192 protein-coding genes, 4 tRNA genes and 1 pseudogene (2 of these 197 running past the window's edge) are annotated in these 230,686 nt (G+C 70.9%); 128 read left to right on the plus strand and 69 right to left on the minus strand.

The window, feature by feature from the left end; genetic code table 11:
* The 4 genes in view from J8N05_RS12305 to J8N05_RS12320 are tightly spaced (at most 59 nt apart) and all read right to left on the minus strand, a layout consistent with a single transcriptional unit that may run on beyond the window.
* Positions 1–710 carry the 5' portion of an activator-dependent family glycosyltransferase gene (locus J8N05_RS12305; protein ID WP_210882554.1) on the minus strand. Its footprint begins 619 nt before the window's first position, so 710 of the gene's 1,329 nt are visible here — the first part of the coding sequence; its start codon is at positions 708–710; the stop codon falls past the left edge of the window.
* A 40-nt stretch (positions 711–750) separates the two neighbouring features.
* A complete protein-coding gene (locus J8N05_RS12310; protein ID WP_210882555.1) occupies positions 751–2,115 on the minus strand; it encodes a cytochrome P450 family protein in 1,365 nt (454 codons plus the stop codon).
* Between the two features lie 59 nt (positions 2,116–2,174).
* Positions 2,175–3,035: an SDR family NAD(P)-dependent oxidoreductase gene (locus J8N05_RS12315; protein WP_210882556.1), complete on the minus strand. Its 861-nt coding sequence runs from the start codon at positions 3,033–3,035 to the stop codon at positions 2,175–2,177.
* A gap of 45 nt (positions 3,036–3,080) precedes the next feature.
* The gene (locus J8N05_RS12320) at positions 3,081–3,515 is read right to left on the minus strand and encodes a nuclear transport factor 2 family protein (protein ID WP_210882557.1); all 435 of its coding nucleotides are present in this window, start codon (positions 3,513–3,515) and stop codon (positions 3,081–3,083) included.
* A 190-nt stretch (positions 3,516–3,705) separates the two neighbouring features.
* Between J8N05_RS12320 and J8N05_RS12325 the strand changes: the two genes are divergently transcribed.
* The gene (locus tag J8N05_RS12325) at positions 3,706–4,491 is read left to right on the plus strand and encodes a cyclase family protein (RefSeq protein WP_210882558.1); all 786 of its coding nucleotides are present in this window, start codon (positions 3,706–3,708) and stop codon (positions 4,489–4,491) included.
* Between the two features lie 76 nt (positions 4,492–4,567).
* A complete protein-coding gene (locus tag J8N05_RS12330; protein WP_210882559.1) occupies positions 4,568–5,302 on the plus strand; it encodes a class I SAM-dependent methyltransferase in 735 nt (244 codons plus the stop codon).
* A gap of 45 nt (positions 5,303–5,347) precedes the next feature.
* Here J8N05_RS12330 and rfbA read toward each other — a convergent pair whose 3' ends face one another.
* Positions 5,348–6,223, minus strand: a complete 876-nt coding sequence (rfbA, locus tag J8N05_RS12335; protein ID WP_210882561.1) for a glucose-1-phosphate thymidylyltransferase RfbA — start codon at positions 6,221–6,223, stop codon at positions 5,348–5,350.
* A 208-nt stretch (positions 6,224–6,431) separates the two neighbouring features.
* Here rfbA and J8N05_RS12340 point away from each other — a divergent pair, with 208 nt between their 5' ends.
* The gene (locus J8N05_RS12340) at positions 6,432–7,541 is read left to right on the plus strand and encodes a DegT/DnrJ/EryC1/StrS family aminotransferase (RefSeq protein ID WP_210882563.1); all 1,110 of its coding nucleotides are present in this window, start codon (positions 6,432–6,434) and stop codon (positions 7,539–7,541) included.
* A gap of 102 nt (positions 7,542–7,643) precedes the next feature.
* Here J8N05_RS12340 and J8N05_RS12345 read toward each other — a convergent pair whose 3' ends face one another.
* From J8N05_RS12345 to J8N05_RS12370, 6 genes are all read right to left on the minus strand, one after another.
* Positions 7,644–8,996, minus strand: coding sequence for an NDP-hexose 2,3-dehydratase family protein (locus tag J8N05_RS12345; protein WP_210882565.1), 1,353 nt, complete (start codon positions 8,994–8,996; stop codon positions 7,644–7,646).
* Between the two features lie 51 nt (positions 8,997–9,047).
* A complete protein-coding gene (locus J8N05_RS12350) occupies positions 9,048–9,992 on the minus strand; it encodes an NAD-dependent epimerase/dehydratase family protein (protein ID WP_247706248.1) in 945 nt (314 codons plus the stop codon).
* Positions 9,980–10,597 carry a dTDP-4-dehydrorhamnose 3,5-epimerase family protein gene (locus J8N05_RS12355; RefSeq protein ID WP_282108146.1) on the minus strand — a complete coding sequence of 206 codons (618 nt, stop codon included), beginning with the start codon at positions 10,595–10,597 and terminating at the stop codon, positions 9,980–9,982. Before J8N05_RS12355 ends, J8N05_RS12350 begins: the two co-directional genes overlap by 13 nt.
* Positions 10,598–11,926 carry an activator-dependent family glycosyltransferase gene (locus J8N05_RS12360; protein WP_210882566.1) on the minus strand — a complete coding sequence of 443 codons (1,329 nt, stop codon included), beginning with the start codon at positions 11,924–11,926 and terminating at the stop codon, positions 10,598–10,600.
* A gap of 43 nt (positions 11,927–11,969) precedes the next feature.
* Positions 11,970–13,400 carry an SRPBCC family protein gene (locus tag J8N05_RS12365; RefSeq protein ID WP_210882567.1) on the minus strand — a complete coding sequence of 477 codons (1,431 nt, stop codon included), beginning with the start codon at positions 13,398–13,400 and terminating at the stop codon, positions 11,970–11,972.
* Positions 13,401–13,480: 80 nt separating this feature from the next.
* Positions 13,481–14,266 carry an SDR family NAD(P)-dependent oxidoreductase gene (locus J8N05_RS12370; protein ID WP_210882568.1) on the minus strand — a complete coding sequence of 262 codons (786 nt, stop codon included), beginning with the start codon at positions 14,264–14,266 and terminating at the stop codon, positions 13,481–13,483.
* A gap of 381 nt (positions 14,267–14,647) precedes the next feature.
* Here J8N05_RS12370 and J8N05_RS12375 point away from each other — a divergent pair, with 381 nt between their 5' ends.
* Genes J8N05_RS12375 through J8N05_RS12400 form a run of 6 tightly spaced genes read left to right on the plus strand, consistent with a single transcriptional unit; the run spans position 14,648 to position 20,091 of the window.
* Positions 14,648–15,031, plus strand: a complete 384-nt coding sequence (locus J8N05_RS12375) for an antibiotic biosynthesis monooxygenase family protein (RefSeq protein ID WP_210882569.1) — start codon at positions 14,648–14,650, stop codon at positions 15,029–15,031.
* The gene (locus J8N05_RS12380; RefSeq protein WP_210882570.1) at positions 15,028–16,299 is read left to right on the plus strand and encodes a beta-ketoacyl-[acyl-carrier-protein] synthase family protein; all 1,272 of its coding nucleotides are present in this window, start codon (positions 15,028–15,030) and stop codon (positions 16,297–16,299) included. The genes J8N05_RS12375 and J8N05_RS12380 overlap by 4 nt, the downstream gene beginning before the upstream one ends.
* The gene (locus J8N05_RS12385) at positions 16,296–17,561 is read left to right on the plus strand and encodes a ketosynthase chain-length factor (RefSeq protein ID WP_210882571.1); all 1,266 of its coding nucleotides are present in this window, start codon (positions 16,296–16,298) and stop codon (positions 17,559–17,561) included. The genes J8N05_RS12380 and J8N05_RS12385 overlap by 4 nt, the downstream gene beginning before the upstream one ends.
* A 33-nt stretch (positions 17,562–17,594) precedes the next feature.
* On the plus strand, positions 17,595–17,870 hold the full coding sequence (locus tag J8N05_RS12390; protein ID WP_210882572.1) for an acyl carrier protein: 276 nt from the start codon (positions 17,595–17,597) through the stop codon (positions 17,868–17,870).
* A complete protein-coding gene (locus J8N05_RS12395; protein ID WP_210882575.1) occupies positions 17,870–19,069 on the plus strand; it encodes a ketoacyl-ACP synthase III family protein in 1,200 nt (399 codons plus the stop codon). Before J8N05_RS12390 ends, J8N05_RS12395 begins: the two co-directional genes overlap by 1 nt.
* Positions 19,066–20,091, plus strand: coding sequence for an acyltransferase domain-containing protein (locus tag J8N05_RS12400; protein WP_210882577.1), 1,026 nt, complete (start codon positions 19,066–19,068; stop codon positions 20,089–20,091). Before J8N05_RS12395 ends, J8N05_RS12400 begins: the two co-directional genes overlap by 4 nt.
* A gap of 258 nt (positions 20,092–20,349) precedes the next feature.
* Here J8N05_RS12400 and J8N05_RS12405 read toward each other — a convergent pair whose 3' ends face one another.
* Positions 20,350–21,210, minus strand: coding sequence for a class I SAM-dependent methyltransferase (locus tag J8N05_RS12405; protein WP_210882578.1), 861 nt, complete (start codon positions 21,208–21,210; stop codon positions 20,350–20,352).
* 260 nt (positions 21,211–21,470) lie between these two features.
* Between J8N05_RS12405 and J8N05_RS12410 the strand changes: the two genes are divergently transcribed.
* The 4 genes from J8N05_RS12410 (at position 21,471) to J8N05_RS12425 (ending at position 25,109) form a co-directional block, all read left to right on the plus strand.
* Positions 21,471–21,905, plus strand: a complete 435-nt coding sequence (locus tag J8N05_RS12410; protein ID WP_210882580.1) for an ester cyclase — start codon at positions 21,471–21,473, stop codon at positions 21,903–21,905.
* Between the two features lie 46 nt (positions 21,906–21,951).
* Positions 21,952–22,794: an AfsR/SARP family transcriptional regulator gene (locus tag J8N05_RS12415; protein ID WP_210882581.1), complete on the plus strand. Its 843-nt coding sequence runs from the start codon at positions 21,952–21,954 to the stop codon at positions 22,792–22,794.
* Between the two features lie 102 nt (positions 22,795–22,896).
* Entirely contained in the window at positions 22,897–23,427 is a 531-nt protein-coding gene (locus J8N05_RS12420) for a nitroreductase family deazaflavin-dependent oxidoreductase (protein WP_210882582.1), read from the plus strand.
* Between the two features lie 53 nt (positions 23,428–23,480).
* Entirely contained in the window at positions 23,481–25,109 is a 1,629-nt protein-coding gene (locus tag J8N05_RS12425) for an FAD-binding oxidoreductase (protein WP_210882583.1), read from the plus strand.
* A gap of 100 nt (positions 25,110–25,209) precedes the next feature.
* On the opposite strand, the gene J8N05_RS12430 is transcribed toward J8N05_RS12425, so the two are convergent.
* Together J8N05_RS12430 and J8N05_RS12435 are read right to left on the minus strand one after the other, a co-directional pair.
* A complete protein-coding gene (locus J8N05_RS12430) occupies positions 25,210–25,923 on the minus strand; it encodes a class I SAM-dependent DNA methyltransferase (RefSeq protein ID WP_210882584.1) in 714 nt (237 codons plus the stop codon).
* A 14-nt stretch (positions 25,924–25,937) separates the two neighbouring features.
* Positions 25,938–26,825 (minus strand): NAD(P)H-binding protein, encoded by an 888-nt coding sequence (locus tag J8N05_RS12435; protein WP_210882585.1) that lies wholly within the window; start codon positions 26,823–26,825, stop codon positions 25,938–25,940.
* A 273-nt stretch (positions 26,826–27,098) separates the two neighbouring features.
* Between J8N05_RS12435 and J8N05_RS12440 the strand changes: the two genes are divergently transcribed.
* The 4 genes from J8N05_RS12440 to J8N05_RS12455 all read left to right on the plus strand — a co-directional run bounded on the left by J8N05_RS12440 (position 27,099) and on the right by J8N05_RS12455 (position 30,414).
* The gene (locus J8N05_RS12440; RefSeq protein ID WP_210882586.1) at positions 27,099–27,530 is read left to right on the plus strand and encodes an ester cyclase; all 432 of its coding nucleotides are present in this window, start codon (positions 27,099–27,101) and stop codon (positions 27,528–27,530) included.
* A gap of 275 nt (positions 27,531–27,805) precedes the next feature.
* Positions 27,806–28,420 (plus strand): PadR family transcriptional regulator, encoded by a 615-nt coding sequence (locus J8N05_RS12445; RefSeq protein ID WP_210882588.1) that lies wholly within the window; start codon positions 27,806–27,808, stop codon positions 28,418–28,420.
* A gap of 162 nt (positions 28,421–28,582) precedes the next feature.
* The gene (locus tag J8N05_RS12450; protein ID WP_210882590.1) at positions 28,583–29,563 is read left to right on the plus strand and encodes an ATP-binding cassette domain-containing protein; all 981 of its coding nucleotides are present in this window, start codon (positions 28,583–28,585) and stop codon (positions 29,561–29,563) included.
* Positions 29,560–30,414: an ABC transporter permease gene (locus tag J8N05_RS12455; RefSeq protein WP_210882592.1), complete on the plus strand. Its 855-nt coding sequence runs from the start codon at positions 29,560–29,562 to the stop codon at positions 30,412–30,414. The genes J8N05_RS12450 and J8N05_RS12455 overlap by 4 nt, the downstream gene beginning before the upstream one ends.
* A 313-nt stretch (positions 30,415–30,727) precedes the next feature.
* Here J8N05_RS12455 and pepN (J8N05_RS12460) read toward each other — a convergent pair whose 3' ends face one another.
* Positions 30,728–33,340 carry an aminopeptidase N gene (gene pepN, locus J8N05_RS12460; RefSeq protein WP_210882594.1) on the minus strand — a complete coding sequence of 871 codons (2,613 nt, stop codon included), beginning with the start codon at positions 33,338–33,340 and terminating at the stop codon, positions 30,728–30,730.
* Between the two features lie 112 nt (positions 33,341–33,452).
* On the opposite strand from pepN (J8N05_RS12460), the gene J8N05_RS12465 reads away from it, so the two are divergent.
* Positions 33,453–33,947: a DUF1203 domain-containing protein gene (locus tag J8N05_RS12465; RefSeq protein ID WP_210882596.1), complete on the plus strand. Its 495-nt coding sequence runs from the start codon at positions 33,453–33,455 to the stop codon at positions 33,945–33,947.
* Between the two features lie 279 nt (positions 33,948–34,226).
* Here the strand turns inward: J8N05_RS12465 and J8N05_RS12470 are convergent, their stop codons facing one another.
* Positions 34,227–35,252 carry an aspartate-semialdehyde dehydrogenase gene (locus tag J8N05_RS12470; protein WP_210882598.1) on the minus strand — a complete coding sequence of 342 codons (1,026 nt, stop codon included), beginning with the start codon at positions 35,250–35,252 and terminating at the stop codon, positions 34,227–34,229.
* Between the two features lie 253 nt (positions 35,253–35,505).
* Between J8N05_RS12470 and J8N05_RS12475 the strand changes: the two genes are divergently transcribed.
* Positions 35,506–36,060 carry an RNA polymerase sigma factor gene (locus J8N05_RS12475; RefSeq protein WP_210882600.1) on the plus strand — a complete coding sequence of 185 codons (555 nt, stop codon included), beginning with the start codon at positions 35,506–35,508 and terminating at the stop codon, positions 36,058–36,060.
* A 1-nt stretch (position 36,061) separates the two neighbouring features.
* Positions 36,062–36,946, plus strand: a complete 885-nt coding sequence (locus J8N05_RS12480) for a hypothetical protein (RefSeq protein WP_210882602.1) — start codon at positions 36,062–36,064, stop codon at positions 36,944–36,946.
* Positions 36,947–37,027: 81 nt separating this feature from the next.
* Here J8N05_RS12480 and J8N05_RS12485 read toward each other — a convergent pair whose 3' ends face one another.
* On the minus strand, positions 37,028–40,348 hold the full coding sequence (locus J8N05_RS12485) for a S8 family serine peptidase (RefSeq protein WP_210882603.1): 3,321 nt from the start codon (positions 40,346–40,348) through the stop codon (positions 37,028–37,030).
* 231 nt (positions 40,349–40,579) lie between these two features.
* On the opposite strand from J8N05_RS12485, the gene J8N05_RS12490 reads away from it, so the two are divergent.
* The 3 genes from J8N05_RS12490 (at position 40,580) to J8N05_RS12500 (ending at position 44,483) form a co-directional block, all read left to right on the plus strand.
* Positions 40,580–41,050, plus strand: coding sequence for an NUDIX hydrolase (locus tag J8N05_RS12490; protein WP_210882605.1), 471 nt, complete (start codon positions 40,580–40,582; stop codon positions 41,048–41,050).
* A gap of 271 nt (positions 41,051–41,321) precedes the next feature.
* Complete coding sequence (locus tag J8N05_RS12495; protein WP_210882607.1) at positions 41,322–43,079, plus strand: TIGR03767 family metallophosphoesterase; 1,758 nt, start codon at positions 41,322–41,324, stop codon at positions 43,077–43,079.
* Positions 43,080–43,313: 234 nt separating this feature from the next.
* On the plus strand, positions 43,314–44,483 hold the full coding sequence (locus J8N05_RS12500) for a serine hydrolase domain-containing protein (protein WP_210882608.1): 1,170 nt from the start codon (positions 43,314–43,316) through the stop codon (positions 44,481–44,483).
* A 59-nt stretch (positions 44,484–44,542) separates the two neighbouring features.
* On the opposite strand, the gene J8N05_RS12505 is transcribed toward J8N05_RS12500, so the two are convergent.
* On the minus strand, positions 44,543–45,589 hold the full coding sequence (locus J8N05_RS12505; protein WP_210882609.1) for a hypothetical protein: 1,047 nt from the start codon (positions 45,587–45,589) through the stop codon (positions 44,543–44,545).
* A 307-nt stretch (positions 45,590–45,896) separates the two neighbouring features.
* Positions 45,897–48,488, minus strand: a complete 2,592-nt coding sequence (gene pepN / locus J8N05_RS12510) for an aminopeptidase N (protein ID WP_210882610.1) — start codon at positions 48,486–48,488, stop codon at positions 45,897–45,899.
* Positions 48,489–48,664: 176 nt separating this feature from the next.
* Here pepN (J8N05_RS12510) and J8N05_RS12515 point away from each other — a divergent pair, with 176 nt between their 5' ends.
* Positions 48,665–49,321 (plus strand): mycothiol-dependent nitroreductase Rv2466c family protein, encoded by a 657-nt coding sequence (locus J8N05_RS12515; protein ID WP_210882611.1) that lies wholly within the window; start codon positions 48,665–48,667, stop codon positions 49,319–49,321.
* Positions 49,322–49,342: 21 nt separating this feature from the next.
* On the opposite strand, the gene J8N05_RS12520 is transcribed toward J8N05_RS12515, so the two are convergent.
* From J8N05_RS12520 to J8N05_RS12555, 8 genes are all read right to left on the minus strand, one after another.
* The gene (locus tag J8N05_RS12520; protein ID WP_210882612.1) at positions 49,343–49,564 is read right to left on the minus strand and encodes a hypothetical protein; all 222 of its coding nucleotides are present in this window, start codon (positions 49,562–49,564) and stop codon (positions 49,343–49,345) included.
* A gap of 186 nt (positions 49,565–49,750) precedes the next feature.
* On the minus strand, positions 49,751–51,145 hold the full coding sequence (locus J8N05_RS12525) for an amino acid permease (RefSeq protein ID WP_210882613.1): 1,395 nt from the start codon (positions 51,143–51,145) through the stop codon (positions 49,751–49,753).
* A 128-nt stretch (positions 51,146–51,273) separates the two neighbouring features.
* A complete protein-coding gene (locus J8N05_RS12530; protein WP_210882615.1) occupies positions 51,274–52,170 on the minus strand; it encodes a TauD/TfdA dioxygenase family protein in 897 nt (298 codons plus the stop codon).
* 19 nt (positions 52,171–52,189) lie between these two features.
* Positions 52,190–53,533: an LLM class flavin-dependent oxidoreductase gene (locus J8N05_RS12535; protein WP_210882616.1), complete on the minus strand. Its 1,344-nt coding sequence runs from the start codon at positions 53,531–53,533 to the stop codon at positions 52,190–52,192.
* On the minus strand, positions 53,530–54,363 hold the full coding sequence (locus J8N05_RS12540) for an ABC transporter ATP-binding protein (protein WP_247706249.1): 834 nt from the start codon (positions 54,361–54,363) through the stop codon (positions 53,530–53,532). Before J8N05_RS12540 ends, J8N05_RS12535 begins: the two co-directional genes overlap by 4 nt.
* Positions 54,339–55,262 carry an ABC transporter permease gene (locus J8N05_RS12545; RefSeq protein ID WP_210882617.1) on the minus strand — a complete coding sequence of 308 codons (924 nt, stop codon included), beginning with the start codon at positions 55,260–55,262 and terminating at the stop codon, positions 54,339–54,341. Before J8N05_RS12545 ends, J8N05_RS12540 begins: the two co-directional genes overlap by 25 nt.
* Before the next feature lie 5 nt (positions 55,263–55,267).
* Positions 55,268–56,335: an ABC transporter substrate-binding protein gene (locus J8N05_RS12550; protein ID WP_210882618.1), complete on the minus strand. Its 1,068-nt coding sequence runs from the start codon at positions 56,333–56,335 to the stop codon at positions 55,268–55,270.
* Between the two features lie 405 nt (positions 56,336–56,740).
* Positions 56,741–57,967: an ROK family transcriptional regulator gene (locus J8N05_RS12555; protein WP_210882619.1), complete on the minus strand. Its 1,227-nt coding sequence runs from the start codon at positions 57,965–57,967 to the stop codon at positions 56,741–56,743.
* A 547-nt stretch (positions 57,968–58,514) separates the two neighbouring features.
* Here J8N05_RS12555 and J8N05_RS12560 point away from each other — a divergent pair.
* Entirely contained in the window at positions 58,515–59,096 is a 582-nt protein-coding gene (locus tag J8N05_RS12560) for a biotin transporter BioY (RefSeq protein WP_210882620.1), read from the plus strand.
* A 117-nt stretch (positions 59,097–59,213) separates the two neighbouring features.
* Here J8N05_RS12560 and J8N05_RS12565 read toward each other — a convergent pair whose 3' ends face one another.
* The gene (locus J8N05_RS12565) at positions 59,214–59,993 is read right to left on the minus strand and encodes an LPXTG cell wall anchor domain-containing protein (protein ID WP_210882621.1); all 780 of its coding nucleotides are present in this window, start codon (positions 59,991–59,993) and stop codon (positions 59,214–59,216) included.
* A gap of 240 nt (positions 59,994–60,233) precedes the next feature.
* On the opposite strand from J8N05_RS12565, the gene J8N05_RS12570 reads away from it, so the two are divergent.
* On the plus strand, positions 60,234–62,213 hold the full coding sequence (locus J8N05_RS12570; protein WP_247706251.1) for a serine/threonine-protein kinase: 1,980 nt from the start codon (positions 60,234–60,236) through the stop codon (positions 62,211–62,213).
* A 79-nt stretch (positions 62,214–62,292) separates the two neighbouring features.
* On the opposite strand, the gene J8N05_RS12575 is transcribed toward J8N05_RS12570, so the two are convergent.
* Positions 62,293–63,765 carry an amino acid permease gene (locus J8N05_RS12575; protein ID WP_210882623.1) on the minus strand — a complete coding sequence of 491 codons (1,473 nt, stop codon included), beginning with the start codon at positions 63,763–63,765 and terminating at the stop codon, positions 62,293–62,295.
* A gap of 243 nt (positions 63,766–64,008) precedes the next feature.
* On the opposite strand from J8N05_RS12575, the gene J8N05_RS12580 reads away from it, so the two are divergent.
* Both J8N05_RS12580 and J8N05_RS12585 read left to right on the plus strand, forming a co-directional pair.
* A complete protein-coding gene (locus J8N05_RS12580) occupies positions 64,009–64,494 on the plus strand; it encodes a ribose-5-phosphate isomerase (RefSeq protein WP_210882624.1) in 486 nt (161 codons plus the stop codon).
* A gap of 216 nt (positions 64,495–64,710) precedes the next feature.
* On the plus strand, positions 64,711–65,520 hold the full coding sequence (locus J8N05_RS12585) for an Fpg/Nei family DNA glycosylase (protein ID WP_210882625.1): 810 nt from the start codon (positions 64,711–64,713) through the stop codon (positions 65,518–65,520).
* 37 nt (positions 65,521–65,557) lie between these two features.
* Here the strand turns inward: J8N05_RS12585 and J8N05_RS12590 are convergent, their stop codons facing one another.
* The 4 genes from J8N05_RS12590 to J8N05_RS12605 form a co-directional block, all read right to left on the minus strand.
* Complete coding sequence (locus J8N05_RS12590) at positions 65,558–66,751, minus strand: glycoside hydrolase family 64 protein (protein WP_247706707.1); 1,194 nt, start codon at positions 66,749–66,751, stop codon at positions 65,558–65,560.
* A 97-nt stretch (positions 66,752–66,848) separates the two neighbouring features.
* Positions 66,849–67,583 (minus strand): chitinase, encoded by a 735-nt coding sequence (locus J8N05_RS12595; RefSeq protein ID WP_210882628.1) that lies wholly within the window; start codon positions 67,581–67,583, stop codon positions 66,849–66,851.
* A gap of 160 nt (positions 67,584–67,743) precedes the next feature.
* A complete protein-coding gene (locus J8N05_RS12600; RefSeq protein WP_210882630.1) occupies positions 67,744–68,262 on the minus strand; it encodes a lytic polysaccharide monooxygenase auxiliary activity family 9 protein in 519 nt (172 codons plus the stop codon).
* Between the two features lie 558 nt (positions 68,263–68,820).
* Positions 68,821–70,056 (minus strand): GNAT family N-acetyltransferase, encoded by a 1,236-nt coding sequence (locus J8N05_RS12605; RefSeq protein WP_210882632.1) that lies wholly within the window; start codon positions 70,054–70,056, stop codon positions 68,821–68,823.
* Between the two features lie 186 nt (positions 70,057–70,242).
* Here J8N05_RS12605 and J8N05_RS12610 point away from each other — a divergent pair, with 186 nt between their 5' ends.
* A complete protein-coding gene (locus J8N05_RS12610; protein WP_210882633.1) occupies positions 70,243–71,424 on the plus strand; it encodes a PP2C family protein-serine/threonine phosphatase in 1,182 nt (393 codons plus the stop codon).
* 171 nt (positions 71,425–71,595) lie between these two features.
* Here J8N05_RS12610 and J8N05_RS12615 read toward each other — a convergent pair whose 3' ends face one another.
* On the minus strand, positions 71,596–72,789 hold the full coding sequence (locus tag J8N05_RS12615) for a cation:proton antiporter (protein ID WP_210882634.1): 1,194 nt from the start codon (positions 72,787–72,789) through the stop codon (positions 71,596–71,598).
* 252 nt (positions 72,790–73,041) lie between these two features.
* On the opposite strand from J8N05_RS12615, the gene J8N05_RS12620 reads away from it, so the two are divergent.
* Entirely contained in the window at positions 73,042–73,518 is a 477-nt protein-coding gene (locus tag J8N05_RS12620) for an HD domain-containing protein (protein ID WP_210882635.1), read from the plus strand.
* A 190-nt stretch (positions 73,519–73,708) separates the two neighbouring features.
* Here the strand turns inward: J8N05_RS12620 and J8N05_RS12625 are convergent, their stop codons facing one another.
* Positions 73,709–74,881, minus strand: coding sequence for an acyltransferase family protein (locus tag J8N05_RS12625; protein ID WP_210882636.1), 1,173 nt, complete (start codon positions 74,879–74,881; stop codon positions 73,709–73,711).
* A 588-nt stretch (positions 74,882–75,469) separates the two neighbouring features.
* On the opposite strand from J8N05_RS12625, the gene J8N05_RS12630 reads away from it, so the two are divergent.
* Together J8N05_RS12630 and J8N05_RS12635 are read left to right on the plus strand one after the other, a co-directional pair.
* Complete coding sequence (locus tag J8N05_RS12630) at positions 75,470–75,664, plus strand: hypothetical protein (protein WP_210882637.1); 195 nt, start codon at positions 75,470–75,472, stop codon at positions 75,662–75,664.
* Between the two features lie 322 nt (positions 75,665–75,986).
* Positions 75,987–76,862 carry an alpha/beta fold hydrolase gene (locus tag J8N05_RS12635; protein ID WP_407699969.1) on the plus strand — a complete coding sequence of 292 codons (876 nt, stop codon included), beginning with the start codon at positions 75,987–75,989 and terminating at the stop codon, positions 76,860–76,862.
* Between the two features lie 79 nt (positions 76,863–76,941).
* On the opposite strand, the gene J8N05_RS12640 is transcribed toward J8N05_RS12635, so the two are convergent.
* Positions 76,942–77,012: transfer RNA gene (locus J8N05_RS12640), tRNA-Gly, on the minus strand.
* Positions 77,013–77,165: 153 nt separating this feature from the next.
* Here J8N05_RS12640 and J8N05_RS12645 point away from each other — a divergent pair.
* The 5 genes from J8N05_RS12645 to clpX all read left to right on the plus strand — a co-directional run bounded on the left by J8N05_RS12645 (position 77,166) and on the right by clpX (position 82,347).
* Positions 77,166–77,242 (plus strand) — tRNA-Pro (locus J8N05_RS12645).
* Between the two features lie 187 nt (positions 77,243–77,429).
* Positions 77,430–78,833, plus strand: a complete 1,404-nt coding sequence (tig, locus tag J8N05_RS12650) for a trigger factor (protein WP_210882640.1) — start codon at positions 77,430–77,432, stop codon at positions 78,831–78,833.
* 680 nt (positions 78,834–79,513) lie between these two features.
* A complete protein-coding gene (locus J8N05_RS12655; RefSeq protein WP_107016456.1) occupies positions 79,514–80,119 on the plus strand; it encodes an ATP-dependent Clp protease proteolytic subunit in 606 nt (201 codons plus the stop codon).
* A 100-nt stretch (positions 80,120–80,219) separates the two neighbouring features.
* Positions 80,220–80,900: an ATP-dependent Clp protease proteolytic subunit gene (locus tag J8N05_RS12660; protein ID WP_282108147.1), complete on the plus strand. Its 681-nt coding sequence runs from the start codon at positions 80,220–80,222 to the stop codon at positions 80,898–80,900.
* A 160-nt stretch (positions 80,901–81,060) separates the two neighbouring features.
* Complete coding sequence (gene clpX, locus J8N05_RS12665; protein WP_107016457.1) at positions 81,061–82,347, plus strand: ATP-dependent Clp protease ATP-binding subunit ClpX; 1,287 nt, start codon at positions 81,061–81,063, stop codon at positions 82,345–82,347.
* Positions 82,348–82,427: 80 nt separating this feature from the next.
* On the opposite strand, the gene J8N05_RS12670 is transcribed toward clpX, so the two are convergent.
* Entirely contained in the window at positions 82,428–83,363 is a 936-nt protein-coding gene (locus J8N05_RS12670) for a hypothetical protein (RefSeq protein ID WP_210882641.1), read from the minus strand.
* Positions 83,364–83,498: 135 nt separating this feature from the next.
* Between J8N05_RS12670 and J8N05_RS12675 the strand changes: the two genes are divergently transcribed.
* From J8N05_RS12675 to J8N05_RS12770, 20 genes are all read left to right on the plus strand, one after another.
* Positions 83,499–86,129, plus strand: coding sequence for a valine--tRNA ligase (locus J8N05_RS12675; protein ID WP_210882642.1), 2,631 nt, complete (start codon positions 83,499–83,501; stop codon positions 86,127–86,129).
* A 217-nt stretch (positions 86,130–86,346) separates the two neighbouring features.
* The gene (folC, locus tag J8N05_RS12680; RefSeq protein ID WP_210882643.1) at positions 86,347–87,852 is read left to right on the plus strand and encodes a bifunctional tetrahydrofolate synthase/dihydrofolate synthase; all 1,506 of its coding nucleotides are present in this window, start codon (positions 86,347–86,349) and stop codon (positions 87,850–87,852) included.
* Between the two features lie 3 nt (positions 87,853–87,855).
* On the plus strand, positions 87,856–88,200 hold the full coding sequence (locus tag J8N05_RS12685) for a DUF4233 domain-containing protein (RefSeq protein ID WP_107016275.1): 345 nt from the start codon (positions 87,856–87,858) through the stop codon (positions 88,198–88,200).
* A gap of 494 nt (positions 88,201–88,694) precedes the next feature.
* Positions 88,695–89,108: a nucleoside-diphosphate kinase gene (gene ndk, locus J8N05_RS12690; RefSeq protein ID WP_210882644.1), complete on the plus strand. Its 414-nt coding sequence runs from the start codon at positions 88,695–88,697 to the stop codon at positions 89,106–89,108.
* Positions 89,109–89,478: 370 nt separating this feature from the next.
* Positions 89,479–90,498: a rod shape-determining protein gene (locus tag J8N05_RS12695; RefSeq protein ID WP_107016277.1), complete on the plus strand. Its 1,020-nt coding sequence runs from the start codon at positions 89,479–89,481 to the stop codon at positions 90,496–90,498.
* 232 nt (positions 90,499–90,730) lie between these two features.
* Entirely contained in the window at positions 90,731–91,675 is a 945-nt protein-coding gene (mreC, locus tag J8N05_RS12700; protein WP_210882646.1) for a rod shape-determining protein MreC, read from the plus strand.
* A gap of 14 nt (positions 91,676–91,689) precedes the next feature.
* The gene (mreD, locus tag J8N05_RS12705) at positions 91,690–92,361 is read left to right on the plus strand and encodes a rod shape-determining protein MreD (protein ID WP_210882648.1); all 672 of its coding nucleotides are present in this window, start codon (positions 91,690–91,692) and stop codon (positions 92,359–92,361) included.
* Complete coding sequence (gene mrdA / locus J8N05_RS12710; RefSeq protein ID WP_210882650.1) at positions 92,358–94,616, plus strand: penicillin-binding protein 2; 2,259 nt, start codon at positions 92,358–92,360, stop codon at positions 94,614–94,616. Before mreD ends, mrdA begins: the two co-directional genes overlap by 4 nt.
* Positions 94,613–95,812, plus strand: coding sequence for a rod shape-determining protein RodA (gene rodA / locus J8N05_RS12715; RefSeq protein ID WP_210882652.1), 1,200 nt, complete (start codon positions 94,613–94,615; stop codon positions 95,810–95,812). The genes mrdA and rodA overlap by 4 nt, the downstream gene beginning before the upstream one ends.
* Positions 95,813–95,989: 177 nt before the next feature.
* A complete protein-coding gene (locus J8N05_RS12720; RefSeq protein WP_210882654.1) occupies positions 95,990–97,504 on the plus strand; it encodes a CYTH and CHAD domain-containing protein in 1,515 nt (504 codons plus the stop codon).
* A gap of 180 nt (positions 97,505–97,684) precedes the next feature.
* On the plus strand, positions 97,685–99,652 hold the full coding sequence (locus tag J8N05_RS12725) for a TIGR03960 family B12-binding radical SAM protein (RefSeq protein ID WP_210882656.1): 1,968 nt from the start codon (positions 97,685–97,687) through the stop codon (positions 99,650–99,652).
* Between the two features lie 222 nt (positions 99,653–99,874).
* A complete protein-coding gene (locus J8N05_RS12730; RefSeq protein WP_308286973.1) occupies positions 99,875–100,546 on the plus strand; it encodes a S1 RNA-binding domain-containing protein in 672 nt (223 codons plus the stop codon).
* 137 nt (positions 100,547–100,683) lie between these two features.
* Entirely contained in the window at positions 100,684–101,961 is a 1,278-nt protein-coding gene (locus J8N05_RS12735; protein ID WP_247706252.1) for a hypothetical protein, read from the plus strand.
* Between the two features lie 135 nt (positions 101,962–102,096).
* Positions 102,097–102,891, plus strand: coding sequence for a TIGR03936 family radical SAM-associated protein (locus J8N05_RS12740; protein ID WP_210882660.1), 795 nt, complete (start codon positions 102,097–102,099; stop codon positions 102,889–102,891).
* A 249-nt stretch (positions 102,892–103,140) separates the two neighbouring features.
* Positions 103,141–107,550 (plus strand): Rne/Rng family ribonuclease, encoded by a 4,410-nt coding sequence (locus J8N05_RS12745; RefSeq protein ID WP_210882662.1) that lies wholly within the window; start codon positions 103,141–103,143, stop codon positions 107,548–107,550.
* Between the two features lie 297 nt (positions 107,551–107,847).
* The gene (locus J8N05_RS12750; RefSeq protein ID WP_210882664.1) at positions 107,848–109,194 is read left to right on the plus strand and encodes a phospholipase D-like domain-containing protein; all 1,347 of its coding nucleotides are present in this window, start codon (positions 107,848–107,850) and stop codon (positions 109,192–109,194) included.
* A 204-nt stretch (positions 109,195–109,398) separates the two neighbouring features.
* Positions 109,399–109,719, plus strand: a complete 321-nt coding sequence (gene rplU, locus J8N05_RS12755) for a 50S ribosomal protein L21 (protein WP_006374708.1) — start codon at positions 109,399–109,401, stop codon at positions 109,717–109,719.
* 14 nt (positions 109,720–109,733) lie between these two features.
* Entirely contained in the window at positions 109,734–109,988 is a 255-nt protein-coding gene (rpmA, locus tag J8N05_RS12760; RefSeq protein WP_037618784.1) for a 50S ribosomal protein L27, read from the plus strand.
* A 184-nt stretch (positions 109,989–110,172) separates the two neighbouring features.
* On the plus strand, positions 110,173–111,609 hold the full coding sequence (gene obgE / locus J8N05_RS12765) for a GTPase ObgE (protein ID WP_210882666.1): 1,437 nt from the start codon (positions 110,173–110,175) through the stop codon (positions 111,607–111,609).
* Between the two features lie 315 nt (positions 111,610–111,924).
* Complete coding sequence (locus J8N05_RS12770; protein ID WP_247706253.1) at positions 111,925–113,262, plus strand: hypothetical protein; 1,338 nt, start codon at positions 111,925–111,927, stop codon at positions 113,260–113,262.
* 129 nt (positions 113,263–113,391) lie between these two features.
* On the opposite strand, the gene J8N05_RS12775 is transcribed toward J8N05_RS12770, so the two are convergent.
* Entirely contained in the window at positions 113,392–115,476 is a 2,085-nt protein-coding gene (locus J8N05_RS12775) for a hypothetical protein (RefSeq protein WP_210882669.1), read from the minus strand.
* 380 nt (positions 115,477–115,856) lie between these two features.
* On the opposite strand from J8N05_RS12775, the gene proB reads away from it, so the two are divergent.
* From proB to J8N05_RS12800, 5 genes are all read left to right on the plus strand, one after another.
* Positions 115,857–116,969: a glutamate 5-kinase gene (gene proB / locus J8N05_RS12780; protein ID WP_407699901.1), complete on the plus strand. Its 1,113-nt coding sequence runs from the start codon at positions 115,857–115,859 to the stop codon at positions 116,967–116,969.
* 279 nt (positions 116,970–117,248) lie between these two features.
* Positions 117,249–117,707 carry a hypothetical protein gene (locus J8N05_RS12785; protein WP_210890155.1) on the plus strand — a complete coding sequence of 153 codons (459 nt, stop codon included), beginning with the start codon at positions 117,249–117,251 and terminating at the stop codon, positions 117,705–117,707.
* 126 nt (positions 117,708–117,833) lie between these two features.
* Positions 117,834–119,120 carry a glutamate-5-semialdehyde dehydrogenase gene (locus J8N05_RS12790; protein ID WP_210882671.1) on the plus strand — a complete coding sequence of 429 codons (1,287 nt, stop codon included), beginning with the start codon at positions 117,834–117,836 and terminating at the stop codon, positions 119,118–119,120.
* Positions 119,121–119,230: 110 nt separating this feature from the next.
* Positions 119,231–119,821 carry an SCO2584 family spore wall biosynthesis protein gene (locus J8N05_RS12795; RefSeq protein WP_210882672.1) on the plus strand — a complete coding sequence of 197 codons (591 nt, stop codon included), beginning with the start codon at positions 119,231–119,233 and terminating at the stop codon, positions 119,819–119,821.
* Between the two features lie 157 nt (positions 119,822–119,978).
* Positions 119,979–121,046 carry an SCO2583 family membrane protein gene (locus tag J8N05_RS12800; protein WP_210882673.1) on the plus strand — a complete coding sequence of 356 codons (1,068 nt, stop codon included), beginning with the start codon at positions 119,979–119,981 and terminating at the stop codon, positions 121,044–121,046.
* Positions 121,047–121,181: 135 nt separating this feature from the next.
* Here J8N05_RS12800 and J8N05_RS12805 read toward each other — a convergent pair whose 3' ends face one another.
* On the minus strand, positions 121,182–122,300 hold the full coding sequence (locus J8N05_RS12805) for a M48 family metallopeptidase (RefSeq protein ID WP_383945160.1): 1,119 nt from the start codon (positions 122,298–122,300) through the stop codon (positions 121,182–121,184).
* Between the two features lie 116 nt (positions 122,301–122,416).
* Between J8N05_RS12805 and J8N05_RS12810 the strand changes: the two genes are divergently transcribed.
* From J8N05_RS12810 to J8N05_RS12850, 9 genes are all read left to right on the plus strand, one after another.
* On the plus strand, positions 122,417–122,572 hold the full coding sequence (locus J8N05_RS12810) for a hypothetical protein (RefSeq protein ID WP_210882676.1): 156 nt from the start codon (positions 122,417–122,419) through the stop codon (positions 122,570–122,572).
* Between the two features lie 133 nt (positions 122,573–122,705).
* The gene (locus J8N05_RS12815) at positions 122,706–122,870 is read left to right on the plus strand and encodes a hypothetical protein (protein WP_199854695.1); all 165 of its coding nucleotides are present in this window, start codon (positions 122,706–122,708) and stop codon (positions 122,868–122,870) included.
* A gap of 47 nt (positions 122,871–122,917) precedes the next feature.
* Positions 122,918–123,592 carry a nicotinate-nucleotide adenylyltransferase gene (gene nadD / locus J8N05_RS12820; protein WP_210882678.1) on the plus strand — a complete coding sequence of 225 codons (675 nt, stop codon included), beginning with the start codon at positions 122,918–122,920 and terminating at the stop codon, positions 123,590–123,592.
* A 16-nt stretch (positions 123,593–123,608) separates the two neighbouring features.
* The gene (locus J8N05_RS12825; RefSeq protein WP_210882679.1) at positions 123,609–125,438 is read left to right on the plus strand and encodes an LCP family protein; all 1,830 of its coding nucleotides are present in this window, start codon (positions 123,609–123,611) and stop codon (positions 125,436–125,438) included.
* 150 nt (positions 125,439–125,588) lie between these two features.
* Positions 125,589–126,035 carry a ribosome silencing factor gene (gene rsfS / locus J8N05_RS12830; protein ID WP_210882680.1) on the plus strand — a complete coding sequence of 149 codons (447 nt, stop codon included), beginning with the start codon at positions 125,589–125,591 and terminating at the stop codon, positions 126,033–126,035.
* Entirely contained in the window at positions 126,032–126,709 is a 678-nt protein-coding gene (locus tag J8N05_RS12835) for a histidine phosphatase family protein (protein WP_210882681.1), read from the plus strand. Before rsfS ends, J8N05_RS12835 begins: the two co-directional genes overlap by 4 nt.
* A gap of 146 nt (positions 126,710–126,855) precedes the next feature.
* A tRNA-Ala gene (locus tag J8N05_RS12840) sits at positions 126,856–126,928 on the plus strand.
* Positions 126,929–127,354: 426 nt separating this feature from the next.
* Positions 127,355–127,588 (plus strand): hypothetical protein, encoded by a 234-nt coding sequence (locus tag J8N05_RS12845; protein ID WP_010986886.1) that lies wholly within the window; start codon positions 127,355–127,357, stop codon positions 127,586–127,588.
* A gap of 111 nt (positions 127,589–127,699) precedes the next feature.
* Positions 127,700–127,772 (plus strand) — tRNA-Ala (locus J8N05_RS12850).
* A gap of 128 nt (positions 127,773–127,900) precedes the next feature.
* On the opposite strand, the gene J8N05_RS12855 is transcribed toward J8N05_RS12850, so the two are convergent.
* Both J8N05_RS12855 and J8N05_RS12860 read right to left on the minus strand, forming a co-directional pair.
* Complete coding sequence (locus J8N05_RS12855) at positions 127,901–129,526, minus strand: NADH-quinone oxidoreductase subunit NuoF family protein (RefSeq protein WP_210882682.1); 1,626 nt, start codon at positions 129,524–129,526, stop codon at positions 127,901–127,903.
* The gene (locus tag J8N05_RS12860) at positions 129,526–130,827 is read right to left on the minus strand and encodes a ferric reductase-like transmembrane domain-containing protein (protein WP_210882683.1); all 1,302 of its coding nucleotides are present in this window, start codon (positions 130,825–130,827) and stop codon (positions 129,526–129,528) included. Before J8N05_RS12860 ends, J8N05_RS12855 begins: the two co-directional genes overlap by 1 nt.
* A gap of 416 nt (positions 130,828–131,243) precedes the next feature.
* Between J8N05_RS12860 and leuS the strand changes: the two genes are divergently transcribed.
* The 9 genes from leuS to holA all read left to right on the plus strand — a co-directional run bounded on the left by leuS (position 131,244) and on the right by holA (position 143,318).
* Positions 131,244–134,126, plus strand: coding sequence for a leucine--tRNA ligase (leuS, locus tag J8N05_RS12865; protein WP_210882684.1), 2,883 nt, complete (start codon positions 131,244–131,246; stop codon positions 134,124–134,126).
* A gap of 178 nt (positions 134,127–134,304) precedes the next feature.
* Positions 134,305–135,123, plus strand: coding sequence for a hypothetical protein (locus tag J8N05_RS12870; RefSeq protein ID WP_210882685.1), 819 nt, complete (start codon positions 134,305–134,307; stop codon positions 135,121–135,123).
* Between the two features lie 72 nt (positions 135,124–135,195).
* A complete protein-coding gene (locus tag J8N05_RS12875; RefSeq protein WP_210882687.1) occupies positions 135,196–136,041 on the plus strand; it encodes a DegV family protein in 846 nt (281 codons plus the stop codon).
* Positions 136,042–136,171: 130 nt separating this feature from the next.
* Positions 136,172–137,425 (plus strand): helix-hairpin-helix domain-containing protein, encoded by a 1,254-nt coding sequence (locus tag J8N05_RS12880; protein WP_210882689.1) that lies wholly within the window; start codon positions 136,172–136,174, stop codon positions 137,423–137,425.
* Positions 137,422–140,049: a ComEC/Rec2 family competence protein gene (locus J8N05_RS12885; protein ID WP_210882691.1), complete on the plus strand. Its 2,628-nt coding sequence runs from the start codon at positions 137,422–137,424 to the stop codon at positions 140,047–140,049. The genes J8N05_RS12880 and J8N05_RS12885 overlap by 4 nt, the downstream gene beginning before the upstream one ends.
* 4 nt (positions 140,050–140,053) lie before the next feature.
* On the plus strand, positions 140,054–140,881 hold the full coding sequence (locus J8N05_RS12890; RefSeq protein ID WP_210882692.1) for an arylamine N-acetyltransferase family protein: 828 nt from the start codon (positions 140,054–140,056) through the stop codon (positions 140,879–140,881).
* Between the two features lie 171 nt (positions 140,882–141,052).
* Positions 141,053–141,934, plus strand: coding sequence for a YceI family protein (locus J8N05_RS12895; protein WP_210882694.1), 882 nt, complete (start codon positions 141,053–141,055; stop codon positions 141,932–141,934).
* Positions 141,935–142,026: 92 nt separating this feature from the next.
* Entirely contained in the window at positions 142,027–142,272 is a 246-nt protein-coding gene (locus J8N05_RS12900; protein ID WP_210882696.1) for a hypothetical protein, read from the plus strand.
* 59 nt (positions 142,273–142,331) lie between these two features.
* Entirely contained in the window at positions 142,332–143,318 is a 987-nt protein-coding gene (holA, locus tag J8N05_RS12905; RefSeq protein ID WP_210882697.1) for a DNA polymerase III subunit delta, read from the plus strand.
* Positions 143,319–143,730: 412 nt separating this feature from the next.
* Here the strand turns inward: holA and rpsT are convergent, their stop codons facing one another.
* Positions 143,731–143,997 (minus strand): 30S ribosomal protein S20, encoded by a 267-nt coding sequence (rpsT, locus tag J8N05_RS12910; protein ID WP_107016309.1) that lies wholly within the window; start codon positions 143,995–143,997, stop codon positions 143,731–143,733.
* Positions 143,998–144,253: 256 nt separating this feature from the next.
* Between rpsT and lepA the strand changes: the two genes are divergently transcribed.
* Together lepA and J8N05_RS12920 are read left to right on the plus strand one after the other, a co-directional pair.
* Positions 144,254–146,122: a translation elongation factor 4 gene (gene lepA / locus J8N05_RS12915; protein WP_210882698.1), complete on the plus strand. Its 1,869-nt coding sequence runs from the start codon at positions 144,254–144,256 to the stop codon at positions 146,120–146,122.
* 252 nt (positions 146,123–146,374) lie between these two features.
* Positions 146,375–148,261, plus strand: a complete 1,887-nt coding sequence (locus J8N05_RS12920) for an AMP-dependent synthetase/ligase (RefSeq protein ID WP_210882699.1) — start codon at positions 146,375–146,377, stop codon at positions 148,259–148,261.
* 33 nt (positions 148,262–148,294) lie between these two features.
* Here the strand turns inward: J8N05_RS12920 and J8N05_RS12925 are convergent, their stop codons facing one another.
* Entirely contained in the window at positions 148,295–148,879 is a 585-nt protein-coding gene (locus tag J8N05_RS12925) for a response regulator (RefSeq protein WP_210882700.1), read from the minus strand.
* Between the two features lie 18 nt (positions 148,880–148,897).
* Positions 148,898–152,977: a HAMP domain-containing protein gene (locus J8N05_RS12930; protein WP_247706254.1), complete on the minus strand. Its 4,080-nt coding sequence runs from the start codon at positions 152,975–152,977 to the stop codon at positions 148,898–148,900.
* Positions 152,978–153,158: 181 nt separating this feature from the next.
* On the opposite strand from J8N05_RS12930, the gene J8N05_RS12935 reads away from it, so the two are divergent.
* Together J8N05_RS12935 and hemW are read left to right on the plus strand one after the other, a co-directional pair.
* A complete protein-coding gene (locus tag J8N05_RS12935; RefSeq protein ID WP_247706255.1) occupies positions 153,159–155,351 on the plus strand; it encodes a SpoIIE family protein phosphatase in 2,193 nt (730 codons plus the stop codon).
* Between the two features lie 55 nt (positions 155,352–155,406).
* Positions 155,407–156,639, plus strand: coding sequence for a radical SAM family heme chaperone HemW (hemW, locus tag J8N05_RS12940; protein ID WP_210882703.1), 1,233 nt, complete (start codon positions 155,407–155,409; stop codon positions 156,637–156,639).
* Between the two features lie 211 nt (positions 156,640–156,850).
* Here the strand turns inward: hemW and J8N05_RS12945 are convergent, their stop codons facing one another.
* Both J8N05_RS12945 and J8N05_RS12950 read right to left on the minus strand, forming a co-directional pair.
* Positions 156,851–157,654, minus strand: coding sequence for a DUF3097 domain-containing protein (locus J8N05_RS12945; protein ID WP_210882705.1), 804 nt, complete (start codon positions 157,652–157,654; stop codon positions 156,851–156,853).
* Between the two features lie 94 nt (positions 157,655–157,748).
* On the minus strand, positions 157,749–158,495 hold the full coding sequence (locus J8N05_RS12950) for an MBL fold metallo-hydrolase (protein ID WP_210882707.1): 747 nt from the start codon (positions 158,493–158,495) through the stop codon (positions 157,749–157,751).
* Between the two features lie 249 nt (positions 158,496–158,744).
* On the opposite strand from J8N05_RS12950, the gene hrcA reads away from it, so the two are divergent.
* From hrcA to J8N05_RS12995, 9 genes are all read left to right on the plus strand, one after another.
* On the plus strand, positions 158,745–159,761 hold the full coding sequence (gene hrcA / locus J8N05_RS12955) for a heat-inducible transcriptional repressor HrcA (protein WP_210882709.1): 1,017 nt from the start codon (positions 158,745–158,747) through the stop codon (positions 159,759–159,761).
* Entirely contained in the window at positions 159,762–160,901 is a 1,140-nt protein-coding gene (gene dnaJ, locus J8N05_RS12960) for a molecular chaperone DnaJ (protein WP_107016318.1), read from the plus strand.
* A gap of 99 nt (positions 160,902–161,000) precedes the next feature.
* Complete coding sequence (locus tag J8N05_RS12965) at positions 161,001–162,086, plus strand: nitronate monooxygenase (protein WP_210882711.1); 1,086 nt, start codon at positions 161,001–161,003, stop codon at positions 162,084–162,086.
* Positions 162,083–162,829 (plus strand): 16S rRNA (uracil(1498)-N(3))-methyltransferase, encoded by a 747-nt coding sequence (locus J8N05_RS12970; RefSeq protein WP_210882713.1) that lies wholly within the window; start codon positions 162,083–162,085, stop codon positions 162,827–162,829. The genes J8N05_RS12965 and J8N05_RS12970 overlap by 4 nt, the downstream gene beginning before the upstream one ends.
* Positions 162,830–163,108: 279 nt before the next feature.
* On the plus strand, positions 163,109–163,639 hold the full coding sequence (locus J8N05_RS12975; protein WP_210882715.1) for a hypothetical protein: 531 nt from the start codon (positions 163,109–163,111) through the stop codon (positions 163,637–163,639).
* Between the two features lie 79 nt (positions 163,640–163,718).
* Positions 163,719–166,979 (plus strand): S41 family peptidase, encoded by a 3,261-nt coding sequence (locus tag J8N05_RS12980; RefSeq protein WP_210882717.1) that lies wholly within the window; start codon positions 163,719–163,721, stop codon positions 166,977–166,979.
* A gap of 167 nt (positions 166,980–167,146) precedes the next feature.
* The gene (locus J8N05_RS12985) at positions 167,147–167,500 is read left to right on the plus strand and encodes a histidine triad nucleotide-binding protein (RefSeq protein ID WP_210882720.1); all 354 of its coding nucleotides are present in this window, start codon (positions 167,147–167,149) and stop codon (positions 167,498–167,500) included.
* Positions 167,501–167,521: 21 nt separating this feature from the next.
* Positions 167,522–168,427: a ribonuclease Z gene (locus tag J8N05_RS12990; protein WP_210882722.1), complete on the plus strand. Its 906-nt coding sequence runs from the start codon at positions 167,522–167,524 to the stop codon at positions 168,425–168,427.
* Positions 168,428–168,447: 20 nt separating this feature from the next.
* Entirely contained in the window at positions 168,448–169,488 is a 1,041-nt protein-coding gene (locus J8N05_RS12995) for an adenosine deaminase (RefSeq protein WP_210882724.1), read from the plus strand.
* A gap of 28 nt (positions 169,489–169,516) precedes the next feature.
* Here the strand turns inward: J8N05_RS12995 and J8N05_RS13000 are convergent, their stop codons facing one another.
* Positions 169,517–170,857: an MFS transporter gene (locus J8N05_RS13000; RefSeq protein ID WP_210882726.1), complete on the minus strand. Its 1,341-nt coding sequence runs from the start codon at positions 170,855–170,857 to the stop codon at positions 169,517–169,519.
* A gap of 359 nt (positions 170,858–171,216) precedes the next feature.
* Here J8N05_RS13000 and J8N05_RS13005 point away from each other — a divergent pair, with 359 nt between their 5' ends.
* The 6 genes from J8N05_RS13005 to J8N05_RS13030 all read left to right on the plus strand — a co-directional run bounded on the left by J8N05_RS13005 (position 171,217) and on the right by J8N05_RS13030 (position 176,134).
* Positions 171,217–172,326: a carbohydrate kinase family protein gene (locus J8N05_RS13005; RefSeq protein WP_210882728.1), complete on the plus strand. Its 1,110-nt coding sequence runs from the start codon at positions 171,217–171,219 to the stop codon at positions 172,324–172,326.
* A 157-nt stretch (positions 172,327–172,483) separates the two neighbouring features.
* On the plus strand, positions 172,484–173,542 hold the full coding sequence (locus J8N05_RS13010; protein WP_189775909.1) for a PhoH family protein: 1,059 nt from the start codon (positions 172,484–172,486) through the stop codon (positions 173,540–173,542).
* Positions 173,543–173,554: 12 nt separating this feature from the next.
* Positions 173,555–174,052, plus strand: a complete 498-nt coding sequence (gene ybeY, locus J8N05_RS13015; protein WP_210882729.1) for an rRNA maturation RNase YbeY — start codon at positions 173,555–173,557, stop codon at positions 174,050–174,052.
* On the plus strand, positions 174,049–175,362 hold the full coding sequence (locus J8N05_RS13020) for a hemolysin family protein (protein ID WP_210882730.1): 1,314 nt from the start codon (positions 174,049–174,051) through the stop codon (positions 175,360–175,362). Before ybeY ends, J8N05_RS13020 begins: the two co-directional genes overlap by 4 nt.
* A 4-nt stretch (positions 175,363–175,366) precedes the next feature.
* Complete coding sequence (locus J8N05_RS13025; protein WP_210882731.1) at positions 175,367–175,726, plus strand: MmcQ/YjbR family DNA-binding protein; 360 nt, start codon at positions 175,367–175,369, stop codon at positions 175,724–175,726.
* 45 nt (positions 175,727–175,771) lie between these two features.
* Entirely contained in the window at positions 175,772–176,134 is a 363-nt protein-coding gene (locus J8N05_RS13030) for a cytidine deaminase (protein WP_210882732.1), read from the plus strand.
* A gap of 102 nt (positions 176,135–176,236) precedes the next feature.
* Here J8N05_RS13030 and J8N05_RS13035 read toward each other — a convergent pair whose 3' ends face one another.
* A complete protein-coding gene (locus J8N05_RS13035; protein ID WP_247706256.1) occupies positions 176,237–176,647 on the minus strand; it encodes an ester cyclase in 411 nt (136 codons plus the stop codon).
* 37 nt (positions 176,648–176,684) lie between these two features.
* Entirely contained in the window at positions 176,685–177,425 is a 741-nt protein-coding gene (locus J8N05_RS13040) for an SDR family NAD(P)-dependent oxidoreductase (protein ID WP_210882733.1), read from the minus strand.
* A 476-nt stretch (positions 177,426–177,901) separates the two neighbouring features.
* Between J8N05_RS13040 and J8N05_RS13045 the strand changes: the two genes are divergently transcribed.
* The 3 genes and pseudogenes from J8N05_RS13045 to J8N05_RS13055 all read left to right on the plus strand — a co-directional run.
* Positions 177,902–178,375, plus strand: coding sequence for a hypothetical protein (locus tag J8N05_RS13045; protein WP_210882734.1), 474 nt, complete (start codon positions 177,902–177,904; stop codon positions 178,373–178,375).
* Between the two features lie 253 nt (positions 178,376–178,628).
* The gene (locus tag J8N05_RS13050; RefSeq protein ID WP_210882735.1) at positions 178,629–179,954 is read left to right on the plus strand and encodes a WxL domain-containing protein; all 1,326 of its coding nucleotides are present in this window, start codon (positions 178,629–178,631) and stop codon (positions 179,952–179,954) included.
* 116 nt (positions 179,955–180,070) lie between these two features.
* Positions 180,071–181,126 (plus strand): annotated as a pseudogene (locus J8N05_RS13055) (WxL protein peptidoglycan domain-containing protein); the annotation flags it as partial.
* Here the strand turns inward: J8N05_RS13055 and J8N05_RS13060 are convergent.
* Both J8N05_RS13060 and J8N05_RS13065 read right to left on the minus strand, forming a co-directional pair.
* The gene (locus tag J8N05_RS13060) at positions 181,023–181,361 is read right to left on the minus strand and encodes a P-II family nitrogen regulator (protein ID WP_210882736.1); all 339 of its coding nucleotides are present in this window, start codon (positions 181,359–181,361) and stop codon (positions 181,023–181,025) included. The pseudogene J8N05_RS13055 and the gene J8N05_RS13060 sit on opposite strands and share 104 nt — an antisense overlap.
* Positions 181,358–182,701, minus strand: a complete 1,344-nt coding sequence (locus tag J8N05_RS13065; protein WP_210882738.1) for an ammonium transporter — start codon at positions 182,699–182,701, stop codon at positions 181,358–181,360. Before J8N05_RS13065 ends, J8N05_RS13060 begins: the two co-directional genes overlap by 4 nt.
* A 219-nt stretch (positions 182,702–182,920) precedes the next feature.
* Here J8N05_RS13065 and era point away from each other — a divergent pair, with 219 nt between their 5' ends.
* Positions 182,921–183,883, plus strand: a complete 963-nt coding sequence (gene era, locus J8N05_RS13070; RefSeq protein WP_210882740.1) for a GTPase Era — start codon at positions 182,921–182,923, stop codon at positions 183,881–183,883.
* 226 nt (positions 183,884–184,109) lie between these two features.
* Here era and J8N05_RS13075 read toward each other — a convergent pair whose 3' ends face one another.
* From J8N05_RS13075 to J8N05_RS13090, 4 genes are all read right to left on the minus strand, one after another.
* Positions 184,110–185,378 carry an MFS transporter gene (locus J8N05_RS13075; RefSeq protein ID WP_210882742.1) on the minus strand — a complete coding sequence of 423 codons (1,269 nt, stop codon included), beginning with the start codon at positions 185,376–185,378 and terminating at the stop codon, positions 184,110–184,112.
* Positions 185,375–186,742 (minus strand): GH1 family beta-glucosidase, encoded by a 1,368-nt coding sequence (locus J8N05_RS13080; RefSeq protein WP_210882744.1) that lies wholly within the window; start codon positions 186,740–186,742, stop codon positions 185,375–185,377. Before J8N05_RS13080 ends, J8N05_RS13075 begins: the two co-directional genes overlap by 4 nt.
* A 99-nt stretch (positions 186,743–186,841) precedes the next feature.
* Positions 186,842–187,108 carry a protealysin inhibitor emfourin gene (locus J8N05_RS13085; RefSeq protein WP_210882746.1) on the minus strand — a complete coding sequence of 89 codons (267 nt, stop codon included), beginning with the start codon at positions 187,106–187,108 and terminating at the stop codon, positions 186,842–186,844.
* A gap of 44 nt (positions 187,109–187,152) precedes the next feature.
* A complete protein-coding gene (locus J8N05_RS13090) occupies positions 187,153–188,223 on the minus strand; it encodes a M4 family metallopeptidase (protein ID WP_210882748.1) in 1,071 nt (356 codons plus the stop codon).
* A gap of 546 nt (positions 188,224–188,769) precedes the next feature.
* Between J8N05_RS13090 and leuA the strand changes: the two genes are divergently transcribed.
* The 6 genes from leuA to J8N05_RS13120 all read left to right on the plus strand — a co-directional run bounded on the left by leuA (position 188,770) and on the right by J8N05_RS13120 (position 197,300).
* Positions 188,770–190,491, plus strand: a complete 1,722-nt coding sequence (leuA, locus tag J8N05_RS13095; protein ID WP_210882750.1) for a 2-isopropylmalate synthase — start codon at positions 188,770–188,772, stop codon at positions 190,489–190,491.
* Positions 190,492–190,664: 173 nt separating this feature from the next.
* Positions 190,665–191,375: a tellurite resistance TerB family protein gene (locus tag J8N05_RS13100; RefSeq protein ID WP_210882752.1), complete on the plus strand. Its 711-nt coding sequence runs from the start codon at positions 190,665–190,667 to the stop codon at positions 191,373–191,375.
* A 358-nt stretch (positions 191,376–191,733) separates the two neighbouring features.
* Complete coding sequence (locus J8N05_RS13105; RefSeq protein ID WP_210882754.1) at positions 191,734–193,857, plus strand: MMPL family transporter; 2,124 nt, start codon at positions 191,734–191,736, stop codon at positions 193,855–193,857.
* A gap of 176 nt (positions 193,858–194,033) precedes the next feature.
* Positions 194,034–195,278, plus strand: coding sequence for a sensor histidine kinase (locus tag J8N05_RS13110; protein ID WP_407699902.1), 1,245 nt, complete (start codon positions 194,034–194,036; stop codon positions 195,276–195,278).
* The gene (locus J8N05_RS13115; protein ID WP_210882756.1) at positions 195,275–195,943 is read left to right on the plus strand and encodes a response regulator; all 669 of its coding nucleotides are present in this window, start codon (positions 195,275–195,277) and stop codon (positions 195,941–195,943) included. Before J8N05_RS13110 ends, J8N05_RS13115 begins: the two co-directional genes overlap by 4 nt.
* Before the next feature lie 136 nt (positions 195,944–196,079).
* Positions 196,080–197,300, plus strand: coding sequence for a sialidase family protein (locus J8N05_RS13120; protein ID WP_407699970.1), 1,221 nt, complete (start codon positions 196,080–196,082; stop codon positions 197,298–197,300).
* A gap of 221 nt (positions 197,301–197,521) precedes the next feature.
* Here the strand turns inward: J8N05_RS13120 and J8N05_RS13125 are convergent, their stop codons facing one another.
* The 5 genes from J8N05_RS13125 to J8N05_RS13145 all read right to left on the minus strand — a co-directional run bounded on the left by J8N05_RS13125 (position 197,522) and on the right by J8N05_RS13145 (position 204,235).
* Positions 197,522–198,457, minus strand: coding sequence for a dihydrodipicolinate synthase family protein (locus J8N05_RS13125; RefSeq protein WP_210882761.1), 936 nt, complete (start codon positions 198,455–198,457; stop codon positions 197,522–197,524).
* Positions 198,454–199,512, minus strand: coding sequence for an oligopeptide/dipeptide ABC transporter ATP-binding protein (locus tag J8N05_RS13130; protein ID WP_210882763.1), 1,059 nt, complete (start codon positions 199,510–199,512; stop codon positions 198,454–198,456). The genes J8N05_RS13125 and J8N05_RS13130 overlap by 4 nt, the downstream gene beginning before the upstream one ends.
* A 1-nt stretch (position 199,513) precedes the next feature.
* Complete coding sequence (locus tag J8N05_RS13135) at positions 199,514–201,520, minus strand: dipeptide/oligopeptide/nickel ABC transporter permease/ATP-binding protein (protein ID WP_210890159.1); 2,007 nt, start codon at positions 201,518–201,520, stop codon at positions 199,514–199,516.
* Entirely contained in the window at positions 201,520–202,482 is a 963-nt protein-coding gene (locus tag J8N05_RS13140) for an ABC transporter permease (RefSeq protein WP_210882765.1), read from the minus strand. The genes J8N05_RS13135 and J8N05_RS13140 overlap by 1 nt, the downstream gene beginning before the upstream one ends.
* A 124-nt stretch (positions 202,483–202,606) precedes the next feature.
* Positions 202,607–204,235, minus strand: coding sequence for an ABC transporter substrate-binding protein (locus tag J8N05_RS13145; RefSeq protein ID WP_210882767.1), 1,629 nt, complete (start codon positions 204,233–204,235; stop codon positions 202,607–202,609).
* Between the two features lie 231 nt (positions 204,236–204,466).
* On the opposite strand from J8N05_RS13145, the gene J8N05_RS13150 reads away from it, so the two are divergent.
* The 3 genes from J8N05_RS13150 to J8N05_RS13160 all read left to right on the plus strand — a co-directional run bounded on the left by J8N05_RS13150 (position 204,467) and on the right by J8N05_RS13160 (position 206,927).
* Entirely contained in the window at positions 204,467–205,237 is a 771-nt protein-coding gene (locus J8N05_RS13150; RefSeq protein ID WP_247706257.1) for a FadR/GntR family transcriptional regulator, read from the plus strand.
* Positions 205,234–205,680, plus strand: coding sequence for a protein-tyrosine phosphatase family protein (locus J8N05_RS13155; protein ID WP_210882770.1), 447 nt, complete (start codon positions 205,234–205,236; stop codon positions 205,678–205,680). The genes J8N05_RS13150 and J8N05_RS13155 overlap by 4 nt, the downstream gene beginning before the upstream one ends.
* 89 nt (positions 205,681–205,769) lie before the next feature.
* Positions 205,770–206,927, plus strand: a complete 1,158-nt coding sequence (locus tag J8N05_RS13160) for an abortive phage infection protein (protein WP_210882771.1) — start codon at positions 205,770–205,772, stop codon at positions 206,925–206,927.
* Positions 206,928–207,014: 87 nt separating this feature from the next.
* Here J8N05_RS13160 and J8N05_RS13165 read toward each other — a convergent pair whose 3' ends face one another.
* Both J8N05_RS13165 and J8N05_RS13170 read right to left on the minus strand, forming a co-directional pair.
* Positions 207,015–207,212 (minus strand): DUF397 domain-containing protein, encoded by a 198-nt coding sequence (locus J8N05_RS13165; protein ID WP_210882772.1) that lies wholly within the window; start codon positions 207,210–207,212, stop codon positions 207,015–207,017.
* Positions 207,194–208,027, minus strand: coding sequence for a helix-turn-helix domain-containing protein (locus J8N05_RS13170; protein ID WP_210882773.1), 834 nt, complete (start codon positions 208,025–208,027; stop codon positions 207,194–207,196). Before J8N05_RS13170 ends, J8N05_RS13165 begins: the two co-directional genes overlap by 19 nt.
* 116 nt (positions 208,028–208,143) lie before the next feature.
* Between J8N05_RS13170 and J8N05_RS47295 the strand changes: the two genes are divergently transcribed.
* From J8N05_RS47295 to J8N05_RS13185, 4 genes are read left to right on the plus strand one after another with little or no spacing between them, the layout of a single operon-like run.
* Positions 208,144–208,371 carry a hypothetical protein gene (locus J8N05_RS47295; RefSeq protein ID WP_247706258.1) on the plus strand — a complete coding sequence of 76 codons (228 nt, stop codon included), beginning with the start codon at positions 208,144–208,146 and terminating at the stop codon, positions 208,369–208,371.
* 14 nt (positions 208,372–208,385) lie between these two features.
* Positions 208,386–208,583, plus strand: coding sequence for a hypothetical protein (locus J8N05_RS13175; RefSeq protein ID WP_210890160.1), 198 nt, complete (start codon positions 208,386–208,388; stop codon positions 208,581–208,583).
* A gap of 46 nt (positions 208,584–208,629) precedes the next feature.
* Positions 208,630–209,382 carry a DNA repair protein RecO gene (gene recO / locus J8N05_RS13180; protein WP_210882774.1) on the plus strand — a complete coding sequence of 251 codons (753 nt, stop codon included), beginning with the start codon at positions 208,630–208,632 and terminating at the stop codon, positions 209,380–209,382.
* Positions 209,383–209,436: 54 nt separating this feature from the next.
* Entirely contained in the window at positions 209,437–210,288 is an 852-nt protein-coding gene (locus J8N05_RS13185) for an isoprenyl transferase (protein ID WP_210882775.1), read from the plus strand.
* Between the two features lie 127 nt (positions 210,289–210,415).
* Here J8N05_RS13185 and J8N05_RS13190 read toward each other — a convergent pair whose 3' ends face one another.
* The 4 genes from J8N05_RS13190 to J8N05_RS13205 are packed head-to-tail and all read right to left on the minus strand — an operon-like array spanning position 210,416 to position 213,658.
* Positions 210,416–210,838, minus strand: coding sequence for a Fur family transcriptional regulator (locus tag J8N05_RS13190; RefSeq protein ID WP_107016355.1), 423 nt, complete (start codon positions 210,836–210,838; stop codon positions 210,416–210,418).
* Between the two features lie 59 nt (positions 210,839–210,897).
* Positions 210,898–211,812 carry a metal ABC transporter permease gene (locus J8N05_RS13195; protein ID WP_210882777.1) on the minus strand — a complete coding sequence of 305 codons (915 nt, stop codon included), beginning with the start codon at positions 211,810–211,812 and terminating at the stop codon, positions 210,898–210,900.
* Positions 211,813–211,817: 5 nt separating this feature from the next.
* Positions 211,818–212,630, minus strand: coding sequence for a metal ABC transporter ATP-binding protein (locus J8N05_RS13200; protein WP_210882778.1), 813 nt, complete (start codon positions 212,628–212,630; stop codon positions 211,818–211,820).
* 53 nt (positions 212,631–212,683) lie between these two features.
* Positions 212,684–213,658 carry a metal ABC transporter substrate-binding protein gene (locus tag J8N05_RS13205; protein ID WP_210882779.1) on the minus strand — a complete coding sequence of 325 codons (975 nt, stop codon included), beginning with the start codon at positions 213,656–213,658 and terminating at the stop codon, positions 212,684–212,686.
* A gap of 259 nt (positions 213,659–213,917) precedes the next feature.
* On the opposite strand from J8N05_RS13205, the gene J8N05_RS13210 reads away from it, so the two are divergent.
* The 3 genes from J8N05_RS13210 (at position 213,918) to J8N05_RS13220 (ending at position 217,182) form a co-directional block, all read left to right on the plus strand.
* Positions 213,918–215,300, plus strand: coding sequence for a glycine--tRNA ligase (locus tag J8N05_RS13210; RefSeq protein WP_210882780.1), 1,383 nt, complete (start codon positions 213,918–213,920; stop codon positions 215,298–215,300).
* 267 nt (positions 215,301–215,567) lie between these two features.
* The gene (locus tag J8N05_RS13215) at positions 215,568–216,572 is read left to right on the plus strand and encodes an aldo/keto reductase (RefSeq protein WP_210882781.1); all 1,005 of its coding nucleotides are present in this window, start codon (positions 215,568–215,570) and stop codon (positions 216,570–216,572) included.
* 25 nt (positions 216,573–216,597) lie between these two features.
* Positions 216,598–217,182, plus strand: coding sequence for a TetR family transcriptional regulator (locus J8N05_RS13220; protein WP_210882782.1), 585 nt, complete (start codon positions 216,598–216,600; stop codon positions 217,180–217,182).
* Positions 217,183–217,219: 37 nt separating this feature from the next.
* Here J8N05_RS13220 and J8N05_RS13225 read toward each other — a convergent pair whose 3' ends face one another.
* Positions 217,220–217,426 (minus strand): hypothetical protein, encoded by a 207-nt coding sequence (locus J8N05_RS13225; RefSeq protein ID WP_210882783.1) that lies wholly within the window; start codon positions 217,424–217,426, stop codon positions 217,220–217,222.
* Between the two features lie 142 nt (positions 217,427–217,568).
* Between J8N05_RS13225 and J8N05_RS13230 the strand changes: the two genes are divergently transcribed.
* A complete protein-coding gene (locus J8N05_RS13230) occupies positions 217,569–218,909 on the plus strand; it encodes an RNA polymerase subunit sigma-70 (RefSeq protein ID WP_247706260.1) in 1,341 nt (446 codons plus the stop codon).
* A gap of 104 nt (positions 218,910–219,013) precedes the next feature.
* Positions 219,014–219,784 (plus strand): SDR family NAD(P)-dependent oxidoreductase, encoded by a 771-nt coding sequence (locus J8N05_RS13235; protein ID WP_210882786.1) that lies wholly within the window; start codon positions 219,014–219,016, stop codon positions 219,782–219,784.
* Positions 219,785–219,813: 29 nt separating this feature from the next.
* Here the strand turns inward: J8N05_RS13235 and J8N05_RS13240 are convergent, their stop codons facing one another.
* A complete protein-coding gene (locus tag J8N05_RS13240; RefSeq protein WP_247706261.1) occupies positions 219,814–221,244 on the minus strand; it encodes an MFS transporter in 1,431 nt (476 codons plus the stop codon).
* Between the two features lie 112 nt (positions 221,245–221,356).
* On the opposite strand from J8N05_RS13240, the gene J8N05_RS13245 reads away from it, so the two are divergent.
* Positions 221,357–222,271 carry a helix-turn-helix transcriptional regulator gene (locus J8N05_RS13245; RefSeq protein ID WP_210882788.1) on the plus strand — a complete coding sequence of 305 codons (915 nt, stop codon included), beginning with the start codon at positions 221,357–221,359 and terminating at the stop codon, positions 222,269–222,271.
* 438 nt (positions 222,272–222,709) lie between these two features.
* Here the strand turns inward: J8N05_RS13245 and J8N05_RS13250 are convergent, their stop codons facing one another.
* Positions 222,710–224,152, minus strand: a complete 1,443-nt coding sequence (locus J8N05_RS13250) for an MFS transporter (RefSeq protein WP_210882789.1) — start codon at positions 224,150–224,152, stop codon at positions 222,710–222,712.
* Between the two features lie 80 nt (positions 224,153–224,232).
* Here J8N05_RS13250 and dusB point away from each other — a divergent pair, with 80 nt between their 5' ends.
* From dusB to J8N05_RS13280, 6 genes are all read left to right on the plus strand, one after another.
* Complete coding sequence (gene dusB / locus J8N05_RS13255; RefSeq protein WP_210882790.1) at positions 224,233–225,399, plus strand: tRNA dihydrouridine synthase DusB; 1,167 nt, start codon at positions 224,233–224,235, stop codon at positions 225,397–225,399.
* A 551-nt stretch (positions 225,400–225,950) separates the two neighbouring features.
* Positions 225,951–226,139, plus strand: a complete 189-nt coding sequence (locus J8N05_RS13260; protein WP_210882791.1) for a ferredoxin — start codon at positions 225,951–225,953, stop codon at positions 226,137–226,139.
* Between the two features lie 3 nt (positions 226,140–226,142).
* A complete protein-coding gene (locus J8N05_RS13265) occupies positions 226,143–227,405 on the plus strand; it encodes an NAD(P)/FAD-dependent oxidoreductase (RefSeq protein ID WP_282108148.1) in 1,263 nt (420 codons plus the stop codon).
* Positions 227,402–228,208, plus strand: a complete 807-nt coding sequence (locus J8N05_RS13270) for an acetoacetate decarboxylase family protein (RefSeq protein ID WP_210882793.1) — start codon at positions 227,402–227,404, stop codon at positions 228,206–228,208. The genes J8N05_RS13265 and J8N05_RS13270 overlap by 4 nt, the downstream gene beginning before the upstream one ends.
* A gap of 74 nt (positions 228,209–228,282) precedes the next feature.
* A complete protein-coding gene (locus J8N05_RS13275) occupies positions 228,283–229,830 on the plus strand; it encodes an aldehyde dehydrogenase (protein WP_210882795.1) in 1,548 nt (515 codons plus the stop codon).
* Between the two features lie 42 nt (positions 229,831–229,872).
* On the plus strand, positions 229,873–230,686 hold the 5' portion of the coding sequence (locus tag J8N05_RS13280) for a 3,4-dihydroxyphenylacetate 2,3-dioxygenase (protein WP_210882797.1). 149 nt of this gene lie beyond the right edge of the window; 814 of the gene's 963 nt are visible here — the first part of the coding sequence; it begins with the start codon at positions 229,873–229,875; its stop codon lies beyond the right edge, outside the window.

Raw genomic sequence — 230,686 nt, forward strand, 5'->3', positions numbered from 1 at the left:
TTGTAGGGGACGTAGCGCATCGGGACGGCCGGGACGTCCGACGGCGGGCGGAAGCTGCGGGGCACCTGGTCCACCGACCACTGCCCCGTCACCGCCTCCTCGTCGAAGGGCAGGCCGTGGCGGCCGAGGGTCCACTGGAGCCACTGGCCGAGGGCGTCCTCGGGGTGCGCCGACCCCGGGCCCGCGTCCGCGGGGTCCGGGCCTAGCTGGGCGAGGAATGCCTGCCGCATGGGCATGAACATGTCCGGGAACGACAGCACGCGCGCGTGGGCCGCGCCGGTCGCCTTCGCGGCCACCGCCCCCGCGAACGTGAACGGCTCCCACAGGACGAGGTCGGGCTGCCAGTCGCGGGCGAACGCGACGAGTTCGTCGACCATCGGATCGTCGTTGATCAGGGCGAAGAACGTGGCGGTCATCATCGCGTCCCAGCCCTTGAGGAAGGCGGGGGTGAGCTGACCGGGGGTGTCGGGGTCCAGCGACTGGTCGGCGTGGTGGGACAGCACGGAGTCGCCCACCCCCTTCACCATCGCGTCGAGACCGGGATCGGCCCCCACCGGCACGGCGGTCAGCCCGGCCGCCGTGATGCTCCCCGTCAGCGCGGGCTGGCTCGCCACCCGTACCTCGTGCCCGGCGGCCCGCAGCGCCCAGGCGAGCGGCACGGACCCGTTGAAGTGCGCGTCCAGCGCGAAGGACGTCAGCAGAACCCGCATGGCCGGTCCTTTCTCTGCGGCGGTGTCACGACGGCTGCCGTCACGCGGAGGTGGTCAGGGTGAAGCGCAGGACTCCGCCCAGGACGGGGGAGCGCATCCGGCGCTGGACACCGTCGGCCGGGGCCAGGTGCGGGTGGCGCTCCCGCAGGGTGCGTACCGCGGTCTCCGCCTGGAGCCGGGCGAACGCCCCGAAGAGAGAGGTGTGCGGGCCGGACAGCGCCAACTGCCCCTGCCCCACGGGCCGGGTGAGGTCGAAGTGGTCCGGCGCCAGGAACACCTCGGGGTCCCGGCCCGCCGCGCCCACATGGACGACGACCTGCGCGCCGGCGGGGACGTCCTGACCGGCCAGCGTGAGGTCCTCGGCGGCGATCCGGCTCTCCAGCCGCACCGGCGGCGCGTGACGCAGCGTCTCCTCCACCGCCCCGGCGGCGAGTTCCGGGCTCTCGCCGAGCAGCGCCCACTGCCTGGGGTGCGCGAGCAGCGCCTCCACGGCGTTGTTGATCAGTCCGGCGGCGAACTCGACGCCCACCGCGGCGGTCAGCACCCCGACCGCGAGCGCGTCCTCGGCGGCCGAGGCGCCGGAACCGCCGGAGGTGTCGGCGCGCAGCACCGTGCTGAGCAGGTCGTCGCCCGGCTCGGTCCGCCGCGCCGCGACGAGGTCGGCGACGAGGGCGCGTACGTCCTCGACCGCCTCGGTGAGCCGGCGGGTGACGGCGAGCGGCTGCGGGCACAGCGCCGCGTCGAGCGCGACCCCCAGCGCGAGACACGCGTGGGCGAACCGCTCGCGCTGCGCGTCCGGGACCCCGAGCAGCGCGGCGGCGGCCTCGGTGGCCACCGGGCGGGAGTAGTCCGCCATGAGGTCGAAGGAGGCGCCGAGCCCGTCGGCGGTCTCCTGGTGGACGCGTTCGGCGTGCTTGCGGTGGCCGTCCGCCGCGCCCGCGCCGAGCACCGGGGCCGCCGCCCGCTCCCAGCGCGCGTGGTCGGCGCCCGAGGCGTGCAGGAAGGCCCGGTCCAGCGGGATGATGTGGCACAGCAGCGGGTTGCTCCACGCGTCCGAGAAGACGTGCCGCTGCGGGCCCGGCAGATCGGCGTGCCGCAGGCTCAGGCGCGGGTCGGCCAGCACCTCGGCGGCCACCGCGTGCCGGCCGGTGACCCAGGCCCCGGCGGCGCTCTGCCACAGCGGGGTCTCCGCCTCCCGTATCCGGCGGGCCAGCACCACCGGGTCGTCGCTCTCCGCGCGCAGGGTCAGGGCGTACGGGTCGCCGCTGGTCCCGTAGATCCAGTGGAAGCCGCGGGCGGTCAGCAGATGGCGGCCGAGCTCGCTGTCGGTCTGCTGGATCTGCTGGGTCCGCCGGTCCTGCTCGGGTGCGGCGGGGGTCGTCTCGTCGGTTTCCGTGTCGGTCACGGCAGTCTCCTTCGGGGCGGGGTGGGGCACGGCTGTGGCAGCGGGGCGTGGTGCGGGTCTCAGGTGAGGGACAGGCCGCCGTCGACCGCGAGGACCGCGCCGGTCGCGTAGGCGGCGCGCGGGTCGGTGAGCTGGACCGCCCACCAGGCGACGTCCTCCGGGCGGCCGACCCGGCCGGCCGGGACGACGGTGGCGATGTGCTGGAGGAAGCCCGCGTAGGCCTCCGGCGTCATGCCGGACCGTTCACCGATACCGGTGTCGATCACGCCCGGGGCGAGGCCCAGGACCCGGATGCCGCGGGCCGCCAGTTCCACGGCCCAGGTCCGGGTGAGGAAGTCGAGCCCGGCCTTGGCGGCGCCGTAGATCCCGTTCTCCGGCCAGGCGCGGCGGTACAGCGCGCCGGCCGAGCCGATGTTCAGCACGGTCCCGCCGCCGTCGGCCGCGAGGGCGTCCAGGGTCTGCCGGGTGAGCAGCAGCGGGGCCAGGAGGTTGGTGTCGAGCTGGTCGCGGGCCGCCTCCCGCTTGGTCTCCGCGAGGGCGGCGAAACCGCCGGAGGCCGCGTTGTTGACCAGCACGTCGATACGGCCGAACGCGTTCAGCGCCGCGTCGGTGACGGCCCGCGGGGTGTCCGGGTCGGTGAGGTCGGCGGTGAGGACGTCGATGCCGGGACGTCCCTCGGCGGTCCGGGCGAGGGTCGCGGGCGTGCGGCCCACGACGAGCACGCGGTCGCCGCGGTCGGCGAAGGCACGGGCCACGGCCCGCCCGATCCCGGTGCCGCCGCCGGTGACGATGACGCCCCGGGGTGCGGCGGGGTCCCGTGCCGTGCTCGGTGCGGGGGTCGCGCCGGTGTCCTGTGCCGTGTTCGTGCCCTGTGCGGCGTCCGTGTCCTGTGCCGTGTTCGTGTCGGGTGTCGCGCTCATGTCCGGGACCGTAGGCCGGGGCGCTCGATTCGCGGTCGACTCCCGCTACGGCCGGTCGTCACGGGTCACCACCCTGTCCCTGACCAGCAGGTGGCCCGCCTCGCGCACGAGGACGTCACGGCAGACGCACACCAGGTGCAGCCGGGCGGGGCCGCCGCGCGGGACGGCGACGATCGACACCAGGCTCTCGGCGGTCAGCGAGCCGTCGTCGGCCGGGGTGACGGTGAGCATGCCGACGTAGTGGCGGTGGGTCTCCCCGGCGGCGGCGAGGCCCGCGGCGGCCTGCCGGGCGCCCTCGGTCAGGGCCGGGCGACCGCGTACGGGCTCCGGGAGCGAGGGCGGCTTGAAGGCGCCGTCCTCGGTGAAGGTGCCGGCCCAGGTCTCGGCCTCGCCCGAGTCGAGGTCCCGCATCTGCCGTGCGTAGAAGTGCTGTACCTCGGCGTAGACGTCCGCCGGGGCCGTCGGGGCCTGTGCTGCCATGCGTGTTCCTTCCGCCGCTCCCGTTCCCGGGTTCCGGGTGGGGTCACGACGGTGGCAGTGAGCCCTCCAGGATCGGTCGAGTGCCGGACAGGCCCTGACGCTGGCGGCCGTACAGCCGGGCTCCAACGCTTCTCTAGCCTCGCTGGTGAGCATGGGCTGGCTTGCAGGAACCCATCGCCGGGAGGCTCGTGTGCGCATCATCGACCTGTCCTCACCCGTGGACGCGGCGGGTTTTGAACCCGATCCCGTGGTGCACGACGTGCTCGGCCCGAAGGAGGCCGCCACGCACATGAGCGAGGAGATGCGCGACCACTTCGGGATCGACTTCGATCCGGCGGTCCTGCCGGAGGGCGAGTTCCTCTCGCTCGACCGGCTCCAGCTGACGACCCACACCGGGACGCACATCGACGCGCCCTCGCACTACGGCACGCGCGCCTCCTACCGGGACGGCCCGCCCCGGCACATCGACGAGATGCCGCTCGACTGGTTCTTCCGGCCCGCGGTGGTCCTCGACCTGAGCGACCAGGGCACCGGCGCGGTCGGCGCCGACGTGCTGGAGCGGGAGCTGGACCGGATCGGCCACACCCTGTCGCCCATGGACATCGTGCTGCTGCGCACCGGCGCCGACGCGTGGTCGGGGACGCAGAAGTACTTCACGGACTTCACCGGCCTCGACGGCTCGGCCGTGCACCTGCTGCTCGACCAGGGCGTACGGGTGATCGGCACGGACGCCTTCAGCCTGGACGCGCCGTTCGGCGACATCATCGGCCGCTACCGCGAGACCGGGGACCGCTCGGTGCTCTGGCCCGCCCACATGATCGGCCGCGACCGGGAGTACTGCCAGATCGAACGGCTCGCGGGGCTGGACCAGTTGCCCGTCTCCCGCGGCTTCCGGCTCGCCTGCTTCCCCGTACGGATCGCCGGTGCGGGCGCGGGCTGGGCGAGGGCGGTGGCACTGCTCGACGAGGACGAGTGAGAGACCGGCCGGGCGGCACGGCGGCCTGGCGGACCACGTTCCACGCCCACCAGGGCGACAACGGGAGGAGAGACACATGTACGGCCGGGAACTCGCGGACGTGTACGAGGCCGTCTACCGCAGCCGGGGCAAGGACTGGGGGGAGGAGGCCGCGGACGTCTCGCGGCTCATCGCCGAACGCCGCCCGGGAGCGGACTCGCTGCTCGACGTCGCCTGCGGCACGGGCGCCCATCTCAGCGTGTTCGGCGAGCGGTTCGAGGTCGCCGAGGGGCTGGAGATCGCGGAGCCGATGCGCCGGCTCGCCGAGCAGCGGCTGCCGGGCACCACGGTCCACGCGGGCGACATGCGCGACTTCTCGCTGGGCCGCACCTACACCGCGGTGAGCTGCATGTTCTGCGCCATCGGCTATCTGGGGACGCTGGACGACATGCGGTCCGCCGTCCGGTCGATGGCCGCGCACCTGGAGCCCGGCGGCGTCCTGGTCGTCGAACCCTGGTGGTTCCCCGAGAACTTCATCGAGGGCTATGTCGCGGGTGACCTGGCCCGTGAGGAGCACCGCACGATCGCGCGGATCTCGCACACCACCCGCAAGGGCCGGGCCACCCGCATGGAGGTCCGTTTCACCGTGGGGGACGCCGCCGGTATCCAGCAGTTCACCGAGATCGACGTACTGCACCTGTTCACCAAGGAGGAGTACGCCGCCGCGTTCACCGACGCGGGCTGCTCCGTGGAATTCCTGGAGGACGGTCCCACCGGCCGCGGCCTTTTCGTCGGTGTACGCGAGAAGACCGGCGTACGCGAGAAGAACTGAGAGAAGCCGGCCGGGAAGAGACCGGGCGGGCGGCGGCCGGGATGCTCAGGGCGCCATTTCGCGGGCCACCGACATCACGTACTGGCCGTATCCCGACTGGGACATCTTCTCGCCGAGCCGGTAGCAGTCGTCCGCGTCGATGAATCCCATCCGGAGCGCGACCTCCTCGACGCAGGCGATGCGCACACCCTGCCGTTCTTCGAGGGTCCGCACATATTGGGCGGCCTGGAGCAGGGATTCCGGAGTTCCGGCGTCGAGCCAGGCGAAACCGCGGCCGAGGTCGACCAGACGGGCTCGGCCGCGGGCCAGGTAATTCCGGTTGACGTCGGTGATCTCCAGTTCTCCGCGCGCCGAGGGGCGGAGATTCTTGGCGATGTCCACCACTTCGTTGTCGTAGAGATAGAGCCCGGTGATGGCGAGGTCGGAGCGCGGCCGGGCCGGCTTCTCCTCCAGGGACACCAGACGCCCCGACGCGTCGGTCTCGCCCACCCCGTAGCGCTCCGGGTCCTCCACGGGATAACCGAACAGCACACAGCCCTGTACGTCCCTGACGTTGCTCTGGAGCAGGTCGTAGAAGTGGTAGCCGTGGAAGATGTTGTCGCCCAGGACCAGCGCCACGTCGTCGTCGCCCACATGGTCGGCGCCGATCACGAAGGCCTCGGCCAGCCCGGCCGGCCGGTTCTGCACCGCGTAGTCGATATGGACGCCGAGCTGCGAGCCGTCGCCCAGAAGGGTGCGGAACTGGTCCAGGTCGCGCTCGGTGCAGATGAGCAGGATCTCCTTGATGTCCGCGAGCATCAGTACCGAGAGCGGATAGTAGATCATCGGCTTGTCGCCGACCGGGAGAAGCTGCTTCGATACGGAAACGGTTATCGGATGGAGCCTTGTTCCCGTACCGCCGGCGAGAATAATCCCCTTCATGGGTATGCCCCTGTCCTCGATTTCTGCCCATGCTAACGACCGAATTAGTTCGGCAGCAAGCAGGAAAGTTCCTGGTCCAGGGAAATTCGAGTGGTAATAGAGGGAGAACTTGGGTTGTGGGCCGGCCCGGCAATGTGATGTGCTGCGAGGGGATGGTGACGCCCTGCGGCAAGGCAATAGTGTCAGCAATGGGAGGGAAGCGAATTCGATGACGACTCTCGTATGGGACTACCGGCAGGAATACGAGAACGAACGCGCCGATATTCTGGACGCCGTGGAAACGGTCTTCAACTCGGGTCAGCTCGTCCTCGGTGACAGTGTCCGCGGCTTCGAGCAGGAGTTCGCCGGCTACCACGGCGCGAGCCACTGCGTCGGCGTCGACAACGGCACCAACGCGATCAAGCTGGCGCTCCAGTCGCTCGGCGTCGGCCCCGGGGACGAGGTCGTCACGGTGTCCAACACCGCGGCCCCCACCGTGATCGCGATCGACTCGGTGGGCGCCACCCCGGTGTTCGTCGACGTCCACCCGGACAGCTACCTCATGGACACCGCGCAGGTGGCCGCCGTCCTCACCCCCCGGACCCGGTGCCTGCTCCCCGTCCACCTCTACGGGCAGTGCGTCGACCTGGCGCCCCTGGAGGCGCTCGCCGCCGAGCACGGACTGGTCCTCGTCGAGGACTGCGCCCAGGCCCACGGCGCCCGCCGCGACGGACGGCTGGCCGGCACGACCGGGGACGCCGCCGCCTTCTCCTTCTACCCGACGAAGGTGCTCGGCGCCTACGGCGACGGCGGGGCCGTGGTGACCTCCCGGGACGACGCCCACCGGGCCCTGCGCCGGCTGCGCTACTACGGCATGGAGGAGCGGTACTACGTCGTCGGCACCCCGGGCCACAACTCCCGGCTCGACGAGGTGCAGGCCGAGATCCTGCGGCGCAAACTGGGCCGCCTCGACACCTACGTACAAGGGCGGCAGGCCGTCGCCCGCCGCTACGAGGAGGGGCTCGGCGACACCGACCTGGTGCTGCCGCACACGGTCCCCGGCAACGAGCACGTGTACTACGTCTACACGGTGCGCCACCCCCGGCGCGACGACATCATCAAGGCCCTGAAGACGTACGACATCGAGCTGAACATCAGCTATCCCTGGCCGGTGCACACGATGTCCGGGTTCGCCCACCTCGGCTACGGGGCGGGCTCGCTGCCCGTCACCGAGGAACTGGCGGGCCAGATCTTCTCGCTGCCCATGTATCCGGCCCTCGCGCCGGACGTCCAGGACAAGGTGATCAGCGCGGTGCGTGACGTGCTGGACAGCCTCTGAACCCGTGCGGCGGGCCCGCCCCGGCCCGCCCCGCGCACACCGAAGGCCCGGCGGAGGGATCCCGCCGGGCCTTCGGTGTGCAGAGGGGGCACGCCCCCGGGGTCAGCCGGTGGCGTCGGCCGCCCGCAGGGCGCGCCAGCACGCCACCAGGCTCCTCGCCTGCACATTGAGGTAGTGGCTGTGCCGCAGCAGCCGCGTCAGCTGGTCCATCGTCAGCCAGCGGTAGTCGGGGTGGCCGGGATCCTCGGGGACGTCGCTGTCCACGATCAGATAGCGGTTGCGGGCGTGGAAGAAACGGCCGCCCTCCTCGGAGAGCACGGCCTCGTAGCGGATGCGTCCGGGCCCGGCGGCCAGCACCTCGTCGAGGTGGCGGGGCCGGGCCGCGGGCGGCAGCCAGCCGTAGCTGTCCGGCACGCACTGCACGGTCGGCGCCAGTTCCACCACGTCCGCGTAGCCGGGCTCGGTGCGGGCGTGCATCAGGACGTGCGGCTCCCCGCCGATCTCCCGGGTCAGGAACGCGATGACGCCCGTGCCGCGCGGCTCGATCATCGGCTGGCGCCAGGTGCCGACCTCGCGTCCCGCGGCCGTCACCGAGACCCCGATGACGTCGAAGAAGCCGCCGCTCTCGTGCGCGTAGCCCATCTCGCCGTGCCGCCACTCGTCGAGCGCGTTGAGGGCGATCCGCTCGGTGTGCACCGAGGCCAGCGACCGGGCGCCGGCGATCCAGCTCAGCACGTCGGTCATCCCGTGCAGGGCGCCGTCCGGCCGCGAGGCGTGCGGCAGACACGCCAGTACGGTGCGCGCGTCCATGTTGATGATGTCGTCACGCGACAGCAGCCGGTACAGCTGCCCGAGCGTGAACCAGCGGAAGCCCTCCAGGACCTCCACCTCGGTGGTCGTCTCCACCACCATGTTGCGGTTGCGCTTGCGGTAGAACCAGGCGCCCTGCTCCGACTGCCGGACGTCCGCGAGCACCCGGTGCCGCGAGGTGTCCCGGAAGTAGTCCACGTACGGCACGGGTTTGCCCTTGTGGACGCCGGTGTAGTTGCTGCGGGTCGCCTGCACGGTGGGGGACAGCTGCAGTCCGCCGGGGTTGCCCGGTTCCGCCTTGGCCTGCATCAGGAAGTGCGGGACCCCGTCGAACTCCTTGATCAGGATGCCGAGGATGCCGACCTCGGGCTGGTCGATGATGGGCTGGTCCCACCAGGGCACCGCGTTGCCGGGATCGTGCACCCGAAGGCCGTGGACCGTGAAGAACTTGCCGCTGCGGTGCCGCAGATCACCGGTGACCGGTGTCTGGTACCACTGGTCGAGGGCCGCCAGCGGTATCCGCTCGGCCGTCGTGTAGATCTGCTCCCCGTACTCGGCGAACCAGTCGTCGAATCCGGCGAGATCGGTCCGCGGGCTCTCCACCGCCGCGGCCGACCTGGCGATACGGGCCGTCACATCGGCCATCTGAACTCCTCATCCTGGATGGGGCACACGCGGCTCGTCGGGAGTGGTCGGTCAGTCGGCGGGGGTCTCCCAGGTCGCCCGCATCGCCTCGGCCAGCGGGATCCGCGGCTTCCAGCCGAGCAGTTCGCCGGCCAGCCGGATGTCGGCCAGGGTCCAGCCGCCGCCCTTGCTGGCGATGGGCCCGTCCTCGACCCGGATCGCCCGCGGCGGCAGCCCCGAGGCGGCGACCAGCAGGTCCACCAGCTCGCGCATCGCGGTGGCCTCGCCGCGGCCGATGTTGACGACCTGTCCGGTGGCCGGTGACGTCACGGTGAGGACCACGGCCTCGGCCAGGTCGCGCACGTCGATGAAGTCCCGCCGCGCGTCCGCGACCCGCAGCGTCACCGGGTCGCTCGCGTCCGCGCCGCGCAGCCGGTCGACGACCGCCCCGAGGAAGCTGGCCCGGGTGGTGCGGGGGCCGCAGACGTTCACCGCGCGCAGCACCAGCCCGTCGACCCGGCCGGCCCGGGTGGCGTCGAGCACCAGCTCGGAGCCGGCCAGCTTGGTCCGCGCGTACATGGTGGCCGGCCGGGGCTCCAGGTCCTCGCCGATGGCGAGCGGCTCGGCCACCGGACCGTACTCGTGGATGGAGCCGACATGGACCAGCCGCGGGCGGTCGTCCATCAGCGTCACGGCCTTCACCAGCCGCTCGACCAGGGTGATGTGGGCGTACCGCATCTCCTCCTCGGTCGTGCCCCAGCCGCCCGTCACGTTGACCACGGTCCGCACCCGGTGCCGGGTGAGCAGCCGGGCCAGCTCGGCGGGCGGGACCGCCGCCACGTCGAGCCCGGCGAAGACATGCCCCGCCGTGGCGGGGCCGCCGCGCCGGGCGACGGCGAGCACCTCGTGCCCCTCGCGGGCCAGCGCGGCGCTCACACAGCGGCCGACGCAGCCGGTGGCCCCGAGCACCGCGACCCGGGACCCCTCGGCCAGCGGCCGGCCGTTCAGGGCCGCCACAGTGCGGCCTCGATCCGGCGGCACTTGTCGTACTCCGGCAGGCCGCCCTCCGCCCGCACCTGGGCGAGCAGGGGCGCGGCCGTGTCCCGCGCGGACAGCAGCGGCGCCACGTCCGTCGGGATCGGCAGGCCGAGCGCCGGGTCCAGCGGCGACAGGGACAGCTCGTGCTGCGCCTCGTAACTCCCGGAGAGCATGTACGACATCACCGTGTCGTCCTCCAGGGCGATGAAGGCGTGGCCGACGCCGACCGGGAAGTACATGGCGCCGAAGGTCTCCTGGTCGAGCACGGAGGAGTCCCAGCGGCCGAAGGTCGGCGAGCCGACGCGGATGTCCACCACGATGTCGATGGCGCGGCCCCGGGCGCAGTACACGTACTTGGCGACGCCCGGCGGGGTCACCGTGTAGTGGATGCCCCGGACGGTGCCGCGCCTGGACCTGCTGTGGTTGGACTGCGCGACGGGGAAGAGCGGATGGCCCAGGGCCTCCACGAACGCCGGTTCCTGGTACGGCGAGGTGAACAGGCCGCGGTCGTCCTCGAAGACGGGCGGGTTGAAGGCGTACGCGCCGGACACGGCGAGTTCGCGGAACTTCACGGCGGTGGTCATCTACAGCTCCCCCCGGACGGTGCCGCCGGCGGTCGCGGCGGGCTTCGCGCGGTGTTCCGCCACGAGTTTCTCCAGCACCGGGACGATGTCGTTGGGGCTCGGCGTCCCCACCATCTCCCGGCGGATCCGCGCGCAGTTCTCCGCGAACGACGGCTCGTCCAGCAGCCGCAGCACGTGGTCGCGCAGGTCCTGCGCGGTGTAGTGGTCGACGTCGTGCAGATAGAGGCCCGCGCCGGTCTTCTCCAGCTGCTTCGCCTTGTGGATGGTGTCCCACACCATGTCGGGCACGATCAGCTGCGGGACACCGTGCGCGAGCGCGGTCTGGAAGGTGCCGCTGCCGCCGTGGTGGATGACCGCGGAGCAGGTCGGCAGCAGCGCGTTGAGCGGGACGAAGTCGACGGCCCGTACGTTGTCGGGGAGTTCGAGACCGGCGAGCTGCTTCTCGTTGAGGGTCGCGACCACCTCGACGTCCAGCTCCGCCAGCGCCGAGACGAGTTCGCCGATCGAGGCACGGTCGCCGTCCAGCACCTCGCGGTGGGCCACGCCCAGCGTCAGACAGACCCGGCGCTTCTTCGGCGGCTCGTGCAGCCAGTCAGGGATGACGGCCTGGCCGTTGTAGGGGATGTACCGCAGCGGGACGAACGGCTGCCGCACCGGGAACCGCATCGACGGCGGCACCGGGTCGATCGTCCACTGGCCGACCGCCACCTCCTCCTCGAACTCGGCGCCGTAGCGGCCGAGCGTCCAGGTCAGCCACTCGCGCAGCGGATCGTCCCGCTGCTCGGGCAGCCGCTCCGCCTGGAGGTCGAGGAAGGTCTCGCGCATCCGCCCCAGCAGATCGAGCCCGAACAGCAGCCGGGCGTGGGCGGCGCCGGTGACCTGCGCGGCCACGGGTCCGGCGAAGGACAGCGTGTCCCAGACGACCAGGTCGGGCTGCCACTCGCGGCTGAACGCGACCAGGTCGTCGATCATGCGTTCCGGGCAGGAGTTCTGGAAGGCCATCGCCGTCATCGAGGTGAACACCCCGAGGACGTGGTCCCAGGTCAGCATCTCGGGACGGGTCTCCGTCATGTCCATCCCGGCTTCCGCCTGGCTCTCCATGATCTCGGCGTCGTCGCCCAGGCCCTCGTTGACCCGCTGCATCTGCTCCTCCAGGAGCAGCGGCTCACCGACGCACACGGCGGTCAGCCCGGTACGGGTGATGTCCTCCGCCAGGTCCGGCTGGCTGGCGACACGGACCTCGTGACCGGCGGTCTGGAGGGCCCAGGCCAGCGGGACCTGGGCATGCATATGGGACTTCGCGGCGAACGTGGTGAACAGGACCTTCATCGATCTCCCTCTTCGCAGAGCGGTTGGTGGCGTGCGGCGTGTCTCACTGCCCGTCGTGGCCGACGTACCGGTGCTTCACCAGCCAGCCGGCCCCGTCTCCGGCCCTGACTCCGTCTCCGTCTCCGTCCTCGCCCCCGTCGGCGACGAGGACGTCCTGGCACGACGTGCTCAGCCGGATCTGTGGAGCGGCGCCCGCGGCGGTCGACAGGACCAGGGCGTCGTAGCCCGTGCGCACCGAACCGTCCGGGAACCGCCAGGCGGCCGGCAGGCCCAGCCAGTGCCGGCGGACCGTGCCGGCGGGCGCCGCGGGCCGGCCGCGCACCGCCGCCGCGATCGCCGCCCGGCCACGCACCGGCTCGGCGAACGAGCTCTGGTCGAAGGCCCCGTCCTCGGTGAAGGTGTCCGCCCAGGCGTCCCCCTCGCCCTCGTCGAGGAGCCGCATCTGCCGGGCGTAGAACCGCTGGATCGAGGCGTACTCGGCGGGCGGCACCGGTTCGGACCTCGCCCGCCCCTCCGCGTACTCCTTGGCGTGCCGCATGGTGATCGTGCTGTTGCCGCCGAGCGCGTCCCGGATGAAGGCGCGGGCGTCGGCGGTGGTGGCGTCGGCGCCGAGGACCTTGGTGACGGCCGCGGCGTTGACGACCACGGTGTGCCGGGAGACGGCCACGCACCCGGACGGGATCTCCCGCACCGTCCACTCACCGGTGTGCACCGACATCAGGGCCGGGGTCTGCAGCTGCTTGTACGAGATCCGCCCGTCGGGCAGGCAGATCCGCACCGAGGCCGTGGTGTGCGTCGAGCCGTCGGGCGTGCGGGTGTCCATCTCCAGGTGCTGGACGTCGGGCGTGTCCTCCTTCAGCAGCACCCGGGCCACGTGCGGCAGCCGCTCCTGCCACTCGCCCGCGTCGTGCAGGAAGTCCCGTACCTCCTGGGCCGGGGCGTCGATCCGCACCGAGTCCTCGAAGGTGTACGGCGCCTCGTCCGTGCCGGTGCGCAGCGCGGCGGACTCCAGCGCGGCCAGCTCGGCGCCGCTGTTGCGCTCGATCGCCTCCAGGATCCAGTTGACGTTGCGCTCCAGGCCGTCGACCGCCCGGAAGTCGTGCAGCAGCCGCACCCGGCTGCCGCCGCCGGGCAGTGCCTCGACGATCCACTCGCCGCCCATCGCGGCGACGGGGTCCTGCGAGACCTCCTGGCGGAAGCGGATCCGCAGCCCGTCGCGGTCCAGGGTCCGCCGCGAGGTCCAGGACTTGACCTCGCCGTTGGCGGTGGCCCAGATCCGCAGCCGCTCCTCGTCGTCCGACCGCTCCAGATACTCCACGTGCAGGCTCGGCGGGAAGACGAACGGCCAGTCCTGCGCCCGCTCCACCAGGCCAAAGACGGCCTCCGGAGCGGCGGCCACCGTGATCGTGTGCTCGGTCCTGTGCGTCTCGTGCTGCGCGTTGTGCTGCGCGTTGTGCTGCGCCTTGTCCGCCATGCTGATCCTGATCCCCTCTGTCCGCCCGGTCCGCCCGCCCCGGACTGTCCGCCCGCGGGCGCGCACGGCCGGGCCCGCTGTCAGTAGTTGCCGAGCCCGCCGCAGACGTTCATCGCCTGGGCGGTGATCGACGCGGCCGTCGGGGAGAGCAGATAGCCGACGAGCCCGGCGACCTCGTCCGGCGTGGAGTAGCGGCCGAGGGGGATCTTCGCCTCGAACTTCTCCAGCACCTCGTCCTCGGTGATGTCCCAGGCACCGGCGTAGCCCTGGCGCACCCGCTCGGCCATCGGCGTCTCGACATAGCCGGGGCAGACGGCGTTGACGGTGATGCCCGTCTTCGCCAGCTCCAGGCCGAGGGCCTTGGTGAAGCCGACGACGCCGTGCTTCGACGCCGAGTACGGCGCTCCCAGGGCCACGCCCTGCTTGCCGCCCGTCGAGGCGATGTTGACGATCCGGCCGGTGCTCCGCTCCAGCATTCCGCCGGTCGTCAGCACCTCGCGGGTCATCCGGAAGACGCTGTTCAGGTTGGTGTCGATCACGTCGAGCCACAGCTCGTCGGGGATCTGCGCGGTGTGGCCGCCACCGCTGCGGCCGGCGTTGTTCACCAGGACGCCGACGGGGCCGAACCGGTCCCTGGCCTCCTGGACGAAGGCGCGTACCCGCGCGGTGTCCCGCACGTCGCAGGGGGCGCCGTCGACCTCGCGGCCGGCCTCGCGCAGCTCCTTGACGGTGTGGGCGACCCGGTCGCCGTCGCGGGCGCAGAGGAAGACCCGCGCCCCGCCCTCGGCCAGGCTCCGGGCCACGGCGAGACCGATCCCGCTGGTGGCACCGGTGACGATGGCGACGCTTTCTGCTCCTGGCGGCATGACGGCTCCTCAGCGGTTCCTGCGGGGTCTGCGACGGGTGTCTGCGACGGGTGTTGGCGACGGGCGTCCGTGGTGGAGGTCCGTGGTGGGTGTCTGCGACGGGTGTCTGCGACGGCTGTCGGTGACGGCTGATCGTGGTGGGTGTCCGCTCCGGATGTCGGACGACAGCGAGGGTTTCAGCGGCCGCTCGAATCGCGCTCGACCCGCGGCCCGGCCCGGGCTCCAGCGGCCTTCCACCCGCCTGCGAGACCAGGCACGCAGCGTGGAACGACCTGAACGACCGCACGATGTCAAGCGATGCCGGGTCACACGAACGGGTCAAAAACAGACCCGGCAACACCGGGCAATACCGGGCAACACCGTTGAACGAGGAGGCCATTGATGACGGATCACGAGCCAGACGCCAAGGAGGCCGGCGCCGTGACCTTCGTGAACACCTTCACCGTGCACGCCGAACCCGAGGTGTTCGAGAAGGAGTTCGCGCGGACGTCCGAGTTCATGGCTCGGCAGCCGGGCCTGATCCGGCACACGCTCTCCCGGCACGCGGAGCGGCCCGGCCAGTACGTCAACGTCGCCGAGTGGCGGGACGTCGCCTCGTTCCGCGCGGCCGTCTCGCACGCCGACTTCCAGCCGCACGCCGGTGCGCTGCGGGCCCTCGCCGAAAGTCGGCCGGAACTGTATCTGGCCCGGCTGCGCCGCGACGGCACGGCGGCGTCCGAGGGCCCCGCGCCCGACGGGGCGGCCGGCGCGGGGGAGAGGATATGACCGCCCGTCGGGTGGTGATCACCGGCCTCGGGGTGATCGCCCCGGGCGGTGTCGGCACGAAGGCGTTCTGGGAACGCATCGTCTCCGGAGTCTCCGCGACCAGAACCATCACGGCCTTCGACCCGGCGCCGTTCCGCTCCCGGATGGCCGCCGAGGTCGACTTCGACGGGGCCCGCCACGGACTGTCCGCCCGTGACACCGCCCGCCTCGACCGCGCCTCCCAGTTCGCCCTGGTCGCCGCCCGTGAGGCACTGGCCGACAGCGGTGTCGAGATCGACGGGAGCAACGCGCACCGGACCGGCGTCAGCCTCGGCTCCGCCGTCGGCTGCACGCTGAAACTGGAGGAGGAGTACGTCGCGCGCAGCGACGGCGGCACGCGGTGGCTGGTCGACCACGCGGCGGGCACCCCGTACCTGTACGACTACTTCGTGCCCAGCTCGATGGCGGCGGAGGTCGCCTGGGAAGCGGGCGCCGAGGGCCCGGCCGCACTCGTCTCGGCGGGCTGCACCTCCGGCCTCGACTCCCTGGGTCACGCCGTCGAACTCATCCGTGAGGGCAGCGCCGACATCATGATCGCCGGGGGTAGCGACGCGCCCATCGCGCCGATCACCGTGGCCTGCTTCGACGCCATCAAGGCCACCTCGCCGCGCAACGACACCCCCGACCACGCCTCGCGGCCCTTCGACCGGACCCGCAGCGGCTTCGTCCTGGGCGAGGGCGCCGCCGTCCTCGTCCTGGAGGAGCGCGAGTCGGCCCTGCGGCGCGGGGCGCAGGTGTACGCGGAGATCGCCGGCTTCGCCGCGCGCGCCAACGCCCACCACATGACCGGACTGCGCCCCGACGGACTGGAGATGGCCGCCGCCATCACCGGCGCGCTCGACGACGCCCGCCTCGACCGGGAGGCCGTCGGCTACGTCAACGCGCACGGCACGGCCACCCGGCAGAACGACATCCACGAGACGGCCGCCATCAAGCACAGCCTCGGCGAGCATGCCCACCGGGTGCCGGTCAGCTCCATCAAGGCGGTCATCGGCCACTCGCTCGGCGCCGTCGGCTCCATCGAGGCCGCCGCCTCCGCCCTGGTGATCCGGCACGGCGTGATTCCCCCCACGGCGGGACTGCACGAGCCGGACCCCCAACTCGACCTCGACTACGTGCCGTTGACGGCCCGCGACCAGCCCGTCGACACCGTGCTGACGGTGGGCAGCGGCTTCGGCGGCTTCCAGAGCGCGATGGTGCTCACCGCATCCGAAGGGAGGCGCCCATGACCACCGCGCCCACGACCGCCGGGCCGACGACGACCGAGGCCGGGACCGCAAGGGCCGTGGTCACCGGGGTCGGCGTCCTCGCGCCCAACGGGATCGGGGCCGAGGAGTACTGGGCGGCGACCCTGCGCGGCCGGAGCGGCATCGCCCGCATCACCCGCTTCGACCCGTCCTCGTACCCCTCCCGGCTGGCCGGTGAGGTCACCGGGTTCTCGGTGCGCGACCACATCCCCAGCCGGCTCGTCCCGCAGACCGACCGCACCACGCAGTTCGCCCTCGCGGGCGCCGACTGGGCGCTCGCGGACGCCGGGCTGAACGCCGACAGCCTGCCCGCGGACGAGCGCGGGGTGGTCACCGCCAGTGCCTCCGGCGGCTTCGAGTTCGGCCAGCGCGAACTGGGCCACCTGTGGGGCAAGGACCCCAAGCACGTCAGCGCGTACATGTCCTTCGCCTGGTTCTACGCGGTCAACTCCGGCCAGGTGTCCATCCGGCACGATCTGCGCGGGCCCACCGGGGTCCTCGTCACCGACCAGGCGGGCGGCCTCGACGCGGTCGCCCAGGCCAGACGCCGTATCCGCAGGGGCACCCCGCTGATGCTGACGGGCGGCATGGACGCCTCGCTGTGCCCGTACGGGCTCGCCGCGCAGATCTCCGCCGGGATCCTCAGCCGGAGCGAGGACCCCACCCGCGCCTATCTGCCCTTCGACGCCGCCGCCGACGGCCATGTGCCCGGCGAGGGCGGGGCGATCCTCACCCTGGAGGACGCGGACCGGGCCCGGGAGCGCGGGGCACGGGTCCACGGGGAGATCGGCGGGTACGCCGCCACCTTCGACCCCCGCCCCGGCTCGGGCCGCCCCTCCAACCTGGAGCGCGCCGTGCGCGGGGCACTGGACGACGCCGGACTGCGGCCCGGGGACATCGCGTTCGTCCTCGCGGACGGTGCCGGCGAACCGGAACCCGACCGTGTCGAGGCCCAGGCCCTGACCGCGGTCTTCGGGCCCGGCGGCGTACCGGTCACGGTCCCCAAGACCATGACGGGACGCCTCTACTCGGGCGCCGCGCCGCTCGATCTGGTCACCGCCCTGTTCGCCCTGCGGGACGGCCTCGTCCCGCCGACGGTCCACGTCGAGGAGACCACGGGCCACGACATCGACCTGGTGACCGGCGCCCCGCGGCCGGTCACGGGAGACGCCGCGCTGGTACTGGCACGGGGCCGCGGGGGCTTCAACAGCGCCATGGTCGTACGCGGTCCTGCGGCGGCCTGAAACCCATCCACCATCACCCCACTTGGAGACGTCATGTCCGCTTTCACCACCGAGGACCTGTTCCGGATCATGCGCGAGTGCGCGGGCGAGGAGGAGGCCGTCGACCTGTCCAGCGCCGCCGCGGAGCAGGAGTTCGCCCTGCTCGGCTACGACTCCCTGGCCCTCATGGAGGCCATCAGCAGGGTCGAGCGCGGCTACGGCATCACGCTGCCCGAGGAGACCCTCGGCGAGGCGCTGACCCCCGCGGCGTTCGTCACCGCCGTGAACGCCGCGCTCGCCGACCGCATGCCCGCGGCGGGGGCCGCCTGATGACCGAGGCGGGCGCCGGCGCCGGGGGAGCTCCCGCCGTGGAGAGCCCGGCGCCGGACATCCGGATCGCGGGGTGCGCGGTCTGGCTGCCGCCCCGCACCCCGGTCGCGGACGCCGTCGCGGCCGGACTGTGCGACGAGGCCCTGGCCACGACCACCGGCATGCTGTCGGTGGCCGTGGCGCGGGACGAGCCGGCCCCCGAGATGGCGGCCCGCGCGGCCCGGACCGCCCTTGAGCGGTCCGGCCTCGGGCACGCGGGCGTCGACTCCGCGTCCGGCACCGGCTCCGACGGCGTGTCCGGCTCCGATGGCGTGTCGGGCTCCGGCGACGTGTCGCTGATCCTGCACGCCAGCTTCTTCTACCAGGGGCACGACCTGTGGGCGCCCGCCTCGTACGTCCAGCGCACGGCCGTCGGCAACCAGTGCCCCGCGATCGAGGTCGGCCAGGTCTCCAACGGGGGCATGGCCGGGCTCGGGCTCGCGGTCGACCATCTGCGGGCCGGCCCGGCGGCCGGGGAGCCGGACCGGAGGGTCCTGCTGACGACCGGCGACGCCTTCCGCCCGCCCGGCTTCGACCGCTGGCGCAGCGACTCCGGCACCTTCTACGGGGACGGGGGCACCGCCCTCGTGCTGTCCTCGTCGGAGGGCTTCGCCCGGATCAGAGGCCTGGCCACCGTCTCCGTGCCGGAGCTGGAGGGGATGCACCGCGGTGACGACCCGTTCGGCCACGCCCCGTTCAGCCATCGGCCGGTGGTCGACCTGGACGCCTGCAAGAAGGACTTCCTGGCCACCCACCGGGTGCCCAGGGTGATCGCGGCGAGCGGGGCCGCGCAGGACGCCGCCGTCGAACGGGCCCTCGCCGCCGCCGGGGTCACGCTCGCCGACGTCGACCGGTTCGTCCTGCCCCACCTGGGCCGCAAGCGGCTGCGGGCGGGACACCTCGCCCGCTTCGGCATCGCGGAGGAACGCACCACCTGGGAGTGGAGCCGGGGCATCGGGCACCTCGGCGCCGGCGACCAGATCGCCGGGTTCGACCACTTGGTCTCCTCCGGGAGCCTCGGCGCGGGGGACCTCGTGGTGTGGATGAGCGTGGGCGCCGGGTTCACGTACTCCTGCGCGGTCGTCGAGATGCTGGAACGGCCTGCCTGGGCGGCCACGACACCCACCCCACACACGAAGCTCGCAGGAGAGGCCGCATGACCGCTGAACATCCCCTGCCCGTGGCCCTGTTGCTGCCGGGCCAGGGCTCCCAGCATCCGCTGATGGCCACGGGCCTGTACGGGTACGAGCCGGTGTTCACCGAGGCGATGGACGAGTTCTTCGACGCGGCGGGCCCCGAGGGCGGTCCGCTGCGCGAGGACTGGCTGGCCGAACGGCCCGCCACGGAGCTGGACCACGTCACCCGCTCGCAGCCGCTGCTCTTCGCGGTGGACCTCGCGCTCGGCCGGCTGGTCCTGAGTTGGGGCGTACGCCCGGCCGCCCTGCTCGGGCACAGCATCGGGGAGCTGGCCTCGGCGGTGCTGGCCGGGGTGTTCAGCACGCGGGACGCGGTGGGTCTTGTGCTCGACCGGGTCGGGCGGCTGGCGAAGGCCCCGCCCGGCGGGATGCTCGCGGTCGCCGCGTCCACGGCGGAGGTGGAGCCGTATCTGAGCGGGGACGTGGTCGTGGGCGCGGTCAACGCCCCGCGCCAGACCATCCTGGCCGGTCCCGACGGACCGCTGGACGAGGCCGGCCGTGCGCTGGGGGAGGCAGGGTTCGTCTGCCGCCGGGTCCCCTCCCTCAGCGCCTTCCACAGCCCCGTGCTCGAACCCGCCTGCCGGGGCGCGGCCGAACGCTTCGCCGTGGTCCGGAAGAACACGCCGTCCGTGCCGGTCCACTCGGCCTACACGGCCGCCCCGTTGACGCGGGACGACATCGACGACCCGTCCTTCTGGGCACGGCAGCCGGTTGCGCCGGTGCTCTTCTGGCCCGCGCTGGAGGGGCTGCTCGCGACGGGCGACCATCTGCTGGTGGAGGTGGGCCCCGGGCAGGGCCTGTCCCAGGTGGCCCGCCGCCATCCCGCCGTCCGGCGGGGCACGAGCACGGTGGTGTCCCTGCTGCCGGCCCGACCGGGTCCACCGGAGGCGGACCGGGCCGCGATCGAGGCCGCGGTGGCGCGCATCGAGGGGGCGGGCCACGCCGTCACGACGGCGGCCCACCCGCACCCCGCGCCGACCGCCTGACGGCACGTACGGCGGCGCGGCGCCGCACCCCCGTGTGCAGTCGCACCCCGCATACAGCCGTACACCGCTGACGCCCCGCCCCCGTTCATCGCACGGGGGCGGGGCGTCGGCTTCGTCACCTGCGGGCCGGTGGGGGCTGGTCGCGCAGTTCCCCGCGCCCCTGGGGGGGGGCGGGTGTGGGCTTGGTCTTCTGCGGGTCGGTGGGGGCTGGTCGCGCAGTTCCCCGCGCCCCTGAGGGGCGCGGGCGCGAGGGCGTGATCAGGTGCGGGCGGTCGCCGTGACGTACCGCACCGGCGTGTCGATCGTGAGCGGTCCGTCCCCGTCCCGCATCGCGTCGAGCGAGGTGATCAGCCGCTCGCGCAACTGCTGCCGCTTGTCGTCCGCGAGGTGGTTCCAGAGCAGGCGCATACCCTGCGTGTGGGACCAGTCCACCCACGCCAGACCCGACTCGGCCACCAGCCGCACGGACTCGTCGACGACCGACACGTCCTGGAAGCCCGCCTTCTCCAGGGTGCGGGCGAGGTCGGCCGGGTCCGCGAGCCAGCTGTTGAAGCGCTGCGACAGCCGCTCGGGCTGCCACTGCGGCGGCAGGTCGAGCAGCAGCTCGCGCGGGATGAGCTCGGTGAACACCGGCGGCAGGAAGGGGAAGGTGTCGTCGCTGAACACCGGACTGGTGAAGGCGAGCCGCCCGCCGGGGGAGAGCAGCGGCGCGTAACGGGCCAGTGCCGAGGGCGCGTCGGGCAGGAAGATGACGCTGTAGCTGCCCAGGACGACGTCGAAGGAGCCCGGCTCGAAGTCGGGGTGCTCCCCGTCCATCACCCGCAGCTCGACCGTGTCGGCGGCGCGCAGCGCGGCCTCCTTCGCGGCCTCCTCGATCATCGCCTCGGCGACGTCGATGCCCACGACACGGCCCGTCGGCCCCACCCGCTCGGCCGCCGGGAAGACACAGGCACCCCGGCCGCAGCCGACGTCGAGGACCCGTGCGCCCTCGCCGGGGGCCGCGCGTTCCACCAGGCGCCGGCCCATCGGAGTGAAGAACTCCACGCCGAGCCGGTCGTAGGACGCCGCGGCGCTGTTGAAGGCCGCCGCCACTTCGGATTTGTACGTGGACGTGTCCACTGAATCTCCCGCTCTCTCGGTGGACACACCACTTTTCCCGGCCGGTCTCGGGCACGGATGGAGAGGCCTTGGAGCGCCACTGGACCGCCGCTGGACAAAAAGCAAAGAAGTCCCTGGGAGGCCGATCCGCTCTTGTTCCGGAGGATCGTGTCTCCTAAGAATTGATTCCGGAACGTACCGCCGCACCGGTTCCGGATCGGCAGCGACCGATTCAGGGCCGAGCGGGGGACCGATTTCATGCCGATTCACGAGGAGAAAACGTGAGCGACCAGATAGCGAGCGTCCGGCGCCTGGTGGAGGCGTACAACACCGGGAAAACGGACGATGTGGCCGACTACATCCATCCGGAATACATGAATCCGGGAACTCTGGAATTCACCTCGATGCGCGGCCCGGAGCTTTTCGCGATCAATGTCGCGTGGGTCAAGAGGACGTTCTCGGAGGACGCGCGTCTGGAGGAGGTGGCCATCGAGGAGAACGGCGACTGGGTGCGCGCCCGGCTGGTGCTCTACGGGCGGCACGTCGGCGAGATGGTCGGCATGGCCCCCACCGGGCGGCTGTTCTCCGGCGAGCAGATCCACCTCCTCCACTTCGTCGACGGCAAGATCCACCACCACCGCGACTGGCCCGACTACCAGGGCACCTACCGCCAGCTCGGTGAGCCGTGGCCGGAGAAGGAGCACCGCCGTCCGTGACGGCGGATTCCTCGAAGGCGACGGATCAGGGGTAGGGGGAAGCGCGATGGAATTCGGTGTGCTGGGACCGCTGTACGTCCGGGTGGACGGGGAGACGACCGCCCCGAGCGCCCCGAAGCTGCGGAACGTACTGGCGATGCTGCTCGTCCACACGGGACAGGTGGTGCCCGTGCCCTCGCTGGTGCGGGATCTGTGGGACGACGATCCACCCGTCAGCGGGCTGACCACGCTGCAGACGTACATCCTGAACCTGCGCAAGATGTTCTCCGCGGTCACCGGGCTGACCACCGACGAGGTGGCCCGCGACATCCTGGTGACCCGCGCGGGCGGATACGTGCTGGCCGCCGAGGCGGGCACGCTCGACCTGCACCGCTACCGCCGTCTGGTGACCTCCGGCCGGGAGGCGCTGGTGCGCGGCGACGACGCGGCCGGGGTACGGGACCTGAACGAGGCGCTGCTGATGTGGCGGGGCCCCGCGCTGGTCGACGTACCGGCCGGGCGGGTGCTGGAGAGCCGGCGCCGGCAGCTGGAGGAGTCCCGGCTCGCCGCCTTCGAGTACCTGGTCGACGTGGAGCTGCGGCTCGGCATGTACCGCGAGGTGCTGGCCGAGCTCGCGGCCCTCACGGTGGAGAACCCGCTGCACGAGGGGCTGCACGGCCAGTACATGTGGGCCCTGCACCTCAGCGGCCGCAGGGCCCAGGCGCTCCAGGTCTTCCATCGGCTGCGGGGCGCGCTGGTCGCGGGCCTCGGTCTGGAGCCGGGGCCCCAGGTGCAGCGGCTGCACCGGGCGGTGCTGAACGCGGACACCGACTTCGAGCCCCGTTTCGCGGTGGGCCGGACCCCGGTCGCGGTGCCGGCCAGCGCGTTCGGCGGGGCGCGCCCCTACTGACGTGCCGGTGCCGTACGGCGTACCGCTACTCAAATTTGATTGCGTCGCCGGGTCCAGCGTGACTAGGGTGCATCTAGGCAAATTTGATTAGCTGGAGGGGTCATGCCGGAGGAGCGCGAGCCGGAGCAGTCGGAGCAGCGGTCGGAACAGCAGTCGGAACAGCCGTCGGGACCGCAGTCGGAACCGGGGTCGGAACAGCCCGAGGAGACACCCGTCGACAGTCCGACGGGCTGGGTCGCGGCGCACATACGCCGCTACGACCGCAGCGGCGGCAAGGAGGGGGCGAAGTGGTACGGGCTCGACACCCTGCTCCTCACCACCCGCGGCCGGAAATCGGGAAAGCTGCGCCGCACCGCGGTGATCTACGGCCGTGACGGCGACAACGTCGTCGTGGTTGGTTCGAACGGAGGAAAGCCCGAGCATCCGCTCTGGTATCTCAATCTCGTCGCCTCGCCCGAGGCCCATGTCCAGATCGGTGAGGAACATCTCGACGTGCGGGCCCGTACGGCGACCGCCGAGGAGAAGCCGGATCTCTGGAAGCTCATGACGGGGCTTTTCCCGCAGTACAAGAGTTACCAGAAGAAGACCACCCGGGAAATTCCCGTGGTGATTCTGGAGCCCGTCGAGCCGTAATCGCCGGCGGTGCACGTCAGACATTGCATGCACGGAAAGGAAAGGTGTCTGTGTTGAATGAATTCACGCGCCGTGGATTCCTCGGCAGCGCGGCGGCGGTCGGCGGGGCCACGGTGGTGGCCACGGCCGTCCCCGGTGCCCAGGCCGCCGAGGCCGCCGTCCCGGAAGCGGCACAGGGCGGCGCGTGCGGCGCCAGGACCGGGCTCGTCCAGGTGGACCGGACGGACCGGCGCTACCAGGACCTGGTCAGCCGGGGATTCAACGGACGGTTCCGCGGCAAGCCCGACGCCGTGTACGTCGTGCACACCGCGGACCAGGTCGTCGACGCCGTGAACCGGGCCCTGGACGCGGGGCAGCGGATCGCCGTGCGCAGCGGCGGCCACTGCTTCGAGGGCTTCGTGGACGACCCCGCCGTGCGGGCCGTCATCGACATGTCCGAGATGCGGCAGGTCTCCTACGACCCCGCCAAGCGGGCGTTCGCCGTGGAACCCGGGGCCACCCTCGGGGAGGCGTACCGCACCCTGTACCTCGACTGGGGCGTGACCATCCCGGCGGGCGTCTGCCCGCAGGTGGGCGTCGGCGGCCATGTGCTCGGCGGCGGGTACGGCCCGCTCTCCCGCCGCGACGGAGTGGTCGCCGACCACCTCCACGCCGTCGAGGTCGTCGTCGTGGACGCCTCCGGCCGGGCCCGCAAGGTCGTGGCCACCAACGCGGCCGGCGACCCCAACCGCGAGCTGTGGTGGGCCCACACCGGGGGCGGCGGCGGCAACTTCGGCATCGTCACCAAGTACTGGTTCCGTACGCCCGGGGCCACCGGCAACGACCCGTCCGGGCTGCTGCCCAAGGCGCCGAAGTCGACCCTGCGGCACATCGTGACCTGGGAGTGGTCCGCCCTCACGGAGAAGGCGTTCACCCGGATCATCGACAACCACGGGGCCTGGCACCAGCGCAACAGCGCCGCCGACACCCCGTACGCCAGTCTGCACAGCGTCTTCTACCTCAACAGCAAGGCGGCCGGGCAGATCCTGCTGGACATCCAGATCGACGGCGGACTGGACGGCGCCGAGGGGCTGCTGAACGACTTCGTGGCCGCGATCAACGAGGGCACGGGGGTGGAGCCCGCCGTCCAGCGGAGCACGGAGCCGTGGCTGCGCGCCACGCTGGCCAACAAGTTCGACACCGGCGGGTTCGACCGGACCAAGTCCAAGGGCGCGTATCTGCGCAAGCCGTGGACCGCCGCCCAGACCGCCACCCTCTACCGGTATCTGAGCGCCGACACCCAGGTGTGGGGCGAGGTCTCGCTCTACTCGTACGGCGCGAAGGTCAACTCCGTTCCGGAGACGGCCACCGCCACCGCCCAGCGCGACTCCATCATCAAGGTGTGGATGTCGGCCACATGGATGGATCCCACACAGGACGACGCCAACCTCGCCTGGATCCGGGAGATCTACCGCGACGTCTTCGCCACCACCGGCGGCGTCCCGGTGCCCGACGACCGGACCGAGGGCACCTTCATCAACTATCCCGACATCGATCTGGCCGACCCGGAGTGGAACACCTCCGGAGTGCCCTGGCACACCCTCTACTACAAGGGGAACTACCCGCGCCTGCAGAAGGTCAAGGCCCGCTGGGACCCCAAGAACGTCTTCCGGCACGCGCTGTCCGTACGGCTGCCCGACTGACGGCGACGGCACGAGAGCACGACGGCAGACGGCAGACGGCACGACGGGAGGGGGGGGGCCGCGGATCGCGGCCCCCCCCTCCCGTCGTCCTGCCCGCCGTTCAGCCGCGGTCCGCGAGGAACAGGCCGCGGCCCGACTGGATCCCCTCCACGTAGGCGACCTCCAACCCGGCCCGGGTGAACGCCTCCTCGTACTCGGCGCGGGTGAACAGCGTCAGCGTGTGGCTCTCCGCGAAGTGCTGCACACCGCTGTCGGGATCGGCCACCACGTAGTGCACCACCATGTGCGAGGTGTGCCCGCGGCGCTCCGTGTGGGAGACACGGGTCAGCGTCCCGGCGCCCACGGTCACGGTGTCCCCGCTCACATGGCGGTCGAGGGCCGTCTCCAGGAACCACCAGGGGTCCACCGCCACGACACCGCCCGGTGTCAGATGCTCGGCGAACGACCGCAGAGTCGCGGTCAGTTCGGCGGTGTCCCGCAGATAGGCGATCGAGCCGAACATGCAGGTGATCGCGTCGTAGGAGCGCCCCAGGGAGAGGTCGCGCATGTCGCCGCCGTGCAGGACGGCGGCGGGCACCGCGGTGCGGGCCATCGACAGCATCGCGTCGGACAGTTCGAGTCCCTCGACCTTGTCGAAGAGCTGGGCGAAGTGCCGCAGATGCGCGCCGGTGCCGCAGGCGACGTCCAGGAGCGAGGCCGCCGCGGGGTTGCGGGCCCGTACGAGCCCCGCGACGGTGGCGGCCTCCACCCGGTAGTCCTTGCCGCGCGACTCGTGCAGCAGCTCGTAGATCTCGGCCATCCCGGCTCCGTACATGGCGACTTCCCTCCTCAGCTGGAACTGCTGGAACTGCTGGAACTGCCGACACCGGTGGCACGGGCCTCGCCGCCGAACCCGCCGGCGTGCTCCGCCGCCCAGCTCGCGAACGTGCGTGCCTGACGGCCCGTGACCCGGCGCACCGCATCGGTCACCGGGCCGGGGGTGACGGCCGACTCGGCGAGGTAGTCGAGCAGCATCTCGACGACCGGCGGCGGCATGACGGCGCTCATCGCCGCCCGCCCGGCCTCCCGGCTCAGCTCCTCGAAGCGGATGTCCCGGCCGGTCGCCTCCGCGATCGCGGCCACCTGCTCGACCTGGGTCAGCGCCTGCGGCCCCGTCACCAGGTACTGGGCGCCCGCGTGGCCGTCCTCCAGCAGCGCGGTCGCCACGACCGCCGCGATGTCCGCCTCGTGGACGATCGCGCGGGCGGCCTTGCCGTAGGGGGCGCGCACGACGTTCTCCGTACGGATCGAGTCGCCCCACTTCCAGAGGGTGTTGCCGGCGAACTCGTCGGGGCGTACGAAGGTCCAGTCAGCCCCGCTGTCCTCGACGGCCCGTTCCACCGCGCGGTGGTGCTGGTGGCTGGGGTTGCTCTCGTCTTCGAGCACCGAGCTGGACGACAGGACGACGATGTGCCGGACCCCCGCCTCGCGGGCGAGCGCCGCCACCTCGTGGGCGGTCTCCGGCACCGGGAAGAGGTACATCCGGTCGATGCCCTCCAGAGCGGCGGGCAGGCTCTGCGGCTTCTCCAGGTCGCCCTCGACGACCTCGACGCCGGCCGGCAGCGCGGCGGTCGCGGGTGTCCGGGTGAGCGCCCGCACATGGTGCCCGGAGGCCGCCAGGCTCCGGGCGACATGGCGGCCCACCTTGCCCGTGGCACCGGTCAACAGGATGTTCAAGGCCCCTCCTCGGCGTACGTACGAAACGGTGCTCCCCGGCACGCCGGACCGGCGCGCTGTCCTGTGCAGGGGAGGCGGTTCCAGGGGCCCAGGCTGTCGCGCCGGGCTAGAGGACTCCGTGAGCCCCGCTGGACTTCGGTGGACCCCGGTGGGCGTCGGACGGCATCCGGCCCCGCTCCAGCGGGACTTGACCGGTCCTGCAGCCGTTCTCAGGCGGGTCGGGGGCAGTCTGGCGTGACATCGTCCGCGAGACTGTGAGGAATCGCCATGTCAATGGCCGAGCGCAAGGCCCTGTGTCTGGAAATGGTCGCCGCCTGGAACCGGTGGGACCTGAGCGGGATCATCAAGCACTGGTCGCCGGACATCGTGCACTACTCCGAGGACACCGAGGTGAGTTCCGCCGACATGATCAAACTCATGGAGGGCGGGCTGCAGGCGTTCCCCGATCTCCAGCTCGAAGTGAAGAGCATCATGGCCGAGGAGGACCGGGTCACGCTGCGCATCACCGTGACCGCCACCCACTCCCACGAGTTCATGGGCGTGCCGCCGACCGGCGAGCGCGTCAGCTGGCACCTGGTGGAGGAACTGCGCTTCGAGGACGCCAAGGTCGTCGAGCACTGGGACGTCATCAACATGCGCCCGCTCCTGGTCAAACTGGGCAAGCTGCCGGACATCCCGAAGGTGGAACTGGAAACGAGCGCCTGACCCGCACGGACGTTCAGCCGTCGGTGCGTCGGTGCGTCGGTGCGTCGGTGCGTCGGTGCGTCGGTGCGTCGGCGCGTCGGCGCGGCGGTCCGGCGGGCGCGGCCCGGGGGCGGCCGGGGGCGCGGACGTGTTCCGCGCCCCCGCGTCCCCGGGCCGCGCGGGCCGCCGGGACGCGCGTCCCGGTCGTCCTCCGTCGCGCCCGGGGCGGCTAACTAAGCTGGCGCCCAGGCGCGCGGCGGACAGGAAAACGCCGCACCAGACGGAACGGGGTGACGATGTCGGCGACGCGGTTGCTGGTCCTCGGGGTGGTACGCGGGTTCGGCAGGACGCACGGTTACCGGGTGCGGGCCGAGTTGCTGTCCTGGGGGATCGACGACTGGGCCAACGTCAAACCCGGTTCGATCTACCACGCGCTGCGGCAGCTCGCGAAGATCGGCCTGCTGGAGGCCAGCGAGATCGCGCACTGGCCGGGGCGGGTGGACTACAGCGTGACCGCCGAGGGGGACGCGGAGTTCTTCCGCCTGCTGGTCGACGCCCTCGAACGGCCCGAGCACCGCGCCGACATGCTCAGCGCCGGCCTCGCCCTGATGCCCGCCCTCTCCCGCGAGCGAGCCGTGGCGGCGCTCTCCACCCGCCTGGCCGTCCTGGAGGCGCAACGGGCCGTGCTGCGCAAGGAGTCCGCCCCGGTCCACGCCGAGGGCCTGCCGGCGCATCTGGGCGAGCTGTGGACGATGCGTACGCGCTACGCCGACCTCGGCGTCGAGTGGACCCAGGACCTGCTGGCGCGGGTCAGGTCCGGCGAGTACGAGATGGCCGGCGAGCACGGCCCCACCTTCGGGACGCCGGGGTCGTGGCGCGCCCTCATCGGCCCCGGGACGGCGGGCCGTTGACGGACGGCCGTCTTCGCACGACCTACTAATCAAACTTGCATAGTGGGTCGTTCGTGCTCTAGCTTGGAGCAGTAATCAAATTTGATTACTGCTCTGCGTGTCGTTCGTTTCCTGCCATGGCGCACAGCCCCTCGTGGCGCATCAGGACCAAGGAGTCACAGATTGAGTTCGCAATCCACACTTGCCATCGAGACGTCGGGACTCGTCAAGACCTTCGGTGAGACCCGGGCCGTCGACGGTGTCGACCTGGCCATCCCGCAGGGTGTCGTCTACGGCGTGCTGGGCCCCAACGGCGCGGGCAAGACGACGACGATCCGGATGCTGTCCACCCTGCTCACCCCCGACGGCGGCACCGCCCGGGTCCTCGGGCACGACGTGGTCAAGGAGGCCGGGGCGGTCCGCAGCCGCGTCAGCCTCACCGGCCAGTTCGCCTCGATCGACGAGGACCTCACCGCCACCGAGAACCTCACCCTGCTCGCCCGGCTGCTCGGTTTCTCCCGGTCCCAGGCCGCCGCCCGGGCCGAGGAACTGCTCGCCGCCTTCGACCTCACGGAAGCCGCCGGACGCCAGTCCAAGACCTTCTCCGGAGGCATGCGGCGCCGCCTCGACATCGCCGCCAGCCTCGTCATCACCCCCGACCTGCTCTTCCTCGACGAGCCCACCACCGGACTCGACCCGCGCAGCCGCAACCAGGTGTGGGACAGCGTGCGGGCCATGGTGGCGCTCGGCACCACGATCCTGCTGACCACGCAGTACCTGGACGAGGCCGACCAGCTCGCCGACCGGATCGCCGTCATCGACCACGGCCGGGTCATCGCCGAGGGCACCACTGGTGAACTCAAGTCGTCCGTCGGCACCGGAGCCCTGCACGTACGGCTCGTCAACGCCGAGACCCGCCCCGAGGCCGCCCAGTTGCTCACCCGGGCCCTCGCCTCGCCGGTCTTCCAGGAGTCCGACCCGTTCGCGCTCTCCGTACGCACCGACGACAACGAGCGGGTCGCGGGCGCCCTCGCCGAACTCGCCCGCTCCGAGATCGCCGTCTCGGACTTCGCGTTCGGCCGGCCCAGCCTCGACGAGGTCTTCCTCGCCCTGACCGGGCGCCCCGCGGAAGACGGCACCAGCGACCAGGAGGACGCGGCATGACCCTCACATCCCAGACGACGGTCACCCCGGGCGTACCGAACGACGCCCTGCGCAAGGCCCTCACCAGTCAGATCCGCCCCTCCCGTCCCAACCCGCTGACCGCCGTACGGGTCTCGGCCTGGCGCACGATGCGGAAGATGAAGCACTACGGCGTGGCCGTGCTGTTCGACGTCACGCTGATGCCGATCGTCTTCCTGCTGACCTTCACCTACCTCTTCGGCGGCGCGTTCGCCGGCTCGACCAAGGAGTACCTCCAGTACTTCCTGCCGGGCGTCCTCGTGCAGACCGTCATCATGCCGACCGTCTACACCGGTACCGCGCTCAACATGGACATCACCCGGGGCATCTACGACCGCTTCCGGACCCTGCCGTTCTGGCAGCCGGCCACGATCGTGGGCAGCCTCCTCGGGGACATCGTCCGCTACGTGCTGGCGCTGACCACCACGATGGGTGTCGGGCTGGCGCTGGGCTTCCGGCCCGACGGCGGAGTGGGCGGCGTGCTGGCCGCGATGCTGCTCCTGCTGCTCTTCGCGGTGAGCGTCAGCTGGATCTTCGCCGCGCTGGGTGTGGTCGCCAAGGCGCCCGAGACGGTGTCGGGGTCCAGCATGCTGGTGATGTTCCCGCTGGTCTTCACGAGCAACATCTTCGTGGAGCCGGAGACGATGCCGGGGTGGATGGAGGCGATCGTCAACGCGAATCCGGTCAGTAACGCGGCCACGGCTGTTCGTGGACTTGTCCACGGGGATGCCAGCGGGGCTGATATCGGGTGGGTGTTGCTGGCCAGCGGGGTCATTACGTTGATCTTCGCGCCGTTGACGATGCATCTGTATCGGGCGAAGAGTCGGCAGTAGTGGTGTGGGGGCGCGGGGTTGTCGGTCGTCTGCGGGTGCGTCGTGGCTGGTCGCGCAGTTCCCCGCGCCCCTTAAAAGCCAAAAGACTGCGCCGTTCCCCGCGCCCCTGGGGGCTGCGCCCCCTGAAAGACGAAAGACTGCGCCGTTCCCCGTGGCCCTGGAAGTGGCCGGGGTCCTGAACGAGTCACGGCAGCCGGGTCGGTTGTCTCCCCCGTCGGCTGGTTCGTGCTGCCGTGGCTCCCCCCCCCTCCGCCCCCACACGAAAGCGGCGCCCCCGAAGGCCTTCGGCCTGGGGGCGCCGCTTTCGTGTGGGCTACTCGCCGGTCGGGGTCGCCGCCGCGGCCGCCGTGTCCGCCGCCTGGGCCTTCAGGGCGCGTTCGACGCCCGAGCGGGACTCCGAGATCAGGCGGCGCAGGGCCGCGCTCGGCTCGGCCGAGGCCAGCCACTCGTCCGTCTTCGCCAGGGTGTCCGCGGAGACCTGGACCGACGGGTAGAGGCCGACCGCGATCTGCTGGGCCATCTCGTGCGAACGCGAGTCCCAGACGCCCTTGACCGCCTCGAAGTACTTGTCCGTGTACGGGGCGAGCAGTTCGCGCTGGCCGAACTGCACGAAGCCGCCGATCACGGCCTCCTGCACGGCGTTCGGCAGCTTGTCGGACTCGACGACCGACGCCCAGGCCTCCGCCTTGGCCTCCGCGGTCGGACGGGCGGCGCGTGCGGTCGCCGCGTGACGCTCACCCGCGGCCGTCTTGTCCCGCTCGTACTCGCTGGTGATCTCGGCCTCGTCGAAACGGCCCACCGCCGCGAGCCGCTGCACGAACGACCAGCGCAGCTCGGTGTCGACCGCCAGGCCCTCGACGGTCTCGCGGCCGTCCAGCAGGCCCTCCAGGAGGTCCAGCTGCTCCGGCGTACGGGCCGTCGACGCGAACGCGCGCGCCCAGGCCAGCTGGTGGTCGCTGCCGCCCGCGGAGGACCGCAGATGGGCCAGCGTGGCATCCGTCCAGCGGGTCAGCAGCGCCTCGCGGGCGTTCGGGTCGGCGTACAGCTCGACCGCCGTCAGCACCTGGCGGTGCAGCGACTGCACGACGCCGATGTCCGACTCCTTGCCGATGCCGGACAGCACGAGCGAGAGGTAGTCGCGGGTCGCCAGTTCGGCGTCGCGGGTCATGTCCCAGGCCGAGGCCCAGCACAGGGCGCGGGGCAGGGAGGCCTCGAAGTCGCCGAGGTGCTCGGTGACGAACGCGAGGGAATGCTCGTCGAGGCGGACCTTCGCGTACGACAGGTCGTCGTCGTTGAGGAGGATCACGGCCGCGCGGGGCTTGCCCACCAGCTGCGGCACGTCGGTCAGTTCGCCGTCCACGTCCAGCTCGACGCGCTCACCGCGCACCAGCTTGCCGCTGCCGCCCTCGGAACCGGCCGGGTCGGCCAGGTCGTACAGGCCGACCGCGATGCGGTGCGGGCGCAGCGTCGGCTCGCCCTTCGCGCCGGCGGGCAGCGCCGGGGCCTCCTGGCGGATCGCGAAGGAGGTGATGACGCCGTTCGCGTCCGTCTCGATCTCCGGGCGCAGGATGTTGATGCCGGCCGTCTGCAGCCATTTCTGCGACCACGTGCCCAGATCGCGCCCGCTGGTCTCCTCCAGCGCGCCGAGCAGGTCGGACAGCTGCGTGTTCCCGTACGCGTGCGCCTTGAAGTAGGCCTGCACGCCCCGGAAGAACTCGTCCTCGCCGACGTACGCGACGAGCTGCTTGAGGACGCTGGCGCCCTTGGCGTACGTGATGCCGTCGAAGTTGACGAGCACGTCGTCGAGGTCGTTGATCTGCGCCATGATCGGGTGCGTGGAGGGCAGCTGGTCCTGCCGGTACGCCCACGTCTTCATGGAGTTCGCGAACGTGGTCCAGGAGTGCGGCCAGCGGGAGTTCGGCGCGTACGCCTGGCAGGCGATCGAGGTGTAGGTGGCGAACGACTCGTTCAGCCACAGGTCGTTCCACCACTCCATCGTCACGAGGTCGCCGAACCACATGTGGGCCAGCTCGTGCAGGATGGTCTCGGCCCGCACCTCGTACGCGGCGTCCGTCACCTTCGACCGGAACACGTACTGGTCGCGGATGGTCACCGCGCCCGCGTTCTCCATCGCGCCCGCGTTGAACTCCGGCACGAACAGCTGGTCGTACTTCTTGAACGGGTACGCGTAGTCGAACTTCTCCTGGAACCACTCGAAGCCCTGCCGCGTGACCTCGAAGATCGCGTCCGAGTCGAGGAACTCCGCGAGCGAGGGCCGGCAGTAGATGCCCAGCGGCACGCTCTGCCCGTCCTTCTCGTACACGCTGTGCACCGAGTGGTACGGGCCGAGGATCAGCGCCGTGACGTACGTCGAGATGCGCGGCGTCGGCTCGAACTCCCAGACGTCGTCCTTCGGTTCCGGCGTCGGCGAGTTGGAGATGACGGTCCAGCCGGAGGGCGCCTTCACGGTGAACTGGAAGGTGGCCTTCAGGTCCGGCTGCTCGAAGCTCGCGAAGACACGGCGGGCGTCCGGCACCTCGAACTGGGTGTAGAGGTAGGCCTGCTGGTCGACCGGGTCGACGAACCGGTGCAGCCCCTCACCGGTGTTCGTGTACGCGCAGTCGGCCACGACCCGCAGGACGTTGCGGCCCTCCAGGATGCCCGGGAGCGCGATCCGCGAGTCCTTGAAGACCTCGGCCGGATCGAGGGAGTCACCGTTGAGGACGACCTCCTGGACGGCCGGGGCCACCAGGTCGATGAAGGACCCGACGCCGGTCTCGGCCGAGTCGAAGCGCACCGTGGTCACGGACCGGTAGGTGCCGCCCTCCACCGCGCCGGAGAGATCCAGATCGATCTCGTACGAGTCAACGGTGAGCAGCTTCGCCCGCTGCTGCGCCTCTTCGCGGGTCAGGTTTGTGCCAGGCACGCGGTCATCTCCTCGTGATGGGTCAGTTGCGTCATCCTTCCACGGCGGCTGCGGGAGTGCGATGTCCGTTTCCCGCCGGTGTGCGCGGGGGGTGCGGGGCGAAGCTGGAGCCATGACCAGCCATCACGTACGGCCCATCGGACCCCATGCGTTGAAGGAACTCCGTGCGACGGACGACGCGGGCCTTCCGTGCGTCCCCTTCGCCGCCCCGGAGGGCGGGGCGCCGCTCCGCTGCTGCCTGCGGCGCAGTGAAACGGGGGAGCGGATCGCCCTCGTCTCGTACGCGCCGCTGCGGCGCTGGGCCGCGGAGACCGGTGCGCGGCCCGGTGCGTACGACGAGCAGGGGCCCGTCTTCGTCCACTCCGAGGAGTGCGCGGGGCCGGACCTCGTCGGTCACCCCTTCGCGCGGCCGGGCGTTCTGCGCGTCCTGCGCCGGTACTCCGCCGAGGGGCACATCCTCGGGGGCCGCCTCCTGGAGATCCCTGACCAGCCCGACGAGGCCCTGGATGAGGCGCTGGACGAGGCCTTCGCCGACTCGTCGGTGGCCCTGGTCCACATCAGGGCCGTGGAACACGGCTGCTACCTCTACGAGGTCCACCACCCCTAAAGGCGGGGCTGCGCCCCGGCTCGTCGGTCGTCTGCGGCCCGGTGGGGGCCGTTCGCGCAGTTCCCCGCGCCCCTCAAAAGCGGGGCTGCGCCCCAGCTTTTGCCCCATGGACCCGCACCCGACCGGCACTCCGCCCAGGCCCGCGCCCTTTAGGGGCGCGGGGAACGGCGCGGGCAACCCCCACCGGCCCGCGGACGACACTCCGCCCTTCAGGGGCGCGGGGAACTGCGCGAACGGCCCCCACCGGGTCGCGCCCGACACGCAACCCCGCGCCGGCGGTCAGCTCAGTTCCGCTGCCACCAGCTCCGCGATCTGGATCGCGTTCAGCGCAGCGCCCTTGCGGAGGTTGTCGTTCGAGACGAACAGCGCGATCCCGTGCTCGACCGTCTCGTCCGCACGGATCCGCCCCACGAACGACGGATCCTGCCCGGCGGCCTGCAGCGGCGTCGGAATGTCCGAGAGGGCGACACCGGGCGCCCCCGCCAGCAGCTCCGTGGCCCGCTCCACGCTCAACGGCCGCGCGAACCGCGCGTTGACCTGGAGCGAGTGCCCCGAGAACACCGGCACCCGGACACAGGTCCCGGACACCTTGAGCCCCGGGATCTCCAGGATCTTGCGGGACTCGTGCCGGAGCTTCTGCTCCTCGTCGGTCTCGTTCAGGCCGTCGTCCACGATCGACCCGGCGAGCGGAAGGACGTTGAAGGCGATGGGCCGCTGGTAGACCTGCGGCTCGGGGAAGTCGACCGCCGAACCGTCGTGGGTCAGCTTGTCCGCGTCGGCGACGACCTTCTGCGCCTGGCCGTGCAGCTCGGCGACCCCGGCGAGCCCGGACCCGGAGACGGCCTGGTACGTGGCGACGACGAGCGCTTCGAGCCCCGCCTCCGCGTGCAGAGGCTTCAGCACGGGCATCGCGGCCATGGTCGTGCAGTTCGGGTTGGCGATGATCCCCTTGGGCCGGTCCGCCACCGCGTGCGGGTTGACCTCGGAGACCACCAGCGGGACCTCGGGGTCCTTGCGCCACGCGGAGGAGTTGTCGATCACGACGGGCCCCTGCGAGGCGACCTTCTCGGCCAGTGCCCTGGACGTGGCGCCGCCCGCGGAGAACAGCACGATGTCGAGGCCGGAGTAGTCGGCGGTGGAGGCGTCCTCGACCGTCACGGACTTGTCCTTGTAGGCGATCGTCGAACCGGCCGAACGGGCCGAGGCGAACAGACGCAGCGTCTCCACCGGGAACTCGCGCTCGGCGAGGATCCTCAGCATGACGGTGCCGACCTGACCGGTGGCTCCGACGATTCCTACCTTCACAGCGACTCCTTCTGCCTGCTCATTCTGCGTGCTCATCTTCTGGCCGGGACCTGGCCGAGTTTCCATCATGTGTCTCACCCGGGCCCGTGTGTCCAATCCTTTGCCCGCGCACTGAGACGGTGTGACATACGCCTCCGTCGCGCGGAGCGGGCCCGCGGAAGCCGCCCGAAGCCGCTCGAAGTCGCCCGACGCCGGGCGAACGTTTCGTACGCCTGCGGCGTCCTAGAGGAAACGCGGTGAGGGGAGGGGTGCTGTGCTGCGCAGAAAGACCCGCCGCGTCCAGGGGGCCGAGGAGTCGGCCGGGGGAGCCTTCGACGACCCCCTGGACGCGGCACAGGAGCGTCGGGTGCGTGCGGTGCTCGCGCTCGGCGGGGTGCCGCAGACGGACCTGCCGGACGGGGTGCAGCAGGTCCGTCTGCGGCTGCTGGAACGGGCGGCGAGCGGCGCGGAGGCCCCGCGTGACGTGTCGGCGTGGGCGGCGGTCGTCGCCTCGAACCTGGCCATGGACTGGCACCGGGCCAGGCGCCGCCAGGAGCGGATCGGCGAACGGCTGGCCTCACTGCGGCCTCCGGAGCACACCGGGGGCGACTCCGGCGAGGAGACGAAGGTGCTGTCGCTCGCCGTGGCCCAGGGCCTGGACGAGCTGCCCGACGCCCAGCGGCAGATCCTCGTGCTGCGCTTCTACGCCGACCTGCCCGTGCGGGGCATCGCCGAGGAGCTCGGCATCCCGGAGGGCACGGTCAAGAGCAGGCTGCACTCGGCGGTCCGCGCGCTGCGCACCCGCCTGCACGAGGACGAGGTGGTGTGACATGCCCGAGTACGGAGGAGCCGAGTACGAAGAAGCCGCGTACGAGGGCATCGACGCGCTGCTCGCCGCGCTCACGGACGAACCCCTGCCCGCGGGGGCGCGGGACGACCCGGAGTTCATGGCGGAGCACCGGTCGGCGGTCGCGGACGTGGCCCTGCTCGGGGAACAGCTGCGGATCATGGGCGACACCCTGGCCGACGGGCCGACGGATACAGGGCCGACGGACACAGGGGCGACGGACACAGGGGCGACGGACCCCGGCCGACCGGGGGCGGGCCTGAAGGCGAGGCCGACCAGGGCGTCCGCGCCGCTCCGGCCACCGGGAGCGCCGAAGAAGGCGCCGGGGCCCCGGCGCCTGCGCCGCTACGCGGGAGCCGCCATGGGCGCCCTCGTGATCGCGGCGGGCACGGCGCTCCTCGGCGGACTGGTGTGGCTCGGCGCGCAGGGAGGCGCGGACAGCGACGCGGGCTCCAAGAGCGACACGTCGGCCGCGAAGAGCGAGGGCGGCGGTGACGGCGGCGGCGACACGTCGGCGTACCCGCCCGAGATGCGCCTCGCGTGCTCCAGGATCCTCGCCGAGGGCACCGTACGGAGCATCGCGTCCACGGGCGACGGCAACGTACGCGTCGTGCTGGAGGTCAAGCGCTACTACCGGCCCGAGCAGTCGGCGGCGGACCACCCGACGGTCACGGTCACACTGCCCGAGGAGGCGCGGGAGGACCTGAGGACCGGCACGTACACCCTGGTGAGGGTGCCGCTGTATCCGCGGGACGGGCCGGACTACGAGACCGGCCGGGGGGTCGGCGACGCCCGCGAGGAGATCCTCGGGGCCCTGCCGGGAGCGCGCGGCCTGGAGTGCGCGGGACCGGAGGGCGGCCGGGGCTGAGCGGGCCGGCGCGGGGGAACGCGGAGGGCGGGCGCCCGGTCGAACCGGACGCCCGCCCTCTGTGTCAGTGCCTGCTGGAGGCTACGGCGTGACCTTCTCGATCAGGACGCTGCCCGTGCCGGCCGCGGTGCCCCGCGCGTTCACGAGCTGCACGCGCCCGAAGAACGTACGGCCGGCCGGCGGCGCCGCGTTCGCGACGACCTGCGCGGTGACCGACGTCGAGGCGCCGGTGGCGAGCTTCACCGGCGTCGCGGCGACCTCCACCTGTCCGAGCGACGGCGCGAAGTACACGTCCAGGTAGTCGTACGCGGTGGTGCCGGCCGGGACCGAGTAGCCGTCGACCAGCACGGTGTACGTACCGGCGGCGGGCGACGGCACGGAGACGGCCTCCTCGGAGTCGCCGTCCGCGGACGAGCCGACCAGGGTGCCCTGCGCGTCGTAGACGGACAGGTCGAGGTCGGCGGCGGCGTCGGAGACGTTGCCGATGCTCACGTCGAGCGACTCGGCGCCCGCGGGCACGTCCACCGTGACGGTGTCCGTGGCGCCCTGGGCGATGGTCGGCCGCGTGCTCTTGGAGGAGCCGAGCGGACCGCCCTTGAGCGAACCGTCGACCGCGGCGAGCTTGTTCGTCACCTTCCACGAGGCCGGGGTCGGCGTACCGACCTTGGCGTCCGGGACGGTCACGACGGCCGGGTCGAACTCGGCGCCCAGCACCTCGACGTTCAGCTTGTACGGGTTGTCGAGCAGCGGCGACGTACGGCGCGACTCGACCTCGATCTCCCAGACGCCCGGCTGCGGGTCGCTGTAGGACCGCAGGTCGGGGCGGCAGCCGTTGCCGTCGAGGTAGTTGTTGTAGCAGAACGGCGTCGACGTGTTGTCGACCGGGACGCCGTACGGGTGGATGGCGATGAACCGGGTCTGGCTCCCCGTCTTCAGCCCGCCGATCGCGACCTCAAGGTTCTTGGCGCCCTCGGGGACGGTCACGAAGTACGACGTGGTGGAGTTGCGCTGGACCTTGCCGGACGCCGCGAAGGCGTACTTCTGCGCGGCGGCCAGCGGGGCGGAGACCACGACGGTGGTGAGGACCTGCTTGTCGACGCCCTCGGTACGCGGGTCGTCGACCTCCAGGATGGCGCTGGTCAGCCCGGCGCTCTTGGGCCTGGCCTCGACCTTCACCGTCACCGGCTTGTTCAGCGGCAGCGAGATCTCGTCCTTGCCGACGATCCGGAACGTGTGGTCCCGGTTGTTCTCCAGGTTCAGCTCGTGCCGGATCGCACGGTCCGCGCCGGTCGTACGGGTCACGGTGACGTCGTACGTCTTCTTCTGGCCGGCCTTCAGACCGCCCTCGCGGTCGTAGAGGCCGGTGCCGAAGCCCGGGGTCTTGAGCGCGAAGTCGATCGCGGTGTCGACCGGGGCCTTCACCGTGTACTCGTGGGCGGTGGCGCCGTCACGGATGGAGTCCCAGGCGTCCTCGATGTTGATGAGGCCCGCGCCCTCCGCGTACGCCTGCGTGCCGCTGATGTGGTCGGCGGTCGAGGTCAGCGCGGTGCGCAGCTTGGCCGGCGTCAGGTCGATGCGCTTCTGCTTCGCGGCGCTGAGCAGCAGCGCGGACGCGCCCGCGGCCTGCGGGGACGCCATCGAGGTGCCCTGCAGCATCGAGTAGCCGGGCGGCAGGGAGTAGCCCGCCTCGGCGACCGGGCCGCCGGGGAACCAGGTCTGCGTGGTGTTGATGGAGGCGCCGGGCGCGGTCAGCGTCGGCGTGAAGCCGCCGTCCTCGCGCGGGCCGCGCGAGGAGAAGGGCAGCATCGCGTACTTCTTCTCGACGGCCGAGCCGTAGTTGGACGCCCAGGTCGCCTTGGAGATGGACGCGCCGACCGAGATGACCTTGTCGGCCAGGCCGGGGTCGCCGATCGTGTTGGCGCCGGGGCCGGAGTTGCCGGCCGAGATGACCAGCTGCACGCCGTAGGTGTCGATGAGGCGCGTGTACAGCTCGGCGCGCGCGTTGTTGCCGTCGTTGAGCGCGGGCAGGCCGCCGATCGACATGTTCACGATGTCGACGCCGCGGTTGGCGACGAGGTCGATCATGCCCTCGGTGAGCGCGACGTTCGTGCAGCCGCCGCTCCAGGTGCAGGCGCGCGAGGAGACGAGCTTGGCGCCGGGCGCCGCGCCGTTCATCTTCCCGCCGAACAGCTTGTTGGCGGCGGTGATGCCGGCGACGTGCGTGCCGTGCTCGGACTCGATGATGCCGATGTTGACGAAGTCGGACTTCTTGCCGACCCAGTCACCGCCCAGCGGGTCCATCGGGACGTCCTTGCGGATCTCCACGACGAACGGCACGCGCTCGGCGATCTCGGTGGCCGGGTCGTCGGTACCGAAGTAACCGATCTGGTACCCGTCCTTGTACGGCTTCATCGGCGCGTCGTCCGTGAAGTCGTTGTTGTCGTTCAGGTCGACGCGGACCGTCCCCGCGGCGGCGTCGTAGAGCACGCCCCAGCTGTCGGTGGTGTCGCCGTCGCGGTTCAGGTCGCCGTTCGCGTCGCCGCCGACGGACGCGGACTCACGGAAGCGGCTGACCGCGTAGTTCCCGGCGGGTGCCTTCCAGCTCTCGCCGTCGTAGGTGAAGACCGGGCCCGAGCGGGCGTTGACCATCGCGCGCCAGGTCGCGTCGCCGTCGACCAGCGGGTCGGTCGCCGTCACCCAGTCGACGATCTTGCGCTCGCCGGTCGTCGTCTTCTGCAGCGCGGGGTGCGCCACGTCGACACCGGAGTCGAGGATGCCGATGGTGATACCGCGGCCGTCCGCCTTCGGGTTCTTCTTCACGAAGTCGACGGCACCCGTCTCGAAGGACGGGTTGTACGGGTTCACCGCGGGGGTGTTCTTGCCCGGCGCCGGGTACGCGGCGGCCGTGGCGCCCTTCTTGGCGCCCTTCGCCGTGTCGGCGGACGGGGTCGGGTCGTCCAGCACGATCTCCTGGCGCAGGTCGATGCCGTGCACGGAGGAGAGCTTGGAGGCCGCCGCGATGGCCGACTCGGCCTTGGCGGTCGGCACGGTCGCGCGGACGTAACCGAGCTTGTCGTAGGTGCGGCCGACGGAGCCGCCCTTCACCGCGTCGAGCTGCCCCGCGACCTGTTCGGTCTGCCCCGGCGCGGTGGCGATCATCATCGTGACGTTCTTGTCGCCGGACGCCTGGGCCTGCGCGAGGAGGTCGGCGTCGGCCGAACCGAGCTTGCCGCTCGTGGACTTGACCGGCGTGTCGGCGGGGGTGGTACCCGGGCCGTCCGCGGCGAAGGCCATGGGTATCGGCCCGACCGAGGAGAGAGCGGCCACGAGTCCGGCGGCGACGGCTATGCGTGCCGCGCGTCTCGCCCCGCTGATCGGAGCGCGCTGAGAGTGGAGGGTCATCAGCATCCTTGTGAGTAAAGGAAAAGTCCGTTCACGATCGGATCGACGTCGGACCGATCGCGTCAGTCCGGAATGTGAACCCGGATGACCGCTCAGCTTTACGCAAGAAACGGAAGTTTGGGGAGAGCTGACCGTGACGTGAACTGTTCATGGCGTAATTCCGCCATACGTCATGGAGCCGATCTCCGGCCAAACCGGGACGTGCGGATGCCCCTGACGTAACGTCTGGCCATGCGCAAGGAGTTGAGGGTGGCGGCCTACGCCGTGTGCGTGCGTGACGGGCGGATGCTCCTCGCACGCTGGGTGGCCCGGGACGGCAGCAGGCGCTGGACCCTGCCCGGCGGCGGCATGGACCACGGCGAGGACCCGTACGACACCGTGATCCGCGAGGCCGAGGAGGAGACCGGATACACCGTCGAGCCGGTCACCCTGCTCGGTGTCGACTCGATCCTGCGCACCTATCCGCGCCGCGTCGGCGCCGCCGACTTTCAGGGCCTGCGGATCGTCTACGAGGCCCGGGTGACCGGCGGCGAACTGCGCCACGAGGCCGACGGCTCGACCGACATGGCGGCCTGGCACCCCCTCGACGAGGTGCCCGCGCTGGAGCGCGTGGGACTGGTCGATGTGGGACTCGCCCTGTGGCGGGAGCGCCCCGGAGCCGGCCGGGTGACCGGCATTCCCGAACACCCGGCGGATACCTGAGAACACCCGGCCGCCACCTGACAGAGGGCGGCGAGACCTACCCCCTACCCCGCCAGATGAACGTGGAGTGACCGGCTCGCCTCCGTTCGAGGAGGGCTCGGTGGACGCGGAGGGTAGTCCAAGATCGACGTACGGTGATCGGCGCTGCCCGTTGCCGTCCAGTTAACGTGCAGGTCACCCCCGGTGCCAACCATCAAGTACGAGCGGGAGGTTCGCGTCGGCGGACCGACCGCGACCACTGCTGACGCGCCGCACCAGGGGAGACCGCGCCATGTCGCGCATACGCTCTGTCGCCACCGCCGCTCGTGACCGCCGCGCCTTTCTGGCCGCCACCGGGGCGGTGTCGCTCTCCGCGGGCATCGGCTTCGCGCTGCGCCCGGGGACGAGCGAGGCCGCCACCCACACCGCCGCCACCCAGGGGCAGCCCATCGCCGTCTCCCGCAGGGCGCCGGCCGCACCCCTGGCCCCGTACACCCGGGGCACCACCCTCTCGACCATCGCCACCGCGCGCCCGGGCTCCGGGTACCGGCGGCTTGGCGACGGACCCGCCTGGTCCCGCGTCGTCCGCGGCGACCTGGCCGCCCCGAAGTCCGGCCGGGACGGGCGGCGCACCGCACTTGCCGCGTTCGTGCAGTTCACCGATCTGCACCTGGTCGACGTACAGCACCCGCTGCGGTACGAGTATCTGCGCGCCCAGACCGCCAGCGCCTGGCGGCCGCAGGAGTCCCTGTCGGTGGCGGGCGCGGTCTCGCTCGTCGAGCGGGTCAACGCGCTGCGCGGCGCCCCCGTCACCGGCTCGCCCCTGCACTTCGTGATGACCACCGGCGACAACACCGACAACAACGCCAAGACGGAACTGGACTGGTTCCTGAAGGTGATGAGCGGTGGCCGCATCACCCCCAACTCCGGTGACCTGGCCCGCTACGAGGGCGTCCAGAACAGCGACCTGAAGCTGTACTGGCAGCCCGACGCGGCCCTGCGCGACGCCGACAAGCAGCTCGGCTTCCCCCGTATCGAGGGCTTCCTCGCCGCCGCGATCCGCGAGGTGCGCAGCCCCGGCCTCAACCTGCCCTGGTACTCCACGGTCGGCAACCACGACTCGCTGCCCGGCGGCTGCTACGCGCCCGGCGACTCCTTCTTCGCCGAGTTCGCCGTCGGCGGCAGGAAGCTGATGACGCTCGACGAGTCGGAGGGCGTCGCCATCTGGAAGAACGTCAAGAAGGGCGGCGACCCCAAGGGCGCCGGCTTCAAGGCGATGCTGAAGTCCCAGGCGCGCAGGATGCGTTCGGTCACCCCGGACGAGGCCCGCGCCCCCTTCACCCCCACCGAGTACCTCCAGGCCCACCTCGACCCGGCGCACACCGGCACGGGCCCCGTCGGACACGGCTACTCGCAGGCCAACCTCGCCGCGAAGACCCAGTACTACACGTTCCGGATCGCGGACGACGTCCTCGGCATCAGCCTCGACACCACCGACCCGGGCGGCCACTACGAGGGTTCCCTCGGCACGGCCCAACTGCGGTGGCTGGAGCGCACGCTGAAGGCGGCGGAGAAGAACAAGGAACACGTCATCGTCTTCAGCCACCACACGAGTAAATCGATGCGCAACCTCCGCGAGGACCCGGCGCACCCGGGGGAGCGGCGGCACGGCGGCGACGAGGTGCTCTCCGTGCTCGGCGCCCACCGCCCGGTGCTGGCCTGGGTGAACGGCCACAGCCACAAGAACGCCGTCACCCCGCACCCCGGCCCCGACGGCCGCTCCTTCTGGGAGGTCTCCACCGCCTCCCACGTCGACTTCCCGCAGCTCGCCCGCGTGATCGAGATCGCCGACAACCACGACGGCACGATCTCCCTGTTCACCACGCTGATCGAGTCCGCGGCCCCCCACGACACGGACTTCACGGACCTCTCCCAGACAGGCCTGGCAGCGCTGTACCGAGAACTGAGCTTCAACGCCCCGGGCGCCCGAACGGACCTGAGCGGGACCCCGGCGGACCGCAACACGGAACTGGTACTGAGGAAGAGCTGACGCTCCGGGGGCGCGGGGAACGGCGCAGTCTTTCGTTCAAGGGGCGCGGGGAACGGCGCAATCTTTTAGGGGCGCGGGGAACTGCGCGACCAGCCACAACGCACCCGCACCCGACACACAGCCCCCGGACCCCCACAAAATGCGGCTGAATCCCACTCAACCACCCCACCCGTAGGCAACCCACCCGACACTCACCAGGTCCCTCCCGTCGGCATCGCGACGAAGGGACCTCACATGTCACCCCGCACCGCACGTGCAACCCGCCTGGCCCTCACCACCGCGGCGACACTCACCGCAGCCGCGCTGGCGACCCCCGCGGCCCTGGCGGACGCCCCGCCCGCATCGGCGAGAGATCACGGCGCGACCCGACGCGCAATGGACGCAGCGGTCGAGGCCGGAGTCCCCGGCGTAGCGGCCCAGGCCGACAGGAACCGCACCACCTGGAAGGCCACCGCGGGCGTGGGCGACCTCAGGACGAAGAAGCCCCGCTCGGCGGAGGACCGCTACCGCGTAGGCAGCATCACGAAGACGTTCACCTCGACGGTCGTGCTCCAGCTGGAAGCGGAACGCCGGCTTTCGCTGGACGACACCGTGGACAAGTGGCTGCCGGGAGTGGTCAGCGGCAACGGCCACGACGGCCGCCGCATCACCCTGCGCCAACTCCTCAACCACACGAGCGGCATCTACAACTACACGGCGGACGACACCTTCGCCCGCACGTACTTCCTGAAGGACGGCTTCTTCGAGCACCGCTTCGACAACCTGCCGCCCCGCGACCTCGTGAAGATCGCGACGTCCCACGCGCCGGACTTCGCGCCGGGCACCTCGTGGAAGTACTCCAACACCAACTACGTCCTGGCCGGCATGGTGATCGAGAAGGCCACCGGCCACTCGTACGGCGACGAGATCCGGCAGCGCGTCATCCGGCCGCTCGGACTGAACGCCACACTCGTCCCGGGCACGTACCCGAAGGTGCCGAAGCCCAGCAGCCGGGCGTACGGAAAGCTCGCCGAGACGGCCACCGGCCCGACGTACGACGTCACGGAGCTGAACCCCGGCCTCGCTTCCGCGGCGGGCGAGATGATCTCCGACTCGGGTGACCTCAACCGCTTCTACTCGGCGCTGCTGCGCGGCAGGCTCCTGCCGAAGAAGCAGCTCGCCGAGATGAAGACCACCGTCAAGGTCGGGGAGATCCCGAACGCCGGTTACGGCCTCGGCCTCATCGAACGGAAACTGAGCTGCGGTGTGGTCGTCTGGGGCCACGGCGGAGGCATCCACGGCTCCAACTCGGAGGCGGTGACGACGGCGGACGGCCGCCATTCGCTCGCCTTCAACTTCAACAACGACTGGTCGGGGGACACCGACGCGGTGATCGAGGCGGAGTACTGCCCGCAGCCGAAGTAGCGACGGGGGCCGCCGGACACCCGGCGGCCCCTCCCCTCCTGGCGCTGCCCTCGCCCTCCCTACCGGGGCAGCACCACCACATAGGCCGCCGGATCACGGTCCCCCGACGCCATCAGAGCCGTACGCACGACGGTCGCCTGCTGCTCCATCGAGTCCCGCAGCTTCTTCGGCGTGACGTGGACGACCGTGATGCCGAGGCGTTCCAGGTGCTCGCGCTTGCGGGCGTACTCGGACCACATCGCGTCGTCGTCGTGGCGCGGGGCCCGGGTGTCGAGTTCGAGGGCGACGGCGTGGTCGGGCCAGTACGCGTCGAGGCCGCCGAGGAGCGGGCCGCCGGGCAGCCGGAGGTCCACGTTCCAGACCGGGTCGGGCAGACCGTGTTCGGTGACCAGACGGTAGAGCCGGTCCTCGGCGATGGCCCGGCCCTCGGCGAGGAGGGAGTCGACGGCGTCCACCACGTGCGGTCGGCTCAGCAGCCGGGCATGGGTCAGCTCCCGTACGACCGCGGCGGGTTCGCAGTGTCCGCCGCGCACCGCCTCGGTGAGCAGCCGGCGTACGACCCCCGCGTCCGTGATGTCGGCGACCGCGTCGGCCAGGGCGCGCGGTACGGGCGCCACGGGGATACCGCCGAGCTGCACGGGCTCCGGCATGCCCGGGGTACGGACGATCCGGACGCAGCCCGTCGAACGCAGCCGCCGCAGCCGCGGGACGAGGACGTCGACGCGGTCCAGGGAGAGCAGCGGGGGAGCGTCCGTGAAGCGGTGCAGGGCGAGTGCGGCGAGCCCGGTGATCATCGCGTCGGCGTACTCCTGCGGGGCGTGCGGTTCGGCGGCGCCGGGCTGGGCGGGGACGGCCGGTTCCGCGACGGGGCAGCGGGCCGCGTACATGAGGACCGCGTGCAGCCGCTCCTCGCTGGTGGCGGGTCCCGGGCGGAGCAGGTGGACCCCCGGCAGGAGCTGCTGCCAGGAACCGCCCGGCCGGCACTGCGCGTTGATGTCGGCGGTGCTCACGCCCCGCGCCCGCAGCTGTGCGGTGGTCATGAGGCGCTGCTGGACGTCGGACAGGTGGCGGAGGGGCCGGGGGGAGAGCGGGGTGTTGTGGTTCATGCCGTCGAATCTGCCGCGCCCGACCGGCTGCCTAACCGCTGTTACAAGCCCGTCGTCAAAACCGGACAACACCGCCCTAAAGTCCACCGCCCGAACTGCCGAAACCCCCTGGTCCGTAAGGGGGTCACGGCACCGATCACCCGAATTCCGTAACTGTTACGTCCACCCCCAAGGTCAACATCAAGCAGACCGTCCCCCTTTGGAGGAGCCGCACCAGGAGCGCCCCCGAAGGGGCGCGGGGAACGGCGCAATCTTTTGGGGGCGCGGGGAACTGCGCGACCAGCCCCCACGCACCCGCACCCGAAACTCAACCCGCGGCAGCCCCATCACACGCCTGCCCCCGCAAGGCCCGCCCGAGGTCGTCCCTCGCTTCCAACACCAACCTCCGAAGCGCAGGCGCAGCCTCAGCCCGAGCGGCGAGCCACGCATCGGCAGCCGCCAAGGTCCCGTCAGAGTCCTGCAGCGCGGGGAACAACCCCCGCACCACATCCATCCCGATCTGGATCGACCGCTCCGCCCACACCCGCTCGATCACGTCGAAGTACTTCGACGCGTAGGAAGCGGTCAGCTCCCGATGGGACGCCTGCGCGAACCCCCCGATCGTCGCCTCCACCAGCGCGTTGGACAGCGAGTCCGACTCCACCACCGCGGCCCACGCCTGCGCCTTGACCGCCGCGGACGGCCGCGCCGCCAGGCACCGCACCTGATGCCGCTTCCCGGACGCGGTGTCGTCGCGGGCCAGCTCCGCGGCGAGCACGGACTCGTCCGCAAGACCGTGCGCGGCGAGCGGTTCCAGGAACGCCCACCGCAGCTCCTGGTCCACCTCAAGCCCGTCGATCTTCGCCGTCCCGTCCAGCAGCTCCCGCAGCAGCCGCAGATCGTCCTCACCGGAGGCGACCGCCGCGAAGAACCGCGCCCACGTCAGCTGGTGCTGGCTGCCGGGCCCGGCGGACCGCAGCTCCCGCAGCGCGCCCTCGGCGAGCAGCCGCCCGCCGGTGGCCCGCCACTCGGGCGCCACGTAGAAGGTGAGCGCGGAGTTCGCCCACGCGTGGAGCGTCTGGAGCACGCCGATGTCCGACTCGCGGCCCGCGAAGCGCAGGACGAGGTCGACGAAGTCCCGCGCGGGCATGAGCGCGTCGCGGGTCAGGTTCCACAGCGCCGACCAGCACAGGGCGCGGGCGAGCGGGTCGGTGAGGTCGCCGAGGTGGGCCCGCAGGGTGTCCAGCGACCCCTGGTCGAAGCGGATCTTGCAGTAGGTGAGGTCGTCGTCGTTGACGAGGACCAGCTCGGGGGCGTCGGCCCCGGCCAGCTCACCGACGACCGTGCGCGGTCCGTCGACATCCACCTCGGCGCGCGCGTACCGCACGAGCGGGCCGCCGCCCGTCCCGTCCGCGCCCTCCCGCCGGTAGAGGCCGACGGCGACCCGGTGCGGCCGCAGTTCGGGGTGCGACTCGGCGGCCTCCTGGAGGACCGTCAGCTCACCGACCCGGCCGTCCGCGTCGAGGAGCACCTGCGGGGTGAGGGAGTTGACGCCGGCGGTCTGCAGCCAGGACCGCGACCAGGCCGCCATGTCCCGCCCGCTCGTCTCCTCCAGGACGGACAGCAGATCGCCCAGGCGCGTGTTCCCGTACGCGTGCCGCTTGAAGTAGCGGCGGGCGCCCTCCAGGAACGCGTCCCGTCCGGCGTAGGCGACGAGTTGCTTGAGGACGGACGCGCCCTTGGCGTACGTGATCCCGTCGAAGTTGAGCTTGGCGTCCTCCAGGTCGCGGATGTCGGCCGTGACCGGGTGCGTGGAGGGCAGCTGGTCGGCGCGGTACGCCCACGCCTTGCGGTTGTTGGCGAAGGTGACCCAGCCGTCGGTGAAGCGGGTCGCCTCGGCCATCGAGAACGTGCCCATGAAGTCCGCGAAGGACTCCTTCAGCCACAGGTCGTCCCACCACACCATGGTCACCAGGTCGCCGAACCACATGTGGGCCATCTCGTGCAGGATCACGTTCGCCCGGCGCTCGTACGACGCCTGCGTCACGTTGCCGCGGAAGATGAACTCCTCGCGGAAGGTCACACAGCCCGGGTTCTCCATCGCGCCGAGGTTGTACTCGGGCACGAACGCCTGGTCGTACTTCCCGAACGGGTACGGGTAGTCGAAGTGGTCGTGGAAGAAGTCGAGGCCCTGCTTGGTGATCAGGAAGACGTCATCGGCGTCGAAATGCCGGGCCAGGCCCTTGCGGCAGAGCGCGCCGAGCGGGATCTCCAGCCGCGTCCCGTCGTCGAGGACCCGCTCGTAGGAGTCGGTCACATAGTGGTACGGACCGGCGACGACGGCCGTGATGTACGTCGAGATGGGCTTGGTCTCCGCGAACTTCCACACCCCGTCGGTCAGTTCGCCGACGCCGTTGCTCCACACCACCCAGCCTTCGGGGGCCCGCACCTCGAAGCGGAAGGGCGCCTTGAGGTCGGGCTGCTCGAAGTTCGCGAAGACGCGCCGGGAGTCGGCCGGCTCGTACTGCGTGTAGAGGTAGACCTCGCCGTCCTCGGGGTCGACGAAGCGGTGCATGCCCTCACCCGTGCGGCTGTACGCGCACTGGGCGTCGACGACCAGTTCGTTGTCCTCGGCCAGGTCCTCCAGGAGGATGCGGGAGCCGTCGAAGACCGCGCCCGGGTCGAGGTCCCTGCCGTTCAGCGAGACGGCCGTGACGCCCGGCGCGATCAGGTCCGCGAAGCTCGTGGCGCCCGGCTCCGCGCTGCGGAACCGGATGGTCGTCACCGACCGGAACGTACGTGGCTCGGTGTCGGTCCCGCCCACCGCGGAGCGCAGGTCCAGGGACACCTCGTACGCCTCGACGGACAGCAGTGCTGCCCGCTCGCGGGCCTCGTCGCGGGACAGATTCTCACCGGGCACGGGCGGCACTCCCTCATGGCGTCATGGGTACGTGATGGGTACGTGTGAACAGGACCGATCCTGCCATGTGCACCTGACGCCGGGCACCGGGGAATGGCACGAGCGACCGATCGCGTTGAACATGAGCCTGGTGTCACCGATTGCCGGGCGCCCGCGTTCCCCCGACGAGGAGAAGCATGTCTGAGCAGACTTCCGCCAAGACGCCGGTCGACTTCTGGTTCGACCCGCTGTGCCCGTGGGCGTGGATGACCTCGCGCTGGGTCCTGGAGGTGGAGAAGGTCCGTGACATCGAGGTCCGCTGGCACATCATGAGCCTGGCGGTCCTGAACGAGCCGAGGCTCGACGAGCTGAACGACCACTACCGCGAGATGATGACCACCACCGCGTGGGACGGCGTCCGCGTGGTGACCGCGGCCTGGCAGAAGCACGGCGCCGACATCCTCGGCCCGCTCTACACGGCGCTCGGCAACCGCATCCACAACGGCGGCCTGGGCCCGACGCGGGAGGCGATCGCCGGTGCGCTCGACGAGGTCGGCCTGCCCGCGGACCTGATCGACTACGCGGACCAGAAGGACTTCGAGTTCGACGCCGAGCTGCGCGCCTCGCACAAGGAGGGCATCGACAAGGTCGGCCAGGACGTCGGCACGCCCGTCATCGCGGTCCCCGGCGCCGACGGCGAGCAGATCGCCTTCTTCGGCCCGGTCGTCACCCCGGCCCCCAAGGGCGAGGACGCGGCGAAGCTGTGGGACGGCACGCTGCTGGTCGCCTCGGTGCAGGGTTTCTACGAGCTGAAGCGCACGCGCACGCAGGGCCCGGACTTCAGCAACCTGTAGTCCGGCACCGGCTGGTCGGCGTCACTCCGGCTCGGGCAGGCGCAGGGGCTTCCTGAAGGGCTTCTCTTTCCAGTACGTCCGGAGGTTGCGGCACTGCTTGGCTCCGCCGTCGACCGGGGCCAGGCACACCATGAAGGTGCCCACGTTGTTCGTGTCCAGTTCCTTCTTGAGCCAGTCCGCTTCATCGGGCTCCAGAAAGCGGTGCTCCTCCTCAAGGCTCCGACAGGTGCTGCAGCTCTTCATCGGCATCCCGTAACCATCACCCGGAGCCCCCCATACCGGAAGGCCCCCGCGAGTCACGTCCTCGCGGGGGCCTTCCGTCCATCCACCCGCCGCGTGAAAGGTGAGAAGACGATCACGAGGCCGGGCTCTTGTTGCAAGTCTCTTGCAAATACGGTCTAGCGGCAAGAGGGGCGCGTGGTGTGTTCGTCAGGCCCCGGCGCGCGCCGCCCGCACCCGCTGCCGGGCGTAGCCGACCGCCGCCAGGAACAGCGTCATGCCGCCCGTCGCGTACAGCTGCACCCGCGTGTCCGGCTCCCGGGCCATCAGGACGAAGATCGCCAGCATGCCCGCCAGCGCCACCCATGTCAGCACCGGAAACGCCCACATCCGTACGGCGAGCCGCTCCGGGGACTCCCGCTCCAGCTGCCGCCGCAACCGCAGCTGCGAGATCGCGATGAAGATCCAGACGACCAGGATCACCGCGCCGATCATGTTCAGCAGCCAGGGGAAGACGTCCTCGGGCCGCCAGTAGCTGAGCAGCACGCAGCCGAAGCCGAACACCGAGGAGGCGAGCACGGCGACCCGCGGCACCCCGCCGGACACCCGCCCGAGCACCCGCGGCCCCTGCCCGCGCTCCACCAGCGAGTACGCGATGCGCGAGGCCCCGTACACATTGGCGTTCATCGCGCTCAGCAGGGCGACGAGGACGACGACGTTCATGAGCGGCCCGGCACCCGGGATGCCCAGGTGGTCGAGGGTGGCGACGTACGGGCCCTTCTCGACGACGGCCGCGGAGTTCCAGGGGACGAGCGTCACGATGACGGCCATCGAACCGATGTAGAAGAGCGCGATGCGCCACATCGCCGTGCGTACGGCGCTCGCGACGCCCCGGACCGGGTCCTGCGACTCGGCCGCGGCGATCGTCACCGTCTCCAGGCCGCCGTACGCGAAGACCGAGGCGAGCAGGCCGATGACGAGGCCCTCGCCGCCGTTCGGCAGGAAGCCGCCCTCGCCGGTGAGGTGGGTCAGGCCGGGGGAGTCCGTGCCGGGCAGCAGTCCGGTGATCGCCAGGACGCCGAGGACCAGGAACAGGGCGATCGCGCCCACCTTCAGCGCGGCGAACCAGAACTCGAACTCGCCGAAGTTGCGCACGGCGGCGAGGTTCGCGGCGCAGAAGACGACCATGAACAGGGCCACCCACGCCCACTCCGGCGTACCGGGCAGCCAGCCCGTCATGATCTTCGCCGCGGCGATGCCCTCCAGGCCGACGGCCGTGCACAGCAGCACCCAGAACGCCCAGCCCGCGGTGAACCCCGCCCACGGCCCGACGGCCCGCTCGGCGTGCGCGGAGAAGGAACCCGACGACGGATACGCGGCCGACATCTCGCCCAGCATGCGCATCACCAGCATGACGAGGAGACCGGAGACGGCGTACGCGACGACGATCGACGGGCCCGCGGCGGCGATGCCCGCGCCGGAGCCGACGAACAGACCCGCGCCGATCACCCCGCCGAGGGCGATCATCGACAGATGGCGCTGCCTGAGACCGTGCGTGAGGGAGGCGTCGGAGTGGGGCGCGACGTCCTGAGTGGTACGGGACATGAGTGGGGGTGGTCCCTTGCGTGCGACTGAGACTGGGCAAAAACGCCCACAGTCTGGGCGGCCCCTCCGCTCGCACGAAGGAGCCGTCCACTATCCGGACACGCCCGCCACCAGCGGTGATGTCCCGACTACGCGGCGACCGGGGTGTAGTGCGAGGCGTCGCCCGCTATCGAGTGGCTCTCCTTGCCCTCGATGCCGACCGGCACGTCACCGGCGACCGTCACCCGGTTGAGGCGGCGCGGCAGACCGTCGTAGTTGTCGATGGCGTAGTGCTGGGTGATCCGGTTGTCGAACAGCACCAGCTGGTTCGGCGACCAGCGGTGGCGCAGGACGTTCTCGGGCCGTACGACATAGGCCTGGAGCAGGTCGAGGATCTTGCGGGACTCGCCCACCGAAAGACCCACGATCCGCTGGGCGAAACCGCCGATGAACAGCCCGCGCTCACCGGTCAGCGGGTGGACCCGGACCACCGGGTGGGCGGTGCGGAAGTTGATGGACGTGAACTGGGCGCGCTGGGCGGCGTGCGCCGCGTCGATCTCCTCGTCCGGCACCGCGTAGTCGTAGTCGTTGGTGTGCTCGGCCCACAGCGTGTCCGCCAGCCGCCGCAGCGGCTCCGGCAGATCGCGGTAGGCGGCGGCCGAACTGGCGATCAGCGTCTCGCCCCCGTACGGCGGGAGCGTGATGCTGCGCAGGGTGCTGGCCTGCGGCGGATTGAGGACGAATGTGACATCGGTGTGCCAGTGGTTGGCGGCCCGGCCGCGCTCGCTGTCCACGGGCAGCACGTTCGGGGCGCCCTGGACGGCGGGCACGGTCGGATGGGCGGTGGTGAGGTCGCCGAAGTGCCGGGCGAAGGCCTGCTGGCCCTCGTCGTCCAGGTCGACGTCGTCGAAGACCAGCGCCTTGTGCTCGTCGAGGGCGCCGCGCAGGGCGGTGACCGTCGCCTCGTCGAGCGGTTTGGCGATGTCGACGCCGGATATCCGCGCGCCGATCCTCGCGGTGACCTTCTGGATCTCGATGTCGGGCATGGAGGTTCCTCTCGGGTGTTCAGACGCGGGCGAGCGCCGGGGGGACGTGCTGGTTGGCGGGGCGGGGGAGGCCGTATCTGCCGCGCAGGGTCTGGCGCGGGCCGTACTCCTCGCGCAGCAGGCCACGGGCGCGCAGGAGCGGGACGACGTGGTCGACGAACGCTTCGAGGCCGGACGGCAGGACCGCGGGCATGATGTTGAAGCCGTCGGCGGCGCCGCGCGTGAACCACTCCTCGATGGCGTCGGCGACCTGCTCGGGCGTCCCGGTGAAGGTGAGGTGGCCGCGCCCGCCGCCGAGCCGGCCGATCAGCTGCCGCACGGTGAGACGTTCGCGCCGGGCGAGTTCCACGACGAGCGTGTAGCGGCTCTTCGCCCCCTCGATGGAACTCTCGGGCGGCAGATCGGCAGGCAGCTCTCCGTCCAACTCCAGCGTGCCGGGCGGCAGTTGCAGCAGACTCTCCAGTCGGCCCACGCCGTGCGTGTACACGATGTGGTCCTCCAGCACCTGCTCGTTGGCGCGCGCCTCCGCCTCCGTGGAGCCGAGCACCGGGACGATGCCGGGCAGCACCTTGATGTGGTCGGGATCGCGGCCGGCCGCCACCGTCCGCGCCTTGAGGTCGGTGTAGAAGTCCTGCGCGTCCTCCAGGGTCTGCTGGGCGGTGAACACCGCCTCCGCGTACCGGGACGCGAACGCCTTGCCGTCCTTCGACGAACCGGCCTGGACCAGCAGCGGGTAACCCTGCGGGGAGCGCGGCACGTTCAGGGCGCCCTCGACGCCGAAGTACCTCCCCCGGTGCCGGGGCGGATGGATCTTCGTGTCGTCGCCCCAGACGCCGGCCGCCTTGTCGGCGACGATCGCGTCGTCCTCCCAGCTGTCCCAGAGCTTGAGCGCCACATCGAGGAACTCGGCGGCACGGGCGTACCGCTCGGCGTGCGCGGGCTCCGCGTCCAGGCCGAAGTTGCGGGCGGCCTCGGCACCGGCCGTGGTGACGATGTTCCAGCCCGCCCGGCCCCCGCTGATGATGTCCAGCGAGGCGAACTTGCGGGCCAGGTTGTAGGGCGAGTTGTACGACGTGGAGGCGGTCGCGATCAGACCGATGTGCTCGGTGGCCGTCGCCAGCGCGGTGAGCAGCGTGAGCGGCTCCAGGGCGCCGGCCGGCCGCTGCGCGAGATTGCTCCACAGCTGCGGCCCGTCGGCGAGGAAGAGCGAGTCGAAGGTGCCGTGCTCGGCGGTACGCGCCAGCCGGACGTAGTGATCCAGCTCCACGTGCGCGAACGGATCGCTCTCCGGGAGCCGCCAGGAGGCCTCGTGATGGCCGGTGTTCATGAGGAAGGCATTGAGGTGCAGCCGACGCCGGGTCACTGGTGGGTCTCCTGTTTCTCCTTGTGTTCCTGGTTCTTCTGGTTCTCCCGGCCCGCGTGGTCCTCCGTCACGCCGAGCGCGGCGAGCAGCCGCTCGCGGTACTCGCCGAGCAGCGGATCGCGGTACGAGCGCGGATGCGCGCGGTCGATGGTCAGGTCGAGGCCGATCCGGCCCTGGTCGAGCACGAGCACCCGGTCGGCCAGCACGATCGCCTCGTCCACGTCGTGCGTGACGAGGAGCACGGAGGGCCGGTGACGCTCCCACAGCTCGCGCAGCAGACCGTGCATCTTGATCCGGGTGAGCGCGTCCAGGGCGCCGAACGGTTCGTCGGCCAGCAGGAGTTCGGGCTCCCGTACGAGGGAGCGGGCCAGGGCGGCACGCTGGGCCTCGCCGCCGGACAGCTCGTTGGGCCAGGCCCGTTCGCGTCCCGCGAGACCCACCTCGGCGAGCGCGGCGCGGCCCCGCTCGGCCGCCTCCTTGCCGTCGCTGCCGAGCAGGACGTTGTCGAGGACGCGGCGCCAGGGCAGCAGCCGGGAGTCCTGGAAGACGACGGACACCCGGTCCGGGGCGGTCAGTTCACCGCTGCCGGCGACCTCGTGGTCGAGTCCCGCGATGGCGCGCAGCAGGGTGCTCTTGCCGGAGCCGCTGTGCCCGAGCAGGGCCGTGAGCTGTCCGGCCGGCAGGTCCAGGTCCACGTCGTCGAGGACGGTCCGCCCGTCGAAGGACCGGGTGAGACCCCTGAGCCGGACGGCCGGAGCCGCGGAATCCGTCGGGGCCGTCGGGGCGTCCGGGGTGGGCCGGGACGTCAGCTGTTCAGTGTGCGTCGCCATGACAGCACCCTCCGTTCGATGAGGCGGACCGCGCTGTCGGAGACCAGGCCGAAGATCCCGTAGATGAGCAGGCCGACGAGGATCACATCCGTCTGGCCGTAGTTCTGGGCCTGGAACATCAGGTAGCCGAGGCCGCTGGTGGCGTTGATCTGCTCCAGCACCACCAGACCGAGCCAGGAGCCGGTGACGCCGAGCCGGAGTCCCACGAAGAACCCGGGCAGTGCGCCGGGGATGACGATCTCCCGGATGAAGCGGAGCCTGGACAGCCCCTGCACCTCGGCGAGTTCGACGAAGCGGTGGTCGATACCGGACAGCGCCGAGTACAGGTTCAGATAGATCGGGATGTAGACGACGATGGCGATGATCGCGATCTTGAAGGTCTCGCCGATGCCCAGCCACAGGATGAACAGCGGGATCAGACCGAGGGTCGGGATCGCCCGGTTGAGCTGGACCGTCCCGTCGATCAGCGCCTCGCCGACCCGGCTGAGCCCGGCCGTCAGCGCGAGGACCACCCCGGCGGTGAGCCCGAGGGCGAACCCGGTTCCGGCGCGCTGCAGCGAGGTGAGGATGTCGGTGGAGAGCGTGCCGTCGCTCCACAGCTGACCCGCGGTCTTCAGGACCGTCCAGGGCGCGGGGATCGCGTTCGTGTCCAGTTGCCCCGCGGCGGAGGCGGCGGCCCAGAGCGCGAGGAACAGCACGGGGCCGATGAGCCGGGAGGCGGGCAGCCGCTTGCCGGGGGAGAGGGCGCGACGCCGCCTGGGGGTCCGGCGTGCGGGGGCGGCGGCCTCGGTGGCCCCGGAGGTCTCACCGGCCCCGATGCTCTCGCCGGTTTCGCCGGTTTCGCCGCTCTTGGACACGGCGGTCGCCGTGGCGGTGGTGGCCGCGGTGGTGGTGGTCATCGCGCTCACTTCCGGTACTCGGCGGAGACGGCTTTCGCCGCGATGCCCTCGAAGCGCCGGTCGAAGAGCGAGTCGACCTCGAACCCCTTCACGAACCCGCCCTCGGCCAGCAGGTCCGCGGTCTCCTGCTCCCACTTCACCGCCTCGTCCCAACTCGGCGGGAACAGCGGCTTGTTGGCCAGTTCGGTGATGGCCTCCGCCTGCGCGAGGCTGAGGTTCTGCGTCTTGACGTAGAACTCCCTGTTCCAGTCGTCGGGATGCTCGTACGCCCACACCTGGCCCTTGGCCCACCGTGGGATGTACGCGGCGACCGCGGCGGCCTTCGCCCGGTCGGCCAGCACGGAGGTGGGCGCCCACAGCAGGCTGAGGAGGTCCACGACGTCGGTGGGGATGGTGTGGGCGCCCTTGGACCCGTACTGCTTGAGATAGGCGGGCGACTGGCTGTTGGCGAGCGGGGCGATGTCCACCTGGCCCGCCTGGAGCGCGGTGAGGAACTGGTTGCTGGTCAGCGGCACCAGATCCACGTCGTCGTACGCCAGCCCGGCCTGCTTGAGCGCCCGCAGCAGGACGACTCCCTGGGCCTGCCCCTGCGAGAAGGCCAGCTTCTTTCCCTTGAAGTCCTTCACGGACTTGATGTCGCTGCCGGGCTTGGTCGCGAAGAGGTAGTTGGGCTTGCGGGTGATGTTGATCGCGACGATCTTCGCGTCGTAGCCCTGGTAGTGCGCCTGGATGGGCGGGATGCCCGCGTTGTTGGCGACGTCCAGGGACTTGGAGCGGAAGGCGTTGATGACGTCGGGACCGGCGCCGATGTTCGCCCAGGAGGACACCTTGAACGGCAGGTCGGTCAGCCCCGCGAGCTTGAACTGCAGCTGCTGGACGCCCTGATAGGAGGAGATCTTCAGGCTCGTACCCGAGGGGACCTTGTCGGCCAGCGGGGCGGTCGCCGCCCCCTCGGCCCCGCTGTCGGCGGCGCTGCTGTCCGCGCAACCGCTGAGCCCGGCAGCGGCGGCCGCGCCGAGCAGGGAGGAGAGGAAGAGCCGCCGGTCGACTCCGGACGCGGACAGAGGTGGCATGGGAGGACTCCCTGAATTCATGGGGCGGTGCACGGGGCCGCGCTGCGGCGGACGGCAGGAGGGTGCGCGAGGAACCCGGCGGGGTGCGGCCGGGGAGGGCGGGACACGCGGAGGAGAGGTGCGCGGGAGCGGGACGGCACACGGGACGGCACACACGCGCGGTACGCGGCGGGAGGCGCCGGACGGACGCGGAGAGACGCGGAGAGACGCGGAGGACACGGACGACGCGGAGGACGCGGACGGAACGGATCGTCGGCGCGTCGACGTGTCAACGCTTCGGTGTGGCCACGCTCGGGCGGGTCAACAACAGAAGGTGCGGCAGCTCATGGACACGATGCTCCTGGCCTGGTGCGATGCCTGTCAACATTCGGATTTTCTGAATTAAATAGGTCCCGGTGAAGAGGCCTAGGGGACCGAAGAGGCCCGGAGTCTGCCCGGGGACACGGCGAGCGGATCCCGGTAGAGCACGTCCAGGGCCACCGAGCCGCCCGCCACGGCCAGCACCGAATCCGGGAAACTGGTCGGTGCGACGGCCGCCGCCCGGTCGGGCCCGACCTCTTCGCGCAGCGCGGCGAGGCAGTCCTCCCGGTGGATGGCGCCCACCTCGGTGACGACGACCGTGTCCGGGTTGAGCACGTCGAGCAGCAGCCCCACGGCCCGCCCCGTCATCCGTGAACGGTGCAGCAGCAGCCGTACGGCGTCCGCGTCGCCGCCCGCCGCGGCGGCCAGCACATGCATGGGGTTCGCGCCGTGGATGACGCCCGCCTCCCGGGCCCGCCGGCACAGGGTCCGCTCGCTCAACTCCGCCTGGAGGCAGCCCGTCCGGCCGCAGTCACAGCGCTCCGTGCCACCCGCGAGCGGCAGATGGGCGATCGAGCCCGCCTGGGAACGGGGACCGTGATGGACCTCGTCGTGGGTGGCGAACGCGGCGTCCACGACGTTGCCCGCGAAGAGGTGCAGCAGGCTCAGTCCCTCGCCCGCCACCGCCCCGAACAGCCGCTCCCCGTTGACCAGCGCCCGCGCGTGACCGTCCACATGGACCGGCAGGCCGGTGCGCGCGTGCAGCACCTCGCGCACGGGCACGTCCCGCCAGCCGAGCAGCGGATGCTCCACGACGGTCCCGGAGGCCCGGTCCACCCAGCCGCCGGCCGCGAAGCCCACGGCGAGGGGGGTACGGCCCCGGGCGTCCGCCAGCAGGGCCCGCAGCCCGGCGGCGGCGTGCGCGAGGATCCGGGCCGGTTCGGCGGCGGCGCCGTCATGACCCAGCCGCCGCTCGGCCACGACCCGGCCGCGCAGGTTCAGCAGGGCGACCGTGGTGTACGGCACCGCCACGTGCACGCCGCCCACGACGAACCGGGAGCCGTCCAGGTCGACCGGTACGTGGGGGCGGCCGACCCCGTTCGACCGGCGCGGTCCGGGTGCCTCCCGGATCAGACCGAGCGAGGTGAGCCGGGCGCAGTGGTCGGTGACCGAGGCCGGGGAGAGGCCGGTCAGCCGGGCGACGGTGCTGCGGGCCACCGGGCCGTGGTCCAGGACCGACCGCAGCACCGCGCTGGCGCTGGTCCTGCGGCGGTCGCTGTCGACGGCGCCGGGGCGTACGGGGCGTGGTGGTGCGAGGGAGGAGCTGGGCATGGAGAACTTCCTCGGGGAGGGTCCGACACTGCGCCGACGTCTGTCGCGTCCAGGCGAGCGGGAATCCCTCCGCGCCCGCCTCAGGGGTGGCGACAGGTGGCCGTGCCCTGGCGACGCAGGTCGACGTATCGACGCGACGCGAAGTTCTCGGCTTGGGGAACCATGCGACGAGGGTAGGCGCTACGGCCCCGCGGGACCAGGGCGGGCTTGTTTCGCCCCCGCCGCCCCTACCCGTCCCGTCACTGTGTCCTCAAACGCCGGACGGGCTGAAAATTCAGCCCGTCCGGCGTTTGAGGACCGGGGGTTCGGGGGCCGGCCCCCGAGTCGTTGACGGGAACGGGTAGGGGCGGCGGGGGCGAGGAGAAGCCTCGCCGGATCACACACCCTCCGTGACCAGCATCACGCCCCCACAGGTGTACGGCCCACCCTTTGTCGAAGGTGCACCAACCCCCGCCAACCCCCTTGTCGACCACTGACGGAGATCGACGCGATCCCCCTGGGATAGCGTCACGAACGACCCCCGTCCTCACCCCCCGCCGGAGCCCCGATGACCACCGCCGTCGCCCAGACAACCCCGCGCCAGGTCCTCGCCGACCTCCTCCCCGCCTCCCGCGTCAGGGACATCGCCCTCGTGGTCGGCGGCGCTGCGCTCACCGGCCTCGCCGCCCAGATCGCGGTCCCGGTCCCCGGCTCCCCGGTCCCGGTCACCGGCCAGACCTTCGCCGCCCTCCTCGTCGGCACGGCGCTCGGCGCAGGCCGCGGCCTCGCCTCCCTCGCCCTGTACGCGATACTCGGCCTCGCCGGTCTGCCGTGGTTCGCCGAGGGCTCCTCCGGTGCCACCGCCTCCTTCGGCTACATCCTCGGCATGCTGCTCGCCGCGACCGCCGTGGGCGCCCTCGCCCGCCGCGGCGCCGACCGCTCGGTGGTCCGCATGGCGGGCGCGATGCTGCTGGGCGAGGCGATCATCTACGCGATCGGCGTCCCGTACCTGGCCGTCGTCGCCGACATGACGACCGCCCAGGCCGTGGCGGCGGGCCTCACCCCGTTCCTCATCGGCGACGCCCTCAAGGCCGCCCTGGCGATGGGCGTGCTCCCGGCGGTCTGGAAGCTCGTCAACCGCGAGAGCTGACCGCCGCCACGCCGTAGTTCCCGCGGAAGAGGCTCGCCGGGTCGTAGCACGACCTAAGCCCGGCGAGCCTTTCGCGCGTCCGGGTCCGGGGGGGGGCGTACAGCCCATCCGCCTCCGTCAGGACCCGCTCCGCCCCTCGCCCTCGCGCCGCTGCGTCCACCACAGGCCCGCCACTCCCGCGGAGATGAGCGCGGCGCCCGCCGCGCCGAGCGGCAGCATCTGCTCGGCCGGACCGGTCCTGGGCAGTTCCTCGCCCCCGGACTTGCCGCCCGAGGTGTCGCCCGAGGAGTCACCGGCCTTGTCGCCGCCCGGGGTGACGGGACTGTTGTCGGTGCCGAGCAGAAGAGGCGTCGCCGGAGCGTTCGGTGAGGGGTTGTTGGCGCCGAACGGGACCGGGCCCTGCTGCCAGAACGTCTTCTTGCCGTCGGCGTCCTGGACGGGCAGACAGATCTTGCCCTCCTTCTTCAGATCGAACGTCGCGTCCACGGCGTACGACTTCGACTTGCCGGCGGCCAGAGTGTCGATGGCGCAGGCGAAGCCGCTGTTCGATCCCTCGGGGAGATCCTTTTCGGCGATTTCCGAGCATCCCTTGACGCTCTTGACCGAGAGGCCGTCGAAACCGACCACGAGCAGTCGAATCGCACCGCTCTCCTTTGTTCCCCCGTTCTTCACCGTGGCGGTGATCGCCGTCTCCTGGGAACCGTTGTCGACGCTGATCTTCTCGGGCAGCGAGGTCGTCAGCTTGACACCCGCGGGTGCTTCGTCAACGGCCTTTCCCCCCTTGTCACTCATCGGTCCCGGGTCGTCCGCACCGGCGGAGAAGGAAAAGACCATCACCGCCGAGAAAGATGCGGTGAGCAGCGATCCCGTGGCGATCGTCCTACGACGAGAACTCATGTTCGTCCCCCTTGTAACCCCGTGACTGCGCCTGAATTCGCAGTACTTGAAGAGGTACCACAAGATTTCTCCGCACTATGCTGGTGCGGCACAAAGTTGTGTCCATTGTGCTTCTTTGCGGTTCTTCTGTGGCGGGTGTTGAAGGGGGGCATGGGGGTGCCGGAAATAACGAGGGGCGGTATTCCGGGATTGCTGGTTACAGGTCGATACCGGTTGGTCGAGAGTATTGGACAAGGAGGAATGGGCCGGGTGTGGCGGGCCGCCGACGAAACGCTCGACCGGCAGGTCGCCGTCAAGGAGATGCGTATAGACGGCATGGACCAGGAGGACGCCAGGACCCGCCGCGAACGGACCCTGCGTGAGGCCAGGGCCACCGCCCGGATCGACCATCCCAATGTGGTGCGGGTGTACGACGTCGTGGACGAGGGCGAGCGCCTGTGGATCGTGATGGAGCTGGTCGACGGCCGCTCCCTCGAACGGGTCGTGGCGGAGGACGGGCCACTGAGTGCGCGCGCCACGGCCCGGATCGGGCTCGAACTGGTGGCGGCGCTCGACCAGGTGCACGCGGGCGGTGTCCTGCACCGGGACATCAAACCGGGCAACGTCCTGATCGAACGGCGGGCCGGCCGGGTCGTCCTCACCGACTTCGGCATCGCCGCCATCCAGAACGCGGAAGCCCTCACGATGGTCGGCATGCTGGTCGGCTCCCCCGACTACATGGCGCCCGAGCGCGTCTCCGGCCGCCCGCAGGGCCCGCCGTCCGACCTCTGGTCCCTGGGCGCCACCCTCTGCGCGGCGCTGGGCGGCCGCTCCCCGTTCTCCCGCGCGACGACCCTCGCGACGCTGCACGCGGTGCTGTACGAGGAGCCGGAGATCCCGGCCGCGGCGGGGGAGGGGGAGTTGCGGGACGTACTCACGGCCCTGCTCAGGAAGGACCCCGCGGACCGTCCCGCGCTGGAGGAACTGGCCGCGCTCCTCGGCCCGGCCGCGGACGGCACGAAGGGGACGGCGGCGCTCACGGCCACGGTCACGGTCCCCGGCGGCGGGGAGCCGGCTCCGGAGACCACCCCGGCGCCCCCGGAGCCGGAGGTCGAGCCCCATCCGGAGCCCGGGGAAGCGGCGGCCACCGGCCCCGCTCCGGAGGCCCCCGAGTCCCCACCGGTCGAACCCTCGCCGGCCGAGCGCCCGACCCCCCTGTACGTACGCATCCCGCCCCCGCCCCCGCCCCCGGAGCCGGAGCCGGTGGAGGACGCCGTACCGGCCGGGCACACCCGCACTCCCGAGGCACCCGCCCCCGAACCACCCCCCGAGGTGGAGAACACGTCCTCGGAAGCCCCTGCCGAGGGCACCCCCGAGCTCCCGTCCGAGGGCGCGACACCCGGGCAGGCGTTCCGCGTGCCCGGCGTCCGGCCGGAGAGCCAGGAGTCACCGACACCGACACAGTCAGAACTGCCGCGGTCGCAGCCGCAGTCGCCGCAGTCACCGCAGCCGTCGGTGGCGGAGCCGGAGGAGAACTCCGAGCTGCCCACGAGGCCCAGGGCCGCCCCGACGCCGACCCCAACCCCGGCCCCGCACCCGACCGCACCACCGCCCACCGGAGACCGGCCCCAAGCCCTCCGCGGTCTCCGTGGCCTCCGCGGACGAAAGGGCCTGATCGCCGTCGTGGCCGTGGTCGTCGCCGGGGCACTCGCCGGCCTGCTCATCCCGATGCTCGGCGGCTCACCCGGCGACAAGGACAAGGCGTCCCCCTCCTCGTCGTCGTCCCCCACCGTCGCGGGCACCGCCCGCCCGCCGAGCCTCCCGGCGGGCTCCCGCACGGAGGCGGGTCTGTACGCCTGGGTGCCGCCCGACGGCTGGGACCGGGTCGTGCAGAGCGGCGCCGAGGTCCACTACACCTCACCGGACCGCAAGCAGGAGATCCTCGCCAACGCCTCCCCGGCCCGCGGCGATCTCATGGATCAGTGGAAGAAGACGGAGGAGACCACGAGCAAGGGACTCGACTACCGGCGGATCCGGCTGGAGGAGACCACGTTCCGGGGGGCGCCCGCCGTCGTCTGGGAGTACACGGTCACGGCCAAGGGACTGCCCTGGCACGCCCGGCTGCTCGGCTTCGACGTCGAGGGCACGTCGTACGAGCTCACCACCTGGTACCACCCGGACGTGGGGGAACGGGCCCTGCGCGTCTACGAGGACATCAAGAAGAGCTTCACGCCCCTGTGACCGCGTACGACGAAGCCTCCGCGGCGAGGGCCACGGAGGCTTCGTACGGAACAGCGGTTGTCGCAGGGGCGGGCGGCCGCTAGACCTGCTCGGTGTCGGCCGCGTCCGACGACTCCCGCGGCCCGCCGTCCTTCCCGCGCCGCACCTTCTCCAGTACCAGCGAGATGCCGACGACCACGGCGGCCACCAGCAGCGACAGCAGCACGGTCTTGCGGCCGTCGTGCTCGGTGTCGGTGAGCATGTAGCCGAGGACGAAGACGATCAGCGCGATCGTCGCCCACGTCAGGTACGGGTACAGCCACATCCGGACGACCAGCTTCTCCGGCGTCTCGCGCTCGATGATCTTCCGCATGCGCAGCTGCGAGAGGCAGATGACGAGCCAGACGAACAGGGCGACCGCACCGGAGGAGTTGACGAGGAAGAGGAAGACCGAGTCGGGGAACTCGTAGTTGAAGAACACGGCGACGAAGCCGAAGGCGACCGACGCGAGGATCGCGGGCATCGGCACGCCCCGGGCCGTGGTGCGGGCGAAGGACTTGGGCGCGTCACCGCGCCGGCCGAGCGAGAAGGCCATGCGGGAGGCCGTGTAGAGGCCCGAGTTGAGACAGGACAGGACGGACGTCAGCACGATGAACTTCATGATCTCGCCGGCGTTGGCGATACCGAGGGAGTTCAGGGCGGCGACGTACGAACCGTCCTTCTGGATGGACTCGGAGTCCCACGGCAGCAGCGTGACGACGACGAAGATCGAGCCGAGGTAGAAGACGCCGATCCGCCAGATGACGCTGTTGGTGGACTTGGTGACGGCGCGCTGCGGGTTCTCGGACTCGCCGGCCGCGAGGGTCGCGATCTCGCTGCCCATGAAGGAGAAGACGACGAGCAGGATGCCGGTGAGGATCGAGCCGGGTCCGTGCGGCAGGAAGCCGCCGTGCTCCGTGAGGTTCCCGAGCCCGGCGCCGTCGGTGTCGGCACCCGGCAGGATGCCGAAGACCGCGAGCCCGCCGATGACGATGAAGGCGCCGATGGCGACGACCTTGATCCCGGCGAACCAGAACTCGAACTCGCCGTACGAGCCGACGGAGCCGAGGTTCGTCGCGGTCAGCACGAGCATGACGATCAGCGCCCAGCCCCACTGCGGTACGGCCGGGATCCAGCTCTCCAGGATCACCGCGCCCGCGGTGGCCTCGATCGCGAGCACGACGACCCAGAAGAACCAGTAGAGCCAGCCGATCGAGAAGCCCGCCCAGCGGCCGAGCGCCCGGTCGGCGTGCGCGGAGAACGAGCCCGAGGTCGGATTCGCGGCGGACATCTCGCCGAGCATCCGCATCACGAGGACGACCATGGTCCCGACGAGGGCGTACGAGAGGAGGATGCCGGGGCCCGCGGTGGCGATACCGGAGCTGGAGCCGACGAAGAGGCCGGCGCCGATGACTCCGCCGATCGCGATCATCGACAGATGCCGGTTCTTGAGCCCGGCCTGGAGTCCGCCGTCGGGTTCTCCGGGGCCTTCCGGGCCGTTACCGGCCTTCGTCAGGGTCGGCTGCGAGGTCATGGGGGGATTCCTTTGCGCCGGGGACTGTGGGGAGTGCGGGGAGTGCGTGTGGGGGTGGGGCTCCGCGAGCCGGTCCAGTGAATCCCAGGCGAATGGATTCGTGAACCTTTGAATCCAGATCGTTACTTGAGGTTTCTCTGAGGTTCTATAGTGTTACCCGCACTTTTCCGCCACTTGCCTCAGAGGGTTTCCTGCGCCTGCCCCGACGGGGCCGAACCGAAACAGCCGTGTCACACTCGGACCATGCGCGTGTACCTCGGTTCCGACCATGCCGGTTTCGAACTCAAGAACCACCTCGTCGAGTGGCTCAAGTCAGCCGGGCACGAGCCCGTCGACTGCGGGCCCCTCATCTATGACGCCCAGGACGACTACCCGCCGTTCTGCCTGCGCGCCGCCGAGCGTGCCGCGGCCGACCCCGAGGGTCTGGGCATCGTGATCGGTGGGTCCGGGAACGGCGAGCAGATCGCCGCCAACAAGGTCGCGGGGGTGCGGGCGGCTCTCGCGTGGAGCGTGGAGACCGCGGCGCTCGGGCGTCAGCACAATGACGCCAACGTGGTGGCCGTCGGGGCGCGGATGCACTCCGAGGAGGAGGCGACGAAGTTCGTCGAGACCTTCCTGAACACGCCGTTCTCGGGCGACGAGCGGCACATCCGCCGGATCGACATGCTGGCGTCGTACGAGAAGACCGGGGACCTCCCCGCGATCCCGGCCCACCACCCGCAGGGCTAGAAGCTTTTTTCGCCCCCGCCGCCCCTACCCGTTCCCGTCACGTACTCAGGGGCTCCGCCCCCGAACCCCCGGTCCTCAAACGCCGGACGGGCTGAAACATATTCAGCCCGTCCGGCGTTTGAGGACGAGCGCGAAGCGCGACAGGGGGGTCTGGGGGCGCAGCCCCCAGTTTCGGGAAGGGGCGGGGCTGGGGAAAAGCAACCCGTAGGAGGACCCGTGCCGGAGGGGCACACCATCCATCGGCTGGCCGAGGACTACCTCGGCGGATTCGGCGGCCGCAAGGCCCACGTGACCAGCCCCCAGGGCAAGTTCACGGACGCCGCCGCCCTCCTCGACGGCACGGCCCTCACCACCGCCGAGGCCCACGGCAAGCACCTCTTCCTCCGCTTCGAGACGGACGACTGGATCCACATCCACCTCGGCCTCTTCGGCAAGGTCACCTTCGGCGGCGCCCCCGCGCTCCCGCCGACCGACACGGTCCGTCTGAGGCTCCGGAACGACACCGCGTACGTGGACCTCCGCGGCCCCACCACCTGCACCCTCATCACGGACACGGAGAAGCAGGCGGTGCACGACCGCCTGGGCCCCGACCCGCTGCGCGAGGACGCCGAACCGGAGCGGGCGTACGCGCGGATCTCCCGCAGCCGTACGACGATCGCCGCCCTGCTGATGGACCAGAAGGTCATCGCGGGCGTCGGGAACGTCTACCGCGCGGAGGTCCTCTTCCGGCACGGCATCGACCCGTACCGGACGGGCCGGGACATCACGCGCGCCGAGTGGGACGCGATGTGGGCGGACCTGGTGGCCCTCATGCGCGAGGGGGTCCGCAACAACCGCATCGACACGGTCCGGCCGGAGCACGAGCCGGAGGCGATGGGCCGCCCGCCGCGCAAGGACGACCACGGCGGCGAGGTCTACGTGTACCGCAGGGCCACCCTGCCCTGCCTCGTCTGTGGCGGCGAGATCCGCACCGCCGGTCTCGCCGCCCGCAACCTCTTCTGGTGCCCGGTCTGCCAGGAGAACTGAAGAACCGAAGGACTGACAGACCGGGCACCGGGTTCGCTCAGTCGAACGGGTCGAGGGAGATGGTCGCGTCCTTCGGGTCGCCGTCGTGCACCAGCGACTCGTGGTTGCCGACGTCGTCGAAGGCGAAGGCGTACGCCTGCCCGTTCTGCATCTGGTCGTGCACCAGCCGGGCGTAGTGGTTGCTGACGCCGTCCTGGTAGAAACCGGACGCGTCGGCGTCGGGCTGCTCGGAGTTGGTGAGCAGGGTCGAGCGGTTGTACGCGGCGCACAGGGTCCGCGAAATGGGGCCGCGCACCTGGTCGTTGGGGGCGTCCAGCTTGTTGTAGCAGCCGAACACGGAGTCGGAGTCGGGCTTCTCGAAGGACGTCACGACGGCGCCCGTGCCGTCGGTGAAGTCCATCTTGTCGCCGTTGACCTTGCCGAAGAACTTCGTGTCGGGCTGGTCCTTGAACGGTGTCACCGTGAGCGTGTCGCTCGCGTACTTCGTCCAGACCCGGTCGATGTAGTCGTCCAGCACGTCGGCCGGGATGGCGCCCGAGCCGATGGCGTGGCCGGGGGCGAGCACCCGCAGCGGGGTTCCGTCGCCGCGGGTCTCGACCAGTTTCTCCCAGCCGCCGCCCTGCTCCTTCAGCCCGTTCACCACGGACTGGTAGCCGCCCGCCTTGAGCTTGCCGGTCTCCTTGGTGGAGCCGTCACCGGCGGTGAGGCCCACCGAGTACGGCGCGGAGAACATGTCGACCTGGGTGGAGTTCAGCCACAGACCGGAGTCGTTGAGCGTGTACTCGGTCCAGTTGAACAGGATGTCGTGGTTGGGGTCGGAGGCGTTCTGCACGGCGGGCTGCACGAGTCCGCCGTCGGCGAGCCGGAAGTCCAGCTTCTGGCCGTACGAGAAGTAGACCCGGCCGGAGAACTTCGGGAGCTGGACGGTCTTGGACGCGCCGTCGGCCGGGCCGGCGAACGAGGCGTCCGGCGCCGGGACCGGCGGGGCGCCGCCGGCCGGCCAGGCGTGGAAGACGCCGGACTCGTCGGCGTACCCCTGCTTGCCCGAGGCGAGTTCGGTGCCGATCACGTACACGTACACCTGCTCGCCGCTGCCCGAGGTGTTCTTCAGGGTGAGCGGGATGGTGTCCGGGACGGCCGAGGCCCGGTCGGCGGGGCCTACGACGACGGCGACGGCGCCGAGCGCGGCCGCGACGGCCAGGGAAGCCGTCAGCTTGCGGGGGGAGAACAGGTGCATGAGGTCCTCGTCGGTGGGGGGTTGCGGGCGGGCGGGCGCCGCCCGGCCCGGGTGGGGCCGGAGCCGAGCGGCGACGGGCTCGGGTGCGGGATCAGCAGCTGAGGTTGCCGCCGGGCTCGACACCGAGCAGCTGGGTGAAGCGCTGGTAGTTGTCGATACGGCTCTGGACCTGGCCCGGGTTGCCCCCGTTGCACTCCAGACTGCCGTTGATCGACCGGATGGTCTCGCCGAACCCGGCGCCGTTGACCATGGCGTCGTGCGGCGTCATCGTGCCCGGGCCGGTCTGGGTGTTCCAGTACCAGAGGCCGGTCTTCCAGGCGACGGCCGCGTCGTTCTGCACGAGGTCGGGGTTGTTGAGCAGGTCGATGCCGAGCGCGTCGCCCGCGGCCTTGTAGTTGAAGTTCCAGCTGAGCTGGACGGGCCCGCGGCCGTAGTACTTGTCGTTGCCTGCCGGGCAGCCGTAGGGCTGGCTGGTGTCGCAGTAGTGCGGGTAGTTGGCGGTGTTCTGCTCCACCACGTACTGCAGGCCGCCGGTCTCGTGGCTGACGTTGGCGAGGAAGGCCGCCGCCTCCTGCTTCTTGACCGTGTCGCTGCCCGTGTTGCTGAAGCCGGGGTAGGCGTCGAGCGCGGCGGTCAGACCGCTGTACGTGTAGAACGAGTTCCGGCCCGGGAACATGTCGTTGAACTGGGCCTCGCTGACGACGAACGCGGCGGCGGAGGTGTCCGCGCCGGCCTTCTGCGCGGAGGCCGTCGGGGCGAGCGTGAGCGTGCAGAGGGCGGCGGCCGCGCCGGTGGCGGTCAGCAGCCCGAGGATGCGTCGGTGCACGGTGTCACTCCTGGGGATCGGGTGTGGGGGGACGGCGCGGAAGGGGCGGGCGGAAGAAGGTGGGGGGACTTCCGCCCGGTGCGTGCGCCGGATGAGGCGGTGCGTGCGCCCGGTGGGGCGGTGCGGGCCGGTCCCCGACGGACCGGCCCCGACCCGGTCGTCAGCCGCCGACGTTGACGTCGATGCAGGCGTAGAAGGCGTTGTCCGTGTCCGCCACGTTCCAGACGGCCAGGACCTTCTGCTTGCCGCTGAGGCCGCCGAAGTCGACCTGGTGGTTCACCACGGCGCCCGGCTGCGCGCCGCCGTCGTCGAACAGGGCGATCCGCTGCCCGCCGACGTAGTACTCCCAGGTGCTGGTCGAGTGCCGCGCCGTGAGCTTCCAGGAGAACGTCGTGTTCTTCTGCACCGGCGTGACGGTCCAGCCCTTGCTGTCGTCGTCCAGGTCCGAGAAGCGGCTGTTGCCGCCGCTGCAGCTGGTCAGCCCCTTGGGGCCCTCGACGCTCTGCGGCTCGTAGGTGATGTCCCCGCAGGACACCGTGCCCGCGGCGCACTGCGCCTGACGGCTGGGCGGGTCGGAGATGTAGCCGTGGGCGCTCGCCGACCCGGCGGGGAGGCTCACGGCGACGACGGGGGCGAGTACGGCGCCTATGAGGGCAGCCGTCTTCCTGCTGGCGTGCATGGGGACTCCTTCACATCAGGCCTTCCCTGGCACGCACGGCTGTGTGGGGGGCCGTACGCGACGGGACCGGCCTCTCGTGGGTGGGGCCAAGAGGCGCGAAGGTGACGCGCTCCGGCCGGTCCGTCCAGGGATGGTTGCTCCCGCGAAGGGCCAACTCGCCGAACGGAACGGCGCGTTCTGTTGGCCTAGACCATACAAGTGGCTCTTCGAGATGTGTCAAGGGCATGACGGGGCCCCGCCCGGCGGCGACCACCCGTCCGCACCCCGGAACGACGGCACCCCCGCGCCGGCGTGGCGCGGGGGTGCGGCGGGGGTACGGGGGAACGGTTTCCGCAGGTGACGGAGAGAAGCGCCGACCGCCGCGGGGCGACGTGGACGGCCCCGTGCGCGGCGGCCCGCGACGGCGCGTGGACCGCCGAAAAATACCCGCGACCGCCGACGCGCCCCGATCCGGCCCGCATACGTCGGGCGCGACCGGGTAGGCGCAGTCACACCGGACCGTACGCGGCCGATCTCCGCCTGTTCCCACGGAGGTTCACGACGGCACAGCGAAGCGATTCAGAAGCCGTGCGGCAGCCAGGGCGCCACGACGGAGGCGAAGCCGAGCGAGGCCTCCGCGAGGGCGCCCCGGCGCGACTCCCGCACGCGTCCCGCCGCGGCCAGCGAGGCGAGGGACACCCCGCCGAGATAGGCCGCCCCCAAGTCCCTTACGGACAGGGCGAGATCGGCCGGGTCGGTGGTCCGGGCGCAGGACGCGCCCTTCGCGTCGCCGGAGAGCCGCCAACGCCCCTCGTTCCAGGAGCAGAAGGCGTCCTCGACCTCGAACACCACGTCCACCGGCGCCTGGTACGTCCGCGCCTCCAGCGCCGCGCCGACCTCGACGAGCCGCACATGCAGCGAGTCGCGCGGCGCCAGGTCGCACCGGCGGCTGTCGGAGACGAGATGCTGCCAGGCGTCGTCGAGGGGCCTGTTCCACAGCTTCACCTTCGACGTCAGGTCGATACCGAAGAGGTGCTGCCACAGCGCCGCGTACGCGGCCGGGTCCAGCGCCTCCAGGTCGCGCAGCTCGATCGTGCCCTTCGGCCCGGCCGCGTCCCAGTCCGGCTTGTTGAAGTAGCGCGCGTAGCCCACGACTTCGTCGCCCCGCCGCGCGAGCACGCACTGCAGGGGCGAGGAGCCCTTGCGGTCGCTCTCCGGGTCGAGCAGCATCAGCCGCTCCCAGCCGGGCCGCCGCGCCAGCATCCCGGGCCGCACGGCCACCTGCTGCGCGTACACCGCCTCGCAGGCCTCGGGCACACCTTCCGCGTCCGGCTTCACAAGCCGCAGCCGTACGTCGTCCGTGCCGTCCGGCACCGACAGCCGCACCCGGTCCGTGTCGATCTCGGCGCGCAGCTGCTGGGTCGCGATGCCGTAGCCGAAGCGGCCGTAGATGGCCGGTTCCGACGCCGTCAGGGCGGCGAGGGGCTCACCCCAGGACCGTACGTCGTCCAGCTGGCGCCGCATCATCGAGGTGAGCACCCCGCGCCTGCGGTGCGTCGAGGCGACGCTCACCATCGTGACGCCGGCGGTCGGTACGGACGCGCCGCCCGGCACCGTGAGCCGGAAGGAGAAGGCGCCGGCCGTGCCCACGCACTCGTCGCCGTCCCAGACCCCGAGGGAGCGGTCGTACTCCGTGAGGTCGTTCCACAGGGCGCGCTCCTCGGCCGATTCCGCGACCCCGCCGAACGCGAGCTCCAGTTTCCCGTACCACGCGTCCCAGTCGGCCGGCGTCAGCGCGCGCAAGTCTGTCGTCATGTCCCCATGCCTACCAGGGCAATCCGGGATGAGCGACCGGATTTCTCCCGGGCGGGCGGTGCCGGGTGCCCATCCGGCCGTACGCTCTGCGATGACCGGGCTTCCCTGTGACTTCCGTCCCCGGACGGGGGACAAGTGGGACCTCCCGTGCCAAGCACCTGGTCCGATGGATAGGGTCCCGAACTAATGGCAGCAGGACGAGAGCGGCGCGCAGAAGCCGATACGTTCACGGCCCGGTTGAAGAAGCAGGTACACCGGGTCCGCACCGGCCTGCGCAGATCCGCTGTCGACTACTTCCGCGGCGACGGTTCGGACTGGGTCGCGCTCGCCGGGCTCCTGCTGACCATTCCCGTGATCGCCTGCGTCACACTCATGAACTCCGTCTGGTGCTCGCCCGCGATGCTCGTCCTGCCGATCGTCGCGGGCGGTCTGCTGCTGCGCCCCTCCAGCCTCCTCAGTCTCTACGCCGCCGCCGCCACCGCGCTGATCGTGGAGTCCGTGAAACTCGGCCCGTACACCGAGGGCCCGTCCCGGGTCACCCCGGGCATCGTGCTGGTGGTCGCCGCGTGCGGCTTCTTCGGCCTGCTGATCGCCCAGTTCCGCAGCCGGGTCGGGGTGCCGTGGCGGCGTGGCGGCACGATGCTGTTCGACCTGCGCGAGCGGATCCGGGTGCAGAGCAAGCTGCCGAAGCTGCCGATGGGCTGGCACCGTGAGATGGCGCTGCGGCCGGCCGGCGGCCAGTCGTTCTCCGGCGACTTCGTCGTCGCGGCCCGCACGAACGGCGGGCGCACCCTGGAGGTCGTCCTCACCGACGTCTCCGGCAAGGGCATGGACGCGGGGTCGCGTGCGCTGCTCCTGTCCGGCGCGTTCGGGGGTCTGCTGGGCTCCCTGCCGCCGCACGCCTTCCTGCCCGCGGCGAACGGCTATCTGCTCCGCCAGGACTGGGACGAGGGCTTCGCCACCTCCATCCACCTGGTCCTCGACCTGGACTCGGGCGACTACGAACTCTTCTCCGCCGGACATCCGCCGGGCCTGCAGCTCAGCGCGGGCAACGGGCGCTGGGAGGAGAAGGTCGCCGAGGGACCGCTGCTCGGGGTGTACGGCGGGGCGCAGTTCGACTCCGTCAAGGGCTCTCTGCGCCCCGGTGACGTCCTCATGCTGTTCACGGACGGCCTGGTGGAGACGTCCGAACGGGACATCGTCGAGGGCATCGACCGCCTGACCGGGGAAGCCGACCGGTATGTGGCGGGCGGCTTCCACGGGGCGGCCTGGCATCTGATCGAAGCGGTCGCGAAGGACGTGAACGACGACCGGGCGCTGCTGCTGATCTGCCGCGAGGGGGCGACGACGGGGCCGGCGACGCTTTGAGCTGCCGGTCGACTGCGGATTCTTCGACTGCGGGCCGGTGGGGGCTGGCCGCGCAGTTCCCCGCGCCCCAGGCACCTGGGGCGCGGGGAACTGCGCAAAGGGGGGCGAGGGGCGCAGCCCCCATGCAGTGACGGGGAGGGTAGGGGCGGCGGGGGCGAGGAGAAGGCCCCCTCAGCCCACCGGCGCGGACTCCCGCGGCTCGGCGGCCTGTTCGGCCGCCCGCGCGGCCTTCCCCCCGGGCAGAATCCGGGCCAGCCACCCCGACCGCCCCGCAGCCAACGGCCCCAGCACGGCGAGCACGAGCACATACCCCGCGATGAACGGCGACAACCGCTCATCGAGCCCCGCCACCGCAGCCATCGTGGCAAGGATCAGCGCGAACTCCCCCCGAGCGAGCAACGTGGTCGAGATGTTCGCGGCGGGCCCGGGCCCGAACCCGTAGATCCGCGCGGCCCCCAGCCCGGCCAGCACGTTCATGGCCAGCGTCAGGGCGACAGCCGCCAGCACCGGCCACAGCACGGTCGGCAGATCCCCCGGATCGATGGACAGCCCGAACGCGAAGAAGAACATCGCGCCGAAGGCGTCCCGCAGCGGATGCACCAGCTTGAGGATCCGCGGCCCCGAGGTCGTGCTGCCGAGCATCAGACCGACCATGAACGCCCCGATCGCGTCCGCCACCCCGAACCACTCCGAGACCCCCGCCATGAACACGGCCGCACCGAGGAAGGAGATGACGAGCAGTTCGTCGTCCCTGGTGTCGAAGAGGCGGCTCACGATCCGCGTACCGAAGCGCGCGGCGAGCGCCAGCAGCAGCAGGAAGGCGAAGGCCTTGCCGCCGTCCAGGACGGCCGAGCCGAGCGAGTCGGCGCCGGACAGGATGGGCTGGAGGGCCGCCAGGTAGAGGGCGAGGAAGATGTCCTCGACGACGATGATCCCGAGGATCGGCTTGGTCTCGGCGTTGCCGAGCCGCCCCGTGTCGACCAGCACCTTCGTGACGATCGCCGACGAGGAGATGCCGAGCACACCGGCGAGGACCAGCGCCTCGGACGTACCCCAGCCGAGGGCGAAGCCGAAGCCCAGGCCCGCGCCGACGTTCAGGGCGAGGTAGGTCCCTCCGGAGAGCGCCATCCGGCGCCCGCCCGCCTTGAGGTCGTCCATGTGGAATTCGAGGCCGAGGTAGAAGAGCAGCAGTACCAGGCCGAGCGCGGACAGCATCTCCATCTCGTGCGGGTCGGAGACGAGCACGAAGCCGGGTGTGTGGGGGCCGAGGAGTATCCCGGCCAGGATGAAGAGGGGGATGGTGGGGAGCCCGATCCGGGCACCCACGCGGGCGAGAACGGCGGCGGCCAGAAAGGCACCGCCCATGGCGATCAAAAGCTCTGCGTGTCCGATGGGCCCGTTCCTCCTTGGTCGAGGGGGTGGTCGGCTGAATAAGAAAAGTGGGTCAAGAGAACGTCAAGAAAGCGTCAGTACTTAGTTTACCAAACGATTAAGGGGTGTCGATGAAGACGCGGTCCTCCCCACCCGGACCCGCGACCCGGACCCCGCGGCCGTCGCCGACGAACCGACCGCGATGACCGTGCCGGCGAGGGCGGCGCTACGGGGCACACTCGACGCATGACCGACAACGAGCCCCGCCCGCGGCTGACCCTCACCGAGATCGAGGCCCTGGCGCGCGACGCGCACGCCGCTCAGACGGACAAGGCGGGCCGCCCGTACGCCGAGCATCTGCGGGCGGTGGCCGAGGGCGTGCGGGCCCGCGGCGGCGACGAGGACCAGATCGCAGCCGCCTGGTTGCACGACTCGGTGGAGGACGACGCACTCTCCGAGGGCTGGCTGCGCGAGGCCGCGCTCTCCGCCCGTACGAAGGCCATCGTGCTGGCCGTCACCAAGCGGCCGGGCGAGCCCCCGCAGGCGTACGCCACCCGCATCCTGGCCACACCGGGCGCGCTCCTGGTGAAGGAATCGGACCTGGCCCACAACGCGGACCCGGAGAGACTGGCGGCGCTGGACGACGCGACCCGCACGCGCCTGACGGAGAAGTACCGGAGAATGCACGAACTCCTGGGCCTGCAAACGCCAACGCGCCCCTGAGGCGCACCCCCTCAGGGGCGCACCTCAGGGGCGCGGGGAACTGCACACTCGACTGCATCCGGCCTGCGGGGACGCTTTCAAGGAGCGCGGGGAACTGCGCGGCCGGCCACGACGGACCCGCAGTCACCCCGCTACCGCAAGCGCACAGGCACAGGCGTACGCAGGGGCGAACGCCCGGAGGGGCGACCCGTCAGGACTTCGCCCGCTCGCGGGCGAGCTCCGTCGCGTCCCGCCGAAACGCCCACTCCATCTTCGGCTCCATCGCGAAGCGGAACATCCGCTGCACCAGGGGCGTGCACAGCGCGGTGATGACCGCCGCGGCGAAGACGGACACGAAGACCTCGCCGACCGGATGGCTCAGCCAGGCGTAGTCGTCGTACCAGCCCCAGAAACGGGACCCCTTGGCGAGGAAGCCGTGCAGCAGATAGCCGTACAGCGTGCCCGCCCCGAGAACCGTGAACCACATCTTGCGCCGCGGCACCCACGCGAAGAAGCACGACGTGAGCACCATCGAGCAGCCGAACATCGCGAGCGTCATCACGACACCGGCCCACCAGGGCGCACCCAGCTCCTGGGCGCTGTCACGGTGGTAGAACCACGCCGAGTTCATCCGCGGCCCCGCCCAGTACGCGAAGGCCAGCGTGAGCGCGAGGACCGGCACCGACAGGATCCGGACCTCGCGGCGCCGCATCAACTGGAAGTGCTCGGGCTTCATGAACAGGCCCACGACGAAGAACGGCAGGAACTGCAGGACCCGTTGGAGGTCCAGGTCGTCGCCGATGTCGGGGGAGACGGAGGCGAGGACGGCGATGGCGAGAGCCAGCGGTACGGGCCAGCGCACGACCTTCCACAGCGGGACCGTCATCCGCCACACGAACAGCGCGACCAGGAACCAGGTGAGATACCAGGGGTCCAGCAGGCTGATCGGATGGCTCGGATCGTCGTCGGCCCACCTCTTGAAGAGGGAGTACGCCACCTCGAAGAGGACGTACGGCACGACGACACCCGTGATCAGCCGGCGCAGCCGGTCGGGGCGCATGTCGAAACTGCGGGAGAAGTAGCCGGAGATGATGATGAAGGCCGGCATGTGGAAGGTGTAGACGACCATGTAGAGCGCCTCGGCGGCGCGGCTGTGGTCGGTCAGCGGTTCCCAGGCGTGGCCCATCGCGACGAAGACGATCGCGAGGTACTTGGCGTTGTCGAAGAAAGCGTCACGCTGTTTGGCGGGTCTGACCTCCGGCGCGGCGGCGGCGCCCGCGTCCGGCGTTCCTGCTGGTCGCGGACTCGGTACTCCCGGCGCCGGTGACTGTGCCGGTGGGAGTGGAGCCCTCTGTTGGCCGTGCGGACGGAGCGAGTTCGTCACAGACCCTCCCACCAGGAGCCGGGGGAGACGATCCGCGACCTCGCCGCGCATGCGGGGGACGAGGCGGCGTAGGACATCTGAAGCACCCTAGCGTTGTCTGTGGGATTCCGTAAAACCCCTGAGTCGAATCCTGCTTATCGTCCCTCGGGTACCCAGGATTTGGTGAAGTTGACATGGCAATGACTATGGCGAGCGCCACATCCGGCAGGGGTGTTACGTCCTGATTCGTCACGACTAAACATCGCATACCACCCGCGGGCGACTCTGGTGGAATGTCCGATCGAGTCGGCTTTAGTGCCCTGTTACACCCCTGCCCGGCAGGGTGCGGGTGTGCCTGTGCCAACAATTCGAATTACCTGCGAACAGGTTGTGTGCGCAGGTGTGTGGGCATGGAAACGATCTTTCTGAATTCCTCGTGGGAGGGACGCCTCGAATTGCCGTGCGGGGCCTGGCCGTTCACGTCGGTGACCGATGGATGCCTCACCCGCCGCATACGGCGGCCCTGTTGGTGGCACGATGGTTCTGGCGGGGGTGTGCGGGGTTGCACCTCCGGGCCGGGAGCGGACCGACCGTAGGGTGTGATCAGTTGTGGCCATTTCGCTGTCAGTGGTGCTGCTGTTGGCGATCGTCCTGGTGGTGTTGATACGGGGTGGATCGATCAAGCCGGGGCCGGCGGTAGTCGCCGTCCTCTTCGGCTTCTTCCTAGCCTCCACAGGCATGGCGGACGACATCCAGCGCTTCCTCAACTCGATAGCGGAGACCATCAACTCGATCCAGTTCTGAGCGGGTGCACGGGCCCGGCGATCCATGGGCGCGCGGCGCGGGAGCGGACGGGACGGCACTGCCCGGACCCGTCGCCCGGCGGATCCCGCGCACGGCCGGCCCGTCGACGACCCCGGAATCGGCCCTTCGTCTTCGCTACTGCCACCGCTTCTGTCGCCGCCGAGGCCGCGGTCGAGGCGGTGCTCGCGCCCCGGCGCCCGGCACATGAACGTCCGCCCCCAGTACGCCCCTTACGGGCCCCTGCCGGGCCATGGGGCGCGCGGTGAGGGCGCGAGCGCAAGCGAACCCAGCGAGAGCGAAGGAGTGCGCCGGCGTGGACGCGGTGGACGTGGAGGGCGGGTCGGGCGGACTGGGCGGGTCGGGCGGGGAGACCGTCTGGCGGTTGCGTGAGAGCTGGGAGAGCCCGGTCGGGACCCTCCGATGGGACCGCCTCGGCCCGCGGGACGGCCCACCGGTGGTGCTGCTGCACGGCACCCCGTTCTCGTCCTACGTGTGGCACGAGATCGCCCCCGCGCTGGCCGCCGAGGGACACCGGGTCCACGTCTGGGACATGCCGGGCTACGGCGCCTCCGCGAAGAACGACGGCCAGGACGTCTCGCTCAAGGCGCAGGGAGAGGTGTTCGCCGCACTCCTCGACGTGTGGGGGCTCACCGGCCCCTCGGTGATCGCGCACGACTTCGGGGGCTGCGTATCCCTCCGCGCGCATCTGCTCCACGGGGCGCGGTACCGGCGTCTCGCGCTGGTCGACCCCGTCGCGCTGGCACCCTGGGGCTCGCCCTTCTTCCGGCTGGTCGCCGCGCACACCGACGTCTTCGGACAACTACCGCCCGCGCTGCACGAGGCCCTGGTCCGTGAGTACGTCGGCTCCGCGAGCCATCGCGGACTGCGGCCCGACGTCCTGGCCGCACTGGTCGCCCCCTGGACGGGCGACGCCGGGCAGGCGGCCCTCTACCGCCAGATCGCCCAGGCCGACCAGGCCCACACCGACGAGATCCAGGGCCTGTACCCCTCGATGGACCTGCCCGTCACCGTCTGCTGGGGCGCGGAGGACACCTGGATCCCGCCCGCCAGGGGAGAGGAACTGGCCGCCCTGATCCCCGGCGCACGCCTGCGCACGATCCCGGCCGCCGGCCATCTCGTACCCCTGGACGCCCCGGCCCGCCTCCTCGCGGCCCTGCTCACGTTCCTGGGTGATTGACGGGTGATCGAGCCGCGGCCGGAAACGCGTCAGGGCCAGGCGGAGGAGGGAACCTCCGGCCTGGCCCTGAGCCGTACAGAGCGGGCGACGGGAATCGAACCCGCGTAGCTAGTTTGGAAGACTAGTGCTCTACCATTGAGCTACGCCCGCACAGCATGCACCGCAGGTCAGTGACCCGCGGTACTGAAGCATCGTAGCGGGTCGTACCCCTTCGCCGCACACCCCGTTCCGATGGGCGGCGATGCCCCCGGAAATGCGGGCGTGGCACGGTCCCCGGGCATGTACCCTACGTGTCGCACCAGACGGGGTGTGGCGCAGCTTGGTAGCGCGTCCGCTTTGGGAGCGGAAGGCCGTGGGTTCAAATCCCGCCACCCCGACCACCGTGCCGGACCACCGGCGAGATCACCTTTTTGGGGCGTGTCCCGGCTGCGGCTACTATGCAGAATGCGCGCCCGTGTGTCTGCATTTTTACGTCCCTCAAGGGCCGCCAGTCCGCTGAGGCTCCGCCGTATCCGGCGGTGACCGTCAGCAGAACCCAAAGAAGTCAGCCCCCAAGGAGACCGAACCGTGAAGAGCGCCGTGGAGACCCTGAACCCGACCCGGGTTCGGCTCAGCATCGAGGTGCCCTTCGAGGAGCTCAAGGACAGCCTCGACGCGGCGTACAAGAAGATCAACCAGCAGGTCACGGTGAAGGGGTTCCGGAAGGGCAAGATTCCGGCTCGTGTCATCGACCAGCGGTTCGGCCGCGGTGCGGTTCTTGAGGAAGCGGTCAACGACGCGCTTCCGAAGTTCTACACCGAAGCGGTCAACGAAGCCGAGCTGAACGTCCTCGGCCAGCCCGAGGTCGACATCACGGAGCTGAAGGACGGCGAGACGCTGAACTTCACCGCCGAGGTCGACGTGCGCCCGACGATCGAGATCCCGGACTACTCCGGCATCGAGGTCGAGGTCGACGCCGTCGAGGTCGGCGAGGAGGACATCGACAAGGCCGTCGAGGAGCTGCGTGAGCGCTTCGCCTCGACCGCGCCCGTCGAGCGTGCCGCCGAGGAGGGTGACGTCGTCACCCTCGACCTGGAGGCCAAGGTCGACGGCGAGGTCCTGGAGGACGGCGTCGCGAGCGGCGTCTCCTACACCATCGGCTCCGGTGAGCTGCTGGACGGCATCGACGAGGCCGTGAAGGGCCTGGAGGCCGGTGGCGAGGCCACCTTCTCCTCCGAGCTCAAGGGCGGCTCGGCGGCCGGCAAGGAGTCCGAGGTCACCGTCAAGGTCAGCCAGGTCGCCAAGCGCGAGCTGCCCGAGCTGGACGACGACTTCGCGCAGCTCGCGTCGGAGTTCGACACCCTCGAAGAGCTGCGTGCCGACAGCCGCAAGCGCCTTGAGAACATGAAGCAGTACGACCAGGCCACGCAGGCCCAGGAGCGAGTCCTGGAGAAGCTGCTCGAACTGGTCGAGGTGCCCGTCCCCGAGAAGCTTCTTGAGGACGAGATCAACACCCGCAAGCACAACCTTGAGCACCACCAGCTCGGTCAGATGGGCCTCGACCTCGAAAAGTACCTGGAGATCCAGGGCAAGACGGCCGAGGAGTTCGACGCCGAGACCAAGGAAGCGGCGGTCAAGGGCATCAAGACGCAGTTCGTCCTGGACGAGCTCGTCAACAAGGAGAAGCTGAACGTCAACCAGGAGGAGCTCACCGAGCACCTCATGCGGCGTGCGGCTTCCTCGAACATGTCTCCCGACCAGTTCGCCCAGGCGGTCGTCGAGGGTGGCCAGGTCCCGATGCTGGTCGGCGAGGTCGCCCGCGGCAAGGCGCTTGCCGTGGTCGTCGAGGCCGCCACCGTCAAGGACACGAACGGCGAGGTCGTGGACCTCGACGACGAGGACGAGGACGAGACCTCTGCGGATGCCTCTGCCGAGGGCTCGACGGAGGAGGCCGCCGAGGCCGCCCCCGCCTCGGAGAAGACCGAGGCCTGACCGCCTCACAGCGCGCACGCACGCACCGCGGGCCCCCAGGACACGTCCTGGGGGCCCGCGGCCCTCTGGGGGCCCGCAGGGCCCCGTCAGGGGGCGCGGGGAACTGCGCGGCTAGCCCCCTCCGGCCCGCAGCCGCGTCTGCCTCCGAGGGGGCATCGGCGGGTGCGGCTTGTGGTGGGTTGCTCGCGCAGTTCCTCGCGCCCCTGAAGGGCCCCGGCGGGCCCGGCCCCGCCGGGGGCGCGGGGAACTGCGCGGCCCGCCCCCACCGGGCCGCGGTCGCGTGTGCCTCTGAGGGGGGATCGGCGGGTGCGGCTTGTGGTGGGTTGCTCGCGCAGTTCCCCGCGCCCCTGAAAGGCCCCTGCGGGGCCTGCCCCCACCGGGGCCGCGGTCGCGTGTGCCTCCAAGGCGGCGTCGGCGGGTGCGCCCCCGGGCGGAAGGGAGCGGGCTGAGGTCCGTGTAATCCCTGCTGGACCCAGCGGAGCGCATGCGCTCACAGCGAACAGTTCCTTCTGCGGGATTCCCCGGAGGGACCCGCGCGTTAGGGTCCATGAGTACGAGGGCAGGGGAGTCCCCGGAGCCGTCCGACACGGCACGCACACGGGGTCCCACGCCCCCAGCAGAAGACGTGTAGACGGCCCGGCGCCGTCGTAAGACGAGCAGGTGGATACGTGACGAATCTGATGCCCACAGCCGCCGGCGACCCCATCGGTGGTGGCCTCGGCGACCAGGTCTACAACCGGCTGCTCGGCGAGCGGATCATCTTCCTCGGCCAGGCGGTCGACGACGACATCGCCAACAAGATCACCGCACAGTTGCTGCTCCTTGCCTCCGACCCGGAGAAGGACATCTACCTCTACATCAACAGCCCCGGCGGCTCGATCACCGCCGGCATGGCGATCTACGACACCATGCAGTACATCAAGAACGACGTGGTGACGATCGCGATGGGCATGGCGGCCTCCATGGGCCAGTTCCTGCTGAGCGCGGGCACTCCGGGCAAGCGCTTCGCGCTGCCGAACGCGGAGATCCTGATCCACCAGCCCTCGGCCGGTCTCGCCGGTTCCGCGTCGGACATCAAGATCCACGCCGAGCGGCTGCTGCACACCAAGAAGCGGATGGCGGAGCTGACCTCGTTCCACACCGGCCAGACGGTGGAGCAGGTCACCCGCGACTCGGACCGGGACCGCTGGTTCGACCCGATCGAGGCCAAGGAGTACGGCCTCATCGACGACATCATGCCCACCGCTGCCGGAATGCCGGGCGGCGGCGGTACCGGCGCGGCCTAGGACGGCCCAGCGCCGACCGGGCGCCGGCGCAGGCCGGCGCCAGCCGCTCCGAGACCCCAGCCGACCGCCTCAGCCCTTATCAGGCTCTTCAGGAGACACAGTGAACGACTTCCCCGGCAGCGGACTGTACGACCGCGCGCAGGCCGAGTACACGGGTCCTCGCGCGGAGTCCCGCTACGTCATCCCGCGCTTCGTCGAGCGCACCTCGCAGGGCGTGCGTGAGTACGACCCGTACGCGAAGCTGTTCGAGGAGCGCGTCATCTTCCTCGGCGTGCAGATCGACGACGCCTCCGCCAACGACGTCATGGCGCAGCTGCTGTGCCTGGAGTCGATGGACCCCGACCGTGACATCTCGGTCTACATCAACAGCCCCGGCGGCTCCTTCACGGCGCTCACCGCGATCTACGACACGATGCAGTTCGTGAAGCCGGACATCCAGACTGTTTGCATGGGTCAGGCCGCCTCCGCCGCCGCGATCCTCCTGGCGGCCGGTACGCCGGGCAAGCGCATGGCACTTCCGAACGCGCGCGTGCTGATCCACCAGCCCTACAGCGAGACCGGCCGCGGCCAGGTGTCGGACCTTGAGATCGCCGCGAACGAAATCCTCCGGATGCGCGGTCAGCTGGAAGACATGCTGGCCAAGCACTCGACGACGCCGATCGAGAAGATCCGCGAGGACATCGAGCGCGACAAGATCCTCACGGCCGAGGACGCCCTCGCGTACGGTCTGGTGGACCAGATCATCTCGACCCGGAAGATGAACAACGCCGCGGTCGCGTGACGCATCGCTGTATCGTCTGCCGCTCCTTGACGCGGTTCACGACAAAGTGAACCGCGCCAAGGGGGGCCCGAACGGGGGGCTCGGCAAGGTACCGTCGGACATAAGGCAGCACCAGGAGCCGCTGGACCTAGGCGTCTCCCAGGCGAAGGGGAAGCACACCGTGGCACGCATCGGTGACGGCGGCGATCTGCTCAAGTGCTCGTTCTGTGGCAAGAGCCAGAAGCAGGTCAAGAAGCTCATCGCAGGCCCTGGTGTGTACATCTGCGACGAGTGCATCGACCTCTGCAACGAGATCATCGAGGAAGAGCTCGCTGAGACGAGCGAGGTGCGCTGGGAGGAACTTCCCAAACCCCGGGAGATCTACGAGTTCCTTGAGGGTTACGTCGTAGGCCAGGAGTCCGCCAAGAAGGCCCTCTCGGTCGCGGTGTACAACCACTACAAGCGGGTCCAGGCCGGCGAGAACAGCACCGGTCAGAACCGCGAGGACGCCATCGAGTTGGCGAAGTCCAACATCCTCCTGCTCGGCCCCACGGGCTCGGGCAAGACGTTGCTCGCCCAGACGCTGGCCCGCATGCTGAACGTCCCGTTCGCCATCGCGGACGCGACAGCGCTCACGGAGGCGGGATACGTCGGCGAGGACGTCGAGAACATCCTGCTGAAGCTGATCCAGGCCGCGGACTACGACGTCAAGAAGGCCGAGACCGGCATCATCTACATCGACGAGATCGACAAGGTGGCTCGCAAGAGCGAGAACCCGTCGATCACGCGCGATGTGTCGGGCGAGGGCGTCCAGCAGGCACTGCTGAAGATCCTGGAGGGCACCACGGCCTCCGTTCCTCCGCAGGGCGGACGCAAGCACCCGCACCAGGAGTTCATCCAGATCGACACGACGAACGTGCTGTTCATCGTGGGCGGCGCCTTCGCGGGCCTGGAGAAGCTCGTCGAGTCCCGGGCCGGCGCCAAGGGCATCGGCTTCGGCGCGACGATCCGCTCCAAGAAGGAACTTGAGGCGAAGGACCGCTTCGAGGACGTCATGCCCGAGGACCTGGTGAAGTTCGGGATGATCCCCGAGTTCATCGGCCGCCTCCCGGTCATCACGTCGGTCCACAACCTCGACCGCGAGGCCCTCCTCCAGATCCTGGTGGAGCCGCGCAACGCACTGGTGAAGCAGTACCAGCGCCTGTTCGAACTCGACGGCGTGGAGCTGGACTTCGAGCGCGAGGCCCTCGAAGCCATCGCGGACCAGGCCATCCTCCGCCAGACCGGCGCGCGCGGCCTGCGCGCCATCATGGAAGAGGTCCTCCAGGCGGTGATGTACGAGGTCCCGTCCCGCAAGGACGTGGCCCGGGTCGTCATCACCTCGGAGGTCGTCCGTTCGAACGTCAACCCGACGCTCATCCCGCGCGACGCGCGGGGCCGAGGTCCGGGCGAGCAGAAGACCGCGTAAGCGGCGCGCACATACGCGAGTCACGGCGAAGGGCCCCGGTCACCGACCGGGGCCCTTCGCCGTTGCGTGTGCCGCGTCACTCAGAGCTTGACGCGGACCTCCTTGCGGAACTTGGCCGTCAGTTCCGCGGCTGCCTGGAGGTCGGCGCCCTTGCCGGCCATGGCGTTGGCCATGTCGATGTTGATGATGACGCCGAGCGTGCTGTGGTCGCCCCAGATGCACACCGGCATGCTGATCGAGGACGGGCCGGAGGCCGCGTCACCCGTGGCGTCATCGTTCGTGATCTTGGTTTCCTGGCACTTCAGGACCGCGCCGTCGAGACCGCTGGGCGAGTAGCTCTTGGGGCTGCCGACGACCTCGCCCTCGTCCGCGCCGTCCTTCTCGGAGCCTTCCTTCATGTCGACGAACATGGCGTCGACGACCTTCTCCGGGTCGTCGATCTCGCCGTACACGCCCATGAACTGGATCATCTCCAGGGCGAGCGGGTTGTTCTCGTCCCCGGCCTGGTACCCCGCGTTGACGTCCTTGGCGCCCTTGACGCCGTGCTTCTCGGCCTTCTTGATGTCGCTCTCGTCGAAGCCGCCGCTGTCGGCCTCTTTGCTCTTCTTGTACTCGGTGAGCACCGTCGCCGGAGTGGTCAGCTTGTGCGGGCCGTCGTCCGCCACGTCCGCGGAGCCGCCGTCACTGCCGCCGATGATGAAGTACGCGCCCACCGCGATCGCGGCCACGACCGCCACCGCGCCGACGATCAGGCCCGTCTTCTTCTTGCCGCCGCCGGGCGGCGGCGGCACCGGGGCGCCGTACTGCGGCTGCTGGCCGTAGCCGGGCTGCTGCGGCGGGACGCCGGGAGGGGCCTGCTGGGGGTACCCGTAGCCGGGCTGCGGCGGGGGAGCCTGCTGCGGGTAGCCGTAACCGGGCTGGGGGGCCTGCGGCTGCTGGCCGTAAGGACCCGGCTGACCGTACGGTCCGGGCTGCTGCGGCTGCCCGCCGTACGGGCCCGGCTGGTTGTAGCTCATTCTGGGTTCCCCTCCAGATACTTATGTGGTGCGAACATCCTCACCCAAGGCGGAGGGCGCCGGAGCGGCGGGGGCCGCACCGTTACCAAGTAATCGAGTTTCGGAGCGGGCCTGTGACACCTCTAAACTGAGTGCGTGACCGACAACGCTCAGCAGCAGCCACCAGCCGACGCCCCCGAACTGCCGACCCAGTACGCGCCGGCCGAGGTAGAGGGGAAGCTGTACGAGCGCTGGGTCGAGCGGGGTTACTTCGCCGCCGACGCGAACAGCGACAAGCCGCCGTACACCATCGTCATTCCGCCGCCGAACGTCACCGGGTCCCTGCACCTGGGACATGCCTTCCAGCACACGCTCATGGACGCCCTGACCCGCCGCAAGCGCATGCAGGGGTACGAGGCGCTGTGGCTGCCCGGCATGGACCACGCCGGCATCGCCACCCAGAACAAGGTCGAGCAGCAGCTCGCCGAGGAGGGCAAGTCGCGGCAGGACCTCGGGCGCGAGGAGTTCGTCGAGCGCGTCTGGCAGTGGAAGGAGGAGTACGGCGGCAAGATCCTCGGCCAGATGCGCCGGCTCGGGGACGGCGTCGACTGGGACCGCGAGCGGTTCACCATGGACGAGGGCCTGTCCAAGGCCGTCCAGACCATCTTCAAGAAGCTGTACGACGACGAGCTGATCTACCGCGCCGAGCGGATCATCAACTGGTGTCCCCGCTGCCTGACGGCCATCTCCGACATCGAGGTGGAGTACCAGGAGGACGACGGCGAGCTCGTCTCCATCACGTACGGCGAGGGCGACGAGACCCTCGTCGTCGCCACCACGCGCGCCGAGACCATGCTCGGTGACACCGCCGTCGCCGTTCACCCCGACGACGAGCGCTACCGCCACCTCGTCGGCAAGCGCATCAAGCTCCCGCTGACCGACCGCACCATCCCGGTCGTCGCGGACAGCCATGTCGACCCCGAGTTCGGCACGGGTGCCGTCAAGGTCACCCCCGCCCACGACCCGAACGACTTCGCCATCGGCCGCCGCCACGGCCTGGAGTCGATCACGGTCATGGACGAGCGGGCGGTCATCACCGTCCACGGCCCCTTCCAGGGCCTCGACCGCTACGAGGCGCGCTCCGCCATCGTCGGCGCGCTGCGCTCGCAGGGCCGGATCGTCGCCGAGAAGCGCCCGTACGTCCACAGCGTCGGGCACTGCTCGCGCTGCCGGACCACCATCGAGCCGCGGCAGTCCCTGCAGTGGTGGGTCAAGGTCGGCCCGCTCGCGCAGGCCGCCGGTGACGCGGTCCGCGACGGCCGGGTGAAGATCCACCCCGAGGACATGTCGAAGCGGTACTTCGACTGGGTCGACAACCTCAACGACTGGAACATCTCGCGTCAGCTGTGGTGGGGCCACCGCATCCCCATCTGGTACGGCCCGAACGGCGAGACGGTCTGCGTCGGCCCCGACGAGCAGCCGCCCGGCACGGAGGCCGAGGGCTGGAAGCAGGACACCGACGTCCTCGACACCTGGTTCTCGTCCGGCCTGTGGCCGTTCTCCACGCTCGGCTGGCCCGAACAGACCCCGGACCTCAAGAAGTTCTACCCGACCGACGTCCTGCTCACGGGCCACGACATCATCTTCTTCTGGGTCGCCCGGATGATGATGTTCGGTCTGTACGCGATGGACGGCGAGGTCCCCTTCAAGACCATCGCGCTGACCGGTCTGGTCCGCGACGAGCGCGGCAAGAAGATGTCGAAGTCGTTCGGCAACGTCGTCGACCCGCTCGACTGGATGGACAAGTACGGCTCGGACGCCGTCCGCTTCACGCTGGCCAAGGGCGCCAACCCCGGCACCGACGTGCCGATCGGCGAGGACTGGGTCCAGGCGGCCCGTAACTTCGCCAACAAGATCTGGAACGCGACGCGGTTCGCGCTGATGAACGGCGCGACGGTCGAGGGGCCGCTGCCGGACGCGTCCGCGATGTCGGCGACGGACCGGTGGATCCTGTCCCGCCTCAACGAGACCGTCGCCGAAGTCGACGCGTACTACGAGGACTTCCAGTTCGCGAAGCTCTCCGACGCGCTGTACCACTTCGCGTGGGACGAGGTCTTCGACTGGTACGTCGAGTTGTCGAAGACGACGTTCATGGCGGGCGGGCCCGCGGCCGACGTCAGCAAGCGGGTCCTCGGCGAGGTCCTGGACGTCACGCTGCGGCTGCTGCACCCGGTCGTGCCGTTCGTCACGGAGACGCTGTGGACGACCCTCACGGGCGGCGAGTCGGTCGTGGTCGCCGACTGGCCCGCGGACAGCGGTTTCCGGGACGCGGGCGCCGAGCGGGAGATCGAGGCGCTCCAGCAGGTCATCACCGAGGTCCGCCGCTTCCGTGCGGACCAGGGGCTGCAGCCGGGGCAGCGGGTGCCGGCGCGGCTGAGCCTCGACGGGACCGCGTTCGCTCCGCACGAGGCGGCCATCCGGCAGCTCCTGCGGCTTCAGCCGGAGGGGGACGACTTCTCCGCGACCGCGACGCTGCCGGTCGCCGGGGCGTCCGTCGCGCTCGACCTGTCCGGGACGATCGACGTGGGGGCCGAGCGGAAGCGGCTCGCGAAGGATCTGGCCGCCGCGGAGAAGGAGAAGGTCGCGGCCAACGCCAAGCTGGGCAACGAGGCGTTTCTCGCCAAGGCGCCGGATCAGGTGGTGGACAAGATCCGGGGGCGGCTTGCGAAGGCCGACGAGGACATCTTGCGGCTGTCGGCTCAGTTGGATGCGTTGCCGCAGGCGTAGGTGGTTTTGAGGGCCCCGGGACCTGTGTGGTTCCGGGGCCCTCGTGCGTTCGTCTTCGGCTGCGGGCCGGTGGGGGCCGTTCGCGCGGTTCCCCGCGCCCCTGAAGAGGGCTGCGCCCTCCCAGGGGTGTGTTTGTCGGGTGCGGGCCGGTGGGGGCTGGTCGCGCAGTTCCCCGCGCCCCTGAGAGCCGGGGCCGCGGGCTCCGTAGACTGGGGGTGTGAGTGAGCTTTCGCAGGACAGCAGTGGGGACGATCCGTTCGATGCGATCGTCGAGGCCGAGACGGAGCGCGATCCCGATCTCGCCGTGATCGAGGCCGGCAGCCGCACTCTGCGTACGCAGGGCCCGGCGCCGCAGTCCGACATTCCCGCGCGCCCGGACGACCCGGAGACCGACAAGGCGCTGCGCGAGGTGGAGACCGAGCTGGCCACGCGGTGGGGCGAGACCAAGCTGGAGCCGTCCGTGGCCCGGATCTCCGCGCTCATGGACGTACTGGGGGAGCCGCAGCGCGCGTACCCCTCGATCCACATCACCGGGACCAACGGCAAGACGTCCACCGCCCGCATGATCGAGGCCCTGCTCGGCGCCTTCGAACTGCGCACCGGCCGGTACACCTCGCCCCACGTCCAGTCGATCACCGAGCGGATCAGCCTGGACGGGGCGGCGATCCCGGCCGAGCGGTTCGTGGAGACGTACCAGGACATCAAGCCGTACGTCGAGATGGTCGACGCGGCCCAGGAGTACCGGCTCTCATTCTTCGAGGTGCTCACGGGCATGGCGTACGCGGCCTTCGCGGACGCGCCCGTCGACGTGGCCGTCGTGGAGGTCGGGATGGGCGGCAGCTGGGACGCCACCAACGTGATCGACGGGGACGTCGCCGTGGTGACCCCCATCGACCTGGACCACACGGACCGGCTCGGGAACACCCCGGGGGAGATCGCCACGGAGAAGGCCGGGATCGTCAAGCAGGACGCGACGGTCATCCTGGCCCAGCAGCCCGTCGACGCCGCGCAGGTGCTGCTCAAGAAGGCCGTCGAGGTCGATGCCACCGTGGCCCGTGAGGGGCTTGAGTTCGGCGTGGTCAGCCGGCAGATCGCGGTCGGCGGGCAGCTGCTGACGCTGCGCGGTCTCGGCGGGGAGTACGAAGAGGTGTACATCCCGTTGCACGGGGCGTACCAGGCGCACAACGCGGCCGTGGCGCTGGCCGCCGTGGAGGCGTTCTTCGGCGTCGGCTCCCAGCGGCCCGAGGCGCTCGACATCGACACGGTCCGCAAGGCCTTCGCGTCGGTCACCTCGCCGGGACGGCTTGAGGTCGTACGCAAGTCGCCGACGGTCGTACTGGACGCCGCGCACAACCCGGCGGGCGCCCGCGCCACCGCCGAGGCGGTCCAGGAGGTCTTCGACTTCAGCCGGCTGATCGGTGTCGTCGGGGCGAGCGGCGACAAGAACGTACGGGGGCTGCTCGAAGCCTTCGAGCCGATCTTCACGGAGGTCGTCGTGACGCAGAACTCCAGCCATCGCGCGATGGACGCGGACGAGCTGGCGGGTATCGCCGTCGAGGTGTTCGGGGACGACCGCGTGCAGGTCGAGCCCCGGCTGGACGACGCGCTGGAGGCCGCGATCACGCTGGCCGAGGAAGAGGCCGAGTACGCGGGCGGCGGCGTCCTCGTGACCGGTTCCGTCATCACGGTCGGCGAGGCCCGGCTGCTGCTGGGAAGGGGCTGAGCCGTGCGGACGCTCTGTGCTTCGACGCTGATCGGTGAGTTCTTCGTGATCGGGTTCGCCGGGCTCGTGGCGATGAAGGATCCCGATCTGTCCATGGCCACGGTCTGGACGGTGTGCGGGGTCGCGATGGTGCTGTGCCTGTTGCTGTGCGGGGTGATCACGCGGCCGGGGGGTGTGCAGCTGGGCTGGGGTCTGCAGGTGCTGCTGATCGCCAGTGGGTTCGTGGTGCCGGTGATGTTCTTCCTTGGGGCGGTGTTCGCGGCGCTGTGGTGGGCGTCCGTGCACTATGGGCGGAAGGTGGAGGAGGCGAAGGCGCGGTTCGCTGCGCAGGCGGGGGTTGGTGGGTAGTTCGGGGTTCCGTTCTTACCTCGGGGTTCCCCCGGGCCCCCTTGGTCCTCAGGCGCCGGACGGGCTTCATCGCTTCGGGTGCGGGTGCGGGTGCGGGTGCGGGTCCGGTGGGGGCTGGTCGCGCAGTTCCCCGCGCCCCTGGAGGGCGGGGCTCTGCCCCTGCCTTCCAGCGCGTGGGCTGGGGGTTTTGGCTGCGGGTCCGGTGGGGGTCGGTCGCGCCGTTCCCCGCGCCCCTGAAGGGCCCCTCCGGGGCCGCAGTTGCGTCTGCCGAGGGCTGTGCGTCGGCGGGTGCGGGCCGTCGTGGGTTGCTCGCGCAGTTCCCCGCGCCCCTGAAAGGCGGGGCTGCGCCCCTGCCTTTCGGCTCCTTTCAGCGTGTCCGGCGTTTGAGGACGAGCGCGTCAGCGCGAACGCAACGGGGGCGGGGGCGGAGCCCCCAGGGGCATGCCCTGTAGCCTCGTCATCCGCATGTTTTTGACCCTGAAGGAGCCACCACCGTGAGCCAGCGCACCCTCGTCCTTCTCAAGCCCGACGCGGTCCGTCGTGGCCTGACCGGCGAGATCATCAGCCGTATCGAGCGCAAGGCCGGCTGGCAGATCACCGCGCTGGAGCTGCGCACCCTGGACCAGGACACGCTGGAGCAGCACTACGGCGAGCACCAGGGCAAGCCCTTCTACGAGCCGCTGGTCACCTTCATGGCGTCCGGCCCGGTCGTGGCGCTGGTCGTCGAGGGCGAGCGCGTCATCGAGGGCGTACGGGCGCTCGCGGGTCCGACCGACCCGATCGCCGCCGCGCCCGGCTCCATCCGCGGTGACTTCGGTGTGATCGTCCGCGAGAACCTGATCCACGCCTCCGACTCCGAGGAGTCCTCCGAGCGTGAGCTGAAGATCTTCTTCCCCGGTCTGGCGTAACCGTCCGACCGGCCGGGGCCGCCTCGCCCGGAGGCGGCCCGGGCCGCGGTGAAAATCTTGTGAAGCGAAAATCCCCTGAAGCTTTGTCAGGCAGGTAGCTTCTGACCTGCGGCCCGCACACAATGGGACGCACAATGAGGGCCGTCTGCGGGCATATGCGTGCCGATCGGGGGAACGCGTTCCCCCGATGGCCCGTCTCCACAAGCGAGGCGGCGCGTCATCTGCTGACAATGGCGAAGACCCTCGCGCAGTGTTCGTGCAGGCGAGACTACGATGGAAGCCTTCACGTCACAGCGCTCACCCTCGCCATCCTGAAAAGCCATCAAAAGCTCCACTTGGGAAGGCCAGACGAATCCTGATGGGGAACTCAATGTCGTTCATCGGCCGTGACATGGCTGTCGACCTCGGGACCGCCAACACGCTGGTGTACGTCAGGGGTCGCGGGATCGTACTCAACGAGCCGTCCGTCGTCGCGATCAACACCAACACCGGTGGCATCCTCGCGGTCGGCGCGGAAGCGAAGAAGATGATCGGGCGGACGCCGGGCAACATCGTTGCCGTGCGCCCGCTGAAGGACGGTGTCATCGCCGACTTCGAGATCACCGAGCGCATGCTCCGCTACTTCATCCTGAAGATCCACAAGCGGCGCTACCTCGCCCGTCCTCGCGTCGTCGTCTGCGTGCCCTCGGGCATCACGGGCGTCGAGCGCCGTGCCGTCATCGAGGCGTCGTCCCAGGCCGGCGCCCGCCAGGTGCACATCATCGAGGAGCCCATGGCCGCGGCCATCGGCTCCGGCCTGCCGGTCCACGAGGCCACGGGCAACATGGTGGTGGACATCGGCGGCGGCACCACCGAGGTCGCGGTCATCTCGCTCGGCGGAATCGTCACGGCACAGTCCATCCGGGTCGCCGGCGACGAGCTGGACAACGCGATCATCCAGCACATCAAGAAGGAGTACTCGCTCCTCCTCGGTGAGCGGACGGCCGAACAGATCAAGATCACGATCGGTTCCGCGTACGACCTCGACAATGACGAACACACCGAAATCCGCGGCCGGGACCTGGTCTCCGGCCTTCCGAAGACCGTCGTGATCTCGGCGGCCGAAGTCCGCAAGGCGATTGAGGAGCCCGTCAACTCGATCGTCGACGCGGTCAAGACCACCCTCGACAAGTGCCCGCCGGAGCTGTCCGGCGACGTCATGGACCGCGGGATCGTGCTCACCGGCGGCGGCGCCCTGCTGCGCGGCCTCGACGAGCGGCTGCGGCGCGAGACGGGCATGCCGATCCACATCGCCGAGGACCCGCTGGACAGCGTGGCGCTCGGCGCGGGCAAGTGCGTGGAGGAGTTCGAGGCGCTCCAGCAGGTGCTGGACGCCCAGCCGCGCAGATGACGTAACTCTTCGATTCCGCCGTACGAGATGATCCCTTCTCGTACGGCGGATCGTTGATATTGAGGCATAAGCTCCCCCATAACACCGCGGGTCCCGCCCGATCGGGCGCCGGTCGGGTGCTCGACCGGATGCTCCGGGGTTCCTTCGGGGTTCCCAGAGTTCGCCAGGACCCTCGGGAACCTGTTGGGTGAGCCATACATGAATTCCGACGAGGAAGGCACGGCCGTCGCACGTGAGGGACACACGAGAGAGCCGGCTGCTCCTGGTGCTGCTGATCGCCATCGCGTTCGCGTTGATCACGGTGGACATCCGCGGGGGTGAGGACTCCCCGGTCGACGGTGCCCGCCGTGGCGCCGCCACCGTCTTCGGCCCGATCGAGGACGGGGTGTCGACCGCCGTCGACCCCGTGGGCAACGCGATCCAGGCCGTGAAGGACTCCGGTGACCGCCACGACCGCGTCACGCAACTGGAGCGCGACAACGCCGAGTTGAAGGCGAAACTGGGCAGCGACGACCGCAACCGCAGCCGCAGCGCGCAGCTCGACAAGATGCTCAAGACGGCGGGCGCCGGGCAGTACGGCATCAAGGGCGCCGAGGTCATCGCCATAGGAGCGGCCCAGGGCTTCTCCTGGACCGTCACCATCGACGTCGGCGCGAACGACGGCATCAAGCGCGACATGACCGTCCTGAACGGCGACGGACTGGTCGGACGCGTCACCACGGTCGGCCCCGGCACCGCCACGGTGCTGCTCGCCAACGACCCCGACTTCACGGTCGGCACGCGCATGGAGTCCACCGACGAACTCGGCTTCGCGTCCGGCCAGGGCGACCGCCCGCTGCGCGTGGAGCTCCTCAACGGCAAGGCCAAGATCAAGAAGGGCGACCGGCTGGTCACCTTCGGCTCCCAGGCCGACAAGCCGTTCGTCCCCGGCGTACCCGTCGGCCTGGTCTCCCGCGTCGACCCCTCCGGCGGCGACCTGACCCGCACGATCTACGTCACGCCGTTCGTGTCCTTCTCCAAGCTCGACATCGTCGGTGTCGTCGTCCAGGCCCCGCGCAAGGACCCGCGCGACGAGGTGCTGCCCGCCAAACCCAAGCCAACGCCCACGCCGACCGTGACCGTGACGGTCACGCCCTCTGCGAACGCGCCCGCCGACGGCCTGCAGCAAGAGCAGTAGGAGCTGACTTCCCCATGCGCTTCAACCGAATGCTGCTCTCCGCCACGCTGGTGATCGTCGCCCTGGTGATCCAGGTCAGCGTCCTGGCCCGGCTGCACCTGCCCGGCGCCGTACCGGACCTCCTGCTCCTCACCGTCCTCGGCCTCGCCCTCGTCTACGGCCACGTCGGCGGCGCCCTCGTCGGCTTCGGCGCGGGCCTGCTCGCCGACCTGGCCCCGCCCGCCGACCACGCCGCCGGCCGCTACGCCCTCGTGCTGTGCGTCATCGGCTACCTCGCCGGACTCGCCAAGCCCGACAACGGCCAGCTCAAGTCCGCCACCGGCCCCATGGCCGTCGTGGTGGCCGCCTCGATCGGCTCCACGCTCCTGTACGCGGGAGTGGGCGCCCTCGTCGGCGACACCGCCGCCCGCCACGTGGGCCTCGGCGGTCTGCTCTTCACGGCCGCCCTGTACGACCTGCTGCTCGCGCCGTTCGTGGTCCCCGGCATCATGGCCCTGGCCCGCCGCGCCGAGAACGATCCGCTCGCCGACACCGGCGGCTCCGGCAAGTCGACCGACGTCGCCGCGGGCTGGATCAGCTCCGGCACCGGCCTGCGCATCGGCAGTCAGCGCGGCGGACTGAGAGTGAAGGCCGCCAAGGCACGGATGGCCAGGGCGGGACGCATCAAGGGGGTCAAGCGACTGTGACCAACATTCCCGAGACCGGCCGGACCCCCCGGGTCCAGATCCGGCTCATCGTCATCCAGATCCTCGTGCTGTCCCTCCTCGGCACCCTCGGCGGACGCCTCTGGTACCTCCAGATCCGCAACGGCGACGAGTACGCCAAGGAGGCGTCCGGCAACCACGTCCAGCAGGTCGTCAGCCCCGCCGTGCGCGGCTCGATCCTGGACGCCCGCGGAGTGCCGATCGCCGACAACGAGACCCGGCTCGTGGTCTCCGCGTCCCGGACCGACCTGCTGAAGATGAAGGACGACGGGGACGCCGTCCTCGCCAAGCTCGCCGACGTCCTCGGCCTGAAGGCCGCGGACGTCCGGGACAAGGTCCGGCTGTGCGACGCGAAGACGCCCCAGCCGTGCTGGAACGGCTCGCCCTACCAGCCGATCCCCATCACCGACGAGGCCACGCCCAAGCAGGCCCTGCAGATCCGCGAGCGCGCCGAGGACTTCCCCGGCATCACCGCGGAGCCGCAGGCCGTGCGCCGCTACGCCGCCCCCGGCAAGGCCAACACCGCCCAGGTCCTCGGCTATCTCTCGCCCGTCACCGACGAGGAGATCACCAAGGCCGAGGACACCGACTCGCCGTATCTGCGCTCCGACCAGGTCGGCCGCTCCGGCCTGGAGCGCCAGTACGACAAGCAGCTGCGCGGCAAGGCCGGCGTCACCCGCTACGAGGTCGACAACCTCGGCCGGGTCATCGGCCAGGCCGAGAGCGACGAGGCCCAGCCCGGCGCGAACGTCGTCACCAGCATCGACTCCCGCGTCCAGCGCGTCGCCGAGTACGAGCTGAACGAGGCGATGAAGGTCGCCCGTACCGAGTTCGACAAGAACACCGGTGAGAACTACAAGGCCGACTCCGGCGCGGTCGTCGTCATGGAGGCCAAGACCGGCCGGGTCGTGTCCATGGCGTCCAACCCGTCCTACGACCCGAACGCCTGGGTCGGCGGGATCTCCGGCAAGGACTACACGGCGCTCACCGGCAAGGACTCCAACTACCCGCTCCTGAACCGCGCGATCCAGGGCCAGTCGGCGCCCGGCTCGATCTTCAAGGTCGTCCCGACCGCCGCCGCCATAAACGCCGGCTACTCCTTCAACGGCCCCTACCAGTGCGCCGCCTCGTACTCCATCGGCGGTCAGGTCTTCAAGAACTTCGAGTCCAAGGGGTACGGCCCGATCAGCCTCGGCCGCGCCCTGGAGGTCTCCTGCGACACCGTCTTCTACAGCCTCTCCCACCAGGAGTGGAAGAAGGACGGCGGCATCAAGCCGAAGAAGAACGCCAAGGACTGGTTCTACAAGACGGCCCACCAGTTCGGCCTCGGCAAGGAGACCGGCATCGACCTGCCGAACGAGGTCACCGGCCGAGTCCCCGACCGCAAGTGGAAGTCGGACTACTGGAAGGCCAACAAGGACGCCTGGTGCAAGTACGGCAAGAAGGGCGGCTCGTACGCGCAGCAGATCGCGTACGAGAACTGCCTCGAAGGCAACCGGATGCGCGCCGGTGACTCCGTCAACTACTCGATCGGCCAGGGCGACACCCTCGTCACGCCGATACAGATGGCGACGATCTACGGGGCCATCTCCAACGGCGGCACGCTGTACGACCCGACCGTCGGCAAGGCGATCGTCAGCCCTGACGGCAAGAGCGTCCAGGAGATCGAGCCGAAGTCGCACGGCAAGCTGCCGATGACGAAGAAGACGCGCGACGAGATAGACGGTGCCCTCGCGGGAGTCGCGACCCGCGGTACGGCCGCCTGGCGGTTCGGCGGCTGGCCGCAGGACGAGATCCCGATGCACGCCAAGACGGGTACGGCCGAGGTCTACGGCAAGCAGACGACCTCGTGGTTCGCCACGTACACCAAGGACTACACGGTCATCATGACCATCTCCCAGGGTGGTACGGGTTCCGGCGCCTCGGGCCCCGCCGTGCGCAAGATCTACAACGCGCTGTACGGGGTCTCCGAGGACGGCAAGATCGACAAGAAGAAGGCGCTGCTCTACACGCCGCAGAAGAACCTGCCGAAGGTCGAGAAGGACGGATCGATCGACTCCCCGAAGGCCGAGGTGTACCCGCCCAAGGCGGAGGAGCAGGCCACCGAGGAGGGGCAGCAGCAGGTGGCGGGCGACAACCCGGCCGCCACCGTGCCCAACCAGAACACCGGCACCAACCGGGACACCCGCAGGCGCTCCGCGCGTCGCTCGAAGAAGAGGCGGAGGCCGCTCGTATGACCGGCGGGAACGGCTTCTCCGTCTCCGGATACGGTCCGGAGCGGGCCAGTTGGACCCGGGTGTTCGCCCGTGACTCGCTGGCCCGCAGGCTCGACTGGCCGATACTGTTCGCGGCCATCGCGCTCTCCCTCATCGGCGCGGCCCTCGTCTACTCGGCGACCCGCAACCGCACCGAGCTGAACCAGGGCGACCCGTACTACTTCCTGTTCCGGCATCTGCTCAACACGGGCATCGGCTTCGGCCTGATGATCGGCACGGTCTGGCTCGGCCACCGCACCCTGCGCACGGCCGTACCGATCCTGTACGGGATCTCCGTGTTCCTGGTCCTGCTGGTGCTGACCCCGCTCGGCGCGACCATCAACGGCGCCCACGCGTGGATCGTCATCGGCGGCGGCTTCTCGCTCCAGCCCTCCGAGTTCGTGAAGATCACGATCATCCTGGGCATGGCGATGCTGCTCGCGGCCCGCGTCGACGCGGGCGACAAACCGCATCCCGACCACCGCACGGTCGTCCAGGCGCTCGGCCTGGCCGTCGTACCGATACTGATCGTCCTGCTCATGCCCGACCTCGGGTCGGTCATGGTCATGGTCATCATCGTGCTCGGTGTGCTGCTCGCCTCCGGCGCCTCCAACCGCTGGATCTTCGGTCTGATCGGGGCCGGCGCGCTCGGGGCCATCGCGGTCTGGCAGCTCAAGATCCTCGACGACTACCAGATCGCCCGCTTCGCCGCGTTCGCCAACCCCGCGCTGGACCCGGCGGGTGTCGGCTACAACACCAACCAGGCGCGCATCGCGATCGGCTCCGGCGGGCTGTTCGGCACCGGCCTCGGCAAGGGCTCGCAGACCACCGGGCAGTTCGTGCCCGAGCAGCAGACCGACTTCGTCTTCACGGTCGCGGGGGAGGAGCTGGGCTTCGTCGGCGCCGGGCTCATCCTGGTCCTGCTGGGCGTCGTCCTGTGGCGCGCCTGCCGGATCGCCCGCGAGACGACGGAGCTGTACGGGACGATCGTGGCCGCGGGGATCATCGCGTGGTTCGCGTTCCAGGCGTTCGAGAACGTCGGGATGACGCTCGGGATCATGCCGGTGGCGGGGCTGCCGTTGCCCTTCGTGTCGTACGGAGGGTCGTCGATGTTCGCGGTGTGGGTGGCGGTGGGGTTGTTGCAGTCGATCCGGGTGCAGCGGCCCATGTCGGCGTAGTCGTTCCACTGGGTTTGGCGTTGCCCCGAGGGGGCGGTGGATTTTCGGGTGCCGGTTCGTCGTGGCCGGCCGCGCAGTTCCCCGCGCCCCTTGCGGGGCACCTGCCCCTTACGGGGGCGGCCCTTGCGGGGCACCTGCCCCTTACGGGGAATGGGGTGCTGCAACTAAATTCAGGTCATGGCGGACACCAAGCGTGAGATCGAGCGTAAGTACGAAGCCGATGAGAATGCCGGACTGTCGGGACTGCCGGATCTGACGCGGGTGCCGGGCGTCTCGGCCGTCATCGACAAGGGCGTCGCCGAACTCGACGCCACCTACTACGACACGGCCGACCAGCGCCTCGCCGCCGCGTCCCTCACCCTGCGCCGCCGCACCGGCGGTGACGACGCGGGCTGGCATCTGAAACTCCCCGTCTCCGAGGGCGTACGGGACGAGATCCGCGCTCCGCTGTCCGACACCCTGCCCCGCGCCCTCGCCGGACTCGTCCGCTCCCGGGTGCGCGACGCCGAACTGGTCCCCGTCGTCCGGCTGCTGTCCGCCCGGGACGTCCGCCACCTCGTCGACGAGTCCGGGGGCCTGCTCGCCGAGGTCAGCGTCGACCGCGTACGGGCCGAGCGGCTCAGCGGCGGCGACGGCACCACCCGATGGACCGAGATCGAGGTCGAGCTGGCGGACGACGGCGACCCCGCCTTCCTGGACAAGGTCGAGAAGAAGCTGCGTAAGGCCGGCGTCACCCGCTCCAAGTCAGCGTCCAAGCTGGTCAGGGCGCTGGGTGAGACGGGCCGCAAGGCGCGCAGGGAACCCGTCGTGGCGGCGGCACCCGTCACCGCCGGCGACCACGTCCTCGCCTACGTCCGCGCCCAGCGCGACGCCATCGTCGAACTGGACCCCGCCGTCCGCCGGGACGTCTTCGACGCCGTGCACAGCATGCGGGTCGCCACCCGCAGGCTCCGCAGCACGTTCCGCTCGTACGGCAACGTCCTGGACCGGGGCGTCACCGACCCGATCCGCGACGAACTGAAGTGGCTCGCGGGGGAGCTGGGCGTCGACCGCGACCAGGAGGTCCTCACCGAGCGGCTGACGGCGGCCCTCGGTGAACTGCCGCGCGCCCTGCTCGCCGGGCCCGTCCGCGGCCGGCTGCGCACCTGGGCGCACGCCCGCCGCTCCGGCTCCCGGCGCCGACTGATCGCGGTCCTCGACGGCGGCCGCTATCTGAACCTCCTCGTCTCCCTCGACGCGCTGCTCGCCACCCCGCCGCTGCGTGGGGCCGCCGCGGACACCACAGGGAAGGCGGTCACGAAGGCCGTGCGCAAGGACTTCGACAAGCTGTCCGGCCTGGTCGGGCAGGCCGTCGACCTGCCGCCGGGGGAGGGCCGCGACCTCGCGATCCACGAGGCCCGCAAGAAGACCAAGCGCACGCGTTACGCGGCCGAGCTCGCCGCCCCCGTCCTCGGGAAACCCGCGAAGAGCCTGGTGGGCGACATGAAGTCCCTCCAGGGCCTGCTCGGCGAGCACCAGGACAGCGTGATGGCGAGGCTCGCCCTGCGGGACCTGGCGACCCAGGCCCACGGGGCAGCCGAGAACGCCTTCACGTACGGGGTCCTGTACGGCCACGAGGAGCGCGTCGCGGAGTCGGTGGAGGCCGCTCTGCCGGAGGCATGGAGCACGATCAGGAACGGGACGAGCATCTAGGGGCCGAGGCGGCGCCCCGAAGGGGCGCGGGGAACTGCGCGACCAGCCACGACGAGCCCGCAGACGGTCGACGTCCCGCCGCGGCCCGTCCGGTGGAGCGCTCGGACGGCCGGACAGGGCGGGCCCGCAAGCACGTTACGCTTGAAAGTCATCCCCCTGTCGCTCACAAAGGTTCGCGAGATGTCTGCCGAAACCGCTGTGTCGGTCTTTCCACAGCTCGAAGCTCTGCTCCCGCATGTGCAGAAGCCGATCCAGTACGTCGGTGGAGAGCTCAACTCCACGGTCAAGCCCTGGGAGGACTGCGACGTCCGCTGGGCGCTGATGTACCCGGACGCGTACGAGGTCGGACTGCCCAACCAGGGCGTCATGATCCTCTACGAGGTCCTGAACGAGCGCGAGGGCGTCCTCGCCGAGCGCACCTACAGCGTCTGGCCGGACCTTGAGGAGCTGATGCGCGAGCACGGCGTCCCGCAGTTCACGGTGGACGCCCACCGCCCGGTGAAGGCCTTCGACGTGTTCGGGCTGAGCTTCTCCACGGAGCTGGGCTACACGAACATGCTGACCGCGCTCGACCTCGCGGGCATCCCGCTGGAGTCGAAGGACCGCGGTCTCGACGACCCGATCGTGCTGGCCGGTGGCCACGCGGCGTTCAACCCCGAGCCGATCGCCGACTTCATCGACGCGGCGATCATCGGCGACGGCGAGCAGGCCGTGCTCGACATGACCGAGATCATCCGCGTCTGGAAGGCGGAGGGACGGCCCGGCGGGCGCGAGGAGGTCCTGTTCCGCCTCGCGAGGACCGGCGGCGTGTACATCCCGGCGTTCTACGACGTCGAGTACCTCCCCGACGGCCGTATCGGCCGCATGGTCCCCAACAAGTCGGGCGTCCCGTGGCGCGTGTCCAAGCACACGGTCATGGACCTGGACGAGTGGCCGTACCCGAAGCAGCCCCTCGTGCCGCTCGCCGAGACCGTCCACGAGCGCATGTCGGTGGAGATCTTCCGCGGCTGCACCCGCGGCTGCCGCTTCTGCCAGGCGGGCATGATCACCCGCCCGGTCCGTGAGCGCTCCATCACGGGCATCGGCGAGATGGTCGACAAGGGCCTCAAGGCGACGGGCTTCGAGGAGGTGGGCCTGCTCTCGCTGTCCTCGGCGGACCACTCGGAGATCGGCGACATCGCGAAGGGTCTGGCGGACCGGTACGAGGAGGACAAGGTCGGGCTCTCCCTGCCCTCGACCCGCGTCGACGCGTTCAATGTCGACCTGGCCAACGAGCTGACCCGCAACGGCCGCCGCTCCGGTCTGACCTTCGCCCCCGAGGGCGGCTCCGAGCGCATGCGCAAGGTCATCAACAAGATGGTCTCGGAGGAGGACCTGATCCGGACCGTCTCGACGGCGTACGGCAACGGCTGGCGCCAGGTGAAGCTGTACTTCATGTGCGGCCTGCCCACCGAGACCGACGAGGACGTCCTGCAGATCGCGGACATGGCGATGAACGTGATCGCCGAGGGCCGCAAGGTCTCCGGCCAGAACGACATCCGCTGCACGGTGTCCATCGGAGGTTTCGTCCCCAAGCCCCACACGCCGTTCCAGTGGGCCCCGCAGCTGTCGGCCGAGGAGACGGACACACGTCTCGGCAAGCTCCGCGACCGGATCCGCGGCGACAAGAAGTACGGCCGCTCCATCGGCTTCCGCTACCACGACGGCAAGCCCGGCATCGTCGAGGGCCTGCTCTCCCGCGGCGACCGCCGCATCGGCTCCGTCATCCGCGCCGTCTACGAGGACGGCGGCCGCTTCGACGGCTGGCGCGAGTACTTCTCGTACGACCGCTGGATGCGGTGCGCCGACAAGACGCTCCCCGCCTTCGGTGTGGACGTCGACTGGTACACCACCCGCGAGCGCACCTACGAGGAGGTCCTGCCCTGGGACCACCTCGACTCGGGCCTCGACAAGGAATGGCTCTGGCAGGACTGGCAGGACGCGCTCGACGAGACCGAGGTCGACGACTGCCGCTGGACGCCCTGCTTCGACTGCGGCGTGTGCCCGCAACTGGACCTCGACATCCAGGTCGGCCCGACCGGCAAGAAGCTGCTGCCACTGACGGTCAAGAACGCCGCGCCTGCCGCGGCCGGGGGGCACAGCCACTGACGTACGTCCTGCAGGTTCGACGGCTGCTTATTCCGAGGTGGAGTGGGTCCGGCGCGAGGTCCTCATGAGAGTCTGGCCGGCATGGGGGACATGCCGGTCGACGCTGTCCGGAGGTTTCTGGCGACGGTTCGTGTCGGTGATCTCCGCAGTGGCACGGTCGCGGGGGCTGCTCGATCCGGGACGTCGGTGATCCTGGACGGCTTTCCTGGGGACCCCTTGGGAGTGGTCGGGCCGCTGGACGGTCCCTGGGCCCGGCGTTCGGCCGAGGGCGTGGAGGTCGGGCAGCGGATCACCGCTGAGGTGATCGCGGTTGATCTCGATGAGGGCAAGGTCCGGTTGTCGACGGCGGCCACCGGGGAACGGGAACTCTGGAAGTTCCTCAAGGACCTTCGACTCGGCGAGATCCTGACCGGTACGGTCGCGGCGATCGAGAGCTTCGGCGTGTTCGTCGCCCTCGACGACGGCCCTCCGCACCCGGTCTTCCCCGGGGTCGGCTTCATCACGTTTCCCGAGCTGTCCTGGCGCCGCTTCGAGGAAGCCTCGGAGATCGTCGAGGTCGGACAGCATGTGTCGTGCGAGTTCCTGCAGTTCGACACGTGGAACGGAGAGGCGCGGCTGTCCCTGCGGGCGCTGCAGCCGGATCCCTTCGCCACGTTCGCCAATGGCACCGAGGTGGGCGCGACCCTGCGTGGCCGGGTGACCAAGCTGGTCCCGTTCGGAGCCTTCGTCCAGGTCGCCGACGGGATCGAGGGGCTGGTTCATCTGAGCGAGCTCGCGTCGGCACCGGTGGAGACTCCGGACGAGGTCGTACAGGTCAGCGACCGGGTCTCGGTCATGGTCATGGAAATCGACGTGGAGCGACGAAGGCTGCTCCTGTCGCGACGACAGGCTTGAGACTGTTCTGGTGCGGGCTGCGGGCTGCGGGCTGCGGGTTCCACGATGGGACGGACGGTTCGGGGCGGGCGCGGAGGAAAGTGTCGTTCCCGGACCGTTCGTGCATCCATACGGGCGGTCGACGCGTCCGTGTGGGTATGGACCTGGAGAAGTCACCGCAGCCCGCGCCGCCCGTGATGCCCGCGCGGCAGCGGGACGCCGCTCCTGAGGGGTGTCTCGCCGTCGCCGTCCGCATCCCGGTGCGGATCGTGGTGTTCGTGCTGATCGTGCCCGTACGGATGGCCTGGGACGCGCTCGTCGTGTGCGGCCGGCTTCTCAGCGACACGCTGCTGCGGCCGCTCGGCCGCGCGCTCATGTGGGTGCTCGCGCCGGTCGGCCGGGGCCTCAGGTGGCTGCTCGACGGCTTCGCGACCGTCCTCGCGTGGGTGTTCAGCGGCATCGGGTACGCGCTGAAGTGGCTGTGCCTGCTGGTGTTCGTCTGGCCGTGGGTGGGCCTGTGGCGTTACGTGGCCGTGCCGGTGGGCCGGGCACTGGCCTGGCTCGGGCACGTACTGCTGGTCGTCCCCGCCCGGTGGCTGTACGAGCGGCTGCTGACGCCGCTCGGCCACGGCGTCGTGTGGGCGCTTCGGGGCTTCGGGGCCGGCTGCGCCTGGCTCTGGCGGACGGCGGTGCTCACTCCGGCGGGCTGGCTGTACCGCGCCCTGCTCGCGCCGACCGGGCGGGGTGTCGCGTGGGTCGCCGCGGGGCTGTGGTTCGGGGTGGTGTGGGTCTCGCGGGGGCTGTGGGCGGGAGTTGTATGGGTCTCCCGGGGGGTGTGGGCGGGCATCACATGGGTCGGCGGGGGGCTGTGGGCCGCCGTGACATGGGTCGGCAGGGGACTGTGGGCCGGCATGACATGGGTCGGCCTCGGGCTGTGGGCCGTGGTGGTCTGGCTCGGCAAGGTCGTCGGGACCCTCCTGCGGTGGATCCTCGTCGTACCCGCCGTCGCCCTGTGGCGCTGGGTCCTCGCACCGGTCGGACGAGCCGTCGCCGTCATCGCGCGGGAGATCGGCGAGGCACTGGGACACGCGTGGCGCGTCGCCGGATACGTGTCCCTCGCCGTCGGCCGCTTCCTGGGACGACTCTTCCGGTGGATCTTCGTCGAGCCGGTGCGGTGGGCGTACCGCAGTGTGTTCACTCCGATGGGGCACTTCGTGCGGGACGTCTTCTGGAAGCCCGCGGCGGAGGCAGCGCGGAGCGTGGGGCGCGTCACCCGGCAGGCCCTGGCGAGCGCCCGGGAGACGGCACGGCAGACCAGGGCCGACATCCGGCGCGCGCTGTTCGGCGCACCGCGCGAACCCGAGCCCGTACCCCTGGCCGGACCCCGTGCCGAGCCGGAACCGGTGCGCCTGGTCAAGCCCGGCGGGCCCCTGTAGAGCGCGCCCGGCCCCTCCCGAGGGGAACGCACGGGCGCCGACACACGTACTCTAGGTAGTAGTACGACCGCACTCACGAAGGACTGAACGACACTGGGCAAGCGACAGCCCGAAGGCCCGCCGCCCGCACCCGCGGTGCAGCGCATCCGACTGCGCTACACCAAGCGCGGCCGCCTCCGGTTCACCAGCCACCGTGACTTCCAGCGTGCCTTCGAGCGCGCGTTGCGCCGAGCCGAGGTGCCCATGGCGTACTCGGCGGGGTTCACGCCGCACCCGAAGGTGTCGTACGCCAATGCCGCACCCACCGGCACGGGCAGTGAGGCGGAATATCTGGAGATCGCGCTCACCGACGCGCGCGATCCCGAAAAGCTGCGCGCACTCCTCGACGAGTCGATGCCCGAGGGGCTCGACATCATCGACGCCGTGGAGGCCCGTACGTCGGGTCTCGCCGACCGGCTCACCGCGTCCGTGTGGGAGATGCGCCTCGACGGCGTGTCCCACGAGGACGCGCTGCGCGCGGTCGACGCCTTCACGGCGGCCGAGACCGTCGAGGTGCAGCGCAAGGCGAAGAACGGCATGCGCACCTTCGACGCCCGCGGCCCCGTCGCGAGTCTGGAGGCGCACAGTGCACAGCCGACGGCACACGGTCCACAGGCTGATAGGCCGACCGACCAGGCCTGTGCGATACTGCGGCTGGTTGTTCGGCACGTGACGCCTGCCGTTCGACCTGACGACGTCCTGTCCGGTCTCCGAGCTGTGGCCGACCTGGCGCCGCCGGTCCCCGCAGCGGTGACCAGGCTGGCGCAGGGGCTTTTCGATGAAGAGACCGGCACGGTGACCGACCCGCTCGCGCCCGACCGCGAGGCAGCAGCACCTTCTCCGGGAACGTCCGGGGACAGCGCAGCCGCCGCCGCGAAGGCGCTGGCGTAAGGAAGGTCCCGCGCAGGGACGTACGTCGAAGCGCCGCCCTCGTATCCGGGAGCCACCTGGTTCGGGCAGCGCACCGACCAGAAGACTTTCGCCAGGCCGTACGCACTCATGGCATACGGAACCGGCGAGACAGGACACAGAGAGCTCCCGTGCGGCGCCCGCGCCCCGGACGGCGGCACCGCGCAACGCGCGAGCCGCGGACGTCACCGGATCCGCGGCGCCCGGGAGCCTGACGGGAGATCCACCCGCATGCTTGAGCCGACCGACCCCACCGAGCCTTCCACGGGCTCCGACAACAGCACCCCGAGCGACACGCTGCCGCCACGCCGGCGCCGTCGTGCCGCCTCGCGCCCCGCCGGCCCGCCGTCGGCGAACGCCGAGGGCACGGCCGTGGCGGAGACCACGGCGCCGGCCATACCGGCTGTGACCTCCGCGGACCTCGCGACGGACGAGGCGCAGGAGAGCGAAGAGGCGGCCGTGACCGCCGCTCCCAGGAAGAGGGCCGCGGCGAAGACGCCCGCGGCCACCACGGACGAACCGGCGGAGGCAGCGGCCGACGAGGCCGCGCCCGCCCCCCGCGCGCGCCGTCGTGCCACCCGTCGGGCGTCCGCCCCGGCGGGAGCCCCGCAGGCCGCCGAAACCGCAAGTGCCGAGACCGCCGCGCCGGCCGTCACGGCGGCGCCCGAGGTGCCCGCCGAGGCCGAGACCGAGGCTGACGCCGACGCGGCGCCCGCCCCGCGTGCGCGCCGTCGTGCGACGCGTCGGGCGACCGCGCCCACGGGTGCGCCGCAGGCGGCTGAGGCCGCTGAGACGGTCGTAGCCGCTGAGACGTCCGTGACCGCTGAGACCGTCGAGGCCCCGGCTGCCGCTCCGGTCGCCGAGGAGACTCCGGCCGCGGAAGAGACTTCGGCCGTCGAGGCCGACGCGGCGCCCGCCCCGCGTGCGCGCCGTCGTGCGACGCGTCGGGCGACCGCGCCCACGGGTGCGCCGCAGGCGGCTGAGGCCGCTGAGACGGTCGTAGCCGCTGAGACGTCCGTGGCCGCTGAGACCGTCGAGGCCCCGGCTGCCGCTCCGGTCGCCGAGGAGACTCCGGCCGCGGAAGAGACTTCGGCCGTCGAGGCCGACGCTGCGCCCGCCCCGCGTGCGCGCCGTCGTGCGACCCGCCGCGCCACCGCGCCCGCCGGTGCGCCGCAGGCGGAGGCGGAGAGCGGGACGCCCGAGCAGGCGCCCGTCGAGGCCGCCGCCGAGCCCACTCGTCGTACCGCCCGGCAGAAGCCGGAGCACGCCGAGACCCCCACCGCGACCGAGCCCGCCGAGGCCGTTGCTCGCGACGAGCGCAGGGAGGCCCCCGTGGCCGCTGCCAAGAACGACCGGTCCGCCGAGACCGAGACCTCCGCCGACGCCGACGACGCCACCCCGCGCCGCGCCCGTCGCCGGGCCACCCGCAAGGCCGCCGGAGGCTTCTCCGCGCCCGCGGCCCGCAAGACCGCCGAGGAGGGTTCGGCCCGGCGCCCCGCGCGCCCCGCCGTCGCCGTCTTCCAGGCGCCGGTCTTCACCGAGCCGATGTTCCAGACGCCGGAGCGCGCCGCTGCCGCCGCCGCGGCCGAGGCCGCCGAAGAGGCGGAGGAGGTCGTGGAGCCGGTCCAGCCGCAGGCCGCCGCCCCCGTGGCCGCCGCCGAGGAGGAGACGGGCGGTCCGCGCCGTCGCCGCCGCCGTGGCAAGGCCGAGGAGCCCGCCGCCCCCGCCGAGCGCGCCCCGGTGGAGCGTGCCCCCGAGGCCGAGGAACCGGCCGACGAGGAGCCCGTCGAGGAGGAGTCCGCCGAGGACGCCGTCGACGGTGACGACAGCGAGGAGACCGGTTCGCGCCGCCGTCGCCGCCGCGGTGGCCGTCGCCGCCGCCGGGGCGAGTCGGCCGACGCGGACGACGACTTCGCGGGAGAGCAGAACGAGCGGGGCGAGCGCGGCGAGCAGGCCGCCCGGACCTCCGACGACACCGAGGACACCGCCGCGCAGGCCGAGGAGGACTCCGCCGACGCGGACGACGACCACGACGACGCCGGCGGCTCCAGCAGCAGCCGTCGCAGGCGGCGCCGTCGCCGTCGCGCCGGTGACTCCTCCGGCGAGGCCGAGTCCGGCGACAGCGACCCCGAGCGCACGGTCGTCAAGGTCCGCGAGCCCCGCAAGAAGGACGAGCACCCGAGCGACGAGGTCCAGTCCATCAAGGGCTCGACCCGCCTGGAGGCCAAGAAGCAGCGCCGCCGTGAAGGGCGCGAGCAGGGCCGCCGCCGCGTCCCGATCATCACCGAGGCCGAGTTCCTGGCCCGCCGTGAGGCCGTCGAGCGCGTGATGGTCGTCCGCCAGAGCGGCGAGCGTACGCAGATCGGCGTCCTTGAGGACGACGTGCTCGTGGAGCACTACGTCAACAAGGAGCAGTCGACGTCGTACGTCGGCAACGTCTACCTGGGCAAGGTCCAGAACGTGCTGCCGTCGATGGAGGCCGCCTTCATCGACATCGGCAAGGGCCGCAACGCGGTCCTGTACGCCGGTGAGGTCAACTTCGAGGCGCTGGGCATGGCCAACGGCCCCCGCCGCATCGAGAGCGCCCTGAAGTCCGGCCAGTCGGTCCTCGTGCAGGTCACCAAGGACCCGATCGGCCACAAGGGCGCCCGCCTCACCAGCCAGGTCTCGCTGCCCGGCCGCTACCTGGTCTACGTGCCCGAGGGCTCCATGACCGGCATCAGCCGCAAGCTGCCCGACACCGAGCGCGCCCGGCTGAAGACCATCCTCAAGAAGATCGTCCCCGAGGACGCGGGCGTCATCGTGCGCACCGCCGCCGAGGGCGCGAGCGAGGACGAGCTGCGCCGTGACGTCGAGCGGCTGCAGGCGCAGTGGGAGGACATCGAGAAGAAGGCGAAGAGCGGCAACGCCCCGACCCTGCTGTACGGCGAGCCGGACATGACCGTCCGCGTCGTCCGCGACATCTTCAACGAGGACTTCTCCAAGGTCATCGTCAGCGGCGACGAGGCATGGGACACCATCCACGGTTACGTCGCCCATGTGGCGCCCGACCTGGCGACCCGCCTGTCGCGGTGGACCTCCGAGGTCGACGTCTTCGCGACGTACCGGATCGACGAGCAGCTCGCCAAGGCGCTGGACCGCAAGGTCTGGCTGCCCAGCGGTGGTTCGCTGGTCATCGACAAGACCGAAGCGATGATCGTCATCGACGTCAACACCGGCAAGTTCACCGGTCAGGGCGGCAACCTCGAAGAGACGGTCACCAGGAACAACCTGGAGGCGGCCGAGGAGATCGTGCGCCAGCTGCGGCTGCGCGACCTCGGCGGCATCGTCGTCATCGACTTCATCGACATGGTCCTTGAGTCCAACCGGGACCTGGTGCTCAGGCGCCTCCTGGAGTGCCTGGGCCGCGACCGTACGAAGCACCAGGTGGCCGAGGTCACCTCGCTGGGCCTCGTCCAGATGACCCGCAAGCGGGTCGGCCAGGGCCTGCTGGAGTCGTTCTCGGAGACCTGCGTCCACTGCAACGGCCGCGGCGTGATCGTGCACATGGAGCAGCCGACCTCCGCCGGAGGCGGCGGCAAGCGCAAGAAGCGCGGTCGCGGCGGCGCCGAGCAGACCCACGACCACGAGCACACGTACGAGACGGAGACGGCCGAGGTTGCCGAGCCGGACGAGACGGCCGCCGAGGTCGCCGCGGAGGCCGCCGAGCCCGTCGCGCTTCCCGAGCCCGAGTTCGTACCGGACGAGGACCTGTACAGCAGTGCCGCCGAGGCGGAGGCCGCGGCCACCCGTGGTGGGCGTTCGCGTCGCCGGTCGGGCCGGCGGGCGTCGGCCCCGGTGGGTGCGCCGAGGTCCGAGTCCCGCAGGTCCGAGCGGGCCGAGCGCGCGGAGCGGGCCGAGCAGGCCGAGCGCCGGGACGAGGTTCCGACCGCGCAGTCGGTGACGCCGGAGGAGGAGATCGCGCGTCCGGTCCGGCAGGAGCCGGCCGAGGTCGCGCAGACGGCGCCCGTCGCCGCCGAGGACCCGGTGGTCGAGGCCACGGCCGCCACCGAGGCCCCGGCCGTCGACGACGCGGCCCCCAAGGGCCGTACGCGCCGTCGGGCGACCCGCAAGGTGTCCGCGCCCGCCGGTTCGCCCACGGCGGCCGAGGAGGCCGTGGTGACGGTCACCGAGCCGGTCGCCGCGCCCGCCGAGCCCGTGGAGCAGGCCGCCCCCGCGGAGGAGCAGCCCGTCGCCGAGAGCGCCGCCCCGGCCCGTCCGAGGCGTCGTGCGGTCCGCAAGGCCACCGCGCCGACCTCGTCCGCCGAGACCGCTGTCACGGTCGTTCCGGCGGCGCAGCAGGAAGCCCCGGCGCAGGCCGAGGCGCCGGCCGAGGCTCCCGCGGAGTCGTCCGGCGCGGACGGCGAGGAGACCGGCGCGCCGGCCAAGAAGACGGCCCGCAAGGCGGCCAAGAAGGCGCCCGCGAAGAAGGCCGCCGCCAAGAAGACGACGACGGCGGCCAAGAAGACGGCCGCCAAGAAGACCACGGCCAAGAAGGCGACGAAGACCGCCAAGACGGCCGCGAAGTCGACGTCCAAGAAGACCGCGGCGGCTGAGCAGCAGACGCCGTCCACCGTCACGGCCTCCACCGACGAGGACTGACGGAGCGGGACAACGGCCGGGGCGCGAGCCTCGGTACGGCGCCCCCCGACCGGCGATCACCTCGCCGGCCGGGGGGCGCCGTCGTCACCCGTACGATCCGCTCGGTCACCCGAACTGTCGTTCCGGGGGCCCGGTTTGACGTACCGTGACATGGTTTGGGAAGCATCACGGACATCACATTCACCCCCCGCCCCTTGGCGCGTGATCCCTCACCTGTAAAACTCGGGCGGTCATTGATTACACATACACGGGTGTGCGTCGGGGAGGGCGCTCACACGTGTCAGGGGAGGGGATCTCATGGCGCGCGTGCGCCTGCAGGGCACGGGGCGGCACCGCGCTGTGAAACCGGTCAGGGGAAGCCGTCAGGCGCTCGCGCTGGCGACCGTCCTGTCCGCGGCGGGGATCCAGGCCGGTACGACGGCGGGGACGGCGCAGGCCGTCGACAACCCGACGTGGACCGAGGGGCCGATCTTCAACGACCCGCTCGGCACCACCGACCAGCAGTACGCGATCCGCGCCCGGCTGATCGAGCTGACGAACTCCGCGCTGCCCGGCTCCACGATCAAGGTCGCGGTCTACCACGTCTGGGAGGCCGGCGTCGTCGACGCGCTCGTCGCCGCCAAGAACCGCGGTGTGCAGGTGCAGGTGCTGCTCGACGAGTCCAGCATCAGCGACCGCCCGACGAACACCGCCTACGGGACGCTCGCCTCGGGGCTCGGCACGGACCGCACGAAGGGCTCGTACGTCTCGACGTGTCCGGAGAACAAGTCGTGTCTCGGCGACCCCAAGTTCGGGCAGTCGATCATGCACAACAAGTTCTGGCTGTTCTCGGCGGTCAAGGGCGCCACGAACGTGGTCGTCGAGACCACCTCGAACTCCACGCCCTCCGCGCACACGCGCTTCTTCAACGACGCGCTGCTGCTGCCGAACAACCCGACGATGTACGACGCGTACGCGGACTACTTCGACACGATGGTCGCGCAGGACTGGGAGTCCTGGAACTACCGCACGGTGAGCAACGGCCTCTACAAGGCGTACTTCTTCCCGCGGGCGGGCAACACACGGGCCACCGACTCGGTGTACTCGATCCTCAACAACGTCACCTGTAAGTACAAGGACACCGCGGGCGTCACGCAGTCGACCAAGGTCCGGGTGGCGATCTTCAAGATCACGCGGCTGGCCATCGCGGAGAAACTGGTCGACCTGAAGAAGGCGGGCTGCTCCGTGAGCATCGTCTACGCGGAGTCGGACAGCGCCAAGAGCAGCGGCGGCATCAAGGGCACCTGGGAGAAGCTGCACACCACCGGGGGGCCGACCGTACGCTGCTACAACGACGACCGGGACCCGCTGAACCCCGGCAAGAAGCTGGTCACGCCGTACATCATCCACTCCAAGTACATCCTGGTGGACGGCATGTACGACGGCGTGAAGAACAAGGTCAGCTTCACCGGCTCCGGCAACTACACAGGCCCCGCGCTGCGCGAGAACGACGAGTCGATCGTGAAGGTCGACGACGACGCCGTGCACGACATGTACAAGGTCCACTTCGACCGGGTGACCAAGGTCGCCTACCCGGGCACCGCGGACACCACGGATCTGTGCAAGGGCGTGAAGCCGCTGCCGGCGGACGGCGAACCCACGTAGGTTGCCTGGTCAGGGGGTGGTCGGGGCCCGGTTTGACCCCCAGGTCGGGGCCCCGTAACCTTGACCCTCGGTGTGTTTCTTGACGCACCGCATTCCCGTAAACCTCTTCCTCCTGGTGGCTCGCGCCCCGGGAGAGGCTGCCTCCTTCGCTCTTCTGGCGGCTGGACTGCGGGGATTCCGATTTCGAGTGAGAGAGAGATCCGCGTGTACGCCATCGTGCGCAGCGGTGGTCGCCAGCACAAGGTTGCTGTCGGCGACATCGTTGAGGTTGACAAGATTTCCACTGCCAAGGTCGGCGACACGGTCGAGCTCTCGACCCTGCTCGTTGTGGACGGCGACGCCGTCACCAGCGACCCGTGGGTCCTGGCCGGCATCAAGGTCCAGGCCGAGATCGTGGATCACCACAAGGGTGTGAAGATCGACATCCTTCGCTACAAGAACAAGACCGGCTACCGCCGTCGTCAGGGCCACCGCCAGCAGTACACGGCGATCAAGGTCACTGAGATCCCCGCGGCTGCGAAGTAAGGGACTGAGGAGAGATGGCACACAAGAAGGGCGCATCGTCCACCCGGAACGGTCGCGACTCCAATGCTCAGCGGCTCGGTGTGAAGCGCTTCGGCGGTCAGACCGTCAACGCCGGTGAGATCCTGGTCCGCCAGCGTGGCACCCACTTCCACCCCGGCGTGAGCGTCGGCCGTGGCAAGGACGACACGCTGTTCGCGCTGGCCGCCGGTGCGGTCGAGTTCGGCACGCACCGCGGCCGCAAGGTCGTGAACATCGTTCCGGTCGCCTGACCGGATCTTTCGCGAGGCGGACCTCACTTCCCGTACGGGAAGCGGGTCCGCCTTTCGCGTGTTTTAACTGGTGGAGAGGGCTCTGTCGGACAGACCTCCCCACCGAGTAGTGATCATCGGGCGGCGACGACCGCGCGGTGCTCATCGATGAGAGATTTTCCGTACGTAACTGGAGGCACATCCCATGACCACCTTCGTGGACCGCGTCGAGCTGCACGTCGCCGCGGGTAGCGGAGGCCACGGCTGTGCCTCCGTCCACCGGGAGAAGTTCAAGCCCCTCGGCGGCCCGGACGGCGGCAACGGCGGCCGTGGCGGTGACGTGATCCTGGTCGTCGACCAGTCCGTCACCACGCTCCTCGACTACCACCACTCCCCGCACCGCAAGGCCACCAGCGGTCGGCCCGGCGAGGGCGGCAACCGCTCCGGCAAGGACGGCCAGGACCTGATTCTGCCCGTGCCGGACGGCACCGTCATCCAGGACAAGGACGGGAACGTCCTCGCGGACCTGGTGGGCCAGGGCACGACCTACGTGGCCGCCGAGGGCGGCAGGGGCGGCCTCGGCAACGCGGCACTGTCCTCGGCCCGCCGCAAGGCGCCCGGCTTCGCCCTGCTGGGTGTTCCCGGCGGTATGCAGGACATCGTCCTGGAGCTGAAGACGGTCGCGGACGTGGCGCTGGTCGGCTACCCGAGCGCGGGCAAGTCCTCGCTGATCTCGGTGCTGTCGGCGGCCAAGCCGAAGATCGCCGACTACCCCTTCACGACCCTCGTCCCCAACCTCGGCGTGGTGACGGCCGGCTCGACGGTCTACACGATCGCCGACGTGCCGGGACTGATCCCCGGTGCCAGCCAGGGCAAGGGCCTCGGGCTCGAATTCCTGCGGCACGTGGAGCGCTGCGAGGTGCTGGTCCACGTGCTGGACACGGCGACCCTGGAGTCGGACCGCGACCCCGTCTCCGACCTCGACATCATCGAGGAGGAGCTGAACCAGTACGGCGGGCTGGGCAACCGGCCGCGCCTCGTCGTCCTCAACAAGATCGACGTGCCCGACGGCAAGGACCTGGCCGAGATGGTGCGCCCCGACCTGGAGGCGCGCGGCTACCAGGTCTTCGCGATCTCGGCGGTCGCCCACATGGGTCTCAAGGAGCTCTCCTTCGCGCTGGCCGAGCTGGTCGGGCAGGCGCGTGCGGCGAAGCCGAAGGAGGAGGCGACGCGGATCGTCATCCGGCCGAAGGCGGTCGACGACGCGGGCTTCACCGTGGTGCGGGAGGACGACGGGCTGTACCGCGTGCGCGGCGAGAAGCCGGAGCGGTGGGTCCGGCAGACCGACTTCAGCAACGACGAGGCCGTCGGGTACCTGGCCGACCGGCTCGCCCGCCTCGGCATCGAGACCTCGCTGATGAAGGCGGGTGCCCGTACGGGTGACGGCGTGGCCATCGGGCCCGAGGAGAACGCGGTCGTCTTCGACTGGGAGCCGACGGTGATGGCGGGGGCGGAGATGCTCGGGCGCCGTGGTGAGGACCACCGTTTCGACGCGCCTCGGCCGGCTTCGCAGCGGCGTCGGGACAAGCAGGCGGAGCGGGACGAGGCGGACCAGGAGTACGACGACTTCAACCCGTTCTAAGGTCTTGGCCCGCCGGGCCGGGGGTGTGCGTACGGTGCGGCTCGGTGGGGCTGGGTGCGCCGTTCCCCGCGCCCCTGGGGGTTGTGCGTTCCGTGCGGCCCGGTGGGGGCTAGTCGCGCCGTTCCCCGCGCCCCTGGGGTGGGTGGGGGTGCGGTGGTTTTTGGCCGCGGGCCGGTGGGTGTGGCCGCGCAGTTCCTCGCGCCCCATTCTGACCAGAACGCGGCAGCCGTGCCGTATCCGTATCTCCGCAACGCCGGGAAAATCGCGGGTCGTTGTCAGCGCCGCGCCCTAGGGTAAGCCTCTCGATCACACGGAGTGGTCGACGCGTATCAAGGGGAGATCACGCACTTGCGTATACGAAGATTCGCGGCGGGAACGGCACTTGCCACTCTTGCCGCGTCGGTGACCCTGCTCGCTGCCCCCGGCCCTGCTCAGGCTCTGGACAGCGTCGTGCTCCCGGTGACCTCACACTGGCAGACTCTCGCCGACAGTCGACACGTCTACGTCTCCGCTCCCGGTCAGGGCGCCGTGGTGGCCACAGACCACGACGGAGAGGTGATCAAGACAGTCGAAGGACTCGACGGAGCCCGCGGTATGACGCTCGCGGCCGACGAGTCCCGTCTGTACGTTGCTCTGCCCGACGCCGACGCGATCGCGGAGATCGACACGACCACCCTCATCGAGACCCGACGCTTCCCCACTGGCACGGACACCGAACCGGAGAATCTCGCCCTGGTCGGCGGGCGGCTGTGGTTCTCGTACCAGGCGACCGTCGTCTACGGCGGTATCGGGTCCGTCACCGTCGCCGAGGCCACTCCGGCGGTCGAACTGGACGATGATCCGGTGTGGTACGCGAAGCCCCGGCTCGCCTCGTCACCGGGCGCGCCCGACCGGCTGGTCGCCGCGGACAGCGAGGGTTCGTTGGGGATGCGGGTGTACGACGTGGAGTCCGGCTCCGCTGAGGAGATCGCTTACACAGAGGCCGTGGGCTCTGTCAATGACCTGGCGGTCACGCCGGACGGTCGCAGCGTCATCACCGCGAGAGGTGGCACCTACTACCACCAGCGATGGGCGCTGTCGGATCTGGCAGAGGAGGCCCCATACGATACGGGGGCCTATCCCAATGCCGTTTCGATCGCCCAGAACGGCACCGTGGCTGTAGGTTTGGACGCTTCCAGCGGCTGGGACATCTTCATCTACCGGCCAGGTGAGGTCACGCCGTTCCGCACCATCGCGCTGCCGAACGGCTCCATGGACCTGCTGCGCCGGGGAGTGGCCTGGGCACCGGACGGCAGCCGCCTGTTCGGCACTCGTTTCCCGCACTCGGGCGAGGTCATCCTCGACATCATCACCGACGTGCACAAGGCGAACAGCGACATCGCCCTCACTGCCCCCGAGACCCGCCCGCACGGTCAGCCTGTGACGGTTAGCGGCAACCTCACCAGCCTGCTGCCGTTTCCGCAGGGCAAAGTAGTCACCGTCACGCGGTTCAACGAGCCCATCGCAACGGTGGACGTCGAGCCGGACGGCAGCTTCCTCTTCACCGACCTCCCGCTCGACTACATGAGATACGTCGAGTATGTCGTCACCTACGCAGGCGACGACACGCACGCACCCGGCAGAGCCACCACAACGGTGGAGATCATCGACTAGACGCAGCGGAAACCGCGCGATCGGTCTTCACCGGCTCGCGCCCCGACACGCTGCCGAACCCACACAAAGGCGTGGGGCCCGGAATGATCTCCGGGCCCCACGCCTTTGTTCAGTAAGCGCGCGCAAGCGTTACGCGTTGACGGAGTCCTCCGCCTCGCTCGCGTCCGGTGAGACCTCCTCCGCCGCGTCCTCCGACGTGGACCGCGGTGAGGGGATCTCGGCCGCGAGTCGCGACTCCATCCGTACCCGCCGCTCGTCGGCCTTCGTGCACAGGTCGTCGATCGCTCCGTTGAAGCGGGCCATCGACGGCGGGTCGGACGGACCGAGCAGGTGCTCCTTCAGCGCGGCACGGGCCGCCGTGAACTGGTCCTTCTCGGGGCGGCGCACCGACTCCAGGAGCGCGGGCACACCCTCCGCGCCGGGGGACAGGACGACACCCGCCGACACCGTCGGGAATCCCGTGCGGAACGCCGCCTCGGTCATCCCCGACGTGTTCGCCACCGCGTACGGCTTCTCGCTCGACAGCCAGTCGGAGACGACCGACGAGACATCGCTGACCAGCAGGTCCGCCTGGTTGAAGCACGCGAAGATACCCGGCCGCGCGTCCGTGATGATCTGGTGCTCCCACTCCGGGAAGGACGCCCAGTACGCCTTCTCCCAGGCCAGCGTGGCCTCGGCGATGGCGGCCTCGCGGTCGCCCCCGGGCGCGCCCTGGAGCAGCATCCGCTCCATCTCGTCGGCGCTGTTGCGGAAGTCGGTGGACGTCAGTTTGTCCAACTCGGCCGTACGACGCGCCAGTTCGGCAGCGGCACCGGCCTCGGGGCGGGTGCCCGAGCGCAGCGCGGCGGCCTCGCGGATCATCGTCTTGATGCGCTCGTTCGCGGCGCCCGCGCGCAGATCGACGGAACCGGTCATCGGGTGCGGCTTGTAGAGGAGGCGTACGCCGTCGTCGGCCAGGAGCCGGCGGACGATGTTCTCGCCGGCCAGGACCACGGACGTGTTGCCGGGGTTGCCGTCCCAGCCCTCCCACGTGGGGGCGTACAGCACGGTCGTGAACGCGCCCGTCGGCGCCCCCGAGTAGGGGCGGATCGGCGCGAGCTGCGGGCGGCCGACCTCCACGATGTCCTTGTCCTCGACGCCGACCTCGGCCAGCGCGTACCGCTCGCGGGCCGCGGGCCCGGCCACCCACACCTCGTCGTACGCCTTCGCGTAGGGGTTGCAGGAGGAGAGCTTGTCGCTCTCGCCGTGGTTGATGAAGGCGTGCTTGACCGTGGGGATGCGCAGGACCTGCGAGGTCTTCGCCGCGTTCGCCGGGTGCAGCATCATCTTCAGCGTCGAGTTCTCCAGCGAGAACATCGTCGACACCTTCGGGAAGCAGATCACCGGCACGTCGGTGGCGTCGATCTTCTGCACCATGAACCGCTCGCGCAGCACGATCAGCGGCTTCGCGTCGACCGCGGAGACCGTGGAGAGCCACATGTTCGCCTGGTACGCGGAGGTCGTGCCGCCGGAGAAGTACATGGCGACCGTCGGCCGGTAGTCGGCCAGCCACGCGTCCAGCCACTCCATGACCTTCTGCTCGCTCAGGGCGCGCTTCCTCGGCAGCAGCCAGGTGGCGAGGTACGCCGTGCCGCCGCCGATCAGCACGAGGGCCACGCCGAGGCCGATGGCGCCCCACAGGGCGTCCTCGGTGGCCGCGGTGACCATCAGGCCGATCGTGGTCGGGACGGAGAAGGTGAGCAGCCGGTGACCGGGGCGCCGGGCCAGGATGCGCGGCGGCGCGGTGGTCAGGCGCAGCGCGGACGCGTCGATGTTGCGGGTGACGATCGGCAGCGTACGGGTGCGGCGGACCATGACGGCGGCGGCCTGGCAGGCGAAGTGCAGGGCGTAGAAGACGCACAGCCCGACCATCAGCGGCGCCTGCTCGCGCGTCGGGCTGATGCCGTCGATCCGCAGGAGCCCCACCAGGATGATCATGTCGCGCAGCAGTTGCCGGACCGTGGCGTCGAAGCGGACCTTGCCGAGCAGCGAGAGCAGACCGGGATCCCGGTACTGAAGGAACACGTCGAGGGCGAGGCCGGCGGCGCTCGCGGCGACGAACACCGGGACGTTCGGCAGCAGAGCGGAGACGATCTGAGCCGTGAAGAGCGCGAACATCGCGAGCAGCGCGGAGAGCTGCACGATGCGGCGGGTGGCGAGTCCGGCGGAGGGCACGGAATGGGCTCCTGCGAGGGGTGCGGCGGATGGGGGGAGGCGTGGAGGGCGGGCCTCGCCGTACCTCCCTGAAGCTCGTACGGGAGAGGCCGATCCCTGACCGTATGACTTCTGCGGGTCGCCTAGCAATCTTGCGTGAGAACTATCACCGGATTTGGGTTTAAAACGACGAGAAGCTGTGACACTCCCTTCCCGCCCTCCGCGCGCGCCCCCGATGGCCCGCCTCCCCGCGTCCGCCCCTCGAAACACGGGGGCGTCGACCGCCCTCCGTCCCGTAGATTGCACGAACCGGACAGGTCGCGGGTCGGGCCGTGGGAACGTGGGGAACATTGGGGTGCAGCGTGTCAGCGGCTAGGCGGGCGGCAAGCAGGCAGGGCGTCGTGGACGCCCGCAGGATCGTCGTCAAGGTGGGTTCCTCGTCCCTGACCACCGCGGCCGGAGGCCTCGACGCCGACCGCGTGGACGCCCTCGTCGACGTACTCGCCAAGAGCCGCGGCGGCGGCGGCGGCGGCGAGCACGAGGTCGTCCTCGTCTCGTCCGGCGCCATCGCCGCCGGTCTCGCCCCGCTGGGCCTGCGCCGCCGCCCCAAGGACCTGGCCCGTCAGCAGGCCGCCGCCAGCGTCGGCCAGGGCCTCCTCGTCGCCCGCTACACCGCCTCCTTCGCCCGGTACGGCGTCCGGGTCGGCCAGGTGCTGCTCACCTCCGACGACATGAGCCGCCGCGCCCACCACCGCAACGCCTCCCGCACTCTCGACAAGCTCCTCGCGATGGGCGCCCTGCCGGTCGTCAACGAGAACGACACCGTCGCCACGGACGAGATCCGCTTCGGCGACAACGACCGCCTCGCGGCCCTCGTCGCCCATCTCGTCCGCGCGGACCTGCTCGTCCTGCTCTCCGACGTGGACGGCGTGTACGACGGCGACCCCAGCAGACCCGGTACGTCGCGGATAGCGGAAGTACGCACTCCGGCCGATCTCGCGCACGTCGACATCGGCAGCACGGGCAAGGCGGGCGTCGGCACCGGAGGCATGGTCACCAAGGTCGAGGCGGCCCGGATCGCCGCCGCCGCCGGTATCCCGGTGGTGCTGACGAGCGCGGTGCACGCCACCGACGCCCTCGCCGGACGGGACACCGGCACGTACTTCCACGCCACCGGCCGCCGCTCCGCCGACCGGCTGCTGTGGCTGCAGCACGCGTCGACCCCGCGCGGCGCCCTCGTCCTGGACGACGGGGCCGTGCGCGCGGTCGTCGAGCGGCGCACCTCCCTGCTGCCCGCGGGCATCGCGGCCGTCGAAGGCGACTTCACCGCCGGTGACCCCGTCGAACTGCGCGACGGCGCGGGACGGGCGGTCGCGCGGGGACTGGTCAACTTCGACGCCAAGGAGATCCCGCAGCTGATCGGGCGCTCCACGCACGATCTCGCCCGCGAGCTGGGACCCGCGTACGAACGTGAGGTCGTGCACCGGGACGACCTGGTGCTGCTGAATCCGTGAGCGGGGCGGCCCGGAGGGGGCCGCGGGGGCCCGGAGCGGCCCGGAGCGGTGTTCACCGGACGTCCACCGGCGTACGCCCGGCGCCGTGCCCGTCAACAGGGCCCCGGCCGAAAAGGGTGGGGAACGGTGGACAAAGCCCCTGCCCGGAGGTGGACCTTCGGTAAAAGTGCCACGCGGCGCCTTCCCACCTGCTCAACTTTGTCTCAGGGAGACCCCCTCAGTCCGATCAGTCGACAAGTCCGAGCGGACCACTGCGTGAAGGAGGCCGTCGTGAGACGAGTGCGCCCTGGGGCGGCGGCGTCCCGCAGTCTTGGCGGCTCGCGCGCGGCCGGCGAGGAGCGGGCGCTCACCAGCGTCGCCGCCGGTGACATGTACGAGGCGGAGGAGCCGCAGGACCTGCCGCGGCTGTGGCACGTCACGCTGAGCGTCTCGGGCGGCGAGGCCCCGCTCAAAGAGGTCAGGCGCGGCCTGGAACAGCTCGCCCACGACCACCCCTTTCTGCTGACCAGCCGGTACGCCAACGACCACGCGGAGATCCGCTACTGGGAGGAGGCCCGCGACCTGCACGACGCCGCCGCGGTCGCGCTGCGGCTGTGGGGCGAGCACCGCCAGACCGCGAAGCTCCCGCCGTGGGAGATCGTCGGCCTGGAGGTCATCGACCGCGAGACCTACCACCAGCGGATCGCGGAGGGTTACGGGCCGCTGCCGGCCACCCCGGTCGGCGTACACCCGTTCTGACCGCTGGGCCCCCTGCCTCACCTCCGTGACTCCCGGGGCACACGCTTTCTACGGCCATTTCAGGACCTGTCTCGCGGTGTGGGACAACGGCTGAACAGCTCTCGCGGGCGCACTACCCTGCGGGTTATGACCACGCTCTCGCCGTACGACTCGATGTCCCCGGTCACCCAGGCCGCCTACCGCGCCAAGGGCGCAGCCGCCGACCTCGCCCCGCTGCCGCGCGCCGAGAAGGACGACGCGCTGCTCGCGATCGCGGACGCCCTCGAAGTGCGTACGAGCGACGTCGTCGAGGCCAACGCCAAGGACATCGAGCGCGCCCGCGCGGCCGGCACCGGCGAGACCGTCATCGACCGGCTCACGCTCACCCCCGAACGGATCCGCGCGATCGCCTCCGACGTACGCGACGTGGTGGCGCTGCCCGACCCGGTCGGCGAGGTCGTCCGCGGCTCGACCCTCCCGAACGGCATCGACCTGCGCCAGGTCCGCGTCCCGCTCGGCGTCGTCGGCATCATCTACGAGGCCCGCCCGAACGTGACGGTCGACGCGGCCGCCCTGTGTCTGAAGTCCGGCAACGCGGTGCTGCTGCGCGGCTCGTCCTCGGCGTACGAGTCCAACTCCGCCCTCGTCCGCGTCCTGCGCGACGCCGTCGGCGGCTCGGGCCTGCCCGCCGACGCCGTCCAGCTCGTACCGGGCGACAACCGCGAGTCCGTACGGGAGCTGATGCGCGCCCGGGGCCTCGTCGACGTGCTCATCCCGCGCGGCGGCGCCTCGCTGATCCGCACGGTCGTCCAGGAGTCCACCGTCCCGGTCATCGAGACCGGCACCGGCAACTGCCATGTCTACGTCGACGCGCACGCCGACCTCGACATGGCGATCGACATCCTGATCAACTCCAAGGCGCAGCGGCCCAGCGTCTGCAACGCCGCCGAGACGCTCCTCGTCCACCAGGACATCGCGCCCCGGTTCCTGCCGCTCGCGCTCGACGCCCTCGCGGAGGCCGGCGTCACCGTGCACGGCGACGAGCGCGTCCTCGAATACGGCAAGGACTCCAAGGCCACCGTCGTCGAGGCGACGACCGACGACTGGGAGACCGAGTACCTCTCGTACGACATCGCGGCGGCCGTCGTCGACTCGCTGGACCGGGCCGTCGACCACATCCGGCTGTGGACCTCCGGGCACACCGAGGCGATCGTCACCACCTCGCAGCAGGCGGCCCGCCGCTTCACCCAGTTGGTGGACTCGACGACGGTGGCCGTGAACGCGTCCACGCGCTTCACCGACGGCGGCCAGTTCGGCTTCGGCGCCGAGATCGGGATCTCCACGCAGAAGCTGCACGCGCGGGGGCCCATGGGGCTGCCGGAGCTGACGAGCACCAAGTACATCGTCACGGGCGACGGACACATCCGGCGCTGACCGCGTCCGGCGCCGGGCACCCCGGACCGCCCCGGCGCCGGCCGTCTCGCCAGGCGGGAGAATTTCCTTACCGTCTGCCCAAATTGACCACCCCGGTCTACTCTGGATCCGTGCCGGAGGACGTGGGGGGCACGCCGTTCCCTGACGGCTGGGAGCCCGACGACGACCGCGACCGCGGGGGTGCGGACGAAGAGTTCGCCTCCGTGGTCTTCGACGAGGCCTTCGTACGGGCGGCGACGGTGCACGAGCCGACCGCCGTGGAGCGTCTCCTGGCCGCCGCACAGGCGAGAGCGGAGGCCTCCGAGGCCGAGGCCCGCCGGGCGCACCACCGGGGCCTGCGCGGGGACGACGAGCTCTACGAGGACGGGTACGGCCCCGACGGACCGGGCGATTTCGGCCACGACCCCGATCTGGACGACCTCGACGACCGGGACGTCCTCCACGGCCGCTACGGCCACCCCGGCACCTACGGCAAGCAGTCCCGCTGGCACCGCCCCGTGGCCTGGATGCTCGCCCTCGTGATGGGCATCGGCATGGTCGCGCTGGCCTTCGCGGCGGTCTACCGGGGCGCCTCGTCGAGCAGCGGGGACCAGGTCCCGCCGCCCGCCTCCACCGGACTCGAACAGGGCGGCGGTGTGGGCCCCTCGGCCTCCGCCGACTACTCGCCGCCGGCCGCCTCGGCGGTGCCCCGCACACCGTGACGGCTCCGGTGGGACAAGGGCCGGAACAGGTTTGAAACGGCTCTCCCGCAGCGTGCCGGGCTGCTCCGGGAGCTGATGACGAATGTGGTGAGAACCTGTCAGAACTTGTCGTGTAGCAGGGCGTTTACCTGAGGTCCAGGAGACCTACTCTGAAAGTATGGGCAGTCCTGGAGACCCACCGGAGGGGACATCCGAGGGTGTACCCGGCGGGGGCGAGGAGGAGTACCGGTCCGTCGTCTTCGACGAATCGTTCGTCCGTGCTGCCCGCCTCCAGGAGTTCTCCGCGCAGGAGCGGATCGGTGATCACACCCCGGCCGTCCGGCGCCGGCCCCCGATGCGCCGGGGTCTCTCCCGGCAGGCCCTGGTCCTCGTCGTCCTGATCGCCGTGGCGTTCGGCACGGCGATCTACATGGGCGTACGCCATCCGTACCAGACGCCCGTCGCGAAGCATCCCGAACCCCTGCGCATGACGGTGATACCGCTCGCGCCCCAGAGCCGCGTACCCGGTTCGTCCGACGTGGAGGCCCTGTACGCGCACAGCCCCGCCGACCAGTTCCGCATCGGCGCCGACGGCATCACGCTGCCCGCCTCGCGGCGCACCGCGCACTTCTCCGACAGCCAGATCGTCACCGCGCTGACCACGGCGAAGGACTACCTCGTCGAGTCCGCGCTCGACCCGGACGTCCTCACCGGCGGTGCCAGCCGGTCGGCGCGGATCCTGCTCGATCCGCAGCAGCTCGACCAGTTCGACCAGAGCTTCCGCAGCCCCACGGCGGACGGGCGGCACGCGCCCACCGGGTGGCTGGTGCGCTTCGACCCGGCGCAGGCCGAGCTGGCCGATACGAGGATCCGGGTGCAGGGCACGCTGACCGCTGCCGAGACGGACTCCGACACCCTTGAGGTCAGCGCCGACCACACCTTCGTGTACGCGCTGCGGCCGACCGGCTCCGACGAGAAGGCCGAGGCCTCGCTGTTCACCGTCCGGCGCGAGCTGCACTTCCGGTTCGACCGGGACGATCTGCGCATGCACCAGGCCGAACTGCTCGTCTCCTACGTCCAGGCCGGGCCGCTGGCCTGTGCGGAGGATGCGACGAACCAGCTGCATCCGTTGCTGGCGGGGGAGACGGCCAAGGCCGGCGGGCCGGCCGGGACGGATCCGTTCGCCACGGGGAGTGCCACGGCGTTGTGCGGGTCGTTGGCTGCCAGCGCGCAGCCGCGGCTTTGAGCTGCGCTCAGCTTCGCTTTGTCGGTCGGCCCGGGCGTCGTGGTGATCTGCGGGCCCGGTGGGGGCTTGTCGCGCAGTTCCCCGCGCCCCTGAAGGGGCGACCCTGAGCGGCGCCCCCGCGGGGGCGCCCGTTCGTCAGGTGTTGTCTGTCGGGGGTGTGTCCTCCGGGCGGTCCGTGGGTGGCTGCTCCTTGGTGGTGCTGCCGGAAGTGCTCGTCGTGGTGCTGCCGGTTGCGAAGCCGCCGAAGCCTCGTCGGACCCGGCCGCCGAGGTCGCCCGCGCCGCCAGCGATGTCGCTGACCAGCTTCATCAGCGGGTCCTTGGAGTTCTTCACGTCGGTCGCGTAGCTGGCCGCCGACTGGCGGAAGGAGTCCGTGACCGAGGTGTCGCCGTCCTCGTCGCGTCGCGGGTAGTGGCCGTCCATGATCCGCTGGTGGTCGCGGGACTCCGCCCACTTCTTCAGCTCGGCCGCCCGGACCGTGGTGAAGGGGTGGGAGCGGGGCATCACGTTCAGGATCTTGAGCACGGAGTCGCGGAGGTCGCCGCCGGCCTCGTACTCCTCGGCCTGGGCGAGGAACGCGTCCACGTTCATCTCGTGCAGGTGGTTGCCGCCCGCGATCTTCATCAGGCCGCGCATGGAGGCCCGCAGGTCCTGGCCGACCAGCAGTCCCGCCCGGTCCGCGGACAGCTCGGACTTGCGGAACCACTCGCGCAGGGCGGTCACGATCGCCATGATCGCGAGGTTGCCGAGGGGGATCCACGCCACGCGCAGGGCCAGGCTGGTGAGGAAGAGCAGGATCGTGCGGTAGACGGAGTGGCCGGAGAGCGCGTGGCCCACCTCGTGGCCGATGACGGCCCGCATCTCCTCCTCGTCGAGCAGCTCGACGAGCCCGGTGGTGACGACGATGATCGGCTCGTCCAGGCCGATGCACATCGCGTTCGGCTGGGGGTCCTGGTTCACGTACATCGGCGGGACCTTGTCGAGGTCCAGGATGTAGCAGGCGTCGCGCAGCATCACGTTCAGGTGGGCGAACTGGGCGTCCGAGACACGCACCGAGTCCGACAGGAACAGCAGCCGCAGGCTGCGCTCCGGGAGCAGGCCGCTGAGCGCCTTGAAGACCGTGTCGAAGCCGGTGAGCTTGCGCAGGGCGACCAGGGCCGAGCGGTCCGCCGGGTGCTCGTACGCCCGGGAGGAGATCCTCTCGAAGCGCCTGCGCTGCCTGCTGGGTACGTTCTCGTGGCTTTCTTCTGGCATGTGGTCCCCCATGCGTTTGGTTGCCTTCTGTGCCCCCAAGGCGGGGACCAGCCTAGGCGGAGATACCTTGGACGGGCAGTACGGCGAAGGAGCGGCACGTCAAGGAGTAGTACGTCATGGAGCATTCCCCCGGATCGTGGCTCGTCGAGGCCGCGAGTGCCGCCCAGGAGCAAGGAGCGGGCAATCTCCTCCGCATCGTGCTGATCGTGATGGTCGTCGGATGTGGGCTGGCTGCCTGGTTCCTTCTGCGCGGCTACAAACGGGACGACTGAGACCCCGCGGAAGGTTCCCGGCCCGGCGGAGCCGAACTCCCCAACGGCGGAGTCGGAGTGATGGTGCGCAGGCCCGCCGCTTACGATGTGTGGAAGTCTTTATCCCGCCCACATCGGATAGGTCCTGCTGAAGATGAGCTTCCACAGCACCGCTGCCCAGTTGGTCACACTTGCCGCCGAGGGCGAGGAGCACGGCGGCAACCACGAGAGCCTGAACCCCCTGTTCGTCGGCGGTGGAGCCTTTCTCGCCCTCCTGCTGCTGCTGTGGATCACCACCCGCTTCAACCGGGACCGCTGACGGCCGCGCGACGGAGCCCGTCGTCCGGGCCGGTAGGGTCTGCACGCATGGGAGAGCAGGACATGCCTACCGGTCCGGCGGGCGTCGTGGCACACGACGCACGGCGTGGCACGGGTAACGGACCGTCGAACCCGGGCAAGCGCCGCCTCGGTGTCATGGGCGGAACGTTCGACCCGATCCATCACGGACACCTCGTGGCCGCCAGTGAGGTCGCCGCGCGGTTCCACCTCGACGAGGTGGTGTTCGTACCGACCGGGCAGCCGTGGCAGAAGACCGACCGCAAGGTCTCGCCGGCCGAGGACCGCTATCTGATGACGGTCATCTCGACCGCCGAGAACCCGCAGTTCTCCGTGAGCCGCATCGACATCGACCGCGGCGGTCCGACCTACACCACGGACACGCTGCGCGACCTGCGCATGCTCAACCCCGACACGGATCTCTTCTTCATCACCGGCGCCGACGCGCTCGGCCAGATCCTCACCTGGCGCGACCACGACGAACTGTTCTCCCTCGCGCACTTCATCGGGGTCACCCGGCCCGGCCACATACTGACCGACACCGGTCTGCCCGAGGGCGGTGTCTCGCTCGTCGAGGTCCCCGCCCTCGCCATCTCGTCCACGGACTGCCGGGTCCGGGTCGCGAAGGGCGACCCGGTCTGGTACCTGGTGCCGGACGGTGTGGTGCGCTACATCGACAAGCGTGAGCTGTACCGCGGCGAGTGAGCCGAGAGGGGCACCGGTGAACGACCGATACGACGCTGGGTACGGAGGCGACCAGTACGAACTCGTCGGCTACGACGAGTTCGGGCAGCCCGTGTACCGGCAGGTACCGCAGCCGGGGCAGTCTCCGCAGCACCCTCAGTACTCTGCGCAACAGGACGAGTACGGCTCGTACGACCCCTACGGCGGACAGGCCCAGGGCCAGACGCAGGGACAGGCGCACGGACAGGTTCCGGGGCAGGCGCCCGCGCAGGACTACGGGCAGGGCTACAGCCAGGACTACGGGCAGCAGGACTACGGGCAGCAGGGGTACGCGCAGGGGTACGGCTACGACCCGTACGCGACGGGTCAGCAGGCGGGTCAGCAGACAGGACATCAGGCAGGGCAGCAGGCGACGCCCGTGGTGTCGTACGACACCGGTCAGCAGCAACCTGTGGCGCCCCATGACACAGGCCGGCAGCAGCCCCAGGTGGCCGAGCAGACCGCCTACATCCCGCAGCAGGCGGGCCCCGCGAAGGACCCGGCCCCCGCACCCGCCCCCGTACCGCCGGAGGACGACGAGCGGGCGGGTGAACCCGACTACCGCACCGAGCAGTTCGCGTTCGTCGAGGAGCAGCCCGAGCAGTCCGAGGACGTCATCGACTGGCTCAAGTTCACCGAGAACCGCACCGAGCGGCGCGAGGAGGCCAAGCGCCGCGCGCGCGGCCGGGTGGTCGCCCTCGTCGTCGTCCTCGCGATGGTCGTGGTGGGCGGGGCGGGCTATCTCTGGTTCGCCGGGAAGCTGCCCGGGTCCTCGTCGGACGAGAAGGACGGCACGACCACCGCGGCGGGCGCCCAGAAGCGCGACGTGATCGTCGTCCACCTGCACAACACCAAGGGCAGCGGCACCTCGACGGCCCTGCTCGTCAACAACACCACCACCAAGCAGGGCACCACGGTCCTGCTGCCCAACTCCCTCGCCCTGACGGACGACGACGGCGGCGCGACCACCCTCTCCAAGTCGGTCGACGACGACGGTTCCTCCGGGACGCGCGACGAGCTCGACACCGTGCTAGGCACGGACATCGAGGGCACCTGGCGCCTGGACACCCCGTACCTCAACAACCTGGTCGAGCTCGTCGGCAACATCGACATCGACACCGACACGGACGTGCCGGACCCCGAGGCGAAGAAGAAGGGCGAGGCGCCCCTCGTCAAGAAGGGCGAGCAGCAGACGCTCAGCGGCAAGATGGCCGTCGCGTACGCCACGTACCGCGCCTCCGGGGAGGCGCAGAACGCGCAGCTCCAGCGGTTCGGGCAGGTCATGCAGGGCGTGCTGCGCAAACTGTCGTCCGACGAGCAGGCCGCGACGACCACCGTGCAGACGCTCGCGCAGATCCTCGACCCCTCGCTCACCGACAAGGACCTGGGCGCGTTCCTCGCCAAGCTCGCGGACCGCGCCAAGGAGGGCGACTTCAAGACCGCCCTGCTGCCCGTCCAGACGGACGGCCGGCTCAGCGCGCAGGCGAGCGACAGCGTGGTCAAGGACGTGCTCGGCGGCGCCGCCAGGAGCCCCGAGAAGGGCGCCGCCGTCCAGGTCGGCATCCGCAACGCCACGGCCGACAAGGACGCCACGGAGAAGGCCAGGGTCGTGCTGCTCAACGGCGGCTACACCTTCGTCGACGGCGGCACGGCCGACACCGCGCAGGCGGTGTCCGAGATCACATACGCCGACGCCGCCAAGAAGGAGGACGCGACGGAGGTCGCCAAGACACTCGGCCTGCCGACGTCCTCCGTGAAGAAGGGCAAGGTCAGCTCCAACGCGGACGTCTCGGTGGTGCTGGGCCAGGACTACAAGGTGAGCGAATAGCCGCGGGCGGACCGGCCCGCGGGCCCGTGGGGGATGCGTCCCCCGGGCCCGCGGGATGATCCGTTCAACGCGTGGGGTGCTGTCGGCGGTCCGTGAGACCCTTGGGGTATGACCCCCCGGGGTTCCTGACCGCCTACGGAAAGCCTTGTAGTGACCGCCACCGACCGTTCAGTCGAGCTCATCACCACCGCCGCGCAGGCGGCCGCCGACAAGCTCGCGCACGACATCATCGCGTACGACGTCAGCGACGTGCTGTCGATCACGGACGCCTTCCTGCTGGCCTCCGCGCCCAACGACCGCCAGGTCAAGTCGATCGTCGACGAGATCGAGGAGCGCCTGAACAAGGAGCTCGGCGCGAAGCCGGTGCGCCGCGAGGGCGACCGTGACGCCCGCTGGATCCTGCTGGACTACGTCGACATCGTCGTGCACGTCCAGCACAGCGAGGAGCGCGTGTTCTACGCGCTGGAGCGGCTGTGGAAGGACTGCCCCGAGCTGGACCTGCCCGCCGACGCCAAGGCCACGCGCGGCAAGGCCGCCGAGCACGCCGAGCTCCAGGACGCGGAGGACGCCGCGGAGCTGCGCGGAGAGCTTCGATGACCGCCGGCAAGCCGCTGTCCGAGGCCGGACGCAAGGCGGGCCGGGGGCGCCGCGTCATCCTGTGGCGCCACGGCCAGACGCTGTGGAACGTGGAGCGCCGCTTCCAGGGCACCACGGACGTCGAGCTGACCGAGACCGGTGTGGGCCAGGCCCGCCGCGCCGCCCGGCTGCTCGCGTCCCTGCAGCCCGACGCGATCGTCGCCTCGGACCTGAAGCGGGCGGCGAACACCGCGGGTGAGCTGTCCGCGCTCACCGGCCTCGACGTGACGCACGACGAGGGCCTGCGCGAGACCTACGCGGGCGTCTGGCAGGGCCTGACGCACGAGGAGATCATCGCGCGGTACGGCGACGAGTACGCGGGCTGGAAGCGCGGCGAGCCGGTCCGCCGGGGCGGTGGCGAACTGGAGACCGAGGTCGCCGACCGGGCGGCCCCCGTGGTGCTCCGCCACGCCGAGAAGCTCCCCGACGACGGCACGCTCGTGGTCGTCAGCCACGGCGGCACCATCCGCACCACCATCGGCCGTCTCCTCGGTCTGGACTCGCAGCACTGGGAAAGCCTCGGCGGCCTCTCCAACTGCTGCTGGTCCGTCCTCGGCGAGGGCGCCCGCGGCTGGCGTCTCCTGGAGCACAACGCGGGAACCCTGCCGGAGCCGGTGCTCGGCGACGACGACTAGAACCTCCGGCCGGCACGCGTGGGTCCGCCCGCGCAGGCCGGGGGATCCTGCCCCGGTGCCCCTGGGCACCGGATTTCACTTTCCGGCTGGTCGCAGGCTAAAGTTTCTCTTGTTCCGCCGCCGGGAAAGCGGCCGGGACACCGCAAGGGGCTATAGCTCAGTTGGTAGAGCGCCTGCATGGCATGCAGGAGGTCAGGAGTTCAATTCTCCTTAGCTCCACAGGAAGATGATCCCGTCCCCGTCAGGGGGCGGGATCTTTCGTTGACCTGTCTTCGCAGCGTGTTGAGTCACTTGGGCCTTCCCGGGCGTATACCTCTTCGAACGCACTACTCGTCGTTTGCGCTGGCCGCGCCCACTGCGGCAGGTGCCGTGTCCGGACTGGTACGAAGGCGTCGCTGACCGTATTGCTCCGGCCGTGGCAGAATCAAACGGCCGGAAGGGGGCGCGACCCGACGGGAGGGAGTGGCGATGCCTGCGAGCATCCTCGGGAAGGTCGACGACCTTTCCGAATCCGAGGTGGTACGGGATCCGATCACGCGCCTCGACCGCCCTTCCCGCCCTTCGGCCCACGTTGCCCAAGTCCTCGGCGACAACGGAGGAGTTCCCTACGTGTGCACGGCCTGCGGCCACAGCTGGAGCTGATCGATGGGTGCGCACAGGCGAAAATGCGATTGGTGCGGCAGCGGCACGCCGATCGTCCGCGACATGGAACCGGTCAACCACGACTACCAGTACTGGTGCGAGGAATGCGCACGGGCGCTGATCATAAAAGGCGACCCCATCGAGACGTACCGCGAGCTGGAGGGCGAGCCGATCTACGGCCGGCTGCTCGACGAGCACTGCACGCTCAAGCGCTTCTACTCGTTCGCCACGGCCTGATCCGGCCGGGGAGACCCCGGCCGGAGCGGTGACCGGGAAACGATTTGGTGGTGCGCCAAGGGACCGGTAATGTTGGCGTCGCCGCCGGGGAGACCCGGTGGGACACCGCAAGGGGCTATAGCTCAGTTGGTAGAGCGCCTGCATGGCATGCAGGAGGTCAGGAGTTCAATTCTCCTTAGCTCCACAGCAGATGAAGCGGGCCATCCGATCAGGATGGCCCGCTTCTTCGTGTCGTGATGCCTCGGTGTACCGGCGTACAGAGGTGTGCGGGTGCGGCGGCCCGGGCTGCCGGGCCGCCGGTGGGTCAGGTCGTCAGCGGCCGCGGCCCAGGGCGCGACGGCCGCCCCCGCCGCCCTCGCGCACGGCGGGCAGGTTCTGCCGGGGGGCCGCTCCGCGGGTGTCCTCCTCCAGGCGCAGGGCGAGCGCCGGGCAGCGTCGTACGGCCCGCAGCGCCTTCGCCTCCGCGTACCGGGGCACGCCCGCCTGCGCGACCGTCGGGAAGCCGTCGGCGCCCAGCTGGAAGACCTCCGGGAGGATGTCCGCGCACAGGCCGTGCCCGCGGCAGAGCGTCCAGTCGACGTAGATCTTCTGACGGCTGGGACCCTGCTCCTCCTCGGGCTGCGCGCCGCCCGGGATGCCGGTGGGCTGCTGGCCGCCCTCGAAGAGCGGCAGTACGCCCTCCACGGGCCGTCCGCAGCCGTTGCCGAGGACATGGGCGGCCAGGTCGTCCGTGAAGGCCTTGATGGTCGACTCCAGGAACATCGCGGAGCCGTCCGGATGCGAGCACGCGCCGCGCCGCTTCACGGCGTTGGCGACCTGCTTGAGGGCCTCCAGGGCGGCCGGACCACCGCCGTTGAGGATGTCCTCCATACCGCGGGCCGCGGCCGGCAGACCGAGGTAGCAGGGGCCGCACTGGCCGGCGCTCTCCTCGGCCAGCCACTGGGCCACGCGCAGCGACTCGCCCAGCGGGCAGGTCGACTGGCTGATCGGGAGGATCGCGCCGGCGCCGAGGGCGCCGCCCACCGCGTCCAGGGAGTTGCGCGAGACGATCGCCTCGTTGACCGTCGCGGAGTCCAGCCACTTGCCGTGGTAACCGCCGGTCAGCACGCCCTGCGGGACGGGCGGGGCACCGGCCAGCTGCAGGATGTAGCGCAGCGGCACGCCGGTCGGGGCCTCGATCACCATGGGCCGGGCGACCGCCCCGGAGACGGTGAGCATCACGGTGCCCGGCTCGTCGTACAGGCCGGTGTTCCCGTAGCGCTCGGCGCCGATGCGGGCCGCGATCGCCAGCTGGGCGAAGGTCTCGGCGTTCGACAGGAGCGTGGGAGCGCCGCCGACGCCGTTCTGCGAGGCGCTGGTCTTGCGGCCCGGCGGGATCGCGGGACCGCCGTCGATGGAGCGGACCAGCGAGGCGGCCGCTCCGGTCACCATCCGCACCGGGTTGCGCTGCACCCGCGCGCGGATGGTCGCGTTGCGCCGGTTGGTCAGACCGCGCTCGGAGAGCGCCGCCTCCATCGACCGCTGGGTGGATTCACGTGTCACTCCGACGACCAGGGTGCGGGCGCCCAGGGCCTCCGCGACCAGCAGGGCGCCGTCCAGGATCAGATGCGGGGCACGGTTGATCATCACCGTGTCCTTGCGGCAGGCGGGCTCGTCCTCGCTGCCGTTGACGACGACCACGGGGCGTACGCCCCGGCGGATCGCCGCCTCGGCGACCGACCGGAGCTTCTTGTGGAACGGGAAGCCCGCGCCGCCGCGGCCCTTCAGGTTGATCCGTTCGGAGAGCTGCGCGAGCTGCTCACCGCCCATGGGCTCAAGCGGCCCGTGCACCTTCAGGTGCATGGGCAGGTCGAGTCTCTCGACGAGATCGAAACCGGAGGTGAGCTGGGGAAGGCCCACCACGCGGACTTCGGGGACGTCGGGAAGGGCCTCGTTCACTAAAAGCCTCCGGAAGGCGCGTTCCAGGGTTCGCCGTTGCTCGGTGCCTCGTAGGAACCGGGCAGCGTTTCAGTGGCGGGACCGCTGTTGTACGTGTCATTCGGGTTGTACGTACCGAGGGGGTCGTTCGTCTCACCGGTGTTGTACAAGTCACTTCCGCCGTACGAGGCGCCCGGTGGGGGAGTGTCGTAGGACACGGGAGTGAAGGTGCCCGTGTCGTAGTTGGGCCCGTCGGTGCGCGGCGGGGCCTCGTACAGCGGCGGGGACGGGGCCGGCCAGCGGGGACCGCCGCTGTCGTCGGTGCGGGGCATCGCCTGCGTGGGCTGCATGTCCATCGGGACCTGCATGGGCCGGGTGGGGTCGACGGCCAGCGGGTCCTGCGCGCGCGGGCTGGTCGTGGCCCGGTAGGCGGCCGCGAAGCCGCCGGTGTCGGTGAGCGACCCGGTGTCGGTGAAGGACCCGGAGTCCGGGAAGCCGGCGCGCTGGGGGGAGGCGGTCCGCTGCTGGGGGACCGGCTGGTCGGGGAAGCCGGGCCGGCCGCCGCCGCGCGGAGCCTCGCGCGAGGGCTCCTGGGCACGGCGTGCCGGGGGCTCCTCGCGGAAGCCCCTGTTGTTGCCGTTGTCGAGCAGGGCCAGGACGCGCTTGGCGAACTTGCGCTTGAACGACAGGGGGGCCGCGCGAAGGCCCAGTGCTCCCATGACGGCGACCAGGGCGAGGCTGTAGAGGATCACGAAGACCGGCTTGGCCTCGCGGCCCGCGAACAGGCCGTGGACGAGGGCCGCGCACCAGGCGGGGTAGGCCAGCATGTGCACCGCGCGCCAGCGGGCGGCGACCTCCGCGGGGGACGCGAACCTGCTGCGCAGTGCGCCGGTGAGAGCGGTGAAGATCATCAGAAGGCCGGCCAGGGAGCCGAATCCGATGAGCTGGCCGGTGCCGGTGACACCCAGGCCGAAGGGGACGAAGACCGCGATCGCGGAGACGTGGTCGAGGAAGAGCTTGACCGTGACGTGCAGCACCAGGAAGCCGACCGAACTGACCGCGGTCGTCCGGTGCACGGCCTGGGCTATCAGGCGCTGGCGGGTGTTCAGGAAGACCCGGTCGGTGGCGACCAGCCCCCAGAGGACCGAGCAGGTCAGGGCGACGAGGGACAGCACGCCCGCGCCGAAGTTGATGAAGTCGCGGAACGCGTCACCTCCGACCACGACGCTGACGGGTATGAGCAGCAGAACGGCAGCCATCACTCCGCCCTGGACCGAGCGACTCGGCCGGGAGAGCGTGCTGTTGTTGCGGCGAGAGTTCATGGGGCAACTCCGAACAGTTCGGGAAAGCGGTCCCGCTGCCGCACTCTAGGTCGACGCATACCGAGGAGTACGAGGTTTGAGTTATATCGCTGTTATCAAAGGGTGGCGAGGGAGTTGTGATGTCCCTTAGCGGCCCTTACGCGAAGTAACCTTTGACCTTTGTCCAGCGTTTGCCGGTGCGGCGCGGGGAGCGACACTCAGTGCCGGAGCGTAGCCGAAAGCGCGTCGCGCCCCGCTCGGCCGCTGCGGTACCCTGACGCCATGCGTGCCGTACGCCTTCTGCTTAGTGAGCCGCGCTGATCACACCCGGTCGTCGGAAAACCGCGACCGGCATCGGCGCGGCGCCCCCTCCTGTGCGAGGGGTTTTTTCATTTCCTGAGCCGCTGGCAGAGACGATCGATGGAGCTTTGAGGATCATGAGCGAGACGAACACCGCTGCCTCCGAGGTGGCAGCGCCGCACCGCTACACGGCCGCCATGGCCGAGCAGATCGAGGCACGCTGGCAGGACGTATGGGACGCCGAGAACACGTACGCGGCACCCAACCCCAAGGGTGATCTGGCCGGCGACCCCGAGCTGGCGGCCAGGCCCAAGAAGTTCATCATGGACATGTTCCCGTACCCCTCCGGTTCGGGCCTGCACGTCGGCCACCCGCTGGGCTACATCGCCACCGATGTCTACGCCCGCTACCAGCGCATGACCGGCCACAACGTCCTGCACACGCTGGGCTTCGACGCCTTCGGCCTGCCCGCCGAGCAGTACGCCGTGCAGACCGGCACGCACCCGCGGGTGTCCACCGAGGCCAACATGGCGAACATGAAGCTGCAGCTGCGCCGCCTGGGCCTGGGCCACGACAAGCGCCGCTCCTTCGCGACGATCGACCCGGACTACTACAAGTGGACCCAGTGGATCTTCCTGCAGATCTTCAACTCCTGGTACGACACCGAGGCCGGCGGGGCCCGTCCGATCGCCGAACTGGTGGCGAAGTTCGAGAGCGGTGAACGCGCGCTGCCCGGCGGACGTATCTGGAGTGAGCTGTCTCACGCGGAGCGTGCCGACGTCCTGGGCGACCACCGCCTGGCGTACGCCTCCGAGGCACCCGTCAACTGGTGTCCCGGCCTGGGCACCGTCCTGGCGAACGAGGAGGTGACCGCGGACGGCCGTTCCGAGCGCGGCAACTTCCCCGTCTTCAAGGCCAAGCTGCGTCAGTGGAACATGCGCATCACCGCGTACGCCGACCGGCTGCTGGACGACCTGGACGCGCTGGACTGGCCCGAGGCCATCAAGCTGCAGCAGCGCAACTGGATCGGCCGCTCCGAGGGCGCACGCGTCGACTTCCCCATCGACGGCGACGCCATCTCCGTCTTCACCACCCGCCCGGACACCCTGTTCGGCGCGACCTACATGGTGCTGGCCCCCGAGCACCCGCTGGTCGAGAAGTTCACCCCGGCCGCCTGGCCCGAGGGCACCCACGACGTCTGGACGGGCGGCCACGCCACCCCGTCCGAGGCCGTCGCCGCCTACCGCGCGCAGGCCGCCTCCAAGTCGGACGTCGAGCGGCAGGCCGAGGCCAAGGACAAGACGGGCGTCTTCACCGGCTCGTACGCGACCAACCCGGTCAACGGCGAGCAGGTCCCCGTCTTCATCGCCGACTACGTCCTGATGGGCTACGGCACCGGCGCGATCATGGCGGTCCCCGCGGGCGACCAGCGCGACTTCGAGTTCGCGCGAGCCTTCGAGCTGCCGATCGTCTGCGTGGTCGAGCCCACCGACGGCCGCGGCACCGACACGTCGACGTGGGAGGACGCCTTCGGCTCGTACGACGCGAAGATCATCAACTCCGCGAACGGCGACATCTCGCTGGACGGTCTGGGCGTCACCGAGGCCAAGGCGCGCATCACCGAGTGGCTGGAGGGCAAGGACGTCGGCCACGGGACCGTCAACTTCCGGCTGCGCGACTGGCTGTTCAGCCGCCAGCGCTACTGGGGCGAGCCCTTCCCGATCGTCTACGACGAGGACGGCATCGCCCACCCGCTGCCCGAGTCGATGCTGCCCCTGGAGCTGCCGGAGGTCGAGGACTACTCGCCGCGCACCTTCGACCCCGAGGACGCGAACACGTCCCCGGAGACCCCGCTGTCCCGCAACGAGGACTGGGTCAACGTCGAGCTGGACCTGGGCGACGGCCGCGGCACGCGCGCGTACCGCCGCGAGACCAACACCATGCCCAACTGGGCCGGTTCCTGCTGGTACGAGCTGCGCTACCTGGACCCGCACAACTCCGAGAAGCTGGTCGACCCGGAGGTCGAGCAGTACTGGATGGGCCCGCGCGAGGGCCAGCCGCACGGCGGCGTCGACCTGTACGTCGGCGGCGCCGAACACGCCGTGCTGCACCTGCTGTACGCGCGCTTCTGGTCCAAGGTGCTGTTCGACCTGGGGCACGTCTCCTCGGCGGAGCCGTTCCACAAGCTGTACAACCAGGGCATGATCCAGGCCTTCGTGTACCGCGACAGCCGTGGCATCGCCGTACCGGCCGCCGAGGTGGAGGAGCGCGACGGCGCCTACTACTACAAGGGCGAGAAGGTCTCCCGGCTGCTGGGCAAGATGGGCAAGTCCCTGAAGAACGCGGTCACTCCGGACGAGATCTGCGCCGAGTACGGGGCGGACACCCTGCGCCTGTACGAGATGGCGATGGGTCCCCTGGACGTGTCGCGGCCGTGGGACACGCGCGCGGTGGTGGGCCAGTTCAGGCTGCTGCAGCGGCTGTGGCGCAACGTGATCGACGAGACCACCGGTGACGTCACCGTCGTCGACGTCCCGGACGCCGACATCGACGCGGACACGCTGCGCGTACTGCACAAGGCGATCGACGGCGTGCGCCAGGACCTGGAGGGCCTGCGCTTCAACACCGCCATCGCCAAGGTCACCGAGCTGAACAACCACCTGACGAAGGCGGGCGGCCCCGTTCCGCGGACCGTGGCCGAGTCGCTGGTGCTGCTGGTCGCGCCGCTGGCCCCGCACGTCGCCGAGGAACTGTGGCGCAAGCTGGGCCACACCGACTCGGTCGTCCACCGGGACTTCCCGGTCGCCGACCCGGCGTACGCCGTCGACGAGAGCGTGACCTGCGTCGTGCAGATCAAGGGCAAGGTCAAGGCCCGCCTGGAGGTCTCCCCGTCGATCTCGGACGAGGAGCTGGAGAAGGTGGCGCTGGCCGACGACAAGGTGGTCGCGGCGCTGGACGGGGCGGGCATCCGCAAGGTGATCGTGCGGGCGCCGAAGCTGGTGAACATCGTTCCGGCGTAGGTGACGACCGGGCCGTCCCTGCCGGGGCGTGGCTCGGGGTCTTCCCCTACGGGCAGGTTGGGGGTTCCGTTGGAACCCTCGGCCTGCTTTTTCCGTTTACGGTGAAAGAGCCCACAAGTGCGTGGAAGAGCCCGCATGCACTGGACGCAGCACCCGAGCAGCATCCGAGAGGACCGTCATGGAAGCCGTGGTCGCCATCGTGGCGCTGATCTTCTTGCTGTTCGTGACACTGGGCATCTACGCAACGGTGAAGGTGGTCGGCGCCGCGAAGCGGGGCGTGGACCGCACCGTCGCACAGGCCCGCCGCACGGTGGAGGACTCCACGCTCAAGGCGAAGACCTTCGCCCAGCCGGGGTCCCTCGGTCAGCTCGCCCAGCTGCGTCTCTCCCTGCGCACCTCGATGCGCGCCACCCAGGACGCGCTGCAGGCGGGCGTGGGCGAGGACGAGTCCCTGAAGGAGTCGCTCGCGCTCTTCGACCGCCTCAGCGCGCACGGCCATGAACTGGACGGCGAGTTGAAGCGGCTGGAGCGCGAACCGGACAGGGCGCGCCTCGCCGAGCGGCTGCCCGGGCTGCGCGAGCGCACCGAGCAGATAACGAAATCGGCCGATGCACTGCGCTGGGCGGCGCGCGACCGCGCCCAGCGTTTCAACGGCGACGACCTGGAGTCGCTGAGCACGCAGATCGACATGGAGGCGGGCGCGCTACGGCACTGGACGACGGAACCGTCGCCCACGCGGACGACCGGTCCGGCGGCCGGTTCGTCCGGCGGTTCGTCGGCCGGTCCCTCGGCCGGCTCGTCGTCACGGCCGGCGACGGAGTCCTCGTCCGCGCCGCCGTGGCCGGAGGCGCCGAGCGCCGCCGCCGACCGGCAGACCTGGCCGGACAACGCCGAAGCGCGCAGGGCCGAGGAGCCCACCCAGGCCGCGATCGACGCACCCAGGCAGCGGGCCGCCTACCCTTGGGAGAAGAAGCCCCGCCCGGAGAGCACGACTTGATACCGCCGGTCCGGCAGCGGGCGGCAGGGGCCGGGCTGCCTTCCACGTCCACTGACAGGTAATCTCCAGCTCATGTCCCGCCATGTCGCGATCGTCACCGATTCAACGGCCTACCTGCCGCCGCGGACGATGGAGCGCCACGGCATCACCGCGGTGCCCCTGACCGTTGTCCTCGGCGACCAGGCACTCGAAGAGGGCACCGAGATCTCGGCCCGCTCGCTGGCCCTGGCCCTGCAGAAGCGGCGGTCCGTCACGACCTCCCGGCCCAGCCCCGAGGTCTTCGCCGAGACCTACCGCCGCGTCGCCGGGTCCGGCGCCACCGGCATCGTCTCGCTGCATCTGTCCTCCGAGTTCTCGGGCACGTACGACGCGGCGGTCCTCGCCGCACGCGAGGCGCCCGTGCCCGTGCGTGTGGTGGACACCGGGATGGTCGCCATGGCCCTCGGCTTCTGCGCACTGGCCGCCGCCGAGTCCGCGGAGGCGGGGGGCACGGTCGACGAAGCGGTCACGGCGGCGGAGAAACGGGCCGCGGGCACGTACGCGTACTTCTACGTCGACACCCTCGACTATCTCCGCCGGGGCGGCCGGATCGGGGCGGCGCAGGCGCTGCTCGGCTCCGCGCTGGCCGTCAAACCGCTCCTCGAACTGGACGGCGGGCGCATCGAGCTGCGGGAGAAGGTGCGCACCGCCACCAAGGCGATCGCCCGCCTGGAGGAGATCGTGGCCGACCGGGCAGGGAGCGCCCAGGTCGACATCGCCGTCCACCATCTCGCCGCCCCCGACCGCGCCTCGGCACTCGCGGAGCGACTGAGGGTACGGGTTCCCGGGCTGGCCGACCTGCATGTGAGCGAGGTCGGAGCGGTGATCGGGGCGCACACGGGGCCGGGGCTGCTGGGAGCGGTCGTCTCGCCTCGATGAGGGGCGGGCGGACGGCCCGGAGTGGCCGCGGCGCCCCTGCCGGGTGACGGAGTTATCCACAACCGGGCGGTAATCCCCGGGAATTGAGCAAGATCATCGGGGATGCGGCTTCCTGCCCGATTCTCGTCCCATGCCACTTCGATCAGCTCCACGGACCTCGACAGCCACCAGCGGACCGGGCCGAGGCCCGGCCTCCGACGTCCGCACGCGACACAGCCGCCGGCCCCACGGGGGAAGGTCCCGGCGCCGAGAGGCGTCGGCGGAGACGCTGCGCTTGCGTGCGGAGACACTCTTCGCGCCTGAACAGGGTCGGGTGCGCGGGGAGTTGCGGCACGGGCCCCCGGTGGAGCGGAGTGCCGGCGCCCTTGAGGGGCGCGGGGAACTGCGCGACGAGCCCCCACCGTCCGGCAGTCGGCATGACACGTCGTCGGGTGTGGGGTTGTGGCACGGGCCGCCGGAGGGGTGGAGCGGCGGCGCCTCTCAGGGGCGCGGGGAACTGCGCGATCAGCCCCCACCGGCCGGCAGTCGACATCACTCCCCGTCGGGTGCGGGGCGGAGCCCCGGGGCGGGAGCGCTCGGGGACGGCGACGGGGTCGCGGACGAGCCCCGGCCCGTTCCCGCTTGGCGGGCGCGGGCCGGGCTCGCCGTCCGGGAGCGGATGCCGCTGTGGCTCCAGTCCAGGTGCGGCCTGGAACGCAGGAGCGTGGCCGCCCTCGCCGTCGTGCTGGTCGTCGCCGCGGCCTTGGCCGCACAGCACTTCTGGTCGGGACGGACCCAGCCGGTACGGGCCCCGGAGATCGTACGGGCCGCGGTTCCGTACGGGGACGAGGCGAACGCGGCCGGCCAGCAGACGGCGGCCGGAACCTCCGCTGCCGCCCGGACGCCCGCGGGCGCGGTCCCGACCGCACTCGTGGTGGACGTCAGCGGCAAGGTGCGTGAGCCGGGAATCCATCGGCTGCCGGCCGGTTCCCGGGTCGCCGACGCGCTGAAAGCCGCGGGCGGGGTGCGTCCGGGCACGAACACCGAAGGCCTCAACCGCGCGCGGTTCCTGGTGGACGGTGAACAGGTGGTGGTCGGGGCGCCGACGGCGGTGGGGCCGGGAGCGCCAGGGGCGCCGGGAGTCGCGAGCAGCTCGGGAGGCTCGGCGGGTTCGGGTGTCGTGGGTCCCGGTGTGGCCGCCCCCGCCCCGGCCGCTCCGGTCGCCCTCAACACGGCCACCCTGGAACAACTGGATACGCTGCCCGGCGTCGGCCCCGTGCTGGCGCAGCACATCATCGACTACCGAGGCCGGCACGGCGGTTTCCGTTCGGTCGACGAACTCCGCGAGGTGAACGGAATCGGCGACCGCCGTTTCGCCGATCTGCGGAATCTCGTACGGCCATGAGGGGCCCGGACCCGACGAGCCGGCCGCCCGTGCACGCGGGCTCCGCCAGTCGGCTCGGTGCCGCGCACCCTCGGCAGGAGGGCCCGACGGATCTGCGGCTGGTCCCACCGGCACTGGCGGCATGGGCGACGGCGGCGGTGACGCCGGACGCACCCCCGGGGTGGGTCGCGGGTGTGGTCGCGCTCTGCGTGGCCGTCGTCGGACTGCTCCTGCTCGCGGGCCGCGACCGGGTACGGGGCGCGCGACCGCTTCGGCTGCTCCGGTCGTCCTGGTCGAGGACCTCCGTCGCGGCCGTGCTGCTCTGCGTCGCGGCCGCGGCCGCCTCGGGCGGCCTGCACGGCGCGGATCTGCGCAGGGGGCCGATCCCGGAGTCGGCGCGGCAGTACGACCGGGTGACCGCCGAGGTGGAGGTCACTTCGGACCCACGGCTCACCCGTCCCCGGATCAGGGGGAACCACGCCGCCCCGACCGCGATCCTGCTCGACGCGCAGGTCAGGCGCGTGGAGCGGCCGGACGGGACGGTGGCGCGGACGCGCACACCGGTGCTGCTGATCGTGGACGCCCGGCAGAGCCTGGGGCCTGGGCCGGAATCGAGCCCGAGGGCTGAGGCGGAGGCGGGGGCGGATGCAGGGGCGGTTCGTGAGCGGGTCGGCTCGCCCTGGCTCTCCCTCCTCCCCTCCACCCGGCTCAGGGTGACCGCGCAGGCCGCGCCCGCGCTCGGCGGCGGAGACCGGATCGCGGCGGTGCTACGGGTACGCGGCAGCGGCCCACCCACGGTGGTCGGGCAGCCGTCCGCCACGCAGCGGTTCGCCGGGGAACTGCGGGGCAGGCTGCGGGCGGCGACCGACGGGCTGGACCCGGACGCGCGGGCGCTGCTGCCGGGACTGGTGGTCGGGGACACCTCCCGGATCACACCGGAACTCGACGAGGCGTTCAGGGCGACCGATCTCACCCACATCCTCGCTCTCAGCGGCGCCAACTTCACGATCGTGCTCGCCCTGCTCATCGGGCCGCCGGGCCGGGCCCAGCGGATCGAGCGCCGGGGGCTGGCGCCCCGGCTCGGTCTGCCGTTGCGGGCGACCGCTCTGTGCGGGGGTGCGCTCACGCTCGGCTTCGTGATCGTGTGCCGGCCGGACCCGAGCGTGCTGCGGGCCGCCGCCTGCGGATCGATCGCGCTGCTGGCCATCGCCACCGGGCGCCGCAGATCCCTGATTCCGGCCCTGGCCACGGCGGTGCTCGTGCTGGTGCTGTACGACCCGTGGCTGGCCCGGAGCTACGGCTTCCTGCTCTCCGTGCTCGCCACCGGCGCACTGCTCACGCTGGCCCCGCGGTGGAGTGCGGGGCTCCGCGGGCGTGGGGTGCCGCCGAGGCCGGCCGAGGCGTTGGCGGCCGCGGCCGCCGCGCAGGCGGTGTGTGCGCCGGTCGTCGCCGTCCTCTCGGCGCGGGTCAGTCTGGTGGCGGTGCCGTGCAACCTGCTCGTGGAGTTCGCGGTCGCGCCCGCCACGGTGCTGGGCTTCGCCACGCTGATCACGGCTCCCTGGGCGATGCCGGTCGCGAAGGTGCTGGCGTGGTGCGCGAGTTGGCCCGCCGGATGGATCGCGGACATCGCCCGCGCGGGTGCGGCCCTGCCGGGCGCAGGCATGGACTGGCCGGGAAGCTGGACGGGGGCACTGCTGCTCGCCGGCGCGATCGCCGCCCTCGTGTGCGTCGGGCGCAGACTGCTGCGGCATCCCTGGCTGAGCGGTACCTGCGGAGTGCTGCTCCTGCTCGTGACGGTGCAGCCGCCGCCTCTCACCCGGGTGATCACCGGGTGGCCGCCGCCGGACTGGCGGTTCGCGATGTGCGATGTGGGCCAGGGCGACGCGACGGTGCTCGCGGCGGGCGACGGCAGTGGGGTGGTGGTGGACGCGGGACCCGACCCGATACTCGTCGACCGGTGTCTGAGGGCGCTCGGCATCACCCGGGTCCCCCTCGTCGTGCTGACCCACTTCCACGCGGACCATGTGGCGGGGCTGCCGGGTGTGCTGCGCGGGCGTTCGGTGGGCGCGATCGAGACGACGGGCCTGGAGGAGCCCCTGGACCAGGCCGACTTCGTGCGCCGGCAGGCCGCGGTCCGGCACATCCCGGTGAGACGGGCGGTGGCGGGCGAGCGGCGTCGTACGGGCGGGCTCGACTGGCAGGTGCTGTGGCCGCCGCCGAGCCCCGCACCGGGAGCCGGGCCGGTGCCGGTGCCGCAGCCGGAGGAGCCGGAGCCGGAGGGGCCGAACGACGCGAGCGTCACCCTGCTCGTCCGGTCGGCCGGGCTGACGATGCTGATGCTCGGAGATCTCGAACCACCCGCTCAGCGGGCCCTGTTGAGATCACCGGCCGGGACCGGTCTGAAAGCGGTGGATGTCCTCAAGGTCGCCCATCATGGTTCGGCCTACCAGGACCCGGATCTCATACGACGGGCCGCGCCACGCCTCGCGCTCATCTCGTGCGGCGCCGACAACCCCTACGGACATCCGGCACCGAGCACGACGGCGGCACTGGAGGCAGGGGGCGCGCAGGTCCTGCGCACCGATGTGGACGGGGCGGTAACCGTGGGAGGAGGAGACGACCACCTGCTGATCACGCGAGACTGAGGGTATGAAACCCGCACAGGTCGATGCGTACCTCCGCCGGATCGGTGTCACCCACCCCGCCTGGCCCACCGGCGACGTCCTCCGTGAACTGCAGTTGCGACATCTGCTGACCGTGCCGTTCGAGAACCTGTCGATCCATCTCGGTGAGGCGATCGTCCTGGAGGAGAAACCGCTCCTGGACAAGCTGGTGGGCGCCCGCAGGGGTGGCTTCTGCTACGAACTGAACGGGGCGTTCGGCGCGCTGCTCAAGGCGCTGGGCTTCGATGTGACGCTGCTCGCGGGACGGGTCTACGGGGAGGGGGAGCGGCTCGGCATTCCGTACGACCATCTCGCGTTGCGGGTGCGGACGGTGGACGGGGGCGACTGGCTGGCCGACGTCGGGTTCGGGGCACACAGCCACTACCCGCTGGCCTTCGGGGAGCGGGGGGAGCAGAAGGATCCGGCGGGCGCGTTCCGGGTGATCGTGGCCGGGGCGGACCCGGCCGGGGTGCGGGGCAGTGCCGGGGAGTTCGGCGATCTGGAGGTGGTGCGGGACGGCAGGTCCCAGTACCGGCTGGAGACGCGGCCGCGGGTGCTCGGGGACTTCGTGGCCGGGGCCTGGTGGCACAGCACCTCGCCGCTGTCGCACTTCGCCCGGTCACCGGTCTGCTCGCGGGTCACGGAGGACGGCGGGCGGGTCACGCTCAGCGGGCGCACGCTCACGGTCACGGACCCCGACGGCGGGAGGACGACGGAGGATCTGGTCTCGGACGAGGAGGTGCTGGAGGCGTACAGGAAGCGGTTCGGGATCGTGCTGGAGCGCGTCCCGGTCGTCCGGGAAAGCGGCGACTGAGGGAAAACAGAAACGGAACGGCCAATTCGGGCTACTCGTGCGTAGTACCAGCACATGCGCTGGTTCCCTGCGATGTGGTGGTCTGTTGCCTCGAAAGTCGCATCGGTGGTCGAATACCTCTCCGACAACAAGTGTTTTCACAGCGTGTGTTGACGCGAGGGTGGGTCGCAGATGGTCGGCAGCTGGCTGGGGAACCGTACGAACCGGGCGCAGGCGGGCCCTCCGCTCGCCTCGGTGCCGTTGCCGGAGGGCGCCGGCGTGCTCGGCTGCCGGGTGCTGGATCCGGTGAACCAGCCGGTGCCGGACGCGGAGTTCCTGGTCACGGATGCCGCGGGACGCAGAGTGGTCGGCGGGCAGTTGGATCCGTTCGGGTCCTTCCTGGTGACGGTCCCGGCCGGTGAGTACCGCCTCGCGGTGTCGGCCGAGGGGCACGCCCCGTACCGGGCGAATGTCACGGTGCCGGCGAACGAGGTGGCCGCGCTCGGCGACGTGACACTGAACGCCGCGCAGCCACCGCCGTTACCGGCGCCGGGGGACTGGGAGATCGAGCCCACCCACTCCTCGATCGGCTTCACGGCCCGGCACATCGGGATGGCTCGGGTGCGGGGGAGGTTCAACACCTTCGCGGGGATCGTGCGGGTGGCCGACAACGTCGAGCAGTCGGCGATGCACGTGGTGATCGACGCGGGGTCGATCGACACCAACGTCAGGACGCGGGACGGACATCTGAAGTCGGCGGACTTCCTGGACGTGGACCGGTTTCCGACGGTGGAGTTCTACAGCGACCGGTTCACGCACCGGGGCGGCAGCCGGTGGGGGGTCACCGGGGCGCTGTCGCTGCACGGGGTGACGCGGACGGTCACGCTCGACACGGAGTATCTGGGGGTGGGCAACGGCACGGAGGGCGAGGTGCGGGCGGCCTGCCGGGCCACCGCCGAGCTGCGGCGCGACGACTTCACGATGAGCTGGCAGTCGATGCTCGCGCGGGGCATCGCCATGGTCGGTACGAGCATCACGGTCGACCTGGACATCCAGATCGTCCCCAAGGGCTGAGCCGGGACCCGCGGCGGGGCCTTCGACCGCCGGTCGCCGGCTACCGGGTGCCCCCGGTGCGAGGCGCTGCGCCGGTGCCGGAAAATGGCCGGGTGAGCGACGTGAGACATGTACTGGTGCTGCCCGACCGCGATGCCGCGCAGGAGGCGGCGGAGGCGCTCGGTGAGCAGTTCGCGCTGGACGAGGAGCCCCAGCTCGTACGGGACGCCCTGGCCGGTGAGGACGATGCCGAGGACGCGCAGTGGCTGCTCGTGCTGCGTGACGAGAGCGGACGGCTGGACGCGCGGGAGCTGGACGAGTTCGTGAGGGAGTGGGACGGCTGGCGCGAGGAGCCGTAGCCGTGGGGGAGTCGTAGCTGCGGGCCCGTTGTCGGTGGTGCGTGGGATGCTTGGCCGCGATGGCCAGGAACTCTGCACAAGACAATCCGCTCGCTCCCGTCACGATCGCCGTGGGGCAGGAGGACCTCCTCCTCGACCGTGCCGTGCAGGAGGTGGTGGCCGCCGCGCGCGCCGCCGACGCGGACACCGACGTACGGGACCTCACGTCGGACCAGTTGCAGCCGGGCACGCTCGCCGAGCTGACGAGCCCGTCGCTCTTCGCCGAGCGCAAGGTCGTCGTGGTGCGGAACGCGCAGGATCTGTCGGCGGACACGATCAAGGACGTGAAGGCGTACCTGGGCGCTCCGGCCGAGGAGATCACGCTCGTGCTGCTGCACGCGGGCGGTGCCAAGGGCAAGGGGCTGCTCGACGCGGCGCGCAAGGCGGGGGCGCGGGAGATCGCGTGCCCCAAGATGACGAAGCCGGCGGACCGGCTGTCGTTCGTGCGCGCGGAGTTCCGGGCGCTGGGGCGGTCGGCCACGCCCGAGGCGTGCCAGGCGCTCGTCGACTCGATCGGCAGCGATCTGCGGGAGCTGGCCTCCGCGACGACCCAGCTGGTCGCGGATGTCGAGGGGACGATCGACGAGGCCGTCGTCGGGCGGTACTACACCGGCCGGGCGGAGGCCTCCAGCTTCACGGTGGCGGACCGGGCGGTCGAGGGGCGGGCGGCGGAGGCGCTGGAGGCGCTGCGGTGGTCGTTGTCGACCGGGGTCGCGCCCGTGCTGATCACCAGCGCGCTGGCGCAGGGGGTGCGGGCGATCGGGAAGCTCTCCTCCGCGCGGGGTGGGCGGCCGGCCGATCTGGCGCGGGAGCTGGGGATGCCGCCGTGGAAGATCGACCGGGTTCGGCAGCAGATGCGGGGGTGGACGCCGGACGGGGTCGCTGTCGCGTTGCTGGCGGTTGCGGAGGCGGATGCGGGGGTGAAGGGGGGTGGGGATGATCCTGAGTACGCCTTGGAGAAGGCGGTCGTCACGATCGCCCGGGCGGCGCGGATGCGGCGGGGTTAGCGGTTGGCTGTCGCCTGGGGATTCTCGCCCCCGCCGCCCCTACCCGTCCCGTCACTGACTCGGGGGCAAGCCCCCGAACCCCCGTCGGCCGGAATCTATGGCTGCGGGCCCGGTGGGGGCCGGTCGCGCAGTTCCCCGCGCCCCTGAAAGACGGGGCTGCGCCCCTGCCTTTCGTCTTTGGGGCCACGACGGCGCCGGACGGGCTGAAAACACGAGCCCCGGCCCGCCCTGGAAGGGCGAGGCCGGGGCCCGGTTCACGCTGAGGACTCGTACCCGCGTGGCGAACGCAGTCGCGTACGAGTCGGGGTGCCGGTCGGGAGCGGATGAGAGAGGGCCCGCTCAGGTCCTTCCGGCGTTCGAATCACTTCGAATCAAGTGAGTGCTGGGCCGTGGCCCGGTACTCGGCAGAGGTTCAGCCCTTGAGGGAGGCGACCTTCGAAGCAAGCGCCGACTTCTTGTTGGCGGCCTGGTTCTTGTGGATGACGCCCTTGGAGACGGCCTTGTCCAGCTTGCGCGAGGCTTCGCGCTGCGCGGCCGTGGCCTTCTCGACGTCACCCGCGGCAGCGGCCTCGCGGGCCTTGCGGATCGCGGTCTTCAGCGAAGACTTGACGGCCTTGTTGCGCAGCCGGGCCTTCTCGTTGGTCTTGATCCGCTTGATCTGGGACTTGATGTTCGCCACGAATGAGCCTTCTCAGGTTCAGGCGCACGAGACGGGGCGTCTCACGACGGTGAGTCTCATGCGCCGGTGATTTCTCTTCTGAATTTCCTGCGTTTCCTGCGTGTCCCCTGCAGAGAGGGCAGGAGACACAGCTGCCCAGATTAGCAGTCGCCCCGCTGACGGCCCAAACCGGTCGCACCTCGCCGCCCGTGGGACCATGGAGCCTACGTATCGATCCGACCCGAGGCGACAGGCGCCTCAAGAGACAGGACCCTGCGTGCCCGCGATCCCTAACAATGTGCCCGAGCCGAGCCGTACCGCCCCGGCTCAGATCCGCAATTTCTGCATCATCGCGCACATCGACCACGGCAAGTCCACGCTCGCCGACCGGATGCTCCAGCTGACCGGGGTGGTCGACCAGCGGCAGATGCGTGCTCAGTACCTCGACCGCATGGACATCGAGCGCGAGCGCGGCATCACCATCAAGTCCCAGGCGGTGCGGCTGCCCTGGGCACCGACCGAGGATCCGGGCAACACCCACATCCTCAACATGATCGACACCCCCGGGCACGTCGACTTCACGTACGAGGTCTCGCGGTCGCTCGCGGCCTGTGAGGGCACCATCCTCCTCGTGGACGCGGCCCAGGGCATCGAGGCCCAGACCCTCGCCAACCTCTACCTGGCGATGGAGAACGACCTCACCATCGTCCCGGTGCTGAACAAGATCGACCTGCCGGCCGCCCAGCCCGAGAAGTTCTCCGAGGAGCTGGCGAATCTCATCGGCTGCCAGCCGGAGGACGTGCTCAAGGTCTCGGCGAAGACCGGCGTCGGCGTGGACGCGCTCCTGGACCGGGTGGTCCGGGACGTGCCCGCCCCGGTCGGTGTCGCGGACGCGCCCGCCCGCGCGATGATCTTCGACTCGGTCTACGACTCGTACCGCGGTGTGGTCACCTACGTCCGTGTCATCGACGGCCAGCTCAACAAGCGCGAGCGCATCAGGATGATGTCGACCGGCGCCACGCACGAGCTGCTGGAGATCGGTGTCTCGTCGCCCGAGATGACCCCGGCCGACGGCATCGGCGTCGGCGAGGTGGGCTACATCATCACCGGCGTGAAGGACGTCCGTCAGTCCAAGGTCGGTGACACGATCACCAGCAAGGAGAAGGGCGCCACCGAGGCCCTCGGCGGGTACAAGGACCCGAAGCCGATGGTCTTCTCCGGGCTGTATCCGCTGGACGGGTCCGACTACCCCGACCTGCGCGAGGCGCTGGACAAGCTCCAGCTCAACGACGCGGCCCTGGTCTACGAGCCGGAGACCTCCGCGGCGCTGGGGTTCGGTTTCCGTGTCGGTTTTCTGGGTCTGCTGCACCTCGACGTCATCCGTGAGCGCCTGGAGCGCGAGTTCAACCTCGAACTCATCGCCACCGCGCCCAACGTGGTCTACCGCGTGATCATGGAGGACGGGAAGGAGCACACGGTCACCAACCCGAGCGAGTTCCCCGAGGGCAAGATCGACAAGGTCTTCGAGCCGGTCGTCCGGGCCACGATCCTCGCGCCCAGCGAGTTCATCGGTTCGATCATGGAGCTGTGCCAGACCCGCCGCGGCACCCTCCTCGGGATGGACTACCTCTCCGAGGACCGCGTCGAGATCCGCTACACGCTGCCCCTCGCCGAGATCGTCTTCGACTTCTTCGACAACCTGAAGTCCAAGACCCGCGGCTACGCCTCCCTGGACTACGAGCCCACCGGCGAGCAGGACGCCTCGCTGGTGAAGGTCGACATCCTGCTCCACGGCGACCGCGTCGACGCCTTCTCGGCCGTCACGCACAAGGACGCGGCGTACGCGTACGGCGTGCGGCTCGTCGCCAAGCTGCGCGAGCTGATCCCGCGCCAGGCCTTCGAGATCCCCATCCAGGCGGCCATCGGCTCCCGGGTCATCGCCCGCGAGACCATCCGCGCCATCCGCAAGGACGTCCTCGCCAAGTGCTACGGCGGTGACATCTCCCGTAAGCGGAAGCTCCTTGAGAAGCAGAAGGAGGGCAAGAAGCGGATGAAGATGGTGGGCTCTGTGGAGGTTCCGCAAGAGGCCTTCATCGCCGTGCTGTCCAGCGACGAGAACGCCGGCAGCGGCAAGGGCAAGAAGTAGCCGCCAGCAACCATCGGGCCAGGCCCGAAATCATGGGCCCGTCGTGCTGTCGCGCGGCGGGCCCGTGCTGTTCGCGGACTGCCTCATTCCGCCCGTCGTCCGTAGGAAGTGACAGGCCGCCGCCTCTTACGCACCGGGCGGACGGGCTTTACTCTGATCACCACTCGACGTTACTCGCGAGTTAAACAACGACCGCTACTGAGCTAACCGCTACGAGCCAGTCACGCACTGTCGCGGGCCCCGGAGGATGTCGTGAGCGACACACAGACCCTGATCGAGAACCGTCCGCCGTCCGTGGCGGCCCTCTTCCTGGAGCGCGTGGCGGCCACGCCGGACGCCGAGGCGTACCGCTACCCGGTACCGGCGGCCTCGGGCGAGGGGCCGGACGAGTGGAGGTCGCTGAGCTGGGCGCAGGCGGCCGAGCGGGTCTACGCGATCGCGGCCGGCCTGATCGAACTGGGCGTGCGGCCGGAGCAGCGCGTCGCGCTCGCCTCCTCCACCCGCGTCGAGTGGATCCTCGTCGACCTCGGCATCATGTGCGCCGGCGCGGCGACGACGACCGTGTACCCGTCGACCAAGTCCGACGAGTCGGCGTTCATCCTCGCCGACTCCGAGAGCAGGGTGCTGGTCGCGGAGGACGCCGAGCAGCTCGCCAAGGCGCGTGAGAAGCGCGCCGAGCTGCCCGAGCTCGGCCATGTCGTCGTGATCGACTCCGCGGGCGTCGAATCGGCCGCCGACGAGGGCGACTGGGTGATCGGCCTCGCCGAGCTGGAGAAGCGCGGTGCCGCGTACCTGGAGAAGAACCCCGACCTGATCAAGGAGAAGGTCGGGGCGATCACCAAGGACAAGCTCGCCACCCTCATCTACACCTCCGGCACCACCGGCCGCCCCAAGGGCGTACGGCTGCCGCACGACAACTGGTCGTACATGGCGAAGGCCATCGCCGCGACCGGCCTCGTCGGCAAGGACGACGTCCAGTACCTGTGGCTGCCGCTCGCCCACGTCTTCGGCAAGGTGCTCACGTCCGGCCAGATCGAGGTCGGGCACGTCACCGCCGTCGACGGCCGCGTGGACAAGATCATCGAGAATCTGCCGGTCGTGCAACCGACGTACATGGCCGCCGTGCCGCGGATCTTCGAGAAGGTCTACAACGGGGTCGCGGCCAAGGCGCGGGCCGGCGGCGGCGCCAAGTACAAGATCTTCCAGTGGGCGGCCGAGGTCTCCCGCGCGTACGCGAAGGCCACCCAGGACAACTTTCGCCGTACCGGTGTCGCCTCCGCGCCCTTCGCCCTGTCGGCCAAGCACAAGGTCGCCGACACGCTCGTCTTCGCCAAGATCCGCGAGGCCTTCGGCGGCAACCTCCGCGCCTGCGTCTCCGGCAGCGCCGCCCTCGCCCCCGACATCGGCTACTTCTTCGCGGGCGCCGGCATCCACATCCTGGAGGGGTACGGACTCACGGAGTCGTCCGCGGCCTCCTTCGTGAACCCCGGTGAGGCGTACCGCACGGGCACGGTCGGCAAGCCGCTGCCCGGCACCGAGGTGCGCATCGCGGACGACGGCGAGATCCTGCTGCGCGGCCCCGGCATCATGGAGGGCTACCAGGGGCTGCCCGACAAGACCGCCGAGGTCCTGGAGTCCGACGGCTGGTTCCACACCGGTGACATCGGCGAGCTGTCCCCGGACGGCTATCTGCGCATCACCGACCGCAAGAAGGACCTCATCAAGACGTCCGGCGGCAAGTACATCGCGCCCGCCGAGGTCGAAGGGCAGTTCAAGGCCGTCTGCCCGTACGTCTCCAACATCCTCGTGCACGGCGCCGACCGGAACTTCTGCACCGCGCTCATCGCCCTCGACGAGCCGTCGATCCTCGCCTGGGCCGCGGACAACGGCCTGGGCGGCAAGTCGTACGCCGAGGTGGTCGCCGCGCCCGCGACGGTCGAGCTGATCGACGGATCCGTCAGGACGCTCAACGAGGGCCTCCAGCGCTGGCAGACCATCAAGAAGTTCAAGCTCCTGCCGCGCGACCTCGACATCGAGCACGGCGAACTGACCCCGAGCCTCAAGCTGAAGCGCCCGGTCGTCGAGCGCGAGTACAAGCACCTGATCGATGAGATGTACGCGGGTACGCGCGAGGCGTAGTCGCCCTGGTGGTTCGCAGGGGGCGGGGCGGGGTCACAGGCCCCGTCCCCTGCGCATCTCGCGCAGCAGGTCCTCCATGTGGCGTACGTGGCGGCGCAGTTCGGTGGTGTCGGTGGGACCGTCGGCCGACAGGTCGGCGCCGATCGCGTGCAGCCGCCGGGCGAGTTCGTCGAACTGCGCCTGCTCGTGGGTGAGCATCCGCTCCAACTGCTGGTTCTTGCGGTGCAGATCGAGGAACACGGTGACCTTGGCGCGCAGCACCCAGGGGTCGAACGGCTTGGTGAGATAGTCGGCGGCTCCGGTGGCGTACCCGCGGAACGCGTAGCCCGCGTCGGAGTCCGTGCCGGTCAGGAAGATGATCGGTACGTCCTTCGTCTGGTCGAGCCGCTTGATGTTCGCGGCGGTCTCGAACCCGTCCATGCCCGGCATACGGATGTCGAGCAGGACGACCGCGAACCGCTGCCGCAGCAGAGCCTTCATCGCCTCCTCGCCCGAACGGGCGCGTACGAGCGGCTCGTTGAGGGACCCCAGGACGGCCTCCAGCGCGATCAGATTGTCCTCCATGTCGTCCACGAGGAGAATGCTGGCGCGCTCGTCGGTCGATGCCTCAGTGCTCATGGTGATCGATTGCCTGCCTCATTCGGTCGTCGGCGGGACGGCGGGTTCCTCCGAGGTGGCGGCCCCCGCGGTGACGGTGGTGGCGGTGGCGTCCCCGTGCTCCTGGCCGTCAGCGCCCTCTGGGTCCAGGAGGGCGCAGACGACGGTCAGCAGCTGGTCGACGTCCACCGGCTTGGGTACGTAGTCGTTCGCACCGCGCGCGATGGACTTCTCGCGGTCGCCCGGCATCGCCTTGGCGGTGAGGGCGACGATGGGAAGTCCGGCCCAGCGCGGGGTGCGGCGGATGACGGAGATGGTCTCGTAACCATCCATCTCCGGCATCATGATGTCCATCAGGACGAGTCCTACATCGGGATTGCGCTCCAGGGCCTCGATGCCCTCGCGGCCGTTCTCCGCGTACAGGACGGGCATGCCGACCCGGCCCAGTACGTGGGTGAGGGCGAAGACGTTACGGATGTCGTCGTCCACGATCAGCACCCGGCGCCCCGGCAGGACCTGGCCCGCGCGGCCCGTCTTCCACTCCTCCAGTTTGGTGGTCGCGGGCCAGCTGTCGTCCTGGTCGTGGACGGTGAAGGGTTCGACGGACAACTGCTCGGGCAGGGTCAGGTCCTGGTCCTCGACGCCGGGCCCGGTCGGCAGATGGCCGGGGCTGACGACCGGCACGTACAGCGTGAAGGTGGAACCCTCGCCGGGCACGCTCTCGGCGATGATGCGGCCGCCCAGCAGGCCCGCGATCTCCCGGCTGATGGACAGACCGAGGCCCGTGCCGCCGTACTTGCGGTTCGTCGTGCCGTCGGCCTGCTGGAACGCCTCGAAGATCACGGGGAGTTTCTCCGCCGCGATGCCGATGCCCGTGTCGGAGACGGCGAACGCGATGACGTTGTCACTGCTCTCCCGGGTGAGGTGGGGCTCGGGGTTCTCGACGCGGGTCACGCGCAGTTCGACCCGGCCGGACGCGGTGAACTTGATCGCGTTCGACAGGAGGTTGCGCAGGATCTGCTGGAGCCGCTGCTCGTCCGAGAACATCTCGCGCGGTACGTCCTCGCCGACCTCCACCTCGAAGGTGAGGCCCCGGTCGAGGGTGAGCGGGCGGAAGGTGGCGTGGACGTAGTCGAGCAGCTTGATCAGGGGCAGCTTCTTGGGGCGTACGTCCATCCGGCCGGCCTCGATCTTCGAGAGGTCGAGGATGTCGTTGATGAGCTGGAGGAGGTCCGAGCCCGAGCGGTGGATCGTCGCCGCGAACTGCACCTCCTGGTCGGAGAGATGGCCGTCCGGGTTGTCGGAGAGCAGCCGGGCGAGGATCAGCAGCGAGTTGAGCGGGGTGCGCAGCTCGTGCGACATGTTCGCCAGGAACTCCGACTTGTACTGCGAGGAGGTGGCCAGCAGAGCCGCCTTCTCCTCCAGTTCCGCGTTCGAGCGCTGCAACTCGGCCTGCTGGGACTGGAGTTCGTCCGAGCGGTCCTGCAACTGGATCGCCAGGCGCTGGGACTCGCCGAGCAGGGACTCCGTACGGGAGTTGGCGATGATGGTGTTGATCGCGACACCGATGGTGTTCACGAACTGGTCGAAGAACGCCAGGTGGACGTCGGAGAAGCGGGAGAACGAGGCGAGTTCGATGACACCGAGGAGCTTGTCCTCGAAGAGGATCGGGATGATGACGACGCTCGCGGGCGCCGCCTCGCCCAGACCGCTGTTGATCTTGATGTAGTCCGGCGGGGCCTCCTCCACCAGGATCCGCTTCTTCTCGCTCGCGGCCTGCCGTACGAGCCCGTGCACCGGCATGCCGCCGGTGTCGACCGTCGCGCTCTGCGCCGCGCCGTATCCGGCGATGAAGGCGAGACCCTTGGTGGGCACGACCGTCTGCAGGGTCGACTTGTCCTCCTCCGGGTCGGCCAGGAAGAAGGCGCCGAACTGCGCGTTCACCAGCGGGGTCAGCTCGCGCAGGATCAGGTCCGCGACCTCCATCAGGTCCCGGTGGCCCTGCATGAGGGCGGCCAGACGGGCGAGGTTCGACTCCAGCCAGTCCTTGGCGCGGGTGGTCTCGCGGAGGTTGGCCACCATGAGGTTGATGTTGTCCTTGAGCTCGTCGACCTCGCCCTGCGTCTCCACCGTGATGGAGCGGGACATGTCGCCCTGGGCCACCGCGGACGCCACCTCGGCGATCGCGCGGACCTGGGTCGTGAGGTTCGACGCCAGCTCGTTCACGTTCGTCGTCAGCCGCTTCCAGGTGCCGTACACACCCTCGACCCGCGCCTGACCGCCGAGCTGGCCCTCGGAACCCACCTCGCGGGCCACGCGGGTGACCTCGGAGGAGAACGACGACAGCGTGTCCACCATCGTGTTGATGGTGGTCTTCAGCTCCAGGATCTCGCCGCGCGCGTCGACGTCGATCTTCTTCGACAGGTCGCCCTGCGCCACCGCCGTTGCGACCTGCGCGATGTTGCGGACCTGCGAGGTCAGGTTGTCCGCCATGTAGTTGACGTTGTCGGTGAGGTCGCGCCACACGCCGGAGACGCCGAGGACCCGGGCCCGGCCGCCGAGCCGGCCGTCGGTGCCGACCTCGCGGGCCACCCTCGTCACCTCGTCGGCGAAGGCGCGCAGCTGCTCCACCATCGTGTTGACGGTGTCCTTCAGCTCCAGGATCTCGCCGCGCGCGTCCACGGTGATCTTCTTGGAGAGGTCGCCGTTGGCGACGGCCGTGGTCACCTGGGCGATGTTGCGGACCTGCGAGGTGAGGTTCAGGGCCATGAAGTTGACGTTGTCGGTGAGGTCCTTCCAGACGCCGGAGACGCCGCGGACCTGGGCCTGACCGCCGAGGTTGCCCTCGGTGCCGACCTCGCGGGCGACGCGGGTGACCTCGTCGGCGAAGGCGGAGAGCTGGTCGACCATCGTGTTGATGGTCGACTTCAGCTCCAGGATCTCGCCCTTCGCCTCGACCGTGATCTTCTTGCCGAGGTCGCCCTGGGCCACGGCGGTGGACACGAGCGCGATGTTGCGGACCTGCGAGGTCAGGTTGTCCGCCATGAAGTTGACGTTGTCGGTGAGGTCCTTCCACACTCCGGAGACGCCGCGGACCTGGGCCCGGCCGCCGAGGTTGCCCTCGGTGCCGACCTCGCGGGCGACGCGGGTGACCTCGTCGGCGAAGGCGGAGAGCTGGTCGACCATCGTGTTGATGGTGGACTTCAGCTCCAGGATCTCGCCCTGGGCGCCGACGGTGATCTTCTGGCTCAGGTCGCCGTTGGCGACGGCCGTGGTCACCTGGGCGATGTTGCGGACCTGCGAGGTGAGGTTCGACGCCATGAAGTTGACGTTGTCGGTCAGGTCCTTCCACACCCCGGACACACCGCGCACCTGGGCCCGGCCGCCCAGCTCGCCCATCGTGCCGACCTCGCGGGCGACGCGGGTGACCTCGTCGGCGAAGGCGGACAGCTGCTCGACCATCGTGTTCACGGTCAGCTTCAGTTCGAGCAGTTCACCGGTCGCCTCGACCGTCACCGTGCGGGTCAGGTCGCCGCGCGCCACCGCCGTCGTCACCAGGGCGATGTCACGGACCTGCGCGGTCAGCCGGGACGCCATCGTGTTGACCGCCTCGGTCACGTCCCGCCAACTGCCGGACAGACCCGTCACCTTGGCCCGGCCGCCGAGCCGGCCCTCGGTGCCGACCTCGCGCGCGACCCGGGTGACCTCTCCCGTGAACAGGGACAGCTGGTCGACCATCTTGTTGACGGCCCGTCCCAGGCGCCGCAGATCGCCCCGGAGCTGACGGTTGCCGTCGTGCAGGTCGACGCGCTGGGTCAGATCACCGCCCGCCACCGCGTCCAGGACCCGGGTCGCGTTCGCGGCCGGCGCCACCAGGGCGTCGAGCAGCTGGTTCACGTCGTTGACCCGGGTCGTCCAGTGGCCCTGCCCCGGGCTCGCGGCGAGCCGCTCGTCCAGCCGGCCGTGGCGCACGATCTCACGGCGGACGCGCTGGGCCTCCGCGTTGAAGTGCGTACTGCGGTCCACGATCTGGTTGAACACCATGCCGAGCTCGGCCACGATGCCGGGTCCCGTCGTCTCGGGCACCTTGCTGAAGTCCCCGTCCCGGGCGGACGTCATCGCGGCCAGGAGGGGACGCAGATCCGATGCACGAATCTGTCCGTCTCCGAGCACATGCATAGCACTGTTCTCACTCATGGTGGCCCACTTCGGTAACTCGGTGCTTATGGGCGTAGCCAGTCTGTCACTCTGTCTGCATCGCTTGGGGCGTATTCGTCCGAACTGCTCAGGGAGACGCACAGTGGGGGCCATTCCGACGCAACGGGAGTCCGCGTCCCGTGCTGCTGGGGCCGTGGCGCGCCCGCACACGGTGGCCCGTACATCCTTGCCGGGCAACTCCCTCGCACCGGGCGCGGCCCGCAGGTTCGTCCGCGCGACGCTCGCCGGCTGGGCCGAACTCGGCGTACCCGGAGCGGAGTTGGTCACCGATCAGCTCGTCGGGGACGCGATGGTGGTGGTCAGCGAGCTGGTCACGAACGCCGTGGTGCACGCCGGCACGGACGTGGAACTGCTGTGCCGGCTCGACGACTGCACGGAGGACTGCGCGGCGTCGTTGCCCGGCGCGGGAGCCGAGCCGGGCCCCGCGCCGGGCAATGCACCGGGCCCGATGCCGGGCAGCACGGCGGGCGCCGCGCCCGGGGGCGTGCCGGACGGCGGGCCCGGCCCCGTGCCGGGTGCCGCGGAGGGGCTCGCGCCGGGTGGCGTGCCGGGCGGTGGGACGGGGCTTGCGGTGGTTCCCGGGGCGGGGGTCACGGCGAGCGGCGTGTCGAGCGCCGGGGCGGGTGTCGGCGGTGGGGCCCGGGAAGCGGCCTTCCCCGTGGAGCGGCAGAGCGCCCTCGTCGTAGAGGTGTCCGATCATCACCCCGAGCGGGTCGTGCGGGACGACAGTGACAGTGTCGGGCGGCCGTACGACGCCATCGAGTACGGGCGTGGGCTGCGGCTCGTGTCCGCGCTCTCCGACGCCTGGGGCATCACGTACCGCACCGGGACGAAGACCGTGTGGGCGCGGCTGCCCGCGGAGACCATCCCGACCGCCGAGGCCGCGGAGGCCTACGAGGGCGAGCGCGCGCTGCGGCGCGGGCAGCGGGCCGCCGAGATCCTCGCCCCCGAACCCCGGCGCAGCGTGCAGGACCAGGACTGGCTCAACCGCGGCGCCCTCTCCTTTCTCGCCGAGGCCTCCGACCTGCTCGCCGGGCAGCTCGACGAGGACCTGGTCGCCGCCCTCACCGGACAGCTGGTCGTGCCGCGGCTCGCCGACTGGTGCGCGGTGTGGCTGGAGGACGAGGCGCCGGGCCGCTCCGACGGGGGCCTCGTCGGCGGACCGCGCCTCGCCCGCGTCTGGCACGGCAGCGAGAACCGCATGGAGGAGCTGCGCCGGCTGCTGGAGAAGGACCCGCCCGAACTGCCCGAGTCGGCGCGCTCCGGACCCGTACCGATGCCCTGGCCCGCCGAGGCCCTGGGCGCGAAGGCGGAGGAGGGATCGGCCCTCGCGTTCCGGCTGATCGCGGGCGGCAGACCGCTCGGCGCCCTCGTCATCGGACGGGCCGGACAGGACCACTTCCCCGACGAGATCACCGGACTCGTCGAGGACCTCAGCCGCCGCGTCGCGCTGGCCATCGGAGCGGCCCGTCAGTACGCCCGCCAGGCCACCATCAGCCGCGTACTGCAGCGCGGCCTGCTGCCCGGCGCGGTCGCCGAGATCCCCGGGGTGCGCAGCGCGCTCGTCTACGAGCCCTGCGACAAGGGCGGCCCGAGCGGCGACTTCTACGACCTCTTCCCCGCGGGCGACGGACGCTGGTGCTTCGCCCTCGGCGACGTCCAGGGCAAAGGGCCCGAGGCGGCCGTCGTCATCGGCCTCGCCCGGCCCTGGCTGCGGCTGCTGGCCCGCGAGGGCTACGCGGTGCCGGACGTCCTGGACCGGCTCAACCAGCTCCTCCTCGACGACGCCACCGAGACCGCGGACGCGGCGGCCCGCGCCCTGGTGGCGGACGGCGGCCGGGGGCTCGCCGACGAAGGGCCGCAGAACCGGTTTCTCTCCCTCCTCTACGGCGAGCTCGTCCCCGTCGAGGGCGGTGTGCGCTGCACCCTGGCCTCCGCCGGACACCCGCTGCCGCTGCTCCTCCAGCCCTCCGGGGAGGTCCGCGAGGTGGCCCAGCCGCAGACCCTCCTCGGCGTCTTCGAGGACGCCGGCTACGGCTGCGGGACCTTCGAGCTGCGGCCCGGCGACAGCATCCTGTGCGTCACGGACGGCGTGACGGAGCGCCGCAACGGACACCGGCAGTTCGACGACGAGGACGGGCTCGCCGCCGCGCTCACCGGCTGCGCGGGGCTGAACGCCGATCTGATCGCCGAGCGCATCCGGCGTCTGGTGCACGATTTCGGCGGCAAGCCGCCGGAGGACGACCTGGCGCTGCTGGTGCTGCAGGCGGAGTGACGGCCCTCCGCCCGGGCGGAGGGGGCACATCCGTGCGTGCGGGACAATGGAGGACATGCCTTCCGCACTTCCCGACGGCGAGCCCGTCCCCGACGACGGGGCGCTGCCCGCGCACGCCCTGGCCGACGCGGCCGACCGCCCGCTCGGGTTCTATCTGCACGTCCCGTACTGCGCGACGCGCTGCGGCTACTGCGACTTCAACACGTACACGGCGACGGAGCTGCGCGGTTCCGGGGGCGTGCTGGCCTCCCGCGACAACTACGCCGAGACCCTGATCGACGAGGTCCGTCTCGCCCGCAAGGTCCTCGGTGACGATCCGCGGCCCGTCCGCACGGTCTTCGTCGGCGGCGGTACGCCCACCCTGCTGGCCGCCGACGATCTCGTACGGATGCTGGGGGCCGTCCGGGACGAGTTCGGGCTCGCGGACGACGCGGAGATCACCACGGAGGCCAATCCGGAGTCGGTGGACCCCGGATATCTGGCCACCCTCCGGGCCGGTGGGTTCAACCGGATCTCCTTCGGCATGCAGAGCGCGCGCAAGCACGTGCTGCAGATCCTCGACCGCACCCACACCCCCGGCCGGCCCGAGGCGTGCGTCGCCGAGGCCCGCGCGGCCGGCTTCGACCATGTGAACCTCGACCTCATCTACGGCACTCCCGGTGAGAGCGACGACGACTGGCGGGCCTCGCTCGACGCGGCGATCGGCGCCGGGCCCGACCATGTGTCCGCGTACGCGCTGATCGTCGAGGAGGGGACGCAGCTCGCCCGGCGTATCCGGCGCGGCGAGGTGCCGATGACCGACGACGACGTCCACGCGGACCGCTACCTGATGGCCGAGGATCGTCTGTCGCAGGCGGGGTTCTCCTGGTACGAGGTCTCCAACTGGGCCACCTCCGAGGCCGGGCGGTGCCTCCACAACGAGCTGTACTGGCGCGGGGCCGACTGGTGGGGGGCCGGGCCCGGGGCCCACAGCCATGTGGGCGGGGTGCGGTGGTGGAACGTCAAGCACCCGGGCGCGTACGCGGGGGCGTTGGCGGGTGGGCGGTCGCCCGGCGCCGGGCGTGAGCTGTTGTCCGACGAGGACCGGCGGGTCGAGCGGATTCTGCTGGAGCTGCGGTTGGTGTCGGGGTGTCCGTTGTCGCTGCTGCGGGTGGATGGGCTGGCGGCGGCTTCGCGTGCGCTGGCGGAGGGGTTGCTTGAGGCGGGGCCGTTCTCGGAGGGGCGGGCGGTGCTCACCCTGCGGGGGCGGTTGCTGGCGGACGGGGTGGTCCGGGACCTGGTGGACTAGGCCGGGTTCTTCCGCCCCCGCCGCCCCTACCCGTTCCCGTCCACGCATGGGGCTGCGCCCCTCGCCCCCGTATCGCGCTTCGCGCTCGTCCTCAAACGCCGGACGGGCTAGGAGTTAGCCTCTCCGGCGTTTGAGGAGCGGGGGTTCGGGGGCTGGCCCCCGAGTCGTTGACGGGAACGGGTAGGGGCGGCGGGGGCGGAAGAAAACGCCCCTACTCCGGTGCCGTGACGAAGTCGATCAGTTCTTCCACTCTGCCCAGGAGCTCCGGCTGGAGGTCCCGGTACGAGTGGACCGAGTCCAGGATCCGCTCCCACGCCGCGCCCGTGTTTTCCGGCCACCCCAGAGCCCGGCAGACCCCCGTCTTCCAGTCCTGCCCCCGCGGCACCCGCGGCCAGGACGGGATACCCACGGACGCCGGCTTCACCGCCTCCCAGACGTCGATGTACGGATGGCCCACGACCAGCGCGTACTCGCTCGTCACGGCCGCCGCGATCCGCGACTCCTTCGTGCCGGGGACCAGGTGGTCCACCAGGACCCCGAGCCGCGCGTCCGGCCCGGGACCGAACTCGTCGACGATGGCGGGCAGGTCGTCGACGCCCTCCAGGTACTCGACGACGACGCCCTCGATGCGCAGGTCGTCGCCCCAGACCCGCTCCACCAGTTCGGCGTCGTGGCGGCCCTCGACGTAGATGCGTCCCGCACGGGCCACCCGGGCCCGCGCCCCGGGCACGGCGACCGACCCGGACGCCGTGCGCGTGGGGCGTACCGGCGCGGCCGACGGGCGTACGAGGGTCACCACGCGCCCTTCCAGGAGGAAGCCGCGCGGTTCCAACGGGAACACCCGGTGCTTGCCGAAGCGGTCCTCCAGCGTCACCGTGCCCGCCTCGCAGCGGATCACGGCACCGCAGAACCCGGTGCCGGGCTCCTCGACCACGAGCCCCGGCTCCGCCGCCACCTCGGGCACGGGCTTGGGCTTCTTCCACGGAGGGGTCAGATCCGCTGAGTACTGGCGCATTCGGATGACGATAGGAGAAGCAGGGCCCCGCACGTACACCGACACCCCGGAGCGGCGCTCGCGGCAGGACTCGCGGCACGACTCGCCGCACGACTCACGGCACGTCGAAACGCCGTGCCAGCGCCTCCCGTTGGGCCCGTACGAACGCCGCGTCCACCACCGCCCCGTGCCCGGGCACGTACAGCGCGTCCTCGCCCCCGAGGTCCAGCAGGCGGTCCAGCGCGGCGGGCCAGCGGGAGGGCACGGCGTCCGGGCCCGCCTGGGGTTCGCCGGACTCCTCGACGAGGTCGCCGCAGAAGACGATCTCCGGGGAGCCGGGCCCGGCGACCAGGACCGCGAGGTCGTGGCCCGTGTGCCCGGGGCCCACGTTCGCCAGCAGGACCTGCCGGCCACCGCCCAGGTCGAGCGTCCACTCGCCGGAGACGAGATGCCGGGGCCGCACCAGGAGATCCGCCGCCTCGGCCGCCTCCCCGGGATCGGCGCCGTTGCGCACGGCGTCCGCGAGCAGTTCCTCCCGGCCCTCGCCCAGGACCAGTTCGGCGCCCACCGCGGCGAACACCTCGGCCCCCGCGAACGCCGCCGCCCCGAAGACATGGTCGAAGTGCGGATGCGTGAGCGCGAGATGCGTGACGCGCCCGCCCCCGAGCAACCCGTGCGCCCGCGTGCGCAGTCGCGCGCCCTCCCGCACGCTGGACCCCGCGTCGATCATGAGCGCCGCGTCCTCGCCGACCACGAGCCCGGCCGTGCAGTCCCACCCCGGGAGCCGGCAGCGCCCCGCGTACGGGGACAGCTCCTCCCAGCCGGTTCCGTCGCGCCCGGGCCCTTCCCATGTCACGTTCATGCGCCGACGCTAACCCCGTCGGCCGCGCCCGCATGTTCCCGACAGAGCGGGACACCCTCGTACACGTCGCCTGTCCGATGTGCCCGGCGTCACGACATCGCAGGCCCGCCCTTGCCCGGCCCGTACCCACCGGCCGTACACTTGGCGCGGGGATGCTGGCACTCGCGCGCGCTGAGTGCCAGGCGGCACCGCCGATGACGACCGACTGACGACCGATGACCGCGCGGAAGACCACGGGAGGTGTGCGCGATGCTCAGTGAACGCAGGCTCGAAGTGCTGCGCGCCATCGTCCAGGACTACGTGGGCACGGAGGAGCCGGTCGGCTCGAAGGCGCTCACGGAGCGCCACCGGCTGGGCGTGTCACCGGCGACCGTCCGCAACGACATGGCGGTCCTGGAGGACGAGGGGTACATCGCGCAGCCGCACACGAGTGCGGGGCGCATCCCCACGGACAAGGGCTACCGGCTCTTCGTCGACAAGCTCGCGGGCGTCAAGCCGATGACGGCGCCCGAGCGGCGGGCGATCCACCACTTCCTGGACGGTGCCGTCGACCTCGACGACGTCGTGGGGCGGACCGTGCGGCTCCTCGCACAGCTCACCCGGCAGGTGGCGGTCGTCCAGTACCCGTCGCTGACCCGCTCGACCGTGCGTCATGTGGAGCTGCTCGCGCTGGCCCCGGCCCGCGTCATGCTCGTACTGATCACGGACACCGGGCGCGTCGAGCAGCGCATGGTGGACTGCCCGGCCCCCTTCGGGGAGGTCTCCGTGGCAGATCTGCGCGCGCGGCTCAACAGCAGGATCACGGGGCGCCGTTTCGCGGATGTCCCCCAACTGGTGCAGGATCTCCCCGACGCCTTCGAGTCGGAGGACCGGGGCACGGTCGCTACCGTGCTCTCCACCCTCCTGGAGACTCTTGTCGAGGAGACCGAGGAGCGGCTGATGATCGGCGGCACCGCCAATCTGACGCGCTTCGGACATGATTTTCCCCTCACGATCCGTCCGGTGCTCGAAGCGTTGGAGGAGCAGGTCGTGCTCCTCAAACTCCTCGGCGAGGTCAACGATTCGGGCATGGCCGTACGGATCGGTCACGAGAACGCCCATGAGGGACTCAACTCCACTTCTGTGGTCTCGGTCGGCTACGGTTCGGGCGGCGAAGCAGTCGCCAAACTCGGCGTGGTCGGACCGACGCGCATGGATTACCCCGGAACGATGGGAGCGGTACGAGCGGTGGCACGGTACGTAGGACAGATCCTGGCGGAGTCGTAAGTGGCCACGGACTACTACGCCGTACTCGGCGTGCGCCGCGACGCGTCCCAGGACGAGATCAAGAAGGCATTCCGGCGGCTCGCCCGCGAGCTGCACCCGGACGTCAACCCCGATCCGAAGACGCAAGAGCGCTTCAAGGAGATCAACGCCGCGTACGAGGTGTTGTCGGACCCGCAGAAGAAGCAGGTCTACGACCTCGGTGGCGACCCGCTGTCCCAGGCGGGCGGCGGTGGCGCGGGCGGCTTCGGAGCCGGCGGCTTCGGCAACTTCTCGGACATCATGGACGCGTTCTTCGGAACGGCGTCGCAGCGTGGCCCCCGGTCGCGCACGCGGCGCGGCCAGGACGCGATGATCCGGCTGGAGATAGAGCTCGACGAGGCGGCCTTCGGCACGACGAAGGACATCCAGGTCGACACGGCCGTCGTCTGCACCACCTGCAGCGGTGAGGGCGCCGCCCCCGGCACCTCCGCGCAGACCTGTGACATGTGCCGCGGTCGTGGCGAGGTCTCCCAGGTCACGCGGTCCTTCCTGGGCCAGGTCATGACGTCCCGGCCGTGTCCGCAGTGCCAGGGCTTCGGAACGGTCGTCCCGACGCCGTGCCCCGAGTGCGCGGGCGACGGACGGGTGCGCTCGCGCCGGACCCTGACCGTGAAGATCCCCGCCGGTGTCGACAACGGCACCCGGATCCAGCTCGCGGGCGAGGGCGAGGTCGGCCCCGGCGGCGGCCCCGCCGGCGACCTGTACGTGGAGATCCACGAGCTGCCGCACAACATGTTCCAGCGGCGCGGCGACGATCTGCACTGCACGGTCACCATCCCGATGACCGCGGCGGCGCTCGGTACCAAGGTCCCGCTGGAGACGCTCGACGGGCTCGAAGAGGTCGACATCCGCCCCGGCACGCAGTCCGGGCAGTCGATCCCCAAGCACGGGCGCGGCATCACCCATCTGCGGGGCGGCGGACGCGGCGACCTGATCGTGCACGTCGAGGTCATGACGCCCACGAAACTCGATCCCGAGATGGAGCGGGTCCTGCGGGAGCTGGCCCAGATGCGGGGCGAGGAGCGGCCCACCGGGCAGTTCCAGCCCGGTCAGCAGGGCTTGTTCTCCCGGCTGAAGGACGCCTTCAACGGCCGTACCTGACGGGCGAACCGCCGGGCATGCCGCAGGATGATTCCGGTGGCTTATGCCCGGCGGACGGCCGGATTCGGACTTGTACGGAGGACGTGACAACATGCCGTCATGTCCTCCGCGCTGACCGATCTTTTCCCCCTCCCGATCGTGCAGGCCCCGATGGCCGGCGGCGTCTCCGTGCCGCAGCTCGCCGCGGCCGTGTCCGAGGCCGGGGGGCTCGGTTTCCTCGCCGCCGGCTACAAGACGGCCGACGGCATGTACCAGGACATCAAGCAGCTGCGCGGGGCCACCAGCAGGCCGTTCGGCGTGAACCTCTTCATGCCGCAGCCCGAGTACGCCGACCGGTCGGCCGTCGAGGTGTACGCCCACCAGCTCGCCGGTGAGTCCTCCTGGTACGAGACCGAACTGGGCGACCCCGACAGCGGACGCGACGACGGCTACGACGCCAAGCTCGCCGTCCTCCTCGACAACCCGGTGCCGGTCGTCTCCTTCCACTTCGGGTGCCCCACCCGCGACGTCCTCGACTCCCTGAGCCGGGCCGGCACGCTCACCCTCGTCACCGCGACCACCGCCGAGGAGGCGCAGGCCGTGCAGTGGGCGGGCGCCGACGCGGTCATCGTGCAGGGCGTCGAGGCCGGCGGCCACCAGGGCACCCACCGCGACAACCCGGAGACGGACGGCTCCGGCATCGGACTGCTGTCGCTCATCGCGCTGGTCCGCGAGACCGTGCAGATCCCGATCGTCGCGGCCGGCGGCATCATGCGCGGCAGCCAGATCGCCGCGGCGCTGGCCGCCGGCGCGAGCGCCGCCCAGCTGGGCACCGCCTTCCTCGCCACCCCCGAGTCCGGCGCCAACGCCCTGCACAAGCAGGCGCTGACCAACCCCCTCTTCGTCCGTACGCAGCTGACGCGGGCGTTCTCCGGCCGCCCCGCGCGCGGACTGATGAACCGCTTCATGCGCGAGCACGGGCCGTACGCGCCCGCCGCCTACCCCGAGGTGCACCACCTCACCTCCGCGCTGCGCAAGGCCGCCGCAAAGGCGGGGGACGCGCAGGGCATGGCGCTGTGGGCGGGGCAGGGGCACCGGCTCGCCCGCGAACTGCCCGCCGGACAGCTGGTGGAGGTGCTCGCGGCCGAACTCGCCGCCGCCCGGACAGCGTTGTCGGCCGAGCAGGACGGGGGCGTCGGGCGATGACCGCGCCGGTGTTCGTGGTCGACGAGGTGCCCGGCGGGCCGCAGTTCGTGCTCGACGGGTCCGAAGGGCGGCACGCCGTGTCCGTGAAGCGGCTGCGCACCGGTGAGGACGTGGTCCTCACCGACGGGCGGGGCCGCTGGGCCGAGGGTGTCGTCATGACGGCCGAGGGCAAGGACCGGCTCGTCGTGGCGGACCTCCACGTGATCCACGAGGAGCCGCTGCCCGCCCCCCGTATCACCGTCGTGCAGGCGCTGCCCAAGGGCGACCGGGGTGAACTCGCCGTCGAGACCATGTCGGAGACCGGCGTCGACGCGATCGTCCCCTGGGCGGCGTCGCGTTGCATCACGCAGTGGAAGGGTGAGCGGGGGCTCAAGGCCCTGGCGAAGTGGCGGGCCACCGCGCGGGAGGCGGGCAAGCAGTCGCGGCGGGTGCGGTTCGCGGAGGTCGCGGACGCGATGTCGACGAAGCAGGTTGCGGCGTTTCTCGCCAAAGCGGAGTTCGCGGCGGTGCTGCACGAGGACCGGGGGTATCCCGGTGAGCCCCTCGCCACCGTCGAGTTGCCCGTCGCCGGGTCGATCGTGCTCGTCGTCGGGCCCGAAGGGGGCGTGTCTCCCGAGGAGTTGTCGATGTTCGCCGAGGCCGGGGCGCGGGTGTGCCGGCTGGGGCGCAGTGTGTTGCGTACGTCGACGGCGGGGACGGCAGCGGTGGCGCTGCTGCTGGGCCGGACGGGGCGCTGGTCGTAGCTTTTTTCGCCCCCGCCGCCCCTACCCGTTCCCGTCCACGCAGGGGGCTGCGCCCCTCGCCCCCTTATCGCGCTTCGCGCTCGTCCTCAAACGCCGGACGGGCTGAGATACCCAGGGGCGCGGGGAACTGCGCGGCCCGCCCCCACCGGACCCGCAGACGACGTACCTAGCCTGTCCGGCGTTTGAGGACAAGGGGGTTCGGGGGCAATGTCCCCGAGAGGGTGAGCGTGGCCGCATGGGGTCTACCGCGTCGGCGCGAGCAGTGGCACGCTGCCGTGCATGCGGGCACTGAGGCGTATACGGCACCGCGGCCCGGCGATCGCCCTGGCCGCCGTCTCGGCCGTGTTCGCGCTGGTCGCGTGTGAACCGGGCGACGGCCTGAACACCGCGGCCGTCGCGATCACCACCGACCAGAAGGGCACGAGCGAGCTGGAGAAGCGGGGCGTCGACGTGAAGTGGCTCACCTGCACCGCCTCGTACGGCGAGAAGGGCGAACCCACACCCTCCGCGAGCGTGCACAACGTGGCGTCCGTCGACTGCACGGGCGAGACCAAGGACGGCCAGGACATCAGCATCAAGGGCAAGGTGACGCAGGAGATCGACGGCACCTGCGTACGCGGCGACCTCACCGCCACGGTGGACGGCAAGGAAGTGTTCCGCGTGAACGTCCTCGGCAATTGCCAGGCGAGTACGCCGCCCGTCGACAACCCGACGACTCCGCCGCCCGACCAGCCCGGCGCGACCGTCACCGTCACCCGGACCGTGACCGTGTATCCGAACCCGAGTTGCTCCTGCATCTCGGGAAAGTGATCAATGCGACGAAGCGGCCGGCCCGGGGAAGTGATCGAAAGCTCTGGTCGCGGCCGGGACGGCTGCATAGGGTGATCGGGTGACACAGCCTGCATCCGCATCCGCCGCATCCGCCGCGACCTCCGCGTATCTCCGGTATCCGCACCTGCACGGTGAGTTGATCGCCTTCACCGCCGAGGACGACGTCTGGGTGGCGCCGCTCGACGGCGGCCGTGCCTGGCGGGTCAGTGCCGACAACGTTCCCGTGAACCATCCACGGATCTCCCCGGACGGGGCGACCGTCGCCTGGACCTCGACCCGCGACGGCGCCCCCGAGGTGCACATCGCCCCCGTCGACGGAGGCTCCAGCACCCGCCTGACGTACTGGGGCAGTTGGAAGACCCAGGTGCGCGGCTGGACCCCCGAGGGGGAGGTGCTCGCGCTCAGCTCGCAGGGCCAGGCGAGCCTGCGCCGCAGCTGGGCCCGCGCCATCCCGCTCGACGGCGGACCCGCGACCACCCTCCCGTACGGGCCCGTCGGCGATGTGGTCCGCGGCCCCGGCGGCACCGTCCTGCTGTCCGCGCCCATGGGCCGCGAGGCCGCCTGGTGGAAGCGCTACCGGGGCGGCACCGCGGGCAAGCTGTGGATCGACCGGGAGAGCGAAGGTGAGGGGGAGCGCGGCGAGTTCGTACGGCTGCACGCCGATCTCGACGGGAACCTCGAATATCCGTCGTGGGTCGGGGAGCGGGTCGTCTTCCTCTCCGACCACGAAGGCGTGGGAGCCGTCTACTCCTCCCTCGCCGACGGATCGGACCTGCGGCGGCACACCGGGATCGAGGGCTTCTACGCGCGGCACGCCTCCACCGACGGGACCCGCGTCGTGTACGCGTCCGCCGGTGAGCTGTGGATCCTCGACGACCTCGACGGGGCCGAGCCGCGCAGGCTCGACATCCGGCTCGGCGGCCAGCGCGTCGATCTTCAGCCCCATCCGGTGAACGCCTCCCGCTGGTTCGGCGCCGCCGCCCCCGACCACACCGGCCGCGGCAGCGCGGTCGCCGTGCGCGGAGCCGTCCACTGGGTCACCCACCGCTCGGGCCCCGCCCGCGCGCTCGCCGCCGAACAGGGCGTACGGGCCAGGCTGCCCCGCACCTTCCGCGCCGACGGCGAGGAGCACGTGGTGTGGGCGACCGACGCGGAGGGCGACGACGCGCTGGAGTTCGCCCCGGCGACCGGCGTGGCCCCCGGCGCGACCCCGCGCAGGCTCGCCGCCGGACAGCTCGGCCGCGTCCTCGGGCTCGCGATGGCACCCGACGGCAGCCGCGCCGCGGTCGCCTCGCACGACGGCCGCGTCCTGCTCGTCGAGCGCGAGACCGGCGAGGTCCGCGAGGTCGACCGCAGCGAGGACGGCGAGGTCTCCGGGCTCGTCTTCTCGCCCGACTCGGCCTGGCTGGCCTGGTCGCACCCCGGCCCGCGCCCGCTGCGCCAGCTCAAGCTCGCCAACACCGCCGACCTGTCGGTGACCGAGGCGACACCGCTGCGATTCCGCGACTACGCGCCCGCGTTCACCCTCGACGGGAAGCATCTGGCCTTCCTGTCCGCGCGGTCCTTCGACCCCGTCTACGACGAGCACGTCTTCGACCTCGCCTTCGTCGGCGGCTCCCGGCCGCATCTCATCACCCTCGCCGCCACCACCCCCTCGCCCTTCGGACCCCAGCGGCACGGGCGGCCCTTCGAGGCGCCCGACAAGGACGAGACACCCGACAGCGAGGGCTCCCCGGCCACCCGGATCGACCTCGAAGGACTCGGCGACCGCATCGTGCCGTTCCCCGTCGAGGCCGCCCGCTACAGCGCGCTGCGGGCCGCCAAGGACGGACTGCTGTGGCTGCGGCACCCCGTGCGCGGTGTGCTGGGCGCCTCCCGCGCCACCCCCGACGACCCGGACCCCAAGACCGACCTGGAGCGCTACGACCTCGCCCAGCAGCGCATCGAGCACCTCGCCTCGGACGCCGACGGCTTCATGGTCACCGGCGACGGCAAGCGGATCCTGCTGTGGACCGACGGCAAACTGAAGGTCGTACCGAGCGACCGGCGCGCCTCGAACGACGACGAGAGCGACACCAACATCACGGTCGACCTGTCGCGCATCCGCCAGAGCGTCGACCCGGCCGCCGAGTGGCGACAGATGTACGACGAGACCGGCCGCCTCATGCGCGACAACTTCTGGCGCCCCGACCTGGGCGGCACCGACTGGGACGGCGTACTGGACCGCTACCGTCCCGTCCTCGCACGGGTCGCCACCCACGACGACCTGGTCGACCTCCTCTGGGAGGTGCAGGGCGAACTCGGCACCTCGCACGCGTACGTCATGCCGCGCGGCGGGTTCGGGCACGGGGAACGGCAGGGGTTGCTGGGCGCCGACATCTCCCGCCACGAGGACGGCCCGCAGGGGGCGCCCCTGTGGCGTATCGACCGCATCCTGCCGTCGGAGACCTCCGACCCCGACGCGCAGTCGCCGCTCGCCGCGCCCGGGGTCGCGGTGCGCGCGGGCGACGCCATCGTGGCCGTCTCCGGGCAGCCCGTCGACCCGGTCGCCGGGCCCTGGCCGTTGCTCGTCGGCACGGCCGGCAAGCCCGTCGAGCTGACGATCTCCCCGGCGGGCGGCGGCGATCCGCGGCACGCGGTGGTCGTGCCGATGTCCGACGAGGAGCCGCTGCGCTACCACGCGTGGGTCGCCGACCGGCGCGCCTATGTGCACGAGAAGTCCGGCGGACGGCTCGGATATCTGCACGTGCCCGACATGCAGGCGCCCGGCTGGGCGCAGATTCACCGCGATCTGCGGATCGAGGTGGCGCGGGAGGGTCTTGTCGTGGACGTCCGCGAGAACCGGGGCGGGCACACCTCGCAGCTCGTCATCGAGAAGCTCGCCCGGCGGATCGTCGGCTGGGACCTCGCGCGCGGGATGCGGGCGACGAGCTATCCCGAGGACGCGCCCCGCGGGCCCGTCGTGGCCGTCGCCAACGAGTTCTCCGGGTCGGACGGGGACATCGTGAACGCGGCGATCAAGGCGCTCGGGATCGGGCCCGTCGTCGGTACGCGCACGTGGGGCGGGGTCGTCGGGATCGACAGCCGGTACCGGCTGGTCGACGGGACGCTGGTCACCCAGCCCAAGTACGCGTTCTGGCTTGAGGGGTACGAGTGGGGGGTGGAGAACCACGGCGTCGATCCGGACGTCGAGGTCGTCCAGACGCCTCAGGACTACGCCGCCGGGCGGGATGTTCAGCTTGACGAGGCTGTGCGGATTGCGCTGGCGGCGCTCGCCGACAACCCGTCGAAGGTGGCTCCGGAGTTGCCGGGGGCGTGAGGGGTGGTTCGTCGGGTGCGGGTGCGGGTGCGGGTGCGTGGGGGCTGGTCGCGCAGTTCCCCGCGCCCCTCAAGGGCAAAAGACTGCGCCGTTCCCCGCGCCCCCAAGAAAACGGCGCTCGGTACCATGCCGGGGCATCGATCAACTCTGGCTGAGGAGGCTGCTCAATGGCAGGGGAACCGCAGGACGACTGTCTGTTCTGCAAGATCGTCGGGGGGAAGATCCCGGCGACCGTCGTGCGTGAGACGGAGACGACTCTCGCCTTCCGGGACATAAACCCGCAGGCACCCACCCACATCCTGGTGATCCCGAAGGTCCATCACCCGGACGCCGCCTCCCTCGCCGCCGCCGAACCGGCGATCCTCGCCGACGTCGTGCGCGAGGCCGGTGAGGTCGCCGCCGAGGAGAAACTCGACAGCTACCGCCTCGTCTTCAACACCGGGAGCGGAGCCGGGCAGACCGTCTTCCACGCGCACGCCCACGTACTGGGCGGTCGCGGTCTGCAGTGGCCCCCCGGATAGCGAGAAGCTGGACAACCCGACGTGTCCGTACGTGAATTGGTGGTCCTCGGGACCGCCAGCCAGGTTCCCACCCGGCACCGCAACCACAACGGCTATCTGCTGCGCTGGGACGGCGAGGGCATCCTCTTCGATCCCGGCGAGGGCACGCAGCGGCAGATGCTGCGGGCCGGGGTGGCCGCGCACGACCTGCACCGGATCTGCGTCACGCACTTCCACGGCGACCACTCGCTGGGCCTGGCCGGGGTGATCCAGCGGATCAACCTCGACCGGGTGCCGCACGGGATCAGCGCGCACTATCCGCGCTCCGGGCAGAAGTTCTTCGACCGGCTGCGGTACGCGACCGCCTACCGCGAGACGGTCGCGCTCACCGAGGCCCCGGTGGACGCCGACGGGGTCCTCGCGGCCACGAAGACGTACGAGCTGGAGGCCCGGAAGCTGTCGCATCCCGTCGAGTCGTACGGCTACCGGCTCGTCGAGCCCGACGGGCGGCGGATGCTGGGCGACCGCCTGGCCGCGCACGGGATCAAGGGCCCGGACGTGGGGCGGATCCAGCGGGAGGGGGCCCTCGGGGACGTCCTGCTCGACGACGTCAGCGAGGTGCGGCGCGGACAGCGGTTCGCGTTCGTCATGGACACCCGGCTGTGCGACGGGGTGTACGCCCTCGCCGAGGGCTGCGACCTGCTCGTCATCGAGTCGACGTTCCTGGACGAGGACGTGCGGCTCGCCGTCGACCACGGTCATCTGACCGCCGGGCAGGCGGCCACCGTGGCGCGGGACGCGGGCGTACGGCATCTGGTGCTCACGCACTTCAGTCAGCGGTACTCCGATCCTGAGGAGTTCGAGCGGCAGGCGCGGGCCGCCGGGTTCGAGGGGGAGCTGACCGTGGCGCACGATCTGCTGAGGGTGCCGGTTCCGAAGCGTCGGTAAAACACCCGTACCATGCTTCGATGCCCCTCCCCAAAGCTGAACTGCACCTGCACATCGAAGGCACGCTGGAGCCCGAGCTGGCTTTCGCCCTGGCGGCCCGCAACGGGATCACGCTGCCGTACGCGGACACGGACGAGCTGCGCAAGGCGTACGAGTTCACCGATCTGCAGTCGTTCCTGAACCTGTACTACGGGCTCATGGCCGTGCTGCGGACCGAGGACGACTTCGCGGACCTCGCCGACGCGTACCTCGCGCGCGCCGCCGCCCAGGGCGTGCGGCACGCGGAGATCTTCTTCGACCCGCAGGCGCACCTCGCGCGGGGCGTCGACATCGGCACGGTGGTGGAAGGGCTCGGGCGGGCGCTCGACCGATGGGGGTCCCCCCGCTCGAACGAAGCCGAGAGTGGGGGAGAGGCCGCGCACGGCATCTCCACCCAGCTGATCATGTGCTTCCTGCGCGACGAGTCCGCCGGGTCCGCGCTGGAAACCCTGGAGGCCGCGAAGCCGTATCTGGCGCCGGGAGGACCGATCGTCGGCGTCGGACTCGACTCCGCCGAGGTCGGGCACCCGCCGGCGAAGTTCCGCGAGGTGTACGAGGCCGCCGCCGCGCTCGGCCTGCGCCGGGTCGCGCACGCGGGCGAGGAGGGGCCGCCCGCGTACGTCACCGAGGCGCTCGACGTGCTCGGGGTCGAGCGGATCGACCACGGGCTGCGCTGCATGGAGGACCCGGAACTGGTGGCCCGGCTGGTGCGGGAGCAGGTGCCGCTGACGCTGTGCCCCCTGTCCAACGTACGGCTGCGGGCCGTCGACGTACTTGCGGACCACCCGCTGCCCGCGATGCTCGACGCGGGACTGCTGTGCACGGTCAACTCCGACGACCCCGCGTACTTCGGCGGCTACGCCGGGGACAACTTCGACGCCGTGCGTACGGCGCTCGGGCTCTCCCCGGAGCGGCTGCGCGCACTGGCCCGGAACTCGTTCACCGCGTCGTTCCTCGAACACGACGAGGAACGACGGGCCCGGTACCTCGCCGAGGTGGAGGCGTACGAGTTCGGAGCCTGAGGGGATCCGGTGGGCCGGCGGCGGTGGCTCAGGGCGCGGGTGCCGAGGGTGACGTGCCCGAGTTCTGGGGGCCCGCAGTGTCGAACTCCTGCTGCGCGGGATGGGGTTGGTCCACGGTGATCTCCACCACGGGCTGCTCCACGGGCACGGGCTGCTGCACCGGCTGATGCGCCGACTGCTCCACGGGGCCGCCGCGCAGGACCGGTTCCGGGCCCCGCACCACGGGGCCGCCCGTGGTGCGCACGGCCACCGCGGCCAGCGGCACGGCCAGCAGGAGCAGGACCGTCGCGAGCACCCAGCCCATCGCGGGATAGCCCGCCGCCGCCGAGAGCAGGCTGCCCGTCAGCGGGCCGCACGCGGTGCCGAGCGAGGACGCCGAGCCCGCCAGGACCGCCCAGCGGCCGTGCGGGTCGAGCGACGCGGCCAGGCTGATCAGGTAGGAGAGGACCACCGGGTAGAGGGCGTTCCAGGCGATCTCGCCCACGGCGAAGCTCGTCAGACCGTCGGCGCCCGCGCTGACCACGATGCAGACAGCGATCAGGACGGTGCCCGCGCCGACGGGCAGCGCCCGGCCGATCCGGGGCCCGAGCGCACCCGCGCACAGCACACCGAGCAGGCCCGCGCCGAGCGCCACCGCGAAGACCACGCCGACCGTCGCCTCGCCCAGGCCCGCCTGCCGGGTCCCGATGTGGCTGCTGACGCCCCACAGGGAGTTCTGGACCAGGGACCAGCAGAGCATGGCCGCGGCGAGCACCAGGCCGGGGCGGCGGTACGGCAGCGGGGGCGGCGGCGTCGAAGCGGGGCGGTGGGCGGTCGCCGGGACCTCACCGGACCTGGTGGGCAGATGGGCGGTCGCGGGCCACACGAGGGCCGCGGTGAGCGCGACCGCCGCGAGGGGCAGGCCGTGGCCCGGGCCCAGGTGGGGGACCGTCAGGTAGACGGCCGCCGCGAGGGCGGAGACGCTCAGCAGACCGAGGGTCGTGGTGCGGTGGGGGTCCCGCCGGGCGGCCGTACCGGCGGCGGCGACCGTGGTGGCCGTACCGGAGCCGAGGCCGCCGACCAGCGCGCCGGCGATGACGGTGGGCACGCTGGTCGACAGCGCGGCCGTGCCGTAGCCGAGCACGGCGAGCAGCAGGCCCGCGCGGGCCAGGCGGCGGGCGCCCAGCCGGTGGATCCGGGAGGCGAGGGCGAAGCCCGCCGCGGCCGAGCTGAGCAGCAGCAGACTGCCGACGGCACCGGCCTGGGTGGCGGAGAGGGGAAGGGCCGCGTCGAGTCTGCCGACGGTGGTGGGCAGCAGGTACGGGGCCAGATAGCCCGCCGTGAAAAGGGCGACGAGGGGCCAGGACGGAGCGGTGGAGCGGGCGGACACGGGCGTTCCCTGGGCGTGCGGACGGAAAGGGGGGGGCCATGCGAAGGGGAGTTGGTGCGGCCGTCGACGGACAGGAACGCGCGGGCAATTTGTATCAAGCGGAAGGGCGGATTCGATAAGCCGGAGGATGTGATCTGGACCACTTGTTGTTTGGGAGATGTCGACCCGGGTAACAGAGCGCGATTTCGACCCGTCCTGAGTCTGAACCGGAGCGGGAGCCGGAGCGGGAATCGGGGTGGGAGCCGGAGTGGGAACCGGCCTGTGGTCGACGGGACGCGAGGGCCCGGCGTGACCCTCCCCGCCCTGAAGAGCGTTTGGTGCACACTGGCCTGAATCCGCACCACTCAGGGGAGCGCACCGTGACCGCGTCCAACGGGAAGGGACCGTACCGACAGGCCCAGTTCGACCCACTCGCCGAACTGCGCCGCTCCGACGACCCGCCCTGGGACGTCTACCTCACCGGCACCGTCTTCCTCGACATCATCTTCACCGGACTCGACTCCGCCCCCGTCCGCGGGACCGAGTCCTGGGCCCGCGGCATGGGCTCCAGCCCCGGCGGCGTCGCGAACATGGCCACCGCGCTGGCCAGGCTCGGCCTGAAGACCTCGCTCGCCGCGGCCTTCGGGGACGACCACTACGGGGAGTACTGCTGGGACGCCCTGGAGCAGGGCGAACACATCGACCTCTCCGCGTCCCGCACCGCGCCCGGCTGGCACTCCCCGGTGACCGTCTCGATGGCGTACGAGGGCGAACGGACCATGGTCAGCCACGGCCACGAGCCGCCCCCGGAGGAGCCCGCGCCCGACTGCTCGCCCCGCGCGCGGGCGGCCGTCGCCTCGCTGACGCCGGGCACGAGCGCGCACTGGATCGCCGGGGCGGCGGAGCGCGGTACCCGGATCTTCGCCGACGTGGGCTGGGACGACACGGGCCGCTGGGACCTCGCCGGGCTCCCCGACCTGCGGCACTGCGAGGCGTTCCTGCCGAACGCCGAGGAGGCCATGCGGTACACCGGCGCCTCGTGTCCGCGCGCCGCCGCGCACGCGCTCACCGAGCACGTACCGCTCGCCGTCGTCACGCTGGGTGCCGAGGGCGCGTACGCCGTGGACCGCCGGACCGGTGAGACCGCGGAGGTTCCGGCCATCGAGGTCGAGGCGATGGACCCGACCGGCGCCGGGGACGTCTTCGTCGCGGGGTTCGTGACGGGCACGCTGGCCGGCTGGCCGCTCGCCGACCGCCTCGCCTTCGCGGGCCTCACCGCGGCGCTGTCGGTCCAGGAGTTCGGGGGCTCGCTGTCCGCGCCCGGCTGGTCGGAGATCGCCGCCTGGTGGCGCCGCGTGCAGTCCTACGACCACCAGGATCCCGCGGCGCTCGGCCGGTACGCCTTCCTGGAACCGCTGCTTCCGGGGAGCGCCCGGGCCTGGCCCCTGAGACGGGCCGTACCGACGATCGGCTTCCGCAGATCCGCGTGAGGCCGCACGGGGGACAGGGGCCGCCCCTGGTGCCACAGGTGCGGCGGAAAAGTCCTACGGTGATGTCGGTGCCCCGACGTACTCTTGGAGACACAAGGCTGCCGTACCGGCAAGCGTGCCTCACCGAGGAGGATGAGCAGGCCTTCAGAGCCGGCCCATGACTCAGACACCCACAGCTCACACCCCCGCGCAGGGGCAGTCACGAGCCCAGTTCACCGTCCCCGCGGCGCACCCCATGGTGACCGTGCTGGGATCCGGGGACGTCCTCCTGCGCGTGATCGAGAAGGCTTTCCCGGCGGCCGACATCCACGTCCGGGGCAATGAGATCAGCGCCATCGGCGACGCCCGTGAAGTGGCCCTCGTCCAGCGACTGTTCGACGAGATGATGCTGGTGCTCCGCACCGGACAGCCGATGACGGAGGACGCGGTGGAACGCTCGATCGCCATGCTGCGGGCGACTGAGAACGGGGAGGGAGACGGCCCGGAGACCCCGGCCGAGGTCCTCACCCAGAACATCCTGTCCTCGCGCGGACGCACCATCCGCCCCAAGACGCTCAACCAGAAGCGCTACGTCGACGCCATAGACAAGCACACCATCGTCTTCGGCATCGGCCCGGCGGGCACCGGCAAGACCTACCTCGCCATGGCGAAGGCCGTGCAGGCCCTCCAGGCCAAGCAGGTCAGCCGCATCATCCTGACCCGCCCGGCGGTCGAGGCGGGGGAGCGGCTCGGCTTCCTGCCCGGCACGCTCTACGACAAGATCGACCCCTACCTGCGCCCGCTCTACGACGCGCTGCACGACATGCTCGACCCGGACTCGATCCCCCGCCTGATGGCAGCGGGCACGATCGAGGTGGCGCCGCTGGCGTACATGCGTGGCAGGACGCTCAATGACGCCTTCATCATTCTGGACGAGGCGCAGAACACCAGCGCCGAGCAGATGAAGATGTTCCTCACGCGGCTCGGTTTCGATTCGAAGATCGTGGTCACCGGTGATGTGACGCAGGTCGACCTGCCGAGCGGCACCAAGTCCGGTCTGCGTCAGGTCCAGGACATCCTGGAGGGCCTCGACGACGTCCACTTCTCGCGGCTCACGACCCAGGACGTCGTCCGGCACAAGCTGGTCGGCCGTATCGTCGACGCGTACGAGAAGTACGACAGCCAGAACGGCACGGAGAACGGCACCCACAAGGGCGCCCGTACCAAACGGAAGTAGACCAGCGCGACCATGTCGATCGACGTCAACAACGAGTCCGGGACCGAGGTCGACGAGCAGGCGATCCTCGACATCGCCCGTTACGCCCTCGCGCGGATGCGCATCCACCCGCTCTCCGAGCTCTCGGTGATCGTCGTGGACACCGACGCGATGGAGCAGCTGCACATCCAGTGGATGGACCTGCCGGGCCCCACGGATGTCATGTCGTTCCCGATGGACGAGCTGCGGCCGCCCGCGAAGGACGACGAGGAGCCGCCGCAGGGGCTGCTCGGTGACATCGTGCTGTGCCCGGAGGTCGCCGAGCAGCAGGGCAAGGACGCCGAGACGCAGCACTCCATGGACGAGGAGCTCCAGCTCCTCACCGTCCACGGAGTGCTGCACCTGCTCGGGTACGACCACGAGGAGCCCGACGAGAAGGCCGAGATGTTCGGTCTGCAGGCCGCCATCGTGGACGGCTGGCGTGCGGAGAAGGGCCTCGAAGGTCCCTCCCCGGCCCCGACCGTCTCATGAGCCCGCAACTGGTCCTGGGCGCCATCGCCCTGGTCGTGGTCGCCTGGCTCGCCGCCTGCGCGGAGGCCGGCCTCGCACGCGTCTCCAGCTTCCGCGCCGAGGAGGCGGTACGGTCGGGCCGCCGAGGCAGCGCCAAGCTCGCCCAGGTCGCCGCCGACCCGACCCGCTATCTGAACGTGGCCCTGCTGGTGCGCGTCGCCTGCGAGATGGCGTCCGCCGCCCTCGTCACGTACGCCTGCCTGAAGGAGTTCGCCGAGACCTGGCAGGCGCTGGCCGTCGCCATCGGCGTGATGGTCCTCGTCTCGTACGTCGCCGTCGGGGTCTCGCCGCGCACCATCGGCCGCCAGCACCCGCTGAACACGGCCACGGCGGCGGCGTACGTGCTGCTGCCGCTGGCCCGGATCATGGGACCGGTCCCGCCGCTGCTCATCCTCATCGGCAACGCGCTCACGCCCGGCAAGGGCTTCCGGCGCGGGCCCTTCGCCTCCGAGGCCGAGCTGCGCGCGATGGTCGACCTGGCGGAGAAGGAGTCGCTCATCGAGGACGAGGAGCGCCGCATGGTGCACTCCGTCTTCGAGCTGGGCGACACGCTGGTCCGGGAGGTCATGGTCCCGCGCACCGACCTGGTGGTCATCGAGCGGTACAAGACCATCCGGCAGGCGCTGACCCTCGCCCTGCGCTCCGGTTTCTCGCGCGTGCCCGTCACCGGGGAGAGCGAGGACGACATCGTCGGGATCGTGTACTTGAAGGACCTGGCCCGCAAGACGCACATCAGCCGGGACGCGGAGAGCGAGCTGGTGTCCACGGCGATGCGGCCCGCCGCGTTCGTCCCGGACACGAAGAACGCCGGTGACCTGCTGCGCGAGATGCAGCAGGACCGCAACCACGTCGCCGTCGTCATCGACGAGTACGGCGGCACGGCCGGCATCGTCACCATCGAGGACATCCTTGAGGAGATCGTCGGCGAGATCACCGACGAGTACGACCGTGAGCTGCCGCCCGTGCAGGACCTCGGCGACGACCGCTACCGGGTGACCGCCCGGCTCGACATCGGCGACCTCGGCGAGCTGTACGGCTTCGAGGCGTACGACGACGAGGACGTGGAGACGGTCGGCGGGCTCCTCGCGAAGGCGCTCGGCCGCGTGCCCATCGCCGGGGCGTCCTCGGTCGTCGAACTGCCCGACGGCCGCGAGCTGCTGCTGACCGCCGAGGCCTCGGCGGGGCGCCGGAACAAGATCGTCACGGTGCTGGTCGAACCGGTCGTGCCGGCCGGCGCCGATGCCGACGACCCCGAGGAGAAGCCGGAGTGACGCGATGACCCCGCAGGAGCTGCGCGCGCTCTGTCTCTCCTTCAACGCGGCCGTGGAGGAGTTTCCCTTCAATCCGGAGACCTCGGTCTTCAAGGTGCTGGGGAAGATGTTCGCGCTCAGCTCTCTGGAGGGCAGTCCGCTCACCGTCAACCTGAAGTGCGACCCCGAGGACGCGGTGCGGCTGCGCGGCGAGCACGAGGGGCTGATCATTCCGGGCTGGCACATGAACAAGCGCCACTGGAACACGGTGACCGTGGACGGCTCGCTGCCCGAGCGGCTGGTCCGGGAGCTGGTCGAGGACTCGTACGACCTGGTGGTGGCGGGGTTGCCGCGGGCGGAGCGGTTGCGCCTCGACCGGCCCTGAGCTGCCGCGCGACGCGCCGTGCGACGTCGTACGTATGCTCTGGGCATGACCGACAGCACCGCGCTCGAACCCGAGGACCGCAAGATCGTCACCCTGGCCCGTGCGGCCCGGGCCCGCAACGGGGTGCCCGAGGGTGCGGCCGTGCGGGACGACAACGGCCGTACGTACGTGGCGGGCACCGTCGCACTGCCCTCGCTGCGGCTGAGCGCGCTGCGGACGGCGGTGGCGATGGCTGTCGCCTCCGGGGCGACGTCCCTGGAAGCGGCGGCGGTTGTGGTGGGCGAGGGGGAGTCCGCGTCCCTGACGGACGACGACCTCGCCGCGGTGCGGGATCTCGGCGGTGCGGCTACGCCGGTGTTCGTCGCGGGGGCGGACGGGGTGGTGCGGGCGGTGCTGACCGCGGGGTGAGGGTTTTCGCCTGCGGGCCCGGTGGGGGCTGGTCGCGCAGTTCCCCGCGCCCCTGGGTATCTGGGGGCGCGGGGAACTGCGCAATCTTTTGCGGTGGTGGGGTCAGGGGGTCAGTTGTTGTCGGACCGCCTGGGCGTCCATCAGGTAGTTCATCTCGTAGAACTTGCCGTCACGCACCTTGTGGAAGGCGAACTCCGCGTACTCGACCGTGGCGCCGGTGGGGTGCACGCCGAACCATTCCTTCGCGGGCGTGCCCCGATTGAACAGACGCGCCGCCACCTGGTCCCCGTCGATGGCGAGATCCTCGACCCGCCAGGTGAAGTCCGGTACCGCGTCGGTGTGTTCCGTCTGGGCCGCGATGACATCGTCCCGCGTGACCGGCCGGCCGTTCATGAGGACGTCGTCATGGACGAACTCGGTCATGCGGTGGAACTCGTGAGCGTTGAGTGCGTCGATGTAGCGCTGGAAGAAGGCGCGCAGTTCGGTGTCGGACATGGCTGGCACAGCTGACATGGCTGCCTCTCGGTAATCCGGGTCGGGGAGTGCTCGGTCAGATCTGGTTCATGCCGCCGTCCACGTAGAGATTCGCGCCGTAGACGAAGCTGCTGTCCGACGAGGCGAGGAAGGTCACCGCGGCGGCGATCTCGTCCGGGTCCGCGAACCGCTTCGGGGGCAGTCCGGCCGCGACGGTCTCCAGCATCTCCTTGGCGCGGTCGCCGAAAGCCGCGTCCCACATCGCGGTGTCGACCGGGCCCGGCGAGATCGCGTTGACCCGGACACCCCGGCTGCCGAGCTCGTCGGCCCAGGCGCGGGCGTACGCCCGCACGGCCGCCTTCGACGCGCCGTAGGCGCTCATGCCCGCGCCGCCTCCTTCGGCGGCGGTGGAGGAGGTGAGGATCACCGAGGCGCCGTCGTTGAGCAGCGGCAGGGCCTTCTGCACCGTGAGGAAGGTGCCCTTGACGTTGATGTCGAAGACCGCGTCATGGCTGGCCTCGGTGAGTTCGTCCAGGGGTGCGATGTGGTTGATGCCGGCGTTGGCGAACAGCACGTCCAGGCCCTGTCCGTGCTCCCGTACACGCTCGTACAGGCGGTCCACGTCGGCCGCGACGCTGACGTCACCGGGGACCGCGGTGGCGTTGCCGATGGTGGCGACGGCCTTCTCCAGCTCGGGTTCGCGGCGGCCGGTGATGAATACGTGCGCGCCTTCCGTGGCGAGCCTTCTCGCCGTTGCCAGGCCGATTCCGGTGCTGCCGCCGGTGACGACTGCGGTCTTGCCTTCGAGCTTTCCCATGGCTTTGACCTAACCAAAGTTCGGTACCGATCGATACTTAATGGACTGTAACATCTTCTGCACCGAGCGGTACTGAAAGGTGTCGGGCGGCCGTCGGGGGTTCCGTCCGCGGGCCCGGTGGGGGCTGATCGCGCAGTTCCCCGCGCCCCTCGGAGCGGGGCTGCGCCCCAGCTCTCGGGGATGGGGGGCTGCGCGGTCTTTTGGCTTTTAGGGGCGCGGGGAACTGCGCAATCTTTGAGGCGCGCCTGCGGCGGCGGGTGGGGGGCGTCTCGGGGGTGTGGGGGCGGAGCCCCCAGGGGGAAGCCCGTTGGGGCGGAAGAATCACCACCGTTTCTCTTGCAATCGTGAGGCACTCGCGCCTCAATAGACGCCAGCTCTTCCGACGGGTCGTCAGATTCGGGTCGTCAGCCAGTCGTCAGCGAAGCGCCCGTCGGCCGTCCCCACACGGCAATTCCCGCACTAGGGAAGGGAATCCAATGATCTGTAAGCGACTCGGAATCGGCGCGGCGTTAGCCGCCGGCACCCTCGCCACCAGCCTCGCGCTCGCCCCGGGCGCCGCGGCCGTGGTCCCCCAGACCGCCACGATCGTCGCGGACTGCGGTATCTACGGTGGCGGTGAGGCCACCCTCACGGCCACCCAGAGCGGTACCGCCGCCACCCTCACCGTCAGCTCCTCCGAGATCACCACCCCGCTCGCGCTCACCGAGGACTCGGTCGCCGCCACTCTCGCCCTGGTGAAGGCGGGCGGCGGAACGACCGTCTTCTCCGGCACCGAGAACCCCGCGATCCCCGCCGGCGGCGGCGTCACGGTCGGCCCGCTGCCCGGTACCGTCGCGGCCGGCGACAGCCTGGAAGCCTTCGGTGGCTCCCTGAAGATGACGGTCTTCGGGATCACCATCACCTGCACGGCGGACGGGCCGCAGTCGCCCGGCCCGTTCGTGTTCGAGTGATCTCCGCAGCGTAGGCGCGTCCGGCGCGCAGTCCCCCCACGGGCCGTGGCCCGGTACGGATCGGTGCCGCCCTGCGCGCGGCGGCACCGGTCCGTCCGCTTTTCCGCTCCCAACTCGCCTCTATGCACGGCAAGTTGACAGAAGCTGATGGCCCATCAGTCAATGCTTCAGGGTTCCATTGACTTCTCACACAACCCGCACATCAATGACCTCCTGTCGGCGCACAGCGCCCACATCCACAGGAGGGGCACCCATGGGTTCAGGAACCCGAAGACGCCGCCGCTGGGCGGCATTTCTCGGAACGGCCGCACTCGCGGTCACCGCGGGAGGCGCGTTCGCCTGTCCCGCGAACGCGGATCCGCAGCAGGTCGACTTCGCCACGCACTGCGTGCCACCGCCCATCGCGGGCATCCCCCCGATCGACGGCACCACCACCGCCAAGATCACCGTCGACAATGCGGCGCCCAAGGTGGGCGACACGGTCACCGTCACGTACACGGTGGTCAAGCCCGCCGCGAGCAACCCCGTCGACATCGCCCTGCCCGCCGACATCATGACGCCCACCGGCAAGGTGGCCCTGGGTGGCGCGCAGAGCGGTGACCTCACGGTCGCGGGCCCCAAGAAGAACGACCCCGTCCCGGGCAAGGGCGCCTTCCCGTCCTTCTCGATGACCGGCACCTTCACGGTCACCGCCACCGGGTCGATCACCCTGTCGCCCGGCGACTACAACATCCACACCAGCTACCTCCTGGAGCTGGACACCCCGTGCACGGTCATCACCCCGCCCGCCCCCGTCTCCGAGACGATCACCGCGACCGGCGGCGGCCAGACCAACAACCGTGCCATCAGCCTCGGTACGGCCTCCGGGAAGCCCGGTGACAGCGTGACCGTCACGGGGTCGAACTTCGCGCCCGGCGCGGCGGTCACCCTCGCCGGACGGGCCGGCGCCGCCGAGACGGCCGACAAGGCGACCGTCACCGCGAACGCGCAGGGCTCCTTCAGCGGCAGCCTGGCCGTCAGCGACAAGGCGACCACCGGAGTGGTGGCGTACGAGGGAAGTGCCTGGAGCGACGACAAGGGCGCGGGTCCCGCCGCCTACGTCGTCATCGACGACACGCCCCTGCCCGCCAACAGCCAGAAGGTCAACTCCTCGGTCAAGGCGGGGACGTTGTCCATGACCCAGGCCGGGGACACCGTCGAACTCGCGGCCGTCGACTACGGCAAGGGCGGCTTCTCCCGCGGCTCCCTGCAGACGGTGACCGTCAAGGACTTCCGCGGCGGACCCGCGGGCTGGTCCCTGACCGGCAAGGTCACCGACTTCACCGGCCCCGGCGGGGCGAAGATCGACGCGGCCAAGCTGGGCTGGACCCCGGTCTGCCTCACCAAGACCGGCAGCCCGAGCACCTGCCAGGCCGGTTCGCCCGGCGCGGTCGGCAGTGCCGGAGCGACCCTCGCGTCCGCCCCCGACGGCACGCTCACCGGCGGCGAGTTCACCGTCGACGCCCGGCTCTCGCTGAACGTCCCGGCGTTCACCCCGCCCGGCGCGTACTCCGGAGTGCTGACGCTCACGCTCACCTGAACCCGAGCCTGAGCCCGAGTCCGCACAGGGGCTGGGCGCGCACCCGCCCGGCCTCCTCCGTCCCACCCGCCCGGCCTCTTCCTCCGTCCCACCCGCGCCCCCGGGGGTCCGCACCCATGCGCAAGCCGTTCCGCTCGATCCTCCTGCTCCTGCTCGCCGTGGCGGTGACCGGCGGGACGCCCGCGCGCGCCGCCGACAACGGCAGCTGGTCCGTCTTCCCCGTCGCGTCGGAACTCGCCTCGCGGCCGTACTTCCATCTCTCCGCCGACCCGGGCACGACCATCGAGGACGAGGTCGCCGTCACCAACAAGACCGGGCGGCCGCTGACGTTCCGGCTCTACGCGGCCGACGCCTACAACACCGCGCGGGACGGCGGATTCGCCGTGCGGACCCGGCAGGAGAGGCAGCGGGGTGTGGGTGCCTGGGCGAAGCCCGCCGAGGACCGGGTGACCGTGCCCGCGCACGGCAAGGTCACCGTGCCGTTCACCCTGAAGGTGCCCGAGTCGGCCGAACCCGGCGATCACCCGGGCGCCCTCGTCGCCCTGGACGAGCGGATCGACGCGGGGGAGGGCGCGGTCGAGGTCGGGGTCCAGCGGGCCGTCGGCGCCCGGATCTATCTGCGGGTGGGCGGACCGACCGTTGCGGCCGTCGCCGTGGAGAAGGTCCGCATCAGCCACCACCAGCCCCTGTTCCCGGGCGCCGGCGACAGCACGGCCACCGTCTCGTACACCCTCCACAACACCGGCAACGTCACCCTGGACCCCAAGGTGCGGCTGACGGCCGAAGGGCTCTTCGGCCGTACGCTGCTCTCCCGCGACCTGGCCGGAATACCCTCCGAGCTGCTGCCCGGCCAGCGGGTGCGGCTCAGCGCGAAGTGGCAGGGGGCGCCCCAACTCGACTGGGGCGACGTGACGTTGACCGCCAGCGCGCGCGACACCCGCGAGTCGGCGAGTACGTCGTTCTTCGCGCTGCCGTGGCTGCTCGCGGTGGTGCTGGGAGCGGGCATCGCGGCAGCGGTGGTGGTGATCAGGGTCAGGGGGAGGGACAAGAAGGGGAGCGGCAGCGGGGTCAGAGAGCGTCCGGGCCGCGCTCGCCCGTCCGTACCCGGACCACCGTCTCCACCGGAACCGCCCACACCTTCCCGTCGCCGATCTTCCCCGTCTGCGCGGCCTTCACGATCGCCTCGATGACGGGCTCGGCGTCCGCGTCCCCGACGACGACCTCGATACGGACCTTCGGTACGAGGTCGACGCGGTACTCGGCGCCGCGGTACACCTCGGTGTGGCCGCGCTGACGCCCGTACCCGCTGGCCTCCGTGACGGTCAGGCCGTGCACGCCGATCTCCTGCAGCGCGGTCTTCACCTCGTCGAGGCGGTGCGGCTTGATGATCGCGGTGATGAGCTTCATCCCTGGGGCCTGGCCTTCTGCACGGTGGAGGAAACGGAGGAGGAGACCGGGGCGCCATGGCCCAGGACTCCGTGATCGTAAGCGGTCTCGGCGTGCACCGTAAGGTCCAGACCGGTCTGCTCGTGCTCCTCGTCGGCCCGCAGTCCGACGACCCGGTCGATCAGCCTGGCGACGCCGTACGTCATGGAGAAGGCGTACGCGCCGACGGCCAGGACCGCCACCAACTGCCGGCCGAGCTGCCCGAACCCGCCGCCGTACAGCAGCCCCTCGGCCCCGCCGGTCATGGTCTCCGTGGCGAAGACCCCGATGAGCAGGGTGCCGATGACCCCGCCGACCAGGTGCACACCGACGACGTCCAGCGAGTCGTCGTAATCGAACCTGAACTTCCAGCCCACCGCGTACGAGCAGACGGCACCGGCGGCGAGGCCGACGACCAGCGCGCCGAGCAGCGAGACCGAACCGCAGGACGGGGTGATGGCGACCAGACCCGCGACCGCGCCGGACGCCGAGCCCAGGGTGGTGGGGTGGCCGTCGCGCCGCTGCTCCACGAAGAGCCAGCCGAGCAGGCCGGTGCATCCCGCGGCCAGGGTGTTGAGGAAGGCGGCGGCCGCCAGACCGTTCGCGCCGAGCGCCGAACCCGCGTTGAAGCCGAACCAGCCGAACCACAGCAGACCCGCGCCCAGCATCACCATCGGCAGATTGTGCGGGCGCATCGCGTCCTTCTTGAAACCGAGCCGCGGTCCCAGGACCAGGCACAACGCCAGTCCGGACGCCCCCGAGACGATCTCGACGGGCAGTCCGCCCGCGAAGTCCAGGGCGCCCAGGTCCTCCAGGATCCAGCCGCCGGGACCCCACACCCAGTGCGCGACCGGAACGTATACGAGCAGCGCCCACAACGGGACGAAGACCAGCCACGCCCCGAACTTCGTACGATCCGCGACCGCGCCGCTGACCAGGGCCGCCGTGATGATCGCGAAGGTCAGCTGGAAGGTGGCGAAGAGGAGGGTGGGGACCGTGCCCTGGACGCTGTCCGGGCCGAGGCCCGCCATGCCCGCGTGCTCCAGGCCGCCGATGAGCGCGCCGACCCCGGAGTCGGCGTGGTCGTCGCCGAACACGAGCGAGTAGCCGACGGCCAGCCACACGACCGTGACCAGCGCGATCGACACGAAGCTCATCATCAGCATGTTCAGGACGCTCTTCGTACGGACCATGCCGCCGTAGAAGAGGGCCAGGCCCGGCGTCATGAGCAGGACGAGCGCGGTGGCGGCGAGCAGCCAGGCGGTGTCACCGGTGTCGAGGGACGCGGCGACGGTCGTGGCGGGTCCGGCGGCCAGGGTCACGGGGTCTCCAACAGGTGGGGGCTGGTGGGGCTGGCTGGTGGGGGCTCGTCAGAGCGTCATGGTTCCGCGTTTCCGGTCGCGTACAGGTGTGTTTCCGTCACGTTTCGTGTTGCGCGGGGGTTTCCGGAAGCTCACGGTGAGCCCGGTCGGTCGTCGATCGGCGGCGGGGGCCGGAATCCTGGTACGGCGGGGCCCCGACGATCAGGGACAATGGGCGCCATGAGCGTTCGTACCCAGTCACCCGAGCCGCCGGAATCCGCGGGGGCAGCACCCCACCGCGCCGGCTTCGCCTGCTTCGTGGGCCGCCCCAACGCGGGCAAGTCCACCCTCACGAATGCTCTGGTCGGCCAGAAGGTGGCGATCACCGCGAACCAGCCGCAGACCACGCGGCACACGGTACGCGGGATCGTGCACCGGGCCGACGCCCAGTTGATCCTGGTGGACACCCCCGGGCTGCACAAACCGCGCACGCTCCTCGGCGAGCGGCTCAACGACGTCGTCCGTACGACGTGGGCCGAGGTCGATGTGATCGGGTTCTGCCTCCCCGCGAACGAGAAGCTCGGTCCCGGTGACCGCTTCATCGCGAAGGAACTGGCGTCCATCAAGAAGACGCCGAAGATCGCGATCGTCACGAAGACCGACCTCGTCGACAGCAAGACGCTCGCCGAGCAGCTCATCGCCATCGACCAGCTCGGCAAGGAGCTGGGCTTCGAGTGGGCCGAGATCGTGCCCGTGTCGGCGGTCGCCGACCAGCAGGTGAGCCTGCTCGCCGACCTCCTCGTGCCGCTGCTCCCCGAGGGTCCCGCCCTCTACCCCGAGGGCGACCTCACCGACGAGCCCGAGCAGGTCATGGTGGCCGAGCTGATCCGCGAGGCCGCGCTGGAGGGCGTGCGGGACGAGCTGCCGCACTCCATCGCCGTCGTCGTCGAGGAGATGCTGCCGCGCGAGGACCGGCCGGCCGACAAGCCGCTGCTCGACATCCACGCGTTCGTCTACATCGAGCGGCCCAGCCAGAAGGGGATCATCATCGGGCCCAAGGGGAAGCGGCTGAAGGAAGTGGGGATCAAGTCGCGCAAGCAGATCGAGGCGTTGTTGGGTACGCCCGTCTTCCTCGACCTGCATGTGAAGGTCGCGAAGGACTGGCAGCGGGATCCTCGCCAGCTCCGCAAGCTCGGTTTCTGACGGGGGTTTCTTTTTCCCCAGCCCCGCCCCTTCCCGAAACTGGGGGCTGCGCCCCCAGGCCCCCCTTTCGCGCTGCGCGCTCGTCCTCAAACGCCGGACGGGCTGAAAGAGTCGCGGACGGTCCGCGAATCTTTCAGCCGTCCGGCGTTTGAGGACCGGGGGTTCGGGGGCAGCGCCCCCGAGGCAGGTACGGGACGGGTAGGGGCGGCGGGGGCGAGAAACCCCGTCAGTCCACCCCTCTGACCCGGTTCACCAGGACCGCCCCCGCCAGGCCGATCACCGCCGCCACCGCGTACAACACCCGGTATCCCCCCAGATACGTCACGATCGGCGCGGCCAGCACAGGCGCAGCCACCTGCGGAACAGCGTTCGCCGCGTTCACCACGCCGAGATCCTTCCCCCGGTCCCGCGCCTTCGGCAGCACGTCCGTCATCAGCGCGAAGTCCACCGACGCGAAGACGCCGAAGCCGAGGCCGAGGAGGACCGAGGCGACCACCGTGCCGGTCCACGTCGGCCAGGCCGCGATCACTCCGGCCGCGATCGCCATGACGACGCCCGAGCAGGTCACGAACGGTTTGCGGCGGCCCACGCGGTCCGACCACATGCCCGCGACGACGACCGTGGCGAGCAGCATCGTCGCGTTCAGCGAGGTCAGGATCAGGACGCCCTGCTCGGGATCGGAATGGTGCAGGCGGTCCCGCAGGAAGTACAGGAGATACATGACGCCGAGGCTGTTGCTCAGGTTGACCAGGAACCGTGTCAGCCAGGCCCAGCCGAAGTCCGGGTAGCGGCGCGGGCTCAGCCAGAAGGAGCCCAGGAAGGCGCGCCAGGACCAGGGCGGCCGGGCCGCGCGGGGCAGCCGGATGTCCCGGTGGCGCAGCACGTACGGCAGGACGCCCAGCAGGGTGAAGGCCGCACAGGCCGCGTAGCCCGCCGTGACGCCCCCGGCGAGCGTCGCCAGGCCCGTCCCGCCGACCACGCCGAGGATCTGCGCCGCGCCCAGCCAGCCGCCCACCGAGCCCCGCTGCCGCCGCGGCACCCGGTCCGGCACGGCGGCCGTCACGGCGGCCCAGGCCGCGTTGAGGGTCAGCTGCGCCAGGCACCAGCCGAGCGCCATGGTCCAGGGCCCGCCCGCCGCCCCGAGGAGCAGCAGCGACAGCGCGCCGCCCGCCGTGCCCGCCACGATCCACGGGGTGCGGCGGCCCCAGCGGGACGTCGTACGGTCGGACAGCGCGCCGAACACCGGGTTCGCGAGCAGTGAGACGAACGCGCCCGCGCCCGTCACCCACGCCAGTACCGCCTCCTTCGACAGGCCCGTGCCGGGTGCGAAGTCCTCCGCCTGGGAGGCGAGAAGGATCTGCAGCGGCCCGAACCAGCCCACCCAGATCGCCCCGTTGGCGAGCGAGAGGGTCGCCGTCCAGCCGCGGCCCACCCGCTCGACGGGCTCGGTGAGCGCCGTGCCGCCGGGTAAGGGCCCGTGCGCAGACGCCGTCACGGCTGTCCCACGTGTCCCGGCCGCTGGGCCCGCAGTACGTCCCGCAGCCACTGGTACGACGCCTTCGGGGTCCGTTCCAGCGTCTCGAAGTCGACGTGCACCAGGCCGAAGCGGCGCGCGTACCCCTCGGCCCACTCGAAGTTGTCGAGGAGCGACCACACGAAGTACCCGCGGACGTCCACGCCCTGCTCGTACGCCCGGTGCAGGGCCCGCAGATGACCGTCCAGGTAGCTGATCCGCTCCTGGTCGTCGAGGCCCTCGTACGAGCAGCCGTTCTCCGTGATGACGACGGGCGGGAGCCGGTCGCCGTACCGCTCGCGGAAGCCCACCAGCAGTTCGGTGAGCGCCTCCGGCACCACCGGCCAGCCGAAGTCCGTGACCGGGTAGCCCTCGATCTCCCTTACGGAGAAGGGGAGTTCGGCGGGCATGGTCAGTCCGCCGAACTCGATCTCCGCGCCCTGCGGCGCGCCCACCCTGGTCGGCGCGTAGAAGTTGATCCCGTACCAGTCGACCGGCTGTCCGATGGTCTTCAGGTCCGCCGCGAGGTCCTCGGCGCCGCCGGGCATCAGCTCGCCGATGCCGTCCGGGTACTGACCCAGCAGCACCGGGTCGGCGAACAGCCGGTTGAGGAGCAGGTCGTAGAAGCCGGCCGCCTCCAGGTCGGCGGGCTCCTGCGAGGCGGGCCAGGTCGGGCCGTGCGAGTTGGCGATCCCGATGTCGGTCGCCCCGGCCGCCCGCAGGGCCTGTACGGCGAGGCCGTGCGCCAGCAACTGGTGGTGGGCGGCGGGCAGCGCGTCGAAGAGGAGCCGCTCGCCGGGCGCGTGCGCACCCAGGGCGTGGCCCAGCAGGGTGTGTTCGGCGGGCTCGTTGAGGGTGATCCACTTGCCGACCCGGTCGCCGAGGCGGGCGGCGACCAGCGCGGCGTACTCGGCGAACCGTCCGGCGGTGTCCCGCTCCAGCCAGCCGCCCGCCTCCGCCTCCGACAGCGGCAGATCCCAGTGGAAGAGGGTCGGGACGGGGCGTACGCCCGCCGCGCACAGCTCGTCGACCAGCCGGTCGTAGAAGTCCAGGCCGCCGGGGGAGTTCACCCGCGGCCAGGAGACGGAGAAGCGGTACGCGTCCACGCCGAGGCCGCGCAGGAGCGCCACGTCCTCGGGGTAGCGGTGGTAGTGGTCGCAGGCCACCGCGGCCGTCGAACCGTCCTTCACATGGCCCGGTCCGGCCGTGAAGGCGTCCCACACGGAAGGGGCGCGCAGATCCGCCGCGCCCTCGATCTGATGGGCCGAGGTGGAGACCCCCCACAGGAAGCCGGCCGGGAACGGGGGTATCGGGTTCGTCGCCGCGTCAGTCATGCGCGCGATCATCGGTACCGGCGGTGAGCGAAGTCAACGGCGTTGCGTGAACTGGCCGTTACTGGTCCCGAACCGGCCTCGTGCCGACTCCGTCATGGTCCCGCCCGGGGCCTACGCGCCCTCCTTGAGGACCCTTGAGATCAGTTTCCGCTGCTCGTCCGTCAGCCGCGGATCCGCGCAGTAGACCGTCTTGCCGTCCACCGTGATCTGGTAGCTGAAGCCGTCCGGAACGCCTATGGGGGGCGTGCCCCGGCCGGCGGCGACCGCCTGCTCGGCCAGGGCGTGCCAGTCCTGGGCGTCGGCGCGGTCCGAGGTGTCCACCTCGGCGTGCCGCTCGATGCCCGCGAATCCGCCTGTGCGTCGTACCTGAATACGCATGGGTTCCTGTCTAGTACGAATCGCGGGCCCGAGCCACGGTCCGTTCAGTCGGTCGGTACCCCGACCTGTTCCCAGGCCTTGGTGACGGCCTGGAGTTCCTCGCCCTCGCCGAACAGGGTGCGTGCCTGGGTCAGGGTCAGTTTCGCGAAGTCCGAGAAGCTCGCCTGCGAGTCCAGCTCGCCGCCGGTCAGCACGCCGTACCAGACCTTGCCGGCCTTCTCCCAGGCGTTGCCGCCGAGCGCGGTCGCGGCCAGGTAGAAGGCGTGGTTGGGGATGCCGGAGTTGATGTGCACCCCGCCGTTGTCGCGGCCGGTGCGGACGTAGTCGTCCATCGTGGCGGGCTGCGGGTCCTTGCCGAGCACGTCGTCGTCGTACGCCGTGCCCGGGGCCTTCATCGACCGCAGGGCCGTGCCCGTGACCCGCGGGGCGAGTAGGCCCGCGCCGATCAGCCAGTCGGCCTCGGCGGCGCTCTGGCCGAGCGTGTACTGCTTGATGAGCGAGCCGAAGACGTCGGACATCGACTCGTTGAGCGCGCCCGGCTGGCCGAAGTACGTGAGGTTCGCGGTGTACTGCGTGACGCCGTGCGTGAGTTCGTGGCCGATGACGTCGACGGGGATGGTGAAGTCGAGGAAGATCTCGCCGTCGCCGTCGCCGAACACCATCTGCTCGCCGTTCCAGAAGGCGTTGTTGTACTCCTCGTCGAAGTGCACGGTCGCGTTCAGCGGCAGGCCCTCGCCGTTGATCGAGTTGCGCTCGTACGCCTTCAGGAACAGCTCGAAGGTCGCGCCGAGGCCGGCGTGGGCGCGGTTGACCGTGGCGTCCTTGCCGGGCTTGTCGCCCTCGCCGCGGACCTTCTTGCCGGGCAGGTCCTGCTTGTGCTTCGCGTCGTAGATCGTGCGGTTCGGCTTGTCCGCGGCGGCGCCGCTCGGCGGGGCGAGGGCGGGTGCGCCGAGGACTGTCGTCAGCCGGCGGTGGGTGCGCTCGAAGGCGTCCCGCTCCAGGGTGCGGCGGGCCTTGCCGGCGAGCGCCTGGTCCTCTGCCTTTGCCAGGGTGTCGAGGACGTGGGGCGGAATGATGGTGCAGAAGACGGGCTCGAAGCCCCCGTATGTCGTCATGACCGGCACCATTGCACTGTGTGACGTGACTGTCACTAGGGGCAACCATGATTGGTGAAATGGGGGGATAAGGGGGGTGTGGGGCTCCGCTTTCGTGTACGGGTCCCTGGGCGGGGGCGGGTCCCTGGGCGGGTGCGGGTCCGGTGGGGGCTGGCCGCGCAGTTCCCCGCGCCCCTAGGGGGATGGGGGTGGCCGTGCCCGGTCGGCTGCGCCCCCCTTAGGGGCGCGGGGAACTGCGCGATCTTTGACGCGCGCGTGCGACGGTGGCGCGGTGATCGTCTTTAGGGGCGCGGGGAACGGCGCAGTCTTTTCGAGGGGGATGCCTCGTCCCGCATAGTGATACGGGGGACCGCGCCGCGTGGGACTCCGATAACATGCGGAGCATCATGCGTTTCGGGCTGCTTCTCCTTAGCTGCCGCGGCGAGGGCCTGTAGTCGAGGCCGACCCCCTCCCCGCGGAGTTCTGGCGTTGCGCCGTCGGCCGTCCCTCGGATTCGAGAACCCACCGGTTCCGAGGATCAAGCGGACCAAGAGGAGCCCTCGCATCATGGCGAACCGCCAGCAGCCCACCTCCATGCCGATCCACAAGTACCAGCCGTACGACCAGGTCGACATCCCCGACCGTACGTGGCCGGACAACCGGATCACCACCGCTCCCCGCTGGCTCTCCACCGACCTGCGTGACGGCAACCAGGCCCTGATCGACCCCATGTCGCCCGCGCGCAAGCGCGAGATGTTCGACCTGCTGGTGTCGATGGGCTACAAGGAGATCGAGGTCGGTTTCCCCGCCTCGGGACAGACCGACTTCGACTTCGTGCGCTCGATCATCGAGGAAGAGGGCGCGATCCCCGACGACGTGACGATCTCCGTACTGACCCAGGCCCGCGAGGACCTGATCGAGCGGACCGTCGAGTCGCTGAAGGGCGCCAGGCGCGCGAACGTCCACCTGTACAACGCCACCGCACCGGTCTTCCGCCGCGTGGTCTTCCGCGGCTCCAAGGACGACATCAAGCAGATCGCCGTCGACGGCACCCGCCTGGTCGTCGAGTACGCGGAGAAGCTGCTGGGCCCCGAGACGACCTTCGGGTACCAGTACAGCCCCGAGATCTTCACCGACACCGAGCTGGACTTCGCCCTGGAGGTCTGCGAGGCCGTCATGGACGTCTGGCAGCCCGGCCCGGACCGCGAGATCATCCTGAACCTGCCCGCCACCGTGGAGCGCTCCACGCCCTCCACGCACGCGGACCGCTTCGAGTGGATGTCGCGCAACCTGTCCCGCCGCGAGCACGTCTGCCTGTCCGTCCACCCGCACAACGACCGCGGTACGGCGGTGGCCGCCGCCGAGCTGGCGCTGATGGCCGGCGCCGACCGCATCGAGGGCTGCCTGTTCGGGCAGGGCGAGCGCACCGGCAACGTCGACCTGGTCACGCTGGGCATGAACCTGTTCTCGCAGGGTGTCGACCCGCAGATCGACTTCTCGAACATCGACGAGGTCCGGCGCACCGCCGAGTACTGCAACCAGATGGAGGTCCACGCCCGCCACCCGTACGTCGGCGACCTCGTCTACACCTCCTTCTCCGGCTCCCACCAGGACGCCATCAAGAAGGGCTTCGACGCGATGGAGGCCGACGCCGCCGCCAAGGGCGTCACCGTCGACGACATCGAGTGGGCCGTCCCGTACCTGCCGATCGACCCCAAGGACGTCGGCCGCTCGTACGAGGCCGTCATCCGGGTCAACTCGCAGTCCGGCAAGGGCGGTATCGCGTACGTCCTGAAGAACGACCACAAGCTGGACCTGCCGCGCCGGATGCAGATCGAGTTCTCGAAGATCATCCAGGCGAAGACGGACGCCGAGGGCGGCGAGGTCACGGGCAGCGACATCTGGTCGGTCTTCCAGGACGAGTACCTGCCCAACCCGGACAACCCCTGGGGCCGCGTCCAGGTCCGCAACGGCCAGTCCACGACCGACAAGGACGGCGTGGACACGCTGACCGTCGAGGCCGAGGTGGACGGCACCGAGACCACGCTGGTCGGTACGGGCAACGGCCCGATCTCCGCGTTCTTCCACGCGCTGCAGGGCATCGGCGTCGACGCCCGGCTGCTGGACTACCAGGAGCACACGATGAGCGAGGGCGCCTCCGCGGTGGCCGCCTCGTACATCGAGGTCGCGATCGGCGACAAGGTCCTGTGGGGGATCGGGATCGACGCGAATACGACACGCGCGTCACTGAAGGCTGTCGTCTCCGCCGTCAACCGCGCCACCCGATAAGGCCGTTCACCTGCGTTTCTGTGGTCCCGTCCGCCTCACAGGCGGGCGGGGCCGCTGCGTTTATTGAGCCATGTCGACAGGTGGCCTCTCCCGGGGTACTGACTCCGCATCGACAATGTGGCTAACATCACGCCAACGCGGCGATGTTGCCGTGGGGTTACGGAGGTGCGAACGTGCTGCCAGGATGGGGACGAAACGGCCGGTTTGTCCGCGCCGGCACCATGGGCGTTTCGCGCATCCTCGGAACCAGGACCGCGTGGACCACCGTCGGCGACGGTGAGTTCTTCTGCCCGGGCTGCGGAGGCGACCGCAACTACCAGCGGCTCACCGGGCGGCGCCGCTTCACCTGCCTCGGTGTGCCGGTCATGCCGCGCGGGGAGACCGGGCCCGTCGTCGAGTGCGCGGCCTGCGGCCACCACTACAGCGCGGACGTCCTCGACCATCCGACGACGACGCGCTTCTCCGCGATGCTGCGGGACGCCGTGCACACGGTGGCTCTCGCCGTGCTCGCGGCGGGGGGTACGTGCGCGCGTACAGCGCTGGAGACGGCCGCGGGTGCGGTTCGCTCCGCGGGGTTCGACGACTGTACGGAGGAACAGCTCGCGGCGCTCGTGGAGGCGCTGGCGGCCGACACCGGGCGGATCTTCGGGGAGCCGTGCGGGCCGGGGCTGTCCATAGAGCTGCACGAGGCGCTGGATCCACTGGCGCCGCACCTCGCCCCTGCCGGGCGGGAGGCGATCCTGCTCCAGGGGGCGCGGATCGCTCTCGCGGACGGGCCGTACACGCCGGCTGAGCGGGAGGCTCTGACGACGGTGGGGGCGGCGCTCACGATCTGCACGGACGACGTGACCCGCCTCCTCACGGCGGCCCGCACCCCGTCCTGACCCCGCACCCCCGACGAACCGACCGCGCAGTTCCCCGCGCCCCTGACAGTCAGGGCTGCGCCCTGGCCTGACCCACCTCGACTGCGGGCCCGGTGGGGGCTGGCCGCGCAGTTCCCCGCGCCCCTAAAGGACAAAAGCCGGGGCGCAGCCCCGCTTTTGAGGGGCGCGGGGAACTGCGCGACAAGCCCCCACCGGGCCCGCAGTCGGAGGCGTGTTCCTAGTACTCCCGCGGGAGTAATCCCGGCCCCCCGTCACCCCCGGCAGTAGCCGCACACTCAGACCCCCGTCCGACGCAACCGGCTCTCCGCAGCGGAACGCTGAGAGGCGAAGCAGGAGTCGTCGAGAGGGAGATCGTCCGATGGGGGCAGGGAAAACACGCACGACAAGCAAGCGGCGCAGGCGAGCCGTCCCCTGGGCGGTGCTGGGGCTGTGGATCGCCCTGCTCGCCCTGGCCGGCCCGTTCGCCATGAAGCTCGCCGACGTGCAGCACGACCGCGTCACCGACTACCTTCCGGCGAGCGCCGACTCGACCCAGGTGGCGAAGGTCCAGGAACGGCTCCCCGGCGGCGAGAGCACCGAGCTGGTGATCGTGTACCACCGGGAGGGCGGCCTGAGCGCCGCCGACCGGGAGACCGCGGCCCGGCAGGTCGAGGAGGTCGCCGGGAAGCACGAGCTGGTCGGCCGGACCGATGTACCCGAGGGGGTTCCGTCCGACGACGGGACGACCCTGATGTATCCGCTCGTCAGCAACGAACCCGGCACCGACGAGGAACTGCGCGACGCATTCGTCGAGGACGTCCGGAGCATCGCCCACGGCCAGGACGGCCTCAGCGTCGAGGTCGGTGGCACCGGGGCACTGGCCACGGACGCCGGCAAGGTCTACGACTCGCTCGGTGGGCCCCTGCTCTACACCACCGTCGCCGTCGTCGCCCTGCTGCTCGTCCTCATCTACCGCAGCCCGGTGCTGTGGCTCGTCCCGCTCGCCGTCGCCGGGATCGCCGACTATCTGTCGATGGGCGTCGCGTACGGGCTGAACCAGGCGTTCGGGACCACCGTCTCGGGTCAGAGCTCGGGCGTCATGACGATCCTCGTGTTCGGCGCGGGCACGGACTACGCCCTGCTGCTCGTCTCCCGGTACCGCGAGGAACTGCGGCGCATCGAGCGCCCGTACGACGCCATGGTCGCCGCCCTGCGCGGCTGCGGGCCCGCCGTGCTCGCCTCCTCCGGCACCGTCGCCGTCGGCCTGCTGTGCCTGCTCGCCGCCGACCTCAACAGCAGCCGGGGCATGGGCCCCCTCGGCACGGTCGGGGTCCTCTGCGCGCTCATCGCGATGCTGACCCTGCTCCCGGCGATCCTCGTCCTGCTGGGCCGGCGCGTGTTCTGGCCGCTCGTACCGGCCTTCGGCAGCGAGCCCAAGCAGCGCCGCCGCAGCCTGTTCGCCGCGATGGGCAGCTCCGCGGGACGCAGGCCGCTGACCGTGCTCGCCACCGGGGCCGTCCTGCTCGGCGCGCTCGCCCTCGGCACGCTCAACCTCCCCGGGCCGGTCAAGCAGGAGGACTCCTTCGTCGACAGGCCGGAGGCCGTCACGGCCATGGAGACCCTCGCGAAGGCCTACCCGCAGCACGGCACCCAGCCCATCGACGTGATCGCCCCGGCGGGCAGCGCGGACCGGGCACTCACGGCGATCCGGGACACCCGGGGCGTCGAGAGCGCCGAGAAGGGCCGTACGGGAGACGGCTGGACGGAGATCTCCGTCATCGCCCGGGACGCGCCGCAGTCGGCGGGGGAGACCGCCACCATCAAGGCCCTGCGCGAGGGGCTGGAGGGGGCGTACGTCGGCGGGGCCAGCGCTCAGCAGATCGATCTGGAGGACACCAACAGCCGGGACACGAAGATCGTCGTACCGCTCGTCCTCGTCTCCGTGCTGCTCATCCTGATCGGACTGCTGCGCAGCCTCGTCGCGCCGCTCCTCCTGGTGGCCGCCGTGGTCGCCGTCTGGGGCGCGGCCCTCGGCATCGGCGGCCTGGTCTTCGGGCCGGTCCTCGGCTTCGAGGGGACGGACCCGGGGCTCGGGCTGCTGTCGTTCGTGTTCCTCGTCGCCCTCGGCGTCGACTACGGCATCTTCCTCATGCACCGGATGCGGGAGGAGTCCCTCGCCGGAGCCGAACCGGCCGCCGCCGCGCTCACCGCCCTGCGCACCACCGGCGGGGTCATCGCCTCGGCGGGCCTGGTCCTCGCGGCGACCTTCGCCGTGCTGACGAACATGGGGCTCGTGCAACTCGTCGAACTCGGCTTCGTGATCGCCGTCGGCGTGCTCCTCGACACCTTCCTCGTACGGACGTATCTGGTGACCAGTGCCAGCGTCGCCCTGCGCCGGAAGGTGTGGTGGCCGGGCGCGCTCTCCCGTGAACCCGGAGAGGGAGGCGGGCCCGGGGAACCGACCGAGCCGCCCCGGCAGCCGGAACGGGTCGGCGCGTCCTGACCGCACGTACCGTCCGACCGGGCGCCTCTCCCGCTTCCCGCCGGAGGGGCGCCCCCGTACCGGAAGATGGAGCCGTGCAGGAACGGGGAACGACCACAGCCGTACCGGGAGAACCGGTACACGGTGGACCCGTACACGGTGGACCCGTACGGGGTGAACCCGCACGCGGTGACGCCGTGCGCGGTGACGTGCGGCCCCGCCGTGTCGAGCGGGTCATGGCGGTCGTCAACCGTGACCCGCTCACCGCGCCCCACCGCACCCGCAACGACGCGTTCCTCGCCGTCGGCGTCGCCGCGGTCGCCGTCGTCCTCTCGCTGTTCGTCGTCGACGGACGCCCGCTCGACCCGCTCGGCTGGGCCCTGCTGGCCGGCGCCCACGTGCCGCTCGTGTGGCGGCGCGGCCGTCCGCTGCTCGTGCTGCTCGCGGTGGCGGCCTGCGCGAGCCCGTACCACGCCCTCGACTACAACCACGCCGTGCCGATCCCCGCGACCCTCCTGGCGCTCTACACGGTCGCGGCGACCGGCACGGTACGCCGCACGCTGCTCACCGCCGTCGCCGTCCTCGGCCCGACGCTGGTCATCAACGGCCTCATCAACCCGGACGGGGCCCTGGAGTTCCTGCGGATCTCCGGCTGGATCATCGCCGTCCTGTTCTTCGGCGTCGACGCCCGTTTCTACCGCCAGTACGTCGCCTCCATCGTCGAGCGGGCCGAACGCGCCGAACGCACCCGCGAGGAGGAGGCCCGGCGCCGCGTCGCCGAGGAACGGCTGCGGATCGCCCGTGACCTGCACGACCTGCTCGCGCACAGCATCACCCTGATCGGCGTGCAGACGTCGGTGGCGGCCCACGTCCTCACCGTCGACCCCGAGCGGCTCGACCGCAGGGCCGTCGCCCAGGCCCTCGACGGCATCGCGGAGACCTGCCGGACCGCCAGGGGAGAGCTGCGTACGACGCTGGAGGTGCTGCGGGCCAACGAGATCGGGCTGAACGGTTCCCCGGACGGGCGGGGTCCGCTGCCCGGGCTCGACGGGCTGGCCGCGCTCGTGGAGGCGGCCAGGACGGCCGGGGCCGAGGTCGAACTGGACGTCCACGCGGACGGCGTACCGCCCTCCGTGGGCGCCGCCGCCTACCGGATCGTGCAGGAGGCGCTCACCAACGCCGTGCGCCACGGCGGCCGGGACGACCTCACCGTCCGGGTGGGGCTGCGGATCGCGGAGGGCGCCCTGCGGGTGCGGGTCACGGACGACGGGACGGGCCGCGGCGGACCGGGGGCGGCCGGCGGCACGCCGGGGTTCGGACTCGTGGGGATGCGCGAGCGAGCCCGTAGCGTGGGCGGCACGCTGGACGCCGGACCGGGCCCCGGGACGGGCTTCGAGGTGACCGCCGCACTGCCGCTGCCCAGGGAGGACGAGGCCCGATGACGATCCGCGTACTGCTCGCCGACGACCAGAGGCTCGTACGGGCCTCGTTCGCGATGCTCGTCGCGTCGGCCGGGGACATGGAGGTCGTCGCCGAGGCGGGCACCGGGCGCGAGGCGGTGGAGCTGGCCCGTTCCGCGCGGGCCGATCTCGTCGTGATGGATCTGCGCATGCCCGACCTGGACGGGATCGAGGCGACCCGGCTCATCGCCGCCGACGAGGATCTGGCGGGCGTGAAGGTGCTGGTCCTGACGACGTACGACACCGACGAGCACATCGTCGACGCGCTGCGGGCCGGGGCGTCCGGCTTCCTCGTGAAGGACATCCGGCCGGCCGAACTCCTCGACGCCATCCGGACCGTGGCCGCGGGGGAGTCCCTGCTCTCGCCGGGCCCCACCGCACGGCTCATCGCCCGTTTCCTGCGCGCGCCCGACACGCTGACGTCCGCGTTGGGCGGCCCCGACGGGCTGTCCGAACGGGAGCGGCAGGTGCTCGCCCTGGTCGCGCGCGGCCTCAACAACACCGAGATCGCCGAGGCGCTGGGGCTCAGCCCGCTGACCGCGAAGACCCATGTCAGCCGGATCATGGGCAAGTTGGGAGCGCGCGACCGTGCGCAGCTGGTGATCGTGGCGTACGAGTCGGGGCTCGTGATACCCGGGGCGGCCTGAGCGGCCTGAGCAATCTGAGAGGCCTGAGCAATCCGAGCGATACGGGGGTGCGGGGGCATTGCCCTGCCCCTCGGGCCGCACTAGTTTCACCGCCGACATCCCACGTCCTATGTCTTGGTAAGGGTGAGCCGTGTCCCTGAAGAGCTCTCTTCGTCCCCCTGCCCTCGCCGTCGTCGTCGCCGGGCTCGCCGCCGCGCTCGCGTCCCCCGGGACCGCGCACGCGGCGAGCGCCGCCGAACGGCCCGTCCGGGGCTGTGTCTCCTCCGTCCCCTTCACGGCCGGGGAGAACGGCTACGACACGTACCGCATCCCCGCCACCGTCACGACCAGGGCCGGCACCGTGCTCGCCTTCGCCGAGGGCAGACACAACGGCGCCGGGGACACCGGCAACATCGACGTCGTCCTCAGACGGTCCGGCGACGGCGGCTGTACGTGGGGACCGCTGAGCGTCGTCGCCGCCGGTGAGGGCGACACCCGCGGCAACCCCGCGCCCGTCGTCGATCCCCGTACCGGCAAGGTCGTCCTCCTCACGTCCTACAACAGCGGTGCTGTGACGGAGGCGCAGATAATGCGCGGCGAGGTCACGGCCGAGCAGAGCCGACGGGTCTTCGTGCAGACCAGCCGGGACGGCGGACGCCGGTTCAGCGAGCCACGGGAGATCACCGCCGCCGTGAAGCTGCCGGGCTGGCGGTGGTACGCCACCGGGCCCGGGCACGCGGTGGCGCTGACCCGGGGGCCGTACGCCGGGCGGCTCGTCGTGCCCGCCAACCACTCGGCCGCGCCGCCGGACGGCTCCGCCGACACCGGGCAGGAGGCCAAGTACTACGGGGCGCACGCCCTGTACAGCGACGACGGCGGGCAGTCGTGGCGGGTCGGGTTCGTCGACGACTCGTACGACGGGGTCGACAACGCGAACGAGAGCGCTGTCGCTCAACTGCCCGACGGGCGGCTGTACGTCAGCTCTCGTGACCAGAACGGGAGCAGTGCGGGGAATCGGCTCGACAGTTACTCCAGTGACGGGGGTGTCACGCTCGACCGGCCGTTCCGGGTGCAGCCGACGCTGTCCGATGTGCCTGTCGTGCAGGGGAGTGTGTTGCAGGTGGCCGGTCCTGCGGGGGCTCCGCTGCTGTTCTCGGGGCCGTCCGTGCCGACTGCTCGTTCGGCGATGGCCGTGTGGAGGAGTGGGGACGGTGGGGGGACCTTCACGAAGGCGCTGACGCTGTCTGAGCGGCGGGCTGCGTATTCGGACCTTGTCCAGGTGGGTGGGGGGAGGGTGGGGGTGCTGTACGAGACGGGTACGACGGGCCCGTACGAGGGGATCGCGTTCCGGCGGGTGAGCTTGGGTGAACTTGGGTGAGCTGTAGGGCTTTTCCTCGCCCCCGCCGCCCCTACCCGTTCCCGTCCACGCATGGGGGCTGCGCCCCCTCGCCCCCCGTATCGCGCTGCGCGCTCGTCCTCAAACGCCGGACGGGCTGAAAGTCTTTCAGCCCGTCCGGCGTTTGAGGACCGGGGGTTCGGGGGCAGCGCCCCCGAGACAGGGACGGGAACGGGTAGGGGCGGCGGGGGCGAGGAAAAGCCCTACAGCAAGCCCGCCCCCGCCAAGAACTTCCCCACCCCTTCGATCTCCTCCGCGGACAGCGGGACCTGCGGCTCCGCCATCGCCGCGCACGCGATGACCCCCCTCAACTGCAGCGCCGCCTTGAACGCCCCGAGCGCAGCCGAAGAACCCCCCATCCGCCCCCCGTCCCCCACCCGCACCATCCCGAACAACCCGCACAACCGCTCCTGCTCGGCCCGGGCGAGCGCCCATTCGCCCGCCCGGCAGAGCCGGTACAGCCGCACGTACCCCGCGGGGTCGACGTTCGCGAGCCCCGGCACGGCCCCGTCCGCCCCCATCGCCAGCGCGGAGTCGACGACCAGCTCCGACCCGGTCAGCACGCTGAAGCCGGTGATCGCGGAGTCCGCCCGGGCCCCCGTCACGACCGCCCGGAACCCGCCCTCGTCCCCGCTGGAGTCCTTGAGCCCGGCCAGCGTCCCCTCGGCGGCCAGCTCAAGGACGAGTTCGGCGCCGAGCTTGGAGTGGACGGCGACCGGCAGGTCGTACGCGACGACCGGCACCGGCGAGCGCGCGGCGACGAGACGGTAGTGGCGGGCGATCTCCGCCGGATGGGTGCGCGTGTAGAAGGGCGCTGTCACGACCACGGCGTCGGCGCCCGCGTCCGTGACGTACCGGACGTGGTCGAGGACGCGCGGGGTCGTCATGTCGATGGCGCCGGCGAGGACGGGCACCCCGCCCGCCACATGGCCGACCACGGTCTCGACGACCAGCCGGCGCTGCCGGTCCGTCAGGTACGCCGCCTCGGAGGACGTTCCCAGGACGAACAGGCCCTCCACCCCGCCCTCCAGCAGATGGTCGACCAGTCTGGTGAGTGAGGGGACGTCCACCTCGCGGTCCGGTGTCAGGGGCGTGCAGACGGGCGGTACGACACCGGTCAGCGGGGCGGGAAGGGTCATCGAGGCTCCTTCGGGAGATCGGCCGATGTGACCGCCTGCGCGACCAGCTCACGGGTCGACAGGCCGTCCTCCACAGGATGGTGGCAGCGGAAGCGGTGCCCCGGCGTCGACGCGGCCGAGAAGTCCGGCATGGACTCGGCGCACACCGCGTCCGCCTTCCAGCAGCGCGTACGGAAGGGGCAGCCGCTCGGCGGGCGGGTGGCCGACGGGACCGGGCCGACGAGCGGGATCGGGTCGATGGGGTCCAGCAGACCGGGTGTCGCCGAGAAGAGGGCACGGGTGTAGGGGTGCCGGGACCGGTCGGTCACCTCGTCGGCCGGGGACTCCTCGACGATCCGGCCGAGGTACATCGTGATGACGCGGTCGCTCATCCTGCGTACGGTCTGGATGTCGTGCGAGACGAAGACCAGGGCCAGGCCGAGCCGTTCCTTCAGGTCGAGGAGGAGGTTGAGGATCTGGGCGCGGACCGAGACGTCCAGCGCGCTCGTCGGCTCGTCGGCGACGACCAGGTCCGGGTCGAGGGCCAGTGCCCGTGCGATGGCGACGCGTTGGCGCTGGCCGCCGGAGAGCTGGCCGGGGAGGCCGTCCGCCAGCGCTCCGGGGAGCCCGACCAGGGACATCAACTCGCGTACGCGGTCGTCGCGTTGCGCGGCCGTGCCGCGCTTGTGGACGTCCAGCGGGTCGCGCAGGATCTGCCGTACCGTCAGCCGGCGGTTCAGGGCCGTCGACGGGTCCTGGAAGATCATGCCGGTGCCTGCGCCCACGGTCGTCCGGCGCAGCGCCGGGGCCATCGTCCACAGGTCGCCGCCCCGCAGGGACACCGTCCCGGAGGTCGGCCTCTGCACGCCCACCAGGACCTTGGCGAGCGTCGACTTGCCGCAGCCGGACTCGCCGACGACGCCCACCGTCTCGCCGGGCGCGATGGTGAGGTCGGCGCCGGTGAGGGCGTACACCCGGTCGCGGGAGAACAGGCCGCCGGTGCGCGCCTTGTGGACGACGTGCACGTCGTCCAGCTCCACGAGGGGGCCCGTTGCAGGGTTTGCCGGTCCGCTCATGTCACGGCCTCGCTTCCGTCGGCCCGGTCGGTGCCGGAGTGCTCGTCAGGGCGATCGCCGGGTGGTGGCAGGCGACCTCGTGCCGGCCCGGCGGACCCGCCAGACGCGGGGCCGTCGTGCGGCACACCTCGGTCGCCAGCGGGCAGCGGTCGGCGAACCGGCAGCCCGCCGGGAAGTCCGCCGGGGACGGCACGACCCCCTTGATCTGCGTCATCCGTTCGGCCGCCGACTCCAGCGACAGGACGCTGCCGAGGAGGCCGCGCGTGTAGTGGTGGGACGGCGACTCCACGAGGTCCGCCGTCACACCCGACTCGACGATCTGGCCGCCGTACATCACGACCACCCGGTCGGTGACGTCCGCGACGAGCGCCAGGTCGTGCGAGACGAGGACGAGCGCGAAGTCCAGTTCGGTCCGCAGGCGCAGCAGCAGCTCTATGATCTGCGCCTGCACGGTGACGTCGAGGGCGGTCGTAGGTTCGTCGGCGACGATCAGTTTGGGGTCGCGGGAGAGGGCCATCGCGATGAGTACGCGCTGGCGCTGGCCGCCGGACAGTTCGTGCGGGTAGCTGCGCAGGGTGCGGTCCGGGTCGAGGCCGACCAGTTCGAGGAGTTCGGTGCCCGTGCGGGTGCCGCCCCTTCTGGTGACCTGTTTGAGCTGGGCGCGGACCGTCATCGCCGGGTTCAGCGACGACAGGGCGTCCTGGTAGATCATCGCCATCTCGTGGCCGAGGAGCTTGCGCCGCACGCTCATCGGCTCGCCCACCAACTGCCGCTGGTTGAAGCGCACGTGGCCGCGGACCCGGGCGCCCTTCGGCTCCAGGCCCATCACGGTGAGCGCGGTCAGCGACTTGCCGCAGCCGGACTCGCCGACCAGCCCCAGGACTTCACCGGGCTGTACGTCGAAACTGATGCCGTCGACGATGTCCACACCGCCGTGGCGGGCGTCGAAACCGATGGCCAGGTTCTCGACGCTCAGCACCGGCTGCTGTCCCTGGGGCAGGGGGCGGGCCCGGCCGCGCAGCCGCCGGGCCGCCTCGGTCAGACCGGGCAGTTCCAGGACCTTCCCGCTGCCGGGTTCGGGTGCCTCAAGACGGTCCTCCGCCTCACGGGTGGGCACGTCGCGTGCCGCGGGCGCCGCCCACGCGTCCGAGACGCCCTCGGAGAGGATGTTCAGGGAGAGCACGGTGACCAGCATCAGCAGGCCGGGGAACACGGTCGCCCACCAGCCGCCGGTCAGCACCATGTTCTTGCCGTCCGCGATGACACTGCCCCAGGACGGGTCCGGGGGCCGCACGCCCGCGCCGATGAAGGACAGCGACGCCTCGAAGACGATCGCCTCGGCGACCTGCACGGTGCAGAAGACCAGCACCGGGGCGGCGCAGTTGACGGCCACGTGCCGCCACACGATGTGCGGGGTACGCGCCCCGATGACCCGCTCGGCGGTCACGTAGTCCTCGCCGTACTGGGCCATCACGTTGGCCCGGACGACCCGGGCCATCGGGGGCATGTACAGGAACGCGATCGCGCCGATGAGGATCGGGATGCCGCCGCCGAACACCGCGACGAAGACGGCCGCGAGCGCGATGCCGGGGAACGCCATGACGATGTCCAGGCCACGCATCAGCGTCTCGTCGAGGGCCTTGCGGGAGGTCGCCGCGACCGCCCCGATGACCGCGCCCACCACCAGCGCGAGCGCGGTCGCGCCGAGGCCGATGGCGAGGGACCAGCGGGCCCCGTACATGAGCCGGCTGAGGATGTCCCGGCCCAGGCTGTCCTGCCCCATCCAGTGCTCGCCCGAGGGGGCGCCCTCACCGTGGCCGTCGTCGACGAGCGGGAACTGTTCGAGCGGGTCGTGCGGGGCGATGAGCGGGGCCAGCAGGGCGGTGAGGACGACGATCCCGATGACGACGACGGCGATCCGGGAGATCAGGGGCAGCCGGGTGAACCCCTTGAGGCGGACACCGGGCAGGGACAGCGCGTCGGTGAGCCGCTTCCGGTACATCAGCATCATGCCTCGGCACTCCTCAGACGCGGGTTGACCAGCAGATAGAGGATGTCGATGACGAGGTTCACGACGACGAAGCCGAAGGCGATCGTCAGGACGCCGCCCTGCACGACGGCCGGATCACCGTTCTTCACGGCGTCGATCATGAGCTTTCCCATCCCCGGCAGGTTGAAGATCGTCTCGATGACGACCGCGCCGCCGAGCAGATAGCCGACGCGCAGACCGAGCACGGTCAGCGGGTTCATCAGGGCGTTGCGCAGGACGTTCCGCCCGACCACGACCACCGGCGGCAGCCCGCTGCCGATCGCGGTCCGTACGTAGTCCCGGTCCAGCTCCTCCACGACGGCCGTGCGGACGATCCGGGTGAGCTGGGCGGCGACCGGCAGGGACAGGGCGAGCGCGGGCAGTGTCATGGTCTTCAGCCAGCCGGTGAACGAGTCGGCCGGATTGACGTAGCCGCTGGTCGGGAACCAGCCCGCGTCCACGGCGAGGTACTGGATCATCAGCAGCGCCAGCCAGAAGCCGGGCGCCGCGACCCCGGTGAGCGAGACGACCCGGATCAGCTGGTCGGGGAAGCGGTCCCGGTAGATCGCGGCGGTGACCCCGCCGAGCAGCGCCAGCACCACCGCGATGCCCAGGCCCAGGAAGGTCAGCTGCATGGTGAGGGGCAGCGCGGTGGTGACCTGGTCGACGACCGGCGCCCGCGTCAGGGCGCTGACCCCCATGTCGCCCCGGAGCAGATCCCCGACGAAGTCGACGTACCGCACGAGGAACGGGTCCAGCAGTCCGTTGCGCTCCCTGAAGTCGTGCAGCTGCTGCTCGGTCGGGTTCGCGCCCTGGAAGTACGCGGACGCCGGATCACTGTCCGAGAACCGCATCACGATGAACACGAACATGACGATCCCGAGCATCAACGGAACAAGCAGAATGATCCGCCGGATCAAGATTCTGACGACCGCGACCACGGTTACCTGTGTCTCCTCGCTGATACTGGCGATACCGACTCAACTAGCCGAGCTGCATTTGCTTTTAGGGGCGCGGGGAACTGCGCGACCAGCCACAGCGGACCCGCACCCCCCCCCACAACCGTCAGACCCACTTCGCCTGGAGCACGTTTATCCCCGGGTACGGCTGAGGCCGAATTCCTGAAAGGTCCTTCGCATCCCACGCGGTCATCAACTCGTTGTGCACCACGGGATAGATGACCACATTCTCGGCAACGACATCGATGTAGTCCTGAGTCATCGCCTTCTTCTTCGCCGCGTCCGGCTCCCGGGTCGCCGCATCCATCTTCTTGAAGAGATCCTTCGCGACGGAACTCCCCTCCCACCGCGCATACCGCATCCACGTGTTCCCGGGCCCGTAGTTGTAATGCATGATCAGATCCGCGTCGAGCCCGAACTGATTCGGATTGGACGCGGCGGCGACGACCTGGAAGTCCTTCTTCTGGTCGAGCTTCGTGAAGAGCGCGGCCGTCTCCTGGGGTTCGAGCGTCGTCTCGACGCCGACGGCGTCCCAGGACGCCTTGATCGTCGGCAGGCAGTCCACGATCCAGCTGACGTTGACCGCCATCAGCGTGACCTTCAGCCCGCTGACCCCGGCGGCCTTCAGGAGAGCCTTCGCCTTGTCCGGGTCGTAGTCGTAGACGGGCTTCGCCCTGCGGTACGTCGGATTGCCCTCGTTGAGGAACGACGAGGCCGCTTTTCCGTGCCCGCGCAGCGCGGCCTGGATCATCTTCTCCTTGTCGATCGCGTAATGCAGGGCCTGCCGCACCCGTACGTCGTCGAACGGTTTGTGGGCGGTGTTGAAGAGGAGGAACAGATGGTTCATTCCCGCCCCGCCCTCGACCTTCAGGCCGCCCTTCTCCAGCTGGGAGATATTGGCGTACGGGATGTTGTCCGAGATCTGCGCTCCCGCGCTCGAACCGGAGATCTTCGCCACCCGTGGCGCGGCGTCCACTATCGTCAGCCAGTTCATCTTCTTGAACGCGGCCTTTCGCGGCCCGTTGTAGTCGGCGAACGCGGCGAAGGTGGTGTTGGACTTCGGGTGATGGGCGGTCTGCCGGTACGGGCCGGAACCGACCGCCTTTCCGGTCGTCGCCTCGTCCAGGGCGCCGGCTTTTCCGAACACGTGCTTCGGCATGATCTTCGCGAGCGTGAGCCGCTGGGCGCCGTCCGGGAACGGGAATTTGAGAATCAGCTCCACCGAGGTGTCGTCGACCTTCTTCACCTCCTTCAGCCAGGACGCGAAGAAGTTCTTGGCGAGGGTCGTCGTCTTCGGGTCCAGTACACGGTCGTAGGTGAAGATCACGTCGTCGGCGGTGACGGGCTGCCCGTCGTGCCACTTCGCGCCCTGGCGCAGCGTGAATTTCCAGGTGGTCGCCTGGAGGTCCGCCGGAACGGCGGTCGCCAGCGCCGCGTACGGCTCACGGCTGATCGGGTCGGTGTCGAGCAGCCCCTCGTAGATGTGGTGGTTGCCGGCCATCGCGAAGGCCGAGGCCGTCATCAGCGGGTCCCAGCTCTGGTCGTTGCCGTAGCCGATCACCGCGGTGAGCGTGCGGTCGGCGCCCTCGCCCTCGCCGCCCGTCTCGTTGGTGGACTCCGGGCCCGAGGAGCAGGCGGAGAGCGTAGAGGTGATCGTGGCGGCGGCGCCGAGCGCGCCGGTGTACTTCAGGAACGACCGGCGGTGCAGCGCCGGTGCGGGGGTCGCGTCGCGCACGGTTCCTCCAGCAAGGAGTGGGAGATACGACGTCCTACGTCATAGGTGCAGCGTGACGATAAGAGGGGGCGTGGGGGCGGTCAAGGGAACGCGCACGAATGCCGTCTCTGCCAGAGGTGCGACCAATGTCGGCCTGGCGCAAGCAGAGTTGACGGACGGTCAACCCTGGATTGACGTGGATCCTGTCCGGAGGTGGGACGTGGGATGTCCCTGCCGCGTACGATGCGGCGCATGTCCGAGCGGCGCGCATCCGACGACTCCAGGAACACCCTCCCCGCGGCGCGCTCCCCCCGCGAGCGGCGCGTGAGCAGCCAGATCCAGCGAGAGGTCACCCAGCTGATCCTCGACCGCAGACTCCGGGCCGGTGCGCCCCTGCCCACCGAGGCCGAGCTGATGGAGTCCCTCGGCGTCAGCCGCAACTCCGTGCGCGAGGCGCTGAAGGCGCTCCAGGCCCTCGACATCGTCGAGATCAGACACGGTTACGGCACCTATGTCGGCCAGGCCTCGCTGACCCCGTTCGTCGACGGCCTCACCTTCCGCACCCTGGCCCGGCAGGCCGACGACACCGACGACACGGGCGCGTTGGCCGAGATACTCCAGGTCAGGGAGGTCCTGGAGGAGGGGCTGATGCGACGGGTCGCGGGGGAGCTGTCGGACGGCGAGCTGGCACGCCTCGAAGCGGTGGTGGACCGGATGGAGGAGGCGGGCCTCGCGGGACGCCCGTTCCCCGAACTCGACCGCGAGTTCCACGAGTTGCTGTACGCACCCCTCGGAAACGCCCTGGTGCCGCAGCTGTTGGGCGCCTTCTGGACCGTCTTCCGGCGGGTCTCCGGCGTCCGGGGGTGGACCGACGACCCGGCGCCCGCGGTCACGGTCCGCCGCCACCGTGACATAGTCGTCGCCCTGCGGGCGCACGACGTGGAGGGGGCGCAGCAAGCGATGGCGGACCATTTCCGGGGGATCGAGGCGCGAGCCGCCCAGGAGTCACGGGGCGTCGGATGACGGCGAGTTGGGGCGAGGGAACGCCCGGAGTGCTCCGGCTGCCGTCCGGGCGGCCGGTACGGGGACGGGGGCTGCGCAACGCACTCGACCCGGCGGTCGTCCACCCGACGTACGGCGTCTACCTGCTCGGCAGGGAACCGTCCACGCTAGCCGAACTCCCGTGGGAGACACGGTGGTTGCGGTGGCCCGACTTCCGGCTGCCGACGGACCGGACCCAGGCGCGCACAGTGCTGACGGACCTCTGGGAGCGGGCGGCCGACCCTGCCCAGCGCGTCGAGGTCGCCTGCGGGGGCGGCCGTGGCCGGACCGGCACGGCCCTGGCCTGTCTCGCGATCCTCGACGGCGTGCCGCCCGAGGAGGCCGTGCAGTTCGTACGACGGAACTACGACCGCCACGCCGTGGAAACCCCGTGGCAGCGAAGGTACGTACGCACGTTCGGGTGAGTGTCGCCCGACCGGTCTCATCCCTTGGTCGGGGAGCCGTAGACCATCGGCCGACAGCGGGGGAGGCCTCCGCCCGGCAGGCTGACGGCATGGCTGAGAACACAGGGATGAGCAGGGCACGGTTCATGGCCGCGGCGGCAGCGGTGGGGGTGGGTGCGGCAGCGGGCCTTCCGTTGGCCTCCGCGGCGGAGGCTGCGGCGGAGGACGACACCCGCCGTGGACGCGCGGGCCGCGGGCTCACGCACCGCGGGGTCGTCTACACGGTCGGGGCCGGGGAGACCCCGGGGACGGCGTGGAGCGAGCGCCGGATGCGCGGTGACATCCGGGCCATCGCGCACGACCTGCACGCCGACACCGTCGAGGTCACCGGGGACGGCGTCGAGCGGCTCACCGCCACGGCGGACGAGGTCGCGGAGCGGGGCCTGCACGTCTGGCTCCAGCCGACGCTGGGCGACGTGCCGGAGAAGCAGATCCTCGACCACCTCGCGGAGGCGGGCCGGCACGGGGAGCGGCTGCGGCGGCAGGGGGCGCGGGTCACGCTCGCCGTGGGGTGCGAGTTCTGGCTGTTCGTACCGGGGATCGTGCCGGGGGCGGACGTCTTCGAGCGCATCGAGAACCTGCGGAAGGAGGACTTCGACCTGGCGGGGATGCAGCGGCGGCTGGCCGCGTTCACCGCGAAGGCGGCGGGGGTGGGGCGGTCGGTGTTCCACGGGAAGCTCAGTTACGCCGCCGCGCAGGACGCGTCGTTCGAGAACGTCGACTGGAACCTCTTCGACATCGTGGGCATCGACTACTACTCGTACTTTCCGCAACGGGAACGGTACGTGGCCGAATTGCGGAAGTTCCGGCGGTGGGGAAAACCGGTCGCCATCACCGAATTCGGCACCTGTACGTTCGTCGGCGCGCCGGAACAGGGCGGGATGGGCTGGGACGCCGTCGATTACGGCAAGGAACCTCCGGAGATCAAGGGCGACCTGGTGCGCAGTGAGCGTGTACAGGCCGCTTATCTGACCGATCTGCTCGACGTCTTCGAGTCGATGGGCCTGTACGCGGCGATGGCGTTCGAGTTCGTCACCGCGGACGCCCCGCATCGCCCGGACAATCCGCGTTACGACCTCGACATGGCGTCCTACGCCGTCGTCAAGCCTCTGAAGAACCGGCCCGACGACCCGGATTCCCCCTGGCACTGGGAACCGAAACAGGCGTTCCACGCGCTGGCACGGCAGTACGGGCGAAAGTCCGCCTGACGAATTCCGCGGCAATGATTTTGACGGCTTTATGGTCATCCCATTGCGGCGCACGCACCCGAATAGTCCGAAGCGCTTCGGTGAGCGTCACGCCGCCACGGCGTCGACGAACGCCGTCCAGGCGCGGGTCCCGACGAGCAGGACGGGCCCCGCGCCGATTTTGCTGTCCCGCACGGGGACGATGCCGGGGACTCCGTCGGCTACCTCGACGCAGTCTTCGCCGCCGCTGCCTCCGCTGTGGCTGCTCTTGCGCCAACGGGCAGCGCTCAGGTCGTACTCCCGCATTGCTTATGGTCCTCTGCCGCCGACTGGATCAAGGTCAGGGACGCCTCCGGTGACAGCGCGGCGGCCCTGATGAGATCGTAGGACGATTGGGTCCGCTTCACCACTGCCGGTTCGTCCAGCAGATTTCCTGAAAGAACCGCCTCTGTGTAGACAGTTGGCGGAGCATCCTCGAACTCCATGAGCTTCATCATCTTGCCCATCTCTCGGTGTGCTCCAGCCGAGAACGGCAGCACCTGCAGCAGTACCTTGCGTTCCTGCGTCAGCGTCACGATGTGGTCCAGCTGGTGGGCCATGACCTTCGGGCCGCCTACGGCGACGCGCAGGACCGTCTCGTGGAGGACCGCCCAATACACGGGCCTAGTAGCGTCCTTGAGGAGTCGCGTCCGGTCCATGCGCCCCTTGAGCAGTTCCTCGATGTAGCTGTCCGGGGCCAGCGGGTTGCCTGCCAGGAAGACCGCCTGTGCGTACTCCCGCGTCTGTAGGAGCCCGGGGACCACGGTGGGGGCGTACTCGCTGATCGCAGTCGCCAGCCGTTCCAGCTCCACCACGTGTGCGAAGTACTCGGTATAGGGCTGGTCCTTGATCAGTTTTTGCCACAGGCGCTCGAAAAAGCCGGCGGTTTGTAGGACCTCGTCGATACGCGCCGCCACATCCAACTGCGGCTTACGAATTGCCTGTTCGAATTGCCCGATGTAGCCGCCCGACACAAAAACGCGATAACCCAACTCCGCCTGTGTCAGGCCCGCCTCCTCCCGGTGTCTCTTCAGCTCTGTTCCGAAGAACTCCCAAGCCGCCTGCCGTGAACCATTGGCCATGGAAAACCCCCTGTACTGCATCGGCGTTGCTGAGAGTAGAGGTCTTCCAAAGAGTAAGTGGTGGGCGCCATCGTGGAGAGGGAAAGAGTAGAACCCGAAAGGGAAGGGGAACACCCGTGAGGTCTGCCCGCCAGGCAACCGACGCACAGCACGCGACGGCCTGCGTCGAACAAGCGGAGGAAACGGTGAAGGAATTGCGCGAAGCACTCGCAACCGCAGGAATTAAGCTGCCGACACTCCGGATCGACCCGGTGACTTTGGCGCGGGAGGCGCCATGCCCCCTCGTGGAACTCGGCCGGTGTTCCGTCGAGACGGCGGCCCGGCTCGCGGCGGTGCTCCGGTGAAGCCGATCGTGGGGATGTACGTCGTCGACACCAGCAGCGGCCGGGTGGGCAGGGTGATGGGCCACGAGGGCCCGTACCTGCAACTGCGGCCCTACGGTGGCGGCCGGGAGTGGGACTGCGCACCGGACACCGTCCGGGGAGCCACCGTGGCGGAACGGCTCAGCGCCGCCACCGCGTACGCCAACGCACGCAGCCGGGGCGAGGTCCCTTGAAAGGACCCCGGCCGCACCCGCCGCCCGCGTACGGGAGAATGGGGCCATGAGCCTGTTCCGCGACGACGGCATCGTGCTGCGCACCCAGAAGCTGGGTGAGGCGGACCGGATCATCACCTTGCTCACGCGCGGTCACGGACGCGTACGGGCCGTGGCCCGCGGGGTGCGCCGGACGAAGTCGAAGTTCGGGGCCCGGCTCGAACCCTTCTCCCACGTCGACGTGCAGTTCTTCGCGCGCGGGAGCGAGCTGATCGGCCGCGGGCTGCCGCTGTGCACGCAGAGCGAGACGATCGCTCCGTACGGCGGCGGGATCGTCACCGACTACGCCCGGTACACCGCCGGGACGGCCATGCTGGAGACGGCCGAGCGGTTCACGGACCACGAGGGCGAGCCCGCCGTCCAGCAGTACCTGCTGCTCGTCGGCGGGCTGCGCACCCTCGCGCAGGGCGAGCACGAGCCGCACCTCATCCTCGACGCCTTCTTGCTGCGGTCCCTCGCCGTGAACGGGTACGCGCCCAGCTTCAGCGACTGCGCCAAATGCGGCATGCCCGGACCGAATCGCTTCTTCTCGGTCGCCGCGGGAGGTTCCGTCTGCGTCGACTGCCGGGTGCCCGGCAGCGTCGTACCCTCGGCGGGGGCCCTCGAACTGCTCGGCGCGCTGCTGACCGGTGACTGGGCACACGCCGACGCGTGCGAACCGCGGTACGTGAAGGAAGGCAGCGGCCTCGTGTCGGCCTACCTGCACTGGCACCTGGAGCGCGGCCTGCGCTCCCTGCGGTACGTCGAGAAGAGCACCTGAGCGGCACACGACCGGCTGTACTTGCTGTACGAGATCTGAGGAGACGAGAAGCAGATGGTGGTACGCGGGATCCTGGGGCGCCAGCGCCGCGAGTACAAGACGCCGGAGCCGCACCCGTCCGGTGCCCGCGCGCCCAAGCTCCCCGGCGAGCTGATCCCGAACCACGTGGCGTGCGTGATGGACGGGAACGGGCGCTGGGCCAAGGAGCGCGGGCTGCCGCGTACCGAGGGGCACCGGGTGGGGGAGGGCGTCGTCATGGACGTCCTCAAGGGATGCCTTGAGCTGGGCGTCAAGAACCTGTCCCTGTACGCCTTCTCCACGGAGAACTGGAAGCGGTCGCCCGAGGAGGTCCGCTTCCTGATGAACTTCAACAAGGACGTCATCCGGCGCCGGCGCGACGAGATGAACGACCTCGGCATCCGGATCCGGTGGGTCGGGCGGATGCCGAAGCTGTGGAAGTCCGTCGTGCAGGAGCTGCAGGTCGCGCAGGAGCAAACGCAGGGTAACGACGCGATGACCTTGTATTTCTGCGTGAATTACGGGGGGCGGGCGGAGCTGGCCGACGCGGCGAAGGCGATGGCGTTGGATGTCGCCGCGGGGAAGCTCGACCCGGAGAAGGTCAGCGAGAAGACGATCCAGAAGTATCTGTACTACCCGGACATGCCGGATGTGGACCTGTTCCTTCGCCCCAGTGGGGAGCAGCGGACGTCCAACTACCTGATCTGGCAGTCCAGTTACGCGGAGATGGTCTTCCAGGACGTGCTGTGGCCGGACTTCGATCGGCGGGATCTGTGGCGGGCGTGCGTGGAGTACGCGTCGCGGGACCGGCGGTTCGGCGGGGCGGTCCCGAACGAGGACCTGCTCACCATGGAAGCGGACATGAGGGGCCGCCCGGACCCCAACTGACGCCCCCTGAGGAAGAGCTTCGGCTGCGGGCCGGTGGGGGTCACCCGCGCAGTTCCCCGCGCCCCTAGGTACCTAGGGGCGCGGGGAACTGCGCAATCTTTGGCGTCGACCCCCACCGGGCCGAGGTTCATACTCCCTGGCCGCGCGCAGCGCAGTCCGCGCAGGTGCCGAAGATTTCCACCGTGTGGGCGACGTTCACGTAGCCGTGTTCCGAGGCGATCGCCTCCGCCCACTTCTCCACAGCCGGCCCCTCCACCTCCACCGCCTTGCCGCACACCCGGCACACCAGATGATGGTGATGGTCCCCGCTCGCACAGCGGCGGTACACCGACTCCCCGTCGGACGTACGCAGCACGTCGACCTCACCCGCGTCCGCGAGCGACTGAAGCGTGCGGTACACCGTGGTCAGCCCGACGGAGTCGCCCTTGTGCTTGAGCATGTCGTGCAGATCCTGCGCACTACGGAACTCGTCCACCTCGTCGAGCGCCGCCGCCACGGCGGCACGCTGCCGGGTGGAACGGCCCCGTACGGGCGGTCCAGCGGTCGTCACCGTTGCCTCCAAACGTCTGCGGCTTGCCGGGCCATTGTGCCAGCCCGAGCTGGGCGCGGTCAGACGCCGACCTTGCCGGTCGGTGTGCGGGAGCCGGGAATGGCACACTCCGCCGGGTCCCCGCCCTCGCGTGCCGCGGCCTGCGCGGCGGCCCGCGCCCGCCGCCTGGCCAGCGGCGTCGCCGCCACCGTGAGCAGCATGAACGCCCCGATGGTCAGCAGCACGATCGTCGCGCCGGGCGGCACGTCCTGGTAGTACGACGTCACCGTGCCGCCGATCGTCACGCTGACGCCGATCGCCACCGAGATCGCGAAGGTGGCGGCGAAACTCCGGCTCAGCTGCTGCGCGGCGGCCACCGGGACCACCATCAGCGCGGAGACCAGGAGCAGGCCGACGACCCGCATGGCGACCGTGACGGTGACGGCGGCCGTGATCGCCGTGAGGAGGTTCAGGGCGCGGACGGGCAGCCCCGTCACCCGCGCGAACTCCTCGTCCTGGCTCACCGCGAACAGCTGCCGGCGCAGACCGATCGTGACGAGGACGACGAAGGCGGCCAGCAGGCAGATCGCCGTCACGTCCGACTCCGACACCGTGGAGAGCGAGCCGAAGAGGTACGAGGTCAGGTTGGCGTTGGAGCCGCCGGGAGCGAGGTTGATGAACATCACGCCGCCCGCCATGCCCCCGTAGAAGAGCATCGCCAGCGCGATGTCGCCGCGCGTCTTGCCGTACCAGCGGATCAGTTCCATCAGGACCGCGCCGACCACGGAGACGGCCGTCGCCATCCATACCGGGGACCAGGAGAGCAGGAAGCCGAGGCCGACGCCGGTCATCGCGACATGGCCGATGCCGTCGCCCAGCAGGGCCTGGCGGCGCTGGACGAGGTAGATGCCGACCGCGGGCGCGGTGATGCCGACGAGGACGGCCGCGAGCAGGGCCCGCTGCATGAAGGCGTAATCGAGGATTTCGAGGTTCATGGCGGTCAGCTCAGCAGTCCTGTGCGGAGGGGTTCGGCGTCGTGGGCCGCGTGGGGGTGGACGTGGTCGTGGCCGGGCAGCGCGTGCTGGCCGAGCGCCCGCGGGGGCGGGCCGTCGTGCAGCACGCAGCCGTCGCGCAGCACGACCGCGCGGTCGATCAGCGGCTCCAGCGGGCCCAGCTCGTGCAGCACGAGGAGGACGGACGTGCCCGCCGCGACCTGCTCCCGCAGGGTCGCCGCGAGGACCTCCTGGCTCGCCAGGTCCACGCCCGCCATCGGCTCGTCCATGATCAGCAGTTCCGGTACGGAGGCCAGCGCGCGGGCGATCAGGACGCGCTGGTGCTGGCCGCCGGAGAGGGCGTCCACGGAGTCCTTGGCGCGGTCGGCGAGGCCCACCAGCTCCAGGGCGTGCCGGACGGCCTCGCGGTCCGCCTTGCGCAGCACGCCGAAGCGGGCGCGGGACAGCCGCCCGGAGGACACCACCTCGGTCACCGTGGCGGGCACGCCGCCGGCGGCCGTCGTGCGCTGCGGTACGTATCCCACGCGCGCCCAGTCGCGGAAGCGGCGCCGGGGCGTGCCGAACAGCTCGATCTCGCCGCCCGTGACCGGGACCTGCCCGATGATCGTGCGGATGGCGGTCGACTTGCCGGAGCCGTTGGCGCCGAGCAGCGCGACGACCTCACCGCGGTTCACGGTGAGGTCGATGCCGCGCAGGACGGGGCGTGAGCCGAGTTCGGCCGTCACACCGCGCAGGGAGATCACAGGCGGGTGCGGTGTGCCGGTCGAGGTGTCGGTCGGTGTGTCGGACCCGTTCGTCATGCCGACGTCCTCCGGAGGCTGCTCGTGCTGCTCATGTCGCTGTCATTTCACGGTCACTTCGCTCCCAGGGCCGTCTGCAGCGCCTTGAGGTTGGCGTCCATGACCTGGATGTAGTCGTCGCCCCTGGACTTCTCGGTGATGCCCTCGATCGGGTCGAGCACATCCGTCCTGAGGTCCGCGTCCGCGGCGATGGTCTTGGCGGTCTTGTCGCTGACGAGCGTCTCGTAGAAGACGGTGGAGACGCCGTCGGCCTTGGCCATCTTCTCAAGGTCCTTGACGCGGTTGGCGCTGGGCTCGCTCTCCGGGTCCAGGCCGTTGATGGCCTCCTCGGTGAGGCCGTAGCGCTCGGCGAGATAGCCGAAGGCCGCGTGGGTGGTGATGAAGACCTTGGTCTCCGTGTTCTTGAGGCCGTCCTCGAAGCGGGTGTCGAGCCCGTCCAGCTTCTTCACCAGGGCCGCGGTGTTCTTCTTGTACGTGGCCGCGTTGTCCGGGTCGGCCTTCTCGAAGGCCTTGCCCACACCCTCGGCGACCTCGGCGTACTTCACGGGGTCGAGCCAGATGTGCGGGTCGAGGCCGGAGCCTTCCTCGTGGCCGTGCTCGTCCTCGTCCTCGTCGTGCTCGGCCGCGTGGCCGCCGACCTCGTTGCCGTGCTTCTCCAGGCTGGTGAGGGTGGCCGCGTCGACCTTCGCCTTCACCTCGGACTGGCCTATCGCCTCGTCGACGGAGGGCTGGAGGCCCTTCAGGTAGAGAGCCACGTCGGACTCCTGGAGCTGCGCGGTCTGCTTGGCGCTGATCTCCAGGTCGTGCGGTTCCTGACCGGGCTCGGTCAGGGTGTTCACGCTGACGTGGCTCCCGCCTATCTCCTCGGCGAGGAACTGCAGCGGGTAGAACGACGCCACGACGTCGAGCTTGCCGCCCCCGCCGTCCGCCGCGCTGGAGTCGGACGAGCAGGCGGAGAGGGAGCCGAGGGCGAGGGCGGTGGCCGTCGCGATCACACCGGCGGATATGTGGCGTCGTCGTACGTTCATGACAGTCATTTTCAGCTGGTGTGGAAACGATTGTCAATAAGCGGCCCTGTGATCTGGACTTCATCCCGGTATGCGAGGGGTGTGCCGGTGGGCGGAGGGCCGGTGTCCGGCCCGTACCCCAACCGATTTGATCCGAGGGGCGGGGCCGCCGGTAATCTGAGGCATTCGCTCTGAAGCAATAGCTCTGTAGCAGTAGCCGTGAAGCAATAGCTGTGAAGCAACCCGCTTCAACGCCCGTCGTCGTAATGAAGAGAGCACCGTGGCCGCCGACAAGATCGACACCATCGTCAGCCTGAGCAAGCGCCGTGGCTTCGTCTATCCGTGCAGTGAGATCTACGGCGGCCAGCGGGCCGCCTGGGACTACGGGCCGCTGGGTGTCGAGCTCAAGGAGAACATCAAGCGTCAGTGGTGGCGCTACATGGTGACGTCGCGCGAGGACGTCGTCGGTATCGACTCGTCCGTGATCCTGGCGACCGAGGTCTGGGTGGCTTCCGGTCACGTCGCCACGTTCTCCGACCCGCTCACCGAGTGCACCTCGTGTCACAAGCGGTACCGCGCCGACCACCTTGAGGAGGCGTACGAGGCCAAGCACGGCCGCCTCCCCGAGAACGGGCTCGCCGACCTCAACTGCCCCAACTGCGGCAACAAGGGCACGTTCACCGAGCCCAAGCAGTTCTCCGGCCTGCTCTCCACGCACCTCGGCCCCACGCAGGACAGCGGCTCCGTCGCCTACCTGCGCCCCGAGACCGCGCAGGGCATCTTCACCAACTTCGCCCAGGTCCAGCAGACTTCGCGCCGCAAGCCGCCGTTCGGCATTGCGCAGATGGGCAAGTCCTTCCGCAACGAGATCACGCCCGGCAACTTCATCTTCCGGACCCGCGAGTTCGAGCAGATGGAGATGGAGTTCTTCGTCAAGCCGGGCGAGGACGAGAAGTGGCAGGAGTTCTGGATGCAGGAGCGCTGGAACTGGTACACCGGCCTCGGCCTCCGCGAGGAGAACATGCGCTGGTACGACCACCCGGCCGAGAAGCTCTCGCACTACTCCAAGCGCACCGCCGACATCGAGTACCGCTTCCAGTTCGGCGGCAACGAGTGGGGTGAGCTGGAGGGCGTCGCCAACCGCACGGACTACGACCTCTCCGCGCACTCCAAGGCCTCCGGCCAGGACCTGTCCTACTTCGACCAGGAGGCCGGCGAGCGCTGGACCCCGTACGTCATCGAGCCCGCCGCCGGTGTCGGCCGCGCGATGCTGGCGTTCCTCCTCGACGCGTACGTCGAGGACGAGGCGCCCAACGCCAAGGGCAAGATGGAGAAGCGGACCGTCCTGCGGCTCGACCCGCGGCTCGCGCCGGTGAAGGTGGCCGTGCTGCCGCTGTCGCGCAACCCGGAGCTGTCCCCGAAGGCGAAGGGTCTCGCGACCGCGCTGCGGCAGAACTGGAACATCGACTTCGACGACGCCGGGGCGATCGGCCGTCGTTACCGTCGCCAGGACGAGATCGGTACGCCGTTCTGTGTGACCGTGGACTTCGACACGCTCGACGACAACGCGGTGACCGTGCGTGAGCGGGACACGATGAAGCAGGAGCGGGTTTCTCTCGATCAGATCGAGGGGTATCTGGCCAGCCGGCTTGTCGGCTGCTAGTCGCTCCGCGGGGGGTGGGCCGTTTCGGCCCGTTGTCGGCTGACGGTTCGTCGTGGCTGGTCGCGCAGTTCCCCGCGCCCCTAAAAGCGAAAGACTGCGCCGTTCCCCGCGCCCCTAGGCAGTAGGTCTCGGCCCCCTCTTGTGTGTGAGAGGGGGCCGAGGCTTTTTTGTGTGCTCTCCCTGTGGCAGCTGACAGATATTGAAATCTGTCAGCTGTCATGTCAAGGTTGAGGGGTTGCTTCGTCGTCGATGTGTCGGGAGATTCTGATGCTCAGTCGCACCCTTGGAACCGCCGGTCCGCAGGTCTCCGCTCTCGGGCTCGGGTGCATGGGGATGTCCGCGCTGTACGGGGACGCCGACCGGGGAGAGGCCGTCGCCACCATCCATGCCGCGCTCGAAGCGGGGGTCACCCTGCTCGACACCGGTGACTTCTACGGCATGGGCCACAACGAGATGCTGATCGGCGAGGCGCTGCGCAGCGCCCCCGCCGCGCGGCGCGAACAGGCCCTCGTCAGCGTGAAGTTCGGCGCCCTGCGCGACCCGGAGGGCCGCTGGTCCGGCTACGACGGGAGGCCCGAAGCGGTCCACAACTTCGTGGCGTACTCGCTGCAGCGGCTCGGCGTCGACCACATCGACGTCTACCGCATCGCGCGCGTCGACCCGGAGGTCCCCATCGAGGAGACCGTCGGCGCGATCGCCGAACTCGTCGAGAAGGGGTACGTACGGCACATCGGCCTGAGCGAGGCCGGGGCCGACACCGTGCGCCGGGCCGCCGCCACCGCCCCGATCTCCGACCTGCAGATCGAGTACTCGCTCCTCTCCCGCGGCATCGAGGCCGAGATCCTGCCGACCACCCGTGAACTGGGCATCGGCATCACCGCGTACGGCGTGCTGTCCCGCGGTCTGATCTCCGGGCACTTCACCCCCGACCGGCAGCTCGCGGCCAACGACTTCCGCGCCCACAGCCCCCGCTTCCAGGGCGACAACCTCCGCCACAACCTGGACCTCGTCGAGGCGCTGCGGAAGATCGCCGAGCAGAAGGGCGCGTCCGTCGCGCAGATCGCCATCGCCTGGGCGCTGTCGCGCGGCGAGGACATCGTGCCGCTGGTGGGCGCCCGGACCCGCGAGCGGCTGACGGAGGCGCTCGGCGCGCTCGACGTCACCCTCGACGCCGCCGACCTCACCGCGATCGAGGAGGCCGTCCCGGCCGGCTCGGCGGCGGGCGAGCGCTACCCGGCCGCGCAGATGGCACACCTCGACAGCGAGCGCTGACGACGCCGCCGGTACGGTCATCACCATGGCGACCACCGAGATCCTGACCGCCGAGCGCATCCTTGAGGTGACCGAGGAGGTGCTGCGCCGCCACGGCCCCGCGAAGGCCACCGTGGTGGACGTGGCCCGCGCGCTCGGCGTCAGCCACGGCAGCGTCTACCGGCACTTCCGTACGAAGGCGGCGCTGCGGGAGGCGGTCACGAAGCGCTGGCTGGACCGTACGTCGGCCGTCCTCGAAGGGATCGTGGCGCAGGACCGCGACCCGGAGGCCCGGCTGCGCGACTGGCTCGCGGCCCTGTTCACCGCCAAACGCCGCAAGGCGGGCGACGACCCCGAGCTGTTCGCCACCTACATGGTGCTGACCGGGGAGAGCGGCGAGGCGGTCGGTGAGCACATCGACGCTCTCACCGGCCAGCTCACGACGATCGTCCGGTCAGGCGTCGACGCCGGCACCTTCGCCGCCGCCGACCCCGCCGTCACCGCCCGCGCCCTCTTCCAGGCCACGGACCGCTACCACGACCCGTGCCACGCCCGCGAGTGGGAACAGCCCGGGATCGAGGGCGAGTTCGCGGCCGTCGTGGACCTGGTGGTGCGGGGTCTGAGGGCCTGAGGGTCTGAGAGCCGGGGGGGCTGAGGGGCTGACCGGCTCAGGCTCCGGCCGGGTCCACCGTCGCCTGGTGCGCCTCCGCGAGATGCTCCTCGGCCTTCAGCCAGGGCAGGAACTGGGCGGGCTTGCGCCAGCCGCAGGTGTCGCATCTGATCGTCCGCTGCACGCCCGTGCGCCGCACCCGTACGACGTGCTCGCGGCCGTGTTGGTCCCAGCGGCTCACCTTGCTGGTGTTGATCTGCAGCATGACGCCTCCTGGTGGTCGCGCTCGGCTTGCACGACAAGCCCTAGGAGTCTGCAACAAGAACAACATCAACGGGGGTGCGTGCGCGGTGAGTTCTGTGCGCATTCTGCGCATTGTGGGTCTCCGCGGCGGTTAGCGTGTGGGCGTGGCCGGGAAGTGTCGGATCTGTGGGCTGTCCATCGAGGACGGCAAAGGGCCCGGACGGGCCGCCTCCTACTGCTCGCAGGCGTGCCGCCAGCGCGCCTACCGGGAGCGGAAGCGGCCGGCCGACGAACCCGCGGCGGATCTCGTCTCCGACCTGGGCGACCGGCTGCGACGGCTGCGGCTGGAACCCGCCCGCGCCTTCCACGCCGATGTCGAGGCCCTGGCCCCCCGCTTCGGCCGACTGCGCCGCCTGGCCCGGGAGGCCCGCGGAACCGAGGAGGCCCGCGAGGCCCCCGAGGAGCGGGCGGAGGCCGTCGGTGGCGAGGGTGCGGAATTCGTCACGCCCGCCGGTGTGACGAAACCCCGTGACGGCGGTTTCGACGCGCTCGTCGAGGCACATCGGCGGGAGCTGCGGGCCCACTGCTACCGGCTTCTCGGTTCGTACGACGAGGCCGAGGACCTCACTCAGGAGACGTTCCTGCGCGCCTGGCGGGCCCGGGACACCCTGGAGGACGTCGGCAACCCGCGGGCCTGGCTCTACAAGATCGCCACCCGGGTGTGCCTCGACTTCCTGCGCAGACACGACCGGCGGCCCGCTCCCTACGCGCCGGTGCCGGGCATGGACTCCGGCGACGGGCCACCGCCGCCGAGCCTGCCGTGGCTCCAGCCCTTCCCGGACGACCAGCTGCCCGAGACGCCCGTGCGCCGGCACGAACCGGACGAGGAGGCGGTGGCGGGCGAGACCCTCGAACTCGTCTTCCTCACCGCGATCCAGCGACTGCCGCCACGCCAGCGGGCCGCGGTGGTCCTGCGCGATGTCGCCGGCTGGTCGGCCAAGGAGACCGCCGAGCTGCTGGGTACGGGCCCGGCCGCCGCCAACAGCGCGGTCCAGCGCGGCAGAGCGGCCCTGCGGGAGGCGCTGCCCGGCCCGCGCGAGGACTGGTCCGCCCGGCCGCCCAGCGCCGACGACCTGGCGCTGCTCCAGCGCTACATGGAGGTCGTCGCCCGGGCCGACATCGACGCCATGGTCGAGCTGGTACGGGAGGACGCGGTGCTCATCATGCCGCCGAACCCGTTCTGGTTCACCTCGCGCGACGCGCTCTTCGCCTTCGTCCGGCCGAACCTCGATCCGGCCTCGCCGATGTTCGTCGGACACTGGCGGCATCTGCCGGTGCGGGCCAACGGCCAGCCGGCGGTCGCCGGGTATCTGCAACGGCCCGGGACCAGCGTCTTCCGGGCCCAGCTCATCGACGTACTGCGGGTCGAGGAGGGGCGGATCGCGCAGATCACCACCTTCGAGCCCCATCTGTTCGAGGCGTTCGGGCTGCCGATGACCCTGTGAGGGCCGCACGGGCGGTCGTGGGAGCGATGAGTTCTCCCGGCGGGCACGTCTCATGGGGTGACGGGCGCACCTCGCGCCCCCATCACACAGAGGAGTCACCGGTCATGCTGCTGAAGAACAAGGTCGCGGTCGTCTACGGCGGAGCAGGTTCCCTCGGCGCGGGCGTCGCGAAGGCGTACACGGAGGCCGGGGCGAGGGTCTTCCTCGTCGGCCGGACGGAGAAGACGCTGCGTGAGGTCGCCGACGCGACCGGGGCCGCGTACGACGTGCTCGACGCCGGTGACGAGGACGCCGTCGAGGCGCACGCCGACTCGGTGGTCGAGCGGGCCGGCCGGTTCGACGTCTCGTTCAACCTGGTGCCGCGCGGCGACTTCCAGGGCCTACCCCTGACCGAGATGTCGGTGGCCGACTACACCCGGCCGGTCGTGCGGGGCATCACCTGCCAGTTCATCACCGCCCGGGCCGCCGCCCGCCGGATGGCCGCCCAGGGGTCCGGTGTGATCCTCGGCCTCAACAGCGGCTCCCACAACGGCAGTCCGATGCTCGGCGGTACGGGGGCCGCCGACGGCGCGCTCGACGCGCTGATCCGCCAGCTCGCCCAGGAGGCCGGTCCGGCCGGGGTACGGGCCCTCGGGATCTGGACCGCGGGCGTGGTCGACACCCTCACCCCCGAGAAGCTCAGCGCGGCCGGTGCGCCCGCGCCCGACGAGGCCGCCGTGGCGGGCATCCGCGCGCATCTCGACAGCCTGCGGATGACGAAGCGCTCGCCCAAGATCGCGGACATCGCGGCCCTGGCGGCCTTCCTCGCCTCCGACGCGGCGGCCGGGCTCACCGGCACGTGGGTCAACGCGACCGCCGGGATGTTCCCCAGCTGACCGGCCGGCGCTCCGGCGGTCGTGGCGGTTCAGGCGATCTCGCGCGGCAGGCGCAGGCTCAGGGCCGTCGTCAGGACGACGGCGGCCAGCTGGACCAGCAGGGTCGTGGCCAGGGCGTCGCCCATGCCCCGGCCCGGGATCAGGGTGAGGAACAGGGTGCCGAGGGTGGCCACGCCGAGCGCGAGCGCCGACTGCTGGGCGGTGATCATCACTCCGCTGCCCACCCCGGCGCGGGCCGCGGGGACCTCGGAGAGGATGACGCGGAAGAGGACGGGCAGCTGGAGGGCCTGTCCCGCGCCCGCGATGATCAGGCCCGGCCAGAGCTGCGGGCCGCCGAGGTCGGGCCAGGAGCCCCACACCGTGAGGGCGAGGACGCCCACGCCGACCGCCTGGACCAGACCGCCCGCGGTCACCACGCGCGTACCCCACCGGGCCACCAGCCGGGGGCCGAGCAGCGAGGCCACGAAGAAGGACAGCGCCATCGGTACGAGTGCCAGGCCCGCGCGGACCGGGCTCAGGTCCACGCCCTCCTGGAGTGCGACCGCGATGACGAACATGAAGCCGCTGAAGCCGATGGAGAAGGGGACGATCATGATCAGGCCGCGGCGCAGGGAGACGGTGGCGAAGAGGCTCGGCGGGACCAGCGGGGTGCGGCCCCGGCGTTCCGACCGGCGTTCGACCAGGTAGAAGGCGGTCGCGGTGACGGGGAACAGGGCCAGGGACAGCCAGGTCCACAGCGGCCAGCCCGCCGCCCGGCCCTCGGTCAGCGGGGCCAGCAGGGACACCAGCGCCACGCCCAGCAGGACCGTGCCGGGGACGTCCACCGGCTGCGGGTGCTGCGAGCGGGTCTCCGGGACGGCCCTGGCGGCCAGGAACAGGCCCACCAGCACGACCGGTACGTTCACCAGGAAGACCGCGCGCCAGCCCGTGCCCGCGACGTCCGCCGCGACGAGGACGCCGCCGAGTATCTGCCCGGCCACCATGGAGAGTCCGGCCGTGGCCCCGTACAGGCTCATCGCCTTGGCGCGGCGCGGGCCCTGCGTCGCCGACTGGATGGTGGCGAGGACCTGCGGGAGCATCGCCGCGGACGCCGCGCCCTGGGCGACGCGCGCCGCGACGAGCGTCCACGCCGTCGGCGCGAGGCCGCACGCCAGCGAGGTCAGCCCGAAGGCCGCCATCCCGCCGAGGAAGAGCCGGCGCCGGCCGAACGTGTCGCCGAGCCGTCCGCCGAGGACGAGGAGCACGGCGTACGCGACCCCGTAACCGGCGACGACGAGTTCCAGGACGGCGTCGCTCGCGGCCAGGTCGTGGCCGATCGTGGGCAGGGCGACGTTCACGATGAAGAAGTCGATGAGGGGCAGGGCCGCGCCGAGCAGCACGGTGAACAGTCCGAGCGTGCCGAGCACGGGTGGGCCGGCCGTCACGGAACGGGCTGTGCGGGGAGCGAGGATTTCGGTCACGGATCGATCGTGCGCCTGCTCGCAGGCTGGTACCAGAGTCTTCTTATCCTGGTAGAAGGAGTACCCGGCAACAGGGTCCGCGACAGGGGCCGCGGGGCGGCAGGCTGGAGACATGACGACCATGGCCGAGAAGACGATGGCGGGTGCGGGCCCGGTCACCGGGGGAGCAGGAGGGATCACCGGGGCGGGGGAGCCGGAGATCCGGCGGCACGAGCTCGCCGCCTTTCTCCGTCATCGGCGTGAGCACATCACGCCCGAGCAGGTGGGGCTGCCCCGGGGCAGCCGTCGGCGCACCCCCGGCCTGCGCCGGGAGGAGATCGCGCAGCTCTCCGCGGTCGGCGTCACCTGGTACACCTGGCTCGAACAGGCCCGGGACATCCAGGTCTCCGTACAGGTCCTCGACGCGCTCGCCCGCACGCTGATGCTCGACTCGAACGAGCGCGCCCACCTCTTCCAGCTGGCCGGGGCCGTCGATCCCACGCCGGCCTCGCGCTGCACGACGATCACTCCGGCGCTGCTGCAGACGCTGGAGCAGCTGGCGCCGTTGCCCGCCTGCATCCAGAACAGCCGGTACGACGTCCTCGCGTACAACCGCACGTACGGGCTGCTGCTGTGCGACCTCGACGAGGTGCCGCCGGAGGACCGCAACTGCATGATCCTCGTCACCACGAACGAGCAGTGGCGCTCCTCGATCGTGCTGCTCGACGAGACGATGCGGTTGATGGCGGCGAAGTTCCGGGGGGCCATGGCCGGGCATCTCGCCGATCCCGCGTGGAAGATGCTGCTCAAGCGGCTGTGCGCGGAGTCGGAGGAGTTCCGGGAGGTGTGGGAGCGGCATGAGGTGGTCGGTTCGCGCAGCAAGACGAAGTTGTTCGACAACCGGTACGTGGGGCGGTTGACGCTCGTCCATACGGATCTTTGGCTGGGGCCGGGGGAGGGGGCTCGGATGGTTACGTACGCGCCGGCGGACGGGGTGTCGCGTGCGCGGCTTGAACGGTTGCAGGAACTGGCTGTTCAGCGGGGCTGAGGGGTGGGGCCCGGTGGGGGTTGCTTGCGCCGTTCCCCGCGCCCCTGAAAGCCAAAAGATTGCGCCGTTCCCCGCGCCCCTGGGGGTGGGGTGGTTGGGGTTGGGTTTCGGGTGCGGGGCGGTGGGGGCTTGTCGCGCAGTTCCTCGCGCCCCTGGGGGGTGGGGGCTGGCGTGTGGGGGACGGGTGGCGGTTGTCTGTGGCTGGCCGCGCCGTTCCTCGCGCCCCTGAGGGCAAAAGCTGGGGCGCAGCCCCGTTTTTGAGGGGCGCGGGGAACTGCGCGCTCAGCCACGACGTGCCCGCACCCGGCGACGGCCCCGCGCCCCCCCAGGGGCGCGGGGAACTGCGCGATCGGCCACGATGTGCCCGCACCCGGCGACGGGCCTCCGCCCCCCAGGGGCGCGGGGAACTGCGCGGCCAGCCCCCGCCGGGCCGCAGGTTCATGCGATGCCCGCGGACTCCTTTACCTCTGGTGAGGACAGGCGGGACGCCGTGCGCACGGCCGTTCCGCGCGCCCAGCGTCCGCTGGACACCGCACCCACGACCAGCACTGAAAGCCCGCACGCCGTGATGATCCACCACGCGGGCCGGGCCGCCGAGACGAACGCGGCGCGGTAGGACGACTCGCCGACGCCCGACGCGAGGACCGCCCCGATCACCGCGACCCCCAGCGTCTGCCCGATCTGCCGGCTCGTGGACGCGACGGCCGCCGCCACCCCGGCCTGGGCACGGGGCATGCCCGACACCGCCGTGTTCGTGATGGGCGCGTTCACGAAACCGAAGCCCAGCCCGAACAGCACGTACCCGATGACCAGCGTCACGTCCGCCGTCTCGGCCTCGAACGCGGCGAACAGCACCCCGCTCACCGTCATCGCCGTACCGGCGATCAGGAGGGAGAGGCGGGGCCCCCGGTTGCCGACCAGCCGTCCGGACAGCGGCGCGCAGACGAACGTCATCGCCGCCATGGGCAGCATCCACAGGCCCGCGTCGAGCGCGCTCAGCCCCCGGACGTTCTGGAGGTAGAGGGTGGACAGGAAGAGGAAACCGCCCAGCGCCGCGAACGCGCTGACCGCCACCACCGTGGCCCCGCTGAACGGCGCCGACCGGAAGAAGCGCAGGTCGATGAGGGGTTCGTCGCGCCGCGGCTCGTACCAGAGGAGGGTGACGAGCGCGGCGAGCGCGATCCCGCCGAAGACGAGGATCTTGCCGGCGCCCGAGCTGGGCGCCTCGATGATCGCGTAGGTGAGGGAGCCGAGCAGCGCGATCACCAGGAGCTGGCCCACCGGGTCGGGGCGCCGCGCCTTGGGCGCGCGGGACTCGGGCACGTACCGCAGGGTGAGCAGGAGCGCGGCCAGGCCCACCGGCAGGTTGACCCAGAAGATCGAGCGCCAGCCGACCGAGTCCACGAGGAGGCCGCCGACCAGCGGGCCCGCGGCCATGGATATGCCGACCACCGCGCCCCAGACCCCGATCGCGCGGGCGCGTTCGCGCGGGTCCGTGAAGGTGTTGGTGATGATCGACATGGCGACCGGGTTGAGCATCGAGCCGCCGACCGCCTGGATCATGCGGAAGGCCACGAGCGATTCGAGGTTGGGTGCGAGCGAGCACAGGACCGAGCCGACGGTGAAGACGACCAGGCCCGCCATGAAGACCTTGCGGCGGCCGATGCGGTCGGCGGTCGAGCCCGCGAGCATCAGCAGCGAGGCGAGCACCAGCGTGTACGCGTCGATCGTCCACTGCATGCCCGCCAGGCTCGCGTGCAGATCCTTCTGCATGGAGGGGAGGGCGACGTTGAGGACGGTGTTGTCGAGGCTCACGATCAGCAGACTCATACAGCAGATCGCGAGCACCAGCTGGCGCCGGCGGGGGCTGAGCTCAGGCATGGGTACCAGGTTACGCCCACTTCGGTAGTGTGCCTAACTAACGACTACCTTCATGGGTCGGCGTACGTGACAATGGAGGAATGTCCACGTCCACGGTCACTCCTGAGTCCGCGGTGAACACCGCTCTGCGGATCGGTCCGCACACCGTCCTGCCGCCCGTCGTGCTCGCCCCCATGGCGGGCATCACGAACGCGCCGTTCCGCACGCTGTGCAGGGAGTTCAGCGGCGGCAAGGGGCTGTTCGTCAGCGAGATGATCACCACGCGGGCGCTGGTCGAACGCAACGAGAAGACCATGCAGCTGATCCGCTTCGACGCGTCGGAGACCCCGCGTTCGATCCAGCTGTACGGCGTCGACCCCGCGACCGTCGGCAAGGCCGTCCGCATGATCGCGGACGAGGGCCTCGCCGACCACATCGACCTGAACTTCGGCTGCCCCGTGCCCAAGGTGACGCGCAAGGGCGGTGGCTCGGCCCTGCCGTACAAGCGGCCGCTGCTGCGGGCGATCCTGCGCGAGGCGGTGGCCGGGGCGGGGGACCTGCCGGTCACCATGAAGATGCGCAAGGGCATCGACGACGACCACATCACGTTCCTCGACGCCGGGCGTATCGCGGTCGAGGAGGGCGTGACCGCGATCGCGCTGCACGGGCGTACCGCGGCGCAGCACTACGGCGGGACGGCCGACTGGGACGCCATCGCGCGGCTCAAGGAGCATGTGCCGGAGATTCCCGTCCTCGGGAACGGGGACATCTGGTCCGCGGACGACGCGCTGCGGATGGTGCGCGAGACCGGGTGCGACGGGGTCGTGGTCGGGCGGGGGTGCCTCGGGCGGCCCTGGCTGTTCGCCGACCTGGTCGCGGCGTTCGAGGGGCGGAGCGGTCAGTACGCGCAGCCGTCCCTCCGGGAGGTCGCGGCGGTCATGGTGCGGCACGCGACGCTGCTCGGGGAGTGGATCGGGGACGAGGCGCGCGGGGTCGTCGACTTCCGTAAGCACGTGGCCTGGTATCTGAAGGGGTTCGCCGTCGGCTCCGAGATGCGGCGGCGGCTCGCCGTCACTTCGTCGTTGAGCGAACTGGCGGAGGGGCTGGAGGAGTTGGAGCTCGATCAGCCGTGGCCGGTGGGGGCGGACGGGCCGCGGGGGCGTACGTCCGGGAACGGGCGGGTTGTCCTGCCGGACGGGTGGTTGAAGGATCCGTACGACTGTGCGGGCGTGAGCGAGGACGCGGAGCTGGACACGTCCGGGGGGTGAGCGGCCCTTTCGGCTGCGGCCTGGTGGGGGCCGTTCGCGCAGTTCCCCGCGCCCCTGAAAGACAAAAGACTGCGCCGTTCCCCGCGCCCCTGGGGGGGTGGGGGCTGGCGTGTGGGGGGCGGGTGACGGTTGTCTGTGGCTGGCCGCGCAGTTCCCCGCGCCCCTAAGGGCAAAAGCTGGGGCGCAGCCCCGTTTTTGAGGGGCGCGGGGAACTGCGCGCTCAGCCACGACGTGCCCGCACCCGGCGACGGGCCTCCGCCCCCCCCAGGGGCGCGGGGAACGGCGCGCTCAGCCACAGGCAACCGTCAGTTGTCCCACGCACCCCAGCCCCCACCCCCTAGGGGCGCGGGGAACTGCGCGAACCGGCCCCCACCGACCCGCACCCGCCCCCACCCCCTTGACCCCACCCCCATTGCTTCCTACCTTGTTTGGGGTCAAATGAAATGGGGGGAGGGGGCGGTCCCGAGCCGCTCCACCGGCCGGGCCCGCCCTCAGGGTCCGAGTCCCCGTCCGTTCCCCTCCGACGTGACACGTCATCTGGAGGACCGGCCATGAAGGTCGTCGTCGACATGAACAAATGCCAGGACCACGGCCAATGCGTGTTCGCCGCTCCCGACGTCTTCCGCTTCGACGACGACGGACATCTGGTCCACCTCCCGGACGCCGACGACACCCGCCGCGAGGAGGTCGAGGAGGCCGCCGACGTCTGCCCGCTGCAGGCCATCCGGATCGGGGACTGACGCGTGAACGCAGCCGCAGCCGTAGCCGCAACCGCAGCCCAACCCCCCGTCGTCGTCGCCGGCGCCTCCATGGCCGGGCTGCGCACCGCCGAGCAACTCCGCGCCGCGGGCTGGCGCGGACCGGTCGTCCTCGTCGGGGACGAACCCCACATGCCCTACAACCGGCCCCCGCTGTCCAAGGAGGCCCTGGCGGGCGACGCCTCCTTCGGCTCGCTCACCTTCCTGCCGCGGGCCAGCGTCGCGGACGTACGGTGGCGCCTGGGCACCCGGGTCGTCGCGGCCGACCTCGACCGGCGGACCGTCACGCTCGACGACGGCGGGACGTTGACGTACGCGGGACTGGTGGCGGCCACCGGGATGCGTCCCCGGCGGCTGCCCTGCCCCGGCCCCCGCCGCGGACGGCACACCGTGCGCACCGTGGCCGACGCCCGCGGGCTGCGCGCGGCGCTGGCCCGGCCGGGCGGCCGCGTGGTCGTCATCGGCGCCGGATTCATCGGCTGCGAGGTCGCCGCGACCGCCCTGGCCCTCGGCGCCGCCGAGGTCACGGCCGTCGACCCGCTGCCGCTGCCCATGGTCGGGCCGCTCGGCGAACTGCTCGCGAAGGCGCTGCTCGACCGGCACGAGCGGCGGGGCGTCCGGTTCGCCCTCGGCGCCCAGGTGACCGGGTTCGAGGGCGACGACCGGGTCACCGGGGTGGTCCTCGCCGACGGCACCGTCCTCGCCGCCGACGTCGTGGTGGAGTCGGTGGGCTCCGTCGCCAACACCGAATGGCTCGACGGCAACGGCCTCGACCTCACCGACGGCGTCCTGACGGACGAGCATCTGCGGGTCGGCGGACGCCCGGACGTGGTCGCCGTCGGTGACATCGCGCGCTTCCCCAACGCCCGTTACGACGAGGTCGCGCGCCGCGTCGAGCACTGGTCCATCCCCACGGACACCGCCAAGCACGCCGCCAGGGTGCTCACCGCCCATCTCACCGGCACCGGCATCACGGTCGAACCCTTCGCGCCCCTGCCGACCTTCTGGAGCGACCAGCACGACTTCCGGCTGCAGTCCTTCGGCGCCCCCGCCCTGGGCCAGGACGACGTGCGCGTGCTGGACGGCGACCCCGGCGGCGACTTCCTGGCCGGGTTCCACCGGGGCGGCCGGCTCGTCGGTGTCGTCTCCCTCGGCGGCCGGTCCACCTCGGCCGCCGCCGCCCGCCACCGCGCCGAACTCCTCGCCCAGCCCGCCCTCGGGGCCGGATCGTCCGGGGGGCCCAAGTGACCGGTCTGCGCGGCTACTTCCACCCCAAGACGGCGACGGGCGCAGCCTCGCTCATCCCCGCGCCGCCGTGGCGCTACTCCGGTGATCTGCTCACCGTCGAATACCGCACCGACCCCGACCGCGTACGGGAGCTGCTGCCCGAGCCGCTGGAACCCGCCGCCGAGGACCCCGGCGCCGTCGCGCTCATCTGGGCCGACTGGCAGTCCTGCGCCGACTCCGGGCGGGAACTGCTCGACCCGGTGCGGGCCCAGTACAAGGAGGCGTTCGCCGTCGTGCGGTGCGCGTACCGGGGGCGGACGTACACGCGCTGTGTGTTCATCTGGGTCGACAAGGACTTCGCCCTCGCCCGCGGACTGCACCAGGGGTATCCGAAGAAGCTCGGTTCCATCCACCAGACCCGCCCGCACCCCTACGGGCCCGCCCCGCGCATCGAGGCCGGGGCCAGGTTCGGGGCCACCCTCGCCGCCGCCGACCGGCGCCTGGCCCAGGCCGTCGTCACCCTGCGCGAGCCCTGCGACTCCAACGGGTTCGTCAACGCCCACCCGATGGTCCACCACCGCTGGCTGCCCTCCGTCGAGAAGGGCAAGGGGCTGGCGCTCGACGAACTGATCGAGTCCGGGGCCGCGTCCTTCGAGGGCGGTCGACCCTGGACGGGGGAGGCCGAGTTGGAGCTGTTCGAGGCGCCCACCGAGGAGCTGGCCCGGCTGGAGATCCGGGAGCCGATCGCCGCGTACTACCGGCAGGTCGGCGTGGTCTGGGACGGGGGCCGGCTCCTGGAGTCGGGCACCTCCGGCGCCGAATGAACCCCGCCGCGGCCCCGCACTGACGCGCGGCGCCCCGACAACCGGAGCCCCACGACACGAGGGAGCCCCACGACATGAGCGAACACCTCACCACCGTCGCCGGAGTCGCCGTCGACACCCGGCACTTCATCGGCGGCGAGCGGATCGCCGCCACCGAGACCTTCACCGACGTCTCACCCATCGACGGCACCCCCCTCGGCGAGATCGCCCGGGGCACGGGGACGGACGCCGCCGCGGCCGTCGCCGCCGCCAAGGCCGCCTTCCCGGGCTGGGCCGCCACCCCGCGCGCCGAACGCGCCCGCCTCCTCGAAGCCGTCGCCGACGGGGTGGAGAAACGACTCGAAGAACTCGCCGTCGTCGAGACCCACGACAACGGCGCCCTCCTGCGCTCCCACCGCCGAGGTGTGATGCCGCGCGTGGCGCACAACTTCCGCTTCTTCGCCGACCGGCTGCGGACACTGGGGCACGAGGACTTCGAGACCTGCGGCCACACCCAGCACGTCAGCTGGGACCCCGCGGGCCCGTGCGTACTGATCACCCCGTGGAACGCCCCGCTGCTGCTCGCCACCTGGAAGGCCGCCCCGGCCCTCGCCGCCGGCGGCACGGTGATCCTGAAACCCTCCGAATGGTCCCCGCTCACCGCCTCGCTGCTCGCCGACATCGCCACCGCGGCCGGCCTGCCACCCGGGGTCCTGAACGTCGTACAGGGGTACGGTCCCGAGGTCGGCGCCCCCCTCGTGGCGCACCCGGAGGTGCGCCGCGTCAGCTTCACCGGGTCCGTGCCGACGGGCCGGCGCATCGCCGCGTCGGCCGCCGCGCACCTCACCCCGCTCAGCCTCGAACTCGGCGGCAAATCACCGCTGTTGGTCTTCGCCGACGCGGACCTGGAGCTGGCCGTGGACCTCGCGGTGGAGCAGTACGACAACGCCGGACAGGTCTGTCTCGCGGCCACCCGCATCCTGGTCGAGGAGCCGGTGGCCGCGGAGTTCGGCCGCCGCCTCGCCGAACGGGCGGCCCGGCTGCGCCAGGGCGATCCGAGGGACGCGGCCACCGACCTCGGTCCCCTCGTCCATCCCCGCCAGCTGGAGAAGGTCGACGGGTTCGTGCGGCGGGCGCTGGCGGCGGGGGCCCGCGCGGTCGTCGGCGGTCACGCGGCAGGCGGTCAGCCAGCAGGCGGTCACCCGGCAGGCGGTCGCGCGGACGGCCGTGACCCCGGCGACGGTCGCGGCGCCGCGCGAGAAGGCGGCCTGTACTACCCGCCCACCCTCCTCACCGACGTCGCCCAGGACTCCGAGATCGTCCAGGAGGAGGTCTTCGGGCCCGTCCTGACCCTCCAGACCTTCACCACCGAGGACGAGGCCGTACACCTCGCCAACGACACCCGCTTCGGTCTCGCCGCCACCCTCGCCACCGGCGACCACGAACGGGCCCGGCGCGTCACCGCACAGCTCGTGGCGGGCACGGTCTGGGTCAACTGCTTCTACGTCCGGGACCTCCGGGCGCCCTTCGGCGGCTCCCGCCACTCGGGCGTCGGCCGCGAGGGCGGCGACTGGAGCTTCGACTTCTACTGCGACCTGAAGACCACCGTCACCGCACCGAACGGATGGACCGACCATGGATGAGAACGGACGGCTGGACCATGGATGAGAGCGGACGGCAGGACCATGGGTGAGATCGTCGGGGCGGGTCTGCTCTCCCACGTCCCCACCATCGTGCTGCCCGAGGCCGACCGGCTGGAGCTCAACGAGGGCAAGGAGAGCACCCTCGTCACCGGACTGCGGCAGCTCCGCGACGACGTCTTCGCGTCCGACAGTTACGACACCGTCGTCGTCCTCGACTCCCACTGGGCGACCACCGTCGAGTTCGTCGTCACCGCCCAGCCCCGGCGCTCGGGCCTGTACACCTCCGAGGAACTGCCGCGCGGGATGTGCCGGATGCCGTACGACTTCCCCGGCGACCCCGAACTCGCCCACCACGTAGCCTCGTTCGCCGACCGGCACGGCACCTGGATCACCCCGATCGACGACCCCTACCTGCCCGTCTACTACGCCACGACCAACCTGTGGAAGTACCTCGGCGAGGGGCTGCCCGACAAACGGTGGGTCACCGTCGGCGTCTGCCAGACCGGGGACATGGACGACCATCTGCGTCTCGGCCGCGCACTGGCCGACGGCATCGCCGCCACGCCCGGCCGACGGGTCCTGCTGATCGCCTCCGGCGCCCTGTCGCACACCTTCTGGCCACTGCGGCAACTGCGCGACCACGAGGCGGGCGACCCGGAGCACATCTTCACCCCCGGGGCGCGGGCGGCCGACCAGGAGCGCATCGCCTGGTTCAAGGAGGGCCGCCACGACCAGGTCCTCGACCGCATGGACGACTTCTGGCCCCACAAGCCCGAAGCGAGGTTCTTCCACTACCTGATGATGGCCGGGGCCCTCGGCGAGCGGGCCTGCACGGCGAAGGCCCGGCAGTACGGCG

The organism is Streptomyces liliiviolaceus (assembly GCF_018070025.1).
In the GTDB taxonomy this organism is placed as follows: domain Bacteria; phylum Actinomycetota; class Actinomycetes; order Streptomycetales; family Streptomycetaceae; genus Streptomyces; species Streptomyces liliiviolaceus.

Coding starts and splice junctions, on each gene's coding strand:
- J8N05_RS12605 (WP_210882632.1), bottom strand. CDS start 70,056: ATGACGACAGACTTGCGCGCGCTGACGCCGGCCGACTGGGACGCGTGG.
- leuA (WP_210882750.1), top strand. CDS start 188,770: ATGGCGAACCGCCAGCAGCCCACCTCCATGCCGATCCACAAGTACCAG.
- J8N05_RS13040 (WP_210882733.1), bottom strand. CDS start 177,425: ATGGGAAAGCTCGAAGGCAAGACCGCAGTCGTCACCGGCGGCAGCACC.
- J8N05_RS12985 (WP_210882720.1), top strand. CDS start 167,147: ATGGCAGGGGAACCGCAGGACGACTGTCTGTTCTGCAAGATCGTCGGG.
- J8N05_RS12520 (WP_210882612.1), bottom strand. CDS start 49,564: ATGAAGAGCTGCAGCACCTGTCGGAGCCTTGAGGAGGAGCACCGCTTT.
- J8N05_RS12565 (WP_210882621.1), bottom strand. CDS start 59,993: ATGAGTTCTCGTCGTAGGACGATCGCCACGGGATCGCTGCTCACCGCA.
- J8N05_RS12735 (WP_247706252.1), top strand. CDS start 100,684: ATGGACCTGGAGAAGTCACCGCAGCCCGCGCCGCCCGTGATGCCCGCG.
- J8N05_RS12810 (WP_210882676.1), top strand. CDS start 122,417: ATGGAGCATTCCCCCGGATCGTGGCTCGTCGAGGCCGCGAGTGCCGCC.
- J8N05_RS12815 (WP_199854695.1), top strand. CDS start 122,706: ATGAGCTTCCACAGCACCGCTGCCCAGTTGGTCACACTTGCCGCCGAG.
- J8N05_RS13155 (WP_210882770.1), top strand. CDS start 205,234: ATGACGGCGAGTTGGGGCGAGGGAACGCCCGGAGTGCTCCGGCTGCCG.
- ybeY (WP_210882729.1), top strand. CDS start 173,555: ATGTCGATCGACGTCAACAACGAGTCCGGGACCGAGGTCGACGAGCAG.
- J8N05_RS13020 (WP_210882730.1), top strand. CDS start 174,049: ATGAGCCCGCAACTGGTCCTGGGCGCCATCGCCCTGGTCGTGGTCGCC.
- J8N05_RS12965 (WP_210882711.1), top strand. CDS start 161,001: ATGTCCTCCGCGCTGACCGATCTTTTCCCCCTCCCGATCGTGCAGGCC.
- J8N05_RS13030 (WP_210882732.1), top strand. CDS start 175,772: ATGACCGACAGCACCGCGCTCGAACCCGAGGACCGCAAGATCGTCACC.
- J8N05_RS12315 (WP_210882556.1), bottom strand. CDS start 3,035: ATGAGCGCGACACCCGACACGAACACGGCACAGGACACGGACGCCGCA.
- J8N05_RS13060 (WP_210882736.1), bottom strand. CDS start 181,361: ATGAAGCTCATCACCGCGATCATCAAGCCGCACCGCCTCGACGAGGTG.
- J8N05_RS12950 (WP_210882707.1), bottom strand. CDS start 158,495: ATGAACGTGACATGGGAAGGGCCCGGGCGCGACGGAACCGGCTGGGAG.
- J8N05_RS13225 (WP_210882783.1), bottom strand. CDS start 217,426: ATGCTGCAGATCAACACCAGCAAGGTGAGCCGCTGGGACCAACACGGC.
- dusB (WP_210882790.1), top strand. CDS start 224,233: ATGTCCACGTCCACGGTCACTCCTGAGTCCGCGGTGAACACCGCTCTG.
- J8N05_RS12895 (WP_210882694.1), top strand. CDS start 141,053: ATGGTCGGCAGCTGGCTGGGGAACCGTACGAACCGGGCGCAGGCGGGC.
- J8N05_RS12970 (WP_210882713.1), top strand. CDS start 162,083: ATGACCGCGCCGGTGTTCGTGGTCGACGAGGTGCCCGGCGGGCCGCAG.
- J8N05_RS13195 (WP_210882777.1), bottom strand. CDS start 211,812: ATGAACCTCGAAATCCTCGATTACGCCTTCATGCAGCGGGCCCTGCTC.
- J8N05_RS12695 (WP_107016277.1), top strand. CDS start 89,479: ATGTCGTTCATCGGCCGTGACATGGCTGTCGACCTCGGGACCGCCAAC.
- J8N05_RS12375 (WP_210882569.1), top strand. CDS start 14,648: ATGACGGATCACGAGCCAGACGCCAAGGAGGCCGGCGCCGTGACCTTC.
- J8N05_RS12480 (WP_210882602.1), top strand. CDS start 36,062: ATGCCCGAGTACGGAGGAGCCGAGTACGAAGAAGCCGCGTACGAGGGC.
- J8N05_RS13275 (WP_210882795.1), top strand. CDS start 228,283: ATGAGCGAACACCTCACCACCGTCGCCGGAGTCGCCGTCGACACCCGG.
- J8N05_RS12525 (WP_210882613.1), bottom strand. CDS start 51,145: ATGTCCCGTACCACTCAGGACGTCGCGCCCCACTCCGACGCCTCCCTC.
- J8N05_RS13200 (WP_210882778.1), bottom strand. CDS start 212,630: ATGACGAACGGGTCCGACACACCGACCGACACCTCGACCGGCACACCG.
- J8N05_RS12945 (WP_210882705.1), bottom strand. CDS start 157,654: ATGCGCCAGTACTCAGCGGATCTGACCCCTCCGTGGAAGAAGCCCAAG.
- J8N05_RS12495 (WP_210882607.1), top strand. CDS start 41,322: ATGTCGCGCATACGCTCTGTCGCCACCGCCGCTCGTGACCGCCGCGCC.
- J8N05_RS13175 (WP_210890160.1), top strand. CDS start 208,386: ATGTACGTCGTCGACACCAGCAGCGGCCGGGTGGGCAGGGTGATGGGC.
- era (WP_210882740.1), top strand. CDS start 182,921: ATGAGCGTTCGTACCCAGTCACCCGAGCCGCCGGAATCCGCGGGGGCA.
- J8N05_RS12720 (WP_210882654.1), top strand. CDS start 95,990: ATGGCGGACACCAAGCGTGAGATCGAGCGTAAGTACGAAGCCGATGAG.
- J8N05_RS12930 (WP_247706254.1), bottom strand. CDS start 152,977: ATGACGTCCGCCCGGGACGGGGACTTCAGCAAGGTGCCCGAGACGACG.
- J8N05_RS12560 (WP_210882620.1), top strand. CDS start 58,515: ATGACCACCGCCGTCGCCCAGACAACCCCGCGCCAGGTCCTCGCCGAC.
- J8N05_RS12330 (WP_210882559.1), top strand. CDS start 4,568: ATGTACGGCCGGGAACTCGCGGACGTGTACGAGGCCGTCTACCGCAGC.
- J8N05_RS12515 (WP_210882611.1), top strand. CDS start 48,665: ATGTCTGAGCAGACTTCCGCCAAGACGCCGGTCGACTTCTGGTTCGAC.
- J8N05_RS12615 (WP_210882634.1), bottom strand. CDS start 72,789: ATGGGCGGTGCCTTTCTGGCCGCCGCCGTTCTCGCCCGCGTGGGTGCC.
- J8N05_RS12845 (WP_010986886.1), top strand. CDS start 127,355: ATGGGTGCGCACAGGCGAAAATGCGATTGGTGCGGCAGCGGCACGCCG.
- rpmA (WP_037618784.1), top strand. CDS start 109,734: ATGGCACACAAGAAGGGCGCATCGTCCACCCGGAACGGTCGCGACTCC.
- J8N05_RS12390 (WP_210882572.1), top strand. CDS start 17,595: ATGTCCGCTTTCACCACCGAGGACCTGTTCCGGATCATGCGCGAGTGC.
- J8N05_RS12620 (WP_210882635.1), top strand. CDS start 73,042: ATGACCGACAACGAGCCCCGCCCGCGGCTGACCCTCACCGAGATCGAG.
- nadD (WP_210882678.1), top strand. CDS start 122,918: ATGGGAGAGCAGGACATGCCTACCGGTCCGGCGGGCGTCGTGGCACAC.
- J8N05_RS12365 (WP_210882567.1), bottom strand. CDS start 13,400: ATGGCGGACAAGGCGCAGCACAACGCGCAGCACAACGCGCAGCACGAG.
- J8N05_RS13130 (WP_210882763.1), bottom strand. CDS start 199,512: ATGAGCGGACCGGCAAACCCTGCAACGGGCCCCCTCGTGGAGCTGGAC.
- J8N05_RS12885 (WP_210882691.1), top strand. CDS start 137,422: ATGAGGGGCCCGGACCCGACGAGCCGGCCGCCCGTGCACGCGGGCTCC.
- J8N05_RS13250 (WP_210882789.1), bottom strand. CDS start 224,152: ATGCCTGAGCTCAGCCCCCGCCGGCGCCAGCTGGTGCTCGCGATCTGC.
- J8N05_RS12550 (WP_210882618.1), bottom strand. CDS start 56,335: ATGCCACCTCTGTCCGCGTCCGGAGTCGACCGGCGGCTCTTCCTCTCC.
- J8N05_RS13035 (WP_247706256.1), bottom strand. CDS start 176,647: ATGTCAGCTGTGCCAGCCATGTCCGACACCGAACTGCGCGCCTTCTTC.
- rfbA (WP_210882561.1), bottom strand. CDS start 6,223: ATGAAGGGGATTATTCTCGCCGGCGGTACGGGAACAAGGCTCCATCCG.
- J8N05_RS12670 (WP_210882641.1), bottom strand. CDS start 83,363: ATGAGCTACAACCAGCCGGGCCCGTACGGCGGGCAGCCGCAGCAGCCC.
- J8N05_RS12395 (WP_210882575.1), top strand. CDS start 17,870: ATGACCGAGGCGGGCGCCGGCGCCGGGGGAGCTCCCGCCGTGGAGAGC.
- J8N05_RS12445 (WP_210882588.1), top strand. CDS start 27,806: ATGTCGGCGACGCGGTTGCTGGTCCTCGGGGTGGTACGCGGGTTCGGC.
- J8N05_RS13185 (WP_210882775.1), top strand. CDS start 209,437: ATGGTGGTACGCGGGATCCTGGGGCGCCAGCGCCGCGAGTACAAGACG.
- J8N05_RS12370 (WP_210882568.1), bottom strand. CDS start 14,266: ATGCCGCCAGGAGCAGAAAGCGTCGCCATCGTCACCGGTGCCACCAGC.
- J8N05_RS13085 (WP_210882746.1), bottom strand. CDS start 187,108: ATGCGTATTCAGGTACGACGCACAGGCGGATTCGCGGGCATCGAGCGG.
- J8N05_RS12485 (WP_210882603.1), bottom strand. CDS start 40,348: ATGACCCTCCACTCTCAGCGCGCTCCGATCAGCGGGGCGAGACGCGCG.
- J8N05_RS12610 (WP_210882633.1), top strand. CDS start 70,243: ATGGCAGCAGGACGAGAGCGGCGCGCAGAAGCCGATACGTTCACGGCC.
- J8N05_RS13205 (WP_210882779.1), bottom strand. CDS start 213,658: ATGAACGTACGACGACGCCACATATCCGCCGGTGTGATCGCGACGGCC.
- hemW (WP_210882703.1), top strand. CDS start 155,407: ATGCCTTCCGCACTTCCCGACGGCGAGCCCGTCCCCGACGACGGGGCG.
- J8N05_RS12455 (WP_210882592.1), top strand. CDS start 29,560: ATGACCCTCACATCCCAGACGACGGTCACCCCGGGCGTACCGAACGAC.
- J8N05_RS12440 (WP_210882586.1), top strand. CDS start 27,099: ATGGCCGAGCGCAAGGCCCTGTGTCTGGAAATGGTCGCCGCCTGGAAC.
- J8N05_RS13220 (WP_210882782.1), top strand. CDS start 216,598: ATGGCGACCACCGAGATCCTGACCGCCGAGCGCATCCTTGAGGTGACC.
- J8N05_RS13150 (WP_247706257.1), top strand. CDS start 204,467: ATGTCCGAGCGGCGCGCATCCGACGACTCCAGGAACACCCTCCCCGCG.
- J8N05_RS12385 (WP_210882571.1), top strand. CDS start 16,296: ATGACCACCGCGCCCACGACCGCCGGGCCGACGACGACCGAGGCCGGG.
- J8N05_RS12575 (WP_210882623.1), bottom strand. CDS start 63,765: ATGACCTCGCAGCCGACCCTGACGAAGGCCGGTAACGGCCCGGAAGGC.
- J8N05_RS12545 (WP_210882617.1), bottom strand. CDS start 55,262: ATGACCACCACCACCGCGGCCACCACCGCCACGGCGACCGCCGTGTCC.
- J8N05_RS13010 (WP_189775909.1), top strand. CDS start 172,484: ATGACTCAGACACCCACAGCTCACACCCCCGCGCAGGGGCAGTCACGA.
- J8N05_RS12580 (WP_210882624.1), top strand. CDS start 64,009: ATGCGCGTGTACCTCGGTTCCGACCATGCCGGTTTCGAACTCAAGAAC.
- J8N05_RS12540 (WP_247706249.1), bottom strand. CDS start 54,363: ATGGCGACGCACACTGAACAGCTGACGTCCCGGCCCACCCCGGACGCC.
- hrcA (WP_210882709.1), top strand. CDS start 158,745: ATGCTCAGTGAACGCAGGCTCGAAGTGCTGCGCGCCATCGTCCAGGAC.
- J8N05_RS13105 (WP_210882754.1), top strand. CDS start 191,734: ATGGGGGCAGGGAAAACACGCACGACAAGCAAGCGGCGCAGGCGAGCC.
- J8N05_RS13235 (WP_210882786.1), top strand. CDS start 219,014: ATGCTGCTGAAGAACAAGGTCGCGGTCGTCTACGGCGGAGCAGGTTCC.
- J8N05_RS13090 (WP_210882748.1), bottom strand. CDS start 188,223: ATGACGACATACGGGGGCTTCGAGCCCGTCTTCTGCACCATCATTCCG.
- J8N05_RS12430 (WP_210882584.1), bottom strand. CDS start 25,923: ATGTACGGAGCCGGGATGGCCGAGATCTACGAGCTGCTGCACGAGTCG.
- J8N05_RS12600 (WP_210882630.1), bottom strand. CDS start 68,262: ATGCACGCCAGCAGGAAGACGGCTGCCCTCATAGGCGCCGTACTCGCC.
- J8N05_RS12800 (WP_210882673.1), top strand. CDS start 119,979: ATGGGCAGTCCTGGAGACCCACCGGAGGGGACATCCGAGGGTGTACCC.
- J8N05_RS12380 (WP_210882570.1), top strand. CDS start 15,028: ATGACCGCCCGTCGGGTGGTGATCACCGGCCTCGGGGTGATCGCCCCG.
- J8N05_RS12320 (WP_210882557.1), bottom strand. CDS start 3,515: ATGGCAGCACAGGCCCCGACGGCCCCGGCGGACGTCTACGCCGAGGTA.
- J8N05_RS12570 (WP_247706251.1), top strand. CDS start 60,234: ATGGGCCGGGTGTGGCGGGCCGCCGACGAAACGCTCGACCGGCAGGTC.
- J8N05_RS13260 (WP_210882791.1), top strand. CDS start 225,951: ATGAAGGTCGTCGTCGACATGAACAAATGCCAGGACCACGGCCAATGC.
- J8N05_RS12835 (WP_210882681.1), top strand. CDS start 126,032: ATGACCGCCGGCAAGCCGCTGTCCGAGGCCGGACGCAAGGCGGGCCGG.
- J8N05_RS12555 (WP_210882619.1), bottom strand. CDS start 57,967: ATGCCCAGCTCCTCCCTCGCACCACCACGCCCCGTACGCCCCGGCGCC.
- J8N05_RS12340 (WP_210882563.1), top strand. CDS start 6,432: ATGACGACTCTCGTATGGGACTACCGGCAGGAATACGAGAACGAACGC.
- J8N05_RS13215 (WP_210882781.1), top strand. CDS start 215,568: ATGCTCAGTCGCACCCTTGGAACCGCCGGTCCGCAGGTCTCCGCTCTC.
- J8N05_RS12750 (WP_210882664.1), top strand. CDS start 107,848: ATGGCGCGCGTGCGCCTGCAGGGCACGGGGCGGCACCGCGCTGTGAAA.
- J8N05_RS13115 (WP_210882756.1), top strand. CDS start 195,275: ATGACGATCCGCGTACTGCTCGCCGACGACCAGAGGCTCGTACGGGCC.
- leuS (WP_210882684.1), top strand. CDS start 131,244: ATGAGCGAGACGAACACCGCTGCCTCCGAGGTGGCAGCGCCGCACCGC.
- J8N05_RS12360 (WP_210882566.1), bottom strand. CDS start 11,926: ATGAAGGTCCTGTTCACCACGTTCGCCGCGAAGTCCCATATGCATGCC.
- J8N05_RS12995 (WP_210882724.1), top strand. CDS start 168,448: ATGCCCCTCCCCAAAGCTGAACTGCACCTGCACATCGAAGGCACGCTG.
- J8N05_RS12530 (WP_210882615.1), bottom strand. CDS start 52,170: ATGCCCGACATCGAGATCCAGAAGGTCACCGCGAGGATCGGCGCGCGG.
- J8N05_RS12880 (WP_210882689.1), top strand. CDS start 136,172: ATGCCACTTCGATCAGCTCCACGGACCTCGACAGCCACCAGCGGACCG.
- J8N05_RS12925 (WP_210882700.1), bottom strand. CDS start 148,879: ATGAGCACTGAGGCATCGACCGACGAGCGCGCCAGCATTCTCCTCGTG.
- J8N05_RS12420 (WP_210882582.1), top strand. CDS start 22,897: ATGCCGGAGGAGCGCGAGCCGGAGCAGTCGGAGCAGCGGTCGGAACAG.
- J8N05_RS12790 (WP_210882671.1), top strand. CDS start 117,834: ATGACCACGCTCTCGCCGTACGACTCGATGTCCCCGGTCACCCAGGCC.
- J8N05_RS13025 (WP_210882731.1), top strand. CDS start 175,367: ATGACCCCGCAGGAGCTGCGCGCGCTCTGTCTCTCCTTCAACGCGGCC.
- J8N05_RS13160 (WP_210882771.1), top strand. CDS start 205,770: ATGGCTGAGAACACAGGGATGAGCAGGGCACGGTTCATGGCCGCGGCG.
- J8N05_RS12415 (WP_210882581.1), top strand. CDS start 21,952: ATGGAATTCGGTGTGCTGGGACCGCTGTACGTCCGGGTGGACGGGGAG.
- J8N05_RS13170 (WP_210882773.1), bottom strand. CDS start 208,027: ATGGCCAATGGTTCACGGCAGGCGGCTTGGGAGTTCTTCGGAACAGAG.
- J8N05_RS12860 (WP_210882683.1), bottom strand. CDS start 130,827: ATGAACTCTCGCCGCAACAACAGCACGCTCTCCCGGCCGAGTCGCTCG.
- J8N05_RS12500 (WP_210882608.1), top strand. CDS start 43,314: ATGTCACCCCGCACCGCACGTGCAACCCGCCTGGCCCTCACCACCGCG.
- J8N05_RS12875 (WP_210882687.1), top strand. CDS start 135,196: ATGTCCCGCCATGTCGCGATCGTCACCGATTCAACGGCCTACCTGCCG.
- J8N05_RS13125 (WP_210882761.1), bottom strand. CDS start 198,457: ATGACCCTTCCCGCCCCGCTGACCGGTGTCGTACCGCCCGTCTGCACG.
- J8N05_RS12745 (WP_210882662.1), top strand. CDS start 103,141: ATGCTTGAGCCGACCGACCCCACCGAGCCTTCCACGGGCTCCGACAAC.
- J8N05_RS12655 (WP_107016456.1), top strand. CDS start 79,514: ATGCCCACAGCCGCCGGCGACCCCATCGGTGGTGGCCTCGGCGACCAG.
- J8N05_RS13080 (WP_210882744.1), bottom strand. CDS start 186,742: ATGATCGCGCGCATGACTGACGCGGCGACGAACCCGATACCCCCGTTC.
- J8N05_RS12490 (WP_210882605.1), top strand. CDS start 40,580: ATGCGCAAGGAGTTGAGGGTGGCGGCCTACGCCGTGTGCGTGCGTGAC.
- obgE (WP_210882666.1), top strand. CDS start 110,173: ATGACCACCTTCGTGGACCGCGTCGAGCTGCACGTCGCCGCGGGTAGC.
- J8N05_RS12345 (WP_210882565.1), bottom strand. CDS start 8,996: ATGGCCGATGTGACGGCCCGTATCGCCAGGTCGGCCGCGGCGGTGGAG.
- J8N05_RS12400 (WP_210882577.1), top strand. CDS start 19,066: ATGACCGCTGAACATCCCCTGCCCGTGGCCCTGTTGCTGCCGGGCCAG.
- J8N05_RS12725 (WP_210882656.1), top strand. CDS start 97,685: ATGTCTGCCGAAACCGCTGTGTCGGTCTTTCCACAGCTCGAAGCTCTG.
- rodA (WP_210882652.1), top strand. CDS start 94,613: ATGACCGGCGGGAACGGCTTCTCCGTCTCCGGATACGGTCCGGAGCGG.
- J8N05_RS12890 (WP_210882692.1), top strand. CDS start 140,054: ATGAAACCCGCACAGGTCGATGCGTACCTCCGCCGGATCGGTGTCACC.
- mreD (WP_210882648.1), top strand. CDS start 91,690: ATGCGCTTCAACCGAATGCTGCTCTCCGCCACGCTGGTGATCGTCGCC.
- J8N05_RS12870 (WP_210882685.1), top strand. CDS start 134,305: ATGGAAGCCGTGGTCGCCATCGTGGCGCTGATCTTCTTGCTGTTCGTG.
- J8N05_RS13245 (WP_210882788.1), top strand. CDS start 221,357: ATGACGACCATGGCCGAGAAGACGATGGCGGGTGCGGGCCCGGTCACC.
- J8N05_RS12805 (WP_383945160.1), bottom strand. CDS start 122,300: ATGCCAGAAGAAAGCCACGAGAACGTACCCAGCAGGCAGCGCAGGCGC.
- J8N05_RS12505 (WP_210882609.1), bottom strand. CDS start 45,589: ATGAACCACAACACCCCGCTCTCCCCCCGGCCCCTCCGCCACCTGTCC.
- J8N05_RS12975 (WP_210882715.1), top strand. CDS start 163,109: ATGCGGGCACTGAGGCGTATACGGCACCGCGGCCCGGCGATCGCCCTG.
- J8N05_RS13135 (WP_210890159.1), bottom strand. CDS start 201,520: ATGCTGATGTACCGGAAGCGGCTCACCGACGCGCTGTCCCTGCCCGGT.
- J8N05_RS12465 (WP_210882596.1), top strand. CDS start 33,453: ATGACCAGCCATCACGTACGGCCCATCGGACCCCATGCGTTGAAGGAA.
- recO (WP_210882774.1), top strand. CDS start 208,630: ATGAGCCTGTTCCGCGACGACGGCATCGTGCTGCGCACCCAGAAGCTG.
- J8N05_RS13165 (WP_210882772.1), bottom strand. CDS start 207,212: ATGCGGGAGTACGACCTGAGCGCTGCCCGTTGGCGCAAGAGCAGCCAC.
- J8N05_RS13045 (WP_210882734.1), top strand. CDS start 177,902: ATGATCTGTAAGCGACTCGGAATCGGCGCGGCGTTAGCCGCCGGCACC.
- J8N05_RS13050 (WP_210882735.1), top strand. CDS start 178,629: ATGGGTTCAGGAACCCGAAGACGCCGCCGCTGGGCGGCATTTCTCGGA.
- J8N05_RS12355 (WP_282108146.1), bottom strand. CDS start 10,597: ATGACCACCGCCGTGAAGTTCCGCGAACTCGCCGTGTCCGGCGCGTAC.
- holA (WP_210882697.1), top strand. CDS start 142,332: ATGGCCAGGAACTCTGCACAAGACAATCCGCTCGCTCCCGTCACGATC.